This window comes from Sphingomonas trueperi (genome assembly GCF_011927635.1).
In the GTDB taxonomy this organism is placed as follows: Bacteria; Pseudomonadota; Alphaproteobacteria; order Sphingomonadales; family Sphingomonadaceae; genus Sphingomonas; species Sphingomonas trueperi.
In genome coordinates, this window is record NZ_JAATJB010000005.1 from 1 (window position 1) to 226,012 (window position 226,012).

Below are 226,012 nucleotides of genomic sequence, written 5' to 3' on the forward strand. Positions count from 1 at the left end.
CTCATCCGTCAGCCAGTACAGGTCGCTCATCCACTCTCTCCTCACGGAGCCTGAATCAGATCGCGCCTCCCACATCAATGGGTCCTGACCCTAGGTAGTTTTCCGCAAACGCACTCCCAAGCTTTATAGCAACGCCGATTCGCTTGGCGAGCCAAGTGCTTGAAAAAATGATGGTTAATCACTGTTCAACGGTGTCGCGAACAAGTGAGAAAACGGACTAAATGGCTGTTTCAGGAGGAGAATTTGTCCGGCTGGACGTGGCGATCGATGAAATCGAGTAACCATTTCCGGTGGGCGCTGGTCGCATCGCCGGCGCTGGCGATGCGCTGATCGGCCGCCGATCCGCCGACCTGCGCGGCAAGTAACGTGCGCGCACGCTCTGCATCAATATTGCCCGCAAGAAACTTCTTTGCATCGCCGAGGCCCAAATGATGGCCGAGATAGGCCGCCTTGGCGAGCGTTTCCGAATCGGCGCGCACGTTGAGGCCCGCCGATTCGAAATGTTGCAGATTGTTCTTCGCCATGTCGGCGACGCTCAGGATTGACGCTTGCGGATCGTAGCGGAGCGCGAGCAGTTCGCTGCGGCGCGCCGGATCTATCTTGCCCTTCGCGGTAAGCCAGCCGCGGGCCTGGGCGACTTCGTTCAGCCAGGTGCCGCTCTGTTCGGCGAGCGTCTGCCAGGTGCCGCTGAGGAACTGGCCGAGCCCGGCCGCGCTCGAACGCGGGTTGCGCGACAGCGGGTTCCAGCTGCCGTCCTGCCCCTTGCCGGCCTCGGCATCGACGATCGCGGCGATCGCGGAGCGCGGGATGCCGCTGCGCGCCTCGGCGGCGGCGAGGGTGTCGGCGTAACGGGCGTTGCTGCCCAGCGCGAGCCCGCCCGAAAAGCCGCCCGTCTTCGGGAAGCCGTTTGCGCCGGAAAGCGCACTCACCACCGAACCCGAGGCGGGCAGGGTTGCATGCTCGGCGACGGCCGGCGTGCGGCCGGCGCCGGGGTTGAGCGCGCGCTTGGCGAGCGCGGCGATATCGTCCGGCGCGTCCTCGTCATGGCACGAGCAGGAACACTGGCACTTGCACTTGCCCTTGGCCGATTTCGGCGCCTGGGTGCCGAGCAGTTCGAGCAGCGAATCCATCGCCATGTCCGATCCGCCGCCCAGCGGCGAGCGGGTCTTGTCGTTGTCGCGCTCGCCATCGCCGATCGCGGCCCGCCACAGGCGGGTCGAGAGTTCGGACTGGGCCTGCGCGTAGATCACGTTGGCGCGTTGCGCCGGCGTGAGCGCGGCAAGGTCGGTACGGTGGATCATGCGGCCTTCACCAGCATCCGCTTGCGCTCGCGCAGGAAACGCGCCGCGGCGATGTCGTCGATCGCCGCCTGTTCGGCGGCTTCGGCTTCACGCTCGGCCTCGGCGCGGAAACGCTCGGCGGCGCTCTCGATCGCGCGGCAGGTGCCATAGGCCTCGCGCGCCAGCTCGCGAAGATTGAGCAGGCGGGCCTGTTCGGCCACGACTTCCTCGGCGATGCGTGCCTGGGCGTGCTTGGCGGTGGCGAGCCACGCGTCCGAGGCGAAGGGCAGGGCATGCGCCAGCACGCGCTCCTCGCGGATGCGCGCGACGAGGTCGCGGCCCTGCTGCTCCAGTTCGGCGATGCGCTCGATCGCCGCGCCGATCCGGACCTTGAGGTCGTCGACGGTGCGCTGCTGCATGCGCAGCGCGGTATCGAACGGCGTCCTCATGCGGCGAGACCCACGTCATGGCCGTGGCCATGGTCCGGATCGCCCGCGGCCTCGCCGGAGAGGATCGCGGCAAGCTCGGCGAACGCCGCCTCGGCATGGCCCTGGTCGTTCTTGCCCTGGTTGAGCAGCGCCTCGATGCGGGGCGCCAGCGCGACGGCGCGGTCGACGTCCGGCGAGGAGCCCGCCTTGTACGCGCCGAGCCGCACCATCTCTTCCATGTCGGCATAGGTCGACAGCAGCTTGCGCGCGGCGAGGCGGACCTCGTTCTGCTCATGCTCGAGGCAATGGGGCAGGGTGCGCGAGACCGACTTGAGGATGTCGATCGCCGGATAGCGGCCGCGCTCGGCGATCGCGCGGCGCATCACGACATGGCCGTCGAGGATGCCGCGCACCGCATCGGCGACCGGCTCGTTATGGTCGTCGCCGTCGACCAGGACGGTGAACAGCCCGGTGATCATGCCCTGGCCGGGCGCGCCCGGGCCGGCGCGCTCGAGCAGGCGCGGCAGCTCGGCGAAGACGGTGGGGGTGTAGCCCTTGGTCGCCGGCGGCTCGCCCGAGGCGAGGCCGATCTCGCGCTGCGCCATCGCGAAGCGGGTGACCGAGTCCATCAGGCACAGCACGTTGAGGCCCTGATCGCGGAAATGCTCGGCAACGGCGAGGGTGGTCCAGGCGGCCTGGCGGCGCATCAGCGCGGGCTCGTCCGAGGTGGCGACGACGACGACCGAGCGGGCCATGCCCTCGGGCCCCAGATCGTCCTCGATGAATTCCTGTACTTCGCGGCCGCGTTCGCCGATCAGGCCGATGACGGCGACGTCGCACTGGGTCCAGCGCGCGAGCATCGACAGCAGCACCGACTTGCCGACGCCGGAGCCGGCGAACAGGCCGAGGCGCTGGCCGCGGCACAAAGGCACGAAGGTATCGAGGCAGCGCACCCCGGTCTCGATCCGCTCTGCGACGCGCGAACGGCCGGCGGCGGCGGGCGGGGAGGCCTTGATCGGCTGCGGATCGGCGCCGTTGACCAGCGGGCCGAGCCCGTCGACCGGGCGGCCGAGGCCGTTGATCATGCGGCCGAGCCAGGCCTTGGACGGGCGGACGGTGAACTGGCCCGCGCCCAGCTCGGCGATCGCGCCCAGGCCCACGCCTTGCGGATCGACGAAGGGCAGGCACAGCGCCACGCCGCGGTCGAGCGCGGTGACCTCGGCTTCCACCTTGCCGGTGGGGGACTGGATCTCGACGCGACTGCCGATCTGGGCGACGCCGGTCAGGCCTTCCACTTCGATAAGCGCGCCGCGCACCGCCACCACGCGCCCGAAGCGACGGTCGGGGACCATCTCCTTGATGGCGCGGGCGGCACTGGCGAGCGTCTGCATCGCGCGGGCTCCTTCAGGCGGCCTGCGTCGTGGCGGTGTCGGCCGCGGCGGCGTCTTCCATCGCGATCAGTTCGCGGGCGGCGGCGAGCGCCTTGTAATATTCGGCCTGGGCGAGGTCGTTGGCGAAGCGGATGCACAGCTCGCGCGCCTCGGCGGTGCCTAGGCTGGCGATCAGCAGGCTGAGCAGCTGGACGACCGCGTCATGATGCGCGTCGCGGCCCGCGGGATCGATATAGGCGAGCATCGTCGCGAAGTAGAGCTGGCGGGCAGGGGTGGTCGCTTCCTCGGGCCGCATCACTTCGCGGCCGCGCAGGATCGATACCATATTCTCGACGGCGATCTGGGTCCGGCCGACGGCGCGCAGCACTGCGCCGTTGACGATCGCCTTCTCACCGTCCCGGAGCGTGATGCGAAGCATGGCACAGGCCTTTCGATAAGCGTTCCTCAACTTATAGGTGCGTTGCAGGCGCGGGTGGGCAAACACCCGGCAAATTTTGCCGCCCCATGCGCGGATGCGGCAAAAATCGCCCCGCCGATTTGGGCGAACTGCTCACCCCTCTACAATGAGGATGTCGCCGGCGTGGGGATCGCGCGGGCATTCGAGGAGTTTTAAACTTGAGCCTCTATTCCGCTCTTTACGCTGGCGTTTCCGGGCTGAGCGCGCAGTCGAGTGCCATGGCCACCGTCGCCGACAACATCACCAACATCAATACCGTCGCCTATAAGGGCGTCGAAGCCCAGTTCCGCACGCTGGTGACCGATGGTCGCACCTCGGCGAGCTATTCGGCAGGTGGTGTCGCGGCCGCGCCGCTCGCACAGGTTTCCAAGCAGGGCCTGCTCCAGGCCTCGGGCAGCAGCACCGATCTCGCGATCGACGGCGGCGGGTTCTTCATCACCCGCACCGGTCTGGCCGAGAACGACCCTGTCGCCTATACCCGCGCGGGCTCGTTCAAGCCCGACGAAGAAGGCTATCTGCGCAATTCGGCCGGCCTCTACCTCTATGGCTGGCGTCTAGATGCGACTGGTGGCTACACCAACACCGGCAATCTCGACCAGCTGACCCCGGTCCGCCTGACCGACCTGGTCGGCACCGCGGCGCCTACCAACAAGCTGCAGGCGCACATCAACCTCCAGTCGAGTGCGGCGAACTACGATCCGACCTCGCCGTCAGGTCCCTACGCGGCCGGCAAGATGGCGGACGGCACGATCACGCCGCAGTTTTCGCGCTCGTTCACCGTCTATGACTCGCAGGGCAGCGGCCACGAGATCAAGATGTCGTTCCTCAAGACGGCCGCGAACGAGTGGCAGATGGAAGCCTATGCGGTTCCGGCGAGCGACGTGACCGCCGCCAACGGCCTGCTGCGCTCCGGCACGGTCAAGTTCAACGGCGACGGCAGCCTCAATCTGGGGGCATCGACCGCAAATCTCTTCGACCCGCTCACCATCACCTATACCAACAGCTCCAGCTCGGTTCCGATCACGCTGGACATGGGCAAGGACGGCGCCACCAACGGCCTCACCTCGTTCGGTGATCCCTCGTCGCTCGTCACCGGTGGCACCAATGGCGGTACGCTGGGCAACATCGCCGCGACCGAAGTCTCGAAGGACGGCGTGGTCAGCGCGATCTTCGACGATGGTGCGAGCCGCCAGGTGTTCCAGCTGCCGATCGCGACCTTCCCGAACCCGAACGGTCTTACCCGCATCTCGGGCAATGCCTATTCGTCGAACCGCGCGTCGGGCTCGATGACGATGAACCCGCCGGGCCAGCTCGGCGCGGGCAAGATCTCGTCGAGCACGCTGGAAGCCTCGACTGTCGATCTGGCAGGCGAGTTCACCAACATGATCCGCTTCCAGCGCGCGTACAGCGCATCGTCGAAGATCATCACGACCGTCGACGACATGCTGCGCGAAGTCAGTGATCTGAAGCGCTGACGACGACTGAGGCCGGGGGACGCACGACATGGCGCTGAACGATATCCTAGGAACCGCCGCTTCCGGCCTGGCAGCTGCCCAGGCCGGGTTGAAGGCGGTATCGAACAACATCGCCAATGTCGGCGTCACCGGCTATGCCCGCGAACGGGTCAACCTGACCACGTCGGTAATGTCGGGCAACGTCACCGGCGTTTCGGTGGGCGAATTCGAACGCGTCGCCGACCGCTTCCTGGAAGCCACCGTCTATCGGCGGGCCGGCGACTATGGAAAGGCGGAGGTCACCTCCGGCTATCTCGACCGGCTCCAGTCGCTGCTCGGCGAGCCCGGCGCCAAGTCCGGCCTGCCGGCACGGCTGGATGCGATCAACGCCTCGGCCATCGCGATGACGGGCTCGCAATCCTCCACCCAGACCAGCGCCGTGTTCATCGGTAACGTCTCGGACGCGATCTCGTCGATGCAGCAGCTCACCAAGGACGTCCAAGGGCTGCGCAGCGACGTGGAGTCTGAGGTCGGCTATTCGGTCGACAAGATCAACACGTTGCTCCGGCGCATCTACGACCTGAACGGCACCGTATCGCAGGCGACCGGCCTCGGCCGCAACGCCAGCGGTGCCGCCGACCAGCGGATGAGCGCCATCGAAGAGCTGAGCGGCATGCTTTCGGTCAACGTTCGCGACCAGCCGGACGGCCGGGTGATCATCGAGACCACCTCGGGCCAGATGCTGCTCGACTCGCGCCTGCGTCAGCTCGACTATCCGAACAAGGACAGCGGGGTCGGCAACGCCTTGGCGACCTACCCGGATATCTCGATCCGCTTTTCGGACAAGAACGGCAATCAGGGCGCGCTGACCGGTGAGAAGCTGGAATCGGCAGCGGTCGGCGGCAAACTGGGCGGCCTGCTCGACCTGCGCGATCGCACCTTGCCCTCCTTCTCCGAGCAGCTGGGCGTGACGTTCAGCGGTCTTTCCGAGGCGCTCAACGCGGTATCGAACGAAGGCACCACCATGCCGCCGCCCGCCAGCCTCACCGGCCGGCAGAGCGGCCTTACCGGCACCGACCGGCTGGGCTTCACAGGCAAGGCGACCTTCTCGGTGGCCAGCGCCTCCGGCACGCTCGTCGCCAAGACCGAGATCGACTTCGACGCGCTGGGCGCCGGCGCGACCGTGAACGACATGGTGGCCGCGATCAACGCCGGGCTGGGCGGCGCGGCGACCGCAAACTTCACCAACGGTGTGCTGAGCTTCACCGCTGCGGGTGCCGGCAACGGCGTGGCGATCTCGCAATCCTCGACAACGCCGAGCAGCCGCGCCGGCGTCGGCGTGTCGCAATATTTCGGCATGAACGATCTGATCCGCAGCGACAGCAGCACGCTGGTGCCTACCGGCTTCACGGCGGCGGATCCGCACGGCTTCACCACCGGCCAGACCGCGCAGGTGATCCTGCGCGACTCGTCCGGCCTGGCGCTGACCAGCTACACGCTGCAGCCGACCACTGGCGGCACGATGGGCGACGTCATCACGCAGCTCAACGGCAGCAATCTCGGCAAGTTCGGTTCCTTCTCGCTCGATAGTCGCGGACGGGTTCGCTTCGACCCGGCGAGCGGGCTATCGGGTGCGTCGCTGACGATCGCTTCGGATTCGACCGACCGCTTCGGTAGCGGCCGGAGCTTCTCGTCGCTGTCGGGCCTCAGCGGAATCAACAGCGGCCTCGACGTGGCCCAGGTCCGCAACGACATCGCCAGCACCCCGTCGAAGCTGCCGCTCGCCCGGGTCGACACCAGCGTCGCGGTGGGCAGCAAGGCGATCGGCGCCGGTGATACCCGCGGCGCCACTGCCTTTGCCGACAAGCTGGCGAGCACGCTAGATCTCGGCAAGGACGGCGTGATCACGGTGGGCCGCTTTTCGACGGCGTTGCTCGGCCGCGCTGGCCTGGAAGCCAGCCAGGCGCAGAACCGCTTCGACGATGCCGACGCGCGCAAGTCCGACGCGGTCAACCGCCGCGACAGCTATTCTGGCGTCAACATCGACGAGGAACTCTCGCAGATGGTCGTCCTGCAGAACAGCTATTCGGCTGCAGCACGCGTGATGAGCACCGCCACGCAGATGTACGACACCCTTCTCCAGATGGTCCGTTAAGGGGAGCTGACCCATGACCCGTGTTGCCACCATTCCGCTCCAGCGCACCATGGCCAGCGCCATTTCGACCGCGCAGGAAAAGCTCGCGATCACCCAGAAGCAGCTGTCCACCGGCAAGAAGGCGACCGACTTCGCGTCTCTCGGCACCGAGGCGGTGCGCAACCTGTCGGCGCACACGCTGCTCGAGCAGCAAAAGGCGCAGTCGAACGTCGCCAAGCGCGTCGGCACCACCATGTCGCTGTACCAGGGCCATATCGAGGGGGTGCAGACCACCAACACCGACTTGCGCAAGCAGATCCTGTCGGCGATCGGCACGGGCCAGTCGGCGGGCCTGCAGCAGGCGATGGAGAACGGCTTCTCCCAGATGCGCTCGTCGCTGAACGCGGCAGAAGGCGGCGTGCCGCTGTTCGGCGGCTCGCAGACGGACAGCGCGCCCTTCTCGGTAGCGACGCTCGCCGATGCCGCGACGGTGCCGGCGGACCAGGCCTTCCATGACGACAATGTGCTCGCGAGCGCCCGCGTTGCGGACGGCCTCGACGTGCAATATGGCGTCAACGCCAGTTCGTTCGGTTCCGGCCTGTACGAAGCCTATCGGGCGATGGCGCAGATCGGCCCGATCGGCGACAAGCTCACCGACGCGCAGATGACTGCGCTCCAGGGCGTCGTCTCCAAAATGGATGCGGGCCTGAAGCAGCTCGGCACCGTCAACGCCGATAACGGCCGCAAGCAAAGCCAGGTCGAAGACCTGACCAAGCGCGGCGAAGAGCGTTCGCTGCTGTTGCAGCAGGTGATCCAGGACAATGAGGACGCGGATCTCGGCCAGGTCGCGATCGACCTGTCGCAGCAGAAGACCGTGCTCGAGGCGAGCTATTCGGTGTTCTCGCAGCTCTCCAGCCTGAGCCTCGTCAAGTATCTCTGAGCGCGATCGCGCGCGCGAACACCGCAGTCAGCATCGGCTCGGTCAACCGGCCGATGTTCTGATTGTACCGTGACACGTGATAGCTATCGAGCACCGTCTGCCCCTTCGGCAGGCGGTGCTCGGCGCCATGTGTGAAACGCGCCTTGGGCAGCTTGCCGCCCAGCGCCTTCACCGTCGACTGGTGGGCGATCTCGCCCAGCGCTACCACGATCGGCGCGCGCAACTGGCCCATGAGGAACGGGCGGCAGGCATGGATTTCGGCCGGCGTGGGGCGGTTCTCCGGCGGCAGGCAGCGCACCGCGTTGAGGATCTGCACGCCCTTCGGTTCGCCTGCTTCCGCCAGCCCGAGCTTCTCCAGCACCGTGAGGAGCAGCAATCCCGAATCGTCGCCAGTAAAGGCGCGGCCGGTGCGGTTCGCGCCCGTCCGTCCGGGGGCCAGGCCGACAATCGCGATCGGTGCGTCCGGATCGCCGAGCATCGGCACCGGCGCGTTCCACCATTCGGGCTGCTCGGCGCGCAGCTGGGTGCGCAGCGCGACGAGGCGGGGGCAGCGCGGGCAGTCGCGATCGGGTTCGGGGCTTGGCGTGGACATGCGCCCGCGATAGGCGCGGGGGCGTGTCTGTCACAAGCTACATCCTCGCCCTGGGTTCGAACCGTCGCGGCCGCCACGGCGGGCCGCGTGCCGAGGTGCAGGCGGCGCTGGCGGCGATCGGCGGCGCGCGGGCGGTGTCGCGCATCCACGAGACGCCGCCGCTAGGCCCTTCGATCCGCCGCTTTGCCAACGCCGCCGCCATCATCGAGACCGACGAGGCGCCCGAGGCGCTGCTGCGCCGGCTCAAGAGCATCGAGCGCGCCTTCGGCCGGCGGCGGGGGCAGCGCTGGGGCGCGCGGGTGATCGATCTCGATATCGTGCTTTGGTCGGGCGGCTGCTGGGCAAGTCCCGTACTGACGATACCGCACCCCCAGTACCGTGCCCGCCGCTTCGTGCTGGCGCCGCTGGCGGAGGTGGCGCCGCATTGGCGCGACCCGGTGACGGGGCGGACGACGCTTCCGTTGCTGCACGCGGTTGACCGGCGGCGCCCCTGCGCCTAGGTGGCGGGATGTGGGTCCGTAGCTCAGTCGGTAGAGCAAGCGACTTTTAATCGAGAGGTCCCGGGTTCGAATCCCGGCGGACCCACCACCGCCTCTCCACGTCCCCGACTTCCTTCAGTAAGCATCCTTCCCCGGAGTGCTCCCTCGAAGCCGTGTGGAGAGCGGTGGCGTTCTGACCGCCTGTACTAGAAGGTCTTGTACACCACGTCCGGCGCCGGGCCGTTCAGCAACACCGTAGTGCCGATGAGGATGATCAGCATCGCGGTCGACAGCGCCGTGCGCCAGTAGCGCGATGCGGGAACGGCGGCGGGATCGACCTTGCGCGCCTCGATCGGCCCCTGCACTGCCCGGAGCAGGCTGAGTGCCGGCATCGCGACCAGCAGTACCAGCACCCACCCGCAGGCAACCGCCGGCCAGCCCGCCTGCTGGATGAACTGTCCCAATTGCCCCCAGGTCGACCAGAACCACAGCAGCGTGAAGGCGAACCAGGTGAAGGTCAGCGCGCGGCAAAACACCCGGTACCAGGGCTCGGCCGAGAGTTGCTTGTAGCCCTTGCGCGACAGCCGCTTGGTCATCGCGACCTGGTAGAGCTTGTTCATCGCCACGCCGCCGCCCTGCAGCACGCCGAAGAACAGGAACATGCTGGTTTGGCCGTGCCATGCGCCGACCAGGAAGAACGTGACGAAATAGGCAGCGACCGCGAGATAGGGCTCGATCGCGGGCGACGGTATCCGCCGCATCGCCGTCATCAGGAACGGCGTATAGACATAGACCTTCAGCCAGTTGGACAGGGTGATGTGCCAGCGCGACCAGAAGGCGATGAAGTTCTCCGCGATGAACGGATGGTGGAAGTTCTCGGGCAGGCGGATGCGGAACAGGCGCGCGCAGCCGATCACGAAATCGGTGTAGCCGGAGAAGTTCGCGTAGAGGAACAGCGGATAGATCGCGCCGATCAGCGCGCAATAGAGCACCCGCATCGGGAAGGTCGACGCCACCGCGAGATCGGCGATCGCCGCTTTCTGCCCCTGCATCAGCAGGGTCGAGACGATGGCGACCTTGAACATGCCGACGATGATGCGCTCCGCCGCCCATCCCGCGGCGAACAGGTCCACCTTCTCGCCGTTGCGCTCCTGCTCGCGATAGTCCTGGTAGAACTGGATCGGGCCGGAGACCAGCGCGGTGAAATTGAGCGTGTAGTTCAGATAGTCGAGCGGGGAGATCCGCTCCTTGATCTGCCCCTGTCCGGCATCGATGATCAGGTGGAGCACGCGGAAGAAGACGTAGGACAGCCCGACCGTGGTGTAGAGGAACGGAAGGTTGATCGCGGCCGGGATGAAGGTGTAGCGCTTCAGCCAGAAGAAAGCGAAGAGGATGACGGCGATCAGCACCGGCAGGCGCCAGCGCGGACCCTGCGCCATCAGCAGCCTGGTGCCGAGGAACCCGGTGAGCAGGAAGCCCGCATAGGGCAGCGCCTGTTGCCAGCCATGCACGAAGGTCGACAGGAAGATCAGGTTGATCAGCAGCAGCAGCCCGCGGCGCAGAATGCCGGCCGGCAGCAGGTTGTACAGGATCGCACCGAGGACGGCGAAGCCGAGAAAGGGGAAGGAGGGGACGTTCATCGCTTCATTCCTTCCCGGCGGATGCGCTGCACTTGCCGTCGCGCAGCGAGGAGGCGAGCAGTCCGCTGACCATGCCGTCGGCAATCAGGCTGTTGGCCGCGCCGGTCGGGTGGCTGTCGACGTTCATGTAGAGCGACGCCGCATCTTCCCGATTGCCGAAGCTCGCGGTCAGGTCGCGGTAAATGATCCCGTGCCGCGCCGCGATCGCACCCAGCGCACGATCGATCGCGTACGGATCGACGCCCGGATAGGCCTTGCGCAGCGTCAGGATATCCGCCTGGGCCTGGTGGGGCACGAAGGCGAGGATCAGCGGTACCCCTTGCGCGTGCACCTGCCCAGCGATGTGTGCCAGCGCGTGATCGGCGAAGGTCAGGCGCCGCTGCCATTCGCCGTTGAACGGCGGGCGCAGGAAGCCAGCGCGATCCCCGGAGGTGAGGAAGCCGTTGAGATAGCTCTCGGGCTGGCGGTACAGCATGTGCTGCGCGAAGGTGGCGAAGCGGCTGACCTCGAGGCTGTCCTTGATCTTGCCGAGAAGCTCGCGTTTGGGCGCGGCCGGGGCCGCCTCGGGCTGCCAGGCCATGTCGAAGTCGCCCGGCGGCAGCCGCTGCAGATCGAAGGGGGTGACGATCATCAGCACCGCGTCGGGCTTCAGCTGGAGCGCGGGCTGGACGGTGCGGGCGACCTGGTTGAGATTGTACACGCCGCCGAGATTTTGCACGTCGACCGGCCGGCCGCAGATCTTGGACAGCGCGTCGGAGGTGCGATGCCACCAGGTCTGCGGGGTGGGGATGCGATAGCCCCAGCTGGTCGAGGCGCCGATGACCGAAATCCGGATCGTCGATGCCGGCACCGGCGCGCACGAGGTCTCCGAACGGTAGCCGCATTCGTTATAGCGATAGGTGGTCCAGTCGCCCTCGGCGACCTTGGTCCGCGAGGTGCAATTCTTGCGCGGCAGCTTTCCGAAGAAGGCATCGTCCGCGAGGCAGGCGTCGTTGGGTTGCTCGGGCATCCACCAGCGTGCCGCGACTTCGCTGCCGATCACCATCGTCAGCGCGACCGCCAGGACGACCAGCGGCAGCAGATAGCGATCACGTTTGGGAAGGCGCCGGGCAGGCGCCGTCATTGCGCCGCCTCCGCTTCGGCGCGCTGTGCGGCGCGGTGCACCGTCATCGGCGCCTCGGGCACCTCGGTCGCGGTGTCCAGCTCCCAGACGGTTCGGCCATCCGTCGCATCCGTGGCCACCTGCGTGAAGCCCAGCTCGGCGTAATGCTCGACGACCAAGGCATTGCGATCGGTAGGAATGTAGACGCCGACCAGGCGCTTCTTGCCATGCCGCCGCGCAGCCTCGACCAGCTCGCGCAGCACCATCTGCTCCACCCGGCGCTTGAGCACGCGGCAGCTCATCAGCCAGGTATCGATTTCCCACGCATCGTCGCCGTGCGGCCGGCAGACGATCACCGAGATCATGCCGTTGTCGCCGAACGCGTCGGTGAGGCGGACCTGCAGGGTGAAGACATCGGGGTCTTCCTCCAGCTCCGCCACATCGGCCTCAGTGTACCGGCGGGTGGTGAGGTTGAACTGGTTCGACTTGCTGATCAGCTGCGCGATCCGCTTCCGTCCCATCGCGTCGAAGGGCGCGAAGAAGATCTCCATGTTGAGCGAGGCGAGATAGGAATCGAGATCCCCCGCCGATGCCTGGAGCGCGACGCGCTTGGCATTGTCCTGATAGAAATCGGCGCGCTTGCGATCCTCTTCGGAGAAGGCGATCGTCTCGAAATAGCCGGCGGCCATCAAGGTCCGCACATAAAGCGCGGGGTCGGCCGGCAGTTCGGGGACGGCAACCTGCGGCAGCATCCGACGGACCAGATCACGCTCCATCGGGTTGTCGTCCAGGAACACCATCGCGTCGAGGCCGAGCGAGAGCTCGTTCGCGATCGACTTGATGTTGGTCGCCTTGTCGCTCCAGTTCGCCTGGAAGACGGCGATATGGTCCTCGCGCAGCAGCATCTCGGGATGCTCGCGGAACGGCCCGCGGGCGACCGAGTCGGTGTTTTTCGAGGATACCGCCAACACCACGCCGCGCGCGCGGAGCGCCAGCGCATTCGCCTGCACGGCAAGGAAGGCTTCGCCGACCGCGTCGCCCTGGGCGATGCGGATGCCCTCCAGTCCATCGTCGCCGATCACGCCGCCCCAGACGGTGTTGTCGAGGTCGAGGATCAGCACGCGGCGCGACTTGCCCTTGATGGCGGCGATCAGCCGCGCGACATGATCGGCGTAGAACGGCGCATAGGCGGCGTCGAACGGCAGCTTGGCCAGGTTCCACTGCTGCGGCGAATGCCAGTTTGCGAGGCCGACCAGCTCGGCGATCGCGGCGACGTCCAACAGCGCGTCATCGCTGGCGGCGACGCTGCGCGCCAGTTCGGTGTTGATCCGGTCGAGCGCGCCGCGCGGCGAGGCATCGAGCACGCGGTCGATATGGCCAAACAGCGCTTCCGCCGGCGGGGCAAAGGTCTGGACGATCGAGATCGCGCCGCCATTCTGCCGGAAGCCCTCCCGCAGCGCGCCGATGAAGGCGAGCGCGTCGTTCACCGAGGTCGGCGAACCGATGCCGGGCAGGGCGCGGTAATCGAGTGCGAGCAGCACGGCGTCGCACTTGCCGCTGTTGATGCCCGACTGCGGAGACATCGCCTCCTGCATGAGCTGGCCATATTCCGTCTGCACGACCTCGAGCGCGATGCCGTGCCGCACGGCGCTCGCCACCAGCAGCGGCGCGAGCAGGTCCAGCGTGCCGTTGCCGACGAGGCCGAGGCGGAAGGGAACCAGCGGCGACAGATCCGCGCCGGCCGATCGCAAGTCGGCAATCGACTGGGCCAGCTGCGTCAGCTGGCTGTCACTGAGCTGGTGCGTTGCGAGAAAGCGCAGGTCCTGCCCGATCGGGCCGGCCTTGTCGCTCAACGCCCGGCGCTGCTTGCGGAAGTCATCCGGCGCGCGCGGCAGCCACGACAAATCCTTCAGAATATCTTCGCTCACGGCCAAAGCCCCCCAGAGTAATCCGTCGCCGACTGCGGCCGTTCGCGGCGCGCGCGAGGCGACGTTAAGCGCTACGCTTCGCAGCGATTCCGTTGGCAAGTTCGCCGACATTGGCGAAGGCGCTGGCCTCCGCGGCGGAGAATTTCACGCCGAAACCGCGCTCGATGGCGAGGATGAAGCGGACGTGCGCCAGGCTGTCCCACCCGTCCACGTCGGCGGCGGCGAGCTCGGGCGACGCAACAATTTCGTCATCGTCGAACACGTCTTGTAAGATTTCGGTCAGCTTGTCGTAAATGTCTTGCAAAGCGATATTCCTCGGCTGAACTTGCTGCCTGGTGCAAAAGTCGAAGCGCCCACAGCGAATTTAACCGTTTGTTAACGGTAAGGCTTTCGCGCCGTCAAGGTGGCGGAGGCATCGCTTCGGCATAAATTTGCTGCAGTGCGGCGATTTGGATGTGGTCGGCAGGATGCCAAGGGCCAGCCCAGGTGCGGAGCGAAAACGAAAGGGCGCGCTCCTGGTCCTTTTCGCTGCCGTGCGGGCTTCGTGATCATCGAGTCGTCGGACAGGCATTGCCCCGTTCTCGCCGTCGCGTGATGGCATAGGTTTCAAGTTCCTGAGTCGCCCCGTTCGTTCGGCCGAGCGTTATCGTACCCGAGAAGCCTGGATCTTGTTGACCGGTAGCGCCATGAGGCCCTCGACAGCGTCGTAATCCGACGCTTCGCCGCCGGTCAGGAGGAAGCCGAGAGGGCGTCCTTGATTGTCACAGCGGGCGTGGACTTTGCACGTAAAGCCGCCGCGTGATCGACCAAAAGCCTCCTTATGAGTCCCCCTTTAGCGCCCGCTGCCGAAACATGGCCGCGAACCGTGGTGCTGTCGATCATGTGCTGCCAGTCGTCGGTCAACCCAAACTCGACCAGCGTGGCCAGCATCACATCCCAGACGCCTTGTTCTGCCCAGCGCCGGAACCGCACATAAACCGAGTCCACTTGCCGTAACGCTCATGCATGTCGCGCCAGGGGCAACCGACCCGCAAGACATGCAGCATGCCGTTCAGAAATCGCCGATTGTCATGGGCAGGGCGGGCCTTTCGGCCGCGCTCGGGCGGCAGCAGCCCTTCAAGGACCGCCCCATTCCTCGTCCGTCAGATCGCCACGCGACATTGCTGCTCCCCGCAAAGAGCAGCCTTCAATCAAAGATCAGGTCGCTTGGGAATCCACTTTGTCAACGCAGCCTAACGCATCCCTCTATATACAGGCAAGCCAGCTTTGGGCGTGATCATCTGGCCTCTGCCAATTGCGAACGTTGCTCGGATAGCGAAAATCTGCGGAACTTCTATCAGCCGGAGAGGGGTTCTCGGCAGCGCATGCCGGCCTCGCTCGGGCGAGCCCGGTGACGCACCGATCAGGGGGCGGGGTCGATCGCCGCCACGTCCTTCTTCTCGAAATCCTTGCCATGCTTATCGAAGTCCGCCTGGTCGACCAGTTGTAGCGAGGCGCGTCCGGCCATGAAGCCCTTCTTGATCGAGCACCGCACATAGCGCTTTTCGCCCGCTTCGACAGTGACGTCGACACTGCTGACCTTGTTCTCCAGCGTGTATTTGCCTTTTGGCACGGACCATTCTGCGTACTTGCCGCGCCCCAACTCGACGAGGACGTCGCCCTTGTAACGAATGGGGCAGGCGACCGCCGCACCCATGATGCTTTCGGGCCGGTAGAGGATGATGGTCCCACGCTCCTGTACCGCCGGCGCGGCGTCCTGACCGAGTGCGGAGAGCAGGGCGGTGGCGAGATATGGCAATAGCATTGATGGTACTTTCCCCCTGTTAAGGGCGAAACGGTGCGACGATTTCGTTTCGCATGTCAATCGGTCGGCAGGGGGCGCTCGAAGCGCTGCGACTTCTTCCTCGCAGTGCACCATATTTGTCTTGATACCATATATCATACCCGATACATCCCCGCGTCACGCTCCCTTCAGAAAGTGGAATCTCGATGCGTCGCGTCCTTCTCCTCTCCTCCTCGCTCGTGCTGCTGCCGGTCTCGGCGTTCGCGGATCCCGACCGCGCAACGCCTGCGCCCGCCGAATCCGGGCAGGCGAAGGATGCGCCCGCGCAGCAGCCGCCGGCGATCATCGTCACCGCGCCCTATCGGCTGAGCGAGACCGACGTGCTGTCCGGCACCTCGGTGGTCACCGGCGAGGAACTCACCCGCAACCTGCGGCCGACGATCGGCGAGACGCTGGCGCGCCAGCCGGGCGTGTCGGCCAGCTCGTTCGGCCCGAGCGCCTCGCGGCCGATCCTGCGCGGCTTCCAGGGCGAGCGCGTCCGCGTGCTGACCGACGGGATCGGCTCGATCGACGTGTCGAACACCTCGGCCGATCACGCGGTGATCATCGATCCGCTGCTCGCCGAGCGCATCGAGGTGCTGCGCGGTCCCTCGGCGCTGCTGTTCGGCTCGTCGGCGATGGGCGGCGTGGTTAACGTGATCGACAGCCGCATTCCGCGCAGTGTGCCGGAGAAGGGCTATCGGCTGAGCGGCATCGGCACCTATGGCTCGGCCGCGGAGGAGCGCTCGGTCGGCGGGGCGGGGGACGTCGCGGTGGGTAGCCATCTCGTGCTGCACGCCGACGGTTCCTATACCAAGACCAGCGACCTCAAGATCGGCGGCTATGCGCTCACCGCCGACAAGCGTCGCCAGGCGCTGGCGAGCGCCGCGCTCCCTGTCGACCCCGATGCGGAAGAGCCGATTGACTTCGCCGCCAATGCGGCCGTGCGGAACCGGCTGCCGAACAGCGCCGCCAAGACCTGGACGGCCGGCGCAGGCGCATCGATCATCACCGACACCGGCACGCTGGGTATCGCCTACAGCCATTATGACAGCCTGTACGGCGTGCCGATCCGCTTCGCGACCGAGCCGGGTCAGGAGCAGGAAGGGCCGCGACTGAGCGTCGTCCAGAATCGGCTCGATCTGCGCGCCGAGGCCGATACCGGCGGTGGCTTCCTCCAGAAGGTACGGCTCCGCGCCGGCTATGCCGCCTATCGCCATTTCGAGCTGGAGGAAGACGGCGCGGTTGGCACCGCCTTCTACAACAAGGGGCTGGAAGGCCGGCTCGAACTGATCCAGGCCGATCGCGGCGCGTGGCGGGGTGCGAGCGGCGTGCAGTATTTCGCGCGCGACTTTGACGTGCAGGGCGACGAGGCCTTCCTGCCCAAGAACAAGACCCAGCAGACCGGCCTGTTCACGCTCCAGCAGCTCGACATGGGCGCGCTCAAGGCCGAGGCGGGGCTGCGCTACGAATTCACCGATCTCTCGGCCAATCCCGTGCTGGAGGATACGCGCTTCTTCAACGGCAAGCGCAGCTTCCAGGCCCTGTCCGGCTCGGTCGGCGCCTCCTACGGCGTTGCCCGCGACGTGCGGATCGGCCTGAATCTGTCGCACACCGAGCGCGCGCCCTCGGCCGAGGAGCTGTTCGCCAACGGCGCGCATGCCGGCACCGAAGCCTATGAGCTGGGCAGCCCCGATTTCCGGCTCGAGAAGAGCTGGGGCTTGGAAGCCACCGTGCACGCGCATGGCGACGGCTACAGCTTCGATGCCTCGGCCTATTACAACTGGTTCTCCAACTATATCAGCGACAACCAGGCGCCGCAGGCGGTCTGCGAGGCGGCAGCGGCCCCCAGCGGGCGCACCGTCGATCTGCCCTGCTACCGGTTCACCCAGCGCGACGCGCGTTACTATGGCTTCGAGGCGGAAGGGTCGGTGCGGCTGGCCCAGCTCGGCGGCTACGCCATCAACCTCGATGCGCTGGGGGACTATGTCCACGCCAACATCGTCGACGAGGGGCCCGCACCGCGCATCCCGGCACCGCGCGTGCTGGGCGGCATCGAGGCGCAGTCGGACCGGATCACCGGCCGTCTGGAGGCCGAGCATGTCTTCGTGCAGAACCGCATCGCCGCGTTCGAGACGCGCACCGCACCCTACACCATGGTCAACGCCACGCTCAGCCTGAAGCCGTTCCCGACGATGCCGGGGACGACGCTGACGCTGTCCGCCAACAACCTGTTCGACGTCGAGGCGCGGCGCGCGAGCAGCTATCTGAAGGACTATGCGCCGCTCGCAGGCCGCGACCTGCGCGCGACGCTGCGCTTCAGCCTGTAGTCGAGCTCGTCGCGTCCATCAGGTCCCCGATCGCGCCCGTCGGGCTCGCTTCGGGGATCGCGGCCATCGCCGCACTGATCCGCGCCGGGTCAACCGTCGGCGACGGCTGGGTCAGGAGGTCGAACGCCTGGGCGCTGGGCAGCGCCTTGAACGCCGCGCCATAGCGGGCGCGCAGCGCCTGCAGCTTGGCTTCCTGGTTGAGCATCGCCAGCGCCACCGCCTGGCGGAGCACGATCGCCTGGGCGGGCGGCGTCATCGCGCCGGGGGCGGGCAGGGTGGCTTCGTTCTCGGTGATGAACGAGCCCCAGTTGCGCGTGCGCCAGTGGATCTCGCTGCGGACGCCGCTGCCGCCGGGCACGCCGTCGAGCGCGGCCATCGCCGCATCCTCGCGACCCAGCTTGTACAGCGCCACCGCTTCGATCCGCTTGCGATCGAAGCGCATCGCGTCCGAATAGCTCGCCTGCTCGGTGGCGTGGAGCGTGTCTAGCGCCTTCACCGGATCGCCAGAGAGGATGAACAGCGAGGCCACCTTCACCGAGAGCGGGCCCTGCGCCACGTCCTGCCGGCGCTGCATCAGCTGGTACTGGAGCAGCTCGGCCGCGCGCGGATAGAGGCCGGCGTTCTGCAGCCGCTCGGCCAGGCGCAGCGCGAGCGCGTCGCCTTCGGCACCGGCGGGCCCCAGTTCCTTGTAATCCCAGTAAAGGCCTGCGGCCTCCGGCAGCGGGGTGCCACTGTCGGGCGCGAGCATCTCGGCCAGCCAGGTCTGGATCTGCTTGAGCATCGGGCCGGAATCGCCGTCCGGACGATAGAAGCGGAACAGCGTGGCGGCGCTGCGCAGTGCCGCGCGGCGGTTGTTGGTCTCCAGCGCCAGCTGATATTCGAGGCGGAGCGCGCTCGCCTCGATCTCGTCGCCGCGCCAGCCATAGCGCAGCGCCTCGAGCCGCTTGACGCCTTCTGAGGGATCGATGCGGTGGAGCTTGAGGTCGCCTTCGATATGCGCGAGCTTGGCTTCGGCCTGGATTTCGGGCGAACCGCTCAGCTCGGCGCGCGACAGGCGGAACAGCCCCTCGGCGGGATCGCCCGAGGCGAGCAGCGCCTTGCCGCGCAGCAGATTTGCCTGTGGGTCCTGTTCGCCGAACAGCTTGAGCCAGGCGATCGCGGGCTGGCCCTGGCCGATCGCGATCGCACCGCGCGCGGCGGCGAGGGTGAAGGGCTTGCGCTCCTGCGGCGTGCGGCCGTTGATCGCGGGGACGGCGCAATTGATCTGGCGGGCGGCCGCCTTGGCGTCGCCGGTGCCGGCCAGCGCCCGCACCCGCCAGGCACAGGCTTCGGCATTGCCTTCGAGCTCGGGCAACGACAGTGCTTGGACCGCGTCGCGATTATGGCCGATCATCACCAGCGCGGCGCCGGTGGCGAGCTGGAACGGCGCGACGAGGGCCAAATCCTCGTCGTCGGACTCCATCGTCTCCAGCACGCCCAGCGCCTCGGCGCCCATGCCGCGGCGGATCAGCGAGCCGACATAGTGCCAGCGCGCGAGCTGGCGGGTTTCGGGCTTGGCGTGGATGATCTCGTCCCACGCCGCTTCCTCGCTCAGCTCGGGCCAGTCGCGGCTGTCAGTGACGATCGGCATCTGCGCGAGGGTGGCGGCGAAGGGCGGCAGCACCGGGCGGCCGGCGGGGGCCGCCGCCGGGGTCGCGGCATCGGCGGCAGGTGCCGCGGGGGCGGCGCCATGGTCGGCGGGCGCGTGCGCGGGATCGCTGGGCGGCGCGGCGGCGGTGCTGGCGAGCAGTGCGACGATCAGCAAACGGCGCATCAATGGGCTCCGACCATGAGATAGGTGACGACCGCGCCGCCGATAATGCAGGCGATGATGAAGATCATGGCAGGCACGATCGGCAGTCCGCCCGCGGCGGCGGCTTCCGCCGGCCCGGCCTGGCCGTTCTGCGTCTCGCTGGTGTCGACGGCATTGCCGCGGGCGCCCGCATCGGCGACGACGCGCATCCGGGCGGGGCGTTGATCGTGGCTCATTTGTAATCCGTTAAGTGCTTGTCCCTTATTTATAGGACGTGCGCGGCCGCAGCGGCCGCCGCACCCATATGATTAGCAGGAGAAATTTGGTGCTCGGCAAGCAGACGCTGGCGATGCTCGGACTGGTGGCAATTGCGGTTTCGCCGCTGCCTGCGGGGCGTGCGCTGGCCTCCGGCGGCGGTGGCGAAGGCGAGGGTCTGCATCTGGTGAAGATGGAGCCCATCGCGGTGCCGATCGTCGATTCGGACCGAGTCGCCGGCACGCTCAATTTTCAGCTGGTCATCGAGGCGCACGATTCCGCGAGCGCCGAAAGGCTCACCGCAGCGATGCCGAACCTGCGGATGGCGGCGATCGCCGGCGGCGTGGAGTTCGCACGATTGGACGCCTCGGCGCTGCGCGCGGTGAACGTCGCCGATCTCGACAAGACGTTGACCGGTGCGCTCAAGACCGTCGCGCCGGACCTGGGCCGCGTGCTGATCGTCGAAGTGGGCGCCTCGCAGAACTGATCGTCCGCGGCGGACGCTTCCTGTCGTCTACTGCGTGCACAAAAACGCCGTCGTTCCGGATCGGCCCGGGACGACGGCGTTTTTGCGTTCGAAGAAGGGCGTTTCAGCCCGGCTTGCGGGCCGGGCCGGCGGGGCCGGCAACCGCCGGACCTGCCTGGGCCGCGACCGGCGCCGCCACCGCCTTGGTGGCGCTCTTGCGTGCTAGTGCCATGCTGAGCGACGCCGCGCCCTTGGGCGACATCGCCGCCAGGATCGCCGCAGTGGAGGCAGGGCGCATGCGCTGCGCCACCTTCATCTGCACTTCCATGTCGAGCTGCTCGAACACCGCCGCGGCCTTGGCCGGCTTCATCGCCTGGTAGATGCGGGCGAGTTCGTCGAACTGGATTTCGGCGGCGGCGGGGGCTCCGGGCGTCCCCGGCGCACCGGCGGCATCCTTTTGCTGCGCCTCGACGCTCGCTGCCAGCCGCTGCTCGGCGGCCTTGGCCGCCTGCTCGCGCAGGTCGAGTGCGCGCTGGCGCTTGGCGGCATCCTGGTCGCGCGCGCTCAGGTCGCGCTCGATCGAATTGCCGAGCCGGGTCTTGGCGGTGCCGTCCTGATCGCCGGTGGCGATGCTGGCGGCATTGGCCACCGCGGCGATCGCGGAAGCCGCCGCCATCAGCAGCAGCAGGGAGGGGCGCGCCATCATGCGGCCTCACGCGTGGCAGGCGTCTCGTCGGCCGATGCTTCGGCTTCGGCTCCCTGGGCGGCGGCTTCCTCGCCGGCGACGCGTAGCGCGTTGGCCAGGCTCACCGCCGAGACGATGCGCTCGCAGGCGCTGTCGGCGATGCCGATCATGTCCGAAAGTTCGTCGCGCAGGTCCCGGGCCTGCTCCACCAGTCGCGCATGGCGGGCGCAATCGGTGCCCAGCGTCTGCTTCATGTCGGAAAGCACCGATCGGGCCTGCACGGTCGCATGGTCCAGCGCCTTCACCACGTCGGTGAGGGCGCCGTCCTTCACGGCGCGCAGGCTGCGCATCATGCGCATGCTCTGCACGAGCACGGCCACGCACAGGATGATCGTCAGCACATTGGCGAAAAGCGCGATACTCATGTTACTTCTTCCTCGTGCGGGAAACGTCGTTGACCAAGCGCACGGCGACGCGGCCGCTGCGCTGGCCGATCTGGGCCTGGGCGAGCTTGATGTCGCCGCACGCCATGTCGAGCGCGTCGTCGGGGCTCTTGTCGAAGGCGATGGTCTGGCCGACCTGCAGCTCCTCCAAGTCGGAGAGCGGCAGCGCCTTTTCGCCGAGCAGCACGTTGACCGTCACGTTGGTCTTGCGGATCTCGGAGGCCATATGCGCCTCCCAGATGCTGTCGCGGCCGCTCTTCTCGCCCATGAAGCGCTGGAGCAACTTGTGGCGCACCGGCTCCAGCGTGGCGTAGGGAAACACCATGGTGATGCAACCGCCGCGGCCGTCCATGTCCACGCGGAAGGTTGCAATGGCGCAGATGTTCGAGGTGGCGGCGATCGCGGCGAAGCGCGGGTTGGTCTCGATGCGCTCGAGCTTCATGTTCACCGGCTCGATCGGGGCGAAGGCATCGGCAAAGTCGCGCAGCGCCGTCTCCAGCACGCGCGAGACCAGCGAGGTCTCGATCGGGGTGAAGCCGCGGCCGTCGATCACCGTCGGGGTGTTGCTGCCGCGGCCGCCGAGCAGCGCGTCCACCACCGAGTAGATCAGGCCCGATTCCACCGTGATCAGGCCATAGCTTTCCCATTCCGCGATCTTGAACACGCCGACCATCGCCGGCAGCAGCACGCGGTTCATGAATTCGCCGAAGCGCGCCGAGGTCACTTCCTCCAGGCTCACGTCGATCGCGTCCGAGGTCATGTTGCGCATCGAGCTGGCGAAGCTGCGGACCACGCGGTCGCAGACGACTTCCAGCATCGGCAGCCGTTCGTGGCTGATGACCTTCGATTCCAGAACGGCGCGCAGGCCCTTCTTCTTCAGAACCGGTTCGCTGCCGCCGAACAGCGCGTCGATGTCCGCTTGGCCGAAATTGCCGATATCGTCGCCGAACGGAGCCGCGGGCGGATCGGGCAGATCAAAATCGTCTAGGTCGATCATTGCTGGATCAGGTCCTGAATGAGAACTTCCTTGACCATGCCGGGGCCGAGGACGCGGGTGGCGCGCACCATCAGCTCCTCCTTCAGACGGTACACGGCCGCCGAACCGCCCAGATCCTCGGGACGCAGCTCGCGCAGGAAGGGCTGGTAGGCGTCGAGTACCACCGGCAGCTTGTCCTTGAGCGCCGCGTCGGTCGTCTTGGGGCCGGGTACGAGCATCAGGTGCAGCTTGAGGAAGCGCGGCGCGCCGTCGGGTGAGCGCAGATTCACGGAGACGGTGGGCACGTCGACGAACTTGCCCTTGCCTTCCCCTTCGCCGTGGCCGCCTTCGCCTTCCTTGGCATCGCCTTCGCCATGCCCTTCGTCCGCAGCGGCGGTTTCCTCGCCATGCGCCTCGGTCTTGGTCGCGCTCTTGCCGCCCATGAAGAAGGCGGCACCGCCGCCACCCAGCGTGAGCGCGGCCACGGTGGCGGCGCCGATGATGATCAGCTTCTTCTTCTTGTTGGGCGCCGGGGTCTCCTGCGCGCTCTTATCCTCGACGATCTCGGCCGACATAATAACCCTGGACCTTCCGATTTATCGGCCGCGGCGTCCGCACGTCCGATTTCCCTCTATTATAGAACCGTCACCCGGCAATTTCTGCCTAGTGACCATTTTTCGAAGGACGGTCCGGTGGACATCTCCTCTTACGTGCTCCTCAGCCAGGAGCAGGCGCTGCGGCGCCGGATGGACGTGGTGGCGAACAACATCGCCAACATGAATACGGTGGGGTTCAAGCGCGAGCAGCCGGTGTTCCGCGAATATGTGGAACAGACCGACGGCGCGGTGAAGGCCGCCGAGAAGACCTCGTTCGTGCTCGATTACGGCGCGGTCCACGATGCCTCGAACGGCGCGTTCCAGCCGACCGGCAATCCGCTCGACGTGATGATCGACGGGCCGGGCTATCTGGCGGTGCAGGCCGGTGACGGCACCACCGCCTATACGCGCGCGGGCTATGTGAAGGTGCTCGAGAGTGGCGAGCTCGCCACCTCCGGCGGCCAGGTGATCCTGGGCGAGGGTGGCAAGCCGATCAAGATCCCGCCCGAGGAAGCCGGCAAGGTCAACGTTCATGCCGATGGCACGGTGATGGGCGAGAACGGCCCGCTCGGCCGCATCGCGGTGACCGTGTTCGACAACGAGGCGGTCGTCGATCCGCGCGGCAACGACATGTTCACGGGCACGGGCGGACGCGAGCTGCCGGCGGCGCAGACCAAGCTGGTGAGCGGCGGCGTCGAGGGATCGAACGTCAACGCGATCGTCGAGACGACCGACATGATGCAGATCCTGCGCGCCTATCAGACCAGCCAGAGCCTCTCCAACTCGATGTCGGACCTGCGCAAGAGCGCGATCGACAAGCTCGGCCGCGTCAGCTGACTTTCACGAAGGGATAAACTCCATGCGTACGCTTTCCATCGCCGCGACCGGCATGCTGGCCCAGCAGACCAATGTCGACGTGATCTCGAACAACATCGCCAACATGAACACCACCGCGTTCAAGAAGCAGCGCGCCGAGTTCCAGGACCTGCTCTACCAGCAGGTCTCGCGCCCCGGCTCGTCGACCGGCGGCGACACCAAGGTGCCGGCCGGCATCCAGATCGGCTCGGGCGTGAAGACCGGCGGCGTCTACCGCATCAACCAGCAGGGCTCGCTGCAGCAGACCGACAACCCCTATGACATGGCGGTGACGGGCAAGGGCTATTTCCAGGTGACGATGCCCGACGGCACCACCGCCTATACCCGGGACGGCTCGTTCCAGATCTCCGACCAGGGCGAACTGGTGACGCAGGACGGCTATCCGGTGCAGCCCGGCGTCACCATCCCGCAGGGTGCGCTGGACGTCAGCATCTCGAAGACCGGCCTGGTAGAAGTGACCGTCGCCGGCAACACTCAGCCGCAGCAGCTCGGCCAGCTCCAGCTAGCCACCTTCATGAACGAGAGTGGCCTGGAAGCGAAGGGCGGCAACCTCTTCCTCGAAACCGCCGCCTCGGGCCAGCCGACCGTCGGCTCGCCGGGCGATACGGGGATCGGCACGCTGACCCAGGGCTTCATCGAAGGCTCGAACGTTAATCCCGTGTCCGAAATCACTTCGCTGATCACCGCGCAGCGCGCCTATGAAATGAACAGTCGCGTGCTCAAGACAGCGGACGAAATGCTGGCGACGACCAGCCAGCTGCGCTGATGTCCGCGCTGCTGGGCCTGTTGCTGCGCGTGGTGGTGCCTGCCGAGGACGTGCCGGTGGCGGTGGTCCAGCAGCCGGTCGCGCGCGGCGAACGGATCGAGATGGGCGACCTCTCGATCGAAACCCGCCCCGAGGCGAGCGCGCGGGGCGCGCTGCGCCCGGAAGACGCCGTGGGCATGGACGCGTCGCGCGCCCTGACACCCGGCACCCTGCTCCGCCGCGGCGATGTGATGAAGCCGCAGCTGGTCAAGCGCGGGGAGCCGGTGACGGCCAGGATCGTCTCCGGCGGTATGGTCATCACCGCCGCCGGCCGCGCGCTCGGCAGCGGCGCCCAGGGCGATCCGGTGCGGATCGTCGTCACTGCCACCAACCGCACCCTCGACGGATTTGTCGACGGATCGGGAACGGTGCGGATCTCCACTCCCTGAGGGATAGGTACATGCGTAAGGTCATTCTCGCGCTGGCGCTCACCGCCACGCTCTCGGGCTGCGGTGCAGTCGGTCGACTCAAATCCGTGGGCAAGGCGCCCAAGCTGACGACGATGGATCCGGTCGACGCGCCGGACGTCGAGCCGTCGCTCGCGTCGCCGCTCGATCGTTCCAACCGCGTGCGTCCCGAGCAGCCGGCCAATGCGCCGACCGCTTCGCTGTTCCGCACCGGCGCCGGCGCCTTCTTCCGCGACCAGCGCGCGGGGCGGGTGGGCGACATCCTGACGATCAAGATCGCCATCGCCGACAAGGCCGATATCGGCAACAATACCTCGCGGACCCGCGGCGGCACCGAGACCAGCGGCATTTCCAGCCTGCTGGGCCTGCAGACGCCGATCAAGAAGCTGACCGGCACCGATCCGTCCAAGCTGGTCGATACCAATTCGGGTTCCAAATATTCGGGTGGCGGCACCACGGTGCGATCGGAGACGATCAACATGACGATGGCCGCGATCGTCACCCAGGTGCTGCCCAACGGCAATCTCATGATCCGCGGCCGCCAGGAGGTGCGGGTGAACTTCGAGATGCGCGAGCTCATCGTCACCGGCATCATCCGGCCCGAGGACATCGCCCGCGACAACTCGATCCAGCATAGCCAGATCGCCGAAGCGCGCGTCATCTATGGCGGCAAGGGCCAGCTGACCGACGCGCAGCAGGCGCGCTGGGGCCAGCAGATCTACGACGCGCTGTTCCCGTTCTGACGCCTAGAACCAGGCCAAGGTACAAGAAAGGGCCCGCCGGAAAACCCGGCGGGCCCTTTTCGCATTTACCGGATGTTTAGCTTAATCATCCGGTAACCATCAAAATTTTCACGAGAATTTTGGTCAGTTCGATTTTCTTCCCACAATGGACGTGCAGGGCATTCACGCCCGGTCGCGGGTCGGCGGTTCCGACCCGGGTCGCAGAAGCGGCTCTACTTCCAAGAAGGAAATCATCATGGCTTTTTCGGTTAACACCAACGTCGGCGCGATGGCGGCTCTCCAGAGCCTGAACGCGACCAACAAGGACCTGGCCACCACGCAGAGCCGCATCAACACCGGCCTGTCGGTGTCCTCGACCAAGGACGACTCGGCTTCGTACACCATCGCGCAGGGCCTCCGTGGCGACCTGGGCGGCCTGAAGGCGGTTTCTTCGTCGCTCAGCCGCGCCAAGAGCGTGACGGACGTCGCCGTTGCCGGCGCCGAGCAGATCTCCGACATCGTCAACCAGATGCAGGCGAAGGCCCGCCAGGCTGCCGACAGTGGTATCGACACCTCGACTCGCGACGCCCTGAACAAGGACTTCACCGCGCTTCGTGACCAGATCACCACCATCGTCAACGCGTCGGACTTCAACGGCACGAACCTCCTGAAGGCTTCGGGCGGCACCGTGACCGCACTGCAGTCGCTGCAGGACTCGAACACGAGCACCACGGCTTGGAACCCGGACTCGCTCAGCGTGGCGAACCAGGGTCTCGACCTCGGCGGCTCGACGGTCACCGTCGCTTCGACCGGCCAGATCAACACCCAGGCTGCTGCGCAGACGATGGTGGACACGCTGGAAACCACGAAGAGCAACCTGAAGACCACGCTCAGCACGCTCGGCGCCGCTTCGCGCAAGATCGATGCTCAGCAGACCTTCACCAGCAAGCTGTCGGACGTGATCGACGGCGGCATCGGCAACCTCGTCGACGCCGATCTGGCGAAGGAATCGGCTCGACTGCAGGCTCTGCAGGTCAAGCAGCAGCTCGGTGTTCAGGCTCTGTCGATCGCCAACCAGGCGCCGCAGACGATCACTTCGCTGTTCCGCTAATAGCCCTAGGCCCCAACCCTGGGGGGCCGAAGGCTTGCGGGGGCCGGGATGGTACGCCATCCCGGCCCTCTTTTTTTGCCCGCGTTCATCGCGGGTAATATGGTTTCCGCTTCTATAATGATGGGAAACTGGGAGATCGGCGTTGTTTCCGAGGATTCGCGAAATCACCGATGCCTTTGGCGGACGCCTGCGCGTCAGCGTCGAAGAGCATCCCTCGGGCGCGCTGATCGTCGTCGAACGGCCCGATCTGGGCGGACGGCCGCGGATCCTGCTCGATGGCTACGGCGTCGACGTACTCGCCGGCTATATCATGTCGGCGCGGCTCTCGGTGCCGCAGGGGCTGCCCGACGAGCATGTCGACGGCACGTTCGCGACGCGCTTCCGGCTCGAGCTTGACCCCACCGCCGCGCTGGTGCTGAGCCAGGAGGGCGCCGCCGGCCTCGAGATCGCCGCACCCTTCTGGGACCGGCTCTATGCCGAACTCTGCATCGTCGCCGCCCATGCGCGCGAGCTGACCCGCCGCGCCGAGGCCCGCATCCACTGAGCAACGCCGGTCATGGGCCCGCTGCGGCGGGATGATTCCGCATGTCCACCGGACCTCGTCCTCTCCGCGACGGCGGGGGCAGTGGCGCTGAAATCTTGCTTCTTGGTTCTTGCCCCGGGCGTGCAGGCGAGTGGATTCCCTTCCTGGCGGGAAGGACGATGGTTTTTTGCCGCGCTGCCGACCTTCCACCGTCTAGGCGCTTGCCCCCGGCTGCGTGGGGGTGCGCCCGCCATTGCTCCGCGCAAGGAGCGCCGCGAGCAGGATCCAGGAGCGTCACGGCACGAGCAGGGCGCTGCGTGCGCCTGCCGGAGCCTGGAGGTCCGCAGCGCAGCGGCGGAAGGATCGTGCGATGGGGTTAGGGCAAGAGCGCGCGGTTCGAGAGCGTGGCAGCGCCGGGACCCTGCCGTCGGTCGTGCCGGCAATGGCGGACGCGGATGCGGCGGGGCCGGGACGCGGTCCCTCAAAATGCGAGCGGCAGGCCAGTTGGGGGGAACTGGCCTGCCGCTATGCCGAGCGGGGGGGCTCGGCAAATATGGAAGCGCGAGGATCGTGAGGGGATCGGAACGTCCTCGCTGCTTCTGATTTCGTTATATCGCAGAATCGGTTGGGAGAGAAACGAATCCGGCACTAATCAGCTACAGGATTTGTACTTAAGCCTCTCTCCTTAGGTGGTGCTACGGAGAGTGGAAGTTACTTTGCAATCTTCAAGATCATGTTGGTGGGGTATTGGGCGCCATTTATGGATACTACCGGCGATCCGTTGAGCATCTGGACGTCGTCCACCTTGCCCATGGCCGTGGCGGTGGTGCTGATCTTGGCGCCGGCAGCGGTCGTGCCCGAAAGCGTCAGCTGATACAGTCCGTCGGTATATTTGGTGCCGCTCTTGGTGCTGCCGTCCCAGCTGAACTGGCCAGAGGTGCCTTTTACGTCGAGATCGAAGGTTTCGATCGTCTTGCCCTTGGCATCGGTGATCGTTGCCTTGAGCTTGTCGATCGCGTTGGTCGAATCCCACTGCCACTGCGCCGGGGCGGTGGCGCTGAGGCCGGCCTTGTCCGAGTTCAGCTGCACCGGCTGGCCGATCATCGACGAACTCGTCGTCAGCGACGTCATGTTGAGGCTGGACAGGATGGTATTCAGCGTCTTGTTCTGGGTGATCGACTGCTCGACCTGCGAATATTGGACCAGCTGTTGCGTGTATTGCGAGCTGTCCATCGGATTGGTCGGGTCCTGGTTCTGCAGCTGCGTGGTCAGCAGCTTGAGGAACAGGTTGTAGTCCGCCGTCAGCTTGGTGGACGATTCGGTCGTGGCGGATTGCCCCGTACCCGCGGTGGCCGAAGAGACGAGAGTCATGGCGCTACTCCTGAGCGTTAGGCGATGAGGTCGACCTGGCCGTCGCCGCGGATCGGGCGATAGGCCGCGGTCTGGGCGTCGGGTTCGTCGTGGAACTGCTGGTTGCCGCCGCGCGACTGCTGCTGCGAGGCCTGCTGGCCGTTGCCGCCGCTGTTGCCCGCGCCGCCGTCACGGCTTTCGAAGCGGAAGCTGCTGGCGTCGCTGCGGATGCCGGCCTGATCGAGCGCACGGCCGAGATCGGGGGCTTCCTGGCGGAGCAGCTCGAGCGTGTGCGGGCTCTCGGCGCGCATCGTCGCCTGGACGCGGCCCTTGTCGTCGAACGCGAGGGTGACTTCGACTCGGCCGAGCTCGGCCGGATTCATGCGAACGCGCAGCATGTCCTCGCCGGCATCGACCTTGCGGGCGATCTCGACGCCGAGGCTGCGGCCCAGTTCGCCGGCGCGCGCGTTGAGCACGGGCTCGGTCGCCGGGGTGGCGGGCGCTGCGTTCGCTGCCGGGGCGACATGCCCCGAGGTGGTGGGGAAGGGCACGGCGCTGGTGCCGCCATGGCGCGTATCGGCGGCGGCAAGCTGCTGGCCGAAATTCTGCTGGCCATGGTCGCCGGCGCTGCTGCCATCGGTACCGCCGCCGCCATGGGGGCGGGCCGCTACCGCGTCGGCGAGCTTGTCGTTGGTGGTCTGCGCGGGCGCGGCATCGTTGCCGGTGATGGCGTCCGCCTTGGCATAGCGCGGGCCGGTGACGGCGCCGGTCTTGCTCTGGGCGGCGGGTTGCTGCGCGGCGGCGGGCTGGGCGGTCGGCTGTTGCTGCTGGGCGACGGGCACGGCGATCGGCTGGACGACCACCGGCGTGGCCGCTTCCGGCGCGGGCAGCGGGGCGCTGGCGGGATCGAGGCCGTTCTTGTCGCCGCCGACACCGCGTCCGGGCTTGGCGACCTTCTCCGCCACCGCCGGACGTGCGGGCTCGGCGTACTCGGTCGGCTTGGGTGCGGCGGCTTCGAGCAGTGCGGCGAGCGGGTCGGTGGTCTCGGGCTGTGCCTCGCCAGCGGTCGGCTTGGCAGCCACCGGCGTTGCCGGTTCCGCGGAAGCATCATCGGTCTTGCCGCGCGCATCCGCGAGCGCCTTGGCGATGGCATCGGCGAGCGGGTTGCCGCCGGTTGCCACCGGCGGGGTGACGGTGCCCGGCGCGGCGGTGGCGAGCAGCTGGGTCATGCCCACCTGCGGCTTGTCGCCCGGCAGCGCGTTCGCATCGGGGGTCGCCGGCAGCAGTGGTGCGCCGGTCTGCGCGCCGAGCAGTCCGGTCGCGCCGCCGCCGGCGAAGACGAGCCCCTGCGCACCCCACCCGGTCGGCCCGCCTAGACCGCCCAGCAATCCGGCAAAGCCGATGCCGGCGGCCGCATTCGCAGCGCCCTCCTGGGGAACGAGGGCGGCGAAGGGGGAGCCGATGTTCGTGACGTTCATGCAGTCGCCTCTTGCACGGCCGACAAGAGGCCGTTCCAAACCATTATAGGACGATCGTCGGAACGATCGTTGCGGGTCAGCCAATTACGCCGAGCGCACGGATGCGCGCGCGGGCATGAATCTCGTTCTGCGATAGCACCACCGTCGCCGGGCGGACGCGCTCGATGATCGAGCGGACGAACGGCCGGATCGACGGGCTGGTCAGCAGGCAGGGAATCTCGCCGTCCTGCGCCAGCCGGTCATAGGTCTCGCGCACCGCGCCGATGAACTGCTGGAGCGCGGAAGGGGCCATCGCCAGCTGGCGGTCGTCGCCGGCGCCGAGGATGCTGTCGGCGAAGGCCTGGTCCCAGTCGGCCGAGAGCGTCACCACCGGGATCGCGTCGCCGCGCGCCTGCGAAGCGCTGATCTGGCGGGCGAGGCGGCTGCGGACATGCTCGGTGATCGTGGTCAGATTGCTGGTCAGCGGCGCGGACTCCGCAATGCCCTCCAGGATCGTCGGGATGTCGCGGATTGAGATCTGCTCGGCGAGCAGGTTCTGCAGGATGCGCTGGACGCTCGACACCGAGACCTTCGACGGGATGATGTCCGCCACCAGCTTTTCCGATTCCTTGTGGACTTCGGTCAGCAGCTTCTGCGTCTCGGTATAGGACAGCAGATCGGCGATGTTTTCCTTCACCAGCTCGGTCAGGTGCGTGGCGATGATCGTGCCGCAATCGACTACGGTGAGGCCACGGAAGCCGGCTTCGTCGCGCAGCTCGCGATCGATCCAGAGGGCGGGCAGGCCGAACACCGGTTCCTTGGTGACTTCGCCCGGCAGCCCGACCGAGCCGCCGCCCGGATTGATCAGCAGCAGCTTCTCCAGCCGGATGTCGCCGCGGGCCGCCTCGGTCTCCTTGATCGAGATGACATATTCGTTGGGCTTGAGGCCCATATTGTCGATGATCCGTACCGACGGCAGCACGAAGCCGTATTCGGTCGCCATCTGGCGGCGCAGCGCGCGGACCTGGTCGTCGAGCCGCGGCTCGCGGGTATCGTCGTTGATCATCGGCAGCAGCGCATAGCCGATCTCGATGCGGACGGCGTCGATCGCCAGCGTCTCGGAGATCGGCTGCTCGACCGCCTGCGACTGCGCGACTTCCTGCGCCGCCTGGATGCGCTCGCGGGCGGCCTTGGCGGTGGAGCGGCGCGACATCTCCCAGGCGACCCAGCCCGACAGCGCCGAGAAGGCGGCGAAGGGGATGAAGGGCAGGCCGGGCATCAGCGCCAGCGCACCCATCAGGAACGCCACCATGCCGAACGCCTTGGGGTACCGGCCGAGCTGGTCGCCCAGCGCCGCGCCGGTCTTGCCGGCGACGCCGCCCTTGGAGACGAGCAGGCCCGCCGCGGTCGACACGATCAGTGCCGGGATCTGGCTGACCAGGCCGTCGCCGGCGGTGAGCACGGTATAGGTGCGGAACGCCTCGCCGATCGGCACGCCGTGCTCGATCACGCCGATGCCGAGGCCCACGACGATGTTGATCGCGGTGATCAGCAGGCCGGCGACGGCATCGCCCTTCACAAACTTGGAGGCGCCGTCCATCGCGCCGTAGAAGCCGCTTTCGGCCTCCACTTCGGCGCGGCGGGCCTTGGCCTGCTCCTCGTTGATCATGCCGGCGGAGAGGTCGGCGTCGATCGCCATCTGCTTGCCAGGCATCGAGTCGAGGCTGAAGCGCGCAGCGACTTCGGCGATACGGCCGGCGCCCTTGGTGATGACGACGAAGTTGATCACCACCAGGATCATGAAGATGGTGAGACCGATGATGGTCTCGCCGCCCATCAGGAACTCGCCAAAGGCGCCGATCACGCCGCCGGCGGCATCGGGCCCTTCGTGGCCGTGGCCGAGGATCAGGCGGGTGGAGGCAAGATTGAGGCCCAGCCGCAGCATCGTCGCTATCAGCAGGATCGTCGGGAAGGCACTGAGCTCCAGCGGCTTCTCGATGAACAGCGCCGTCATCAGGATCATCACCGAGACGGTGATCGACAGGGCAAGCCCCATGTCGAGCATCCAGCCCGGCATCGGCAGGATCAGCATCGCGATGATCGCGATCACGCCGCCCGCCAGCGCCATGTCGCGGTTGGCGCCGATGCGGTCGAGGAATTTCAGGACGGCGGGAGGCATGGGCTGCTACCGGAAACTGGAGGTCAGGGCGCGGGCGAGACGGCGATGCCGGCGTCGATGAAGCTGCGCAGCTTGTTGCGCATCGTCCGCACCGAAATGCCGAGGATGTTCGAGGCCGAGGTGCGGTTGCCGTGGCAGCGTTCGAGCGTCTGCAGGATCAGTTCGCGCTCCACCTCTTCGACCGTGCGGCCGACCAAGCTGTTGATGTCCAAGGGATTGGTCTCTGTGTTGAGTTCGGCGAGCGGCGTGCCGTCGGCGCGCACCAGGTCGCCCGGCATGATCGCGGCGCCTCGGCCGAGCAGGATGGCGCGGTGCACGGTCTCGTCCAGCTCGCGGATGTTGCCCGGCCAGACATAGCGCTGGAGCAGCGCCAGCGCCTCGTCGGTGAAGGCGCGCGGCGGCAGCCCGTCGACTTCGGCGTGGCGCTTGGCGAAATAGCGGGCGAGGGCGATGATGTCCTCGCCGCGAGCGCGCAAGGGCGGCACCTCGACGCGCACCAGCCCCAGCCGCACCAGCAGGTCGGCGCGGAACGTGCCGCTTTCGACCAGCGCGTCGAGGTTGAGGCTCGAGGTCGCGATCAGCCGGCCGTGGAACGGAATGGTCTCATGCCCCGCCAGCCGGCGGAACTGCTGCTTCTGCAGCACGTCGTGCAGCTTGGCCTGGAGCGCGGGCGAGAGCATGCCGACTTCGCGGAGCAGCACCGTGCCGTGCCCGGCCTTTTCGAGCCGGCCGATGCGGCGGGCGACCGCGCCCGGGAAGGCGCCGGCCTCATGGCCGAACAGTTCGGATTCGATCACGTCGGGCGCGACCCCCGCGCACTCGGCGACGAGCATCGGCTGCGGACGGCCGGAGGCATCGTGCACCGCACGCGCCATCATTTCCTTGCCGCTGCCCTTTTCGCCGGTGATCAGCACCGGGGCGGCGCTGGGCGCCACGCCGGCGGCGAGCGAGAGGGCGCGGGCGAGCGCTGGGTGGCCGCCGATCCAGGCCGGGGCCTTGCGCTCGACCACCGAGGCGATGGCGGCGGCGATCAGCTCGCGCTGCGGGGGAAGGGGGACGTAATCGCGCGCACCGGCGCGGATCGCCGCCACCGCGCGCTCGGCGGGGGCGTCGATGCCGCAGGCCAGCACGGCGATGGTGAAGCGCTCGGCGCGGATGCTCGCCATGAAGGCGGTGATGTCCGCCTCGACGTCGATCATCACCAGATCGGCACCTCCCTGGCGCAGCTCGACCAGCCCTTCGCCGGGCGTGTCGGCCATCGCCACTTCGGCGCCGGCGCTGCGGGCGAGCTCGGCGGCGAGACGGAACTCGCTGCCGGGCGCGCCGATCAGAAGCATGCGGATCGCGCTGTTCATCAGCGGTCGGGCCGAACGATTTCGGTGAGCGTCACGCCCAGCGCGTTGTCGATCAGGACGACTTCGCCACGCGCGATGAGCCGGTCATTGACGAAGATGTCGACCGGTTCGCCGACGCGGCGATCCAGCTCGAGCACGGTGCCCGCGCTGAGCGCGAGCAGATCGCCGATCGGCATCCGCGCGCGGCCGAGCACCGCCTGCACCTTCACCGGCACGTCGTGCACCGCCTCCAGGCCGCCGCTGGCGCCATTGCCCTCGGGCATGCTGCCCGGCAGTTCGAAATCCTGGAAATCGGGGGCGGGGGCGGGCTGGGGCTCGCTGCCGTCCGACGGGATGATGTCGTGGGGATCGATCGTCATCTGCTAAAATCCTATGCGTTCATCCACTGGCGGATCACCGAGGCCGCCTCGGGGGGGCTGGCCGCGATGGCCGATCCGATCCGCTTGAGGGCGGAGAGCTTGATCCGCCCATCCACCTGGGCGAGGGCGATTTCCTGATCGAGCAGCGCCGTCTCGCTGACCTGCATCTGCTCGAGCTGCTGGAGCGCGTCGGGGTCGCCGTCCGCGGCGCGGGCGGTGAGCAGGCGCATCTCTTCGGACTGCTGCTGCGCCTCCAGCTGAGTCATTTCCGGCTCGATCGGCAGCGGCTCGGGCTTGGGCTTGAGCATGCGCAGGGCGAGCAGGCCGACACCGGCGATCAGCGCGAGCTGCAGGAAGGTCCAGATCCGGTCCATCGGCAGCTTGGAGAAGATGCTCTCCTTGGCATCGTCCACCGGCACGGCCGAGAAGGGCATGCTCTCGACGACGACGCTGTCGCCGCGCTGGGTATCGATGCCGACGGCATTTTCTACCAGGCGCTGCAGGCGCTGGACCTGGTCGGCCGGCAGGCCCTTCGGGCCGCCATCGACCATCACCGCGACGGTGAGGCGGGTCACCTTGCCCGGCGAGCGCAGCGTGACCGTGCGGGTCGAGCTGTTCGAATAGGTGGTGTCTTCCGATGTCTGGTTGCTGGCCGACTGGCGCGAGCTGCCCGGGGCGGCTGGATTGGCCTTGGCGTCGGGCATCTGGTTGGCGACCGAGGCGGTCTGCGGACCGGCATCGGTCTCGCGGTTCTGGTCACCGGTCTCGACGCTCACCTGGCGGGCGACGACCTGCTTGTCCGGATCGTAGACGTTTGATTCCTCGCGCGTCTGGTCGCGGTCGATCTGGGCCGACACCTCGGCGCGGACCTTGCCCTCGCCGACGATGGGCTGGAGCAGCGCTTCGATCTCGTCGCGCAGCTTGCCTTCGACGGCCTGCTGGCGCTCATCGGCATCGCCAGCGGCGGCAGTGTCCGGATCGCCCGCGCGGGCGAGCAGCGCGCCGGTCTGGTCGACGACCGAGACGGCGTCGGGCGAAAGCTCGGGGACCGAGGAGGAGACGAGGTAGCGGATCGCCGCGACCTGCTCCGAACCGATATGGCCCTTGGTCTTGACGGTGACGGCGGCGGTCGCCTTGCGGCTCTCGTTGGCGAACATCGCCCGCTCGGGCATCACGATATGGACGCGCGCGGCGGTGACGCTCTGGATCGTCTGGATCGACTTGGCGAGCTCGCCTTCCACGGCGCGCGTCTCGTTCATCTTGGCGCGGCTGGCGGAGACGCCGAAGGGCTGCTCCTCGTCGAGCACCTCATAGCCGATCTTGCCGCCCAGCTTCTCGCTGGCCATGCTCATGCGCAGTTCGGCCAGTTTGTCCTCGGGCGCCATGATCGCCGTGCCGTCGGCGGAGAGCGTGTAGGGCACGTTCTGCGACTTCAGCTTCTCGGTGATCGTCGAGGCCGCGGCGGGATCGAGATCGGTATAGAGATAGCCCATGTTCGACTTGGAGCTGCTCATCGCCACGAACGTCAGCGCGGCGAGCAGGGCGAAGGCCACGCCCCCCATCATCGCGAGCCGCTTGGTGCCGAGTTGCGCCACCAGATTCTTGATCGCTTCCAAAGCCGCCCCATGCAGTAGCTACGGGGCGCGGAATGCCCCTTGTTAATGGTCTTATAGGAAGGGGGCGGAACGGCAGTTTCTGCCGGGTGGGAATTTTTTGCCTAGCAGTCGTTCGACTTACGCGAACCTACGGAAGCATGGTTGCGCGCGCCTGCGGCTGCGGCCAAGGGCGTCGCCAACGGATGGAGACGACATGCGGGTGAACAGGCGGCACTTCGCGGCAGGGCTGGCGACGCTGGTGCTCGGTGCGCCGTGCGCCCGGGCGGCAGACGGCGAAGGCGGGGCCGTGAGCCTGACCTATGACGATGGGCTGCCCTCGCATCTCGACGTGGCCGCGCCCGCGCTGGAGCGGCGGGGCTTGCACGGCACTTTCTACGTCACCTGGGACAATATCGTCGACCGGGTGCGCGATTGGGAGAAGATGCCGGCGCGCGGCCACGAGCTCGGCGCGCATACCATGCACCACCCGTGCAACATCGGCCCGCTTGGTCCGGAGCCCTTTGCCGACAAGGAGTTCCGCCCGCTGGAGGCGTGGCTGGACAAGGTGGCGGGGGCGGCGCGGCCGCACGACTTCGCCTATCCGTGCGACGTCACCGATCTCGGCCCCGGCAGCGCGAATATCGAGCGGGCGCGCTACGAGGCGCTGCTCAAGCGGCTGGGCATGATCAGCGCGCGCAACAGCGAGGGGCCGCCCAACCCGGCGACCTGGGTACGGCGGCATCCCTATCGGCTGCAGGCGCTGGCGGTCGGCTATGACGCCCAGCCGCTCGACGTGTTCAACTATCTGCAGCGCGCGCGGCACGAGCGGCGCTGGGCGATCCTGGTGTTCCACCAGGTCGGCGCAGGCCCCGAGAGCGACGGCGCGGTGACCGCCGCGCAGCACGAGGCGCTGCTCGACATGGTGCTGGCCGCCGGGCTTGCGGTGCGCACCGTCGGTGAACAGATGCGGCGTCTCACTTCGGGCTGATTGCGCCGGGGAGGGGGCCGCCGCTTGGGCGACCCAGGCCAGGTCAGGCCTTGACGTTCAGCTCGTCGAGCGCGCGCGGCTCGTGCATCGGGCAGCCGTTGAAGCGGCCGCGATAGTCTGCCGAGAATTTGTAGGGCTCCTGGCGCGCGCGGTTCACCCCGCCGAGCGGCTGGTGCGCGGCAAGGCCGTGCCAAGGCGCGAAGGACAGCCGGTCCTCGATCTTCTCGCTCTCGCCGTACACCCAGCCGGCCTGCGGTTCCACCCGCAGCGTCGCGACGGTGCGATACGGGCTCTCGTCCTCGTCCCATGCGACCGAGGCATCCTCGACCGGCATCTTCTCGAGGTCGGTGCACAGCTGCACGCGCAGTTCCCAGGTGCCGCCCTGCTCGGCGAGCAGTTCGTTCACCGCCTCGCGCATCGCGTCGGGGCGGCCGGTGGCGTTGATCGTCGCGTCGGCGAAGTCCTGGATGCCCGAGACCGGCACCAGCTGGAACTTGGCGATATGGTCGCCATAGCGATAGGGCGTCTGGCTGTAATAGGTGGCGCCCAGCGGGTGCACGGGCCTGGCGCCACCCAGGCTGCTGAGCAGCGCGGACTTGCCGCCGACCGCCTCGATCGTCGCCTCGAAGCTGCGCAGCACGGCGGAGAGCAGCTTCTTCGCGCCTTCCGCCTTATCGGTGGTGCCGGCGAGCAGCCTGAGATTGCCGAGGAATTTCTTGGCGTCGGGCGCGGCGAAGGCGGGCGCGTTGACCATCACGAAGTCCTGCGTCGTGTCGCCCTCGCTGCCCGGCAGCCGTTCGCCCTCGACGCCGAGCACCTTGAGCGCGACGCCGCGGGGCAGGCGGATCGAATCGTCGAGAATGTCGCCTGCATTGGTGGAGAAACGCAGGATCGCTTCATGGCTGCCCGGCGTCGCGAACATGCCCTGGGCGAGTTCGAGCGGCAGCTCGTCGGCAATCGTGAAGGTGCCGCGCGCGAGGCCGTGGCCCTTGGCATGCACCGAGCGGACGGCGTGTTGGTAATCCTCGGACGTCGTGTCGAGGATCTTCTGGAACTGTTCCTTGAGCCCGGCGACGGTGTCGGCCTCGTCGGGCTGCGGCTGTTCGACGGACGGCGAGAAACGGACGGGCTGCGGCATCGCTGATTTCCTTCGAAGGTTCGAAGGAGCTCAACCGTCCGCCCGTTTTGCCGTTCCGTCGGTAGTGCTCAGTGGAGCAGCAGGCTTTCCAGCTCGGCGGTGATCGCTTCGCGGCGCGCTTGCGCGTTGAGCGCGAGGCCGCCTTCGTCCCAGTTGATCAGCGCATCGCCCATTGCCAGCGTCGCGTCTGGCGCGACGGTGAGGCTCAGCTTGCGGCGATCCTTGGACTGGCGATCGGCGATCTTGGCCTCGATGTCGTCAACCAGATCGGGGTGGACGCGCACCTGCAACTCGGTGCCGCGCGCCACCTGGCCGAGTACGCGGCCGATCGCCGCGTCGATCGCATCGCCGGGCGCGCGCTCGATTGCGCGCGCGGCGATATGGTCGGCGGCGGCGAGCGCGACTTCGGTGGCTTCGCTCGTCACTCGCTCGGTGATTTCGGTGAACTGGGCGTCGATCACCTCAATGCCCGCCTGCAGCGCGTCGACCGCGCTGAGCAGCGCCACTTCGCGCTCGGCCCTCGCCTGGGCGAGCCCGGCCTCGAAGCCCTCGGCCCGCGCGCGGTCGATCACCGCCTGCTGATCGGCCTTGAGCAGCGCGAGCTCGGCGCGCAGCGCAGCGAGTTCGATCAGCGCGTCCTCGTTGACCAGCTTCTTGTCCGGCACGGGCGCCGAAAACACGCGGTCGAAGGCGAAACGTTCGACATGGATGCTCATGCTGCCATGCTCCTCAGATAATCATCGCGTCGTCGGACTTGGGATCGACCAGCAGGATCTCGCCGCGATCGGCAAGGTCCTTGGCCAGGCGGACGAGGCTCGACTGGGCTTCTTCGCAATCGCGGGCACGCACCGGGCCCATGCCCGCCATGTCCTCGCGCATCAGCTTGGCGGCGCGCTCGGTCATCGCGTTGAAGAACATCGTCTTCAGCTGGTCCGGAGCGCCCTTCAGCGCCAGCGCCATCTCGCGCTTGTCGGCATTGCGGACGATCGATGCGATCGCCGGCGGCAGCAGGTTGGCGAGATCCTCGAAGGTGAACATCAGCGCGCGGATGCGCTCGGCGCTTTCCGGCGCCTTCGCGTCGAGCGCGGTGAGCATCGCTTCCTCGGTCGAGCGATCGAGCGAGTTGAACAGCTCGGCCATGCTCTCGTGCGGATCGCGCTTCTGCGAGCGGGAGAGGTTGGTCATGAACTCGGTCTTGAGCGTCTGCTCGACCTGGTTGATGACTTCCTTCTGCACCGTGTCCATCCGCAGCATGCGCATGATCACGTCGACCGCGAAGTCGCGCGGCAGTTCGGCCAGCACGCGCGCGGCATGATCCGCGCGCAGCTTGGAGAGGATGACCGCAACGGTCTGCGGATATTCCTGCTTGAGCGCACCGGCCAGCACGGTTTCGGAGACGTTGGACAGCTTGTCCCACATCGTCCGGCCCGAGGGACCACGGATATCCTCCATGATCTCCTTGACCTTGTCGTTCGGCAGGATGCCGGCGAGCAGACGCTCGGTCGTCTCATAGCTGCCGTGGAGCGAGGCCATGCTCGCGACTTCACCGGTGAACTGCACGAGCAGATATTCGACGACGACGCTGGGAATGCGCCCCAGGCTGGAGATGGTGGAGGAAAGTTCCTTGATCTCGTCGGTGGAGAGCTGGTCCCAGATGGGCGCGCCATGTTCCTTGCCGAGCGCGAGCATCAGCGCGGCCGCGCGCTGCGGCCCCGAGAATTTCTTCAGTTCGGGCGGTTCGCCCACCGTGGCGACAGAAGCCATGCTCATCCCTGCAGAAAATGGTCCGCGCGCACCCGCAAGGCCGCGCTCTCCTCTATTATAGAAGTAAATGGGGAAGGGACGGATCGGATCATGGTTAATTTAGCCGCAAATCTAATCGGACTGAGCGTGCTGACCGGGCAGGATGCATTTTCGGCCGTGGGGGCGCTGCCGACCTTCGAGAGCAAGGCGGTGAAGATCGCCAAGGCGCAATTCACCACCGCCGTCACCGCCCCGCCCTGGAAGGACAAGGACGGCAACGCCACCTCGTCGCAGCTGACCTCGATCCTCGCCTCCCGCACCCTGGTCCAGCCGGCGACCAGCGACAGCAGCGGCAATCTGCTGCCCGACGACGTGAAGACCACCTTCACCGCCTTCAAGGCGCTGGACAAGTTGCGCGTGCTTGCCGAAGGCGCCGCCGACAAGACGACGTCGGATGCGCAGCGCGCGCAATATCAGAAGGCCTTCGCCAAAGGCATGGCCGATCTGCAGAACTATCTGGCTTCATCGCCGTCGGACAAGGTCAAGCTCGCGTTCGGCAAGGCGACCTCCACGGTCAAGACCAGCGAACTCGCCGCCACCGACCTGTACGAGACCAATGGCAAGCCGCTGGTAAAGAAGGCATCGGATCCGTTGCCCGGGCTTACCGGCAACGAACAGTTCATCATCGGCATCAAGCGCGGCACCCAGTCGCAGAGCTTCACCGTCGACCTGTCGACCGGCCCCCAGCCGCCGACGATCAACTCGGTCGCGGAGGCGCTCAACGCCCAGATCAAGTCGGCGCTCGTCTACAAGGACGACGGCACCGTGCTGACCGACAGCAAGGGCGAGCCGGTCAGCAAGTGGAACGCGCGGTTCCAGCCGGAGCTGACCAGCGACGGCATGTGGCGTCTGAACCTCGAGACGCCCGATGGCATCGAGCAGGTCAGCCTCGACCAGGTGGGCGCCAAGGATTCGCTGGTCGTCACCACCGGCCAGACGCCCCTCGATTCGCCGACTGCCACCCAGGTGTTCCGCCTCAACGATCCCGCCGGTGACAACACCAAGGTGACGATGGGCACGATCGAGGCGCTGGATCGCCAGGGCACCGCGCAAAACGTCGCCGCGGGCAAGACGACCAGCGTCACCAAGGCGGTCGAGGACGCCGACGGCAAGGTAAAGCTCGAGACCACCAAGACCAGCGACGTCTATGCCAGCACCACGGCGGCGGCGAGCGTCACCGACGCGCAGGGCTTTACCTACGTGGTCGGCACCACCAAGGGCGATCTGGGCGCGAACCTCTCCACCGGCAATGACAATCTGTTCCTCACCAAGATGGACAGTGCGGGCAAGGTGGTGTGGCAGCGCAATCTGGGTGCCACCGGCGCGGCGACCGGCGCATCGGTGTCGCTGGGGCAGGACGGCAGCGTGGTCGTCGCCGGCACGGTGACGGGCAGCTTCAACGGCATCACCGCTGACGGCGACATGGCGGTGGCGAAATATGCCGCCAATGGCGACGAGCAATTTTCCACCCTGGTCGTCTCCAAGGATGCCGATACCGCCCGCGCGGTGACCGTCGGTGCCGACGGCTCCGTCTTCGTCGCCGGCCGCGTCTCCAACAAGGATGGCGGCGACGCGATGGTGGTGCGCATCAATGCCGCCGGCAAGATCGCCGAACGCCGCGTTATCGATACCGGCGGCAGCGACACGATCACCAGCCTGGCAACCGACAAGGACGGCAATCTGCTCGCCCTCGTCTCGAGCCAGGGCGTGGCCAGCGTGGTGAAGATGCAGGCGGATTCGCTGTCGAACACGCTGGGCAGCATCAGCCTCGGCACGGCCGACGCGCGTGCGCTGGCGGTGGCGGCCGACGGCAGCATCGCCGTTGGCGGCGCCACCAGCACCGCGATCGCCGGCACCCAGGCCAATGCGCTCACCGGTGGCCGCGACGGCTTCGTCACCCGCATCGATGCCGCGCTCTCCACGGCTTCGACCAGCTATGTCGGCACCGGCGAGGACGATCAGATCGACAGCGTCGCCTTCATGGGCGGCAAGATCTATGCGGGCGGCCGCACGACCGGCAACCTCGGCGCAGCGCGGCGGGGCCCGGTCGACGGTTTCGTCACCCAGATCGACGCCGCGACCGGCACGGTCGGCACGACCACGCAGTTCGGCCAGATCCAGACGCGGACCGAGCCGGTGCGCGTCGCCGCCGATACGGGCGGCGCCAATGCGCTGTCGGCGCTGGGCTTCGGCCGCGGCGTGCTCAATCCGACGGTTTCCGACCGGGTCACCACCCAGACGACGCTGCGCGAAGGGGACTATTTCTCGATCAAGGCGGACAATCTCGCCGTGCGCCGCGTGACGATCGAGAAGGGGGACACGCTGAAGTCCATCGCCGAGCGCATGCAGGGCATGATCGGCGCCTCGAAGGGGACCGTGACCGCCACCACGATCGACGGCGTGCAGTCACTGCGTATCTCGATGAAGCAGGGCCATGAGATGGAACTGCTTGCAGGCAGCGCCGATGCGGATGCGCTCTCGAAGCTCGGGCTGGAGCCGCAGCGCATTGCCAACGCGGCCGCGGTGGTGGGTACGGCGCCGAAGGTGAAGCCGGGCGGAGCCTATGGTCTGGAACTCAGCGAGGCGCTGAGCCTGGCCTCGATCGACAATGCCAAGGCCGCGCTCGGCAAGATCAAAGATGCGATCTCGATGACCCAGACCGCCTATCGTTCTCTATATTGGGATGACGGCAAGGCGACCATCGTCGACAGCACCGGCACGACCAAGTCGGGCAAGAAGGGGGCTTCGACGGCGGTGGAGCAGGCCCAGCTGAAAAATTACCAGGCGGCGCTGTCGCGGCTGCAGTCCGGCTCGAGCACCACCAGCCTGTTGGGATTCTGAACCATGTCCGAAATGCCCACCATCTTCTCCGCCATCCAGATGCGGATGCAGAATCTGTCGCAGCGCCAGCAGGTGATCGCGCAGAATCTCGCGAACAGCGAAACGCCCGGCTACAAGTCGCGCGACGTGTCCGAGCCCAATTTCGGTGATCTGCTGCAGGGCGCCGGCGGCATCAGTGTCGCCAAGCCGCGGGTCGAGCTGACCGGCACGATGAAGAATCTGGGCGCGGTGCAGCCGATGGGCAGCGGCCTCGTGTTCGACAAGGACGTGACCGAGACCAAGCCCGACGGCAACAACGTCACGCTGGAAGACCAGCTGCTCAAGATGGGCAAGGTGCAGGCCGATTTCAGTGCGATGACCAACATCTATCGCAAGCAGATGGTGCTGCTGAAGACCGCGCTGGGCAAGGCTGGCGGCTGAACTGGCAGCTGCCTTTATGGCCGACAAAAAGGGCCGCGAGCGGGTGCTCGCGGCCCTTTTCGTTGTTCCCGCCGTGGCGTGCGATCAGGCGATCGCGACGCGCGCGGTGCGGCGGCGACGCAGCGTGCCACCCGCCATGCCGAAGCCGGCGATCATCAGGCCCCACGCAGCCGGTTCGGGAACCGGTGCGAAGTCCAGCTGCGCGCTGTAGCCATAGTCCTTGGTCTTGGTGTTCTGCATCACGACGGTGAGCAGCTGCGGCGTGTTCGACGGGGTCACCGCGAACGTATAGACGTCGCCCTTGGTGAGGCCGGTCAGCGTCACGCCGCCGAACGACAGGCTCACCAGATCGAGATAGAAGGACGAGACGCTGACGTGCAGCTCGCCCGGTGCGTTCAGCGTGAGCGCGAAGGACTGGGTCGCGGTCGTCTTCTTGGCGACCTTGACGTTGTTCCAGCCACCGCCGGAGCCGTCGAAGCTGCAAACCGCAGCAGCGGAGTCGACGCACACGACCGTCGTCGCCTGCGCAGTGCCCGCCATGGTAAGAGCGCCAGCCGCCGAGGCAGCCGCGATCAGAGTCTTGAGCTTGTTCATCCACACCTCCCTAAAGCATGCACAGCCGCTGGGAGCTGCCCGATGCTTCAGGCAGGAAACCCTCTTCTTCCCATACGCGCTGTCCCTTTATTTATAAACAAACGCGCGGAATTTGCCACTCCATAGTTAAGTGCAAATAAACCAATAAAAAATCACGTTTAAACAAAGTGTTATGGTGTTCTATTGACGTGTTGCTGTGCGCGTGAGAGCGGAAATGGTACAGAAACATTCCGCGGCGCAGCGTGGACGGCCGGCCGTGCACCGAATCAAAAATACCTTCACAAGCGTGCATTTACAGAGATCGGTGCGGGCGCATCCATGCCGTAAAGCCCACCGCAAGCACTGTATGTCGTGCTACGGCTTCCGGTGAGGCGCTGTGCCTCCGAGGCAATGGCGGCCATCATCTCGGCAGACAACTCGATCTGTCGCGACAGTATCCGTGAGTTGACGATCGACGCGTCGCGCAGCGCGCGGCTCGCATCCGACAATTTTTCGCGTGCTTCCGGCTCCAGCGTCTCCAGCCAGTCTTCCGGATTCTCGCGCTTCAGCCGCGCGACTTCCGCCTCGATGCGGCCGGCGAGCCGCAACTTGGCATCGGCGATCTCGCCGAGTTCGCGGATGTAGGGCGTGCGCGCCAAACGTTCGCTCTCTTCCTCCATCAAGGCGGTGAGGGAAAGCATCGCATCGACGAGTTGCGTGATCATTTCTGTCCTTGCTGAAGCTTGAGGATCTGGTCGAGGACGGCCGGCGCGAGGCCGATTCCGCCGCGGCGCGCCATGGCGGCGCCGAGCTTCTCGGCGAGGACGCCGCGGAAGATCTCTTCGCCGTTGCCACCGCTAAACTGTTCGTCTTGTTGAACACTTTGCATCATGAGCTGGGTCATCTGACCCAGAAACACGCTTTCGAATTCCTGCGCGGTCTTGGCGTTCTTCGCGTCCACCTTGGGCAGCGGCTTGGCGGGCGTGGTCGCCCCGGCAAGGGCTGCCTGGGGCAGGGGAGTCGTGTCGTTCATCACTGCACCTCGATTTCGGCCTGGAGCGCGCCGGCCGTCTTGATCGCCTGGAGGATGGTGATCAGGTCGCGCGGCGAGACACCCAGCGTGTTGAGCCCGCTCACCAGCGCCTTGAGCGAGGAGCCGTTGATCACGGCCAGGCTGGCGCCGTTGCCGTCGTTCACCTGTACCTGGGTGCGTGGCACCACCGTCGTCTGGCCCTGCGCGAAGGGACCGGGCTGCGAGACCTGCGGGGTTTCGGTGACCGAGATGGTCAGGCCGCCCTGTGCGATCGCGACCGGCGTGATCCGCACGTCGCTGTTCATCACCACCGTGCCCGAGGCTTCATTGATCACCACCTTGGCCGGCTGGTCGACCTTCACCTCGATGTCGCCGACCTGGGTGACGAGATCGATCACCGATCCGGCGAACTGACCGGTCGGGCGCAGCTCGACCGTCGCCGGATCGAGCATCTGCGCGGCGCCGGGATAGCGGCCGTTGATCGCGCGGGCGATGCGGTCGGCGGTGGAGAAATCGGGGTTCTTCAGCGCGAGCTTGAGGCTGTTGGCGGATCGCAACTGATAGGGCACCTCGCGCTCGACGATCGCGCCGCCGGCGATTCGCGCCGACGTGGTCACGCCGCGGCTGACATTGGCGGCTGCGCCCTGCGCCTTGAAGCCGGAAACCGCCACCGGACCCTGCGCCACGGCATAGATCTCGCCGTCGAGCGCGCGCAGCGACGAGGCGATCAGCGTGCCGCCCTGCAGGCTGGTCGCGTCGCCGAGCGCGGAGACCTGCACGTCGATCCGCGAACCGCTGCGTGAGAAGGGCGGCATCGTCGCGGTGATCGAGACGGCGGCGACATTCTGCGTGCGCATCTGCGTGCCGCGAATGTTAACGCCCATCCGCTCGAGCATCGACTGCATCGATTCCTCGGTGAAGGGGGCGTTGCGGATGCGATCGCCGGTGCCGGCGAGGCCGACCACGAGGCCATAGCCAACCAGCTGGTTTTCGCGGACATTCTCGACGTCGACGATGTCCTTGATCCGGGTCTGGGCCATCGCCTGGGGCGCGCCGAAACAGGCCAGCGCGAGCGCCAGGAACGATGCGGAGAGACGATACATAAACCTCTCGGGCCAAGTGGAAAATTAACGCTACTCGTCTTATAGGAAGAGGAGAGCCAAGGCGGCTCGCGAGGACCTGATTTCGTGCGTATCGACAGCCTGTCACCGATGATGGCGCGCAACCTGCTGGCGGCATTGCCCAAGTCCGTGCCCGGCCTGGCGAGCCGCCTCGACGAACAGGTTGCCGCCGCGCCGCATCCGCAGCCCGTGCCGGGCACGGTGCCGGCGACCAGCGTGCAGATGCTGGTGGCGATCGCCGCCAACAATCCGATCGCCGAACGCCGCCGCAAGCAGGCGCGCGACGTCGAGCGCGGCATCGATGCGCTCGATCGGCTGCACAAGGAACTGGTTGCGGGCACGCCGAACGTCGCACGGCTGCGCGAGATTGTGCAATGGTCCGAGACGGTGCCGACGCCGGCCGAGCCCGAACTGGCCGCACTGATGCGCGACATCGACGTGCGCGTGCGCGTCGAATTGGCGAAGCTCGACATCCAGGTCTGATCGCCGCGTCCTCGGGAAGCAGGGCACGGCCCGCCCGTGCGGCAGGGCCCGACAGCCGGCTCAGCGTGACCCGCTCAGCGCGGGGGCTGTGCCGCGTTCAGCCAGGCAGAGAGCTCGGCATAGGGAATCATCTCGATGAAGGCGACGCCGGCGGAGTCGTCTTCGGCCCAGCGCACGGTGCAGCTGCGCGGGCTCAGGCCCGGCACCACCAGCGTCATGACGCGATCGAGATCGGGCTGGTTGGACAGGCGCACGCGCGCGCCGCTCTGCGAGATATTCTCCATTACGACGTTGTGCGACACGCCGTTGCAGACGAGCCGGGCGTTGCCGGCGATCGCGAAGCGCGGTGCACGGGGCACGGCGCGGCGCAGGCGCGCGGCGGGCGAACTGCCCTTGGCCGCGGCGAGGACGTCCTCGACGTCGATCGCCTCGTGGAACTGCACGCCGGCGCGCCCCTCGCTGACCCACATGATCTGGCCTTCGAGCACCGGCCCGCCGCGCAGCTCGACGACGATCCGATCGCCTTCGCGCAAGGGAAAGGGGGTTTCCAGCATCATGCCGCTGGCGGAGATGTTGCGAACGCGGCAAAGCTGTTCGCCGGCGCCGGTGCAGATCAGCTTGCCCACCATCAGCGTCGTCACCGTGCGCGGGGCACGCGCGGCCCAGGGGCCGGGATCGCTGGCGTTGTGGTCAAACTGATGTTCGGCTGCGCCCACGGCGTCTTTCTCCCCGTTCGACTGCGAACCGGCAGTCCCTATGCATATTATAGGATGAACGGACGTTCAGCTTGGCTTCGGTAGTCGTACGAATGTCGCGTACGACTATCAGGCGGGGTTTGCGTTGGTCACCGCGATCTTGCGGACAACCTTGGCGCCGAAGGCTTCGGTGGCCGAGGCGTCGACCAGCTTGCGGAAGCCTTCCAGGTCCGGCAGCATCCCGTCCGGGCCCGCCGCCATCGGGGTGCGATAGGTACGCATGTTGATGGCGTGAAGCAGCAGCGGCATGCGCTGGGTGACGAAATCGGCCTTGGCCTCGTCGACCTCCAGCTGCACTTCCATCGCGGCATAGCCGGCGAGATGGCCGTCGGCGAAGACGAGCGGCACCAGCACCTTGCCGGTGGGCACGAACTTGGCCGGCACTTCCTTCTCCTCGGCCTTGGCCACCTGCTTGGGCGCGCCGATGCCGAGCATCTTCACCATCGCATAGGCGGTACCGCCGCCGGCGGCGAGGCCGGCGAGCAGCGCGACGATGAGGAACAGCAGTTTCTTCACGATGCGCCCTTCAGAACTTGAAGCTGGAGTCGCTCGGCAGCGCCGAGGTCTGGCCCTTGAGGACGATGCTGATGCGGCGGTTCTCGGCGCGGTTGGGCTGGTCCGGATAGACCGGCTGGGTGGCGCCCATCGCCACCACTTCGGCGAAGCGATCGGGCGTCACGCCGCCGGCGATCAGCGCCGAGCGGGCGGCAAGCGCGCGCTCGCCGGAAAGCTGCCAGTTGGCGTCGCTCTGTCCGCCGGCGCCGTCGGTATGGCCCTCGATCGCGATTTGCGCGCCGACCGTGGCGATCTTCTTCGCCAGCTTGGTCAGCAGCGTGCGCGCATAGGGATTGAGCTCGGCCGTGTTCGACTTGAACATCGGCTGCTGATCGGTGTCCATCAGCGTGATGCGCAGGCCCTGGCGGTCCTGCTGGACATCGACATTCTTCTTGCCCTGTGACTGCGGCGTCGCTTCCAGCGCCACCATCAGTTCGGAGGCCATGACGCGCATCGTCGCGGGCACGTCGGCGGTGCCGCCGCGCGCGGAGCCGGCGGTGGTCACCTCGAAGGTGGGCTGGCCCTTGGCGGCGCTGGGATCGGCTTCGGAACGGCGGGTCGGGCCGCCGGCGCCGGGCGCGGAATTGCTCACCGGCGTGGAGGGGCCGCTATCCGCGATGGTGGGCGAGAAATATTTGGCGAGGCCCTTCAGCCGGTCCTTGTCCGGGTTGGCGAGCAGCCATAGCAGCATGAAGAATGCCATCATCGCGGTGACGAAGTCGGCATAGGCCACCTTCCACGCGCCGCCGTGATGGCCGCCCGCGACCTTCTTGACCTTCTTGACGATGATCGGCCGAACGTCCCCCCCGCGGGCCATGTTACTGCCCCTTCAACGCGTTGCGCAGGCGTTCCTGGACGGCGCCGAGGCGGACATGGCTGATCGCCGAGAGCGAATCCTCGCCGCCCGCGATCCGGTCCAGCAGGTTCACGCACTCATCGGCGTGCTGGATCAGATAATCGAACGCCTGGAGCTGCTCGAGATAATTGGCCGCGAAATGCTCGTCGCAGACGAGCACCTCGGCCAGGCCTTCCAGCTTCTTGCTGATTTCGCGGATCTCGCCCGCCATCACGCTGTGCAGCACGCCCGCAAAGGGGTCGTAGCCGGGCAGGACTTGCGGGTTCGACGGTTCCGACATGGGCAGGCACGACATCAGAAAAGCTCCAATTCTCCGTCGGGGGCGGCAACAGGCAGGGGGGCGACCGGACGTTCCTGGACACGCTCCGCCACCTTGGTGCAGCGGCTCTTGCCCTCGTGCGGCAGGAACTCGACCTTGCGGGCGAGCGTGCCGCCGAGATCGCAATGCGCGATCGAAATGCCTTCAGTCTCCATGAACCGGCGGGCAAAGGCACCGTTGGAGGCGCCGATGTTCCCCAGGCCCGAAATTATGTTGGCGCCACCATAAAGATGGGCCTGCAGCCGCTGGCGCGAGGCGCCCTTGGCCATCATGCTGTTGATCAGCAGTTCCATCGCATGCACGCCGTAGCGCGCCATGTCCGACCCCGAGACCTTGTGGTCCGCGCCCGGCTCGCCGAGCAGGAAGTGGTTCATCCCTCCGACCTTGGCGACCGGGTCGTAGAGGCATGCGGCCACGCAGCTCCCGAGCAGGGTCGAAATCATGACATGGGGCTCCGCGATCACCGCGTTCTCGCCCTGTACGATGGAAACTCTGCGCATATCAGGTCAGCTCGCCGAAGACGCGTTCGATCTTTTCCTTCAGCGCCGCCGGCGCGAAAGGCTTGACGACATAGTTGTTCACGCCCAGCGCCGCCGCCTTCTGCACGACCTCGCGGTCGGACGAGCCGGTGAGCATGATGAACACGGTCTTGCCGATCACCGGATCGGCGCGAACCGCCTCCAGGAACTGCAGCCCGTCCATCTCGGGCATGTTGTAGTCGGAGATCACCAGGTGGACACGGTCGCTCTTGATCGCCGAAAGCGCCTCGGGGGCACTGGCCTTGTCGCGAACGTCCTTGAACCCCAGGTCCTGCAGCGCACGACGGATCATCGCCCGCATACTGGTCTGATCATCAACGACCATCACCTTGATTTGTGATGCAGCGGGCATTGTTATGCGCTCCCAACCTTAACCGTTTCTCGACAAGCTTTCAGGATGGCCTCCGGCATCGCCGACAGGCCGACCTCCTTCTCCACCGCACCCGCTTCCTTGGCGGCGCGGGGCATGCCCCACACCACGCAGGTTTCCTTGGTCTGGCCAAGCGTGCGGGCACCGGCCCGACGCATTTCCAGCAGGCCCTGCGCACCGTCACTGCCCATCCCCGTGAGGATAACGCCGACGGCACCGGCGCCCAGTTTGGAGACCGAGCGGAACAGCACGTCCACCGAGGGACGATGGCCGGTGACCGGATTGCCGGCGATCAGCTTGATCCGGCCATTGGCACCGCCCTGCAGTTCCATGTGTCGTTCGCCTCCAGGTGCAATATAGACGGTTCCCGGGGTCACCTGGGCACCATCCGTAGCTTCCACTACGTTGACCCGGCACTCGGCGTTCAGGCGCTGCGCGAAGCTGCGCGTGAAGGTCGCCGGCATGTGCTGCACGATCAGGATCGGCGGCGAATCTTCCGGCAGTGCCGGCAGCAGCGAGAACAGCGCTTCCACGCCGCCCGTCGACGAGCCGATCGCAATCAGCTGGGCCGCGACACCGCCGCCACCGGCCGAGGCGACGCTCGGCTGCGCCGGCAGGCGCTGCGGGCCGGCGCGGGCGACCGAGCGCGCGGCGCTCTTCACCTTCTCGCACAGCAGGCCGGCGTCGCGCTCGATGTCGTCGGGCGAGCCGCTCGGCTTGGTCACATAGTCGACCGCGCCGAGGCGCAGTGCCTCGATCGTCACTTCCGCACCGCGGGCGGTGAGGGTGGAGCACATCACCACCGGCATCGGCCGGAGGCGCATGATGCGCTCAAGGAACGACAGGCCGTCCATCCCCGGCATCTCGACGTCGAGCGTCAGCACGTCCGGGTTGAGCGCCTTGATCATGTCGCGGGCCGCGAACGGCTCCGGCGCCATGCCGACCACTTCGATGTCGGGATCGGCCGACAGCATCCGCTTCAGCGTCGCGCGCATCGATGCGCTGTCGTCGACGATGAGCGTGCGGACTGGTTTCATGCCCATTACTCCGGCTTCTGGTAAATAGTGTGCCCGCACGAGCGCATCTTGCTCGCGGCCGGGCCGATCAGCCGTTCCGAATGACCGATATACAGGAAGCTCCCCCGTGCGAGCTGCTCGACAAAGCGATGCTCCAGCTCTTCCTTCGCGGGATCTCCGAAATAGATCATGACGTTACGGCAGAAAATCACATCATAGGCGGCCTTGAGTGGCCACGGTTCGAACAGGTTCAATACTTTCGCGGTGACCATCTGCCGGGCTTCCTCGGCCATCACGAAGCCGCCTTGCGTCGGCTTCATCCAGGTCGAGCGATACGGCTCGGGCACCCCCGCCGCGACATTCTCCGCATAGACCCCGCGCTGCACCGACTCGACCACATGGGGGGCGATATCGGTGGCGAGCAGCCGGACGTCGGCGTTGCGCAACCACGAGGCGCTGCTGCGGCTGGGCCCCAGCAGGCACATCGCGATCGTATAGACCTCCTCGCCCGACGAGCAGCCCGCCGACCAGATCCGGATCGGACCCTGTTTCCGCTGGAGCGTGGGGATCACGGTCTCGCGGAAATGGTCGAAGTGATGCGGCTCGCGGAAGAAGTGCGTGTGGTTGGTGGTCAGCGCCACTACCATCGCGCTGCGTTCCTCCGCATCGCTGTGCACCAGGTCGACATAGTCACAGAAGCGGTTCAGGCCGAACTTGCGCAGCCGGCGCGCGAGGCGCGACTGCACGAGGGTGGTCTTCGCCTCGCTCAGCGAAATGCGGGCATCGTCGTACATGATCGCGGCGATGGCCTGGAAATCGCGCGGCGTGAGCTCCGCGTTCTGGCCTGGTGCCATCGCGTTACCGGCGCCGGCGGACGCCGCGGCGGCGCCCCCGGCGGGGCTCATGCTGCGAGATCCAGGTGCTTGGTCAGGCTCAGCGCATTGAGATCGAGCAGCAGGACCATGCTGCCATTCTCGTCGCGCGTCCCGTCCTTGGCGCGGGTGGCGATGCGGACGAGCCCTGCGATCACGCTTTCCTCCAGCGTGGTCTCGACCGCCGGTGCCGGCTGGATCTCGCCCACGTTGATGCCCACGATGTCGTTGACTTCGTCGACCAGGAAGCCCGCCTGCTTGCCCATGATGTTCACGACCAGGATGCACGAGCGCGCATGCAGCTGGCTCGGCTCCCAGCCCAGGCGCTCGGCCAGGCCGACCACCGGGATCACGTTGCCGCGCAGGTTGGTCACGCCCTTGATGAAGCTGGGCACGTTGGGAAGCGGCGTCGGCTCGTCCCATTCGCGGATTTCGATGAGCGCGCTCATGTCGATCCCGAAGATCTGCTTGGCCAGCGAGAAGGTTACGATCTTGCGATCATTGGCGGTGTCGGGGGTGCTCATGCTGCCAGTCCTTTGGGCGTGAAACGGGTAGGCGAGGAAACCAGCGCCTCGATGTCGAGGATGAGAGCGATCGAGCCGTCGCCCAGGATGGTGGCGCCACCCAGGCCGCGGATCGGATGCAGGTTCTGATCCAGGCTCTTGATCACCACTTCGCGGCGGTCATCGATGGTATCGACGACGAGACCGACCTTGCCCGAGCTTTCGCTCTCGACGATCACCACCAGCGAGTCCTCGATGGCGCGGTCGTCGTTCAGGCCGAAGATCTCGGTCGCACGCTTCACCGGCAGATACTCGCCGCGCATGTCGATCACTTCGTGGTCGGGCGCGGTGCGCTTCACTTGGCCGGGCTCGGGCTGGATCGTCTCCAGCACGTGCGTCAGCGGCAGGACGAAGCGCTGGCCGGCGAGCCGCACGATCATGCCGTCCAGAATGGCCAGCGTGAGCGGCAGGATCATCGTGAAGGTCGTGCCTTCGCCCGGCACCGAGTGGATCTCGACGCGGCCGCCCAGGGCTTCCACGTTCGAACGCACCACGTCCATGCCGACGCCGCGCCCCGAGATGTTCGAGATCTTCTCCGCGGTGGAGAAGCCCGGCGCGCAGATCAGCTGGTCGATTTCCTCGTTCGTCAGCACCGCATCGGCGCTGATGATGCCCTTTTCGACCGCCTTGGCGCGGACGCGTTCGCGGTTGATGCCGCGGCCGTTGTCCGCGACGCGCACGAAGATCCGGGCGCCCTTCTGCTCGGCCGACAGCTTGATCGTGCCGGCGGGGTCCTTGCCAGCCGCGATCCGCTCCTCGGCGCTTTCGAGCCCATGGTCCGCGGCGTTGCGGATCATGTGGGTCAGCGGATCGCCGATCTTCTCGATCACGCCCTTGTCGACTTCGGTCGTTTCACCGATCGTCTCGAGGTTGATCTGCTTGCCGGTTTCCACCGAAAGATCGCGGAGCATGCGCGGCACGCGGCTGAAGGCCTGCCGGATCGGCTGGGCGCGCAGCGACATGACGTTGTCCTGGATCTGCCGGGTGAGGCGGGCCAGTTCGGGCAGTTCGACGCGCTGGCGATCGGCCGGCGAGAGCCGGTCGGCCAGGATCGAGTTGCGGATCACCAGCTCGCCGACCAGATTGAGCAGCAGGTCGAGCTTGACGAGGTCGACGCGAATGGTCTGCGCGGCTTCGTTGACCGGCTTGGCCGGACCGCCGCCGCCAGCACCGGCACCACCGCCGCCAGGGCCACCGGGCGTGCCGCCACCGCCGGCCGGCGGGGCTGCCGCCGCGGCGGGGGCAAGGGCTGCTTCGGGAGCCGCGGCCACCGGTGCAGGCGCCGGAGCGGGCACGGGCTCGGGAGCCGGCGCCGCCGGGGCAGGGCCCAGATCCATGAAGTCGTCGACCGTGGCCGTCACCGGCACGAACGGGATCTCGTCGCCGTCCATCTCGGTTTCGCCCGCGCCCTCGGGCAGGACCACGTCTTCGCTGTCGCGCTTGATCTCGATCACCGAATCCGGCGCCACGAAATCGAAGCAGTCGGAGAGGTCGCTTTCCGGCAGCTCGGCCGGTGCCTGCATCACCCAGGTGACGTAGCTGTCTTCCGGATCGATCTCGCGCAGCGCCGGCAGCGTGCTGAGGTCGACCGACACGACACGCGCGCCCAGGCCCTCCAGCTCGCGCACCGTCAGCAGCGGCTCGCCGGCATTCGCCAGCGCAGCGCGCGACGGCTTGAAGCGCACGGTCCAGCCGCCAGACTCGTCCGGGCCGTCCAGATCGTCGAGCGACACGCCCACCGGGCGGAAGCCGAACTCGTCTTCCTCTTCCTCCATCGCCGGCGCGGGCGCCGGGGCGGCGGGGGCGGGGGCTGCCGCGGCAGGCGCGGCCGCAGCCGGTGCGTCGCCCTCCGGCACGCCCTTGTTGGCGAGCACCTGTTCGAGCGCGCTCAGCGCGGCCCCGTCGTTCGGCCGGGACGCATTGCCCTTGGCCGCCTCGACATGGTCCGACAGCACGTCGAACGAGCTCAGCATCACCCGGATCACGCCGGGCGTGGGGACGATCTTCCCGGCACGCACTTCGTCGAGCACGTTCTCGAACTTGTGCGCGAAGGCGGTCAGGTCCGAATGGCCGAAGGCGCCAGCGCCACCCTTGATCGAGTGGATCGCGCGGAACACGCCGGCAATGGTTTCGCCGGACAGATCGCCCGACTGCATCGCCGACAGCCCTTCTTCAGCCGTCGTGAGGCCTTCAGTGCACTCTTCGAAGAAGATTGCCTGGATATCGTCGAATTCGTCGCTCACGGGCAGACGCGGCGGATCGCCGCTCCCAGCTTGGTAGCCTCGAAGGGCTTGGTGATCCAGCCGGTGGCACCGGCGGAGCGGGCGCGCTGCTTCTTCTCGTCCGAGAATTCGGTCGAGAGCACCAGGATCGGCACGCCCTTGAACTCGGGAACCTGGCGCACGGCCTCGATCAGCTCGAACCCGTCCATCTTCGGCATGTTGATGTCGGTGATGAGCAGGTCGGGCTTGACCTCGTGCATGCGCTCCAGGCCATGCTGCCCGTCGTTCGCGCTCTCGATGCGAAAGCCCTGCGAGGTCAGCGACGTCTTGAGCAGCATGCGCATGCTCGCGGAGTCATCGACGGTAAGGATCAGCTTGGTCACAGAAGTTCTCCGGTATCAATGCCGACCGCCGCTGCGAGCTGGCAACGGTTCACACGATCGGTGAAGGCAGTGCTGGGGTTGAGGATGGTGAAGGCCTTGCCGAGCTTGTCGGCTTCGGCCTTGGCCGCGACGAGCAGCTGCAGCACCGCCTGGCCGACGCTCTCGACCTGCGAGGCATCGATCTCGACCGGGCCGTCGCCGTCGACCGCCTGGATGAGGCGGGTTTGAAGATCCGCGGCCGTCACGGTCGTACCGTGCGCGGGGAGCGCAAGCGCGTTGTCCGCGCCGGCCTCAAGCGGTGGCAGGGGAAAGTCCATTTTTGGCCTCGTCGAGAGCGGTTTCGAGTTGCTGGAAGCTCGGCGCATACGCGGAGGGCGTCATGCGACGGGCGATTTCGATCGCGACCTGCACCGGCTGGTTCTGGGCATAGGCAACGATGGCGGTCTTCACGATGGTGAAGGGCTGGGAGTCGGCTTCGATCGTCTCGAGCAGCTTGCCGGCAAGCGGCGCCACCACGCAGTAGGACAGAAGCACGCCGAGGAAGGTACCGACGAGCGCGCCGCCGATCATCGCACCCAGGATCTCGGTCGGCTGGTCGATCGAGCCCATGGTCTTGATGACGCCGAGCACCGCCGCGACGATGCCGATGGCGGGCAGGCCGTCGGCCATCAGCTGCAGCGAGTGCTGCGGATGGGTTTCCTCGTGGTGATGCTTCTCGATGTCCGCTTCCATCGCGGATTCCAGCTGGTGCGGATCCTCGAAATTGACGGTCATCATCCGCAGATAGTCGCAGAGGAACTCGATCAGGTGATGGTCCTTGAGCAGCCGCGGATAGGGCTTGAAGAGATCGCTCTCCTCCGGCTTGTCCAGGTGCGGCTCAATGCCCGTCGCGCCGCTCTTCTTGAACAGCGTCAGCAGGGTGAACATCAGCGTCAGCAGGTCGGTATAGTCGCTGGCCTTCCAGCGCCCACCCTTGAACGCGCGCATGATGCCGGCACCGGCCTTCTTCACCGTCGGCATCGAGTTGCCGACGATGAAGGCGCCGATCGCGGCACCGCCGATCGCCATCATCTCGTGCGGCAGCGCGTGCATGATGATCTCGAACTTGCCGCCCGAGATCATGAAGCTCCCGAACACGCAGACGAGAATGATGACGAAACCAACGGCGTTCAGCATGACGGGCCCAAAATCTTTCCCTGGATCTTTCCAGAATTATAGGACGGTTTCCGGGGGTACCGGTCGCTTCGGGGATAATGCTTAGGTGCGGGTTCACCGCACGCCGGGTGCATGCACCGGCGATGGTTGCCGAACCGTTTCCACGGGCGCGATTTCGCGGTTCGCGATGGGGCGGAACACCAGTGCAAGCATCATCGGCCGGTCGTCCGCGCGGGGTGGCGGGGGGACCATCATGAAGCCGAACTCGTCGGCACAGTGGAACAGGTTCGGCGCGACCTGCTGGATGCCCTCCAGCGAGGGCGCGGCTTCGATTTCGTCGAGCCCGGGGCGCTGCATGTCCGAGAGGAAGCGCTCCACCGGCATGAACACCGCGCTTTCCACCTGCACCCAGTCGAACAGCTGGCCGAACTGCACGCCCACCGAGAAGCGGCAGTCGCCGATCGGGATCGGCGCCAGATAATAGCCGTTGTGCGTGGGCGTGGCGGTGACGTTACCGGTCGAGACGTTGGTCCCGTCCGCCACGATCACCGGCACCGAGATCGTGCTGTCGACGAAATCGGCATATTTGAGCGGCAGCCCGAAGCGCTTCTGGGCGAGCAGGGCGAGCTTCACCGGCAGGCCTTCGCCATGCAGCTCGGCGGGCAGGTACATCCGCTCGGAGCCCTTCATGTAGAACAGGCCGCGCTGGTGCAGGCCATGCCGGGCGATGGCGGGATCGAACAGCGCGACGGTGTCGCTCACGCCTTCGTTGATGTCGTGCTCGAATTCGGCGAGCACCGCCAGTTCGTGCGCCATCGGCAGGTACATCAGCCGGCCGAGCACGGCGGCGGCGGCATGGCGCCACAGCGGCATCTCGTCGATCGCGGTGCCGCGCAGCCGGGCCGCGGCCTGCTCGCGCTCGAAGCGCAGCGTGCCTTCTTGGATGCGCTCGCGGGTCGCGCTCTGGCGGCCCTTGATGCTGTTCGCGGCCCGGATCGGGGTGCCGTCCGCCTGGAAGTCGACGGTGGAGCCCTGCGCCGCGGTGCAGATCTGCTCGAGGACCGCGACGTTGGTGGCGATCGCCTCCAGCGTGTGGCAATCGTAATCGTCTTCGCCGATCAGGCCCTTCTTGTCGCAGCCGGTGCGGAACTGCTCGCGCAGCAGCAGGTAACGACCGGCGACGTGCACCTGGAAGCGATCGCGCAGCAGCCCGTCGACCTCGTTCTGGACCGAGCCGTTATAGCCGAGGTCGACGAGCATCAGCGTATCGCCCGGCGCGGGATCGACCGCGCTGCGGACATGCGCGATCAACCGGTCCGCGAAACCCTGTCCGGCCTTGATGATCTGCTTCACCCGCTGGGGCTTGCGGATTTCGGCGACGAATGCCGGGATGCGGCCGCGATCCTCGGGCAGGTTTTTCAGCAGTGCCCGCGTCTCGTGCTGCGGGAGCAGCAGCTGCTGCGCGATTTTCCGCACATCGCTGCCGATGTCGAATTGCACATAGCGTTCGATCGCCTCCGGCGTGGTGAGCGACGAGGCGATGGCGGTGAAACGACTGATTTCAACCGCATGCGCCGGGCTGTCCGGCTGCGCCACCTGGTGGACGCGCATCGGCAGCAGGCCGTCGCGCATCATGAACAGCCAGTGGACGGTGCCGCCGCGCTCGGCCTGCAGCGCTGCCGCCTCCTGCTGGAGCCAGCGTTCATAGGCATGAAACACCGGGCCCATCACCGAGAAGCCGAGCGACTCGGCCGGATCCTCGATCCGCGGCTCGCCGACGGCGAGCGCAGCGCGATGCGGCTGTTGCGCGGCGATCGTGCCGGACAGTAGCGGGTGCAGCATTGCGCTGATCGAGGACTCCTGGCGCAGCCGCTGCTCGGTTGCCTCGGCGAACTGCTTGAGGTGCAGCGTCTGCACGCCGTACGGAGCCACCCCGGCGATGTCCGCGACCGGATTGTCCCCGATGTGCAGGATCGTTTCCGGCCGAACTTTCAGCGCCTTGAGCACATCGGCATAGAGGCCGTCCGTCTTGGATTTGTGATAGGTGGACGAGCAGAAGATCCGCTCGATCATGTTTGCGACCTCGGCGCCGGCGGCGCGCGCGATCAGTTCGCGCAGCTGCTTCTGGTCGAGATAGGTGTCGGAGACGATGATCACGCCGATGCCCCGGCGCTTGGCCTCGCGGATCAGCGCGACGGTGGGCTGGAACGCGAAGCAGTGCCGCGCCTCGGCGTCTAGCTCGTGCGCGACTGCGGCGGCGATCTCCGCCTTGCGCGCGTTCGGATACATCTCGCGATAGATCTGCTCGATCGACACTTCCTTGTGGCGATGCTGCATCATCACCGCCGTCCTCGCGCGCGTTTCCGCCCATTGCCGCTGGAGCACGGTCATGCCCGGCAGCGCGCCGAAGATGTCGACCGGCGCGTGGCTGTCGCGCCAGAGCAGCGTATCGAAGCAGTCGAGCGAGAGCAGCTTGACGTTCGCGCGCCCGTCGAGCGCGGACGGCAAGGCATGCGGAAGGATGAAGTCGGTCACGGCACTGTCCCTGGAAAGCGCCCGCACCGAGGGGACGCAGGAATCTTATAGGAAGGGGACGGACCAACCCGGCAAAATCTTCCTACAATGGCGGCAGGAGCAAAGGAGCGACAATGACGATCAATGCTTATCAGGCTGCCCGGAGCCGGGCCGAGACGCCGCGTGCTGCGGAACTGCGGCTGATGCGCGAGATCACGGGGGAAATGCTGACGGCGCACGAGGCCGGTCTGAAGGGCGCGCTGCTGATGCCGTCGCTGTACCGCAACCGCGAGATGTGGACCGCGTTCATGACCGACTGCGGCGCCCGCGGGAACACCCTGCCGGTGGAGCTGCGCGCGAAGATCATCTCGCTCGGCCTGTGGGTCGACCGCTTTACCAGCGACGTGGTCGCCGGGCGCGAGTCGATCATAGAGCTGATCCAGGTGAACCGCACGATCATGGAAGGCCTGGGCTTCCAGGATCGCGCGCCGGTGCCGCAGGCGACCGCCGCCGCCGCCTGAGCCGTCGTCGCAGCAGGGACCAGAAAAGCCCCGGGATGATCTCCGGGGCTTTTTCGTATCTGGCGGGGGCTGGCGATGCCCATCGCCCATTCGGAAATGCGCGGCAGCGCGTGCACGGCGTCGCAGCCCGACGCGGCGAGCTGATCGCCTTGCCGGCGCGCTGCACCGTGCTGCTGGCCGCCGCAGCCACCCTTTTCGGCCCCCTGTCGTGGCGGCCGCGTCGCGTATCGCACGAGGGCCAGGGATGAATGGTCCTGTTTTGGACGCATACCATTGACACGCGTTCCGACGCGGGCGACCAAATCTGCGGTAATGCGGTCACTTGCGATCACGTCCACAGGGCACGGCGTTCTACGGCGCCGACGGCAGTCTGGGCGATAGCGGCCTCACGCTTAGCGCGGGTGGTTATGCCCACCGCTTCGGGTGGGCAAGGTCGCCCCGGTTACCAGACCCGCGATCCGCGGCTGATGACCGTCGGTCTCCGCATGCGTCGGGCAGCCGCCAGCCGCCAGCCGCCTGCCGTTTCGCGTCGGGGTCGTCCATATCGAAGGCGGGCAGACGATCGCGACGAAAGGAATGGCGGGCATGACCGTCTTTTGGACCATGACCGCGGCGGCGGTGCTGCCGATGGCTGGTTCGACTCGCTCAACGATGGCCGCCGGGCCGATAACAATCCCGCATCGCTGTTCGAGCCGATCGGTCTCGCGAATCTGATGTTATTGTGTCTCCATATTGGCGCCAAGCGCTGCAACCGGCCCGGCTCGGTGGGCCCCGCGTATGGGTTCTGGCCAGCCACCGGGACCGACCTCTTCACCATCACCGCCGTGGGTCGCGATGTCTGCACCAACGTCGAAGTGCGCGTACGCCGCGCGCTATGAGTATGCTGACCTGGTGTTCAAGGTTCGAACGCCGTACGATCGGACCAAAGCGATACCTGTGGCCATCTGCGACGATCCGGAATATGGTCGGAAACAAACGCGTAACAAAGGTTGACGGCAATGGTGCTCAACGTGCTGGTGATCCTGATGGTCCGGGAGGCCAGCCTGCGCAGCCTGCTCGCCGCGCGACTGGCGCTTTCCGGTATCGATGTGGTGAGCATGGAGCAGGTGGATGCGGGACGGATCGCCCGGCTGGGCGGTGCTGCGCCGGTGCTGGTCGCCGATGCCGCGGCTACCGAGGACCATCCCGGTGGGCTCGCGGCGCTGGCGGCCGATCCCCTGTGGCATCGGCTGATCATCCTGGGCGGCGACGAAGCGGTCACGGCACCGCATCTCCACCATGTCACCGCCGAGGAGCCCGCCACCGCCATCGCTGCGCTGCTGCGCGACGGCGGCGCGGTGCATTAAGTCATCCCTTGGGGAACAGCCCCGCGGCAAAGGCGATTCGCAGCGCTTCGGACAGGCTGCGGACTTCCAGCTTCTCCATCAGATTGGCGCGGTAGATCTCCACCGTGCGCGGGCTGATGTCGAGCTCATAGGCGATGATCTTGTTCGATCGGCCTTCGATCAGCCCCTTGAGCACGTCGGTCTCACGCGGCGATAGTTTCGCGATTTTGCTCTCCGCAGTCGCCGTCCGCGCGGCGGCCTCGCCATCCTCTTCCAGCTTGGAAAAGGCCTGGTCGATCACCTTGAGCAGGAATTCGGCCTCATAGGGCTTTTCGATGAAGTCGAGCGCGCCGGCCTTCATCGCCTGCACCGCCAGGCCGACATTGCCCTGGCCGGTGAGCACGATCGGCACGAACTTGGGCGAGCGATCCAGCTTGAGCAGCACGTCGAGCCCGCTCGAGCCCGGCATGTGAAAATCGAGCAGCACCACGCCCGCATCGAGCTCGGCCTCCTGCTCCAGAAACGCATCGCCCGAGCGATAGCCGCGCACGATCAGGTCCGGACGGACCGAGAGCAGGCTGTGCAGCGAAGCGCGTACGGCATCGTCGTCGTCGACGATGTAGATCGTTCGGGTCATTATTCTTCACCTTCTTCGATACCGGGAAGCGTAAAGCGGAACGACGCGCCACCCCCCGGCGCATTTTCCGCACTCAGCATCCCCCCATGGCCTTCGATAATGCGTTTGCTGATCGAAAGTCCAATCCCCATTCCGCCTGCACCTCCCTTTGTCGTGCTGAACCGTGAAAACAGTGTTTCCAAGACATGTTCGGGGAGGCCGGGTCCGCTATCCGTCACTGTGATCGCTATCATCTGGTCGGGCAGCTTCTCGGACGTGATCGTGATCTGTCGATCATCGGGCTCGACAAGCTTTAATGCCTGCACGGCATTGCGCAACAGGTTAACGAGAACTTGCTGTACCTGGATGCGGTCGGCCAGAATGAAGCGCGCGGTGGGATCGAGATGGAAGCTCACCCGCAGGTTGAAGTGGCCGGTGCCGACCAGCACCAGCTCGACCGCGTCGCGCACCGTGCGCTCGACCGATTCCACCCGCATCTCCACTTCGCCACGGGCGACGAAGGCGCGCAGGCGGCGGATGATCTCGCCGGCGCGCTGGGTCTGTTCCGACCCCATGCGCAGCAGATCGGTGACGCGGGGCCCGCCTTCGCCGCGTTCGATCAGCATGCGCGCGGCGGCGAGGAAGTTGGCGGTGGCGCTCAGCGGCTGGTTGAGCTCGTGCGCGAGGTCGGCGGCCATCTCGCTCATCGCGCTCTGGCGGGAGACATGCGCGATCTCGTTGTTGAGCTCGCTCAGCCGCTGCTCGGTGGCGACGCGCTCGGTGAGGTCGCGGACAAAGACCGTGATCAGCAGATGGCCGTCGCTGCGCGCGGCGCCGGCGCGCATCTCGGCCGGGAAGCGGCGCCCGTCGGCGGTCTGCGCGGTGCCGACGAGCACTTCGCCGACCAGGCCTTCGCCGGTCTGGACGAAGCGGTGCAGCACTTCCTGATCGGTCTCCACCTCGTCGGCGGGGATCAGCATGGTGAAGTCGCGGCCGACGACTTCCGAGGCGCGATAGCCCCAAAGCTCCTCGGCGGCGGCGCTGAACTGCAGGATCGATCCGTCACCGGAGAGCACGATCATCGCGTCCGGCACGGTTTCCAGCACCGTCCGCAGCTGTGCCTCGCGCCGGCGCAGTGCCGCTTCGTGTTCGTCGCGCTCGGTGATGTCGAGCGCCGCGCCGACCACGCGGATCAGGTCCCCGGCGGCGTTGTAGAAGCAGCGTGCCGAGCCCTCCAGCGTGCGTTCGGTGCCTTTGCAGCCGGTCAGGCGATAGCGGAAGGAGAAGCGCTCGGCGCGTTCGGCAACGGCTTCGACCACGGTCGCGCGCAGGCTCTCCAGGTCGCTCGGCTCGATCAGTTGCTTCCAGGATTCGAAGCTGGAGAGCGAGCCCAGCGGCAATCCCAGCCGCTGTTCGGTGCCGGGCGACCAGTTGATGTGATCGCCGCCCACATCCCAGTCGAAGATGCCGAGCTCGTGCGCGGCGGTCGCCTGGGCGAGCCGCTCCTCGCTCGCCCGCAGCGCGCGCAGCGCCGAGACGCGCTCGGAAATGTCGAGGATGCTGTGGACGACGATCGCCCCGCGGGTGGGCGTGGCGGAGCGCAGCAGCCGTTCGATCACGTGCAGCTGGCTGCCGTCCTTGCGTTGCTCGATCAGTTCCTGCGCCCCGTCCGCGTCGGGCAGGGCATAGCTGCTGTTCCAGTTGGGGCATTGCGCGCGGAGCAGCATGTAGAGATTCTCGCCCAGCGCCTCCGCCTCGGTCCAGCCATAGAGCTGCTGGCAGCCGAGCGACCAGTGGATGATCCGGCCACGCGCGTCGGTCATCACCACCGTCGCACCGTCGAGCGCGAGGCTCAGCTCGGCGCGGGCGATCTGCTCCCGGCCGACGCGATTGACTGCCCAATAGGCGATCAGGCCGATTGCGAGGATGTTGAACACGCCCAGCACCAGGTGGCTGGTGATCGGCTCGCCATGGGCACCCCGCTCCAGCAGCAGCTCGATCGTGGCGGGCAGGGCGGGCAGCAGGATCGCGCCGGCTACCACCGTCTTGATCGCGACCGGGTCGGAGCGTTCGATCCGGCTGGATCGCTGCGCATCCACGCGCCAGTGCCCGAGCAGGATGGCGGCGGTCAGCGACAGCGCCATGATCGTGCCCGGCACCGAGGCCCGAAGGCTCAGGTTCACCGACGCGGGATTGTCGGACAGCATCATGCCGGTCGCCGATGCCAGCGCGAGCGCCAGCGGCGCGATCGCCACCAGCGGGGCGACCTCGCGCAGCAGTCGCCATTTGCTGCGCGAGGCGAAGGCCGCGATCGGCAGCATCAGCAGGAAGACGATGGCGTTCACGCCCGGTCGCCCGGCATGCTGCAGCCCGAGTGCGAGGACGCGGTCGGCGTAGACCAGCTGTCCCAGGTCGATCCACGGCTCCAGAACGGGTTGCAGGGTACCGATCACCCCCACCGCCATCGCCGCAAGGTAGGCGGCAATGGCGAAGCTCGGACGGCGCGTATGATCGGACAGCACGCCCAGCGCGACGAAGATGTAGCCGATCGCTGCCACCGGCCACATCGGATAGGCGCGGGGCAGGAAGCGGTGGAGGATCGGGATGTCGAGCGCCCAGCCCGCCAGCGTGGCGAGACCACACAATAACGCGATGCCGGCCAGAACAATGGCCGTGGTGACGTTCATGGACGGGGCGCTTCGGCGCGCCACGGTTCTATCTATTCTTCCAACGTGCAAACCACCTGCCCCTGCACAGGTCGAAGCCGAGGCCACGATGTGCTCAGCATCGGTTAATTTTCCACGAAAAGCCATAGGGAGATGCACGGAATTCCGTCGATTCCCGGAAGTGTTTCCAGCAGGTGCTTGCCAAAAGCCATGGGCAGGGCAATCAATTGGATGGGGACCATCACAAGAACATCAGGGAGTCACGCTTGATCCGAAGCTTCGCCATGGCGGCCGCCTGCGTCGCCCTAACCGCCTGTGGGGGAAGCGGCGGCAAGCCCGCCAGCGCCTCCTCCACCCCCGCGCAAAAGGGGCCGGGGCCGGGCAAGGGGTATAATCACGATCCCTATCCCTCCACCTATCGGCCCTATCCCGGCGTGCCGACGCTGCTGACCAACGTCACCATCCTCGACGGCGAGGGCGGCCGGATCGACAAGGGCGCGGTGCTGTTCCGCGACGGCAAGATCGTCGCGGTGGGCCAGACCCTCACGGCCGATGCCGGCGTGACGGTGATCGATGGGCAGGGCAAGTACGTCACCCCCGGCGTGATCGACATCCACAGCCATCTCGGCGACTATCCCTCGCCGGGCGTGGATGCGCTGTCCGACGGCAACGAGGCGACCTCGCCGGTCACCGCGGACGTCTGGGCCGAGCACAGCGTCTGGCCGCAGGATCCGGGCTTCAGCCGGGCGCTGGCCAATGGCGGCGTGACGACGCTGCAGATCCTGCCGGGCTCGGCCAACCTGTTCGGCGGCCGTTCGGTGGTGCTCAAGAACGTCTATGCCCGCACCATGCAGGGCATGAAGTTCCCGGGCGCGCCCTATGGCCTCAAGATGGCGTGCGGCGAGAACCCCAAGCGCGTCTATGGTAGCCGCGGCCGCGAGCCCTCCACCCGGATGGGCAACATCGCCGTCGATCGCCAGACCTGGGCCAAGGCGGTCGAGTACAAGCGCAAATGGGACAAGTACGAGAAGGACGGCGGCGAGGCGCCGGGCCGGGACATCGCGATGGACACGCTGCGCGGCGTCCTAGAAGGCGAGATCCGCGTCCAGAACCACTGCTATCGCGCCGACGAAATGGCCAACGTCATGGATATGGCCAAGGAGTTCGGCTACCATGTCTCGGCGTTCCACCATGCGGTGGAAGCCTATAAGATCGCCGATCTGCTGAAGGCCAACAATACCTGCGCCGCGGTCTGGGCCGACTGGTACGGCTTCAAGATGGAATCCTACGACGCGGTGCCGGAGAACCTTGCCATCCTCGAGAAGGAAGGCGCCTGCGGCATGATCCATTCGGACGACGCCAACGGCATCCAGCGGCTGAACCAGGAAGTCGCCAAGGCGCGCGCCTCGGCAATCCGCGGCGGCTTCGACGTGTCCGAGGCGACGGCGTGGAAGTGGCTTGCGATCAACCCGGCGATCGCGCTGGGCATCGCCGACAAGACGGGCAGCCTGAAGGCCGGCAAGATGGCGGACGTGGTGCTGTGGAACGGCAATCCGTTCAGCGTCTATACCCGGCCGGAAATGGTGTGGGTCGACGGGGCGCTGCTCTACGACGCCAAGGATCCCAAGCGCCGTCCGGTTTCCGATTTCGAGCTCGGCCAGCCGGGCGAGGGGGATGTGAAGTGAGCAAGACCCTATTTCTCGCCGCGGCGGCCTGTGTGGCGCTCGCGGCACCTGCGATGGCGCAGGACGTGGCGATCACCAACGCCAAGCTGGTGATCGGCGACGGTTCGGCCCCCGTCGAGGGCGGCACGGTGGTGGTGCGCGGCGGCAAGGTCGTCGCGGCGGGCCGCGGCGTGGCGGTGCCCGCCGGCGTGACGGTGGTCGATGCCGCCGGGCGCTATGTGACGCCGGGCATCTTCGCCGGCTTCACCCGGATGGGCATTGTCGAGGTCGACGGGGTCGGCGTGACCAACGATGCGGCGGCGGGCAGCTCGCCGTTCAACGCCGCGCTCGACGTATCGCCGGCGGTCAACCCGCGCGCGACCCCGATCTCGATCAACCGCGCCGACGGCGTCACCCGCGCCGTGGTCGCGCCGGACGTCAGCAAGGGCTCGATCTTCGCCGGCCAGGGCGCGGTGATCGACACGCGCAGCGACCTCCACGCGGTCGCCCGTCCGCGCGCCTTCCAGTTCATGGAATATGGCGAGAGCGGCGGTCGCGTCGCCGGCGGCAGCCGCCCGGCGGCGATCGCGATGCTCCGCAACGCGATGCTGGAGGCACGCGACTATGCCCGCAATCCGACGAGCTTCGCCGATCGCGGCAAGGACGCGCTGCTCACCCGCGCCGATGCCGAGGCGCTCGCCGCCGTCGTGCAGGGCAAGGTGCCGCTGCTCGTGCATGTCGAGCGTGCGTCGGACATCCTTGTGCTGCTCCAGCTCAAGCGCGAGACGCCGGGGCTGAAGCTGGTGCTGGTCGGCGCGACCGAGGGCTGGACGGTGGCGAAGGAGATCGCTGCGGCCGGCGTGCCGGTGCTCGCCAACGCGCTCAACGATCTGCCCGCAAGCTTCGAGCAACTGGCCGCCACCCAGTCGAACATCGGCCGGATGCAGGCGGCGGGCGTGCTGGTCGGCGTCGGCACGATCAACGACGACGAGGCGCGCCAGGCGCGGCTGGAGAAGCAGTTCGCCGGCAACCTGGTGGCGCTCACCCGCGTGCCCGGCGCGACCGGGCTGAGCTGGGACGCTGCCTTCGCGGCGATCAGCTCCAAGCCCGCCGAGGCGATGGGGATGGGCGAGGCGTACGGCTCGCTCAAGGCCGGTCGAGTCGGTGACGTGGTGGTGTGGGACGGCGATCCGCTGGAAATCGGCAGCATGCCGGTGAAGCTGTATGTCGACGGGATCGAGCAGCCGCTCACCACCCGCCAGACCCGGCTGCGCGATCGCTACTGGAAGCCCGAGGAAGGCGCGCTGCCCAAGGCGTATCAACGCTGATCAGATGCGTTCAATACGGAACCTTCACGATCGCGGAAACTTTGGCGGTCAGGTGGAACGGGCCCGGCGCAGCGGGATGCGCGCGCCGGGCGATCAGGAGTATCGAACAATGAGAAAGCATATCCTTCTGCCCATCCTCGCGGCGCTGGCGCTGGCGGCATGCCAGCAGGGCGGCGAGGCGACCGGCAACGCTGCGGCGGACAATGCCGCCGAGGCGAATGCGGTGGTCGAGAATGGTGCGGTCGGCAACAATGTCGCGGCCGAGGTGATCGCGATGAACGACGCGCAGCGCAACGTCGTGTTCATCCGCGCGATCATGGATGCCGGGCTGAAGTGCGACCATGTCGAAAGCTCGCAGCGCCTGGACGACCAAGACGGCAACCCGATGTGGCGGGCCAATTGCAGCGGCGGCGTCGCGCACATGGTCACCATCACGCCCGACGGCACCGCCAAGATCGTCAGCCGCACCGACCGGTGACGACGCGACGTTCTTAGCCGAACAAAAAAAGGGGAGGCCTCGAAGCCTCCCCTTTTCCTTTTCGGCGGCTTCCGCCCTCAGAGGCCGACGACGCCGCCGTCGTTCTTGGTGATCACCACCACCGCCGAGCGCGGGCGGATGGTTGCCGCCACGGCGCCGCCGGCCTGGCTGTCCGGCCAGTGGCTGGTCGGGGCGGCGGGGGTGCCGCCTTCGCCCGGATGCTGAATGCCGACGAACAGCGTGCGGCCATCGGGCGTCGAGTCCACCCCGGTGATCTCGCACTCGATCGGGCCGACCAGGAAGCGGCGCAGATTGGCGCCCGGCGCGGCGCCGATGCGGGTCGCCTGCGTCGCGGTCGCGCCGCCCGAGCCGGTGTTGGTGATCGTGCGCGCGCCGCCGTCGCCCACCGTGCCAGGCTGGGCGGCGAGCATCATGCAGTTGGTCACGTCGGTATAGGCGCCGTCGTCGGTCTGCAGCCACATCATCGGCTTCACCTGACCGCCGGCATGGGTCGCACGGGCGAACACCAGGCCATCGGGGCTGGAGAAGTCGTTGCTGGCGTCAAGCGACGAGAGGTTGATGTTGGTCTTGTCGAGGTCGGCGCCGGCACCGAAGGCATAGATGTCCCAGGTGAAGCTGGTGGCTTCGGTATCCGCTTCCTTGATGCGGATGATGTGGCCGTTCGGGTTGCCGAACTGCGCCGTGCTGCCCTTCGGGTCGTTGTAATGGCGCGGATTGGCGGCGTCGGTACCGTTCAGCGGCCGGCCGGCGGCGTTGTTGTTGGTGAGGGTGAGGTAGATCTCGCCGGTCACCGGATTGCTGGCAGTCCATTCCGGGCGGTCCATCGGCGTCGCGCCCAGCTTGTCCGCGGCAAGGCGGGTGTTGACCAGAATGTCGGCCTGGTCGGCGAACGGATAGGCCGCGTTGCTGCCGTCGAGCCCGTTCTGGCCGAAGACGAGGGGCAGCCAGGTGCCGGAACCGTCCGCGTTGAACTTGGCGACATACAGCGTGCCGCTGTCCAGATACTTGTCGCCGATCGCGAGCCTGTCCGTGGCGTCCGCATCGGCAGCCACCCAGGCCGTCGCCGACACGAACTTGTACATATATTCGCGCCGGGAATCGTCGCCCATGTACCAAGCCGGCTTCTTGCCGACGACGAATGCGCCGGGCCAGCACCCCTCATGCCCCATGCGGCCGAGCGCGGTCCGCTTGCGCGGCGTGGACGTCGGAGAATAGGGATCGAACTCGACGACCCAGCCGAACTGGTTCGGTTCGTTGCGGAAGTCGGTGGTGGCCGCGCCGGTGCCGGCGCGCGCGTCCCAGCGGCGGAACAGGGTGTTGGCGGCGTCGGCGGCGACCACCGTCGACCAGCCGTAACTGCCCGTGCTGCTGGTTACGCCGTAGCGGCTGAGTGCGGTCAGTTCCTTGGCGCTGCGATTGGCATTGTCGCCGCTGCGCCGGAAATAACCGGCCCAGTTCTCCTCGCAGGTCAGCGCCGAGCCCCAGGGCGTGGTGCCGTTGGCGCAGTTGTTGATCGTGCCGCGACCAGCCACGCCGGTGGGGGAAAAGGCGGTCTTGAGCAGATCCGAACCCTTGGCCGGGCCGTTGAACGCCATGGCGGTGGCAGGCGTGATGCGGCGGTTGAACGTCGAGTCCTGCTTGACGGTCCAGGCCCGGTTCGCCCCTTCCACCAGCTCGGTCACCGAAACGCCGTGGCAGTCGATTTCCTTCTGCGCTTCCGATTCGGGGCGTGCGCCGTTGACGGTGGTGGCACCGGCGACATGCAGATACTGATCGTTGATGTTCTCGTGGTTCTGCACGAGCAGGCCACGAGTCGAGCTGTTGGGATCGCGGGTGCCGGTGGCGCTCAGGCCGTACCAGTAGAGCGCATCGCCATGGTCGCCGATGCGCTGGGCGAAATTGGTGTCGGTCCCGTCATTCTTGTAGGCGGCCACGCCCGCGGCGATCGGGTCGCCGGTGCGGTTGATCACGCTGACGGTATAGCCGGTCGGCACGGTGACGACGTCGAGCTTGTTCTTGGCGACGGCGGTGAAGCCCAGCGCAGGCGGGTTCACGGTGACGGTCGTGGTAGCAGTGGAGGTGTGGCCGCTATTGTCCGTCGCCGCAAACTGGAAGGTCAGGACGGTCTGCTGTGCGACGGCAGGCACGAGGAAGGTCGCGATATCCTGATTCGCATTGCTCAGGGTGACGGTCGGGCCCGCGGTCTGCGTCCAGGCGACCGCCGTGATAGCCTTGTCGTCATATGCGGTGCCGGTGAGGGTAACCAACCGACCGCCGCTGGTCGTGACGGCACCGCCCGCCGTAACGGTGGGCGGCACGTCCGCGCGAAAGCTGTCATTGCTGTCGCACGCCGCCAGCAGCGAACCGCCCATCGTCGCCGCCACGATCGCGCTCGATCCGCGCAGCAGCGTCCGGCGCGAATAGCGCTGGTCGGCGAGTTCGTTGAGCGTGACGGCGTCGCTGCGATTGGTATCCACATCGCCATCGCTATAGCCGAACGGCGACTCGATCAGGTCGGTCATTGGGGTCCCCTCTGTTGGCCGGGCGTGCAAGTCCCGGTTCGTGCCCGCCCATGGGGACCGCGTGTGAAACGGTGATGCACTTCGTGTGACGGATCGGCGGCGCCATGGCGGCGTGCATGTGACACTTGCCAAGGTGGCATCCGAAGCTAAGCGCAGCAGCATGACCTCCGATGTGGGCAATAGCGATCCTACGCCGCCACCGAGCCTCGCCAGCCGCTTGGGCGGCTGGGTTCGCGACCGGCGTCGCGGGCTGGCGATGGCGGATCGTGATGTGCCGCAGGTGCCCGGTCGCCGCTGGGCGATGCCTGTACTGGCGGGGCTGATCGCGGCCGGCCCGTTCGCGACGCTGCTCGGCGCAACGGTGCTGGCCGGTGCCGTCGAGCGCGAGACGCGGCGGATGGAGGCATTGCGCGCGCCGCGCCGGATCGCCGAAGCGCGGCGCGAGGCGGCGCATGTGGCGCTCTCTGGCGCGATGATGCGCCCCGGCCCCGCCGCGCTGCTGGACGGCGTAGCGGCAGCCTTGCCTGCCGATGCGGCATTGGTTCGTGCGGAGCGGAGCGTGGACGGTGCGCTGGCGCTGGAAGTGTCGGTCAGCGATCCCGACGCGCTGCGCAGCGCGGTGCGCCGCGTGCCTGCCCTGGCGGGCTTGCGCGACGTCCGGCAGCAGGAAGGCGAGGGGCGTACCATGGTGCTGCTGCGGCAGGTCGCGCCATGAGCCGACGGCCGATCCTGTTGGGCATGCTGACCGGGTTGTTGCTCGTGGCGCTGCTCGCCCCCTGGACGGGGGCTGCGCTCGGTCGTCTGGCCAAGGCGCGGGCGGCACGGGCGGCAGCGGCCGCCGCTGCGGCTGCGCCGCGTTCCGACGCGCCGGTGCTCAAGCCCGAACTGGCGTTCCCCCGCGCCAGCGCCGCCGCCGCCATCCGCGCGCGGATCGAGCGGCTGGCGCATGGCGGCGGCGTGCTGGTCGAGGCGATCACGCCGACGACCGCACCGGCGCCGCTGGTGATGATGGAGGTCCGCGTGTCGGGCCCTGAAAAGGCGGTGCTCGCGTTCGCCGATGCGATCGAGCGCGAGCGGCCGCTGCTGCGCTTCCGCACCTGGCGCGTTGAAGCGGCGGAGGGCGGCGGGGTGCGCCTCAGCGGCGCACTGGTCGGAGCGGTACGATGATCCCGCGCGCGCAAATCATCGCCTTGACCGCGGCGGCGCTATCCGCGGTGGCGCTGCCCGTCGCGCTGCTTCGGCCAAGCGCGACACCAGCGGTGCGGGCACAGCATGCGCTGCCGCCATTGTCCGCGCCCGACGAACCGCCGCTCGGCCATGTCTTCGGCCGGCCGCTGTTCACCGCACCTGGGGGCGAGAGCGAAACGCTACCCGCAGATGCGCCGCAGCTGACCGGGATCGTCGGCCGGCTCGGCAGCGATGCCGTGGCGCTGGTCCGCACCGCGCAGGGCACCAGCCGCAGTCTTGCGATCGGCGACAGCGTCGATGGCTGGCGCCTGGAATCGCTGTCGATCGACGCGGCGCTGTTCAGCCGGGGCGGGCAGCGCGCCCGCGTCCCGCTGCCCGCCGCCGACCCCGAGACGATGGCTCAGTAGATCCCGTCTATCTCCACCTTCAGCCGCGCGGGCGGCGGGGCAAGGAGCAGGCTGTTGCGCCTCGCATTGTCCGCCTCGTCGGCGCGCAGGCGGGCGTAGCGATCCTTGGCGGCCGCGCTCGCATCGGCGCCGTCGCGCAGGATCGTCGGCTTGAGGAAGATGAACAGCGTGCGCTTCTGGTGCTGTTCCTTGCGACCCTTGAACAGTTCGCCGATCAGCGGGATGTTGCCGAGCACCGGCACCTGCTGGCGCACGTCCTGGTAATCGTCGCTGGTCAGGCCGCCGAGCACGATCGTTGAGCCGTTGTCGGCGAGCACCGTTGTGTTGATCGCGCGCTTGTTGGTGATCAGGTCGCTCGCCCGCGAGACCGTGGTGCTGGCGATCGACGAGGCTTCCTGGTTCACCTGCAGGCGGATCGTGTCGCCGGCGTTGATCCGCGGCAGCACGCGCAGGGTGATGCCCACGTCCTTGCGCTCGATCGTGTTGTAGGGCGTCGCCGCACTCGAATTGGTGAGGATCGAGCCGGTGACGAACGGCACGTTCTGGCCAGCGATGAACTCGCCTGCGACATTGTCCAGCACGGTGATCTGCGGCGTCGACAGCAGATTGGCGCGGCTGGAGGTGCCGAGCGCCTGGAGCAGCACCGAGAAATTGTCGCCGATCTTGAAGTTGCCAGTCAGCCCGCTCGCGCCGGTGCCGAGCAGCGAACCCGCGGGCACGCCCAGCGCCGTGAGGATCGCGCCGAGCGAGGCGCCGCCGGAATCGAAAGAGGTGCCGGCACCGGTCACCCGGTCGAGCACCGCACCGCTGGTGCCGATCTGCACTGCCAGCTGCTCGGCATCGTCGCCGGTGATCTCGGCGATGGCGGCTTCGATCAGCACCTGCGGGCGACGCACGTCGAGATCGCGGACCAGCGGCTCGATCGAGGCGATCGCGCTCGGTGCGCCGCGGACGACGATGGCGTTGAGCTCGGGCGCGGGCTGCACCGTCAGGTCGGGGGTCGCGAAGCCCTTGGGCGTCTGCGGCTTGGTCGACTGCATCATCGGCGTGGTGGTGCCGGTGGCCGCCTGCACGCCGGTGCCGGTGGGAACCGAGGATCCGGGCGTGCCGTTCGACATGCCGGTCGCCGCACCCGACAGCGCGCTCTGGCTGGAGAGCCGCGCAAAGGGATTGGTGGGGTTGTTCGACAGGCTGTCGGCGACCGGGTTGTCGGTGCTGTCGCCCAGGCCGAGCACGCCGCGGAGCACGTCGGTCACCGTCTCGGCATCGGCATAGTTGAGCCGGAACATGCGGGTGATCGGCGTCGAGCCGCCCGGCAGATCGAGCGAGGCGACGATCCGGCGGCCTTCGGTGACCAAGGCAGGGGTGCCGCGCAGGATCACGGTATTGCTGCGCTCGTCGGCCGCGACGCGGGTGCCGCCGCCCTGGTCGCCGCCCAGCACGTTCTGCACCGCCTGCGCCACCGCCGGCGCGCTGCCGTTCTTGAGCGCGATCGCCGCGAAGGTCGCGCCGCCGCCGCCGTCGAGCTGGCGGATGATCGATTCGATCCGGCGGACATTGTCGGCATAGTCGGTGATGACGAGGGCGTTGGGTGCGGTCAGCGGCTCGACGCTGCCGAAGCTCGCGACCAGCGGCCGGGCGATGCGCGCGGCATCGGCCGAAGGCACGTTGGAGAGGCGCACCATCCGCGTCATCAGTTCCTGCCCGGCGATCCCGCGGGCGGGCAGGCCGCCGTCACGCACCGCGTTGGCGGCGGGGACGACGCGCCAAGCGCGGCCCGAGCGCACCGCCGCATAGCCATTGGCGCGCAGTACCGACTGGAACAGGTCCCACACGCCGTTCGGCGTCAGCGGGCTCGACGAGGTGACCGTCACCACGCCCTTCACGGCGGGGTCGAGGATCAGCGTGCGGCCGGTGATCCGCGAGATCTGGTCGGCGACGTCGGCGATCTCCACCCCGCGCATGTTGATCACCACGTCGGCGGCGTCCTGCGGCGCAGCGGCGGTCTGGGCGGCGACCAGCACCGGATCCAGGAGCATCGGCGCGAGCGCGAGGCAGGCGAGGGCGGGGCGAATCTTCACGCGGTTTTCTCTCATCTAGCGCAGCGGGACGGTCAGCGTGATCCGCCGTCCGTCGCGCAATATCTGGATCTGGGCCGAGCCGGCGGCCTGCGCGGCGGCGAAGGCGGCGTTGGCCGCCTGGGTATCGGTCATCTGGGTGCCGTTGACCGAGGTGATCACGTCGCCCGGCTGCATCCCCGGCGGCCCGTTGGCACCGATGCGGAAGCCGTCGGCGGTCTGGGTGGCGCCCAGCTTCTGCAGCGCGGCGGCGCTGTTGTCCGGCAGTTCGGGCGGCGGCTGGACGCCCGGGCCGGCACCCGGCGGGGGTGCCTCGCCTGCGGGGGGCGCCGCTGCGGCGGCCTGGCGCTGCTCGGGCGAGAGGCTGGGATCGGGGAAGGCGAGGAATTCGCGGCGGCCGCCATTGTCGAACAGCACCCGGTCGCGCTGGATCGCGGCGATCGTCGCCCCTTCGATTTGCTGGCCGACGCGGAAGCCGGTGGCGGGCGCGCCGCTCACCGCGATGAAGGCGGTGGAGAGTTCCGCCGGGATCGCCGCGACGATGCCCTTCAGTTCCAGCGGCAGCGAGGTCGGCTGCGGGGCATCGACCACCATCGGCTTGCCGAACGGCGCCAGCGCGATCGCGGGCGCCATGTCCGGTGCGACGGCGGGGCCGCTGCGGCCCGAGGGTACGGTGATCGCGCCGGTGCCGGCATGGCCTGCGATCCGCCAGGTGAGGCTGGCGAGCGCCACCGCGACCGAAACGACCATCGCCCCGGTCAGCAGATCGAGCGCGGTGCGGGTCTGGCGCGGGGTGAGAGCGAGGCGGGTCATCCCTTGCGTCCGTCCACGAAGCCGTCGAGCGATGCAAGCGGCGTCTTCTCGGCGAGCGGAAACACGTTGATGCGAACGCGGACGATTTCCGGATCCTGGGTGCTGCGCTTGTCGACCGCGATGCGCCAGCGCTCGCCCAGCATCTCCACCTGTGGTTTGCCATCGATGCCGGCTTCCAACTCGGCGAGCCGGTTCTCGGCCACCCACATCGCGGCGGCGCGGCGCTCGACCCCGCGAGTCGAGTCGATATGCGTCTGCACGGTGCGCATCAGTCCTATCGTGGCGATGGCGAGCACCGCCAGCGCCACCAGCGCCTCGATCAGCGAAAAGCCGCGCGCGTCGTTCATCGGGGCTTCGTAGGCGTAGGCGTCGGGGCGGGGAGGGCGCTGGCGGTCAGTCCGTCATAGCGGACCAGCCAGCGCTGGCTGCCATTGTCGATCGACGCGGCCATCGGCTTGCCCGATCCGTCGACCCCCAGCACCACCGGCGGGCGGGTGTCGAGCGTCAGCGTGATGCCGCCGGGAAGGGTGTGGGGTGCAAGCGCACCCTCGGTACGCGCCGCCATCCGGCCGTTCGCACCGATCGTCGCAAAGCCATAGCCGTGTTTCTCCGCGGTGAAGGCGACCAGCCGATCGCCGAGCATAGCGTCATCGGCAGCGGCCTGCAGCCGCGAGGCGAGGCGGCGAGCTTCCGATTCGACGCTCGGCTTGCGGCTGGCGGCGCCGATCCCCAGCGTCACCGCACCGGCGGCGACCCCGATGATCGCGAGAACGATCAGCATCTCGATCAGCGTCATGCCCGCCTGGGAGGCGCGACGCGCAGCGCTGTCGGCCCCCCCGCGGAGCATCAGCCCTTGCCTTCGATGTCGGCGTCGACGCCTTCGCCGCCGGGCTTGCCGTCCTTGCCGAACGAGCGGATCGTGAAGCCGCCGCCCTCGGACTTGTATTCGTACGGCTTGCCCCAGGCGTCGAGCGGCGCGGCCGAGAGATAGCCGCCCTGCGCCCAGTTCGCCGGCACCGGCGGGATGGTGGGCTTTTCCACCAGCGCCTTCAGGCCCTGTTCGGTGGTGGGGTAATCGCCATTGTCGAGGCGGTACATCTTCAGCGCGCCTTCGATGCTGGAGATGTTGCCCTTTGTCGTGGTCACCCGCGCCTCGTCGGGGCGGTTGATCACGTTGGCGGTGATGAGGCCCGCGACCACGGCAATGATCACGAGGACGATGAGCATCTCGATCAGCGTCAGCCCGGCTTCGTGCTCGCCGATCTGGCGGAGCTTGCGCGGGGCGCGCTGCGATGCGATGTCACAAAATGGTTTCAAACTTATGCGCATCCCTGCCTCATGCGTCCTACCCATGAAGCTTCTGTGACACACGGTGCCCGAGCGCCGGACCTGCCGCCGCCGCACGCCGGGGGTGTGTGGACGCTGGCGGGCGACCGCCTGATCATAGTCTCCGCCGAGGGACCCGCAACCATCCTCGTGCCCACCGAGCGGGTACGGCTGCTCGCCATCGACCTGCCGTTGCCGAATCGCGCTAGGCGACTGGCGGCGCTGCCCTTCGCGATCGAGGACCAGGTCGCCGAGCCGATCGAATCGCTTCACTTGGCACTCGGCGCGCGGGTCGCGCCGGCCGAGGCGCCCCATCGCTATCTGGTCGGCGTCGTGCGCGCCGAGACGATGGCGGAATGGGTCGCGCTGGCGGAAGCGAACGGCCTCGGCGCCGCGCCGATGGTCCCCGACGTGCTGCTGCTGCCGCGCCCGGTAGAGGGCTGGGCGGTGGAGGTGCGCGACGGGCGGGCGCTGGTGCTGGCGGCGGATGGGACGGGCTTTGCGCTGCCGGCCGCGCTGCTCGGCTCGGCCTGGGAAGCAGCCGGGCGGCCGCGCATCCACCATCTCGGCGAACCGCTCGGCGGGGGTGTCGAGGCGCATGCCACGACCCCCGATTTGCGCGACGACGAGGCCCGGGCCGAGGTCGCGATGGCCGAGCTCGACCTGCGCCAGGGCCTGTTCGCCGCACGACGCGAGCGGGTGTCCCATGGCTGGCGACGGCTGGGCTGGATCCTCGGAATCGGTGCGGCGGCACACATCCTGATCGCGGGCGGCGATGCGCTAATGCTGCGCAGTATCGCGGATCGCAGGGCGGCGGAAACCCGCGCGCTGGTCTCCGTGGCAGCGCCGGGCACCGATCTGACCGGCGATCTCAAGACCAAGGTCACGGACCTGTTGCCGACCGGCGGCGGGCGTGCGCCCGATCGCTTCGTGCCGCTACTGGCGCGCGTGTCCTCCGCGCTCAACCCGCTTGCCGGGAGCATCGCGGTGCGCACGGTGCGCTACGAAGGCAGCGTCTTGACGATGGAGTGCGACCCCGGCGCGCCCGATCTCGCCGCGCGGATCGCCGAGGCGCTGCGGGCCGGCCGGATCCAGGGACAGGCGACGGCCTCGCCAGACGGCTCGATCCGTATTACGGCGAGCGCGGCATGAGCGATTTCCTCCGCACCCAGCTGCCGACCCTCGACGCCGGCCTGTCCCGCACCGCCAGCTGGTGGCAGGCGCGGAGCGCGCGCGAGCGGGCGATGTTGGCCGGCGCCGTCGTCTTCCTCGCGGCGATCGTGCTGGTCTACGGCGTGGTGAAGCCGATACAGGGCGCGCGGGCCTCGGCACTCGCCGATATCCGTACCTATGAGACGCTCAATGCCCGCATTCGCGCGGCGGGGACGCTCAGCGCGGTCAAGCCGCAGCGCCGCACCGGTGCGCCCGAGGGGATCGCGACCCAGTCCGCCAGTGCGTTCGGCGTCGCGCTGACCACCGCGCCGATCGCGGGTGGTGTGCGCGCGAGCGTGGCGGATGCGAGCTATGACTCGCTCGTCCACTGGCTGGCGGACGTGACAACGACCAGTGACTTGCGCATCCGCAGCGTCACCCTGCAGCGACTTGGTGTGCCGGGCCATGTCTCCGCCACCGTGGAGCTCGCCCAATGATCCTCGAAATGCCGACCTTGCCGTACAGCTTCGCGCGCCGCCACGGGGTGCTGCTGCGCGAGACGCCGCAGGGGATCGAATGCGTCCACCGCGCCGATGCGCCGCTCGACGGGCTGCTCGAGGTGCAGCGGCTGGCGCCCGGCGCGCGCTTCGTGAAGCTGGAAGGCGCGGCCTTCGATACCGCGTTAGGCCAGGCCTATGGCGGGGCCGGGGGCGCCGCGGCGGATATCGACCTGGGCGACATGGACCTGGCCGCGCTCGCCGACAGCGCGGCGAGCGTCGACGACCTGCTCGACACCCGCGACGACGCGCCGGTGATCCGCCTGATCAACGCGCTGCTGATGGAAGCGGTGAAGGAAGGTGCGTCGGACGTGCATGTCGAGACGCAGGAAAAGCGCCTCGTCGTCCGCTTCCGCATCGACGGCGTGCTGCGCGACATGATCGAGCCGCCGCGTGCGCTGGCGCCGCTCTTGGTCAGCCGCATCAAGGTGATGGCCAAGCTCGACATCGCCGAACGGCGCGTGCCGCAGGACGGCCGCGTGACGCTGCGCATCGGCGGCCACGATGTCGACGCGCGCGTCTCCACCATCCCGACCCAGCATGGCGAGCGGGTCGTGCTGCGTCTGCTCGAGAAGGGCTCGCTCAAGCTGGACCTGTCCGGCCTTGGCATGAGCGAGCGCGACCAGGCGGTGTTCGGCCGGCTGCTCGAGCGGCCGCACGGCATCCTGCTCGTCACCGGGCCTACGGGCTCGGGCAAGACGACGACGTTGTACACCGCGCTCACCCGGCTCAACGACCGCAAGCGCAACGTGATGACGGTCGAGGACCCGATCGAATATGAGCTGCCGGGTGTCGCGCAGACCCAGGTCAATCCGCGCACCGACATGACCTTCGCCCGCGGCCTGCGCGCGATCCTGCGCCAGGACCCCGACGTGATCATGGTCGGCGAGATCCGCGACCAGGAGACCGCGCAGGTGGCGGTCCGCTCGGCGATGACCGGGCATTTCGTGCTGTCGACGCTCCACACCAACAGCGCGGTGGGGTCGGTGACCCGGCTGATCGACATGGGGGTGGAGCGGTATCTGCTGGCCCCCATGGTCGTCGGGCTTTGCGCGCAGCGGCTGGTGCGGCGGCTGTGCCCGAGCTGCCGGCGCGAGGATGTGGCGAACGCGGCGGATTCGGTGCTGCTCGGCGGCGCGCTGCCGGTAGGCGCGCCGGTGTGGCGCGCGGTCGGGTGCGACCAGTGCCATGACGAAGGCTATCGCGGGCGGGCGGGGTTGTACGAGGTCGTCGCGGTCGACGACGCGTTCCAGAAGCTGATCCACGACGGCGCCAGCGAGGCGGAGATCGAACGCCATGCGCGTGGGGAGAACCCCAGCCTGCTCGATGACGGCGTCGCCAAGCTCAAGGCCGGGGTGACCACGGTGGAGGAAGTCGCCCGCGTCGTGAGGGACGAGGCGTGAGTGTGCCAAAGATCCTCCCCAGAACGGGGAGGGGGACCATGCGAAGCATGGTGGAGGGGCTGCGCCGCGAGGCGCGGTCTGCGTCGAAGCTGTGGGATACCGCCGCGTGCCGCGGCGGGCCCTCCACCATTCGCTGGCGCGAATGGTCCCCCTCCCCGTGCCGGGGAGGATTTTAGATGCCCGCTTTCGCCTATCGCGCGGCGGATCGCACCGGCGCCGCCAAGCGCGGCGTGATCGAGGCCTCCAGCCCCGCCGCCGCCCGCGCGCTGCTGCGCGAGCAGGCGCTGCTGCCGCTTTCGGTCGAACCCGCTGCCGAGCGCGGCCGGTCGATCGGGTCGATCACCCTGCCGCGCTTCGGCCGGAGCGGGGTGAGCGCCCGCGCGCTCGCCACCGTCACCCGGCAGATTTCGACGCTCGTCGGCTCGGACATCTCGATCGAGGAGGCGCTGCGGCTCGTCGCCAGCCAGTCCGAGCAGCCGGCGGTAAGCTCGCTGCTGCTCGACGTGCGCGGCGCGATCCTCGACGGACGCAGCTTCGCCGCAGCGCTGGCGCAGCACCCCAAGGCCTTCCCCGAATTCTACCGCGCCTCGGTGGCGGCGGGCGAAGCCTCCGGCCGCCTGATCGACGTGCTCAATCACCTCGCCGAGTTCGTCGAGAACCGTCAGGCCAACGGCCAGAAGTTGCAGTTGGCACTGCTTTACCCGGCGCTGCTGGCGCTGGTGTCGTTCGGCATGATGGTGCTGCTAATGGTCTATGTCGTGCCGGATATCGTCAAGGTGTTCGTCTCGCGCGGGGCTGACCTGCCGCTGCTCACCCGGGCGCTGATCGCGATCAGTGCCTTCCTGCAGGGCTTCGGGCTGTATCTGCTGATCGCGATCGGGATCGGCATCGTCGGGTTCGGGCGGTGGATGCGGGTGCCGGCCAACCGGCTGCGCGTCCATCGCTTCTTCGCCGAGCGGCGCCCGTTCCGCCGGTTCAGCCGCCAGATGAACGCTGCGCGCTTCGCCGGTAGCCTCGCCACGCTGGTGGGGAGCGCGGTGCCGCTGGTCGAGGCGCTCCATGCCGCCGCCGCAGTGACGCCCAACCATTTCGTTCGCGAGAAGGCGACGGGCGTGGCGATGCGGGTGCGCGAGGGGATCAGTCTGCGCGCGGCGATGCAGGAGGCGGAGATCTTCCCCTCGATGCTGGTCGCGATCGTCGCCTCGGGCGAAAGCTCGGGCAAGCTCGCCCCCGCGCTCGGCCGCGCCTCGGGCGAGTTGGAGCGCGAGCTGGACGCGCTGGTCGCCACGCTGGTCGCGCTGGTCGAGCCGCTGGTGCTGCTGGTGATGGGCGGGCTGGTGCTGCTGATGGTACTCGCGATCCTGCTGCCGATCATCAACCTGAACAACCTGGTGGGGGTGTAAAACGCCCTTGAAAGCCCTCTCCCGCCTGCAGGAGAGGGCTAAATCACATCTTGCCCTGAATCCTGGACCCGCCGGGGAGGCCGACGAACGGAAGCGCCGCCGCGCCGTCCTTGCTCATGCCGAGGTCGAGCATCCCGTCCTCGCCCAGCACCGCGTCGAGCAACAGCTGCCGCCGCTGCGTCGCGGGGGTCAGCCGGATCGTCGTGCGCGGCCCGACATGCTCCGCTGTGAGCAGCAGCGCCGGCACCGCGGTCGATCCGCCGCCAGACTTGGGGCGGCAGCTGCCGGGATCGGTCGTCACCTTGCCATCCATCATCTGGCTGCCGCCACGCACCGCAATCCGCGCCATCTCCACCTGCATCACCAGCTTGCAGGTAAAGGGCAGGTCGGGCTGGATCGCCTGGAGCAGGCTGGCATCCGCCGCGCCGCTGACATGATCGAGCACCGTCCGCCCGCCCAGATGCACCAGCGCGCGCCCGCCGAGATCGGTATCCGGCCCGCTCGCCTTCCAGTCCGCCGCCAGCCCCAGGCTGGTCAGCGAGCGGAGCGGCGCCAACTGCCATTCGAGCTTGCTGCCCCCGGCGACACCGACTTCGCCGTTCCAGATCGTCCCCGCCACGCCGCTCCGCCACGGCACGTTTCGGACGAGCAGGCTCGCCGGCGCGGTGGCCAGCATCGCGAGCGCATAGGCCCCTATGCCCAGCCCGGCGAAGAGGATAAGACGCCGCCGTGCCTCATTCGCTGAATCCGGAGTTCGCAATGGACCGTCGGTCCCTGCTGCGGCTGTTGCCCTCGGGCCTCGTCCTATCCGCGGCATCGCTATCCTCCAACGCATGGGCGGGCGAAAAGAAGGACAAGCGTCCGATCGCCCTGTTGCTCCCGCTCAACGGACCGCGAGCGGGGCTGGGCCGTAGCATGCAGCAGGCCGCGTTGCTCGCGGAAAACGCGGACTATGTGCTGGCGTTCGATACCGGCGGCACTGCGGAAGGCGCCGCGCGCGCCGCTGGCGAAGCGCTGCGCCGCCATCCCGCGCTGATCCTGGGGCCGCTCACCGCCGCCGAAGTCCCCGCCGTCGGCAGCACGGTGGCGAACCGCGTGCCGGTGATATCCTTCAGCAACGATTCGGTGCTGCGCCAGCCGGGCGTGTGGATCTTTGGCATCACTGCCACGCAGGTGACCAGCGCGGTGCTCCGCTATGCGCGGACGCGCGGCGTGCGATCGGTGGTGATGATCGACGACGGCTCTCCCTGGTGCGCCGCCGCCAGCCTCGCCGCCGGGCGGATGGAGGGCGAGATCGGTCTTTCGCTGCGCGTGCTGCAGGTGAAGCCGGGCCAGCCGCTGCCCCAGGCCGGCGATACGCCCGATGCGGTGCTGCTGCCGGGAAGCGGGGAGGGCGTGCTCGCCGCCGCGCGGGCGCTGAAGGGGAGCGGGGTGCAGTTGCTCGGCACGCTGCAGGGCCTCGACAACCGGCCGGACTCGCTGGAGGCGCTCGACGGCGCCTGGCTGGCCTGTCCGGACCCTGCCGCCTTCTCCTCTTTTGCCCAGGCCTTTGCCGCCAAGAATGGCGGCGACCCCGGCACAATCACCGCGCTTGCCTATGACGCTGCCGGCGTCGCCAACAAGCTGCGCGAGGCCAATGCGCTCAACATGAACGGGTTGGTCGACGCCAAGGGCTTCCACGGCGTCACCGGGCCGGTGCGTTTCCGCACCGACGGATCGGTGGCGCGCGACTTCGCGATCGTGGTCGCCTCGCGCGACGGCTATGCCAGCGTGGCGGTGAGTTCGGGATCGTGACCGGGCAGCCCGAAGCCGGCGAGTCCGGCTTCACGCTGATCGAATTGATGATCTCGCTGGGGCTGTTCGCACTGATCGCGGTGGCCGGGCTGGCGCTGGTGGACGGCATCCTGCGGGTCAATGGCCGCACCGAAGCGCGGCTGGATCGGCTCGCGGCGCTCCAGCGGACGATGTTCGTGCTGACCAGCGATCTCGACCAGGTGGCGAGCGGGCCGATCGAGGGGCGGGGCGACCAGCTCTCCTTCGTGCGCAGCGCCCCTGGTACCGGCGGTACGGCTACCCCGGTCCGCTATGCGGTGGCGGGCGGCACGCTGGTCCGCGCCGCACCCGCGCCGCAGCTGCTGCTGCCGGGCGTGGTCACCGCGCGGTGGCGCTTCTGGGACGGCGCCTGGATCGATCGCTGGCCGGTGGACGACAGCAAGGAGGCCAAGGCCCGCTGGCCGCGCGCCATCGCGCTCGACGTGCAGGCGGCGGGGCCGGGCGGCACGCCCGTTGCGCTCCACCGGGTGGTGACCTTGCCGCTGCGCGCGCAGGATCCGCAGCCGGAATGAGCCGTCCGCGCGAAATCCGCGACGACGAGCGCGGCATGATCCTGGTCAATGTGCTGATGTTCGTCGCCATCGCCAGCGGCCTGGTGCTGCTGATGATCGATCGCGAGGAACTCGCGCTTGATCGGGGCCTGCGCATGCGCGAGGCGGCGCGGGCGCAGGCGATCGTGCGCGGCGGCGAGCTGTCGGCGCTCATCGCGCTGCGCCGCGACGGCGAGACGGCGGGCGATGTCGATCATGCCCGCGAGCCCTGGGCCAAGCTCGCCGCGACCGCTGCGCCGATCGAAGGGGGGACCTTCGACCTCGCGATCGGCGATGCCGAGGGGCGCTTCAACATCAATTCGGTGCGCAGCGGCGAGGCGGGCGCGGTGGTGCTGCTCCAGGACATCGCCAACGAGATCGAGATGCCGCCCGAACAGGTGGTGGCGGCAATCCAATATGTCCGCCTGCAGGGCCCGGTGACCGATCTGCGCCCGCTGCGGCTCGCCGGTCTCGATCCCAAGGTGGCCGACCGGCTGGAGAAGGTGGTGACCGCGCTGCCGGGCATCACCACGATCAACCTTAACGCCGCCGAACCCGAACTGATGCAGATGCTGTTCAAGGATCCGCTGGTCGCCGACCGGCTGCTGCAGGTGCGCAAGCGGCAGGGGTTCCTGACGCTCAAGGATCTCGACGACCAGCATGCGACCCTGCCCTGGGGTACGTCGTTCAAGTCGAGCAGCTTCTGGGTGCGCACCCGAGCGACGATCGGCGGCACCGCGCAGCAGGAAGCGACGCTGATCCAGCGGCGTCGGACCAAGGACGGCAAGCTGGAAACGGTGCCCGTCGAGCGCTGGCGTAACGCCGCGGTGCCGCCGGGCGTGCCGGCCTTCGGCACCGGGCGTTGAGATTGCCCGGCTTTTCTGGTCTGATCGCCGCGATGATGCGAGCGCGTTTCCCATGGTGCTGATGCGGTGGTTCGGTCGCGGCGAGATCCGCCGCTGGCGCGACCTGCACGTCGCGATGGCGCGCGCGGTGCTGCAGCAGGCGGCGGCCGATCTGGTCGAGAGCTTCGATGCCGATCTCTCCCAGGCCGATTGGCGCGACGGGCTGATCGAGCAGACCCGCTTCGTCGCCACCCGCATCGCCCCCGTCGTGCGCCAGGTCGCCGATCCGCTGGCGCGACGGGTGATCGAGGAGGCGGATCGCGCGCTGGCGCCGATCGCCTTTCACCACCTGCAATGGCGGCCGCTGCCGGTCGACGCCAATCTGATGCGCGACATGATGGAGGAGCTGGGTGACTGGGCGGCCGCGGGCGGCGCCGCGCTCACCGGCCTCGTGCGCGGCGCCGCGACGGGGCTGCCGATCGCCGGCGGGCTGGGGCGGGGCGGTCCGGCGAGCGACTGGATGCGGCTGCGTGCCGAGGCGCGGCTGCGGGCGAAGGTCCACGCCTATGTCCATGCGACCGTAGTGCAGGGCCCCAAGGGGCGGCCGGCGCTCCTCGAGCATGTCGTCGCGCTGCTGCAGGACACCGCACGCCATGCGCAGCCGCTGTGACCGTCAGGCGATGATCCCGGTTACCGTTGCTCGGAGTAAATTCGCCGCATCCTGCGGGGCGAGCCGCACCTGCAATCCGCGTTGTCCGCCATTGATAAAGACATAGGGTTCGCTGATAGCGGTTTCCTCGATCACCGCGGGCAGCGCTTTCATCTGCCCGAACGGGCTGATGCCGCCGACCTTGTAGCCGGAGAGGCGTTCGGCGTCCGCCGGCTTCATCATCTCCGCCGATTTGCCGCCGACCGCCGCCGCCAGCTTCTTCATCGCCACCTGCCGGTCCGAAGGCAGGATTGCCAGCACCGGCTTGCCGTCGACCTTGGCCATCAGCGTCTTGAGCACGCGCGCGGGCGGCTCGCCCAGCGCCTCGGCCGCCTGGAGCCCGATCGCATCGGCGTCCGGGTCATAGGCATAGCTGTGTACGGTGAAGGCGATCTTCGCCGTTTCGAGCATCCGCGTGGCGCGGGTTGCCTTGGACATGGTTCTGCTCCCCGATCCTCGGCTCGGTGGCATGCGCGCGACCTACGTGCAAGCCCTGGGGCATGATGAAGTCCTTGTTAACGCTTGCCGCCTAGCCTGCTGAAAGTTTCGGCAAGATGGGCGGAGGTGGGCATGGGCCTGCTGGGGATGGCATTGTTCGCAGCGGTTGCGGGAAGCTCGCCGGCAGCGGCGCCGCGCGTCGCGATCATCGACAGCGGCGTGGCGGAGACGCCCGAGCTCCATGGCAAGCTGATCGCCGAATATGACATGGCGGGCGCCGACCGCCCCGCGTTCCGCCCGCGCTACGACCATGGAACGATGGTCGCCACTATTCTCAGCCGCGCGGCGGCGGGGGAAGTGGCGATCGTGTCGCTGCGGATCGACGATCCAGCCGGCTGCCGTCCGGGCGCCAATCCGCCCTGCCAGCCGAGTGCCGCGCCGATCGTCGGCGCGATCCGCAAGGCAATCGCGCTCAAGGTGGACGCCATCAACATCTCGCTCGCACTGGCCGACGATCCCGCGATCACCGCCGCGGTGCACGATGCTGCATCGGCCGGGATCGTGGTGGTGCTGGCGGCCGGCAACAACGGCCTGTCGCACCCCGGCAACCTCGCCATGGCGCGGCAGGGCTTTCCCAATGCGGTGCTGGTCGGCGCGCTCGATGCGGCGGGGCAGCCCTGGACCGGCACCAACCGGCCCGAGCCGCAGGCGCAGGGCTATCTCTATGTCTGGCAGCGCGGCGTCGACGTGCCGACCACGCGCGCGGACGGGCGGGCGGTGACCGGCACCGGCACCTCCTTCGCCGCGCCGATCGAGACCGCGCGGCGGATCGCGCACCGCCGTCGCACGGCCTGATTGCTCGCTGAAATTTTCTGAAACACAGCCGTTATTGCGGAACTTTGAGGAATGGGTATGGTTCCGGCCCAGGAGAGGCTGGAACGTAAACATACGCCATGTCTGTCCTCGCCTCGGGTTAACCGTGGCGGGAACAAGCGATAATGGAAAAACAAGTATGTGGATAAGTTTGCTTGTCGCGATGCTGGTAGCAGCACCGCAAGCCGGAGAGGGTGTCGAAGGTCGCTGGAAGACCCAGACACGAAATGCGATCGTCGAGATCCAGCGCTGCGGTGCTTCGATCTGTGGGCGGCTTCTCACCTCGGACGCGCTGCGCACCAATCCCGATCTGCGCGATACCAGGAATTCGAACGCGCAGCTGCGCACCCGTCCGCTCAAGGGGATGCAGATCCTGAGCGGCTTCACCGCCGACGGCGGCAATTGGAGCGGCGGCAAGATCTACAATGCCGAGGACGGCAAGACCTACACCGCGGATATCACGCTGGCGGGCGCCGACCAGCTCAAGCTGCGCGGCTGCGTGTTCAAGCCCTTCTGCCGTACCCAGACCTGGACCCGGGTTCGCTGACGGCGCGCGCGTGCGCCGTTTACGAACCCCAGTAGCGTGAGAATAACCATGAAAAAGCTGCATTTCCTCCTCACCGCCGGTACCACGCTGGCGGCCAGCGCCGGTTTTGCCGGTGCCGCCCATGCCCAGGCCTTCTACCTGCAGGAACAGTCTGCCCGCGGCGCCGGTCGCGCCTTTTCGGGCGAAGTCGCCGATACGGGGGCTGCCTCCTTGTGGTGGAACCCCGCCGCGATCGCCGATGCCGAGCGCATCGAAGTCAACCTCAACGCCGCAGCGATCCTGCCGCGCGGCGAGGTGGTCGATACCGGCACGCTGATCCGTCGCCCGGGCAGCACGGCCTTCACGCCGATCGGCGGCGAGACCACCAGCCGCAATCCGATCAACAACGGCGTGCTGCCGTCGGGCGCGGTCGCGGTGCCGCTCGGCCACCGCGTCGCGCTCGGCCTCGCGGTCACCTCGCCCTACAGCTTCACCACCGATTACGCGTCGACCAGCTGGGCGCGCTACAGCGCCGACAAGACCCGGCTGCGCACGGTCGACATCCAGCCCTCGATCGCGGTGTCGGTGACCGACTGGCTGCGCGTCGGCGCGGCGGCGAACGTCGAATATACCGATGCCAGCCTCAGCAACGCGCTGCCCAACGTGCTCGCGAGCCTGCCCGACGGCCGCCAGGAACTGAAGGGCGATGGCTGGGATGTGGGCTGGAGCGCAGGCTTCCAGATGCACAGCGACCGGGTGACCGCGGGCTTCAGCTACAAGTCGGCCATCCGCCACAAGCTGAAGGGTGACCTGACCGTGAGCGGGCTGGTCGGGCCGCTCCAGACCGGCAACACGGCACTGTCGGACGTCCGCGCGGACTTCTACACGCCCGCCCAGCAGATCGCCGGCCTGCGCTGGCGCGCCACCGACAGGCTGACGCTCAACGGCCAGGTGGTTCATTATAACTGGGACAAGTTCGACGCGATCCGCCTCGGCGCGCCGCTGAACCAGGCGATCCCCGAAAACTACCGCGAGAGCTGGAGCTATGCCGGCGGCGTCGACTATATGGTCTCGCCCGCGCTGACGCTGCGTGCGGGCGTGCAGCGGGCGACGACGCCGACCCAGAACGGCCAGCGCGATGCGCGCGTGCCCGATTCCAACCGGTGGAACTTCGGCGCGGGCGGTTCCTATGCGGTGACGCGGAACATCGTGCTCGATGCGGCGGCGAACTATGTCGACTTCGCCAACGCGCCGATCGACCGCGCGACGATCGCCGCGGGCTCGACCATCCTGACCCGGGGCGAGCTGCGCAATGCGCGGGCGTTCGTCTTCTCGCTGGGCGGCCGCGTGCAGTTCTGACGGGCTAATTCGCTAGAACCAATGGCAGCGCCGCCGACCTTCGGGTCGGCGGCGTTTCCTTTTCAAGCCGCTCCTCGTTGGAGGAGGGGCTTTTAGGGGCAACCCCAGGACTATCGCCCGGGCCCGCGAACACCTATCCGAAGCGACCCGCACCGAAACCAAATCTTAAGGATGTTCCCGTGACCGACCTCGCGTCCCCCGATCGCCTGAACGAGGCTCGTACCGCGCTCGCCGAGGCGATGGCACTGCACGAACAGGGGGATTTGGCGGCGGCCGAGCGGCAGTATCGCGTGGCGCTCGCCCACGGCTATCGCGCGGTGGAGATCCTGCCATTGCTGGCCGGCTTGCTGGGGCGGCTCTCGCGCCCCGAGGATGCGCTGGTCGCCTGGGACGAGCTGCTCGCAACCGAACCCGATCATGCCGTCGCGTTGCATGAGAAGGGCCTGACGCTCCACTGGCTCGGCCGCAGCGACGCGGCGATCGCACCGCTGGAACGCGCCTGCGCCCTCGATCCGGACAATCCCACCGCGCTGGGCAACCTCGCGGTCGTGCTGGCCGATGTCGGGCGCAACCAAGAGGCGCTGCATTGCTTCCGCCGCGCGCTCGCGTTGCAGCCGGACAATCTCCACCTGCGCCACCAGGTCCGGCGCCTCGGCTCGGGCGCGGTGCCCTTCTGGCATATCCCGATGATGAACGACGCGCCGCGCAACGATGCGTTCGAGGCGGCGATTAAGGCGGCGATCGCCGTCGCCGGGCCCGATGCGCGGGTGCTCGACATCGGCGCGGGCAGCGGGCTATTGTCGCTGATGGCGGCGCGGGCAGGGGTGCGCAAGGTCGTCGCCTGCGAGATGGAGCCGCTGATCGCCGAGATGGCGCAGACCATCGTCGCGCAGAACGGCTATGCCGGTCGGGTTACCGTCCATGCCAAGCCTTCGACCGAACTCGCCATCGGCGCCGAACTGGATGCGCCGGCGGACATCCTGGTCTCGGAAATCCTCTCCAGCGACCTGCTGACCGAGAAGGTGCTCGACACTTTCGAGGACGCCCATCGCCGCCTGCTCGCGCCCGACGCGATCGTCATCCCGCGCGCCGCCACCGCGATGGGCTGCCTCGTCGCCAGCGACAATCTCGCCGACTATGTCTTTGTCGGTGACGTGTCCGGGTTCGACCTTTCGGCCTTCACCGCCTTCGGGCCGCAGCGCCTGCCGATCCACGGCACGATGACCGGCTGGCAGCGGCTGTCCGACGATCAGGAACTGGTGCGGCTGGACCTCACGCAGAAGAAGCACGACGCGACGCTTGCACGGTTGCGCATTCCGGTCACCGCCAGCGGCCGCGCGGTGGGCATCGTGCAGTGGATGCACATCGATCTGTGGGAAGGCGTGACCTTCGACAATCATCCGAGCGGCTATCACGATGGCGGCTGGCTGCAGGTGCTGCATAGCTTCCCCGAGCCGATCGAGGTCACGGCGGGCGAAACGCTCGACATCGCGGTCGGCCATGACCGGATCACGCTGATCCTGATGCCGCTGGAGAGTGGCTGAGGCGCGGGCCCTGCGTTTGCTCTAAGGGAGAAAAGGGGCAGCGGGCGACCCGAAGGTCACCCGCTTTATCCCAAATGCAAGTAATGGTCGGGGAGAGAGGATTCGAACCTCCGGCCCCTGCCTCCCGAAGACAGTGCTCTACCAGGCTGAGCTACTCCCCGACGGAGTCCGGTCTACAATGCTTTCGGGAGCAGACCGGCTTGAGCTTGGAGGCGCGCCTATAAGGGTGGGTTGGCCGAGCCGTCAAGCGGTTCGTTGCAGCAAAAAGACGAACCCATGCTTTTTTTCCGCATCGCTCCCTTTCCCGCTCTCGACCGCCCCTCGGCGGACCGATAAGCCTCGCCGCCAATGTCACCGATCGAAGCCGTCGCCACCCTGCTGGGGCTCGCCAATGTCGCGCTGGTCGTGCGGCGGAGCCTGTGGAACTATCCCTTCGCGCTGGCGATGGTGACGCTGTACGCCTGGATCTTCCTGCAGGCGCGGCTGTACAGCGACGCGCTGCTCCAAGGCTTCTATTTCATCGTCAACGGCTATGGCTGGTGGAACTGGCGGCAGGCCAAGGCGGAAGCGGGCGAGGTGCCGGTGGTGCGGCTGTCCAACCGCGCGCGGCTCGGCTGCGCGGCGGGCGCTGCGCTCGTCGCGCTCGGCTGGGGCGCACTGATGTCTCGCCTGACCGATGCGGCCTTTCCCTGGTGGGATGGCACGATCGCGGTGCTGAGCATCGTCGCGCAGATCCTCCAGTCGCGCCGCGCCTGGGAATGCTGGCCGCTGTGGATCGTGGTGGACCTGCTCGCCATTCCCTTGTTCCTGGTGAAGGGGCTGTGGCTCACCGCCGTGCTCTATTGTCTTTTCCTCGCGCTTTCGGTGTGGGGAGCGATCGACTGGACCAAGGCTCGCGCATGATTCCTCGCACCATCTGCCTCCACGGACCCGAAAGCACGGGAAAGACCACGGTCGCGGCGCGGCTCGCAGCGGCGCTCGGGGGCACGGTGCTCGACGAATATGGCCGCGAATATGCCGAGGCGCGCGGCACCGATTTCACGATGGCCGATCTGGTCGAGATCGCCAAGACGCACGATGCCGGCACCCGCATGATGCTGGAGACGACCGCGCCGCCGCTAATCCTCGACACCGATCCGCTGATGACCGCCGTCTGGGCAGACATGCTGTTCGGCACGCGCGATCCCTGGTTCGATGCCTGGCAGGGCACGGCGGACGTCTACCTCCTGTTCGACATCGATCTGCCCTGGGTCGCGGACGGCACGCGGCTGTTCGGCACGCGTCCATTGCGGCAGCGCTTCTTCGATCTGTCGCGCGCCGAACTCGAGCGCCGCGGGGTGCGCTGGGCGCTGGTGCAGGGAGAAGGGGAGGCGCGCACCGCCGCCGCGCTCGCCGCAATCGAGGCTTTTGGGCAACAGATCTGAGGAACCGGCGGCCGCCGGAATTCCGTCACAGGAAGTTCACAATCCGAGCCTAGCGCCGCCCCCGACGGCAACGGGAACCCACTATCAAATAATTGGCATCGCCGGTGAAATGCCGGGCTGCGGTTCCGCGTGCCGTTCAAACACAAGACCAAATATCCATTCGGGGAAAACCAATGCTGAAACTCGCGCGCGACAAGCGCAGCCTGCTGCTCGGCGCCGCCCTTGGCGCGCTGTTCACGTCCGATTTCGCCTTCGCCCAGGATACGCAGGCGAATGACGGCCTGAGCGACATCGTCGTCACCGCCGAGCGCCGCCCGGAAAACCAGCAGGACGTGCCGCTCTCGGTCGCGGTGCTGCCGGCGTCGCAGGCGCGCGATTACACCGCCGGCGGCGACGACACGCTGCTCGCGCTCTCGGGCAAGGTGCCGGGCCTGTATGTCGAATCCTCGACCGGCCGCATCTTCCCGCGCTTCTACATCCGCGGCCTCGGCAACGTCGATTTCTACCTCGGCGCCTCGCAGCCGGTCTCGATCATCCAGGACGACATCGTCCTCGAGCATGTCGTGATGAAGTCGAACCCGGTGTTTGACGTGAACCAGATCGAAGTGCTGCGTGGGCCGCAGGGTTCGCTGTTCGGCCGCAACACCACCGCCGGCATCATCAAGTTCGATTCGATCCGCCCCTCGCAGCAGTTCGAGGGCCGCGGCACCGCCAGCTATGGCAGCTATAACAGCGTCAATGTCGATGCGGGCGTCGGCGGGCCGATCATCCAGGACAAGCTCGCCTTCCGCATCTCGGGGCTGTACCAGCACCGCGACGACTATATCGACAACAGCTACACCGGCCCGAGCGCCGACGGCACGCGCGTCGGGCGCAAGGATGCCGCGGGCGGCTTCAACGAGAAGGACGTGCGCCTGCAGCTGCTCGCGACGCCCAGCGAGACGCTGTCGATCCTCGCCTCGGGCCACGCCCGCTGGTATGACGGCACCGCCACCGTGTTCCGCCGCGGCGCGCTCAACCTGGGTTCAAACAAGATCCGCGGCGTCGACTTCACCAGCGCGCGCTGGGACGAGGGCGCCGACAATCCGCAGAACTACAAGACCGCCGGCGGCTCGGTCCACGTCAACTGGGATCTCGGCGGTGTGACGCTGACCTCGATCACCGGCTACGAGACGCTGTCGGGCTATAGCCGTGGAGACACCGATGGCGGTGCTGCGGCCGATTTCGGCAATGCCGGCTTCGGCGAGTCGATGGGCCGGGTGAAGGGCCTCGACCAGTGGACCGAGGAATTCCGCGTCGCCAGCAACGGCAACGGCCCGCTCAAGTGGCAGGTCGGCGCGATGTATTTCGACGCGCGCGACATCACCGATTTCTACCAGCGCGCCTATTTCCTGAGCGGCACCGCCAACAACCCGAATAACTGGGTCCGGCTGCACAACGTCAACACCAGCTGGGCGGTGTTCGGCCAGGCGAGCTACGAGGTCGCCCCGCAGCTCACGATCACCGCTGGCGGCCGCGTGACCGAGGACACCAAGACCACCGATCTGCTGAAGACCGCAAACACGATTGCAAACGCCGTCACCTATACTGGCCGTCGCCACGTCCGCCTGTCCGACACGCAGCCGAGCTGGGACCTGAGCGCGCGCTACGAGGTCAACCCCGATCTCAGCGTCTATGCCCGGGTTGCCAAGGGCTTCCGTGGTCCGACCATCCAGGGGCGTTCGGCGGTGTTCAACTCGGACTTCACCACCGCCACCTCGGAGAAGATCCTGTCGTGGGAAGCCGGCCTGAAGAGCCAGATCGGCCGCACGCTGCGCTTCAACCTGTCGGGCTTCTATTACACGGTCGACGACATCCAGCTCAACGGCAACGACCTCAACGGCAACGGCGTGCTGCTTAACGCCAACAAGGCCAAGGCCTATGGCATGGAAGCCGATCTCGACTGGAAGCCGGTGCGCAACCTGTCGATCCAGGCGGGCCTGAGCCTGCTGCACAGCGAGATCGACGACCAGAACCTCGAAGCGCAGGTCTGCGCGTTCGGCGGTGCGGTAACCTGCACCGTGCTCGATCCGCTGCGCAAGCAGGGCTCGCTGTTCCTGGCGAAGATCGACGGCAACCCGCTGCCGAACGCGCCGGAATACAATCTCAGCCTCAACGCGCGGTACGATGTGCCGCTCGCCAATAGCGGCCGCGTGTTCGTCTCGACCGACTGGAACCTGCAGGGCTACACCAACTTCGTCCTGTACGAGACCAAGGAGTTTACCGCGAACGGCAACTTCGAGGGTGGCCTGAAGATCGGCTATGCCGCGCCGGACGACGCCTGGGAGATCGCAGGCTTCGTGCGCAACATCACCAACGAGATGAATCTCAAGGGCGTGATCGAGAACTATCGCGCTGCCGTGCTCAACGAGCCGCGGGTGTTCGGCGTCTCGCTGAGCGGCAAGTTCAAGTAAGCCCAATCGGCTGCGCCTCCCCCGCCGGGGAGGTGCGACGGACAAGAGAAAAGGGCCGCCGCGGGATCTCCGCGCCGGCCCTTTTTCCTTTACCCGCGCCCGATCAGTTGGACGGGGCGAGCTTGGTGTTCAGCACCCATCCGACATTGTCGTTCTCGTCGGCGACTTCCCACCACAGGCCGTCCTTCTTGCCGGTGGGGTAGAGGATCGCGCCCACCGGCAGCGTGCGGATCACCTTGCCGGTCGCAGCCGGCAGGGTGCGCATCGCCACCGGCGCCTGGGCGGTGAAGGTCTTGGTCGGGGCCGCCTGCGCAGTGCCCTCGTCGCCGGGGCGCACCAGGCCGAGCTCGTTGACCATCTTCGAATAGGCGTCGATGAAGGCCAGCGTTACGATCCGGCCGATATCGGTATTGTCATAGCCGCCGCCGACCGCACCCAGCCCGCCGCCGATGAAGCCGACGCCGCCGCCCGCGCCCCAGCTCACGCTGTTCTTCGAGGCATAGCCTTCCTGGGTGGAGATCGTTTCGGTGGTGCGGACATTGGTGAGCGAGAGGACGGTGTTCGCCTCCATCTTGCGCGACTTGATGCCGCCCAGCAGGCCGCCGATCGGCCCGCCGATGATGCCGCCGGCCGCACCGGCCACGCCGCTGCCCGCCGCATTGCGGTTCGAGGCCTGCACCTCGGCGACCAGAACATAGTCCGCCGCCTTGATCTGGCCCTGGCCGACATTGGCGCCGCGCTGGTGGCCGAGATTGCCGCCGATGTTGCGCTCCAGCTCGGCCGCCTGCAGGCCCGAGCCGCGGTCGACGAGGTTGAAGCAGCCCGAACGCTGGACCAGCACCTTCAGCAGCTTCTGCGGCGGCGCCAGCGAATACTGCGTCCAGCCGCGGGGATCGTCGCCGTCAACGATCGAGAGCGTGCCCAGCTTGCGTGCGCAATGCGGCACGTCCTGCATCGCCTGTTCCTGCGTGCGCTGGGTCTTGGTCGGCTTGCTCTGGGCGAGCGCGGGAACCGCGCCCACGCACAACGCCATCGCCCCGGCGGCGCCGAGCAACTGCTTCATCATGATACTAAAACCTCCCTGTACAACCAGGCGGCCCGAAGTGGGAAGAGACCGCCCCCCGGTCGCGTGCGTAACAGAATGGATCGCGTCGGCCTAGCGCGCTTGCGACCTCGTGCAATCCGGTACTTTGGCTTTTGCCCGCAGCCTGCTATCGGCCGCGGAATCATGGCCACCGACATCACCAAGATCCGCAATTTCTCGATCATCGCGCATATCGACCATGGCAAGTCGACGCTCGCCGACCGGCTGATCCAGCGCACCGGCGGGCTGGCCGACCGCGAAATGTCCGAGCAAGTCCTTGATAACATGGATATCGAGAAGGAACGCGGGATCACCATCAAGGCGCAGACCGTGCGCCTGGAATGGAAGGGCCATGTCCTCAACCTGATGGACACGCCCGGTCACGTCGACTTCGCCTATGAGGTGAGCCGCAGCCTCGCCGCCTGCGAGGGCGCGCTGCTCGTCGTCGACGCAGCCCAAGGCGTGGAAGCGCAGACGCTCGCCAATGTCTACCAGTCGATCGAGCACGACCACGAGATCATTCCCGTGATCAACAAGATCGACCTCCCCTCGGCCGAGCCCGAAAAGGTCCGCGCCGAGATCGAGGACGTGATCGGCCTCGACGCCTCCAACGCCGTGCTCGCCAGCGCCAAGAGCGGCATCGGTATCGACGAGATCCTCGACGCGATCGTCGCGCGCATCCCCTCGCCCAGGGGCGACCCCAATGCCCCGCTCAAGGCGATGCTGGTCGACAGCTGGTACGACCCGTATCTCGGCGTCGTCATCCTCGTCCGCGTGATCGACGGCTCGATCCGGAAGGGCCAGCAGGTCAAGTTCATGCAGACCGGCACGACCCATCTGGTCGACCGCGTCGGCGCCTTCCGCCCCAAGATCGAGCAGCTGCCCGATCTCGGCCCCGGCGAGATCGGCTTCATCACCGCGCAGATCAAGGAAGTCGCGCAGGCCCGCGTCGGCGACACGCTGACCGACGCCAAGAAGCCCGCCGCCGAGCCGCTGCCGGGCTTCAAGGAAGTCCAGCCGGTCGTCTTCTGCGGCCTGTTCCCGGTCGACGCCGCCGACTTCGAGAAGCTGCGCGAGAGCATCTCCAAGCTGCGCCTCAACGACGCCTCGTTCAGCTTCGAGATGGAGACCTCGGCCGCGCTCGGCTTCGGCTTCCGCTGCGGCTTCCTGGGCCTGCTGCACCTGGAGATCATCCAGGAGCGGCTGATGCGCGAGTACGACCTCGACCTCATCACCACCGCGCCGAGCGTGGTCTACAAGATGAAGCTCACCAAATCGGCCGGCGAGGCCGAGGGCAAGGAGATCGAGCTCCACAACCCCGCCGACATGCCCGATCCCAACCGGATCGAGGAGATCCAGGAGCCGTGGATCCAGGCGGTGATCTACATGCCCGACGAATATCTGGGGCCGATCCTCAAGCTCTGCCAGGATCGCCGCGGCATCCAGAAGAACCTCACCTATGTCGGCGGCCGCGCGCAGCTGACCTACGAGCTGCCGCTAAACGAAGTGGTGTTCGACTTCTACGATCGCCTCAAGTCGATCAGCCGCGGCTATGCCAGCTTCGACTATGAGCAGATCGGCTACCGCGCCGGCGACCTGGTCAAGATGGGCATCCTGGTCAACAACGAGCCGGTCGACGCGCTGAGCATGATCGTCCACCGCTCGACCGCCGAGAGCCGCGGCCGCGGCATGTGCGAGCGGCTCAAGGACCTGATCCCGCGCCATTTGTTCAAGATCCCGATCCAGGCGGCGATCGGCGGCAAGGTGATCGCCCGCGAGACGATCGCCGCGATGCGCAAGGACGTGACCGCGAAATGCTATGGCGGCGACGCCAGCCGCAAGCGCAAGCTGCTGGACAAGCAGAAGGAAGGCAAGAAGCGGATGCGCGAATATGGCAGCGTGCAGATCCCGCAGGAAGCCTTCATCGCCGCGCTGCGGATGGGCGAGGAGTAAGCGAAACCCAATTCCTCCCCGGAACGGGGAGGAATTAGGTTCGCCGCGTCCTGAAAATTCCTCCCCGGAACGGGGAGGGGGACCATGGGCGCGAGCCCATGGTGGAGGGGCCGTCGCGCGAGCGGCGGGGTTCCCGCGTGCTCCAGCCGACCCGCGCCTGACGGCGCGGCCCCTCCACCCCGCGGCTGCGCCGCGCGGTCCCCCTCCCCGTGCCGGGGAGGAATTTGGGTTACCGCCCCTGCGCCGCCTTCCACGCCGCCCAGCTGTCCGACCGCGCGGCGGCTTCCCATTCGACCTGCGCCGCGGCCATGCGGCGTTCGGCGTCGCGTTGCGCGCGCCGGCGTTCGTCCCAGTCGGGGCCGCTGACCGTCGAGGTGCCCGGCGACCGCGCGTACAGGGGCAGCGGCGGGCGCTCCGGCTCGCCGCACTCGGCCCAGACCTTTCGGCGCATCGCGTCGAGCTTCGCGCTCATCGGATGCGCGAATTCCTGCTCGCGGCCGTGCTTGCCATAGTCGGTCGTGAAGAAGGTGATCATCGCGTCCGACATGCCGGCATTGGCGAGGATCAGCTCGATATGGGTGAGCTGGCGCAGCGTATAGTCGGCGGCGACGATCCGGCCCTCCAGCCGCAGCTGGCGCTCGCTGCGCACCTTGGCGGCATAGCGGGTGAACAGCGTGTCGAGGACCTTGCGCATCTCCTCGGGCATCTTCGCGTCGGGCTCGGCCAGCGCCATGTACTCCGCCTTGCGCCGCGCGCAGACCGGGCAGGGGGCAGGCGCCTCCTCGCGCGCGACCGTATCGGGATGGCGGGTGCCGGGCGGCAGCGCGGCGAGGGCGCCATATTTCTCGGGATTGCGGTGGCGCAGGATGAACATCAGCAGGCGATCATTGTACCAGCGCTTCTCGCCGCACTGCTCGCCCTTGTAGAAGACCGGCACCGGCACGCCCTCGATCGCGCGTTCCATCGCGATGTCGCCCAGCCGATCGAGCCCGGCGGTGAGCGCCGCCTCCCAGGCGGCGCGGAAGCCGGCGCCTTGCGGGTGGAGGCGCAGCATATAGGCGCCCTCCTTGGCCATGTTGATCGACCGCGCCGCCGCGGTGACCGACCCGGTGGCGGCCAGCGCGGCGATGAACGCCCGCTGCCGCGCGGGCGTCCAGCCGTCGACGCGATGTTGGCGGGGTACCGGCGTGAAGTCCGGCACGACGAAGTCGGGGTTCGAGCGGTTCTTCATGCATGTGCATGTAACCAAATAGGTTCGTGTAGGAAAGAGGAGAAGTGCTGTTGTTAAGGGACCAGAGATCGCTCGGAGATTTTTGAGCTATCTCTGGCGTGAAGATGTGTTTCGAGGTAATTCACCACTTTTCTCCGATGGCGGATCCGGCCTTTGCAAAGAACACGGAGCCTGCAAGGCGAGCCGAATCTTGAACAGGCGCTAAGTCAGGATGGAGCGCTTCATGCGCGCTGTCACAGCGGCTCCGGTAAAGATCCATAACCTTGTTGAATATGCGATCACGCTCAGGCTGGGAGTTCGCAAGTAACTCAGATATCCGCGTAGAAAGAGCGCGCTTGATGCCTGCAGTGTTTGGATCGAGCAGCAGAGCCTCTAGGGAGGTCCAGACTGAAACAAGGAACGCTGCGCTGGAGCCTACCCACCACGCTGAATCTAGGTACGAGAAGGCCCGGCTGAATCGCTCGTCTTTCATGGCGACGATTAGCGCTGATAGGAGCGACCTCCATGCGTGGATGTAGCCACTAATATCCAATTTGGCGGTAAGCGTGTATGACCCCGCTTGCTCCATGCTTATCAGTGTCGGCTTGAGTTCGCCATTGTCACTCAAGGTCGCGAACGGAACATCTGACAGCACGGCCATACGAATCGGTGCGCATAAAAGTAAGCGAAGAGCAGCAGCGGCAAGCCAGGCCGAGGCTACCCTATTCCCAAAAATCGGCTCAGCTCCCGCGGGCAAGTAGAGCTGGCAGCGGATTTCAATATTGCGATGGCCGCCTCTGCATGCAAACCAAGGGGGCGGATGAGCCGCTCCGGCAAAGGGCGGCGGCTTCACAGCCAAAATCGGGTGCGCGAACAGAGTGCCGTAACAAGGTTCTACAAATAGGCCGGGCAGCAGTTCGTATCGCTCCAAAGCGGTGACCCCTTCGAGCCCTGCCCAAAAAGCAGTGTTCTCAAAAGCAGAGGCGTCACTCCGGCCCTTCCACGGCAGTTCTTTCAGCTTGCGATCCATCGGCGGATATCTGCCTTAAAGTTGGCTCAGGACCCACGGAGCACCACCTGCTTTACGTGTAAAGCTCCATATGCTTACGCGCGTATAACTGATCTGTCGAAGGCCAGCTCGTCTCAGTTAATGGCAGCTGCGGCCAATCGCAGCGGTATTAAACAGCGGCAAAGTCCCAAAAAGAGGCAGGTCGAGGTTTGGTTGATCGAACTGCGGCTATTCGGCGCAAAGGCTAGAGAGATCCCGGCGCAAGCGAGGCAACCGCTCCCCACACCTAGAACCTAGAACCTACCTCCCACCTCCACCACGCCGCGCCGCCCGCACGATCACCGCCGACCCCAGCAGCGCCGCCGAGACGATCGCCGCCACCGCCACCAGCCCGCCGGTGGTGATCCGTGCCTCCAGCGTCACGCTGTCGCCGACGCGCAGGGTTGCATGGGCGCCGGTCGGGGCGGTGCGGGGTGCTTGGGTGGGGAGGGGATCGGCCATGGCCGCTTCTACCGCGAATCCCGTTTTGAGGCACACGCCGCGTGCCGGTCGCGCGATCGTTCCGCCGCCGAATGAACCATTCCGGCAGACCAACGTTATGGGGCCGTCCTTATCAGATGGTTTCCAGCGTGAGTCAGAACGTGTCGCAGCCCCGTCCTTCCCAGCCAGCGCGGTCTCGCCGCTGGGGGATTCCGGGAGTCGCGGCGGCACTGGTCTGCGCCGCGCCGGCCTTCGCGCAAGGCTATGCCGCCCGGCAGTTCGGCGACTGGACGGTCGCCGCGAGCAAGGACGGATCGGGCTGCTTCATCAGCCGCAGCTTCGACCAGCCCGGCGGCACCACGCTGCTGCTGGGCATGGACCGCGACGGCAGCAACCATTTCTCGGTGCTCAACGAGAATTGGTCGATCCGCCCGCAGGACCGGCTCAAGCTCACCTTCCGCCTCAGCCAGGGCGGCTACCCCAATCACCAGGCGATCGGCATCGTCGCGGACGGCAAGCAGGGATTCGTCGCGGCGTTCGATCCCAAGTTCCCGACGTCGTTCGCCGGCTCGAAGGCGCTGCACATCGATCGCGGGTCGACGCCGGTGGCGCGGCTGCCGCTCGACGGCAGCGGCGCGGCGGTGGCGGAGCTCCGGCGCTGCGTCGCGGCGCAGCACGGGCCGGCCAAGGCGGCGGCGAGCGACGACGGAATTCCCCGCGATCCCTTCGCCGAGCGCCCCAAGCCGAGGCGCAAGCGGTGATGCGGGAACACTTCGCCCCGTGCACGGCTCGGTCCGACGGACATCCGGCACAGCCGGGCCGAATCGGGATTGTTGCGGGCCCGTTGCTCCGGCTTGGTGACGGAGCCTTAAGTTTTCTTAACGAGTGAAAGGTGTGTATATGCGTACTGGTATCAAGTTTGCTCCCCTCGCGGCTCTGATGATCGGCAGCGTCGCGCTGAGCGGTTGCGCCACCAAGAAATATGTCCGCGAGCAGATCGCCCCGGTGAGCCAGCGCGTCGATGCGCTCGAGACGCGCCTCCAGGAGACCGACGGCACCGCCAAGCAGGCGCTGTCGCAGGCCCAGGCCGCTGCCGGCCAGGCCCAGCAGAACGGCCAGCGCCTCGACCAGATCAACGGCCGCGTCGACATGCTCGATCAGCAGCAGCAGGCGCTGTCGCAGCAGGTCCAGCAGCAGCGTGCCCGGGGCAAGCGTCCGCGCAACTAAGCGGAAACCTTGCCGCACCGGCCTTCGGGCCGCGGGTTTCGGGTGGCCGCGCTTCGGGGCGGTCACCCTTTCTTTTGAGCGCCCCTTTTCGTGAGCGACGTATCGATGATCCAAGGCTTACTCGCGCTGGCCGGGCTGGCGCTGCTCGTTCCCCCTGCCGCCGCTGTTCCCCTTCAGGATGCCAAGCCCAAGGCCGCCGCGCCGAAGAAGGCGGCGCCCAAGAAGGGCAAGCGCGCCGCTGCCGCCAAGCCCAAGGCTGCGGCCGCCAAGCCGGCCGCGCCCAGGCTCCAGCCCTCGGCCGCGACGCTGCGGGTGCACGACTGGGTGTCCTCCGCCGGGGACAATCACGGGCTGCCCTATCTGATCGTCGACAAGCCGGGCGCCGCGCTGTTCCTCTACGATGCGCACGGCAAGCAGCTCGCCGCGGTGCCGGTGCTGATCGGCATCGCCCCGGGCGATGACGCGACGCCGGGGATCGGCGCCAAGCAGCTCTCCGAGATCGGCCCTGCGGAGAAGACCACGCCGGCCGGGCGCTACCTCGCCAAGTTCGGCCTGGCGATCGGCAAGGAGCGGGTGCTGTGGGTGGATTACTACACCTCGGTCGCGCTGCACCCGGTGCCGACGGGGGCCGCGGCGCGCAAGGAGAAAAGGCGCGAGCGGCTCGCCTCGCCGACGCCCGACGACAACCGCATCACCTTCGGCTGCATCAACGTGCCCTCGAGCTTCTACGCCAAGCTGCTCAGCCCGATGTACAAGGGCAAGGGCGGCTATGTGTATGTGCTGCCCGACAGCAAACCGATCGAGGCGGTGTTCCCCGCGCTCCACGTCCGGTCGGCCGCGGCGCGCTGAGCCACAAGAAAATGCCCGGCCGCTGGGGGCGCGACCGGGCGAGGCGGGTTCTTCGGGGGGGCGAAGATCAGAAGTTGAAGCGCACCGAGGCGGCCAGCGTGCGGCCCTGCACCGATCGCGCCCAGCCGATGCCGGTGGTCGGCATGCTCGCCTGGCTGATGTCGAGGAAGCCCTTGGCGTTGAACAGGTTGGTGCCGGTCAGCGCGACGTCGATCGCCTTGGTCGGGTGCAGGATCACGAAGCCGCCGACGGTGGTGAAGCCGGGCATCTTCAGCTGGTTGCTGTCCTGTGCGTAGCTGCTGGTGATCGTCACCACGCTCGCGCCGATCGTGGCGTATCTGGTGTCGACCTGCGGCGTCGCCTGCAGCGTCCAGGCCGGCTGGTGGCGCGGTTCCTTGCCGGTCAGCGTCGGATCGATCTTGTCCTCGGTGATCTTGGCCTTGGTGTAGGTGGCGCCGGCGACCATGCTGAACGGCCCGCGGCGGATGCCGCCCTCCAGCTCGAGGCCATAGGTGCGGTACTTGCGATAGGTCCAGGTCGCGGTGGCGTTGAGCTGGTTGTGGTCGTCGGCATAGGCGAGGAACGTCGTGGCGTTGAAGGTGATGCCGTTCTTGCGGAACTTGAGGCCGCCTTCGAGCTGCCGGACGATATCGAACCCGTGTTCGGACGCGGTGAGCTTGCCGGTGCCGTTGTCGATCGCGCTGGTGAACAGGATCTTGTCGGCATTGGCGCGGCCGCCGCGGCTATAGCGGGCGAAGAAGGCGAGCGGTTCGGCGGCGCGATAGTTGATGCCGGCCGAATAGCTCAGATATTTGAAGGTGTAGTCGACCGGCGCCGGCCGACCGAGCGGCAGCGCCGAGACGCGGGTTTCCGGCGCGCTGATCCTGCCGTCGCCGTTCATGTCGACGCTGACCGTACCGTTGCGGCCGTCGCCGAGATCGGCGCCGACCATCCAGCCCCGGGCGCTGCCGGTATCGTAGCGCAGGCTGCCGCCGATCGCGAGCTTGCCGAAGTGATAGTTGACCGAGGCATAGGGCGCGAAGAAGCTGTAGTCGACGTCGAACGAGCGGCGCAGGCGCGGCCCGTTGCGGCTATAGGCGTAGATGCCGTCCTGCGTCTGGGCGACGCCCGCGGCGCTGGTGAGGTTGACCAGCGCGCCGCGGCCGCCGCCGACCACGTCGGTCACCATCGAGATCTGCAGCGCCTCGACGGCGATCGTCTGGGTCGCGACATAGACGCCGCCGGTGACGGTGAGGTCGCCCTGGCCGAGCTTCCAGACGCGGGTGCCACGGAAATCATTGGCGAAATGATCGCCATTGCGCAGATTATAGGTGTTGACGAAGAAGTTGGCGAGCAAGCCGTTCCCGTTCGCATTGGCCGGCACCGGCTTGCCGGCATCGGGGCCGGTCGCGTAGGTGGCGGTGGCCCCGGTGCCCGCCAGCGAGGCGGCCAGCGTGGCGAGCGGCGCGACGGTGCTGGGGAAGCCGCGCAGGAATTCGCCCGAGGTGTTGGCGTAGCGCATCCGGTTCGTCAGCGTCCAGCCGCCGAGTTCGAACTGCGCTTCGAGCCCCAGCGACTTGGACTGCGGGTTCTGGCCGTTCTTCACCGGATAGCGGGCGATCTGGTTGTTGCCGTCGAGCGTGATCATCGCGCTGACGTTCGGCGAGAACATCGTGTCCTTGAGAATGTCGAAGCCCGCGATGTTGCCGATCACCGGCTTGTCGTTGGTGCCGGTGATGGTCACCGGATAGGTGGCATAGCTCGGCGCACGGTCGTCGAGCAGCTTCGCATAGGCGCGGATATAGCCGTTGGCGAAGGTCTTGGTGACGTTGAGCTTGACCTGGCCGCCCTTGAACGAGGTCATGCCGGTTTCGCGCGGCCCTTCGCCGACGCGGTAGAAGCCGCCGACATGGAAGCGCAGGCTGTCGCTGAGCTTCGCGCCGTAATCGAAGTCGACGCGCTTGAGATCGTAGTCGAGCCCCGCCGTCACCTGGATCGCGCCGCCCTCGACCTCGCCGGTCTTGGAGATGAGGTTGATCAGGCCGCCGGGCGACCCGGTGGCGAAGGTGGACGCCGAGCCGCCGCGGATCGTCTCGATCTGGCCGATCGTGAAGTCGGCGCGGACGAACGAATCGCCGGCCATGTTGAAGATGTCGTTGAACTCGACGACCGGCAGGCCGTCCTCCTCGATCTGGACATATTTCGAGCCGCCCGAACCGATCGGCAGGCCGCGCACGGTATAGTTGTTGTTGCCCTCGCTGATGCCGTTCTCGACCCGGATGCCCGCCATGGTGCGCAGGATGTCGGCGAGCCCGACCGGGCCCAGCTTCTGCGCCTCACTGCCCTTGAGCGAGCTGGTGGAAGTGGCGCTGTCCAGCCGGTCGCGACCCTTGGCGACGCCGGTGGAGAAGACTTCCTTCTCCGGCTCCGCCTGCGCTTCTTGCGGTTCGGCCGGGCGATCGGGCTTGGCGTTGGCCTGTGCCATGGCCTGGGTGGAAACGGACGTGGTTGCGATCAACGTTAACAGTAGCGCTGAAATCCTCACCGGTGCGACCCTTTTTTCGTTGCGGGCGTGATCCCTCTTGTCGCAATTATAGGCGGGCAACGGGGTGCCAGGGTTGCGGCGGCGTGCAGTTATACTTGCAATTGTCGTTCTGTACGTAATCAACCGGAGGCGTGTACTTGAGGTTTGTCCTGCGTTGTCAAGATGGTGTTTGAAGAGGAAGCCGTTACTTTGACGCGTGTTGCTGGGGGAATTGAACAGGCGGGAGCCGGTGGGCCGCGTTGCACCGCCAATCGATGGGGGAGCAGATAGACCGAGGCAGGATCGCCGGGCATTTTACGGTTTTCTAAGCTGGCGCTGCCATGGTCCGCCTCTCCGCCGCTTCCGGCGAAGCAGCATCCGGGGAGAGTACCATGCAGCGCCTGCCGCTGATCGCGCCGCAGCCGCCGCGGTTGAGCCTGATGACCGACGCGCTCCGCGCGATCGAGGCGCGCGGCACCTATTCCAACGGCGGCCCGGTGGTGCGCGGGTTCGAGGCGGCGGCGACGGCGCGGCTGTTCGGCGGCCAGGGCGCGTGCCTCGCGGTCGCCAATGCGACGATCGGGCTGATGCTGGCGATCCGCCACGCCGCGGGGCCGCGCGCGGGCGGCGATGCGCTGGCGCTGGTGCCGGCCTTCACCTTTGCCGCGACCGCGCAGGCGGTGCAATGGGCCGGGCTGACCCCGGTGCTGTGCGACATCGATCCCGAGGACTGGACGATGCGCGCCGATGCCGAGGCGGCGGCATTTGCGCGCTACGGCGATCGCATCGCGGTGGTGGTGCCCTATGCCACCTTCGGTGCGGCCCTCGATCTGGCGCGCTACCGTGACTATCACGCGCGCGGCATCGGCGTGGTGGTGGATGCGGCCGCCTCGCTCGGCACCATCGACGCGGACGGGCACCAGTTCGGCGCGGGGGCGCCGTTCCCGATCGTCTATTCCATGCACGCCACCAAGGTGTTCGCCACCGCCGAGGGCGGGCTGGTCCATAGCGGCGACACCGCGCGGATCGAGGCGCTGCGGCGGATGAGCAATTTCGGCTTCGACGGCGGCCGCTCGGCCGAAGGGCCGGGGCTCAACGCCAAGCTGCCCGAGGTGCTCGGCATGCTCGCCACGGCCAAGCTCGAAGAACTGGAGGGCATCGCCGCGCACCGCGCCGCGCTCGACCGCGTCTATCGCGACCGGCTGGGCGGCTTTGCCGATGCGCATGGCTTCCAGTTCCAGGCGCTGCGCGGATCGCGCCCGGCGCTGCAGTTCCAGTCGCTGCTGCTGCCCCGTGCCTTTGCCGGGCACCGCGCGGCGATCATCGCGGCGCTGGCCGGGCAGGGGATCGGCGCTGGCCACTATTTCAGTCCGCATCTCGGCGAGCAGCCCTGGTTCCGCAGCAGCTGCGTAATCGACCGCGCGCTGCCGGTCGCCGACGAGATCGCCGGCCGCATCCTGTCGCTGCCCGTCACCGACGGGATGACCGAGACCGATGTCGATACCGTCTGCACCGCGCTGATCGACGCCTGCCGCAGCGCAGGGCTGGACGGGCTGCGGGTCGAGCGGCGCGGGCGGGCGGTGCATTCGGCGCTGATCGTCGGCGGCGGGCCGGCGGGTACGGCATTGCTCACCGCCGCGACCAAGGGCGACCAGCTGGTACCGCTGGCCGAGACCGGGCTCGCGATCGTCGAGCGCGACGCCGTGCTCGGGCGCGGCGAGATCGGCAGCTATGCGATCACCTCGGACAGCACCGCCGAGACCTTCCTCACCGCGGTGAAGGACAATGTGCATGGCGACATCGCCGCGCTGACCGAGCACCCTGCCGGCCGCGAGGTGGCGCTCTATGCCGGGCGGCTGGGCGTGCCGCTGGCGCGCTCCACCCCGCTGCTGGAGGCGACCGGCGCGCGGCTCGGCACGCTGGTGGCGCAGCATGGCGGCGTGGTCGCGACGCGCTCCGAGGTGGTCGAGGCCCGCCGCACCCCGCAGGGCGACTGGGCGATGCGGGTGCGCAACCTGCTCACCGGCGACGAACGCGTGATGCGCGCGGCGAACCTGGTGATCGCCACCGGCGGCTATCAGGACCGCGCGCACGTCGCCGCCGAGGTGATCGCGGGCGCGCCGATCGGGGATCTGGCCGGGGACCGGCTGGTGCTGGGCGACGACTTCCTCCGGCTGGGCGGGCTCGACCGGCTGCGCGCGCGGCTGGCGGAGGTGCGGGCGCCGCGTATCGCGATCGTCGGCGGGTCGACCAGCGCGATGGCCGCCGCGGTGCTGCTGCTCAAGGCGAGCCCGGCGCTGCCGCTGGGAGCGGGGGCGCTGCGGCTCTACCATCGCCGGCCGCTGCGGCCCTTCTACCGCTCGGCCGAGGAGGCCCGGGCAGACGGCTTCACCGATTTCGGCGCCGAGGACATCTGCCCGTTGAGCGGCTTCGTCTATCGCCTTGCCGGTTTCCGGCTGGAGGCGCGCGAACTGGTGCTGCGGATGCTCGGCGTCGGCGGGCGCGCGCCCGATCCGCGCATGGCGCTGTGCCGGCTGACCGGCGAGAACGACGCGGCGATGCGGGCGGAGCTCGAAACCGCCGACGTGGTGATCGGCGCGCTCGGCTATCGTCCGCGGGCGCTGCCGCTCTACGATGCCGAGGGCGCGCGCATCGCGCTGATGGCGGACCATCCCGGCCGCCCGCGGCTGGTCGACCAGCGCTGCCGCGTGCTCGATGCCGAGGGGCGGGTGGTGCCCGGCGTCTACGGCCTCGGGCTCGCCTCGGGCCATGTGCCCGACGGGCCGCTGGGCGGCGAGGCGAGCTTCAGCGGCAAGGCCAATGGGCTGTGGCTGTGGCAGAACGATATCGGCCGGATGATCGTCGACCAGATCCTCGCCGACCGGGCGCGCGCGGCGGCATGAGCGACGCGCCGACCCTCTCAGTGGTGATGGCGACCTATGAAGGCGCCGCGCTGCTGCCCGAGACGCTGGCGAGCCTGCAGGCGCAGAGTTTCGGCGACTGGGAACTGGTCGCGGTCGACGACGGCTCACGCGACGATACCGTGGCGGTGCTGCGAAGCGTGGGCGATCCGCGCATCCGCGTGATCGAAAGCGCGGTAAACGGCGGCCCGGTGGTGGCGCGCAACCGCGCCTTCGCCGCCGCGCGCGGCCGCTATGTCGCGGGGCTCGACCAGGACGATCTCTGCCTGCCCGATCGTTTCGCCCGGCAGGTCGCCTGGCTCGATGCGCATCCCGGGACCGTGCTGGTCAGCACCGCCACCGATTGCCTGGTCGAGGGGCGGGTGCGGGCAGGGCAGTGGGTGCGGCCGCTCACGCCCGGGCTGATCGACTGGCTGATGCTGGTGCAGAACCCGTTGGTCTGGTCCTCGGTGCTGTTCCGCGCCGAGGCCGCGCGCCGGCTGGCGATTTTCGAGCGGCCCGAATGCCGCTATGTCGAGGATTTCGACCTCTACCACCGCCTGCGCGCCTTCGGCCGGATCGACCAGATCGACACCGTGCTCACCCTGTACCGCCAGCACGCCGGGGGCGCCTCGCAGGTGTTCAACGGCACCATGGCGGCGCATGCCGAGACGCTGCTCCGCGCGCGGCACCGGGCGTTGCTCGGCGAAGGCGCGCCGGACATCGCCGGGCTGCTGGTGCGCTATGTCATGGCCAGGACGCCAATCGGTGACTTCGGGCTGCTGCGTCGCCTGTTCGACGGCATCGCGGTGCTTCGCGCGCATTTCGGGGCGCAGGGGCAGGATGCGGCGACGCTGGCGCGGGTGGACCGGGAGATTTCCCGGCTGTGGTGGCGGCTCTGCCGCACGGCGGTGCGCTCCGGCCGCCTGCCGCTGCGCCACGCGCTTGCCGCGCGTCCCGCGGCGGCGGCGCTGGGCGATGCCCGGCCCGTCGACCTCGCGGCGAGCGGGCTGATCGGCGCCGTCCGGGCGCTTGCTCATCGCAGGACATAGCACCACCTCGCTTGACAGCTTGCGGCCGACCCGCGAACCGGATCCCATCGCTTCCCCGGAGGTTTCGCGTCCATGCCCGTTTCGCCGACCCCGACCCGCCGCTGGCTGCTGGCCGCGCTGGCCGCCGCGCTCGCGATCCCTGCCCAGGCCGCACCGCGCCCGCCGCTGGTGCTCGCCGCCGCCAGCCTGCAGGAATCGATGAACGCCGCCGCCGATGCCTGGGCGCGGCTGGGGCATGCGCGCCCGGTGCTGTCCTTCGCGGCCTCCTCGGCGCTGGCCCGGCAGATCCAGTCGGGCGCGCCGGCGGACCTGTTCGTCTCGGCCGACGAGCCCTGGATGGACGCGGTGGACAAGGCGGGCAAGCTCGCCCCCGGCACCCGCGTCGCCTTTCTCGGCAATCGCCTGGTCCTCGCCGGTGCGGCGGCGGACCGGCGCACCGTGCCGCTCGACCGTGCCGGGCCGCTGCTCGCCGCGATCGGCCAGGCGCGGCTGGCGATGGCCGATCCCGATGCGGTGCCCGCCGGGCTGTATGGCAAGGCGGCGCTCCAGAAGATCGGCGCCTGGGACCGGCTGGCCCCCAAGGTGGTGCGCGCTGAGAATGTCCGCGCCGCGCTGGCGCTGGTCGAACGCGGCGCCGCGTCCTTCGGCATCGTCTACGCCACCGATGCGCGCGCCTCCGCCAAGGTGCGGATCGCCGGCATCTTCCCGGCGGCGAACCATCCGCCGATCCGCTATCCGGTCGCGCGGCTGAAGACCGCCGCCAGCCCCGATGCCGAGGCGTTCCGCCGCTTCCTGATCGGCGCGCGCGGCAAGGCGATCTTCGCGCGCTACGGCTTCACGCCGCTGTGAGCCTGGCCGCGTGCTGAGCGCCGAGGAATGGGGCATCGTCCTGCTCTCGCTCAAGGTGGGCGGCGTGGCGGTGCTGGCGGTGCTGCCGCTCGCCTTCGCGCTCGCCTGGCTGCTGGCGCGGGGGCGCTTTCCCGGCAAGCTGCTGCTCGACGCGCTGGTGCATCTGCCGCTGGTGGTGCCGCCGGTGGTCACCGGCTGGATGCTGCTGCTCGCCTTCGCGCCGGCCGGGCCGATCGGCGGGCTGCTCGAGCGCTGGTTCGGCGTGACCGTGCTGTTCCGCTGGAGTGGCGCGGCGATCGCGGCTGGGGTGATGGCGCTGCCGCTGATGGTGCGCGCGATCCGGTTATCGCTGGAGGCGGTCGACCAAAGGCTGGAGCAGGCGGCGCGCAGCCTCGGCGCCGGACCGGTGCGGACCTTCGCCACCGTCACCCTGCCGCTGGCGCTGCCGGGCGTGCTGGCCGGGCTGGTGCTCGGCTTCGCGCGTGCGCTGGGCGAGTTCGGCGCGACCATCTCCTTCGTGTCCAACGTGCCGGGCGAGACCGAGACGCTGCCGCTCGCCATCTATTCGGCGCTGCAGGTGCCGGGGGGCGAGGGGCAGGTGCTGCGGCTGGCGGCGGTGTCGATCGCGACCGCCTTCGTCGCGCTGCTCGGGTCCGAGCTGGTCGCGCGGCGGACGGGCAGGGGCACCCATGTCCTTTGACATCGACGTGCGCCGCACGCTGGGCGAGACCGAGATCGCCTGCCGCGTGGAACCTGGCGCGGGGGTGACGGTGCTGTTCGGCCCCTCGGGCGCGGGCAAGTCGAGCGTGCTCAACATGGTCGCCGGGCTGCTCCGCCCCGATTCCGGGCATATCCGGGTGGGCGGGCACACGCTGTTCGATGCGGCCGCGGGGGTGGACCGCAAGCCCGAGGCGCGGCGCGCCGGCTATGTGTTCCAGGAGCCGCGGCTGTTCCCCCACCTGCGCGCGCGGGCGAACCTGCTCTATGGCTGGCGGAAAGGTGCGGCGGTGGACGTGGACGGGGTGATCGACCTGCTCGGCATCGCGCACCTGCTCGATCGCTGGCCGCGCACGCTCTCGGGCGGCGAGGCGAAGCGGGTGGCGATCGGCCGCGCACTGCTCACCGATCCGGCCTTTTTGCTGCTCGACGAGCCGCTCGCCTCGCTCGACCGTGCCCGGCGCGAGGAGATCCTGGCGCTGCTGGAGCGGCTGCGCGACGGCATCGGCCTGCCGATCCTGCTCGTCACCCACGACCGCGCCGAGGCGGAGCGGCTGGGGGACCGGATCGTGGCGTTCGGCGAATAGGGGGCGGCGCTCAGCCGATCGAGTTCATGCGCACGGCCCGGGTGAGCTGATGGGGCCGGTACGGCTTCGGCAGGAAGACGGCACCCATCTCGTCGTCCTTGAGCACCGATGGATCGCCTCCGGAGGAGATGATCACGTGCACCAGCGGATCCGACGCGCGAATCTCGGCAGCAAGCTGTAATCCGTCGAGCAACCCGGGCATGTGCAGGTCCGTCAACAGGACGTCGATATCGTGCTTGGCCGCCAGTGCCAGCGCTTCCGAAGTGTCGGATGCCTCCAGAACCTGGAAGCCTTCCTCTTTAAGCAGGGAGGCTGCCAGTATTCGGATGTAATCCTCATCGTCCACGATAAGGATGGTCGAGGAGAATTCGTGTCCCATCTTCGCTCCCTTAGCACGTGAGAATGAAATCGGGGTGCGCTCGTTCCACAACCTAAGTTTGCTTGACGTATATTAACCACGTCTTGTCTGGACTTGTTGCTGTCGAACGCTCCTAACGCTTCGTTGCTCCGTGCCATGGTCTTAGTACCTAATTGTCGACCCCGTTCGAGATCGGCAGAAGGGCGCTACCGGGACAGTCTCTCAGACAAGCCGGGTCGCACGGCGCCGGAGCATTCCCCCGCAAGCTCCGTGCGGCACAAGGAATAGCCCGCCTCCCCCTCGGCGGGCTCTTCTGGCTATCGGACAGGGGCCGGTTGGATCGCAGCGATGCAGCGCTACTATTTCCACGTGCACGACGGTGGCGGCGCACTCCTCGATCCCGAGGGCACCGACCTCCTCGACGACGACGCGGCGCTGCGGACCGCAATCGGGTTCGTCCGTTCGCTTCTCTGCGAGGACCTCACCAACGGCCTTCTCGATCTGCGTGGGCGCATCGAAGTGGTACGGTCGAGCGGCGAGCTTCTGCGCGTTCTCCGGTTCGCGGATTGCATCTGCGTACTGTCTGGCCGCGTCTGAATTTGTGTGTGTGGGGCGTTCCCCCTTTCAAGTATATGTCGGAGAACCAATCCACGCCCGGAAAATCATTGGAGCAACTTGCGATACGTTAAGACGTTGATGTGCTGGAGGCAGTTATGACCAGCTCGGAAGAACCCACGGTTCTCGTCGTTGAAGACGAGACCTTTGTGCGCATGATCGCAGCAGACGCGCTCGCCGAAAGCGGCTTTCAGGTTCTTGAGGCGCCCGATGCAACGGAGGCGCTCGCGCTTCTGGAAAAGCATGAAGTTGCGGTCGTATTGAACCGCGCCGGGTTTGCCGGAGGCTCCAACTCCTGAGAAGGTGGAGCCTGTATGAGTAAGACGACGAACAAGTTTGCGCCGGAGGTCCGCGAGCGGGCGGTGCGGATGGTGGTCGATCACGAGCGCGATTATCCTTCCCGCTGGGCGGCGGTGGTGTCGATCGCGGAGAAGATTGGCTGCGTTCCGCAGACGCTGCATGAGTGGGTGAAGAAGGCGGAGGTCGACAGCGGCAAGCGCGCTGGTGTCCCGACCGAGGTTGCCGACAAGGTGAAGGCGCTAGAACGCGAGGTCCGCGAGCTGCGGCAGGCCAATGAGATTCTGCGCAAGGCGTCCGCATATTTTGCGCAGGCGGAGCTCGACCGCCCGTTCCGGCGATGATCGCGTTCATTGACGATCACCGCGATGCCTATGGGGTCGAGCCGATCTGCCGCGTCCTGCCGATCGCCCCATCCACGTACCACGAGCGCGTCGCGCAGCGACAGGATCCGACACGCCTGTCGGCGCGAGCACGGCAGGATGCGGCCCTCAAGCCTGAGATCGCGCGTGTGTTCGCTGAGAACTTCGCAGTCTACGGCGTGCGCAAGGTCTGGCGGCAGATGATGCGGGAGGGCGTGTCCGTCGCCCGCTGTACCGTCGCGCGATTGATGCGTGAGATGGGTTTGGCAGGGGTGATCCGGGGCAAGCCGGTGCGCACGACCATCAGCGACAAGGCGGCGCCGTGCCCGCTCGATCACGTCAACCGCCAGTTTTACGCGCCAGCGCCGAACATGCTGTGGGTGTCGGACTTCACCTACGTCGCGACCTGGGCGGGGTTCGTCTACGTCGCCTTCGTCATCGACACCTATGCTCGGCGGATCGTCGGCTGGCGGGCCAGCAGAACGGCGCATGCCAGCTTCGTCCTCGATGCCTTGGAACAAGCGCTTCACGATCGCCGGCCGACCCATCGGGGCGGCCTCATCCATCATAGCGATCGTGGCTCGCAATACGTGTCTATCAAGTACACCGAACGCCTCGCCGAAGCCGGGATCGAGCCATCCGTGGGCAGTGTCGGCGATAGCTACGACAACGCTTTAGCCGAGACGATCAACGGCCTCTACAAAGCCGAGGTGATCCACCGGCGAGGGCCGTGGCGCAGCTTCGAAGCCGTCGAATATGCCACGCTCGAATGGGTCGACTGGTTCAACCATCGTCGGCTGCTCGAGCCCATCGGCAACATCCCGCCTGCCGAAGCCGAAGATCAATATTATGCTGCCGCAAGCAACCTCGATATGGCAGCGTGACTCACAAACCAATGCCTCCGGCAGACCCGGCGCGGTTCATATTCACCGACATCAACATGCCGGGGCCGATCGACGGGCTGGAGCTGGCGGATATCGTCTCCACCCGATTTCCGCGCGTGAAGGTGATTGTCACCTCGGGCAAGCAATGGCTGGAGCCGAAAGAGTTGCCCGACGACAGCCTCTTCCTGCCCAAGCCCTACCGGCCGACGCAACTGGCCAGGCTTGTCGGGCAGCAGGCGGGGCGCCTCGCCTAGGGGGCTACGCTCGGGCGTGCAGCCGAGCGAAGGTTCGGCGTACGACCTTACACCCAAGCCTCCTCGCTGATTGCCGATACGCTGGCGACCGGCAGTGCATAAGCCGTGCGTCCCGAATCCCACGCAGGCGCCGCAGCCCCGCCGCCCTCGATACGGAACTGGCCAGCCTGCTCCACCAGCTGGCCGATCTCGGCCATCAGGTTGCGCGCCGCCGCCGAGGTCTCCTCCACCATCGCGGCGTTCTGCTGGGTGGAATTGTCCATCACCCGGATCGTCTCGCTGAGCCGCGAGATCGATTCCGACTGGACGCGGTTGTCCGCCGCGACCTGGCCGAGCAGCTTGTGCACCGACTGGGCGTTTTCCGAGATCGAGCTGAACGCGCCGTCGACATCCTCGACCGCCGCCACCGCGGTGCCGATCTCGACCTGGGTGACGGTCAGCTGGTCGCGGGCGCGGCCGGCTTCTTCCTCGGCGCGCATCGCCAGCGCGGAGACGAGGTCGGCGACGACGGCGAAGCCACGGCCCGCCTCGCCGGCGCGGCCTGCCTCGACGGCGGCGTTCATCGCGAGAACGCGGGTCTGGAAGGCGATCTTGTCGAGGCCTTCGATCACCGCGTCGATGCCCTTGGCGCTCTCCGAGACGCGGCTCATCGCCGTCACCGCATTGCTCACGCGCGCGCGGCCCGAGCTGACCGCCTCGATCGTCTGGTCGGCGCGGCCCACGGTTTCGCTTGCGGCGCGGACCGAAGTGCGCAGGCGTTCGTCGATCTGGCTGATCTCGGCGGTGGTCGTCTCGAGGCTCGCGGCATTGGCTTCGGTACGCCGGGCGAGGTCTTCCGACGCGGCGGTGATCTCGGTCGAGGCGCGGCGCAGCGACCCGGCGCCGCTATGGACCGAGCCGATCAGGGTGCGCAGGCTGTCCACCGCGACGTTGAAGTCCTGCTTGAGCCGCGCGAACGGGCCGCTGAGGTCGGCATCGACATGGGTGGTGAGGTCGCCGCCCGCCAGCTTCTGCAGCCCCGAGCCGACCGTTTCGACGATCAGTTCGGTGGTCGCCTGCTTCTCGGCATTGGCGGCTTCGACCTGCTGGTTGAACTGCGCGATGGAACGGGCGAGCGCGCCGAGTTCGTCCTGGCGATCGGTTTCGGGCAGCGGCGTACCGGGCTCGGTCACCAGCTTCTCCACCGTGTCGGACAGGGCGATCAGCGGATCGACCAGCCGGCGACGGGCGAGGCGCGCGGCATAGAGCGCACCGCCGATCGCGGCGAGCAGCGTCGCGGCCAGCAGACCGGTGGTGATCCAGCCGAGCGTCGCGCCTGCCTTGGCGGTGCCGTCGGAATAGTGCTCGATCGCATCCGACGCGGCCGCCATCGAGTCTTCGAGAACGGAGAATTGCTGGAAGAAGCCGGGCAGCTGGCGCTTGGCAGCGGCCGGATTGCCGGCGGCGGCGGCGTCGGCGATCTGCTGGGCGGCATTGGCATAGGCGACCATCGGGTCGCCCACCTTGGCGGCGGCGGCTTCGATCGCGGCGTCGCCCTTGAACGCGACGTCCTCGGCGATGCGCGTGCGCAGCGTGCCGAGATGCTCGTCGAGATCCTTGCGCGCATCCTCCAGCTTGATGCCGATACCGGGCTCGCTGGAGGCGAGAATGGCAAGCACGTCGCTGCGCACCGCATCGTGCATCATGTCCGCCTCCATATGATTGCGGAGCAGCCCCGACGCCGTCGCCTGCTCGCTCAGCGCTGCGCCGAGCAGCCAGGACGAGACGATGCCGGTCCCCCCGCAGAGCAGGAAAAGCAGGATGATGGCGATGGTTAGCTTGCGGGTTGCGTACGCGATCGACTGCACGACTTCGCTCCAGGCTTTTGACGCGTCAGCAATGAGAAGCGCCCTCTCCAGAAAAATTATAGACAAGATTCGATAAAACAGAGTCCGGCTTCCTAAAACTCTGGTCGTGGGGTGATGGGATGCTTGGTGATGAAGCGTTTTCTGTTCGCCCTCGTGCTGGGCTGTACATTGCCGGACTACGTATTTGCCCAGAGGGTGGTCGATGTGCACCTTGTGGAAACGATTGACGTCGTCAGCGTGGCGCGCGGCGGTGATCGGGAACGGACCTATGTGCTCGACGATACCCACCTCACCGCCGATGCCGATCTGGCGCGGCTGGTCGGCTGGCAGGGCGCTACCGCGCATGTCGATGTGATGAGCACGATGGGCGGGCGGCCCAACGGGGCGGCGGGCACGCTGCAGGGCGTCGACAGCATCGAGGTGGCGAGCCACCATGTCCGGCTGTTCGAAGCCTGGGTGGAGCAGCGCATCGGGCAGCACAGCACGGTGCGCGCGGGCGCCTATGATCTCAACAGCGAATTCTACGTCAATGGCGCGGCGGGGCTGCTGCTCTCGCCCTCGTTCGGCGCGGGATCCGAGCTCGCGGCGACGGGACCGAACGGCCCGTCGATCTTTCCGTCGACCGCGCTGACGGTGCGGGTGGAGCATCGCTTCGGCGACATCGCCTATGCCCGCGCGGCGGTGCTCAACGGTGCGGCGGGATGCCTGGGCGATCCCCACGGGCTCGACTTCAGCTTCCGCGACGGCCTGCTGCTGATCGGCGAGGCCGGAATCGAGCGGCCGGGCCTCAAGATCGCCGGCGGCTATTGGCGCTACACCAAGCGGCATGACGACTATACCGAGGTCGACGCCGACGGCGTTCCCCTACAGCGGGTCGATCATGGCGGCTATGCGATCGCCGAACTGCAGCTGACCGGCGGGGAGGGCAAGCGATCGCTGACCGTCTTCGGCCGCGCGGGCATGTCCGGCGGTGCCGCGACGCCGTTCCAGGGCGGCTGGCAAGCGGGGTTCCTGGTCGAGCGGCTCATTGCCGGGCGCCCGGATTCGCAGGCCTCGTTCGGGATGAGCCGCGGCGTGACCACCCCGGGCTACGGCGCGGTGCTGCTTGACGCGGGCGCGCGCCCGTCGCGTGCCGAGACCAGCTTCGAGCTGACCTATTCGGACCAGCTCGCCACATGGCTGACCGTCCAGCCCGACCTCCAGTTCATCGCCGATCGCGGCGGCGTGGAAAAGGCGCGCGGGGTGGTGGTGGGCACGCTGCGGCTGACGATCGCCTTCTGATCTGCCGGGCTGCGCGCCGCGCGTGTGTCAGGCGCGGGCCGGCGCTTGCCGGCGGCGGCGCAACAGGCCGCCGATGCCCGCGAAGCCGAGCAGCAGCATGCCCCAGCTGGCGGGCTCCGGCACCGTGCTGTCGGTGTCGAACCGGATCGGCGTCTGGGTCAGGTCGACCATGGTGGGCCCGGTCACCTCGAAGGTCAGCCCGGTCACGAAGGCGTTGGGATTGTCCGGATCCAGCCCGAGCGCCGGATCGATGCCGGCGATGCGAAAGCCCGACACGCCGCCGATCGCCGCGAAGTCGACGAGGAAGGGGGGGCCGCCCGCGCCCACCCCGGTAGCGAACGGAGTCGCCAGGTCGCTGAGCAGGTAGATGGTATAGCCATCGGGATCGCCGAGATCGGGGAACAGCGCGCTGAGGATGTCCGGGCTGCCCGCGCCGACCTCGAAATCATAGCCGGTCGCGACGATCGGATCGACGAAGACCCGCTGGTTCTGCTGGACCTGGAACTGGAAGCCGAAGCCGGGGCCGCCATTGCCGTTGGTGACGTTGCTGGGCAGCAGCGGCGTGGCGGGTGAGGTGCCGTCGGCGAGGACGGCGCCGTTGCGGATGGAGAATTTGAACACGCCTGCCTCGCCGCCGGCCACGTTGGTGATGTTGGTGAAGTTGAGCGCGCCCCTGGACGAGAAGGAGCCGGGGAGCGAATAGAAATGGGCGCCGTCGCCGGCATCGAACCCGGCCTGCGCCGGTACGCCGCCCAGCCCGCCGATGCCGCCGCTGGCGTCGCCGGTCGTCCATTCGATGCGATCGTAGCGGAACTCGATGTCGAAGTCGCCGGAATTGGCCATTCCGGCCAGCGTCATCTGGAAATTGTTCAGCTTGCTGCCATTCTCTTCGAAATAGCCGACATTGTTCCACGTGACCGTGAAGCTGTTGGCGGATTGGGAGCCGAGATAGACCGCCCCGCAGCCGCTGCAGCGCGTGTCCACGTCCGCCCAGAAGGGCGCGATCAGCGGCGCCGCCGCATGGCCGTCGAACGGCACCGGCGTGAAGCTGGAGATCCCCTGGCCGAAGCTGATATTGCCGTTGTTGTTGACGAAGAAGGATCGCCCCGAATAGCCGAAGAAGTTGATCAGGAACGGGCTGTTCTGCACCGCGCTGAAATCGTCGTCATTGGGCTGCAGGACGAGATTGCCATAGCCTGCCGGGCCGCCCATGCCCCCGCGCAGCGTTGCCGCCCCCGCCGATGTCGCCAGGACGAGCGCCAGTGCGCTCGCCACGGCCGTCGCCATGTCCCGCATGATCCTCTCCCACCCCGACTGTCCCGTATTGGGTAGCAAAGCGGGCGGGGGCTGTTGATCCCTCCCGCGGGACAATCGCCTCCGCCCCGGACAGGATCACCCTCGCGGTGCATGTCGCGCGGTTGGCTTGGGAAAAGCGGAGGGCAGGGGACGCGCGCGGGCGGTGCTGCGGCCAAGTTGATCGACTCCGAACCTTTTCGGCGGTCAGGGCACGGCAACGAAAAAGCCGCCGCCCGGCATCCCGGACAGCGACTCTTTCGTATCATGCTCGGTCAGGCTCGGCGCCCCCGAACGGGGCGGATCACTCCGCCTCGTTCAGATACTCGCCGGCATCCGCGTCGGTGCCGTGGCCCGAGGGTGCAACCTGCGCCAGGGGATCGTCCCCGGTGCCGGCCGCATCGCGTGCCGAGCGGGCCAGTTCGGCGGCATGCTCTTCCGCCGCGCTCGCCGGCGCGATGAGCGAGGCTTCCTGCATCTTGCGCTGGGCGACGCGCAGCGCCGCATCGCGCGAGGTGGCCGCGACGCGCAGGCGACCCATGCCCGCACCGGTACCGGCGGGGATCAGGCGGCCGACGATCACATTCTCCTTCAGGCCGAGCAGCGTGTCCTTCTTGCCCTGCACCGCGGCTTCGGTGAGCACGCGGGTGGTTTCCTGGAACGACGCGGCCGAGATGAAGCTGCGGGTCTGCAGCGACGCCTTGGTGATGCCGAGCAGGATCGGCTTGCCCTGCGCAGGCTGCTGGCCCGGCTGGAGCTTTTCGTTATGCTCGTCCATCTCGTCGCGATCGACCTGTTCGCCCGCCAGCAGCGTGGTGTCGCCGCCATCGGTGATCTCGACCTTCTGCAGCATCTGGCGAACGATCACCTCGATGTGCTTGTCGTTGATCTTCACGCCCTGCAGTCGATAGACTTCCTGGATTTCGCTGACGAGATATTCGGCCAGCGGCTCGATGCCGAGCACTTCCAGGATGTCGTGCGGATCCGGCGAGCCGCCGATCAGGTTGTCGCCACGCTTGACGTAGTCGCCTTCCTGAACGTCGATCACCTTCGACTTCGGGACCAGATACTCGACGACCTCGCCGCCGTCCTCCGGCTGGATGCCGATCTTGCGCTTGGCCTTGTAGTCCTTGCCGAACACCACGCGGCCCGAGACCTTCGCGATAATGGCATTTTCCTTGGGCTTGCGCGCTTCGAACAGCTCGGCGACGCGCGGCAGACCGCCGGTGATGTCGCGGGTCTTGGCGGACTCGCGCGCCACACGGGCCAGAACGTCACCGCCCTGCACCGTGGCACCGTCCTCGACCGAGATCACCGCGCCCGGCGCCAGCATGTAGCGGGCGGCTTCGGCGGCATTCTCGCCGGTGAGGGTCATGCGAGGACGCAGGTCCTCCTTCTTGCCCGCACCGCGGAATTCGGTGACGACGCGCTGGGCGATGCCCGTCGCTTCGTCGACCTGCTCGGTCATGGTCTTGCCTTCGATGATGTCCTGATACTTCACGACACCACCGGTTTCGGTGATCACCGGCATGGTGAACGGATCCCACTCGGCCATGCGATCGCCGGCGCTGACCAGGTGGCCGTCGTCGAACATCACATAGGCGCCGTACGGGATCTTGTGCACGGCCAGCTCGCGGCCATCCATGTCCATGATCGCGATCTCGCCCGAGCGGCTGAGCACCACGCGACGGCCGCGCTGATCCTCGATCAGGCGCAGGTCGCGGAACTCGGCCTTGCCGTCCACGGGAGCTTCGAGGTTCGACTGCTCGTTGAGCTGCGCCGCGCCGCCGATGTGGAAGGTACGCATGGTCAGCTGCGTGCCCGGCTCGCCGATCGACTGCGCCGCGATGACGCCCACCGCTTCGCCGATGTTCACCGGGGTACCGCGGGCGAGGTCACGCCCGTAGCACTTGGCGCACACGCCGAGCTTGGCTTCGCAGACCAGCGGCGAACGGATCTTCACCGCAGGCGTGCTGAGCGCCTCGATCTGCGCGATCATCGCTTCGTCGAGCAGCGTGCCGACCGGGATCACCACCTGGTTGGTCTTCGGATCGACGATGTCCTCGGCCGTGGTGCGGCCCAGGATGCGTTCGCCGAGCGAGGCGATCACCGAACCGCCCTGCACGATCGCCTTCATCTCCAGCGCGCGCTCGGTGCCGCAATCGTCCTCGAGGACGACGCAGTCCTGCGACACGTCGACCAGACGACGGGTGAGGTAGCCCGAGTTCGCCGTCTTCAACGCGGTGTCCGCGAGGCCCTTACGAGCGCCGTGGGTCGAGTTGAAGTATTCAAGGACGGTCAGACCTTCCTTGAAGTTGGAGATGATCGGCGTTTCGATGATCTCGCCCGACGGCTTGGCCATCAGGCCGCGCATGCCGGCCAGCTGCTTGATCTGCGCCGCCGAACCACGGGCACCCGAGTGCGCCATGATGTAGATGGCGTTGTCGGGCTTCTGACGGCCGGTCTCGGGGTCCTTCTTGACCGCCTTGATCTCGTCCATCATCGCCGCGGCCACCTGGTCGCCGCAACGGCTCCAGGCGTCGATCACCTTGTTGTACTTCTCCTGCTGCGTGATCAGGCCGTCCTGATATTGCTGCTCGAAGTCCTTCACCAGCGCCTTGGTCTCGTCGACCAGGGCAACCTTGGCTTCCGGAATGATCATGTCGTCCTTGCCGAACGAGATGCCGGCCTTGAACGCGTGGCGGAAGCCCAGCGACATGATCGCGTCGGCGAACAGCACGGTCTCCTTCTGGCCGGTGTGACGATAGACCTCGTCGATCACGTCGCCCACGTCCTTCTTGGTGAGCAGGCGGTTGACGACGTCGAACGGCACCTTGTGGCTGTGCGGCAGGCACTCGCCGAGCAGCATGCGGCCCGGGGTGGTCTGGTAGCGCTTGAGGTAGGTCTGGCCGTTCTCGTCCGTCTGCGGCACGCGGCTGGTGATCTTCGAGTGCAGCGTCACCGCGCCGGCGTTGAGGGCCTGGTGGACCTCCGCCATGTCGGCGAGGATCATGCCTTCGCCGGGCTCGCCTTCCTTCTCCATGGTGATGTAGTAGAGACCCAGCACCATGTCCTGCGACGGCACGATGATCGGCTTGCCGTTCGCGGGGGACAGGATGTTGTTGGTCGACATCATCAGGACGCGCGCTTCCAGCTGCGCCTCGAGGCTCAGCGGAACGTGGACGGCCATCTGGTCACCGTCGAAGTCGGCGTTGAACGCCGAGCAGACCAGCGGGTGGAGCTGGATCGCCTTGCCCTCGATCAGCACCGGCTCGAACGCCTGGATGCCAAGACGGTGGAGCGTCGGCGCGCGGTTCAGCAGCACCGGGTGCTCGCGGATCACTTCGTCCAGGATGTCCCAGACTTCCTTGCGCTCCTTCTCGACCCACTTCTTCGCCTGCTTCAGGGTCATCGACAGACCCTTGGCATCGAGACGGGCGTAGATGAACGGCTTGAACAGCTCGAGCGCCATCTTCTTCGGCAGGCCGCACTGGTGCAGCTTGAGCTCCGGACCGGTCACGATGACCGAACGGCCCGAATAGTCGACGCGCTTGCCGAGCAGGTTCTGACGGAAGCGGCCCTGCTTGCCCTTGAGCATGTCGGACAGCGACTTGAGCGGACGCTTGTTCGCACCGGTGATGGTGCGGCCGCGGCGGCCGTTGTCGAACAGCGCGTCGACGGCTTCCTGCAGCATGCGCTTTTCGTTGCGGACGATGATGTCCGGCGCGCGCAGCTCCATCAGCCGCTTGAGGCGGTTGTTACGGTTGATCACGCGGCGATACAGATCGTTGAGATCCGAGGTCGCGAAGCGGCCGCCGTCCAGCGGCACCAGCGGGCGCAGTTCGGGCGGAATGACCGGCACGACGTCCAGGATCATCCATTCCGGGCGGTTGCCGGATTCGATGAAGCTCTCGACGACCTTGAGGCGCTTGATGATCTTCTTGGGCTTCAGCTCCGACTTGGTCGTCGCCAGCTCTTCGAGAAGCTCCTTGCGCTCGCCCTCGAGGTCGAGATCCATGAGCATGATCTTGACGGCTTCGGCGCCGATGCCGGCGGAGAAGGCATCCTCGCCATATTCATCCTGCGCGTCGAGCAGCTCGTCCTCGGTGAGGAGCTGGAACTTCTCGAGCGGGGTGAGGCCCGGCTCGGTGACGATGTAGCTCTCGAAGTAGAGCACGCGCTCGAGCTGCTTGAGCTGCATGTCGAGCAGCAGGCCGATGCGGCTCGGCAGCGACTTCAGGAACCAGATGTGCGCGACCGGGGCGGCCAGTTCGATATGGCCCATGCGCTCGCGGCGGACCTTCGAGACGGTCACTTCCACGCCGCACTTTTCGCAGACGATGCCCTTGTACTTCATGCGCTTGTACTTGCCGCACAGGCACTCGTAATCCTTGATCGGACCGAAGATGCGCGCGCAGAACAGGCCGTCACGCTCGGGCTTGAACGTGCGATAGTTGATCGTCTCGGGCTTCTTGATCTCGCCGAACGACCAGCTGCGGATACGGTCCGGCGACGCGATCCCGATCTGGATCTGGTCGAAGGTTTCCGGCTTGGCGAGCGGGTTCGCGAAGTTGGTAAGTTCGTTCATTTCTCAGTCCCTTGCTGGGATGAATTTCTGCGGTTCAGCACGCGGGTCAGGCGCACGAGCAGCCAAGTGAAGAGCATCGTTCCGCCGATGGCGGCGCCGAACCAGCCCGGTTGATCCAGAGGATGCCGGGGCATCGTCAGGACAAACCAGAGGACCGGTACGGCGCCGAGCCATGGCGTCATCGATTACTCCGCCGCCTCGGCCAGACCGTCGTCTTCTTCCTGGCTCTTCAGCTCGACGTTGAGGCCCAGCGAGCGCATTTCCTTGACGAGCACGTTGAAGCTCTCCGGAATGCCGGCCTCGAAGGTGTCGTCGCCCTTGACGATCGCTTCGTAGACCTTGGTGCGGCCGACCACGTCGTCCGACTTCACCGTCAGCATTTCCTGGAGCGTATACGCCGCGCCATAGGCCTGGAGCGCCCACACTTCCATTTCACCGAAGCGCTGGCCACCGAACTGCGCCTTACCGCCCAGCGGCTGCTGGGTGACGAGGCTGTACGGCCCGATCGACCGCGCGTGGATCTTGTCGTCGACCAGGTGGTGCAGCTTGAGCACGTACTTGTACCCCACCGTCACCTTGCGGTCGAACGCCTCGCCCGTGCGGCCGTCGAACAGCGTCACCTGGCCGGATTCGTCCAGGCCCGCCATGCGCAGCATCGCCGAGACGTCGGCTTCCACCGCGCCGTCGAACACCGGGGTGGCCATCGGCACGCCCGAGCGGACGTTCTGCGCCAGGTCGACCAGCTGCTCGGTCGAGCGGCGATCCAGCTCGGCCTTGTAGTTGTCGCCATAGACGGTGCCGAGCAGCTCCTTCACCGCTTCCGGCGCTTCGCCGGCCTGCGGGTTCGGGTTGGCTGCACGCCATGCATCGAGCGCATCGCCGATCTTCCGGCCCAGGCCGCGCGCGGCCCAGCCCAGATGGGTCTCGAAGATCTGCCCGACGTTCATGCGGCTCGGCACGCCCAGCGGGTTGAGCACGAAGTCGACCGGGGTACCGTCCTCGAGGAACGGCATGTCTTCCTGCGGCAGGATGCGGCTGATGATGCCCTTGTTGCCGTGGCGGCCGGCCATCTTGTCGCCCGGCTGCAGCTTGCGCTTCACCGCGACGAACACCTTGACCATCTTCAGCACGCCCGGCGGCAGCTCGTCGCCCCGCTCCAGCTTCTCGCGGCGGTCTTCGAACTTGTCCTTGATGCGCTTCACGGCCTCGTCATACTGGCCCTTCACCGCTTCCAGGTTGCCCTGCATGGCATCGTCCTGCACCGCGAACTTCCACCACTCGTGGCGGTCGACGCTGTCGAGCAGGTCCTCGTCGATCGTGACGCCCTTCTTCAGGCCCTTCGGCGCCGCGGTGGCGACCTGACCCAGCAGCATCTCGCGCAGACGCGACCAGGTCGCGCGGTTGAGGATGTTGCGTTCGTCGTCGGCGTCCTTGCGCAGGCGCTCGATTTCCTCGCGCTCGATCGCCAGGGCACGCTCGTCCTTGTCGATGCCGTGACGGTTGAACACGCGGACGTCGACGATCGTGCCGGCCACGCCCGGGGGCAGACGCAGCGAGGTGTCGCGCACGTCGCTGGCCTTTTCGCCGAAGATGGCGCGGAGGAGCTTTTCTTCCGGCGTCATCGGGCTTTCGCCCTTCGGGGTGATCTTGCCGACCAGGATATCGCCCGGCTCCACTTCGGCGCCGACATACACGATGCCGGCTTCGTCGAGGTTGCGGAGCGCTTCTTCACCCACGTTCGGGATGTCGCGGGTGATGTCTTCCGGCCCAAGCTTGGTGTCGCGCGCCATCACTTCGAACTCATCGATGTGGATCGACGTGAACACGTCGTCCTTCACGATGCGCTCGTTGATCAGGATCGAGTCCTCGTAGTTGTAGCCGTTCCACGGCATGAACGCGACGAGCACGTTGCGGCCCAGCGCCAGCTCGCCGAACTCGGTCGACGGGCCGTCGGCGATCACGTCGCCGGCCTGCACCAGATCGCCCACCTTCACCAGCGGACGCTGGTTGATGCAGGTCGACTGGTTGGAGCGCTGGAACTTCATCAGCGTGTAGATGTCGACGCCGCTCTCGCTGGCATCGACGTCACCCGTGGCGCGGACCACGATACGGGTCGCGTCGACCTGGTCGACCACGCCCGAGCGCTTGGCGGCGATCGCGGCGCCGGAATCGCGGGCCACGGTCGCTTCCATGCCGGTGCCGACGAAGGGCGCTTCCGCCTTCACCAGCGGCACGGCCTGGCGCTGCATGTTCGAGCCCATCAGCGCGCGGTTCGCGTCGTCCTTCTCAAGGAAGGGGATCAGCGAGGCGGCGACCGAGACGAGCTGCTTCGGCGACACGTCCATCAGCGTCACCTGATCGCGCAGCGCCATCAGGAATTCGCCGGCCTGGCGGGCCGAGACGAGATCGTCGACGAACGCACCGTTCTCGTCGAGTTCGGCCGATGCCTGCGCGATCGTGTGCTTCTGCTCTTCCATCGCCGACAGATAGACGACCTCGTTGGTCACCTTGCCGTCGATGATCTTGCGGTACGGCGTCTCGATGAAGCCATACTTGTTGACGCGGCTGAACGTCGCGAGGCTGTTGATCAGACCGATGTTCGGGCCTTCCGGCGTTTCGATCGGGCAGATACGGCCATAATGGGTCGGGTGGACGTCGCGGACTTCGAAGCCTGCGCGCTCACGGGTGAGACCGCCCGGCCCGAGCGCCGAGACGCGACGCTTGTGCGTCACTTCGGAGAGCGGGTTGGTCTGGTCCATGAACTGCGACAGCTGCGACGAACCGAAGAACTCGCGCACCGCGGCGACCGCGGGCTTGGCGTTGATCAGGTCGTTCGGCATCACCGTCGACACGTCGACCGACGACATGCGCTCCTTCACGGCGCGCTCCATGCGGAGCAGGCCGACGCGGTACTGGTTCTCGAGCAGCTCGCCCACCGAACGGACGCGGCGGTTGCCGAGATTGTCGATGTCGTCGACTTCGCCCTTGCCGTCCTTGAGGTTCACCAGCGTCTTGACGACCTCGAGAATGTCCTCGGTGCGCAGCGTGGTCACGGTATCGGGCGTGTCGAGGCCCAGGCGCATGTTGAGCTTCACGCGGCCGACGGCCGAGAGGTCGTAGCGCTCCGGATCGAAGAACAGGCCGGCGAACAGCGATTCCGCGGTCTCGAGCGTCGGCGGTTCGCCGGGGCGCATGACGCGGTAGATGTCGGCCAGCGCCTGCTGGCGCTCTTCGGCCTTGTCGACCTTGAGCGTGTTGCGGATCCACGGACCGGTGGCAATGTGATCGATGTCGAGCAGCTCGATCCGGTCGATGCCGGCCTTGTCGAGCTTCTCCAGGTTCTCGGCCGAGACTTCGTCGCCGGCTTCGATGTAGATCTCGCCGGTCTGCTCGTTGATCAGGTCATAGGCGCTGTAGCGGCCGAAGATTTCCTCGGTCGGGATCAGCAGCGTCTCGAGACCGTCCTTCGCCGCCTTGTTGGCTGCGCGGGGGCTGATCTTCTGGCCGGCCGGGAACACGACCTCGCCCGACTTGGCGTCGACGATGTCGAACATCGGCTTCGAACCGCGCCAGTTTTCCACCTGGAAGGGGATCTGCCAGCCGTTCGGACCCCGCAGGAAGGTGACGCGGTTGTAGAAATAGTTGAGGATCTCTTCCGAGCTCAGCCCCAACGCGTAGAGCAGGCTGGTGACCGGCAGCTTGCGCTTGCGGTCGATACGGACGTTGACGATGTCCTTGGCGTCGAACTCGAAGTCCAGCCACGACCCGCGATACGGGATCACGCGCGCGGCGAAGAGATACTTGCCCGAAGCATGGGTCTTGCCGCGGTCATGGTCGAACAGCACGCCCGGCGAGCGGTGCATCTGGCTGACGATGACGCGCTCGGTGCCGTTGATGAAGAACGTGCCGTTCTCGGTCATGAGCGGCATGTCGCCCATGTACACGTCCTGCTCCTTGATATCGAGCACCGACCGGGCTTCCGTATCGGGATCGACCTCGAACACGATGAGGCGCAGCGTCACGCGCATCGGCGCCGCATAGGTGATGCCGCGCTGGCGGCACTCGTCCACATCGAACTTCGGATCCTCGAGCTCGTAGGTCACGAAGTCGAGCTCGGCGGTGCCGGCGAAGTCGCGGATCGGGAACACGCTGCGGAGCGTCTTCTCGAGGCCGGAGACATAGCCGATCGAGGGGTCCGACCGCAGGAACTGTTCGTAGGATTCGCGCTGAACCTCGATCAGGTTCGGCATCTGCACCACTTCGTGGATGTCGCCGAACACCTTGCGGATGCGGCGCTTCAGCGTGCCGCCCTCAATTGCCTTGGTAGCCATAGGTGTGTGTTGCCTCGTCAGCCGTAAACTCGGTGCCCCTGTCCGGGAGCCAGGACGTGCAAAGCGACGCCGAAAGGCCGCGCGACCCCCATGCTCGGGATTCGGCAGCTCTACAGGCGTCTGACAAGCCGTTCCGATCCATTCGTACGACACGCTGCGCGACGGCGCGTCATTTCCCGATCGGAGGGCCAGAGCGGGGATATAGGGCGTGGGGAAGGGGATGTCAAAGGGCGCGGGCGGTGCGCCGGAATAAGGTTCCAGGCCGCACCATTGGACACCGACGGTATACGCGATCGCAACAATTTTGTCGCAGCGGCGCCGTGAAGCCTTAACAATCCATTGCCAACCGCCCTTCTGACCAAGGGAGGCAAAGAATGCACTATAAGAAAACGGGTCTGATCGCAGCGCTGCTCGCCACCGTGTCGGCGACGGCCGTGCACGCGCAGGAGGCTGTGCAGGACGAGGGGCTCGGGGGCGACATCATCGTCACCTCGCAGAAGTTCGAGCAGAAGCTGCGCGACGTGCCGATCACCATCACCGCGGTGACGCAGGAGCAGATGAAGCGCCTGGGCGTCGATGATCTCGACGAGCTCTCCAACTATGTCCCGGGCCTCAACATCCAGGAGCAGAGCGCCAACAATCCCGGCATCGTGATCCGCGGCATCACCTCGGACAGCGGCTCGGCCCAGCAGGCGGCCCGCGTCACGCTCTATTATAACGGCGTCGACATCTCGCGCTCGCGCGGCGCCTATCAGGCGATCTACGATGTCGACCGGATCGAGGTCGTGAAGGGCCCGCAGGCGACGCTGTTCGGCACTGCCTCGACGATCGGCGCGGTGAGCATCATCTCCGCGCGGCCGAAGCCCGGCGTGTCCGGCGAGCTCACCGCCGGCTACGGCAACTACAATGCCTATCTGGTCGGCGGGCACCTCAACGTCGGCAACGACGTGATCGCGGCGCGCGTCGCGGGCGAGTTCAAGAAGCGCGACGGCTATGTCGAGAACCTCTCGCCGACGCAGGACGATCTCTATGCGCAGAACCAGCTCGGCCTGCGCGCCTCGGTCCGCTACACGCCCACCCCGGCGCTGACGGTAGACCTGATCGGTACCTATGATCGCCAGCGCAACAGCGGTACGCCGTTCATCTCGAAGCGCTTCGCCACGTCGCAGGGCCCGGGCAATCCGTTCGGTGCGGCCAACCTGTCGGGCTCGCCCCTGTCGAGGCAGGTGTTCGGCAAGGACAAGCTCGGGCTGACCCGCGACGTGTACGACGTGAACCTCACCGCGCGCTACGACCTGGGCGACGGCTGGAGCTTCACCACCGTGAACGGCTATCGCAAGTTCGACTCGCTCGAAGTGTTCGATGCCGATGGTTCGGCGGCATGGTGGCTGGAATTCGCCGAGGGCGCCTATGGCGCGCAGCTCAGCCATGAATCGCGCTTCGCCTATGTAGGAGACCATGTCCGCACCAGCTTCGGCTGGAACGTCTTCCACGAAAACAACCGCCAGGAAGTACCCTTCTCGACCGAAGAGGGCATCTATCTGCAGTGCGCCGCCAATCTGATCCCAGCGCTGGGCTGCGTTTCGGCGACGGGCGTAGTGACTGCGGCGCAGGCGACCTCGATCCTCACGAAAGGGGCGGCGACCCAGATCCCCTACAGCTCGATCTTCACCAACAAGGGCATCAACGACCAATATTCGATGTTCGGCGAAGTGACGTGGATGCCCGTGCATCAGCTGGAGGTGACCGCCGGCATCCGCGCGCTGATCGAGCAGCGCAAGTCCGGCTATGTCTCGATCGCGCCCAATTCGGTGCTCTCCAAGGCGCCGCTGATTCCGGGCCAGGTCACCACCAAGGGCACATTGTGGAGCCAGGACAGCTTCCAGGCCTTCCTGCCGCGCTTCAATGTGCTGTACCGCCTGAACGATGCGGTCAATCTCTACGCCACCATCTCGAAGGGACGCCGCTCGCCGGTGGTGAACCAGACCGCCACCACCACGGGCATCATCCCCGAGGAGACGGTGTGGAACTATGAAGGCGGCGTGAAGCTGTCGAGCGGCATGTTCGCCGGCTCGCTGGGCGTCTATTACCAGAAGTACCGCAACTTCCAGATCAGCCGTACGGTGACCGACGCCAACGATCCCTCGGGCCGCCCGGTCGGCAGCAGCATCACCGAGAGCGCGGGTACCGCAGGCAATCTCGGCTTCGAGGCGGAAGGCCAGTTGCGCCCGACCAACTGGCTGACGCTGTTCGCCAATGGCGGCTATATCGACGGCGGGATCGACAAGACCAAGGCGAACGGCATCTATGCCGGCAACCGCTTCCGCCTGCAGCCGCGCGTCCAGTGGGCGGCGGGCCTCACGGTCGACGCACCGGTCGGCAACGGCATTCGCGTGTTCGCGACGCCGAGCGTGACCTATCGTAGCAAGATTTACTTCGAGATCCCGAACAAGGAGGCAATCTCGCAGGGGCCCGTGACGCTCGTGAACGTGAAGGCGGGCATGCGCTTCGCCGAGGGTCGCTACGAGATCGCGGGTTTCGTGCGCAACGCCGCGAACGAGAAGTATCTGCTCGATGCCGGCAACACCGGCGGCGGGTTCAACGATCCCACCTATATCCCGGCCGAGCCGCGCTTCTACGGGGTGCAGCTGACGGGCAGATTCTGATCGTTTCACTGCTGTTGCGAAAGGGGAGGGGGTTGCCGCGATTGTGCGGCAAGCCCCTTTCTTTTCAACGCGTTGCTGGGGTGTTTCAGCACGCTGGACGGGCAAGAACCGTGCCTGAATGGGTGGTGAATGGCTCGTCTCGTCCGGCCGCCTTCACGGTTCGCCGCAGATGCCAGGGCCGAATCCAGGGTCCGTCCGTTGAACCCGCGTCATGAAACAGTGTCAGACCCCGCTCCGCCCCCGCGCCGCACTGTTAATCAGTGCCGCGTTCCTTGCCACCCCCGCCTTCGCCCAGGAGGCCGCGCCTCAGCAGACGGTAACCCCGCCGCCGGCAGTAGAAACTGCCGCGCCGCAGGTTGCCGCGACGGCACCCGAAATCCGCATGGCCCCGGCCGCGCCGGTCGTGCAGGCGGTGCCGTCGGTCGAGCAGCAGATGGCCGGCAGCGCCAACCAGGCGCCCTCGACCACCGATGCCGCTCCGGCCCGAACGGCGCGCGCCGAGCGTAGTGCCCCGCGTGCCGAGGCGCGTACTGCAGCCCAGCCGCGCCAGGCAGCGCCTGCCGCGCAACCCGCTGCGACGCCGACGCAGCAGGCGGCCAGCCCGGCGTCCGCGCCGGCAGCCCAGCCGCAGCGTGCTGAGCCGGTCGCGCAGCCCGCGACGCCTGCCGCCGACGTGACGCAGACGAACGAGACGACCACCGAGAGCACGCGCTCGACCTCGCTGGTCCCGTGGATCCTCGGCGCTCTCGCCGTTATCCTTGCCGCCGCCGCTTCCATCTTCCTGCTCCGCCGTCGCCGTGACGACGCCGACCTGCTGGTGCGCGAGACGGCGACCACCACCGAGCCGGTGGCGCATCGCCCCATGCCGCAGCCCGTGGCACCGCGCAGTGATATTGGTCTCGCGGCCGCCTCTGCGGCGCCGGTGATGGCCCCCGTCACTGCCGATCGCCACCCGATCTCCGAGCCGGTCGCCGAAGCCCATGTCGAGGCCAAGCTGGCCGCGGCGGACGAGGCGGTGCTCGAGCATGTCGTCGATGCGCCGGCGCCGGTCGCCAACCGTCCTTGGCTCGAACTGGGCCTGCGTCCGGTACGTGCCGGCACCAGCGAGGAAGAAGCGCTGGTCGATATCGAGCTGACCGTCGGTAATGCCGGCGACACGCCCGCCCGCGACGTGCGCATCTCGACCTTCCTGCTTGCCGACGCCGAGACGAGCGAGATGGAGCAGTTGCTCACCCGCCATGGTCCGGCCGCCGATGTACCGCCGGTGACGATCGATGCCGGTGACGGCACCCGCGTCGACGCGCACCTCGCCGTGCCCAAGGGCGAATTGGGCCGCACCTTCACCCCGGTCGTCGTCGCGGAGGCCCGCTATCGCCTGCCCGACGGTCGCGAGGGCCGCACCAGCGCCGCCTTCCGCATCGGCCGCGCCGCGCCGGCGGCGGACGGGGTTGGCCCGATCGGTGCCACCCGCCCGCACCTGGTCGAGGACCTTGAAGCAGAACTGCTCGGTACCCCCGCCCACGCCTAAGCGCTTGAACCGCAACCGGCCCGCGCTCCCGACAAGGAGCGCGGGCCTTTTCGCGCGCGGCCGCTTCCCATGCTGCAAATGTAACACTATCACCCCGAGCTCCGGTTCTCTGGGGAGACATTATGCAGCTTCGTACCTTCCTTCTCGCCGCGCTCGCGACGACCGCATTGATCCCGGTCGCGCAGGCGCAGCAGGCGCAACCGTTCAACGACATCCCCGCCAAGTTCGTGCTGCCGGAAGGCGCGAAGGACTATATCCGCCGCGAGGTGATGGTGCCGATGCGCGACGGCACCAAGCTGTTCACCACCATCGTGATCCCCAAGGGCGCGAAGAACGCCCCGATCCTGCTCACCCGCACGCCCTACGACGCGTACAACCGCGTCCGCCGCACCGACAGCAACAAGATGCTCTCGGTGCTCGCCCAGGGCGACGAGGTGTTCACCCAGGCCGGCTATATCCGCGTTTTCCAGGACATTCGCGGCAAGTATCGCTCCGAAGGCGACTTCGTCGTGACCCGCCCGCCGGTCGGCCCGCTCAACCCGACCAAGGTCGACGACACGACCGATGCCTGGGACACGATCGACTGGCTGGTGAAGAACCTGCCGGAATCGAACGGCAAGGTCGGCATGCTCGGTTCGTCCTATGAAGGCTGGACGGTGGTGATGGCGCTGCTCCATCCGCACCCGGCGCTCAAGGTCGCAGCTCCCGAAAGCCCGATGATCGATGGCTGGATGGGTGACGACTGGTTCCACCACGGCGCATTCCGCCTGCCCAATATCGGCTGGATCTCGGGAATCACCGGCTACAAGGCCGGCGGCCCGACGCCCCCCAATGGTGGCTGGGACGATTACGACACCTTCCGCAAGATCGGCTCGGCCGGCGACTGGGCCAAGCAATATGGCTATGACCAGCTGCCCTTCTGGCAGAAGCTGAGCCAGCACGTTGCCTACGACGCCTTCTGGCAGGGCCAGGCGCTCGACAAGATCCTCGCCGCCAATCCCTCGAACGTGCCGACGCTGTGGGAGCAGGGCCTGTGGGATCACGAGGACATGTATGGCGCGATCCACGCCTGGGAGGAGCTGCAGAAGACCCCGCAGGCGACCAACAACTTCCTGCTGATGGGCCCGTGGCGCCACTCGGGCTTCAACTATAACGGCTCGAAGCTCGGCGAGCTGAACTTCGAGGGCGATACCGCGCTGCAGGCGCGTCGCGACATCCTGCTGCCTTTCTTCAACGCGCATCTGAAGGACGGTTCGCCCGCCTATACCCCGCCGGTCGCCAGCATCTACAATACCGGCGAGAACCACTGGGACTTCCTCAACAAGTGGCCGCTCGGCGCGCAGCTGACGCCGCTCTATCTCGGCACGGGCGAGGCCGCCAGCTTCGACAAGGCCGCGGCAGGGGAAGACAGCTATGTCTCCGATCCCGCCAAGCCGGTGCCATACCTACCGCGCCCGATCAACTTCAGCGACGGCCGCTGGAGCACCTATCTCGTCACCGACCAGCGCTTCGTCGACGGCCGCCAGGACGTGCTGACCTATGCGACCCCGATTCTGACGGCGCCGGTGCGCCTGTCGGGCACGCCGTTCGCAGACATTTTCGCCAAGACGACGGGCACCGACGGCGACTTCGTCGTGAAGGTGATCGACGTCTATCCGGACGAGATCGCCTCCAACAAGGAAATGGGCGGCTTTCAGTTGCCCATCGCGATGGATATCTTCCGCGGCCGCTACCGCAACTCGTTCGAGCATCCCTCGGCGATCCCGGCGGGCAAAGTGCAGGAATACAAGTTCCGGCTGCCGGTAGTGAACCATACCTTCCTGCCCGGCCACCGCATCATGGTGCAGGTCCAGTCGACCCTGTTCCCGGTCTATGATCGCAACCCGCAGAAATATGTGGAGAATATCTTCTTCGCTAAGCCCGGCGACTATCAGAAGGCGACGGTGACGATCCTGTACGGCGGCAAGCAGTCGAGCGCGGTGTTGCTGCCGGTGGTGCCGGTCGACCAGAGCGCCGCCAAGGCACGTTGAACCGTGGGCCCGCCTTCGCGGTTGCGAAGGCGGGCGCCGCTGTGGTGTACGCGTGGCTAGGGATAAGTACCTAAATATACGTAGAAGCACTGAAGAATTACCTGTGCGTCTGCATCTTTTATTAAGCTTATTCAGGTTGAATTGGCCCCCGAAACGAGCAGCCGTGCCAGGGCTGTGTTTCGGGAGCGCAGCCATGAACGTCTCGGCTATTCGGGGCTATCTTCGCGAGACGATCGAGTTCTTCGTCTACTTCGTGTTCATGACAGGCATCGGCGCGGCAATGTACGTGCTCGTCAACTATGCGCCGCAAGCGAATTCCAGCTGGTATATTAACACCTGCATCGGAATGGCGGTATTCACCGGCTTTTATGCGGTGCGCATGTTCCGGCGCTACCGGCGCGCGATGCGGCGCCTGGCGCTGTTGCCCGACGAGCTTGTCGTGGAACTGTCGCAGATGAGCGACGAAGAGCGGCGGACGATGCGCTGGTCCGAGCGGATCGCGGCGGAGCGTCTAGAGGCGCGTGGCGGTGATGCCGAGAGGGTGCGGTTGCTTGAGCGGCTCGAAGCGCTCGAACGCACCTATCGCGAGCGCTGCTCGGTGCTCGGTGTCGACCCCGACAAGGAAGGCGGGGAATTCACGATCGATCCCAACATGTCGGTCGAGGCGATCCGCGACCGCATCGCCGATCGTATGCTGCGAAAGGAGGAGGAGGAGGAGGAGGGGGCGCGTCCGCCCATTTTCCGGAGCTGATGCAGCGATCGTTTCACCTCCGGTTAGGATTCGTTAACGCGCTTGCTTCATGATGCAGTGCCAAACAACGGCGGCCGTGCGTGGGGTGCGCGCGATGGGGGCCGTCGATGGGGGTTGCGTTCATGAAGTCCGATACCGTCCGTCACTATTTGATGATGTCATTGGAATTTGGCGCCTATTGCGTGCTGATGACGCTGCTCAGTTATTTGATGGTGCTGCTGGTGCTGCGCGCGCCGCAGCCGAACAGCGGCATCTATATCGGCGTGGCGCTGCTCGCTGCGCTGCTTACAGGACTGCATGCGGGGAAGATGTTCCGCATGTATCGCATTGCGATGCTGCGCTTCCAGAATCGCAAGCCCACGGGCAAGAAGAAGCAGTCCTTGCCGGTCCGCCACTGGTCCGATCGTATCGCAGCGGAAGAAGCGGTCGGTCGCCATGACGCGCGGCGCAAGCAGGCGACCGGTGAGGAAGCTTCGCCCGAACTGGAAGCGATCCGCCTGCGCATCGCGGAGCGGATGGCCAAGGAGGATCGCGAGCGCGACGAGCTTGCGCGCGAGGATCGCGAGCGGCTCGAACGCGAGCGCATCGAGCGGATGGAGCGCGCCCGCTCCGAGCGCATCCGCAACGAGACGCGCGCTTCCCGACAAAAGAACTGAGCGGCCCGGCGACGGCGCCGAACGAGTCGTCGCTCGGCGCGGATGAGGGGCCGAGAGGTGCAGCCGGCGTTCAGCTTCGGCAGATCAATGCCGGTGCGTGAGCAGGGGTAGGCAGCGCGCAGCATTTGGGCTGGTCATGATCGGTGCGCTCGGAGCGCCCGCTTGGGCCCAGGACGCGTCCGCTGGCGATCGCGCGCCGCAGGCCATTCCCGGCGTCCTCCCGGAGCGGTTTCGTCTGCCCGCCACGCCTGCTCCCAGTCCCACTCCGTCTCCGTCGACGGCAGCAGCGCCGCTGGTGCAGCCTGTAATCATCCCGGACGTCACGTCGCATTCGAGGCGGTCGCCTGCTGTGCCGCGAAGCCCCGCTTCCCCTCCTGCGCCTTCTCCTCGACCGGCGTCGCCCGTGTCCAGGCCTGCCGCTGCCCCTACGCCCGTCCAGCCGGTACCGAGATCGACGCCCCCCGTGGCGACGCCACCGCGAGCGCCCGTGGCCCCTCCCGAGGATCGGGCTGGCTGGCCGTGGCTCGGCCTGATAGCGTTCGGCACGGCGGCGGTGGCAGGTGCGACGTGGTGGTCCCGTCGGCGGCGTCCGGCGCCGGCGGACCGGGACGTGCCCGAGCCGAAGCGCGCGGTCTCTGCGCGACCGCGCCGACCCGCGCCGCCACTGGCACAATCCCATGGCATCGCCGAGCCAGTAGCGATCGACATCGTCAGCGCCCGGATTGTCTTCCTGGCGGGCGCGGTGGCGTTCGACCTGGAAGTGGAACTGATCAATGCACAGGCCCGGGCAGTCGAGGGGTTGCGGCCCGCACTCACGTTGATCAGCGCTAGCCCCGATCAGGACAAGTGGCGCGCGGCCTTTCATGCCGGTCCACCCGCGCAGAACCAGAGTGGTCCGCTCGACCTTGCGGTCGGCGCCCGAGTGCGGCTGCCGGCGCGGCGCACCATCCGGCGGGACCAGCTATACGTGGTGGAGCACGGCGGCAGGCCCATGTTCGTCGCGATGCTGCTCTGCGACTTGCGCTGGCGCGGCGGCCTCAGCCTCCATCGCTTCGGTGCCGATTTCCTGCTCGGGGCGGCGGGGCGGAGCGCTCGGCCTGGACCGATCTGGCTCGATCGGCCGGCACCCCCGGCGCTCGCCGCGATCCGATACGTGCCGCCGCTATCCTGAGTGGATTGGCGCAAAAGAAAAGAGGCGGCCCGTCGCCGGACCGCCTCCTTCCAGTATCCAGGCCTTGAAACCGGCTGGGAAGTGCTTACTTGACCTCGACGGTCGCGCCAGCTTCTTCCAGCTGCTTCTTGATCTTCTCGGCTTCGTCCTTCGACACGCCTTCCTTGACCGGCTTCGGAGCGCCTTCGACCAGGGCCTTTGCTTCGGTGAGGCCGAGGTTGGTGATGGCGCGGACTTCCTTGATGACGTTGATCTTCTTGCCACCGTCGCCGGTGAGGATCACGTCGAACTCGGTCTGCTCTTCGGCAGCCGGGGCAGCGGCGCCACCAGCGGCCGGGCCGGCAACGGCGACGGCAGCGGCGGCCGAAACGCCCCACTTCTCTTCGAGCAGCTTCGAGAGCTCAGCGGCCTCGAGCACGGTCAGGGCGGAAAGCTGGTCGACGATCGCGTTAAGGTCAGCCATGATAAACTCCAATCAGTTCAATAGTTTCGGGATAGAATAAAGGTCGCTCGAAGCCGAAGCTCAGGCAGCCTGCTTTTCGCTGTACGCCGCAAGCACGCGGGCGATCTGCGCCGCCGGTGCCTGGGTGACGGTGGCGAGCTTGGTCGCGGGTGCTGCGATGAGCCCCACGAGCTTGCCGCGCAGCTCGTCCAGCGACGGCAGCGAGGCGAGTGCCTGCACGCCAGCCGGATCCAGCAGCACATTGCCCATCGCGCCGCCGACGATTTCGAGCTTGTCGTTCGTCTTGGCGAACTCCGAGACCACCTTGGCCGCAGCCACGGGATCGACGGAGGTGGACAGTGCCGTCGGACCCGTCAGCAGGTCCGCGAGCACCGCATAATCGGTGCCCTGGGTGGCAATCTTGGCGAGCTTGTTCTTCGAGACCTTATAGGTCGCGCCGGCTGCACGCATCTTGTTGCGCAGGTCCGTCGACTGCTTGACGGTCATGCCGAGATTGCGGGTGACAACCACCACGCCAACCTCGTTGAAGGTGCGGTTCAGCTCGGCAACGGCGTCGGCCTTCTGGGAACGATCCATGCCGGTCTCCTCATACATGAGGCTGCCCGTTCCCCGCACGAAGCGGGCAAGGGTGCAACCCCGGTTCACGACCCGCGCACGAATACGCGGGCCAGGCTCAAATTGTCCGAGGGGAAGGATCGTCACGAGGCCGGGGCGCGTGTCCCTGGGGCGTGACCCGGAACGCTTGGACCCACCCGCGCATCTGCGCCAAGAGAGCCGGCCAAGCCGCCGGTAAATTCTGTCCCCGTCTAGGCGAGTTGATCAAGACCGGCAAATCCCGGCCCCTCGCTGTCTCGGACGGATTCCTTCCGGAGAAGGAGCGCGCCCAATAGCGGATTCGGGCAGGGAGTCAAGGGTGGGGGAAGCAGATCCTCCCCGAACCAAATCCTCCCCGGCACGGGGAGGGGGACCGCCGCCGCAGGCGGTGGTGGAGGGGCCGCCGCGGCACGCGGCGGTATCCGGCGTGGTGGGCGACCCCGCGCCTGTCGGCGCAGCCCCTCCACCACGCCGCTTGCGCGGCGCGGTCCCCCTCCCCGTACCGGGGAGGAGCTTGGGTCTTGCAGAACAAAACCGGAACGCCCATCTCCCCCAGCGTCCGTCACACCCAGGGGGGAGGGCATGCCCATGCGCGGCACCAAGGCCGATCGTACCCGCGAGAACCAGCGCTTCCTGAAAGCGCTGCGCCGCACCGCCAACGTGACCCTCGCCGCCGAGGCCGCGGGGCAGACGCGCAAGACCTTCCAGAAGCGCCGCGCGCGCAACCCCGATTTCGCGAGCCAATGGGACGCAGCCCTCGCCTATGCCCAGGCGCAGCTCGCCGCCGGCGCGCCGTCGCCCACGCCCGAGGGCGAGGCCGCGCGCACCGGCGGCGGCGAGTATAGCGTGCGCGCCTCGCGCGGCCGCATGGTGCAGGTGCGCCGCGCCCCCAAGGGGGTGCTGACCACCGAGGGCGAGCGCCGCTTCCTCGCCCATCTCGCCGCCACCGCCAATGTGCGGCTGTCGGCAGCGGCGACCGGCATCGGCTGGAACGCCATCTATGCCCGGCGCCGGCGCTCGGCGGCTTTTGCTCGGGCAATGGAGGCGGCGCTGGCCGAGGGCTATGAGCGGCTCGAACTCGCGCTGCTCGACAATGCGCTGCGATCGCTGGACCCCACCGGCGAGGACCTGGGCGCGTGGTGCGAGACCGTCGACGAGACCGACCCGCTCACGTGCATGACCCCGCGCGAGGCGCTGCTGCTGCTCGGCTATCGCCGCCCGGAGATCGTCGAGGGGCGGCCCCACACCGGCTTTGGCGTGCCGCGCATCCCCCGCGAGGAGGCGCTGGCGCGGCTGTCGCGCGAGCTGGACCGGGTGGAGCGGCGGTTGCGGCGGGAGAAGGGGTAGGGGCGGCGCGCCGGGCCCGGCGCGTCGCGTCTCCGGCAGTGCCGCAGGGTCCCCCTTGCGAGGGGTGCGGCACTGCCGTTCCATTGCATGCTGCCGCTCACGACCAAGGCCCCTTAGTTTTCTTAGGCTGCATCGATCCTCAAGAGCCGTGGACTAAATACATCACGGTGTCCGGCGGCGCAGCTTCAAAATTGCAAACAGGTCAACGTGCGAGTTGGACAGATTTCGCCGACTGTTCCAGTTTGTCAAGCGGCTCCCACAGACCTGATCCCTGCAGGCTTTCCTTTATCCAAATATATGTTGGATCAGAAAGTAAACTTGACGCTAGAAATGCTGCATATGGCTTTTTAGGATCCGCACTCTTTAGCAGACTAGCAACTGACCGAACAATTTTCTGCTCATTTTCATAACTCGTATTTCCCGCCAAATACGTCTTCATATCTGATCTCGTGCGCTCGAGCGAATGGTGCATTGCGGCGTGTAGATCCGACCTAACGCGAAAAAGGCGATCGGTTCTGTTAAGATTGCAAGCCAGAATAGTCCGTTCGCCAATATCGTCTCGGTATCGCAGCGTGAGTTCTGAGAAGTATAGATGCTTCTGCGGGTATACATCTGCGGGGTTGACGATCATGCCGTCGGTAGCGGGATCATATTTACCCTTACTGGTGTTGCAGCGCTTGCAGGCTGGAAGCAAGTTTTTCCATTCAACTACCAAGTGGGAATGTGGAACCTTTGGGTAAAAATGTTCGACCTCCATGTAATTGGAGGCAATATCGAGGCTTTCCTCGCAATAGGCGCATTTGCTGCTGCTATAAGCTAAAAGTGCTTTTTTTATAGATTCGAGGTTCCAAACGCTCTTCCCCGAAGTGGTGTACTCGCTCGTGAGGGATGCGACAGATGCCGAAGTAAGAGACTTCGGGGGTTCGCCACGAAACAGCTTAATCAAGGTCGGCTCCGATAAATGGGGCAGCTCGCAGATCGAAAAGTGTTCTCTTGAAGCTCGCCGGATGTAGCATTTCGTGCAGCTTGGATAAACTCTCTCGAACTGCCTTGCCATCTTCAGCCTCAACCGCATTGTCAAAGGCTTGCGCAGCTTTAGAATAGATTGGCGTTTCGACGTTCTGCATCCCCATCACGTCAGTCAGCACTTCTTCAACAGTCCAGCCTGAAAAACCGAAAGGGCTGTCTGGCAATTGGCGTACACCGATGTTGCCTGACTCGTCTCGGCCGAGGGCGATCACTTCGGAAACCTCTACTGACTGTATCACGTGAGGGCTGTGCGTCGTGGCAATGATCTGCGCCAGCGGGAATGTCGCTTTCAAAACACTCGCGATGTTTCGTTGCCAGTCTGGATGGAGGTGTAAGTCGATTTCATCGATAAGTATCAAACCAGAGAAATTTCTTGCGTACACATTGAGTTTGCGGAACTCGATTTCCTTGATTATTCCTAAAAGAAGTGCGTACGTCGAGCGGAAGCCAGATGAGAGCCACTCAAAAGGAATGACACCGCCAGGTGTATTCACTAAGATGTCAAATGACTTGTGGTTAACACTGTGCAGTTTCACAGTTGAATCTAAAACCGAAAAAAGGTCAACGGCCAGAGAGTAATTCATCCGGTCGTATTCTGTCCAACCGTCAGCACCGGCAGCGAAGAAAAGATAGCGGTTTGCAAGCCAGCCTTTGATCTCTGAAGAGTTGAAGCCTGCTATATTTCTGGAACCAATTTGATGGCTAGCAAAATTTGGGTCGGCGTTTATAGAGCTAGATTTTAAATATGAAATCTCTCTATTTGTTCTTATGTTGATAACGCCTGATGCGTATTCTGAAAAAAACGCTATCTTTTCATCATTAAATGGGTCGCTTGATGTTATTCGTGCCTCACTTTCCCGCTCTAGACCTTCGGATTCGAGGTTCAAAACGAGGCGGCCAGCCTGATCAAATGAAGAGGCATTCCTTTTAACCTTTGTGGCTTCAAACGCGCTACCAAATGGCGATATCAAAGCTTCAAGGATAGTGGTTTTACCAATTCCATTAGGCCCGCAGATGAGATTAAGCCCTTCGCTAAAAACAATACGTGTATCCTTGTAAGGGCCTATCTGTTGTAGCAATAGCCAATTTATATGGATATTTTTCATTGTGCCTCGAAATCAACATGTTAAGATGTTATTTAGTGGGGTTTGAACGTTCCGTTATCCAGGCAGGCCGCCACGTGTTTCGTGCCCGTGCCTAGCATCTGGGTACCCAATTAACCTTTTGCGTATCATCCTTCATCGCGTTTGCTTTCGCAACCCGCAACTTCGGAGGTCATGTGGACATGGTGCTGAACTGAAATCGTTCTACATGGACAATTTTGATAGTAATCTCGCAGCAGAAGATCCCCACGTGACACTTGGATCATGCGAATCTCCTATGTTGCCACTGATAGCGCCGTTTGCGTTACAGTGTAAGGCCTGAAGAACAGGTGGCTACAAATTGAGAGGTCTGCGCTAAAATTGCGCCGTAACTGATTCCGGCATTAAAAGGTCGGGTTTGCCTTAGAGAATAAGCATATGCTGATGAGTTGCAGTAAACTGCCCACGCTGAGCTGCTTGTCAATCGGTTTTAGCTATGCTGTTGAGCTCTTGCGCTAAAAGTAGCCATGCGCTGCAGGCGACGAGTCAATGTTCGCTTCTAGATCGAACGATCTCGGTGACGACCGAAGTAGAAGTACGTTGTCATTCGCCGCGGCCGTCGGAAATGACAGGCAGTTTCCCGGCAGTTTCCGCCAAACAGCAGCGGGTGTAGAAAACATTCAAGTCCACCCGTGTCCCCACGGCAACACAATTTCAATCTTTAACCGAATTGCGCAATCGCCCCCTTGCCAAGCCCGCCCCATGCGTCAGTTTTGTTGCAAACAGAACCGAGAGGGTGCGCACAGAACGGCTTGGATCGAGGGGAACCACATGCACGTATCGTACCGACGAACCGCCTGCAGTCTCGCCGCACTCGCGCTCGCCATGGGGATGGCCGCCGCACCCGCCTTTGCCCAGGACGCCGCCACCGGCGCTTCCGCCGCGGCGCCGCAGGACGACATCGTCGTCACCGGCTCGCGCATCCGGCGCAGCCCGCTCGATCAGGACAAGCCGGTCGTCACCGTCGGCCAGGAGGAGATCGCGCGCACCGGCCTCACCGCGATCGCCGACGTGCTCCAGCGGCTGCCCAGCGCCGCGGGCGGGCTCAACACCAAGGTCAACAATGCCGGCAATGTCGGCGGGCCGCCGGACGGGACCGGGGTCAGCTCGGGCTCGGCCGAGGTCGACCTGCGCTATCTCGCCGCCAAGCGCACGCTGATCCTCGTCGATGGCTTGCGCTTCGTCAACGGCTCGGCGGCGGGCGGCATCCCCGCCTCGGTCGACCTCAACACGCTGCCGGTCAACCTGATCGAGCGCGTCGAGGTGCTGCAGTCGGGCGCGTCGCCGCTCTATGGCTCGGACGCGGTCGCCGGGGTGATCAACATCATCACCAAGCAAGCGCAGGAAGGGCTGCGCGCCTCGGCCCAGTATGGCATGTATCGCCAGGGGGACGGCGATACCCAGCAGTACGAGGCGAGCTACGGCATCCAGTCGCGCGAGACCGGCACCTCGCTGGTGTTCGGCGCGAGCTATGTGAAGCAGGGCAGCGTCTCGACCGGCGACCGCGCCATCTCGCGCTTCCCCAATCCGGGGCAGACCGCGTGCACCGATCCGATCGGCGGGTGCAGCGGCACGCCGCCCAATGGCCGCTTCGCGGTGCTGGGGCAGACGCTGGCGCTGCGCGCGCCGGTCTCCGGACGGCCGAGCTATCCGGCGGACTTCAAGCCGTTCACCGCGGCGGACCGCTATAATTTCGCGCCGCTCAACTATCTGCTGACCCCGTCCGAGCGCTATGGCGGCTTCGTCAACTTCAAGCAGGCGCTGACCGACAGCATCAACATGCGGGTCAAGCTGCTGTACAACCACCGCTATTCGCGCACCCAGGCGGCCTATCTGCCGCTCAACATCGGGCCGGACGCGGGCAACGGCAACCTGCTCGACACGATCTCGGTGGACGTGACCAACCCGTATAATCCGTTCGGGGTGACGCTCTCCTCGGGGGCGGACGGGAGCGCGGCCAATTACTCGTTCATCGCGCGGCGCATGGTCGAGGCCGGGCAGCGCGTGTTCACCCAGAATGTCGACACCATGTCGGGCACGGTGACCTTCGACGGCGCGTTCGATGTCGGCGGGCGCAAATGGTATTGGGACGTCAACGGCACCTTCGGGATCAACGACGCCAAGCAGCTGTTCACCGGCAACCTCAACGCGGCGCGGCTGGCGCAGGCGCTGGGGCCGGTGAGCGCGTGCACGGGCGCGTGCGTGCCGTTCAACCTCTTCGGCGGGCTCGGCTCGATCACCCCCGCGATGCTCGACTATGTCGCGTTCGACGAGCGCGACCGCAGCAGCCAGCGGATGTGGGACACCACCGCCAATTTGTCGGGCACATTGTTCGACCTGCCGGCGGGGCCGGTGGGGGTCGCGATCGGCTATGAGCATCGCGACCAGTTCGCCAGCTATGATCCCGATCCGGTGATCACCGCCGGGCTCGGCGCGGACGTGCCGACCAGTCCGGCGCGCGGCGGCTTCGACGTCGACGAAATCTATGGCGAGCTGCGCGTGCCGATCCTGGCGAACACGCCGTTCTTCAACAAGCTCGAGCTCGACGGCGCGGTGCGGCACTCGAACTATTCGTCGTTCGGCAGCAACACCACCTTTACCGCCTCGGGGCTGTGGAAGCCGGTGGCCGACCTGCTGCTGCGCGGCGGCTATGCCGAGAGCCTGCGCGCGCCGAGCATCGGCGAGCTCTATGCCGGGCTGTCGCGCTTCGACGCGACGATCGACGATCCGTGCACGAGTGCGGCGGGCGGGTCCTTCGCCAGCAACGCGACGGTGCGGGCGAACTGCATCGCCAACGGCGTGCCGGCGAACGGCAGCTACAACGAGCCGACCGGCGGCCAGCTCGGCGTCTTCTCGCAGGGCAACACCGCGCTCAAGCCCGAGACCGCCAAGACCTGGACCGCGGGCGGCGTCTACAGCCCCGACTGGGCCAAGGCCTGGTCGAGCGCGTTCAGCCTCGAGGTCAATTACTACAACATCAAGCTCGACAACGCGATCGACTCGGTGCCCGCGACGCTGACGCTGCGGCGCTGCGCGTTCAACGCCGATCCGGTGAGCTGCGCGGCGATCCGCCGGACGAGCAGCGGCACCATCGCCGGGATCAGCGGGCGGCTGCTCAACCTCAACGGCATCCGCACCGACGGGCTGGACGGCACGCTGACCTTCCGCACCCACAAGATCGGCGAGGGCACGATCGGCCTCAACGCCAACGCCGCCTATCTGCTGCGCTACGACGTGGTGCCGCCCGCCGACCTCGGCGCGCCGGCCCTGCGCTATGCCGGCACCGAGCGGGGCAGCCCCGACCAGGCCTATCCGCGCTTCAAGGGCAATGCGACGCTCGACTGGTCGAGCCCGGGCTACGGCATTGCGTTCACCGCGCGCTACATCAGCGGGGTCGACGAGCGCGACGACGTGCACCGGCTCGGCGCGGTGTTCTATGGCGACTTCCAGGCCTATTTCTCGCCGGCCTGGATGAACCATCGCACCCGGCTGACGCTGGGCGTGAACAACCTGTTCGACCGCGCGCCGCCCGCCTGCTTCACCTGCCAGAGCGCCAATTTCGACCCGACGACCTACGACCTGCCGGGCCAGTTCGGCTATCTGCGCCTGTCGTTCGGCTTCTGAGGAGGGGAGGAGGGGCCGGGCGCGATCCCGGCCCCTTTTTCGCGCCCGCGCGACGCGGCGCGCCGCCGTTAATGTTCCAGATCGGTTCGCGGCACTTGACATCGCGACGATGCTTCGGTACAAAACAAGAACGCTCCCGAATCGCGCCCAATTCCGGGCGAGATCGCATCCTGGCTCGTGAGGAGTCCGGCAGCGTAACGCCTGTGCCGCGCAGACAGCGCGCGCGCGGGCCAGACTAGCGACGTTCAATTCAGCCGCGGCCCCCCTCGGGTCCGCGCGCTGCCGTGCATGACCCAACCTTCAAAGCGCCCTGTTTCGGACGAACCCTAGCGGTTCGCCCGGGCTTTTTCGTGCGCATCGTAGAGGAAAATGACGATGATAAACCTGTCCGTGCAGAATGTGACGACGAACGCCGGGTTCGTCGGCGGCACCATCGCGCTGCAACGCCAGCTCAGCGCGACTTCCCAATTCTCGCTTCTCCAGGGCTCGAATGCCGCCGTCGCGCTCGACAGCGACAGCCTCACGCTTTCCGCCGCGCTCGCGATCGGCGAGACGGTCACCGCGCTGGTCGCCGAAACCGACGGGAGCGGCGCCAGCTTCCGCCAGATCGCCTATGCGCTCAACGTCACCGGCGCGGCGTCGTCCAGCGACGTCTATCACCTCGTCATGGTGCGCGGCGCCGACACCAAGGTAGGTGCGGGCGCGGTGAACATGGGCAATTTGCTGTTCGAGCGCGGCTTCATCGACGCGCCGTTCAATGCCACCAGCACCCAGTTCACCTGGCGCAGCGGTACCGCGGCGCACCTCACCCTTCCCACCGACGGCCGCTCGCCGACGCCGAGCGAGTCCGGCAAGGCCAACCGGCTGAACGGCGGCGACTATGTCCTCGATTTCACGGCGATCGGTGACGGCCGCACGGTCAGCGGCACGCTGACGATCCAGCGCGATCTGGGGCGGTCGGTCCCGGCCTACACCTTCGACCGCGGCGCACGCACGCTGCCGGCCGAGACGTTCACTGCCAGGTGCTATACCGCGTCGAGCGTCGGCGAACTGCAAGCGATCACTGCCAGCGAAGCGAGCGGCGCGACGATCCTGCTCGCACTGGGGAGCACGCGTCTCGGCTTTTCGACGTGGCCCAGCTATGGAAAATCGCCGGCCACACCCGCGCTGATCCAATCCGAAAATCTTTCTCGGCCGACCAAGGTTGCGCGCGTACACTGCAACAACAACAGCCATTGGCGCATCGACAGTCTGGATGTTTCCGCCTCGGCTTCCGAACTCATCGCTATGGGCAACGGCCAGGATCAGATTCTCAATCTGCAGGGGCAGTCGAACGACGTTCGTGTCACGCGGTGCCGCTTCGGCGTGCCGAATGGCACTGCACCGAACAACTTTCCTCGCGTTAGCATCGGGACCGACACATCGGTCGGTATGTCGGGCGGTGTGTTCGTCGCGCACAACAGCTTTGACGGTATCGCTGCCGGCGGCGTGCGCGCCGGTGTCGACATCGTCGTCGCGTTCAACACCTGGACACGATGGACGCGAGATTCGCTTGCGCATGGCGGTTCCAGCTACCTGGAACTGCGAGGATTTCTATATGAAGGGAATCTTGTCGGGGCGAGTGCGCTGGACAACCCCTATATTCATCCGGACACCGGGCAGTTCCAAACTGTCGTCGCGGCAGGCCCGGGCCAGCTGCACACCGGGTCGTACAAGATGTACGACAATTTCACCTTTGGTGGTGCGTCCCAGACGTCGTTCAACGGACCGGTATTCACCGGCGCCGGCAGCGCCCCGCCGCGCATCGAGTGTGTGATCGACGTGGCTGGAAACTTCCATTCAAGCCTGACCTTCTACGGCATCGGCGCGATGACCAACGCCGATTGGACGAACGGCCAGGGCATGCAGGTGCGCGGCAATACCACCGTACGCCAGCTGACGGGCGTTACTGGCTCCATCGATGGCGGGAAGGCCTCCGGCGCCCAGGGCTTCACGACCTGGGATGACTCCGGCACGGTCCGGATTCCGAACAACAACCAACTTTATCCTGGTATGGGGCGCACCTTTGCGGCCAACGCCGCCGTGCAGGTCATCGACTCCTACTATGACGGCGTCGCCCCGGACGGCGGTGTTGACGTGTCGCAAGCCATGTTCAAGGGGCGCAGGCCGTCGAGCGTGGACCCGGTTGGTCTCACGCCAGCCCAAATCAACGACAACAGCGACCGGTTCGACGACCCGAACCGGATTGTTCCGGACTGGTCGATCTACACGCTTGCCGAGCAATATGCGATTATTCGCGATATGTACGCCACCAAGGCCGGCGGCCTGAACGATCGCGGTGACGGGCGGGTTGTCGGCGCATTCTGCGTCCGCCGCAACGGCGCGCCGGCCAAGCGCAACCAGTATGGCACCGCGACGCTCTCCGTCTCGACGGCGGCCGGTCAGGTGACCGCGACGCTGTCGCGGGTGCTCGGCGTCGACGTGATCTGCGACGTCGTTCGCAACGGTGCCGCGACCGGCGTGGCGATCACCATCCCGGCTGGGCAGACCTCGGCCGGCAGCCCGGTCGCCTTCGCGGCGGGGGATAGCATCCTCCTGAAGAACGACTGCGGTCTGCTTAATCCGTCGGTCACCGCCGCGTGATCGGCAGGTAAGCGCGCGCCGGGCGCGCGTCCCTACCCTCCGCTAAGGTGCATGCCGTCCGGCAGGGCGGCTAGCGACCGGCGAGGATGCGAACCCCGCATCCTCGCCGGTACGCTGCGCGTTTTCAGGAAAAGCGTGCGCTGCCGAACGCCTCGCCGATCATCCCGTGCCGGAGGGCGCAGCGGTGTGGCACGGCGGCACCGCAAAAAATGGCGGCATGGGCGCTAAAGACAGCCCCAGCCCGCCGCCCCTCAGAACAGCCGGGTCAGCGCGTAGAACAGCGCGCCCACCGCCGCCGAGGCGGGGATGGTGATCACCCAGGCGACGACGACGTTGCTCGCTACCCCCCAGCGCACCGCCGAGGCCCGCCGCGCCGTCCCCGCGCCGATGATCGCGCCGGTGATGGTGTGCGTGGTCGAGACCGGGATGCCCAGCCAGGAAGCTGCGAACAGGATGATCGAGCCGCCCATCGACGCGCTGAACCCCTGGTGCTGCGACAGCTTGGTGATCCGCGAGCCCATCGTCTCGATGATCTTCCAGCCGCCGCTCAGCGTGCCCAGCGCGATCGCGACATAGCAGCTGATCGCCACCCAGTGCGGCACCTCGAAGTCACCCTGGAGATAGCCGGTCGAGTAGAGCAGCACGGTGATGATGCCCATCGTCTTCTGCGCGTCGTTGAGCCCGTGGCTCAGCGAATAGGCGCCCGAGGAGATCAGGTGCAGCACCCGGAAGCTGCGCTCCGCCCGGTTCGTCGAGGCGCGGCGGAACAGCCAGCTGGTCACCAGCATGATCGCCATCGCCAGGATCATGCCGAGCGTCGGCGAAAGCACGATCGCGAGCAGCGTCTTGTTGAGCCCGGTCCACTGGATGCCCTCGAACCCGGCATGCGCCACGCCCGCGCCCACCATCCCGCCGACCAGCGCATGGCTGGACGAGGAGGGGATGCCCTTCATCCAGGTGACGACGTTCCAGAACATCGCGCCGACCAGCGCGCCGAACACCACGCCCGGCGTCACCAGATCCTGGTCGATCAGCCCCTTGCCGATCGTCTCCGCCACCTTGTGCATGCTGGGGAAGGCAATGGTGACGAAATAGGCGGCGAAGTTGAAGAACGCCGCGAAGGCGACCGCATGGACCGGCTTGAGCAGCCGCGTCGCGACCACCGTGGCGATCGCGTTCGCCGCATCGTGCAGGCCGTTGAGAAAATCGAACGCCAGCGCGACCAGGATCAGCCCGATGAGCAGCGGCAGGGCAAGTTCGTGCATGATGGATCAGGCGTGATCGATGACGAGGCCGTCGATCTCGTTCGCGACATCCTCGAACGCGTCGACGATCCGCTCGAGATGCTTGTACAGTTCGCGCATCACCGCGAACTGCAGCGGATCCTGCGGGGCCAGTTCCTTGTAGGCGCGCTTGAGGCCGGCGGCGTGGATGTCGTCGGCATGGCTTTCCATGCGGACGAGGCGCTCGGTCAGCTCGTGCAGCCGGCGACCATTCTTCGCGACGTCGCGCAACAGCGGCATCGCCTCCAGCGTGAGGCGGGCGGCGTCGAGGACGATGCCGGCCATGTCCTTCATCTCGGGCTCGAAATGGCGGATCTCGTACAGGTCGATCGCGCGTACCGTCGCCTGCATTTCGTCGATCGCATCGTCCATCGATCCGATCAGCGCGGTGATCGCGCCGCGATCGAAGGGGGTGAGGAAGGTGACGCGCACCGTCTGGAGCACCTGGCGGGTAATCTCGTCGGCGTCATGCTCGCGCTCGATCACTTCGCGGATATGGTCGGGCCCGCCATGCTGCAGCACCCGCGCCAGCGCATCGGCGCCGGCGACCACCGTGGCGGCATGCGCCTCGAACATCTCGAAGAAATTGCCCGATTTGGGCAACAGGCGTTGGAACCACGCGAACATGCGATTGACCTTTGATTTGTGAACGACGGTGCCGAGCACCCCCATGCGCCGGGTGGCGGCGCGAAATTCCTCGGGCCCGAACGAGCGGATCAGCTCGCGCAGATCGGGCTCGTCGACGGCATTGGCGGCGTCGGCCAGATCGAACCAGCGGCGCTGGCGCTCGCCCTGTTCCTTCCAGGCATCGAGCTCGCGCGTGACCGAGAAGGGAAACACCTCGACATCGGCCATCAGCGAGGCGCCGTTGCTGCGCTTCTTGCGATAGCGATAGGAGCCGAGCGGGGTGGGGCAGATCACGCCCTGCACGCCCGCTTCCTCTTCGGCCTCGCGCACCGCGGCGGCGTGCGCGCTGAGCCCGGCGCCGGGATTGCCCTTGGGAATCACCCAGCGCCCGGTCCCCCGCGAGGTGACCAGCAGCACCTGGGTGGACGCGTCGGCCCCCGATCCGAGGGTACGATAGGGCAAGGCGGCGATCTGGCGAATGGCGAGCGGCTCCGTGGGTGAAGGAAGCGCGCGGTGTTACAAGCTTGGCCGGCGATGGCAAGCGGGGAGGGGGTTCGGGTGCGCCGGACGGCGCGTCAGCCGATGCGTTCGGCGAGCACCATCCGCTTGTCGAACCATTCGAACGCCATCCGGCGGCCCATCGGCAGCACCAGCCCGAACCATTTGCCGCTGGCGTCGCTCGGCACCGCCCAATGGCCCTCGTCGCAGCCGAGATGCCGCGCCTTGCCCGCGTCGCCGGCGACGCCCCAGGCCTTCAGCGCCGTGGCCAGCGTTGCCCGCGCGGCAGCTGGTCGCGGGGCGGCGGCGGGGCTCAGATAGGGGCCGGTGCAGACGTCGCTATGGTCGAACTGGCCATTGTCCGGCCCGTCCCAGCGGATCGCGCCCGAGGCGTCGCTGTTGCCGGTGACGGTCAAGCTCGACCCGACCATGCCCATCTCGTCCTCGAGCGGATCCTGGTTGCCGGGATTATATACCTTGATCACCCGCCATGTGCCGACGATCTGGCAGGGGCTTTCCGGGGCGCCGGGATCGCAGTCCGCGGCGGCCGCCGGCGGGGATGTGGCGGGCGCCGGGGTCGCCGGTGCTGCGGGCGCCGAACGGGCGGCGTTGGCCGCAGCGGCGGCGGGTGCCTGGCGCTCCCCGGCGCCGTCGCCGTTCGCCGCGCCGCAGGCCGCGAGCACCAGCAGGGGAGCGAAGACGAGACGCATGCGAAGTCCTTACCGGCTGGCGTTTACCAGCACATAGCTAACCGACGACTGGCGGCCAAGGCCGGCCAGCAGCGCGTTGAAGTCGCTCGGCCGCAGCGTCTGGCAGCCCGCCGACCCGGTCCCGCCGTTGCCGCCCTGATGGAGCAGCATCGAGCGGCCCGCGCCGCGACGGTCGAGCGTGTCGGCGCCGGTGAAGCGGCCGTCCTGGTTGCTGTCGCGCAGCGCCGTCTGGGTCGCGGTCGCGCGGAAGAAGCGGTTGCCGGCGAAGGTGCCCGCTTGCCGTTCGTAGCGGTAATTGCCCTCGACCAGCCGGCCCAGCTCCTTGCGACCGTCGCCATTGACGTCGACGCCGTAGCCGCGCGCCGCATAGACGCCCGCCGGCTCGGTGTTGCCCTGGAAGACCTGCGCGCGGTAGCTGCCATCGGCCTGGCGCGAGACCAGGGCGATGGTGTCGTCATATTCCCCCCGGCCGCCGCCGGCCTGCAGCGTCGAGTCATGGCGCACCGCCACCAGCACCGCGCGGCCCGCCGCGAGATCGGCGCGCGCCTGCGCATCGCCCGAGCGGTGGATGACCGCCGCGAAGTCCGCCCCGGTGCGCGGCGCGCCTGCCGTCGTGCCCGCGACCGGCGCGGTGCCGCCGGTGGTCGCGGGCGCCGGGCGATCGAACAGCGCGAGCGCCTCGCGCCGTTCGTTGGGATAGCGTTCCTGGGTGATCGAGCGCAGCTGGGCCGCCTCGGCGGGGGTGTAGCTGCCGCTGGCCGCGAGCCCCTGCAGATAGGTGGTGCGCTCGGCATAGATGTTGGAAACCAGCGCGCGATCATAGTCGGGCGAGGCGCGCCCGACCTCGCGATCGGTGCGCTGGATGGCGGCCTCGAGCAGCTGGGGCGCGCGGGCGTGCTGGACCGCGCTCGACCAGGTCGCCTGCTGCACGGCTTCGTGGCGCGTGCGCAGGTCGAGGCCGGTCGCGTCGCGGACCTTGCCGACCGCGGGATCGTAATGGGTGCGCTCGATGAAGGCGTGCTGCGCCGCGCGGAAACCCTGCGGATCGCGCGCCGCGATCGCCTTCCACTGCTGGTTGAAGCTTGCGCTGCCGATGTTCGGGCCCAGCGCCGCCGACCAGCGCGCGCCTTCGTGGCGCAGGAACGACTGGAGCGTGCCGGCCCTGGACGACAGCTGGTAGACGCCGTAGGAGACGCCGCCCGGATCGCCGTTGCCGCTGGACACGGTACCCGGGCCGCGCCCGCCGCTCTCGTAGCGCTCGGAGACGCTGCCGAGCGGCACGGGGGCGCCGCTGGGGTTCGCGCGCTGGCCGCTGGGCTGGGGGTGCGGAACCGCTGCGGCCGCGCCGCCGCCGAGGCGCAACACCTGGCCGGGCTGGATGCGGTTGGGATTGTCGATGTCGTTGATCCGCGCCAGCGTCGCGACATCGGTGCCGGTGCGTGCCGCGATGCCCGACAGCGTCTCGCCCGGCTGCACAAGGTGGGTAGCGGCGGTGGCGGCGCTGTCCGGCAGACGGAGGGTCTGGCCCGCGGCGATGCGGTCCGGATTGCTGATCCCGTTGATCCGAGCGAGCGTCTGCCAATCGGTGCCGAGCGCTGCCGCGATGCTGGACAGCGTGTCGCCTTGCCGGACCGTATAGCGCGGCGGCGGTACCAGCCGGTCGAGCGGCGAGCCGCCCGCCATCAGGCGATCAAGGGGATGGGCACCCGTCTCCGCCGTCGGCGGCGTCGGCGCGCTGGGCGCCCCTTGATTGCCGGTGCGCGTGGCTGCGGTTGCTTGCAACATGCTCGGACCTACTCTTCCCGTCTGCGGAAGCCCTTCGATACAAGGCCTCGCCCGAGCGCCCCATCAACGAATCGATTAGGTCGCGCGCGCCGGCACCCGGCCGCCGGCCGCGACGGCAGTGCCGGCACCCCGACCCGGTCGAGATGATGGCGGCAAATCGCGGTTCTCGCGACGAAATCGCTCTAGAATGGCTCTGTTCGTCAGGGGGCGCGGGGGGACTTTCGTGATCGTAGGTATCGATCTTGGCACGACCAACAGCGCGATCGCGCGCTGGGGGGAGGGCGGACCCGAGCTGATTCCGAACAGCCTGGGCGACGTGCTGACCCCCTCGGCGGTGAGCCTGACCGAGGATGGCGCGGTGCTCGTCGGCCGTGCCGCGCGCGATCGCCAGCCGGTCTATCCGGACCGCACCGCCACTGCGTTCAAGCGGCTGATCGGTACCCAGAAGCCGATCCAGCTCGGCGGCACGGCGTTCACCGCGGAGGAGGTTTCGGCGCTGGTGCTCAAGAGCCTCAAGGCCGATGCCGAGCGCCACTGCGGCGAGGAAGTGACCAGCGCGGTGATTACCGTGCCCGCCTATTTCAGCGACCGCCAGCGCAAGGCGACGCGCCGCGCGGGTGAACTGGCCGGGCTCAAGGTCGAGCGACTGGTCAACGAGCCCACCGCCGCCGCGCTCGCCTATGGCATCGCCGACCGCGAGGACCGCGACCCCTTTCTCGTCTTCGATCTGGGCGGCGGCACCTTCGACGTCTCGATCGTCGAGATCTTCGACGGGGTGATCGAGGTCCGCGCCTCGGCCGGCGACAACCGGCTGGGCGGCGAGGATTTCAACGAGGTGATCGTCGGCATCGCCAAGGAGCGGCTGCGGCTGCCGCTCGGCGCGGCGCACCCGAAGCTGCGCGAGCAGGCGCGGGCGGCGGCCGAGCGCACCCGGCGCGCGTTGAGCGAGGCCGAGGCCGCCACCTTCGACATCGTCTGGCAGGACGAGCTGCTGTCGACCACGATCACCGCCGAGCAGTTCGAGACCGCTGCCGCGCCGCTGCTCGACCGGCTGCGTGAGCCGGTGCTGCGGGCAATGCGCGACAGCAATCTGCGCGCCGAAACGCTGCGCGAGATCGTGCTGGTCGGCGGTGCGACGCGGATGCCGGTCGTCCGCAAGGCGGTGACGCGGATGTTCGCGCGCTTTCCCAACGCCAGTATCCACCCCGATCACGCCATCGCGCTGGGCGCGGCGGTGCAGGCGGGCCTGCGCGAACGCAGGGCGGATCTCGACGAAATTCGGCTGACCGACGTCTGCCCGTTCAGCCTGGGCATCGAGGTGATGACGCGCGATGCGCATGGCAGGCTGCATGGCGGGCGCTTCGCGCCGATCCTCGAGCGCAACACCGTGCTGCCGGCAAGCCGCGTCCACCGATTCCAGACGGTACACGCTCAGCAGCGCAAGGTGCAGTTCGAGATCTACCAGGGCGAGGCCCGGCTGGTGGCGGCGAACATCAAGCTGGGGGAGGTCGAGATTCCCGTGCCGCCACGCGCCGCCGGGGAAGTGATGATCGACTGCCGCTTCACATATGATGTCAGTGGGCTGCTCGAAGTCGACGTGATCGTGCCGGAGACGGGGGAGACGCGGCAGCTCGTCATTGCCGACCAGGAGGTGGATCCTGGCGAGGCGGAGGCGCGCCGCGCGGCGCTCGCCGAACTGAAGATCCACCCGCGCGACCAGGCGGCAAGCCAGGCGCTGATCGCGCGCGCCGAGCGCTGCTACGAGGCATTCATCGGCGATCGTCGCGCGACGGCCGGTGACCTCCTCGCCCATTTCGAAGGGGTGCTCGAAACCCAGGACGGCCACGCGATCGCGGAAGCGGCGGCGATGATCACCCGCAAGCTGGATGCCATGGAAGGGGAAAGATACCTGTGACGAGCCCGTGGGAAACGCTGGGCATTCCGCCGACCGGCGACGTGCGGACGGTCCGCAAGGCCTATGCGCGGCTGCTGAAGACCATGGACCCGGACAGCGACCCGGAGGGCTTCAACGCCCTCCGGCAGGCGCACGACCGCGCGATGCAGCTCGCCGAGTTGCACGCGGCTGCGCCCGATGAAGCCAGTTCCGCCGGCATGTTCGGGGCCGACGAGGACGCGCAGGCGCCAGCGGCGGCAGCTTCGGGTGCGCAGGCCGAGGCTGCGCCCGCTCCTATCGTACCCGAACCGCCGCGAGCGCCGCTGGAGCCGTCCGAGGCGGCGGTCCGCGCAGCCAGGAACGATGCCGCGGCGCCGGTAACCGTGCCACTGCCGTCCCCGCCGGTGATGACACCGTCGGAGGACGCGATCCGTGCGGCGATGGACGACGCCGTCGATCATCCCGCACCGGCGGGAGCCTCGCTGGACCGGCGCCCCGGCGCCGCTTCCGATGCGATGCGGGCGCTGCGCGCCTTGGTGTTCGATCGTGCCCCGCTGTTCTCCCACGTCAAGATGATGGCGCTTGTCGAGCAGATCCTCGGCGACCCGGCGATGCAGAACCTCGAACATGCCGAACAGGTCGAGCGCTTCTTCGCTGACATCATCGTACACGGGGTGCCGCGCAGTGACCCGATGCTCGATCGGGTGATCGGCTATTTCCACTGGGACGCGCCCGCGCTGGAGCTGCGCCGCCCGGATGCGGTCAGCTGGATACTGCAGCGCGCGCAGGACCGGTATTTCGAGGTCGAACAGCGCGTTCAGGATAGCAGGATCCACCGCTGCCTACGCCGGCTTCGCGAGCCGCCGCTCAAGGGCCTGTCGGGCCGGATCGAGAGTTGGTTCGCCGCGCCGCACGTCGAACGGACGATCCTGCAGCTGCAGGTCTATCATCCCACGGCGCTGCATAGCCTGAACCAGGAATCCTATGCCTGGTGGATGCGCCGCATCCAGCAGCAGCACGATGCCGGGTTCCCGTTCGGCGTCCTCTATCGCACGCGCAGCGACGAGATCCGCAGCAAGCGGATCTATCGTGCGGCGATGAAAAGCCTGAGTCTCCTCGCTGTCCCCCTTCTGGTTGGCGGCGTTTACCTCTACGCGCTGTTCCACCCACTGCGTTCCGCCAGCCTCACCGGGGAGCAGCCGACAGTCTTGCGCCCCGTAGCCGCGACTCCGGTGCCGCCTTTCGAGGATGTGGACCATGATCTCGACATGGTGCTGTATCAGTATAGTGGCGGGGATCTGACCGCGGCCGAGGTGCGCAACGTCAACCCGGCCCTGTACGCGCGTCTCACGCGCGAATGGACGGCGGCCAAGGGGCAGCAACAGGCCGGACCCGCGGTCGCATTCCAGGTGCTGATGACGGCCACCGGCGGCGTGCTGAGAGATCTGCTGGGGCGCGCGGTGACGCGCGACGACGCGTTGCTGCTCGATTATGCCGGTCACTACGAGTCCCGTCTTCGCTGGGCGGAGCGCGCCTCGCCCGAGGAATGCGTCGCGGTGCTCTCGGGCCAGACGGTCGGTACCACCCCGACGCAGCTTCTCGTGGCGTGGAGCCGCCTCCTCACGCGTGCGGTGCGCACCGGCACGCCGCCGGCGGAGGGCACCTGGAAAGCCGGAACGTTCACGGCGCCGCCCGACATTATCGAAGATGCCATGCAGCGGGCGCATCTGGATCGCGCCGTATTCGCGCGTGCCATGCAGCGCAAGGGGCCGGCCATGGGCGTGTGCAACGCACGCATCGGGCTGATCGATGCTGCCCTTGTCCGCAGGGACAAGGCGGGCCTCACGCTCCTTCGCGCGTTGCTGGGCAGCTAGAGAATTTTGAAGTTGACCGTGTACGGTCAACGACTCGGAAAATACGGCAAACAAACATCTAGAGCGTCTTCACCCATGGTGAAAACGCTTTAGCCGGCCGCAGGAGGTGTCGCAGCACTGGCGATGGGCATGCTGCAGCCATGCCTTCGCCTCCGCCCGCGGGAGCGCAAGCAACACGCCAAAAGGGCCGGGATCGCGCCCGGCCCTTTCGCTTTTCTCCGATCGCGTGCCCGATCAGAACTCGGCGCGCACCCCGAACAGGAAGGTGCGGCCGTAATAGTTGATCTCGCCGAAGCGGTTGGGATCGTCGTTATAGGTGTAGAGCTTGGCGCCCGACAGGTTGATCGCCTCGACGCTCAGCTGGACGTTGGGCAGCAGCTTGTAGGAGATGCTGCCGTCCAGCGTGCCGAACGGCGCGGTGTAGCTCGGTGCCTGGGTGGTGCTGCCGGTGCCCGAGAGATACCGGTCGCGCCATACATAGGAGAGGCGGGTCGCCAGCGGGCCCTTCTCGTAGAAGCCGACGACGTTGAAGCTGTTCTTCGACAGGCCGATCAGCTGGTCGACGATCGGGCGCGCGCCGGCGGTGTAGTTGGCCTTGACCGAGGTGTGGGTATAGCTCGCCTGCATGCCCAGCCCGTCGAACGGCGCGGGGAGGAAGGTGAACACCTGGTTGTAGCCCGCCTCGACGCCGTACACCTTGGCGTTGCCGCCATTGACCTGGGTGGAGAGCAGCACGGTGCCGCGGCCCGGAATGTCGATATTGACGTTCTGCGCGGTGATATAGTCGTCCATCGCCTTGTAGAACACCGCGCCGGTCAGCGCGCCGCGCGGATTGAAATACCATTCCAGGCCGCCGTCGAACTGGGTGGCGAGGAAGGGCAGCAGCTGCGGGTTGCCGCCGCCCGCCGTCGGGGCGTCGGTGGAGACGGTGATGCGCGGCGCGCTGTCGGTCACGTTGGGGCGGGTGAGCACCCGGCTCGCGGCGAAGCGGGCGACCAGCGTGCTGGTCAGCTCGGCCTTCAGGTTGAAGCTCGGCAGCCAGTCGTTGAACGTCTTGGGATAGGCGACCGGGCTGGTGTTGTTGCCGGTGCGCAGATAGCCCGTCGCGTTCTGATCGGTATGGACGTAGCGGATGCCGACATTGCCGAGAATGTCCACGCCGCCCAGCATCGTGCCGTAATCGAGCCGGGCATAGGCCGAGGCGGTCTTCTCGGTGGTCTTGAACAGCGAGGCCTTGTCGCCGGCAGTCAGCGGCGCGTTGGCGATCGTGTCGTTGAACAGCGCGTTGTAATAGCCCGCGGTGACCGGCACCAGGAAGGTGCGGGGGAGGTTGCCGCTCACGCCCGAGAGGAAGTCGTCATACGGCAGCTGCTGGTACGCGCCGGCGCCGAGCGAGGTCAGCGGCGTGCCGGCGGCCGGCGTGATGTTATAGTCGCGGCGCCAGTAATCGCGCTTGCGCCAGTGATATTCGGCGCCGACCGCCACCTTGCGGAGGAAGCCGCCGACATCATAGGCGGTGTCGAGCCGGGCGAACTGGTCCCAGTCCTTGCTGTTCTTCGGCGCGATGTTGAAGGTGTAGAGCTTGTAGTTCGCCGGGTTGGTGAGATCGACCGGGGTCGTCAGGGTCGGCAGGACCTTGTAGCCGCCCGAGGCATCGTAGGTGAGCGGCGCGGTCAGGAAGGCGCGGCTGCGCACGGTGCCTTCGGCGTTGCTCGGGTGGAAGCTGTGCGCCGACGACCAGTTGAGGTTGGCGGTGACGTGGAACCGATCGTGGTTCCAGCTCTGCTTGAGGCCGATGGTCAGCAGGTCGTGGCGGTTGAGGCTGTATTCGCGGCTGGCCATGAAGCGGACATTGTTGATCGTCGCGCCGGTGACGGTGGTGCCGCTGACCTTGTAGCCGGGCTGGATCACGGTGCCGGGATCGTCCGGATAGATGTCCATGCCGAACTCGTCATAGGCGACGTCGAGCCGGGTCGCAAGCACGTCGAGGCTGGTCTCGAGCTCGGGGGTCGGGCGCCACTGCGCCGAGACGATGCCGGAGATGCGCTTGCGATCCTCGGTCTCGATCGTCGGGCGGGTACGGGTGGGGGTGTAGAGGCCGGCGGGGAGCTTGCCCTGCGCGTCCGTCAGATACTTGTCCTTGTTCCAGCCGAAGTTCATGAAGCGATCGTTGCGGACCGCCTTGCCCCAATATTGCGCGCCGACGAGGATGCCGAAGCTGTCGCCGAAGGTGTGGCTGCCGATCAGCGTGGCGTTGGGCTTCACCTTCTCGGTCTGGGTGGTGTAGGTGCCGCGGAGGTTGGCGGTGACCTTGTTGCCGACATCGAACGGGCGGAAGGTACGCACGTCGATATTGCCGCCCAGCGCACCCTCGGTCATGTCCGAGGTGGGGGTCTTCACCACGTCGATGTTCGCCACGAACTCGGCGGGCAGCATTTCGAAGCGGAACTGGCGGCCGTTGGCGCCGCCATTCTCGATCAGGTCGTTGAGCGCGACCGGGCGGCCGTTGAGCAGCGTGCTCTGGAACTGCGGCCCGAGGCCGCGGACGCTGACGTACAGGCCTTCACCGCGCGGCCGCGTGATCGCGACGCCGGTGACGAGCTGGAGCGCTTCGGCGACGTTCTGCGCGGGGAACTTGCCGATGTCGGTCGAGCTGATCGAATCGAGGCCATATTCGGCGCGGCGCTTCGCCTCGGTCGCGGCGGCGAGGCTGCGGGCATAGCTGCCGTTGACGACGATCTCGTCGGTGCCGGCGGTGTCGTCCTGCGGCGGGGTCGTTTGGGCATAGGCCGGGGCGAGCGTCGCCAGCATGAGGGCGAGCGCCGAGGTCGCGCGAAGCAGCGCGGGATGCGGTTGCATGATGGAATCTCCCTGGACCCTTATTGGTCTTGTGGGAGCGCCCCTAACGAAGAGTCGGAACGACGCCGTGTCGGTTTGATTGCAATGTGGTGAAACGGGAGCGAGGATTTGTTACCGTGGCGTTACGGTGGTGACGTACTCTTGCAAACGTTTGCTTGTGGTTTCTGGTGGGATGTCCCTTCCCGCCGTCATCCCGGCGAAAGCCGGGATCCATTCGCCACGCCGATCCAGCAAGCGCCACGTCGGTGACCCCAATGGATCCCGGCTTTCGCCGGGATGACGGTTGGGGGGGCGAGGAGGCGTGATCCGCCGCACTCGCCCTTGCCACCCTCACCCAACCCTCTCCCGCAGGCGGGAGCGGGCTTTGCATGCAAAAAGGGCCGGGGATCGCGCCCCGGCCCTTTCCGTTTGTCTTGTCCCGAAGGATCAGGCGGCGGCGACTTCCGCCGTGTCGACCTTCACGCCCGGGCCCATCGACGAGGACAGCGCGACCTTCTGGAGGTACTTGCCCTTGGCGCCCGCCGGCTTGGCCTTGACGACCGCGTCGACCAGGGCGTCGAAGTTGCGGCGCAGGTCTTCGTTCGAGAAGCTCACCTTGCCGATGCCCGAGTGGATGATGCCGGCCTTTTCGACGCGGTATTCCACCTGACCGCCCTTGGCGGCCTTCACCGCTTCGGCGACGTTCATGGTCACGGTGCCGAGCTTCGGGTTCGGCATCAGGCCCTTCGGACCCAGCACCTTGCCGAGACGGCCGACCAGGCCCATCATGTCCGGGGTGGCGATGCAGCGATCGAAGTCGATCTTGCCGCCCTGGATGGCTTCCATCAGGTCTTCGGCACCGACGACGTCCGCACCGGCGGCCAAGGCTTCCTCGGCCTTGGCGCCGCGGGCGAACACGCCCACGCGCACGGTCTTGCCGGTGCCGGCCGGGAGCGTCACGACGCCGCGGACCATCTGGTCGGCGTGGCGCGGATCGACGCCGAGGTTCAGCGCGACTTCGATCGACTCGTCGAACTTGGCGGTCGCATACTGCTTCACCAGCGCGATCGCTTCATCGACGCCGTGCAGCTTCAGGGGATCGACGCTCCAGCTCTTCTGCTTCTTGGTCAGCTTTGCCATGGAATCAGCCCTCCACCACTTCGAGGCCCATCGCGCGGGCCGAACCTTCGATGATCTTCGTCGCGGCTTCGATGTCGTTCGCGTTCAGGTCCTTCATCTTGACCTGGGCGATTTCCGACAGCTGCGAACGCTTGATCTTGCCTGCGACGACCTTGCCCGGCTCCTTCGAGCCCGACTTCAGGTTGACGGCCTTCTTGAGCAGATAGGTCGCCGGGGGCGTCTTGGTCTCGAACGAGAAGCTACGGTCCGCATAGACGGTGATGACGGTGGGGAGGGGCGTGCCCTTCTCGACGTCACCGGTCGCGGCGTTGAACGCCTTGCAGAATTCCATGATGTTCACGCCGCGCTGACCCAAGGCAGGGCCGATAGGCGGCGAGGGGTTTGCGGCGCCGGCAGCCACCTGCAGCTTGATATAGCCGGTAATCTTCTTAGCCATGTCACTCTCTTTCAAGTCGAGCGGTACAAGCGACGGCCAGAAGCCGCCTCCCGCATGGTTCCCGAGCTGTGTGCTTGGAAGCGCGCGGCCTTAGCGGAATGCGGCGCGCGGGGCAAGGGGGGGCGCGGTGCGCGGCTCGTCCGCTTCCGCCCCAGAACCGGACGTTCAGCCGCTAATCACCCGATAGTTCGGGTGACTGTCGAATCGAGAGGCGAAAGCTTCGAAGTCTAAGTCGCTCGGCCGCAGAACGGTAAGGTTTCTAAGGGCATCGTGAATGGTCGAGGACACATAGTGTTGAACCGAGCCGATAATATCATCCAGGATGCCGTCGAAATCGCTTTTCTCTGCCCAATCTTCTATGCGAGAATGTATCTCGTTATACTCTCGCATATTGCATCCACCGTTTATGTGAAATGATTTGGCGCCAGGCCTTACTTCGGCAGGCCATTGTGCGATCACTAGGTTGAACGCCTCCCAAAGTGTACTTCTTGGCACATCCAGAACGTCCACGCGCAGCCTCCTGAGGTGGGGTATAGCATATCCGGAACGGCAGCTTCCCACCCACTTTGAGTCATTCGCTGCTCACGCAGGAGGCCGTTAGCACCGCATCGCAGCTTTAGCTTTTCCCACGTTCTGAAACTGCAGGATGCAATTCCGCCGTGTGCCCCGCTTCCGCCCCGCCGATATCGCCCTCGGCCACCCATTCGCGCCACAGCAGCACCAGCGCCGCCATCACCGCGGGGCCGACGAACAGCCCGAGCAGCCCGATCGTCTCCACGCCGCCGAGGATGCCGATCAGCACCCAGACGAAGGGGAGGCGCGTCGTGCCGCCGATCAGGCTCGGGCGCAGGAAATGGTCGATCACGAAGTTGAGCGCATAGCCGATCGCGCCGACGAGGATCGCCGCCATCACCGCCCCCTTGGCGAGCAGCAGCAGCAGCGCCAGCACCAGCACCACCGCCAGCCCGAACGGGATGATCGAGGCGAAGCCCGAGAACAGCCCGAGCAGGATCGGGTGCGGCACCCCGCCGATCGCGAACAGGATCGCCATCAGGATGCCCTGCGCGAGCCCGAGCAGCACCATCCCGTCGACCGCGCCGCGCACCGCCGCGAAGATCTGCCGGCCGAGCCGGTCGCCTGCGTCGCCGAACGCGCGGGTCGCACCGCGCTCGAGCTGGCGGACGATGTTGTCGCGGTCGCGCAGCAGGAAGAACAGCACGACCAGCGTGAAGGCGAACACCACCACCCGGCGGATCAGGCTGTGGGTGAAGGCCTGCGAATGGCTGCGCCATAGCGACTGGTCGAGCCGGCCGAACTCGGCGGCGGCGGCCTCGGGGGTGGCGAGGTGGAGGTTCCACCAGGCGGTGACCTGCTCGCGGCCCCAGGGCAGGCGCGCGACCCAGTCGGGCAGCGGCACGCCGTGCGCGCGCGCATCCGAAATCCAGGCGGCGACCGACTGCGCCTCGACCAGCGCCTGGCTGATCGCGATCGACAGCGGGATCAGCACGACCAGCAGGACGGCGAGGGTGAGCAGCGCCGCCACGATGGTCGGGCGACCGGGCATCCGCGCGCTCAGCCACACCCGCAGCGGCTCGACCCCGATCGCGAGCACGCCGGCCCAGAGGATCGCCGGCACGAACGCCATGCCGATCCACAAGGCGGCAGCGGCGATGGCGGCGGCGAGCACCACGCGCGCGCGGGTCTGGGCTTTGGTCGTGTGCTGCATTGGGTCCCCCGAGGTTCGGCGCGGACAGTGGCGAGCCGCGGCGGCGCTGGCAAGCGGTGGGCCGTGCGTCGCCGCGATGAACCAATCAAGTCCTTCAGGGGTTTAACAAATCTCCACGCCGCCGGGAGGGATCGGCGGGCGTGGGACGTCAGTATATGAGAGGAATGGGCATGAAACGCATCATCATGGCCGTCGCGGCGCTCGGGCTCGCGACGACGGGGGCGGCTGCGCAGAGCAGCGGCCAGTCCGGCTCGCACAACCCGGTGGTGAAGGACGGCACGGCGCACCATGTCGCGGCGCCCGCCAAGGGCCGCAGCTCCTTCACCGAAGACCAGGCCAAGGGCCGGCTCGCCAAGGCGGGGTATACGGACATCGCCGGCCTGAGGGGCACCGAGAACGGCGCCTGGCAGGGCATGGCGATGAAGAACGGCAAGAAGGTGACCGTGACGCTCGACTACAAGGGCAACATCACCGCGCGCTAACCCCACGAGATCTGCAGGAGAAATGCGATGAGCCGGACCATTACCCGTCTGTTCGACGATTATTCGGATGCCAAGGCCGCGGTGAACGAGCTGGAGCGGCTGGGTGTGCCGCACAGCGATCTCAGCATCGTCGCCAACAACACGCATGGCGACCATGACGTGAGCGACGTCAACGCACATGGCGACGTCAGCCGTGGCGCCTCGACCGGCGCGGCGCTGGGCGGCGTCGGCGGCCTGCTTGCGGGCCTCGGCCTGCTGGCCATTCCGGGCCTCGGCCCGATCGTGGCGGCCGGCTGGCTCGCCTCGACCGCGGCGGGTGCTGCGATCGGCGGCATCGGCGGCGCGGCCACGGGCGGCATCGTCGGCGCGCTCAAGAATGCCGGCGAGAGCGAGGAGGACGCGCATGTCTATTCCGAAGGCGTCCGCCGCGGCGGCACGCTGGTGAGCGCGCGTGTGGAGGACTCGCTGGCGCCGGAAGCCGAGGCGGTGCTCAACCGTCGCGGCGTGAATGCGGCGACGCGCGGCGCGGCCTATCGTCAGTCGGGCTGGACCGCGTTCGACGACAAGGCGCCGGCCTATACCCGTGACGAGATCGAGCGCGAACGCAGCGCCTATCGCGAGCCGACGGTGATTTGAGTCGTCGCGCTTCGTTTCAAGGAAAGCCGGGGGGGCTCCCCCGGCTTTTTTGTGTCGCCGCCATTTCGAGGGCGGCACCCGCGCGGTAGGATGCGCGGCATGACTGGCTACGATCCGCTCGATTTCCCGGCCCGGTCGGCGCTCCGTGGGCGCCATGCCCGCTTTGCGATCGTCGCGGGGGGTGCGCGGCGCTACGATCCGCAGGTCGGCGTATTCGCCGCCCTCGACGCGCCCACGCCGGACGCGCTGGCGGGGCTCGCCGCGCTCGTCGCGGCGCAGGGGGATGTCGCGTTTCTGGAGGCCGAGGCGCCGCCGGCCGTGCCGGGGCTGCGCGTGGTGTCCCAGGCTCTCGGCGTGCAGATGGTGGGCAAGGATCCGCGGCCGGGCACCCTGCCGGAGGTGTGCATCCGCCCACTCGGCGAGGGCGATGCCGAGGCGATGCTGGCGCTTGCCACCCTCACCGAACCGGGGCCGTTCTTCGCCCGCACCCACCAGCTGGGGACCTTCCTGGGGATCGAGCAGGACGGTCGTCTGCTCGCGATGGCGGGCGAGCGGATGAAGCCGGACGGGTTCACCGAGATCAGCGGCGTGTGCACCCACCCGGATGCGCGGGGGCGCGGCTATGCGCGGGCACTGATCTCCGCCGTTGCCGATGCCATCCGCGCGCGGGGCGAGGTGCCGTTTCTCCACGCCTATGCCAGCAATGCGGGTGCGATCGCGCTCTATCGGTCGCTGGGTTTCGTGCTCCGGCGCGAGGTGCAGATGACCCGGCTGGGGGCCGACGAGACGCGCTGAGCGGCGGATCGCGCAACCAAAAAAGCCGGGGTTGGGCCCCGGCTTTTTCGTGTTCGTGGTGGCAAGGCCCGCAGGCGCGGATCACTTGACGCGTTCGACGTCCTCGAAGCCCAGCTCCAGCGGGGTCGCGCGGCCGAAGATCGAGATCGAGACCTTCACGCGGTTCTTGTCGTAGTCGAGCTCCTCGACCACGCCCGAGAAGGTGGCGAAGTTGCCGCTGATCACCTTGACCGTGTCGCCGATGTCGAAATCGACCTTCAGCTTGGCCTTGGGTGCCGCGGTGGCCGCTTCTTCCTTGGTGTTGAGGATGCGCGCGGCTTCCGCCTCGCTGATCGGCTGGGGCTTGCCCGAGCTGCCGAGGAAGCCGGTCACCTTCGGCGTGTTCTTCACCAGGTGATAGACGTCGTCGTTCATCTCGAGCTTGGCGAGCACATAGCCGGGGAAGAACTTCCGCTCGGACTGGATCTTCTTGCCGCGGCGCACTTCGGTCACCGTCTCGGTCGGCACTTCGACGGACTCGACGAGGCGATCGAGGCCCAGGCGGGTGGCGTCGGCCAGGATCTGGTCGCGGACCTTGCCCTCGAAACCGGAATAGGCGTGGATGATGTACCAGCGCGACATGCTTGTTGGTCTTTCCTTACTGCGCGAGGCGGAGGAGGGCGTTGACGATCAGGTCGAACAGCGAGTCGATGCCGAGGAAGAAGCTGCCGAGCAGCGTCGTCATGATCATCACCATCACGCCGGTCATGATCGTCTCGCGGCGGGTGGGCCAGGCGATCTTGCGGGTCTCGGCCTGGACCTGCTTCACGAATTCGACGGGGCTGGTCTTCGCCACTGGGGCTATCCTCGTGTGAAAAATGGCGCTTCGGGCATGGGTCCGCTGCCCGGTCCTTCCCAGGAACCGGTGCAATCCACCCACGCTTTCGGCTAGGGGGCTGTATCTAGAGGATCGGCGCTAGTTGTGCAAGCGTGGCGCAAACGAAGCGCTCAGCGCTGCTTCAGGCCCCGCACGCGGTGCCAGATGTAGAACGCCACCAGCCCGACCAGCACCACGCCGATCAGCGCATCGGCACTGTGGAACGCGGCCTTCATGCGCGGATCACTGTCCCACTTTTCGCCGAGGGTCATGCCCACCCAGGCGAGGCCGAAGCACCAGGGCCAGCTGCCGATAAAGGTGTAGACGTGGAACGGCACCAGCTTCATCCGCGCGACGCCCGCCGGGAAGGCGATGAACGAGCGGATCACCGGCAGCAGCCGGCCGATCAGCACCGCGATGCTGCCATAGCGCGCGAAGAAGCGATCCGCGGCGTCGATCTCGCCGGGGCCGATCAGCACGTACTTGCCCCAGCGCAGCGCCAGCGGGCGCCCGCCATGCTTGCCGACCTCATAGGCGACGATCGAGCCGAGGTTGCAGCCGATCGCACCGGCGGTCGCCGCCAGGTAGAGATCGAACCGGCCGGTCGAGACCAGATAGCCCGCGAACGGCATGATGATCTCCGACGGCAGCGGGATGCACGCGGATTCGATCGCCATCAGCACGGCGATGCCGAGATAGCCCCCGCTCGAGATGACCCAGATGGTGAAGGTGGCAAGGATGCCCAGAATCTTTTCGACCATGTGCGTGTGGTTGGGGCAGGCAGGCGATTTTGGGAAGCCGCTTTTTTTGCGCGGTGCAGCGAAAAGCGCGCCGGGGTTGGCGTGGGGGAAGGGGTCTGATAACCCGGAGTAAATCGGACGAACGGAGAGGGGTGCGCGCATGACGATCGAAACGTCGCGACGGGGGTTTCTTGCCGGTACGGGCAGCGGCGCGGTCGCGATCGGCGGGCTTGGCGGCGGGCTTGGCGGGGGGCTGGGCGTGCCGCTTCCGGCGGCGGCAGAGGCGGCCCCCGCGCTGGCGGCACCGGCCAGGCTCCAGCCGTTCGACATGGCGGACGTGACATTGGGCGAGGGGCCCTTCCTTCATGCCCAGCGCGCGACCGAGGCCTATCTGCTCCGGCTCGAGCCCGACCGGCTGCTCCACCAGTTCCGCGTCAATGCCGGGCTCAGCCCCAAGGCGCCGGCCTATGGCGGCTGGGAATCGGACCCGCTCTGGGCCGACATCCACTGCCAGGGGCATACGCTCGGCCATTATCTCTCGGCCTGTGCGCTGGCGTTCCGCTCCACGGCCAAGCCCGAGTACCGCCAGCGCATCGACTATATCGCGACCGAGCTCGGCGCCTGCCAGGACGCGGCGAAGAGCGGCCTCGTCACCGCCTTTCCGGACGGCGCGGCGGTCGTCGCGGCGCATCTGCGGGGCGAGAAGATCAGCGGCGTCCCATGGTACACGCTGCACAAGGTCTATGCGGGGCTGCGCGACGGCGCATTGCTCGCCGACAGCACCCCCGCCCGCGCGACGCTGCTCCGGCTCGCCGACTGGGGCGTGGTGGCGTGCCGGCCGCTCTCCGACGCCCAGTTCGAGGCGATGCTGGAGACCGAGCATGGCGGGATGAACGAGATCTATGCCGATCTCTATGCGATGACCGGCAAGGCGGACTATCGCACGCTGTCGCAGCGCTTCTCGCACAAGGCGCTGCTGACCCCGCTGGCGAAGGCGCGCGACCATCTCGACGGGCTCCACGCCAATACCCAGGTGCCCAAGGTGGTCGGCTTCCACCGCGTCTACGAGGCGACCGGCGATGCGTCGTACCGCGACGCCGCGGCCTTTTTCTGGAAGACGGTGGCGGAGACGCGCTCCTTCGCCACCGGCGGGCACGGCGACAACGAGCATTTCTTCGCGATGGCCGATTTCGAGAGCCACGTCTTCTCGGCCAAGGGATCGGAGACCTGCTGCCAGCACAACATGCTCAAGCTCACCCGCAGCCTGTTCCTCCACGAGCCGCGCCCCGAATATGCCGATTATTACGAGCGGACCCTGTTCAACGGCATCCTCGCCTCGCAGGACCCGGACAGCGGCATGGCGACCTATTTCCAGGGCGCGCGGCCGGGATACATGAAGCTCTACCATACCCCCGAGCACAGCTTCTGGTGCTGCACCGGCACCGGCATGGAAAACCATGTGAAATATCGGGACTCGATCTACTTCCACGACGATCGTGCGCTCTACGTGAACCTGTTCCTGCCCTCGACGGTGCGCTGGCGCGAGAAGGGCGCCGAGCTGGTGCAGGAAACCCGCTTCCCCGAAGAGCCGCGCACGACGCTGCGCTGGAAGCTGGCCAAGCCGACCGACCTCACGCTCAACCTGCGCCATCCCCGCTGGAGCCGCACCGCCACGCTGCGCGTCAACGGCCAGGTCGCCGCACGCTCGGTGGCGCCGGGCAGCCGGATCGAACTCGCGCGGCGCTGGCAGGATGGCGACACGGTGGAGCTGCAGCTGGTGATGGAGCCTGGCTTCGAGAGCGCCCCCGCGGCGCCCAACGTGGTCGCGTTCACCTATGGCCCGCTGGTGCTGGCGGGCGCGCTGGGGGCGCAGGGGCTGGCGAAGGGGGCGGACATCGTCGTCAACGAGCGCGAATATGGCCGCTACAATGACGGGCCGGTGCAGGTGCCGGTGCTGGCGGGCGATCCGGCCACGCTGGCGGCGGCGATCCGGCCGGGCGCCAGGCCGCTCGAGTTCACCCTCGCCGCGGCCGACGGCGCCCCGGTGCGGCTGATCCCCTATCACCGCATCGCGCACGAGCGCTACGCGACCTATTGGAAGCTTGCCCCCGCGCAGGCCTGACCGGAGGGGCGGCGGCCATCACGCGCCGCCCCGGCGCAACAAATAATTGTCCGGAATCGGCGGGCTGTCCGTCTTCTCCATGAACGCACCCGCCTGGGCGCGCCGCAGCTTGGCGCGCGCCCCTGGTCGTGCCCCTCGATTACCGGAATCTCCAGGTCGCGGGCGGTCCCTCGCGGCCGGACGAACGTAACGCGCAGCCGCTCTGGGACCTGCATGGAGATCGTATGACCAAGGGACGTACAACCGCCACCACCCGTCATCTTCTGCCCAAGGCGGCGCTCGCCGCGCTTGCCGTGCTGCCCTTCCAGGCGGCGCATGCGCAGGGCTGGCCCGCACCCGTCGCGCCGCTGCCGGAGCTGGCCACTTCGCTCGACAAGCGCTTCCAGCCGGCGCTCGATTTCGACACCGATGTCTGCTTCAACGTGCCTGCGGTGAACGCGTCGGGCGCGATCAGCGCCAAGGCCTCGACCTACGCGACCAAGCCGCCGGCTTCGTGCCGCAACCCCGACTATCTGCGCACCAGCAACGCCTATGTCCGCGCCCGCTGCAACAACGGCTATTGCGCGCGGGTCTATGCCTATTTCTGGCAGTCGGACTTCTCGCACGCCTATGACTGGGAGACGATCATCGTCTGGACCACCGATGCGGGCACCAACAGCGCCGTCGTTGGCGTCACCCGCGGCGCGCATGGCAAATGGGAGACGCGCGCGACCAAGGACGGCCAGCTCCGCTTCCAGACCGACGCGAACGGCGGCCAGCATGTGAAGATGGTCTTCCACTACGAGACCTGGGGCTTCTCGCACCTGTTCCGCTTCTCGAAGACCGACAGCGGCGACGAGCCGCCCGAGAACGGCACCGGCAGCTGGGTGGTGCAGCCGCTGGTCAGCTGGAACGGCTATCCCTCGCTCGCCGTGCGCAACGCGGTGGCGAACTACGATTTCGGCAGCGGCAATTTCGAGATCAAGGATGCGCGCTTCGCCGGATCGCTGAAGGCGGCGCTCAACACCGGCATCACCCCGGGCTTCAACCCGGACGTCGATTCCGGGGCCAACTCGCCGGGCTGCCCGGCGGGCTCGACGATCTGCTGATCGGGACGGTCCCCCGCGTCGCCTTCGGGCGGCGCGGGGAACTCCGGCATGGGAAAGATGACATGAAACAGATGCGGCTGCTGGTCGCCGGCGCCGCGCTCGCGGCTTTGGCGATAGGCTATGGGCTGCTCGGCAAGGCGGGGTCGGCGCCGCCGCCGGTGGCGCAGGGCGTCGTCGCCGTTTCCGCCCGGCCCGAAGCGGCGCCGCGCGTGCCACCTTTGGCGGCGGCTCCCATCGCGATCGGCGCGGCGCCCGCGCAGGTCGAGACGCAGGTCCGCCTGGCCTATCCGCTGTTGCGCGACGTGGCGTTCGGCTGCGACGCGCGCGGCTGCGCGATCACTGCGACGATCCCGCCGCCGACCGACGAGGCCTTTCTCGAGAAGCGGCAGGCGATGCTGCTCGGCGGGCTGGCGCACACGGTCGAGGCGCTGGGCTATGCCGCCAGCGGACCGGTGCAGATGGAGGAGGTCTCGGAAAACCTGTTCCACATCCGGCTGGCCGTCGCGCAGGGACGCCCGCGCGGCTGAACGGCAAAGGGCGGCAGCGGGGTGTCCGCTGCCGCCCTTTTGCCAGCGCCCCGCTCTGGGCCGTCATCCCGGCGAAAGCCGGGATCCAGTCGCCTCTCGGTGTCGGCAAGCGCCGGTACGGAGCCCCCAATGGATCCCGGCTTTCGCCGGGATGACGAAGGGATGGGGCGTCCGTACCGGCTCGCCTCCGTGCCTCAGAACTCCGCGCTGAAGCCCAAGGTGAAGGTGCGGCCGCTGGTGGTGTAGACCACCCGCCGCGCGATCGCGCCGCCGGCGAACTGCTGGATCGGCTGGTTGGTGAGGTTGATGCCCTCGGCAATCAGGCGAATGCCCGGGCGCAGGTTCACATGCGCCTGGAAGTCGATATTGTGGGTGCCCTCGATCCAGTCGCCGACATTCCCCACCGTGCCGAGGCCGGTATAATATTTGCTGCGATAGGCGTCGGAGACGCGGATGCCCCAATCCTTGTCCTCGTAATAGAGCGTCGCGTTCGCCGCCCATTTCGAGAGGTTGAACAGCGGCAGCGTCACAAACGTGTTGCCCACCTTGCCCTGCTGCTTGCCGTCGAACCAGGTGCCGTTGGCGGTGACGCCGAGGTGATCGAACGGCCCCGGCAGGAAGGTGAAGTCGTGCTGCACGGCGACTTCGACGCCCTTGATGTCCGCGCCCGGGCCGTTGATCGGCTGGCTCACGTCATAGGGGGTGTTGGCGTCCTGGCCCTGGATCAGCAGCGACAGCGGCAGGCCGGTCTGGCCATAGGGGATCGTCGTCGTGCTCGGCGAGATATAGGTGTCCATGTTCTTGTAGAAGAAGCCGATCGAGGCGAAGCCCTTGCTGTCCATGTACCATTCGAGTGAGGTCTCGACCGAGGTCGCCTTGAAGGGCTTGAGGAACGGGTTGCCGAGGCTGAGGCTGCCGCCATTGGGGCGGGTGGTGATCGACCCCGCCGCGGCGAGGTCGCCCAGGCCCGGGCGGTTGATGTTGCGATCGGCGCTGAGGCGGAACACCAGCGTCCTGGTCAGGTCGAGCGCCAGGTTGGCGGCGGGCAGCCAGCCATGGTTGTTGTCCTTGATCACCACCGGCACGAAGGCGGTGCCGACCGCGAGATTGCCCGACGAGGTGAGGTCGGTCGAGAAATAGCGCACCCCGGCATTGGCGCGTAGCCGCATGCCGCCCAGCATCGTGTCCAGATCGAGCTGGGCGAAGCCGTTCCAGGTCTTCTCGTCGACCTCGTAGTCGCTGCCGGCCTGGAGATTGGCGGCGGTGAGATCGCGCTTGTCGCCGATCGCGGCATAGACGCCGTCGACATTGCCGACGATGTACTGGAGCAGCGTCTTGGGGCCGACCAGCTGCTTGAGGTCGTTCGACACCGGAATGTTCGCCGGCACGTTGTGGAACACCTTGTTGGCCCAGGTATAGCCGCTGTTGGTGAAGTGCTTGTAGGCGCCGCCCGCCTTGAGGATCAGCCCGTCGCCTAGGTCATAGTCGGCGCTGAGCTTGCCGTTGGCGTAGCGGTTGACGATCCTGTTTTCCTGCACGTCGAGCCGCTGGACGGTCCACAGGTTGGGATCGGTGAGGGTGATGCCATAGCTGTTGACCGGGATCTGCGGCCGGGTGTCGTAGCTGAACGCGGTCTGCTTGGCCTCCATGAAGACCTTGTCGAACACCGGCTGGCCGAAATCCGATTCCTCATAGCCGCCAAGCGCGCGCAGCGTCAGCCGGTCGCTCAGCTTCCAGCTGAGGTTGGCGACGCCCTGGTAGAAATCGGTGTGGTTCTCGACGATGTGATGCTCGGAGCGCAGGTCGATGCCGGTATAGCTCGCCGCGCGCAGGGTGTTGGTGCCGTCGATCACCGCGCTGCGGATCACCTGGGTGCCGTTGACCGTCGAGCCGGTCAGCGGGTTGCTGCCCGCGGTGGCCAGCGCATAATCGTCGCGATGGTCCCACAGGCGGCCGTAGAGGAAGTCGACGTCGAGCTTGAAATTCTCGCCCGGATGGTACTGGACCGACGAGGTGACGCCGAGGCGCTGGCGATCGGTGTACCAGGTCGAGGGCGATTGCGCGGTCGGCTGGTAGACGCCGGCGAGCAGCTTGGCGCGGGTATCGGCGTCGATCTCGGGGCCGATGTTCTTCGCGGCATATTTGGTCGGGCCCCAGCCCCAGTTGCGATAGCCGTATTCGTTGCTCTTGATCTTGCTGTAGGCGACCGAAACCAAAGCCCCCCAATCGCCCGAGCGGACCGAGGCGAGCGCCACCGCGCGCGGGGTCACGCCAGTGGCGTTGCTGTTGGTCTGGCCCTTGGCCGAGACGACGAACTTGTTGCCGCTATAGTCGAACGGCTTGGCGGTGGTGAGCTGCACCGTGCCGGCCAGACCGCCCTCGTCCTGCTCGGCCGCATAGGATTTCTGCACCGAGACGCGGTTGAACAGTTCCGAGGCGAACAGGCTGTAGTCGAACGAGCGCGAGCGGCTGACCGAGCCGCGATTGTCCATGCCCGAGGCGGTGTTGCCCAGCACTTCCATGCCGTTGAGCTGGGTGCGGGTGAAGTCGGCGCCGAGGCCGCGCAGCGCGATCTGGCGGCCCTCGCCGGTGTCGCGGGTGATGGTGATGCCCGGCACGCGCTGGAGCGATTCGGCCAGGTTCAGGTCGGGAAAGGCGGCGATATCGGTGGCGACGATGTCGTCCTCCGCACCCACCGCGCGGCGCTTGAGCTCCTGCGCGGCGGCGATGCTTTCGCGATAGCCGGAGACGACGATCTCGGCGTTATCCGGATCCTGCGTGTCGGTCTGCGCGGCCTGCACCGGCGCCGCGGCGACGGCGACGGGCGCTTCGCTGCGGAGGGTGCGGCGCGGGGCCGGGGCGGCGGCGCGCGACGGGGTCAGCACGACGATGCCGCCATGCACCGCGGCGCTGAGGTTCGAGCCGCGCAGCAGCTTGTCGAGCGCGGCGCGAACGCTCAGCGCGCCGCGGACGCCGGCGGTGCGGCGGCCGGCGACCGCGCTCGGCGCCACCACCACCTGCAGGCCGGTCGCCTGCGAGAATTGCGAGATCGCCGTGCGCAGATCGCTTGGGCCGATGTCGAACCGGCGCTGCGCCGCCATCGTCGCATCGGCGGCATGCGCCTGCGCGATCGCGGGCGCTGCCAGCAAGATGGCGAGTGCCATGCGTGAAATCCCCTGGATGCGTGTCATGGTTGGTCTTCCCTCCGCTCCGGCGCACGTGCGCCGCTAGCGAGGAAGACGAGGGCAGATCAGCTTCCGGACAAAAGAATTTTGTTACGGTTCAAGGTCATGGACGTGACGGATTGGCGTCGTCGACGGTGGCTTCCAGCCGCAGCTCGCCGCCGGTGCGCGTCGTGCGGAAGCCATAGGCGAGCCCCATCGCGTCGAGCAGCGCCTGGGGCGAATCGAGGCGGAACCGGCCCGACACGGCTAGGCCGCGCAGGCTGGGCGGGGGCGGGGCGATCAGCGGCCCGCCGCGGCGGTTGAGCGCGTCGACCAGGTCGCCGAGCGGCATCGCGTCGATGTCGAGCCAGCCGTCGCGCCAGTCCTTCTGCGCGGCGTCGAAGCGGGTCGGCGGCTGGGCACGGCCATCGGCGAAGCGGGTCCGCCAGCCGGCAGGGACGATCACCGCCGCGGCTGCATCGCCGAAGCGCACCCTGCCGCGATAGACGGCGAGGCGGACGCCGCCCGCGGCGATGTCGATATCGAAGGCGGTGCCGAGCACCTGGGTCGCCGCGCCGCCCGCGTGCACCGTGAAGGGGCGATCGGGCAGGTGGGCGACGTCGAAATAGGCCTCGCCGCGCTGCATCGTCACGCTGCGGCGATCCTCCTCCAGCGTCACGTCGAGGCTGGTCGCGCCGTTGAGGTGGACCGAGGAGCCGTCGGCCAGTTTCACGTCGAGCATCTGGCCGCGGGCGGTTTCGTAATGGAGCGGGGCAGGCGCGGCGGCGCGGTACCAGCCCGCCTGCCAGCCGCCGATACCGAGCACTGCCGCGATGCCGAGCAGGCCCCCGGTGCCGATCGCGGTGCGGCGGCGGGTGCGCAGTGCGCGGATCTCGGCGTCGGACAGGCGCGGCAGCTGCGCCATCGCATCGGACAGCGCGCGATCGTCGAGCATCGCCTGCACCTCGGCGGCGGCGGGGGGCGGGGCCTCGCGCAGCACGGCCTCGTCCTCGCGCATTGCCCAGCGGGCGGCGTCGTGCAGCGCGGCGCGGCGGGTGGGGTTGAGGCTCATCGCGCGGCGCCGCCCGGCAGGCCGCGGCGCTCGAGCGCGGCGCGGAGATCGGCGACCGCGCGGACGCAGTGCTTCTCGATCGCGGCGGGGGTCATGTCGAGATCGGCGGCGATGATCGCCACCGCCACGCCGTCGAGCCGGCGGCGCAGGAAGATCTCGCGGCGGAGCGGCGGCATCACCTTGAGCGCGCGGACGAGGATGTCGACGCGCTGGCGATAGTCGAGCACTTCCTCGGCGCGCGGCTGGGCGCAGGGGATGTCCTCGGCGAGCTCGGCGGGGCGGGGCGCGGCACGCAGGCGGCGGAAATGGTCGAAGACGAGGTTGCGGGCGACCGCGAAGCAGAAGGCGCCGACATCGGCGACGCTGCGCGAGCGGCGATAATCGTACAGCCGGATATAGGTTTCCTGGACGATGTCCTCACCGTCCTGCGAGTCGCGCAGCCGCGCCTGGACGAAGCGGAACAGCGCGTCGCGCAGCGCCACTTCCTCCGATACCGCGCGGCGGTGCGCGGCCAGGCTGGTCAGCTCGTTCATCGCCCCATCCTGCCCAAGGGCGGATTCGGGGCGCACAACCCGCTTGTCGCCATGGCGATTCGCCCCCTTTCATCCTGAGATCGCCCGCGTTTCGCGCAGGGCTAGCGGCTCTGGATGAAGCTGGCGTGACAGTCTGGCGTTAGGAGGTGCGATCCCGAGATCGCGCGATCAGCGCGGCATCGGCCTTGTCGATCATGTGGAGGAGATTGTCGAACTCGGCGCTGGTTTCGATCCGATAGCAACGGCTGAGATTGTTGCCGTACCGCTCGATGTCGCGTTCGGTAAGAAGGGCTATGGCCACCACGGGTTCCCCTTCAGGCATGTTGCGACAAATCCAATTCCCAGAACTAACCTTGATCCAACGTTCGCTTCATCGAAAGTTTCCAGCCATTTACGCTGGTTCGTAGCGGTCGCGGTGGATAATGCGCAGGTGCCGCGCGAGAACAATGCTGGCGCGACGAGACCCGTGCTTTGAAGGACGAACCGAGCCCCGTTGCGCCGGTCCGGCTTTCGGGCAAGGGAGGGGGCGCACGCAACAGGAGGCATCATGGCGCGACCCGGGTCGAAGAAGACCTATTCCGCCCCCGCGATCGAAAAGGGCTTCGAGGTGATCGAACTGCTCGCCGGCCGGCCCGAGGGCGCGCTGGTCAGCGAGATGGCGGCGGATCTCGGCCGCTCGGTGGGCGAGCTGTTCCGCATCGTCGTGGTGATGGAGCAGCTCGGCTATCTGCGCCGCTCCGAGGCGACCGATCGCTATGCGGTGGCCTACAAGCTGCTCGACGTGGCGCTGCGCGCCACGCCCTCGCAGGACCTCGTCCGCGCGGCGATGCCCGAGATGCAGATGCTGGCGCGCGACACGGTGCAGTCGTGCCATCTCGTCGTCGCGAGCGATGGGCACGGGCTGGTGGTGGCGCGCGAGGAATCGCCCGCCACGCGCGGCTTCGCGCTCAAGGTGGGCGCGCATATCGATCTGCTGCGCAGCTGCTCGGGGCAAGTGCTGCTCGCCTTCTCCAATCCCGACCTCGTCGAGCGGATGGTCGCTGCCGCCGAGGCGGAGCAGGGGGCGCCGGTGGATCGCGACTGGCTCGCCGAGCGGCTGGTGACGGTGCAGCGGCAGGGCCATGACAGCCGCGAGAGCCCGGTCACCTTCGGGGTGACGGACATCAGCTTCCCCGTGTTCGGCTTCGATCGCCGCATCGTCGCGGCGCTGACGATTCCCTTCCTCGCGCTGATCGACGGATCGCAGGTGATGGACCGCGACGCAGCGCGCGAGAAACTGCGCGCGGCCTGCGCCCGGATCTCCGAACGGCTGGGCTACCAGCCGGCTTGAGGCCCTCGCCCGCGCAAGCGGGGAAGGGAACCGCGCCGCGCAGCGACGTGGTGGAGGAGGCAAGGCCCGACCTGCGAGATTGAAAGCGCCCCGGCGACGGATCGGCAGCGGCAGCGATGGCAGGGGAGCTCGGATTCGAACCGAGGGCCTTCGGTTTTGGAGACCGACGCTCTAACCAGCTGAGCTACACCCCTGTGCGGTCCGCCCCTTTATCGGCCGATTCCGCTTCGGGCAAGAGCCAAGATGCAGCTTGCCGCGAATTGCGCGGCCAAAAAGAAAGCGCCGCCACGGTGTTCCGCGGCGGCGCCCCCTCTGCAACGGCGAGGATGGTTTTTGGTTTAGGCGTTCGCGTAGGTGACGCGCGTGCGGCGCGTGCGGCGCATGGCTGCACCGGCGAGGCCGAAGCCGCCGATCATCATGCCCCAGGCGGCCGGCTCGGGCACGCCCGACGGCACGAACACGCCCTGGCCGCCGTACGAACCGTTGCCGCGCGAGAAGCCGTTGATGGTGATTTCATTCTGCATGCCGGCCTTGATCGGCACCGCGTTCGCGAAGACGAACTCGTTGACGCCGCTGCCGAAGAAGCCGGCAAGCTGGACGCCGTTGAAGAAGACCGACGTCAGGTCGAGGTCGGTCGGGCCGTTGAACGTCACCGCGCTGGTGATCAGGGACCCGCTCGCCACGCCGTCCTGCGGCAGGGTGAACTGATAGATGTGGGTGAAGTTGCCCGCGGTGATGCCCGACTGACCGAAGCTGGTCGAGATCGAGCCATCCGCGGCGGTGGAGATATTCATGTCGGCCGGACCGAAATAGGTTGCGGCCTGAGCAGGTGCGACAGCGACAAGCGCTGCGGCGGTGGCAGCCGCCGCCATAAGCGTACGATACATTCGGGGTGTCTCCCTTAACGGCAAGTGAACCATTGCAGTGCAGCGAAGACCCTTGGACGGTTCCAAAGTTCCGAATGAAAAAAGTGGGTTATGTCCCAATCCGGGAACAGCTCAGCGCAACTCACGCACGGGCGCGGATCGTTTCGTTACCGTTTCGCGACACGATCAGCCGGGCTTCGTGCACGGGGAGCGGTCGACCGAAGTAGAAACCCTGCGCACGGGTGCAGCCGAGCGTCTGCACCATCTCGTGCTCCTGCTCGGTTTCGACCCCCTCGGCGGTCGTCGCCATGCCCAGGCTGTCGGCGAGCGCGACCACGGCGCGGATGATCGCGATCGCCTCGCGGGTGCCGCGCGCGGCGGCCTGGACGAAGCTGCGGTCGATCTTGATCGAATTGAAGCGGGTATGGGCGAGGTAGCCGAGCGAGGAATAGCCGGTGCCGAAATCGTCGAGGCTGAGGCGCACGCCGAGATCGAGAATCTGTTCGAGCACGCTCACCGCCGCGGTGCCTTCGCGCAGGAAAACGCTTTCGGTCACCTCCAGCTCGAGCCGCTCCGGCGCCAGCCCCGAGGCGGCGAGCGCCTGCGCCACCAGCGTCGCGAAGCTGGGGTTGTGGAGCTGTTCCGAGCTGACGTTGATCGCGATCCGCGCGGGCTCCTCCCAGCGGGCGGCCTCGTCGCAGGCAGTGCGCAGCACCCATTCGCCGATCGCGCCGATCAGCCGGGCTTCCTCCGCCAGCGGGATGAACTTGGCGGGCGGGATCGCGCCCAGTTCGGGATGGGTCCAGCGCAGCAGCGCCTCGAAGCCGAGCAGCCCGCCGGTGCGGGCATTGACCACCGGCTGATAGGCGAGCTGCATCTGGCCCTTCTCGACCGCGGCGCGCAGCGCGATCTCGAGCACGCGGCGTTCCTCGGCGGCGACATGGAGCTGCGGCTCATAGGCGTGGAACACGCCGCCGCCCTTGTCCTTCGAGCGGTAGAGCGCGAGATCGGCCGAGCGGACCAGCGTCTCCGCGGTGCGGCCGTCGCGGGGCGCAAGGGCCAGGCCGACCGAGGCGCCGATATAGAGGGTGTGCTGGTCGAGCTCATAGGGCCGCGAGACGGTGTCGATGATCGTCTGGGCCAGTGCCTCCACCCGCGCGGTGTCGCGCGCATCGCGGACGACCACGGCGAACTCATCGCCGCCCAGCCGCCCGATCATCTCGGTCTCGCTGACCAGGCTGCGCAGCCGCCGCGCGACGCGCTGGAGCAGCCGATCGCCGACGGGGTGGCCGAGCGTGTCGTTGACCGCCTTGAAGCGATCCAGGTCGATCATCATGAAGGCGCAGCGCGCGCCCCATTTGTCCGCCTCGGCCAGCGCCGTGGCGAGCGCCTCGTTGATGTGGAGGCGGTTGGGCAGGCCGGTGAGCGTGTCGAACCGCGCCATGCGGTGGATCTGGTCGGTCGCGCGGCGCTGCTCGGTGACGTCCGAGCTGACCCCGCGAAAGCCGGCAAAGGCGCCGCGCTCGTCGAACTTGGGGCTGGCGGAGATCTGCCACCAGCGGCGATCGCCCTCGACCTCGATCGGGATCGGCAGGTCGGCGAACGGCTCGCGGCGCTTCAGCTTCTCGGCGAGCTCGTGCAGTTCCTGGGTGAACTTGCCGGTCTCCCAGGCGGGGCCGGCGAGCAGCTGGAGCAGCGGCAGCCCGGCCAGCGTGCCGGGTTCCAGCCCGAGCGAGGCGGCGAGCCGCGGGCTCGCGCGCACCACGCGGCGCTGGGCATCGACTTCCCACAGCCAGTCGGACGAGGCGTCCTCGAACTCGCGCAGCAGCAGGCTCACCGTCTGGTCGCGCTCGGCCAGCGCCATCTCGTTTGCGCGCAGCAGCACCAGTGCGCGCGCGCGGCTATAGCTGGCGACGCCGATCAGCGCGACGAGGAAGGCGGCGGTGGCGGCGAGCAGCGGTGCGCCGGTCAGCGCCAGCGTGACGATGCAGGGGATGCCGAGAATCGCGATGAAGGACAGGCTGGCCAGCGGCAGCATCCCCATGGTCATCGCCGCGGTGATCAGCACGAGGGTGGTGGCGGCCCAGAGGTCGAGGCTTGCGCGGTCCGTGGCGATCGCCCCGAAGGCGAGCGGGAGGATCGACCAGATGAGGCCCATCACTACGCCCTCGGGGCCGGTGCGGCGGACATCGGCGAGCGTGGCGGTGAGCGCGTTGGGGTCGCGCCAGCCGAGTCGGCGCACCGTCACCCAGGTGGCGGCGCCAAGCGTCAGCAGCATCCAGCAGAACAGCAGGCCGTGCGGCGCCAGCGGCATGAGGGCGAGCGCGGACAGCGCCGCGCCGCCGACTTGCGCCGAGAAGAACAGCAGCGCCGAGCGGCGGCCGGCATGCAGCTGCGCCGCGCGGATCCGCGACCAGTCGATGGTGTCGCCGGGGTCGCGCAGGCCCAGCATCGCACGCGCGTCGACTCGCGGCTGAATCAACGGTGTCGTGGAGGAGCTGCTCACGCCGGCTGCATAGCGGCGCCAGGTTAGCGAGAAGTTAGGGTGGCGCTAAAATGGAGGTGAATAGGTCCATTTTCGCGGTGCGGCCCCGATCGACCCGCGGGAGCGGAGGGCGGCCGGGCGTGAAGCCCGGCCGGACCGGCAGTTCAGGCGGCGACCGCGTAGGGCTTGATCTCGCCGTTCAGATAAAGGTTGCGTGCCTTGGCACGGCTCAGCTTGCCCGAGCTGGTGCGCGGCAGCGTGCGCGGGGGCACGAGCTCGATCACGCAGTTCATGCCGGTGACCGAGCGGACGCGCTCGCGAATCTCCTCGCGCAGGCGCAGCCGCTCCTGCTCGTCCGAGGTGCGGCACTGGACCAGCACCGCCGGAGTCTCCTCGCCACCGGGCGTGGTGATCGCGAAGGCGGCGATGTCGCCCTGCTTGAAGCCGGGCAGCTGCTCCACCGCCCATTCGATGTCCTGCGGCCAGTGGTTCTTGCCGTTGACGATGATCATGTCCTTGGCGCGGCCGACGATGTAGATATAGCCGTCGGACATATAGCCCATGTCGCCGGTATCCAGCCAGCCGTCGGACATGCACGCCTCGGTGGCGGCTTCGTCGCGGAAATAGCCGACCATCACCGACGGGCCCTTGCACCAGACCTTGCCGATCGCCTTTTCGGGCAGCGGCGTGCCGTCTTCCTCGCGGATCTCCACGGCCATGTCGCGCACTGGCTTGCCGCAGTTGACCACCGCGCGGTAGCGCTGCGGGCGATCGGCGCGGGCGGTGCCGCCGGAGAGCTGGGTTTCCTCGACCAGCTCGACGACGATGCCTTCGCCCGGGGGCATGATCGAGACCGCCAGCGTCGCCTCGGCCAGGCCGTAGCTCGGCATGAAGGCGGTCGCCTTGAAGCCGGCATCGGCGAACGCATCGACGAAGCGCTGCATCACGTCCGGGCGGATCATGTCGGCGCCGTTGCCGGCGATGCGCCAGCGGGCGAGATCGAACCGCTCGCTCGCCTTGGTCTGGCTCGACATGCGGCGGGCGCAGATGTCGTAGCCGAAGGTCGGCGAGTAGGAGATGCTGTTGCCTTCGTTGCGGCTGATCAGGTCCAGCCAGGCGAGCGGGCGCCGGGCGAAATCCTCGGTCTTCATGTAATCGGTCGAGACCTGGTTGGCGACCGGCGACAGGAAGCAGCCGACCAGGCCCATGTCATGGTACCAGGGCAGCCAGGAGATGCAGCGATCGGCGTCGACCAGCTCCATCCCATGGCTGTGCGCCGCGAGATTGTTGAGCAGCGCGTGGTGCGTGATCGCGACGCCGTGCGGGAAGCGGGTCGAGCCGCTCGAATATTGCAGATAGGCGATGTCGTCCGGCTTGGCCTGGGGCAGCGGTGCCTCGGGCGCCGGCTTGGCCGAGAAGGCGTCCCAGTCGGTGGCGGCGACCTCGGTCAGCCGTGCGGCCTCGGCGCACATGCTGCCGATTTCGGGCGGGTAGATCAGCAGCGTCGGGTCGCAGCTTTCGAGCTGGACGCGGAGCTGGTCGATATAGGATTGCGCGCCGCCGAAGCTGGTCGGCAGCGGCAGCGGCACCGGCCAGGCGCCGGCATAGATCACGCCGAAGAACAGCGATGCGAATTCCGGTCCGGTCTCGGCGATCAGCGCGATGCGGTCCTGCGGCTGGATGCCGGCGGCGATCAGGCGGCGCGCCTGTTCGAGCGCGTCGGCACGCAGTTCGGCGAAGCGATAGGGCCGCACCAGCTTGCCCCGCGCATCGTGGAAGTTCAGTCCGCGCACACCCTGGGCCGCGTAATCGAGCGCGGCACCCAGCGTTTCGAAATCAGCGAAACGGCGCGGGAGACGGTCTTGCGTGGGCGTGGGCGCAAGCGCTGCCAGTTCCACAGTTTCGAGCGATCCCGTTTCGTCCAATACCATTCTTTTTCTCATGCCCCTGTGAGGTAGCAGGTCGTTGTGCCCCCACAACGCAGTTTTCCGTATGCGCTCTGCTACGCAGTATCGTTCAAAATCGGTTGGCAGTGTGGCACAATCAAGGCGCATGCCCCAACCGTCCCGTTCCAAGCCACCGCTCGTCGCCGCCGATCTCGACCGGCTGGCGCTCCGCTATGTCGAGCGTTTCGCCACCACGCGCGCGCGCCTCGCCGCCTATCTCACGCGTAAGCTGCGCGAGCGCGGATGGGAAGGGGAGTGCCCGCCCGACCCGATGGCGGTGGCCGAGCGGATGGCCGCGCGCGGCTATGTCGACGATCGCAGCTTCGCCGAGGCGCGGGTGCGGTCGATGGGGCGGCGCGGGCTGGGCGTTCGCCGGGTGGAGATGGCGCTGCGCCACGACGGCATCGACGCCGAGGACAGTGCCGATCTCGCCGAGGCGATCGAGGCGGAGGCGTACCGCAGCGCGATCATTTTTGCACGTCGCCGCCGATTCGGACCTTTTGCTGCTACCCCTGCGGATCGCGATCTTCGCAAAAAGCAAGTCGCTGCATTTTTACGGGCGGGCCATCCGCCTGAGATTGTGCATAGAATATTGACCATGGAGCCGGGGGACGAGCCGGACGAGCTGCCCGGGGAGGGACATTCCTGATCGCACAAAGCGATTCCCCTCCTCGCTAATGCTGTGTTAATGTTACGGGTGTGGGGGTAACGATAATGCGTGCTGAACAACAGCTAGCGTCTGAACACTTTCCGGAGACATCCGAAGGCGGGCTTCGGTTCGGGGACGATTCCGAGGCGGGCGAACGGGTCTATCGCGGCGTCATCAAATGGTTCGATGTGACGCGCGGCTTCGGTTTTCTGGTCGCGGACGATCCCAGTGTCGGCGACATCCTGATCCATTTCTCGGTCCTGCAGGACCATGGCCGGCGCAGCGTGCCGGAAGGCGCGCGGATCGAATGCGTGGCGGTGCAGCGGCAGCGGGGGCTGCAGGCAAAGTCGGTTCTTTCGGTCGATCTCAGCACCGCGGTCGAGCCGGTCAAGCGCCCCACCGAGCGGGTGGAGCGGCTGAAGCTGATCGGCGAGGCGGGACCGTTCGAGCCGGTCTCGGTCAAATGGTTCAACCGGCTCAAGGGATACGGCTTTCTCGTCCGCGCGAGCGACACCGCGGACATCTTCGTCCATATGGAAACGCTGCGCCGCGCCGGCGTCGAGGAAGTCGAGCCCGGCCAGCCGCTGCGCGCCCGCATCGTCGACGGCGAAAAGGGCCCGCTGGCGGTCGCGGTCGAAAGACCGCTTTGAGCCGCTGAGGGGAGTTGCCGAGCGCTGCGCTTGGCGGTATCGGGCAGAGCCATGGGACTTCCTTTTCCGATCTTCACCTGGTGGAACGGCGCCACGTTCGGCACTCGCATGGGACTGCGCGGCAAGAAGCGCGTCGGCGAGGATTCGCTCGGCAACCTCTATTTCGAGGGCGGGCGCGATCCCAACGGCATTCCGCGCCGCTGGGTGATCTACAAGGGATCCAACGACGCCAGCCGCATCCCGCCGGAATGGTTCAGCTGGCTGGCCCACCAGATCGACGGCACGCCCGATGAGTCGCTGCCGCCGGTCCGCGCCTGGGAAAAGCCTGCCGAGCCGAATCTCACCGGTACCGAGCTGGCCTATCGTCCGCCCGGCGCGCTCGAAAAGGGTGCGCACCGCGCCAAGGCCACCGGCGATTACGAGGCCTGGACCCCCGACGCATGAAGGCTGCGGCGGCGCTGCTCGCGCTCGCGCTGGCCGGATGTTCGGGTAGCGGAAGCGGCAACGGCGCTGCCGGCGACAATGCCGGTGACGAGCTGGTGATTACTGGCAGCGGCGACGCGCAGGGCGTCGATACCGTCACGACCGGCCCCGACAATGCCACCATGGATGCCGCCGCGACGCCGATGGGCGCGCGCGTCGCGGTACTCGGCGTGCTCAACAAGCGCAACGGCGTCGAGCGCGAGATCACGCTCAAGCCCGGCCAGGCCGCGCGCATCGACGGGCAGGTGACGGTCCGCCTGCGCGCCTGCGAGCGCACCGCCCCCTGGGAACGGGACCGGCTGACCGGCGCCTTCGTGCAGATGGACGTGCGCCGCGAGGACCAGCGCTGGCACCGCGTCTTCTCCGGCTGGCTCTACAAGGAACAGCCGGCGCTCAACGTCGTCCAGCACCCGATCTACGATGTGTGGCCCAAGAGCTGCGCGATGACCTTCCGCGACAGCGGTCCGGACACGGTGCCGGCGTCGTCGCCCGGTGCGTCGAGCGCGAAGAGGTCGCCCGAGGCCGAGGGCGGCAACGACACCGCGCCGGTCGAATCGCCGAGTGCTGCACCCAGCAACGCCACATAATCGTCGCGCGGGATCTCGATCGCGCCGAGCGAGGCGAGGTGATCGGTGATGAACTGGCAGTCGAGCAGGCGGAACCCGCCGGCCTGCAGCCGCGCGACGAGATGGGCCAGCGCGACCTTCGAGGCATCGCGCACCCGGGTGACCATCGATTCCCCGAAGAAGGCGCGGCCGAGCGCCAGGCCGTAGAGCCCGCCGGCGAGGCGGTCGCCCTCCCAGCATTCGATCGAATGCGCGTAACCGAGGTGGTGGAGCTCGACGAAGGCGCGTTCGATCGCGCCGTTGATCCAGGTCTCGGGGCGATCCTGCGCGCTTTCGGCGCATAGCTGGATCATGGCTTCGAAATCGCGGTCGACGGTGACGGTGAAGCGATCCGACAGCACCACCTTGCGCAGCGAGCGCGACAGGTGGAAGCCGTCGAGCGGCAGCACCCCGCGCAGCTTGGGCTCCACCCAATAGACCGAGCCGGCGTCGCGGGCATCGGCCATCGGGAACACGCCCATCGCATAGGCGCGCAGCACCAGCGCGGGGTCGAGCTCCTTGGGGGGCGAGCGGCGCTGGACCATGGTCAACGAACGCCCTGGGCCAGGCTTCGTTCGATCGCCTGCCACAGCTCGGCGAAGGCCCGCGTCGCCGCGCTGCGCGGTGCAAAGGCGCCCACCGGCGCGCGCCGCACCGCGACGGACTCGATCACGCTCGCCATCGGGATCACCGGCCAGTCGGGCTGGCGCGCCAGTGCCTCGGCATGGAGCTTGCGGCGACGATCGACCATCGCGTGCACCGGCATCAGCGGCACCCTGGCGCCGCGCTGGGCGAGGTGCGCGGCGACCTCCGCGAAGGCGCGCTGCGAGAGCGGGGAGGGCACCACCGGGACGACGATCAGGTCGGCGGCGCGCATCACCTGCTCGCTCGTCTCGGTGAGGCCGGGCGGGCAATCGAGCAGGATCCGGTCGAAATCCTGCGCCAGCTCGTCGAGCAGCTTGCGCAGTCGCTTCTTCTTGTCGAGCGCATGGAAGAGATGGTCGAGCTGGCGCAGCGAGGTATCGGCGGGCAGCAGCGCGAGCCGGTCGATGGCGGTCGCGCGGAGCAGCTTGGCGGCGGCGACGTCCTTGGAGAAGATCGCCTGCGCCTGATGGCGGCCGGCCTCGTCGCCGCCGAGCAGGAAGGTGGCGGCGGCCTGGGGATCAAGGTCCCAGAGCAGCGTGCGGCGCGAGGAGCGGATCGCGGACGCCCAGGCCAGGTTGACCGTCAGCGTCGTCTTCCCGACGCCGCCCTTCAGGCTGTACACTGCGATCGTTGCCACGCTTTACCTCCGGCCTCTAGCTGGCATGAAAAAAGCCCGGCGGAAATAGCCGCCGGGCTTTGTTTTCGGGGCGGAGGTGCAGGCTTACGCCTTGCAGCTGTGGGTCGAACCGTCGGCGAGGGTGATCTTGGCCGCCTTGGCGTTGCCGTCGATCACGTAGCCGCCCTCGGCGGTGAAGGGCTTGCCGGCTTCCGGCGCCTTCAGCAGCGTCGACTTCATCGAGTCCTTCTTCTCGCGCAGGCTGGCCATCTTGCCGCCGGAGAAGAAGTCGACGAACAGCAGGGTGTTGCCCGGCTGGCAGCGGAAGCTCACCGAGCTTTCGATCGACGGCGGGGTTTCGACCGGCGCGGCGTTCGCAAGCTGCGAAGCCATGGGATCCGGCGCGCGGCTGTCGACCACTTCGGGCTTGTTGTTGCAAGCGGCGAGCGAAAGCAGCGCCACGGCGGAGAGTGCGATCGGGGAGGGGTTTTTCATAGCGTAGGGTGCTTTTCCTTAGGTGGTAATCATCGTCAAGTGAAAAGGGGGTACAGAGTCACACGAAATGGTGCGCCGCAACGAAACAGACGCATGATTGCGCGCTATGGGACATGGGGGACATTCGTGGAGGTTGCAGAGGCGATCGGAAAGGGGACGTTTACCGTGCTTGACCCGCCGCGCGCGACTGCGCAGGAAGAAGGGCCGAGGAGAGCATGCACATGAAGCGGAGGATCCGTTGGATGCGGGGCTGGACCCTGATGCCGCTGGCGCTGCTCGCGGCCTGTGGCGGCACGCCCACCGAGAATGTCGCCGAGGACCCCGCCAATGCCGCGGTGCAGCCCGGCCCGATGCTGGGCGGCGTCGACCTGTCGACCCCGCTGCAGATCCGTCCGCTGGAAGGCCGCGACTGGGCGCTCGACCTCGCTCCCGGCCGCATCCAGTTCCAGCAGGAGGGCGCCAAGGAGATGCCCTTCTATCCCGTCTCGCCGCGGCTGGCGCAGGGCGTTGCAACCTATCCCACCCAGACCCCCGATGGCGCGCCGGTGACGATCACGCTGCGCCCCGGACCTTGCGCCGAGCGCGCCCCGCTGGCGGCCGAGGTGCGGATCGGGGCGCAGGTGCTGAAGGGCTGCGCGCACAGGATGCACATCGATGACGTCCGCCGCGAGATGTACAACGAAGCGATGGCGGTGCCGTACGAGGCTGGGAACAACAGCAGCGCGGAATAGAGGCCAGAGGTGGCCACGCAACGTAGGGCTGGACGTTATGGCCGGCTGTGGGCGCGTTGTGTGCCAGTACCGTTCGTTGCCGCGCGATGCTTCTCTCCAAGGTGAGATCAGTTGGCGAGAATGGCCGTCAATCCGACAAGCATAATGCCAAGGACGAGTGTCGAGGCGGGTATCGCGATGTAAAGATAGGGCGCCTGAGAGGAATGTTCGGGCGCATCGATCGGGAGCCCCGCTTTCGTCTGGTTTAGCGCTTTCAGGATATCGTGAACCCCGACTGCATATTCCTCTGCCGCGATCACCACTCTGCTACCGCCGGCGACGGGCACGATGATCGACCGGGCCGCACTTCTACCACTAAGTCTATGCAGCTCCGGCGTCCCCAATTTCGTTCGTGGAATGGTGCGCGTTCTGCCAGCGACGATCATGCGAAGGCCAGTTGGAGCAAGCATGAGCACATCTGGCTTCGCGATACGTCTAAGTGTCACAAGCTCCAACCAGATCAGCCAGGCCAAGGCCGTCATCATCAATGCGCCTCCGCCGATCGAAGCCGGCGTCGCGCCCTCGCGACCAATTGCAAACACGAATCCAGCACCGAGGAAGCCGAGTGGAAGAATGAAGGCCATCAATACGATTGCCTGAGGAACAAGCTTCAACCGACTTCCAGTGAACGTGATCGTCTCCGAGGAGGACAGCATTGGACTGCCTGTCATCGTCTGATTGCAAGGCCGCTAGGATACGGCGAGAATGATCGGAGCGTCGCGATGGATCGCGCGAGCGCAGTCGGTGTCGCTCGGGTGTCCACAAATCAGCCGCTCCGCCCGAGCCGGTCGAGCAGTATCCGGTAGAGCGCCGCCACCCCCGCGCCGATCAGCGCGAAGGCGATGAGCTGCAACGGCGTGGTGCCGTGCAGCTTCGGGCTCGCCAAGGGCGCCAGGAGGATTCCGGTGGCCGCGCCCGCGAGCAGGCAGATCCAGCCGGCGGCAGCCGTCCGCCGACGGGTGACCGGCCAAAGCAGCGAAAAGACGATGGTTGCGCTCGGCAGCATGATCATGAAGGTGCCGAGCCAGAACGCCACGGCCAGTGTCGCGAGCCAGGTCGGACCGGGGGATCGGACACCCGCGGAGATGCCCAGCATCGTCGTCCACAGCACCGCGAACAGTGTCGCGCCGAGCATCGCCGCGGCCAGCACGGCAAGCGCGTGATGGGCGAAGCGGCGCGGCGGTGCGATTTCGATCATGCCGCTTTGCTAAACGCCTCGGCTTAACAAGGCGTTGTCGGCGCCGCCGCGCAGGCCGCTGCCGGTCCAAGAATGGACCGGCAGCGCGCCGCGCCTCAATCCCTGAACGGCTTGAGCGTCTCGATCGTGCCGTCCGGGCGGAAGGTCAGCTCGGTGATCTTGGCCGAGCGGAGGTGGTTCTTATTGGTCAGCTGGGTGTCGTGGTAGGCCAGATACCATTTGCCCTGGAACTCGAACACCGAGCCATGGCTGGTCCAGCCCTGCACCGGCTCGAGGATGCGGCCGGTGTATTTGAACGGACCATAGGGGCTGCTGCCGATCGCATAGGCGAGGAAGTGCGTGTCCCCGGTCGAGTACATATAGTAATATTTGCCGCCGCGCTTGAACATCCACGCCGCCTCGAAGAAGCGGCGGTCATGGTCGCCGCCGAGCACGGGCTTGCCCTTCTCGTCGAGGATCACCGCGTCGCGGAGCGGCTCGGCGAGGCTCTTCATGTCCGGCGCGAGCCGCGCGACCTTGCCCGACAGGGCGGGCTGGTCGTCCTTCTTGAGGTCGGTGTCGCCGGCATTGGGATCGTATTTGCCCGTCGCCCAGCGCTGGAGCTGGCCGCCCCAGATGCCGCCGAGATAGAGATAGCTCTGGCCGTCGTCGTCGGTGAATACCGCCGGGTCCATCGAATAGCTGCCCTGAATCGGCTGCGGCTCGGCCTTGAACGGGCCGACCGGCGACTTGGACGTGGCGACGCCGATGCGGAACACGCCCTGCTTATCCTTGGCGGGGAAGTAGAGATAATAGGTGCCGTTCTTGAACGCCGCGTCGGGTGCCCAGGCCTTTTCCGAGGCCCAGGGGACCTGCTTCAGGTCGAGCGCGACCGGATTGACCGTCACCGGGCCGCCCGGGCGGTCCATGCTCAGCACCTGATAGTCGTGCATCGCATATTGGCTGCCGAGATCGTCGTCGGGGATGCCCATGTCGACGTCATGGCTGGGATAGATATAGATCTTGCCGTTGAACACGTGCGCCGAGGGATCGGCGAAATAGAGGTCCTTGACCAGCGGCTGGGCGAGATAGCGCTTGCCGTCCGGGCTGCGCGCTTCGTCCGATGCGTTGGCGGGGGCGGCGGCGTTCGCCGCGGTCTCGTTCTGCGCCGTATTGCCGCCCGAGCAGCCGGCAAGAAGCGCAATGGCGGCCGCAGCCGTCGAAAATGTCAGCGAAAGACGCAACAGCCTATCCTCTCGTCGTGATGTGCAGCTCGTGCTGCTATCCGAGATAGCGCTACCATCCGGGCGTCGCCTGCGGCAAGGGGTTTGGCGTCGCTGGCGCGCTTGCGGTCAGGATCCGGTTTCGAGCGCCGACGGGATCGTGAAGGCGAAGGTCGCGCCGCCGCCGGGCGTTTCCTCCGCCCAGATGCGGCCGCCATGCCCCTCGATCAGATGGTGCGAGATGGCGAGGCCGAGGCCGAGCCCGCCGCCGGAATCGCTGCCGCCATTGCCCAGGCCCGGCTGGAACAGCTGGTCGCGCTGGGCGAGCGGCACGCCCGGCCCGTTGTCGATCACCCGGATGGTGACTTCGTGCGGATCCTGTCGCTCGGCGGTGACGCGGATCGCGGCGTCCGCGTGGCGCTGGCAGGCTTCGCCGGCATTGCGCAGCAGGTTGGCGAGCACCTGGACGATCTGGACATTGTCGAACCGGGCGCAATTGGCCGCGCCGGCGACATGGATCGTCACCGGCGGCAGCAGCCGCGGCGCGGCGGCGCGCACGAGGTTGAGCGCCTCCTCGATGCTGGCGGTCACCGAGCGGTCCTCCAGCACCAGATCGTTCTGGCGCACCATCCGGCGGATGCGCCGGATGATCTCGCCGGCGCGCTGGAGCTGCTGTTCGGCGGCGCCGGTGAGGTCGCGGGTGCGCTCGTCACTCGCCGGCGACAGCCGGAGCGCGGCCATGTAGTTGGCGGCGGCGGAGAGCGGCTGGTTGAGCTCGTGCGCCACCGTCGCCGCGATCGAGCCGAGCGCGCTGGCGCGGGTGAGCTCGAGCATCTGGCGCTCGATCGTCACCCGCTCGGCGAGCATCCGGTCGCGCTCCTGCAGTCGGGCGCGCAATTCTCGATCGACGCGAATCCGGTGCTTGGCGAGGGTGACGTAGCTGGCCAGCGTCTGGAGGAACTGGACCTCGGCATCGGTGAAGGTGGCACGCCCGCGGCGCCCGAACGCCAGCGTGCCGAGCAGCATATTGTTGTGGAGCAGCGGCGTGCAGAAACAGGCATCGAGCCCCATGTCGCGCGCATAGGCGAGCCGCGGATCGTCCGATTGCTGGATGTCGCGCGCGATCATCGGGGTGAGGCTTTCCGCCACGCCGCCGCAGATCGCGATGCCGATCGGCACATGGCTCCAGTCCGTCACCTGCTCGGGCGTGATGCCGGCCCAGGCGTTGAGATCGAGGCCGTTGCCATCGAAGACATAGTGGAAGAAGACGTCGAGCTCGACCTCGTTGCGGATCAGCCCGAAGATGCGGTCGAGCGCGGGGGCGAGATCCTCGGCCTGGAGCAGGTCGCTGGCGCTGACCGCGAGCAGTTCGAGAAAGCGATAGGAGGGGGCATCCTCCGCCGTGTCGGTGGCCGGGCCGCTGGAGCGGAAAAGGGCACTGCGGCGGTTCAGCATGGTGGTGCAACAGGGCTATGCCTCGCCCCTTGGGGCCACCACTCCGTATTGCTACTGACTCGCAGACCATTTGCGAAGGAGTCGCTGCTGGTACTGCTATTGCTAAGCGTTCGCATGGCCACGGGGCTGCGAATAGGCCGAAAGTGCGGCCCAGGCGGGCGCCTTCGCCGCAAGTCCCACGGTATGCAGCGGGCTCGACGACGGCAGCCCGAGGATGGTGTAGCGTGCGGCTTCTGTCCCAAGCTGGCGCAGGCCGTGGCGCTGGGCGGTGCCGCCGTTGAACGCGATCGCGCGCAGATCGGGCAGGGTGGCGGCGAGCGCAGCGATGTCGTGCGCTTCGATGTCGCGCAGCGCGGCGTCGGTGCTGCCGGGGCGAGTCGCGCTGGCGACGACGTCCCACAGCCCGATCCGCGCGGCGCGCAGCGCGTCGAGCCGGTCGGCATAGGCGAGCGGCACCAGGTCGCGCCCGGCGGCTGGGGAGATCAGCTGCCAGAACTGGTTCTGTGGATGCGCATAATAGCGCGCCGCCGCCAGCGAGCGCTCGCCGGGCAGCGAGCCGAGGACGAGCAGCCGGGTGTCGGGCGCGACGACGGGCGGGAAGCTGTGCTTGCGTTCGGGCATGGGAGCGGGGGTAGACGGCGTGTCGCGGGGCGGGAAGTGGGTGGGAAGCCGTCGATCAGCGGTGTCGAGAAAGCGTAGCAAGCTCTGCAGCTTCACGGGCTGTAACCTCGTTCCAGACCTTCGATTGGCCGCAGTTGTAATTGACCCACAACGCGCCCCGAGCGGATGCTGGCTGGCCCTTTCCAAAAGCTTGCGGCGTCAGGAACAGTAGATAATCCCTGTCCAGGTCTGGCCCGCCATCGTTGCCATCCATGTAAAAACCACCACTGTTACGCTCAGTGAAGAACGTGAAACGAGTCGTTAGATTTCCCTTGTATGATTTTACAACCTTAAGCCGATAGAGTGTCCAAGATTCATCTTCGTCCGACCAATGATAGTCAACTGACACGACATGAGCACGTACAACCCATCGGGAGTCTCTAAACTCCTGAGCAATAGTAGTTTTTGCGTTATCCGCACCGCGATAAATACAGAGCGCGGAAGCTGGAGAGCTCCACGTTGTCACCAGAATCGCTATGGCGAGCTTTTTAAGCACGCCTCACGATAACCCGAAAGCATAGCGTCCGCTACTGGGGCGCAAGCCGTCGATGCCCATTCCGTATCGGTGGGCTTCCCGCCGTGGCGGAAACGGCATAAGCTTCGCCCATGGCCCGTACGATCACCCGCTACCGGGACTTCTGGCCCCATTATTTGCGCGAGCACGCCAAGCCCGCGACGCGCAGGCTGCATTATGTCGGCACCGCGCTGACCTTCGTGGCACTCGCCGCCGGGCTGCTGCTGAACGCCTGGTGGCTGATCGCCATTCCGCTCGCCGGCTATGGCTTTGCCTGGGGGGCGCATTTCGGGGTGGAGCGCAATCGCCCGGCGACCTTCACCTATCCGCTCTGGTCGCTCGTCTCCGATTACCGGATGTTCTTCCTGTGGATCGCGGGGCGGCTGGGGCCGCATCTGAAGCAGGCCGGGGTCGCCCAATAGATAGCGTTGCTTGCGCGGGGCCCGGGCGCGCCCCTATCTAGCGCCCATGCACGTTTCCCAGAATACGCTCGCGCTGATCGGCAATACCCCGCTCGTCCGCCTTAAGGGCCCCAGCGACGAGACCGGCTGCGACATCTTCGCCAAGTGCGAATTCGCCAATCCCGGCGCCTCGGTGAAGGATCGCGCGGCGCTCTACATCGTCAACGATGCCGAGGAGCGCGGCCTGCTCGCCCCCGGCGGGACGATCGTCGAAGGGACGGCGGGCAATACCGGCATCGGCCTGGCGCTGGTCGCCAATGCCAAGGGCTATCGCACGATCATCGTGATGCCCGAGACCCAGTCGCGCGAGAAGATGGACACGCTGCGCGCGCTCGGCGCCGAGCTGGTGCTGGTGCCGGCGGCGCCCTATTCGAACCCCGGCCATTTCGTCCACACCAGCCGCCGGATCGCCGAGGAAACGCCCAACGCGATCTGGGCCAACCAGTTCGACAATATCGCCAACCGCAAGGCGCATATCTGCGGCACGGCGGAAGAGATCTGGGAACAGATGGACGGCCGGATCGACGGCTTCACCTGCGCAGCGGGCACCGGCGGCACGCTGGCGGGCGTCGGCATGGGGCTGAAGGCGAAGGACGAGAAGGTCACCATCGCGCTCAGCGACCCGCATGGCGCCGCGCTCTACGAATATTATGCCTGTGGCGAGCTGCGCAGCGAGGGCTCGTCGGTCGCCGAGGGGATCGGCCAGGGGCGGATCACCGGCAACCTCGAGGGCGCGCCGATCGACACGCAGTTCCGCATCTCCGACGAGGAAGGCATGGTGTGGGTTCGACGTCTACTGAAGGAGGAGGGGCTGTGCCTGGGCCTGTCCTCGGGCATCAACGTCGCCGGCGCGGTGCGGCTCGCCCGCGCGCTGGGGCCGGGCAAGCGCGTCGCCACGATCCTGTGCGACACCGGCTTCCGCTATCTCTCGACGCTCTACAACGACGAATGGCTGGCCGCGAAGGGGCTCTCGGCACCGGCGGCATGAGCCGCGCGCGGCGGCACCGCTCGACAAGCGCCGCTGCACGCGTTACATTTATGCCACAGTCATGAAACTCGGCCCACCCCAGGATCACGCCCAGGCCATGCAGCGCATCCGCGTTGGCATGACCGGACTCGCGGCCGTGGTCCTGCTGATGGTGCTGGCGTACGCGGTGTTCTCGCAGGCGAACCGCGAGGCGCCGGTGAGCGCGGCGGGCGCGTCGAACGCCGCGGTGGTCGCCAACCTGACCGGGGTCGACAATGTCGCCGCCGATCGCAGCCATGACGAACCGCTCGCCGAGCTCGGCGTCGCGCCCAGCACCGACGATCCCGCCGCCCAGGCGCGCGAGCAGGCTCACCGGCAGGACGCCGCCGCGGGCAAATAGGCCGGGGACTCGGGCGCGGCCGGGGAGGTGCCCCCACCGGAATCGCAGCGCGGGGATCGCCGGGGAAATCGCCCCACTTCTCGGGGACGGCGTGGGACGCGATATCGCCGGCTTTTCGGTGCGGTGACGAAAATGCCGCAGTTTCCGGTGCTTGCGGGTCGTGCATGACAGTTTCGGCGTTGGCCTGATCGGTTCCCGGCTGCTGGCGCCATCCCCTTCACATTAAGCATTTTTCCGGATCAAGCATGGCTTGGGCAGGGGAGAAGCATGAACAAAAAGGGACATTATCGCGAAAAGCGCCCAGCGGTGGCGATCAGTGGCTGAAATTCCCGTGCCGTCCCCATCTGTCCCGTTGTCTCCCGCCCTATAATGTGATTAAAAGGGCACACTAAAGGGGGGCACGAACCCTTTCTCCCGAACAGCACCAGCAGGAACACGATTTCGCGTGATTCCGGCGGCGGGAGAGTCGTGCCCGGCTTGGGGTTTGGCGTGGCGGACAGGGAGCTCTTCGAAGGATTTGCGCTCCAGGCGGTCGACCAGAAGGGTCGCGTCGCCATACCCGCAGACCTGCGCGCTGCCGCCGAGCGCAATTCGGACGTCCGCCAGATCGTCGTCGGCGTGCATGCGGAGGATCCGTGCCTCTCCGCGCACGATACCGGCTGGTCGCGGACCAAGTACGAGCGCATTGACAAGCTGGACCAGCAGGCGCTCGATCGTGGCGAGCAGCCCAGCGTGCGCCCCAAGCGCCGCGCCTTCGGCATGGTCGAAAAGGCGCCGTACGATGACAGCGGGCGGTTCGTGCTGCCGCCCTTCTTCCGCGCCAAGGCCAAGATCCAGAAATGGGCGTTCTTCGTCGGCAGCGGCGACACGTTCGACATCTGGGCGCCCGACGAACTGCTCGCGAGCGAGACCGCCGATCCCGAACTCAAGGAAATCTGCCTGTACCTGATGCAGCAAAAGGGGGCGATGTGACCGACGCGCCCCACATCCCCGTGCTGCTCGACGAAGTGCTGGACGCGCTCGCGATTGCGCCCGGCGAAACCCATGTCGACGGTACCTTCGGCGCCGGCGGCTACACGCGCGCCATGCTCGGTGCGGGTGCCAGCGTTGTGGCGTTCGACCGCGATCCGACCGCGATCGCCAATGGTGCCCGCATCGTCGCGGAGAGCGCGGGGCAGCTCACCCTGATCCATGCGCCGTTCAGCCGGCTGGCCGAAGAGCTGGAGGCGCGCGGCCTGGCGCCGGTGGACGGCGTCGTGCTCGATATCGGCGTCTCCTCGATGCAGCTCGACCAGGCCGAGCGCGGCTTCTCGTTCCAGCAGGACGGGCCGCTCGACATGCGGATGGCGGGGGAGGGGATGAGCGCGGCCGACTGGCTCAACAATGCCGACGAGGGCGAGATCGCGGACGTGCTGTTCCACCTCGGCGAGGAGCCGCGCGCGCGCCGCGTGGCCAAGTTCATCGTGGAGGCGCGGCCGCTGACCCGCACCGCGGAGCTGGCGGCGGTGGTGCGCCGCGCGCTCGGCCATCGCCCGCACGACAAGAAGGATCCCGCGACGCGGACCTTCCAGGCGGTGCGCATCCACATCAACCGCGAACTGGACGAGCTGACCGACGTGCTGGCGGCCGCCGAGCGCGTGCTCAAGCCCGGCGGGCGGCTGGTGGTGGTGACCTTCCACAGCCTGGAGGACCGGCTGGTCAAGCGCTTCTTCCGCGAACGCAGCGGCAGCACGCCGGCGGGTTCGCGGCATCGCCCGGCGGTGGGGCCGCGGGCGGAACCGAGTTTTGAAACGCCCGCCAAGGCCGTGCGCCCTGGCGAGGCGGAGTTGGTGCGTAACCCACGCGCCCGTTCGGCAACGCTGCGCGCGGCGCGGCGGACCGAGGCGGCGCCGTGGTCCGGTGAGGATAAGGTGTGATGGCTGTCTATGGCTTCCGGGGGCTTGGCTGGTTCCTGTGCGGCGTCATCGTTGCGCCGACCTGCTATATGGTGACGTCGCACGGCGCGGCGGAACGGGCGAAGCTGCGCGCGATGGACTCCGCCATCGTCCAGGCGCACAAGGACATCCGTGGCCTCGAAACCGAATTCGACACCCGCGCCAACATGGCCCAGATCGAGCGCTGGAACGGCGACGTGCTGGCGATGAACGCGCCGCAGCCGCAGCAATATCTGGCCAGCGCCAGCGGGCTGGCGGCGCTCGACCAGCCGGCCCCGGCCGTACCCGGTGATGCCAAGGTGGAAACCGCGGCGCTCGTGATCCCGACCGGGCAGCGTCCGGTGGAGACGGCGGCGGCTGCCCAGCCGGTGGCGACCGCTGCGGCGGCACCGGTCAAGACGGTGGCGGCCAGGCCGGTGCAGACCGCGTCGGCGGCGCCGGTCAAGGCAGCACCCGTCAAGTCGACCGTGGTCCGCGTGGCGCAGTCCGATACCAAGCCCGGCCAGGATCTCGACCGGCTGATCCGCAAGATCGACAAGGCCCGGCTGGCCCAGCCCGATCGTCCGCTGCTCAGCGCCGCGACGATCAGCGATCTCCGCCGGGTGGCGAAGCGCGAGCAAACGGCGCAGCGATGATCGTCGTCGTCGCCCCTCCCGCGCGTTCGCGGGGTTCGGGCGGGGGGCGCGAGGCGCTCGTCGCGGTGGCGCAGTTGCGCCTGATGATTCTCTCGATCCTGTTCGGCGCGGGCGTGCTGGCGATCCTCGTCAAGCTCGCCTTTCTGGCGTTGTCGGCCGGGCCGGCCAGCCCGCGCGACCTGTCCAACGCGCTGGTCCCGGCGCGCGGCGACATCGTCGATCGCAACGGCACGCCGCTCGCCCGCAGCATCGATGCCTGGACGATCGCGATCCATCCCAACCAGGTGATCGGCGACAAGGCCGCGCTGGCGCAGAAGCTCGCCGAGCTGATTCCCGAGCGCAGCCAGGCGCAATATTATGCCCTGCTCAAGGCCGGCGGCAGCTTCGCCTTCCTCAAGCGCCGCGCGCTGCCCGAGCTGGTCAACCAGATGAACGCGCTCGGCGAACCGGCGATCGAGTTCCAGCGCGAGACCGACCGGCTCTATCCGCAGTCGGACATGGCGGCGCACGTGCTCGGCTATCTCGACGACAAGGGCCATGGCGTCACCGGCATGGAGAAGGTGCTGGAGGCGCGGCTGAGCGATCCGGCGCAGCGCGGCAAGCCGGTGACGCTTTCCCTGGATGCACGCGTCCAGGCGGCGCTGGAGAGCGAGTTGGGTCGCGCGATGACCGACCTGCAGGCGCGCGGCGCCGCCGCGGTGGTGCTCGACGTGCACACCGGCGAGGTTGTCGCGATGACCTCGCTGCCGAGCTTCAACCCCAACCAGCTGGTCGGGCCGCCGCCGCGCAACAACGTGACCCAGAGCGTCTACGAGCTCGGCTCCACCTTCAAGCCGATCGCGGTGGCAGCGGCGATCGATTCGGGCACGATCACCTCGATGTCGCGGCGCTTCGATGCGACCGCGCCGATGAAGGTCGGCCGCTTCACCATCCATGACGATCCGGGCGACGAGCAGTTTCGCTGGCTCAACATCCCGGAAACGCTGATCTATTCGTCCAACATCGCGACGGCACGGATCGCTGACGAGCTGGGCGCGGAGAAGATGCAGGACATGTTCCGCCGCCTCGGCTTCGACCAGCGGCCGAGCATCGAGATCGGCGCGGTGCGCCCGCTCTGGCCGGCGAACTGGGGGCGGATCACGGTGATGACCACCGCCTATGGCCATGGCATCGCGGTGACGCCGCTGCACCTCGCGGCTGCCTATGCCGCGATGGTCAATGGCGGCATCTGGCACCCGGCGACGCTGATGAAGGTGGACGCCGAGCATCCGGTGCAGGGCAGGCGGGTGCTGCAGGAATCGACCAGCTACCGGATGCGCCAGCTGCTGCGGCTGATCGTGCTCAAGGGCACCGGCCGCAAGGGCGAGGCGCCCGGCTACCGCGTCGCGGGCAAGACCGGCACCGCCGAGGCGGCGAGCGAGGGTGGCTACGACCATCACCGCAACGTCTCCACCTTCGCGGCGGCTTTCCCCGTCGACGCGCCGCGCTATGTGGTGGTCGCCATGCTCGACTCGCCCAAGGCCAATGCCACTACGCCGCGGACCACCGCGGCCTGGACCGTCGCGCCGGTCGTCTCGCGCCTGATCGCGCGGACCGGCGCCCTTCTGGGCATCGCGCCCGACAATGCCAAGGACATCGACGAAAGCGACCTGCTGCCGCTCGTCGATCGCTCCCCGGAGCCGAAAGCGACTGCCGAATGAAACTGGGACCCCTGATCGGCACCGCGGACGACGCGGTCGTCACCGGATTCGCGATCGATCACCGCAAGGTGGCGCCGGGCACGATCTTCGGCGCGTTCGAAGGCGCGCGGGTGAACGGCGAGGACTATATCGAGGCCGCCGTTCAGGCGGGCGCGATCGCCGTGGTGGCGCGGCCCGAGGCGAAGGTGGCAGGCGCGATGCACATCGCCGACGCCAATCCGCGCGCGCGCTTCGCGAACCTCGCCGCGCAGTTCTTTGCGCCGTTCCCGGCGGTCACCGCGGCGGTGACCGGCACCAACGGCAAGACCTCCACCGTCGAGATGACCCGCCAGCTGTGGCGGATGGCCGGCTTTCACGCCGCCTCGATCGGCACGCTGGGCGTGACCACGGCGGACGAGCGCGTCTCGACCGGGCTGACCACGCCGGACATCGTCACCTTCCTGTCCAACGTCGCCGGGCTCGCGCGCGAAGGGGTGACCCATGTCGCGTTCGAGGCCTCGTCGCACGGGCTGTCGCAATACCGTACCGAGGGGCTGCCGGTGCGCGCGGCGGCGTTCACCAATCTCAGCCGCGACCATCTCGACTATCACGGCGACATGGCGACCTATTTCACCGCCAAGCTGCGCCTCTTCGCCGAGGTGCTGGCCGAGGACGGCACGGCGGTGGTGTGGGCCGACGATCCGCATGCGCCGCAGGTCGAGGATCTCGCCCGGATGCGCGGCAACCGGCTGATCACGGTGGGCGAGCATGGCAAGACGCTGCGGCTGGTGTCGCGCACGCCCTCGCTACTCGGCCAGACGCTGGAGATCGAGGCGGGGGACAAGCTCCACACCGTGCGGCTGCCGCTGATCGGCGCCTATCAGGCGGCGAACGCGCTGACCGCGGCGGGGCTGGTGATCGCGACCGGCGGCGACGTGGGCGAAACGCTCGCCAATTGCGCGCGGCTGCAGCCGGTGCGCGGGCGGCTCGAGCGGGCGGTGATCGCCGCCAATGGCGCGCCGGTCTATGTCGATTATGCCCATACCCCCGATGCGCTGGAGGCGGCGATCGCGGCGCTGAAGCCGCATACCGACGGCCGGCTGATCCTGGTGTTCGGCGCCGGCGGCGATCGCGATCCCGGCAAGCGCGAACTGATGGGGCAGGTGGCGGCGTCGGGCGCCGACGTGGCGATCGTCACCGACGACAATCCGCGCACCGAGGATCCGGCCGAGATCCGCCGCGCGATCCTCAAGGGCGCACCGGAGGCGACCGAGATCGGCGACCGCCGCGCGGCGATAGCGGCGGCGATCGCGATGGCCGAGCCGCACGACATCGTGCTGGTCGCCGGCAAGGGACATGAGCAGGGCCAGATCGTCGGCGAGATGGTGCTGCCGTTCGACGATGTCGCGGTGGCGCGGGAGTGCGCGGCGTGACCTCGACGCTCTGGACCTCCGCGGAGATCGCCGCTGCCACGCACGGCACCGCCTCCGCCGACTTCACCGTTTCCGGCGTCGCCTTCGACTCCCGCGAAGTCGGCCCTGGCGACCTGTTTCTCGCGCTGAAGGGCGAGAGCACCGACGGGCATCGCTTCCTCGACCAGGCCTTCGCGCAGGGGGCGGCCGGTGCGGTGGTGTCCGACCCCACCGATCATCCCAGCATCCGCGTCGCCGATACCACCGGCGCGCTGAACGTGCTCGGTGCGGCTTCGCGCAAGCGGTCCTCGGCCAAGATCATCGGCGTCACCGGCTCGGTCGGCAAGACCGGCACCAAGGAGGCGCTGTTCGCCGCACTCGACCGGATCGATCCCGGCTGCGCGCACCGCTCGGTGAAGAGCTACAACAACCATACCGGCGTGCCGCTGAGCCTCGCCCGCATGCCGCGCGAAAGCCGCTACGGCGTGTTCGAGATGGGCATGAACCATGCCGGCGAACTCGCCCGGCTGACCCGGCTGGTGCGGCCGCATGTCGCCATCGTCACCGCCATCGCGCCGGCGCATCTCGGCTTCTTCGACAGCGTCGAGAAGATCGCCGACGCCAAGGGCGAGATCTTCCAGGGGCTCGGCGCGGGCGGCACTGCGATCGTGCCGTTCGACAGCCCCTATCGCGACCGGCTGCTCGACGCCGCGCGGCCCTATGCCAGCCGGATAGTCACCTTCGGGTTGGGCGAGGGCGCCGACTATCGCGCCGTCGAGACGATGCGCGCGCGGAGCGGCGGCACCTTCGTGATGGCCCGTTACGGCAATCGCGAGCTGAGCTTCACCATTTCCCAGCCGGGCGAGCATTGGGTGTCCAACGCGATGGCGATTCTCGCCGCAGTCGATGCGGTGGGCGGCGACCTCGAAGTCGCGGGGCTCGCGCTCGCCGAGATGGGCGGGCTTGCCGGTCGCGGCGCGCGGATGACCGTGTCCGTCGGCGACGGCACCGCGCTCGTCATCGACGAAAGCTACAACGCCAATCCCAGCTCGATGTGCGCGACGCTCAAGGTGCTGGCCGCCGAACCGGGGCGCAGGGTCGCGGTGCTCGGCGAGATGCGCGAGCTGGGCACCCACGCCGATGCCCTCCACGCCGAACTCGCCGATCCGATCACGCAAGCCGGGGTGAGTCGTGCCATTTTGGTGGGCGAAGCGATGGCGCCGCTGGCCGCCGCGCTTGAGGGACGGCTGGATTTCGTCCATGTGGCCGATGCTGCGGCCGCGAAGGCTGCGCTTGAATCGACGCTCGCGCCGGGCGACGCGGTTCTCATCAAAGGGTCGAACGGCGTGCGGCTGGCGACGATCGTCGCGGCGCTGGCGGAAAGGCAATCATGCTCTATCTGATCGCGGAGCAGCTGGGTTTTCCCGGCGTCCTCAATCTCTTCCGGTATTTGTCGTTCCGCACCGGCGGGGCGGTGGCGACCGCGCTGCTGCTGGGGCTGCTGATCGGGCCGAAGTTCATCGGCTGGCTGCGGCTGCGCCAGGGCAAGGGCCAGCCGATCCGCACCGACGGACCGCAGAGCCACCTCGCCAAGCGCGGCACGCCGACGATGGGCGGGCTGATGATCCTGACCAGCCTGACGCTGGCGCTGCTGATCTGGATGGACCTGCGCAACGCCTATGTGTGGGCGTGCATGTTCGTGACTCTCGGCTTCGGCATGATCGGCTTCCTCGACGATTACGACAAGGTGCGGAAGCAGAAGACCGCGGGCGTCTCCGGCAAGGTGCGGCTGCTCGGCGAGTTCCTGATCGCCGGCATCGCCAGCGCGATCATCCTCTTTGCCGAGGGCAATACCCAGCTCTACGTGCCGTTCCTCAGCTGGGTGCACCCGGATCTCGGCTATTTCTACATCGCCTTTGCGGCGTTCACGATCGTGGCGTTCGGCAATGCGGTGAACCTCACCGATGGGCTCGACGGCTTGGCGACGATGCCGGTGGTGATCGCGGGCATGGCGTTCATGCTGATCGCGTACCTGGCCGGCAACAAGATCTACGCGACGTACCTCGGCATCCCCCACGTGCCGGGCGCGGGCGACCTCGCCATCTTCTGCGGCGCGATGATCGGGGCGGGGCTCGCCTTCCTGTGGTTCAACGCGCCGCCGGCCGCGGTGTTCATGGGCGATACCGGCAGCCTGGCGCTGGGCGGGGCGATCGGCACGATTGCCGTCACCACCCATCACGAGCTGGTCCTAGGCATCATCGGCGGTCTGTTCGTGATGGAGGCGCTGAGCGTCATCATCCAGGTGTTCTTCTTCAAGCGCACCGGCAAGCGCGTGTTCCGCATGGCGCCGATCCACCACCATTTCGAACAGCTCGGCTGGTCGGAGCCGACCGTGGTGATCCGCTTCTGGATCATCGCCTTCGTACTGGCGCTGGCCGGTCTCGCGACGCTCAAGCTGCGGTGATCACCAGCCCCGCCTGGCGCGGCAAACGCTTCGCGGTGCTCGGGCTCGCACGCTCGGGCGCGGCGACCGTGCGCGCGCTGCTGGCCAGCGGGGCAGGGGTGCTGGCGTGGGATGCGAACGAGGCGGCGCGGGAGTCTTTGTCTCCCTCTCCCCGCTTGCGGGGAGAGGGTCGGGGAGAGGGGCCTGTCGATGGCGCGTCGCACTTGCCCCTCTCCCCAACCCTCTCCCCGGAAGGGGAGAGGGAGCTTTTGCTCGCCGATCCGCTGACTACCGATCTCACCGACTGTGCCGGCATGGTCGTCTCCCCCGGCGTGCCGCTCAACCGGCACCCGATCGCGGCGCACGCCCGCGCGGCCGGCGTGCCGCTGATCGGAGACATCGAGCTTTTCGCGCAAGCGCGCGCCGATCTGCCCGCGCACCGCGTGGTCGGCATCACCGGCACCAACGGCAAGTCGACCACCACCGCGCTGATCCACCACATTATCGAGACCGCGGGCACCCCCACGCGGCTGGGCGGCAATATCGGCCTGCCGATCCTCGGCCAGGATCCGCTTCCCGCAGGCGGCGTCTATGTGCTGGAGCTGTCGAGCTACCAGATCGACCTGACCCACAGCCTCGACTGCGACGTCGCGGTGCTGCTCAACATCACGCCGGACCATCTCGATCGCTATGACGGCTTCGAGGGCTATGCCGCGTCCAAGGCGCGGCTGTTCGCGATGCAGTCCAAGGGGCATGCGGCGATCATCGGCCTCGGCGATGCGGCCTCGGCGAACATCGCCCGGCAGGTGGCGCTGTCCGGCCGCAGCGAGGACGTGACCAGGATCGCGCCCGGCGTGTGCATGGACCAGTCACGCTGGCCGGCGCTGCAGGGGCCGCACAATGCGCAGAACGCGCTCGCCGCGATCGCCGCCTGCGAGGCGCTGGGCATCGACCGCGCCGCGATCGACAAGGGGCTGGAGAGCTTCCCCGGCCTGCCGCACCGCATGGAGCGGATCGCGACGCGGAACGGCGTGGTCTTCGTCAACGACAGCAAGGCGACCAACCCGGAATCGACCGCCCCCGCGCTCGCGGCGTTCCCGCGCATCCACTGGATTCTCGGCGGCGTCGCCAAGACCGACAGCCTGGAGGCCTGCCGCCCCGGCTTCGGCCATGTCGTGCGTGCCTATACGATCGGCGAGGCGGGGCCGCTGTTCGCCCGGCTGCTGGAGGGCGAGATGCCCGTCGAGCAATCCGGCACGCTGGAGGCCGCCGTCCACGCCGCCGCCGCCCAGGCCCGGCCGGGCGAGGCGGTGCTGCTGTCGCCGGCCTGCGCCTCGTTCGACCAGTTTCGCGACTTCGAGCATCGCGGCGATGCCTTCCGTGCCGCCGTGGAGGCGCTCGGGTGAGCCGCCAGCCGGGAGACGCGGACGAGAACAAGGGCGGCCTACCGCGTATCTCCAACCAGCTCAGCCGCGCCAGCAAGTCCCGCGCGGGCATGTGGTTCTGGGAAGTGGACCGCGTGCTGCTGTTCCTGCCGCTGCTGCTCATCGCGATCGGGCTGGTGGCGGTCGCCGCCGCCTCGCCCGCGACCGCGCGGCGCTATTCGGATGCGACGCATATCGTCCAGCCGATGTATTATTTCTGGCGGCAGCTGATGTGGGTGTGCATCTGCGTGCCGGTGCTGATCCTCGTCTCGATGCTGCCGACCTCGCTGGCGCGGCGGCTGTCGCTGGCGGGCGCGCTGGTCTTTCTCGGCCTGATGATGCTGCTGCCGATCATCGGGCACGAGGTGAACGGCGCCAAGCGCTGGATCAGCCTGGGCATTTCGGACCTGCAGCCGTCCGAGTTCCTGAAACCGATGTTCATCGTCTCGACCGCCTGGATCCTCTCGTTCCGCGCCAAGGATCCCGAGCTGCCGGTGATGATCGTCACCGGCGCGATCACCGCGCTGATCGCGGTGCTGCTGATGCTCCAGCCGGACTTCGGCCAGACCATATTGTTCGGCACGGTGTGGGTGATCCTGCTGATGCTCTCCGGCATCTCGCCCGCTGCGATCGCGAGCCTGGGCGGCATGGCAGTGGCGGGGGTGGTCGCGGCCTATCTGTTCTATGGCACCGCGCGCACCCGCATCGACAATTTCCTGTTCCCCACCAAGGAAGCCGCGCTCGCCGATCGCTATCAGGTGGAGATGGCGCACGACACGCTGACCGCCGGCGGGCTGTTCGGCGCGGGGCCGGGCAGCGGCCAGATCAAGTTCCGCCTGCCCGAGGCGCATACCGACTATATCTTCTCGGTGATCGGCGAGGAGTTCGGGCTGATCGCCTGCGGCATCATCGTGCTGCTGTACCTCGCCATCGTCGTCCGCGTGCTGATGAAGCTGCTCGACGAGGAGGATCCGTTCCGGCTGCTCGCCGCCGCCGGCCTCGCCTCGCAGTTCGGCGTGCAGGCGCTGATCAACATGGCGGTGAACACCGGCATCGCGCCGTCCAAGGGCATGACGCTGCCGTTCATCAGCTATGGCGGCTCGTCGATGATCGCGCTGTCGATCGGCTATGGCCTGCTGCTCGCTTTCACGCGACGAAACCCGTATCTGAAGCGGTCTCCCTATACCGGCCGCTGGAGCAAAGCCGCATGACCGAACGCCGCAGTTACGTCCTCGCCGCCGGTGGCACCGGCGGGCACATGGTGCCCGCAGCGGCCCTCGCGGTGGAGCTCGCACGGCGCGGGCATCAGGTGGCGCTGGTCAGCGACGAACGCGGCGTGCGCTTTCCCGGCCTGTTCGAGGGCGTCGAGACGCATGTGCTGCCCGCCGGGCGGCTGGGCGGCGGGCCGATCGGCTATCTCAAGGCAGCGCGGCAGATGCTGGCGGGCCGGGCGATGGCGCGCAAGCTCTACAAGCAGCTGCGTCCCGCCGCGGTGATCGGCTTCGGCGGCTATCCGGCCTTTCCGGCGCTCTCGGCGGCGTCCAGCGCCCGCATCCCCACCGTGATCCACGAGCAGAACGCGGTGCTGGGCCGGGTCAACCGGCTGGTCGCGGGCCGTGTGGCGGCGATCGCCACCTCCTACGACAAGGTCGAGCGGATGAAGCCCGGCTGGGACGTGAAGACCCACCTCACCGGCAATCCGGTGCGCGAGGCGGTGCTGGCGCTGCGGGCCAAGCCCTATCCGATGCTCGAGGAAGACGGGCTGTTCCGCGTGCTGGTGACCGGCGGCAGCCAGGGCGCCTCGATCCTCAGCCAGGTGGTGCCCGACGGGCTCGCGCTGCTGCCGGTGCATTTCCGCCGCCGGCTCCAGGTGACGCACCAGGCGCGCATCGAGGACATCGAGATGGTCCGCGCCAAATATCAGGAACACGAGATCCCGGCCGAGGTCGCCACCTATCTGCCCGACATGCCCGAGCGGCTCGCCTGGGCGCATCTGGTGATCGCGCGGGCAGGGGCGTCGACCATCGCCGAGCTGACCGCCGCCGGGCGTCCCGCGATCCTGGTGCCGCTGCCCAGCGCCACCGACGACCACCAGACCGCCAATGCGCGCGAGATCACCGAGGCCGGCGGCGCGCGGACCATCCCGCAGCGCGCCTTCACCGCGCAGGAACTGGCCAAGCAGATGCAGAAGCTGGGGCTCGACACCAAGGCGCTGGAGAATGCGGCGGCGCGCGCCCGCGGCGTCGGCCGGCCCGATGCGGTGCGCGACCTCGCCGATCTCGTCGAATCGATCCACGCACCCCGCGCCCCGGTGGGGAAGGTGCAGAAAGCAAACAAGAACGGAAGGCCAGCTTACGCATGAAGGGCGTCGCCACCGACATCGGTACCATTCACTTCGTCGGCATCGGCGGCATCGGCATGTCGGGCATCGCCGAGGTGATGCATAACCTCGGCTACAAGGTGCAGGGCTCGGACGTCGCCGATAGCTACGTCGTCCAGGGCCTGCGCGATCGCGGCATTCCGGTGACGATCGGCCATGCCGCCGAGAATCTGGGCGAGGCGGCGGTGGTGGTGGTCTCCACCGCGATCGTCCGCACCAACCCCGAGGTGGAAGCGGCCTATCAGAACCGCATCCCCGTGGTGCGCCGCGCCGAGATGCTCGCCGAGCTGATGCGGCTCAAGTCCACCATCGCGGTGGCGGGCACCCACGGCAAGACGACGACGACCTCGATGGTCGCGGCGCTGCTCGACGCGGGCGGGGTGGACCCGACCGTGATCAACGGCGGGATCATCAACCAGTACGGCTCCAACGCCCGGCTGGGCGACAGCGATTGGATGGTCGTGGAGGCCGATGAGAGCGACGGCAGCTTCCTGCGGCTCGACGGCACCTATGCGATCGTCACCAATATCGATCCCGAGCATCTCGACCATTATGGCTCGTTCGAGAAGGTCAAGGCGGCGTTCGTCGAGTTCGTCGAGAATGTGCCCTTCTACGGCGCGGCGCTGCTCTGCCTCGATCACCCGGAAGTGCAGGCGATCATCCCGCGCGTTCGCGACCGGCGGATCGTCACCTATGGCTTCGCTGCCAGCGCCGATGTGCGCGGCGTGAACGTGACGCCGCATGCCGGGGGCAACCGGTTCGAGGCGATCATCCGCAACCGCGACGGCACCACCCGCTCGATCGAGAATATCGAGCTGCCGATGCCGGGCCGCCACAATGTCCAGAACGCGCTGGCCGCGATCGGCGTGGCGCTGGAGCTCGGCATTCCGGATGCGACGATCCAGCAGGGTTTCGCCAAGTTCGGCGGGGTCAAGCGGCGCTTCACCAAGGTCGGCGAAGTCGCGGGCGCGGCGATCATCGACGATTATGGGCACCACCCGGTGGAGATCCGCGCGGTACTGGCGGCGGCGCGCGAGAGCACGCGCGGCCGGGTGATCGCGGTGGTGCAGCCGCACCGCTATTCGCGGCTGGGCAATCTGATGGACGAGTTCGCCCAGGCGTTCAACGACGCCGACATGGTGTATGTGGCGCCGGTCTATCCGGCGGGCGAGGCGCCGATCGAGGGCGTTCATGCCGATGCGCTGGTCGAGCAGATCTCGCATCGCGGGCACCGCGCGGTAGCGGCGACCACCGACGCGACGGCGCTGGCGACTGCACTCGGCGGCGTGGTGCGCGAGGGCGACATGGTGGTGTGTCTCGGTGCGGGCGACATCACGAAATGGGCTGCGGGTCTCGCACCGGCGATCGCGGCTGCGCGGGGGGAAGCGTGAGCCTGGCGATGACTTCATTCCTCCCCTGCGAACGCAGGGGAGGGGGACCGCGCTGCGCAGCAGCGTGGTGGAGGGGCCGCCGCGACAGCGGCGGTGGCCTTCCGTTGCAGCGTGCTCCGCGCCTGACGGCGCGGCCCCTCCACCACCGCCTGCGGCGGCGGTCCCCCTCCCCGAGCTTCGCCCGGGGAGGAACTTGCGTGCTGGAGCGCGGTCTGTGAACATGCCCCCCGTTCGCGGCAAACTCACGCCCGACGCCCCGCTTGCGCCGCTGGTGTGGTTCAAGAGCGGCGGCGCGGCGGAGTGGCTGTTCGAGCCCGCCGATGCCGACGACCTCGCATCCTTCCTCGCCGCACTTGATCCGGCCGTCCCTGTAATGGGCTTGGGCCTAGGCTCGAACATGATCGTTCGTGACGGCGGCGTGCCCGGCGTGGTGATCCGCCTCGGCAAGGCGTTCGCCGTGGTCGAACAGCTCGACGACGTCACCCTGCGATGCGGCGGCGGTGCTTCGGGCATCCTCGTTTCGTCCAGGGCGCGCGACTGGGGCATCGGCGGCGTCGAGTTCCTGCGCTCGATCCCCGGCACCGTCGGCGGCTTCGTGCGAATGAACGGCGGCGCCTATGGCCGCGAGACCTGCGACATCCTCGTCGAATGCGAAGTCGTCCTCCGCTCGGGCGAGCGGCGTACGCTAGGGAATGCCGATCTCGGCTACACCTATCGCCACAGCAGCCTGCCCGAGGGCGCGATCGTGGTCAGCGCCACCTTCCGCGGCTTCCCCAAGCCCTCGGACGCAATCCAGGCCGAGATGGACCGCATCGCCGCCGCGCGCGAGGAATCGCAGCCGCTGCGCTCGAAGACCGGCGGCTCGACCTTCAAGAACCCGGAGGGTCACAAGGCCTGGGCGCTGGTCGACGCGGCCGGCTGCCGGGGCCTGCGCCGCGGCGACGCGCAGGTCAGCGAGAAGCATTGCAACTTCCTCCTCAACCTGGGGGAAGCGACCAGCGCCGATATCGAAGCGCTGGGCGAGGACGTCCGCGCGCGGGTCAAGGCGCAGTCGGGCGTCGAACTGGAGTGGGAGATTCAGCGCGTGGGTGTTGCGGGTAAATGACGAAGAATCTCCACATCGCCGTATTGATGGGCGGCTGGTCGGCCGAGCGCGAGGTATCGCTGATGTCGGGGGGCGGCGTCGCCGATGCGCTGGAGAGCCTCGGCCACCGCGTCACCCGGATCGACCTGGACCGCGACGTCGCCGCCAAGCTCGCCGAGGCCAAGCCGGACGTGGTGTTCAACGCGCTCCACGGCACCCCGGGCGAGGATGGCAGCGTGCAGGGCATGCTCGACCTGATGGGCATCCGCTATACCCACTCCGGTATGGTGACCTCGGTGATCGCGATCGACAAGCAGCTGACCAAGCAGGCGCTGGTGCCGCACGGCATCCCGATGCCCGGCGGGCGGATGGTGTCGCGCGAGGAGCTGTATCGGCAGGATCCGCTGCCGCGCCCCTATGTGCTGAAGCCGGTCAACGAAGGCTCGTCGGTGGGCGTGGCGATCGTCACCGCCGAGAGCAATGTCGGGAACCCGATTCACCCGGATGCGCGCGGGCCCTGGCAGGAGTTCGAGGAGCTGCTGGCCGAGCCGTTCATCCGCGGGCGCGAGCTGACCACCGCGGTGCTGGGCGACCAGGCGCTGGGCGTCACCGAACTGAAGCCCAAGAGCGGCTTCTATGACTATGAATCCAAATACACCGACGGCCTCACCGAACACGTCTTCCCGGCGAAGATCCCGGACGATGTGGCGGAAGCGTGCAAGCGGATCGCGCTCGACGCGCACCGGCTGCTCGGCTGCAAGGGCGCCTCGCGCGCCGATTTCCGCTGGGACGATACGCAGGGCGTGGACGGGCTGTTCCTGCTTGAGGTCAACACCCAGCCGGGCATGACCCCGCTCAGCCTGGTGCCCGAACAGGCGCGCCATCTCGGCATCGACTATGCTAGTCTCGTGCAACGGATCGTCGAGGAGGCATTGTGAGCCGCAGGCCCGCCCAAGCGCAGCGCGCGACCACCCGGCGCGGCGAGAAGCCGAAGCCGCGCGGCACCGCGCGCCGGCCGCAGCGGGCGAGCGTGCTCGACCAGGCGATCGCCGGGCTGCCGATGAGCCCGGAGACGCTGCACAAGGTCACCACGTGGAGCATCGTCGGCGCGGTCGCCGCGGTGGTGCTGACCGTCGGGATTCTCGCGGGCGTACCGCAGATGATCGGGGTGGGCTTCGCGCAGGCGGTGGGCGATGCCGGCCTCAAGGTCGACGAGATCCAGATCGACGGATTGAAGCGGATGGACCGCGCCACGGTCTATGAGCAGGTGCTCGACCAGGACTCGCGTGCGATGCCGCTGGTCAGCCTGGAGGAGGTGCGGCAGCGGCTGCTGAAGTTCCCCTGGGTGAAGGACGCACGCGTCTCGCGCCGCCTGCCGTCGACGCTGCACATCGCGATCGAGGAGCGCACGCCGGCCGCCGTCTGGCAGAACCATGGCCAGCTGATGCTGATCGATCCCTCGGGCGTGCCGCTGGAGCCGGTCTCCCTCGAGGCGATGCCCGATCTGCCGTTGCTGATCGGCGAAGGCGCCAACACCCAGGAAGCCGCGCGCAAGCATCTGCTCGAGACGCAGCCCGGCCTCAAGGCGCTGGTCAAGGCGACCAGCTGGGTCGGCAATCGCCGCTGGGACCTGTTCTTCACCTCGGGCGAGAAATTGCAGCTGCCCGAGGGCGAGGACGAGGCGATCGCAGCGCTCAAGAAATTCGTCCAGATCGACGGCACGCAGCGGCTGCTGGGTCGTGGCTATGTCGGATTTGACATGCGCGACGCGAACAAGTTGGTTGTGCGTCGGCAGGGCGTGATCGAGCCGCCGCCGCCGGTATCCTCCGCGCCGACGGCGGCACCGACCGCGCCAACGACGACGACGACAACGCCGCCGCCGGCGGGCACCGGCGCAGGGGAAGGTTGATGGCGAAGGCTGCACCCGAAGGGTTGATCACCGCGCTCGACGTGGGATCGTCGAAGGTCTCGGCGCTGATCGCGCAGCGCACCGACGAGGGCAATCTGATCGTGCTCGGCACCGGCCAGCGCGAGAGCCGGGGCGTCAAGCGCGGCTATGTCGCCGACATGCACGCGACCGAAATCGCGATCCGCGAGGCGGTGGAGCAGGCCGAGCGGATCGCCGGGTTCAACATCGAGGATGTCTGGGTCAGCTTCTCGGCGGGCGGGCTGGTCTCCAGCGTGGTCAAGGTGGAGGCGGATCTGGGCGGCCACCGGGTCGAGCAGGCCGATATCGACGATCTGCTCAAGGCCGGGCGCGGCGCGATCGATCCGCAGGGGCGGATGGTGCTCCACGCGCAGCCGACCCGCTACACGGTGGACGGGCTGGGCGGCGTCAAGCGGCCGCTGGGGCTGCATGCCGATCGGCTGGGGGTCGACGTGCACGTCGTCACCACCGACGGCTCGCCGGTGCGCAACCTCGATCTGTGCGTCCGCTCGGCGCATCTCGAGGTCCGCTCGATCATCGCCGCACCGGTCGCGACCGGGCTCGCCTGCCTGACCGAGGAAGAGCGCGAGCTGGGTGTCGCGCTGGTCGAGATCGGCGCGGGCGTGACCAACGTGTCCGTTTTCGCGCAAGGGGTGCTGGCGGGGCTGGCCTCGATCCCGATGGGCTCGGCCGACATTACCGACGACATCGCCGCCGCCTTCGGCACCGCGCGCGCCTGGGCCGAGCGGACCAAATGCTTCCACGGCTCGGCCAATCTCTCCCCGCGCGACAATCGCGAGACGATCGACGTCGCGCCGGCGACCGCGGACGAGGGCACCGAAGGCCCGCGCATCACCAAGGCGGCGCTCAACACGGTCATCCGCCAGCGGCTGGAGCGGCTGATCGCCGAGATCAGCAAGGAGCTGAAGAAGCTCAACTTCCAGGAGCCGGTGGGCCGCCAGATCGTGCTGACCGGCGGCGGCGCCGAACTGGCCGGAATCGCCGATTATGCTCAGCAGGCGCTGGGCAACGCGGTGCGCGTCGGGCGCCCGCGGGGCTTGCTCGCCATGCCCAATGCGCATGCCGGCCCGGCCTTCTCTACGCTGGCCGGGCTCACCCAGTTTGCCGCGGCCGATCCGATCGACCTGCGCACGCTGGAGCCCAGCCGGCACCAGCTGGTGACGCGGGCGAGCCCGGGCGCGCTTTTCCAGCGGTTGATCGCGGCGTTCCGGGCGAATTATTGAAGAAAAGCGAATGCCGGGGTGCTAGGGATGGCTGGAGTCGTCGCTTCGCTTCGTGCATCAGAGAATATCAGGCTGTGCAGCGTGCGCGTGCGCTGCCACGGGAGACCATAGAATGAGTATCGATTTCCTTCCGCCCGACGTGGACGAACTGACGCCGAAGATCGCGGTGATCGGGGTTGGCGGCGCTGGCGGCAATGCCATCGCCAACATGATCCGCGCCGAGGTGCAGGGCGTCGAGTTCCTGGTCGCAAACACCGACGCGCAGGCGCTGAAGCAGTCGGTCGCGCCGCAGCGCATCCAGCTCGGCGCGAAGATCACGCAAGGGCTCGGCGCCGGCTCGCGGCCCGAGATCGGCCGTGCCGCGGCGGAAGAGACGATCGAGCAGGTCCAGCAGTCGCTCGAAGGCGCGCATATGTGCTTCATCGCCGCCGGCATGGGCGGCGGCACCGGCACGGGTGCGGCGCCGGTGATCGCCAAGGCGGCGCGCGAGATGGGCATCCTCACTGTCGGCGTGGTCACCAAGCCGTTCGCCTTCGAGGGCAAGCGCCGCGCGCAATCGGCCGAGGCGGGCATCGAAGAGCTGCAGAAGTATGTCGATACGCTGATCGTCATCCCGAACCAGAACCTCTTCCTGATCGCCAATGCGAACACGACCTTCAAGGAAGCGTTCGAGATGGCCGACGAGGTGCTGCAGCAGGGCGTGCGCGGCATCACCGACCTGATGGTGATGCCCGGCCTGATCAACCTCGACTTCGCCGACGTCCGTTCGGTGATGCAGGAGATGGGCAAGGCGATGATGGGCACGGGCGAGGCGGACGGCGACGACCGCGCGCTGATCGCCGCCCAGAAGGCGATCGCCAACCCGCTGCTCGACGGCGTGAGCATGAACGGCGCCAAGGGCGTGATCGTATCGATCACCGGCGGCGAGGACATGCGCCTGCTCGAGGTGGACGAGGCCGCGAACCACATTCGCGAGCTGGTCGATCCGGACGCGAACATCATCTGGGGGTCGGCGTTCAACTCGGAGCTGGAGGGCCGCATCCGCGTGTCGGTGGTCGCCACCGGCATCGACGCGAATGTCGAGAACCGCCCGGCGGCGCCGGCCGAGCAGCCGCGCGTCTTCTCCTTCTCCACCCCGCGCCGCACCACCGGTGCTGCCGCGCCGGAGCCGGTAGCGGCGCCCGCACCGGCCCCTGCTGCGCCCGAACCCGCACCCGCCCCGGTTGCCGAGGCCGCTCCCGCGCCGGCACCCGTCGCGCCGACGCCCGAGCCGGTCGCCGCCGCGCCTGCGCCGGCCCCCGAGCCGACCCCGCCGGCCCCGGCTTCGGACGAGCTGCTGCTCGGCGCCGAAGCGATGGTCCCGGCGCCGGCCCCGGCTCCCGCCGCTGCGCCCGCTCCGGCGTCCGAGGCACCGGCCGGCCGCCGTCGCTGGCTGACTGGCGGCGACGAGGATGCCGATACCCGGCCGCGCCCCAAGACCGGCGGCACGCTGTTCGAGCGCATGGCCTCGGCCTCGCGCGGCAGCAAGGCTACCGAGGAAGAGGACAAGGATCCGCTCGACATCCCGCGGTTCCTGCGCAGCCAGAACAACCAGTAAGGCGCAGGGGTGGCACGGTTCGCCGGGCCACCCCTTGCCCCGTCAGCGGCGGTTCAGCGCCGCGGCACTAGCGGTTAGCCCAGCATGATCAGCAAGAAACATCTCGGCATCGGCGCGTTCGCGTCGGCGCTGCTCCTCGGCGCACATCCGGCGTTCGCGCAGAGCGAAGTGGTGCAGGCGCACAATCCCGATGCGGATGCGCTCGCCACCCAGATGCGCGTGCTCGCCGAGAACCCGCGCGACATCGAGGCGCTGGTCGCGGCGGCGCGGCTGAGCACGCGGCTGGGCGATCTGTCGGGCGCGCTGGCGCTGCTCCAGCGGGCGGAAGACATCGAGGCGACCAACCCGCGGATCGCCAGCAACCGCGCCGCGGTGCTGGTGCGGCAGGGGCGGCCGGGCGAGGCGCTCAAGCTGTTCCAGCAGGCCGAGCAGCGCGGTGTCGATCCGCGCGAGTTCGCCGCCGATCGCGGCTTCGCCTATGACCTGCTCGGCCAGCCCCTGCTCGCCCAGCGCGACTATAAGCTGGCGCTGGCGACCAAGCGCGAGAACGACGTGGTGCGGCGCTATGCGTTGTCGCTCGGCATCAGCGGCGATCGGGCCGGGGCCGAGCGCGAACTCGATGCGCTGCTGCGGGCGCAGGACCGCGCGGCGTGGCGCGACCGCGCCTTCATCCTGGCGATGAACGGCGATGTCGCGGGGGCCGAGAAGATCGCGGGCACGGTGCTGCCGGGCGCGGCGGGCAAGAACCTGCTGCCCTTCTTCCGCCGGATCGCGACGCTGGGCCCCGCCGATCGCGCCTTCGCGGTGCATTTCGGCGAGCTGACGCCGACGCCGGCGCGGCTGGCCGATGCGCGGATGGCGCCCTCGCTGCCGGCCTATACCGGCCCCGCGCCGGTGCAGATCGCGCAGACTGCGCCGGTGACGCCTGCCGCCATGTCGGTGCGCACCGATATGCGCGGGCGTCGCGGTGCCTCGACGCCGAAGACCGCGTCGGTTCAGGTCGCCAGGGCGGACGTGGCACCCGTCGCCCGTACCGTGCCGAGCCAGCCCGTGCCGCAGTCGGTGGTGCCGCAACCGACGTCCACGCGGCAGCCGAGCCCCGCGCCCCGGCCGATCGTCCAGCCGACCCCGGCGCCGCAGCCCGAGGTCCGCTACGTCGCGCCCGCCAATTCGCCGCTCGCCTCGATCATCGCGACTATCGACGTGCCGGCCAGCGAGCGGACGCCGGCGGCGCGCCCGAGTACCGTCGCGCCAAAGCCGATCGTTGCGGCCAAGCCGACGATCACCGTCCGGCCCAAGCCCGAGCCCAAGCGGCCGATCGTCGCGGACGAGGAAGAGGCCGGGCCCGCAAAGCCCGGCGCTCGCAAGGGCGCCAAGGCCGGGGACGAGGCCGACACCAGGCCCACCAGGCCCGGCACGAAGAAGGGGGGCAAGCCCGCGGACGACGAGGACGCCAAGCCGGTCAAGGGCAAGAAGTCCGAGCCCAAGAAGCCCGATCCGAAGAAGGCCGATCCCGAACGCGTCTGGGTGCAGGTGGCGAGCGGCGCCAACGAATCCACCGTCGACCGTGCCTGGAAGGGCGTCGCGGCCAAGTCGCCCAAGCTCTTGAAGGCACGCGGCGGCTGGTGGATGCCGTTCAAGGCGACCAACCGCATCGTCACCGGGCCGTTCAAGACGAGCGGCGAGGCGCAGGCCTTCGTCAACAAGCTGGCGGGGGAGGGGGTCTCGGCCTTCGTCGTCACCAGCGCGGCGGGGCAGAAGGTCAGCAAGATCGCGCCTTGACCCTTCGCAAGGCCGTCCGGCTGGGCTAGGGCGCGCGGGTGAAACAGCTTTCCTCCTGGGCCTGTACGCCCGCACGGACGCGCGGTCGCCTGCATCCCGAAGCGGGCGGCGGTGCGCGCGGCCCGCGCGACGCCTTCCAGCGCGACCGCGACCGGATCATCCATTCGATCAGCTTCCGCCGGCTGCGCCACAAGACGCAGGTGTTCCTCGCCCCCGATGGCGACCATTTCCGGGTGCGGCTGACCCACAGCCTGGAGGTCGCCCAGATCGGCCGCGCGATCGCCCGCGCGCTGGGGCTGAACGAGGACCTTACCGAGGCGCTGTGCCTTGCGCATGACATCGGCCATCCGCCCTTCGGCCATGCCGGCGAAGATGCGCTGGAGGCGGCGCTGGCGGGGAAGGGCGGCTTCGACCATAACGGCCATACGCTGCGCACGCTGACCCTGCTCGACAGCCCCTATCCCTCGTGGAACGGGCTGAACCTGACCTGGGACACGCTGGAGGGCCTGGCCAAGCACAACGGCCCGATCCACGAACCGCAATGGGCGCTGGCCGCGGCCGATGCCGAGTTCCCGCTCGAGCTCGACAGCTGGCCCTCGCTCGAGGCGCAGGTCGCGGCGATCGCCGACGACATCGCCTATGACAATCACGACATCGACGACGGGCTGCGCGCCGGGCTGCTGACGCTCGACCAGATCATGGCCGTGCCGATGATCGCCGTGGCCTGGGCGGATGTGCAGGCGCGCTTCCCCGGCGTGGGTGCCAAGCGGCTGACCGGTGAGCTGATCCGCTCGCAGATCGGGCTGATGGTCAACGACTTCATCGGCGAGACTCGGGCGCGGATCGCGGAGTCGGGGGTGGAGACGGTCGACGACGTGCGGAGGGCCGGGCGCTGCCTGGCGGGCTTCTCGCCCGCGATGCGCGACGCCGAGCGCGGGCTGAAGCGGTTCATGTACGCCAATCTCTACCACCATCCGAGCCAGCTGGCGGCGGCGGCCTCGGCGCGGCAGGTCGTGTCGGGGTTGTTCGCGGGCTATGTCGCCGACCCAGGCCTGATGCCGGCGGAATGGCGCGAGGCGCTGCCCGCGGAGGAGCCCTGGCGCAGCCGCCACATCGGCGACTTCATCGCCGGCATGACCGATCGCTACGCCATCGCGCGGTATCTGGAAGTGTGCGGCACGATCGAGCTGCCCGAGGGCTTCTGATGTTCGTTCCCCTCCCGTTTGCGGGAGGGGCTAGAGCGTTTTCACCTTGGGCGAAGACGCTCTAGGTTTTCGATTGCCGCATTTTCCGAGTCGTTGACCGTAAACGGTCAACTTGAAAATGCTCTAGGGGAGGGGCTGCTCCGCCGCAGCGATGTTGCCACGTCAGTCCCTACCCCGTCCCCTCCCGCAAGCGGGAGGGGTGCCTTCGCGTCAGAACGCCGCGCTCACCGAGAACACCACCTGGCTGCCCGCGATCGTCGAGCCGTCCTTGGTGCTGGAGAAATTGGGCAGCAGATATGCGCTGTCGCGCTTGGTGATGCTGGTGTCGACATAGGCGACGCCGAGCACCACCTTGCCCAGCGCCAGGTCGGCACCGACCAGCCAGTCGGCATAGCTGCCGGTCGGCGCGACGCTGGTGCCGTTCGGGCCGAGGCCCTTGTTGCCGTCCGAATAGCCGAGATGCGCCTTCAGCGTGATCGGGGTCTTCGGTACCGCCGTGCTGACATCGCCCCAGAGATAGAGATTGTCTTCCTTGTCGCCCTCGCGGCTCTCGGGCGTGTTGCTCCAGTTGCCGAGTGCCTGCTGCGGCGGCGCATAGGCGACGCCGGCCAGCGCCGAGACCGGCCCGATGCTGCCGCTCAGCTTCACATAAGGCTCGGCGAAGTCGGTCTTGGAGGCGCCGCCCGGATACATGTACCAGGTGACGCCCACGTCGAGCGCGGCGCCGCCGCCGATCGGCAGCTTGTAGCCGCCGACCACGTCCAGCTCCATGTTGGCGCCGCCGAACGTACCCCAGCCCGACAGGTTGGAGCCCCAGAGCGAGCCGTAGAGGCCGCTTTCATGGGTGACCGTGAGACCGCCCTGGACCGCCATTTCCTTGTCGGTCTGCGAGACGCCGCGGAAGCGATAGTCGGAGACGAGCGCGACGCTGCCCGAGACGGTGACCGGTGGGGGCGGGGCGTTTTCCTGCGCATAAGCGGGCGCGGAGAGGCCGAGCAGGGCTGCGGCGGCAAGACGAATCTTCATGGAAACTTCCCTCTCGGTAGCGAGTGAAAGTTCCAGCCTGCGCCGGTGCGGCGACCCATTCTCGAGGACGGGACTGTCGCGCCGATGTTACATCTTCGCGCTGCAGCATGGCCGATTCGTGGCTGAATTGTAATAAAGTGTTGCTGGTCGCTGGGCCGAAGCAGAGGCAATCTTTCGTTACAGCCGCGCAAGTGTAACGCAACGCCCGGTGGGTAGAAGATCGGGGCAGGAGAGGATGCGACCGATCATGAGCGACGCCATCGGGAAGCTTGCACCCATCGCACTGATGTCTGCGATCATGGTGGTCACGCCCGCGGCGGCCCAGTCGCTCCACGAAACCCATGCGCGGGTATGGATGCCGGCCGGCAAGAGCCAGATCGTTACCTGGCGGATGAAGGACCACAAGCCCGCCGCCACCCAGGCACATCATCAGGCCGGCAAGCACCCGTATCTGCCGACCCGTAGGGCGGCAACCGACGAGGCCGGGCGCGGCACCGCAGGCACCCGTCACTAAGTTTCAGTTCCGTCCCCCCAGAACGGAAAACCCCGCGGTCGCCCAGGCGGCCGCGGGGTTCTTGTTTTTCCGGGAGCCGGTGGGCGTCGCTTAGCGCGACGCGACCTGCACCTTGGTCACCTTGGGAACGCGGAACGACACGCGGGTACCGGCGGCGTTGCCATCGACCCAGCCGTTGCGCACGACGAGGCGGAAGTTCTGGTTGCCCGGCTTGGCGACGCCTTCGAGGATCTGCACGTCGCCCTTGACGGTCGAGGTGTAGGTGTAGGTCACGCCGTCGCGGGTGAAGCTGCGGGCGTCAGCGTTGTCGGCTGCGAAAGCGGGCGCGGCGGCGAACAGGGTAGCGGCGAGTGCGATGGTGAAACGGGTCACGATCTTTCTCCTTCGTTGGGCCAAAAGAGCCAGATCGGCATCCTTCGTATGTTCTTGATAGACGTTTTGTTGCGCTGCAGCAGATTCGGCAACCGCAAAGCGCGGGGGTCATGATTGCAGTCCGCGCAACTGTTCGGACACGGGACGAACGGCTCGCCGATGCGACGAGCGGAGCGGCGCTGGCAAACTCCTGCGACAATCGCGCGGTAGAAGGCGCACCGGTCAGCGGAGTGTAGCCGATGGCGGGTATGAGTATCGCGTTGAATCGCTTCGGTTTGGGTGCGCGCCCCGACGATAGCCTGGGGGACGAGCCGCGCGCGTGGCTGGCGCAGCAGCTGGAGCGCTATGTCGTGGCACCGCCGCCGATGGCGGGGCAGCCGGCCAGCGGCACGCTGGTTGCGCAATTCGCCGCCTATCGCGCACAGATTTCGCAGTTGCGGAAAACCGCAGGGCCTTCAGCGCCGCCGCCATCGATACCCTCCAGGCCTGCCGCGGCGATGGCGCCGCCGGTGCCGCAGCCGCCGATCGTCCAGACCGGCGACGGTCCCGCCGAGGCGCTGCGCAAGCAGTTCGCCCAGCAAAGCCGCGCGCTCTACAATGGCGCCGTCACCGCCCGCGCGTTGGCCGCGCTCCAGTCGCCGGCACCCTTTGCCGAGCGGCTGGTGCATTTCTGGGCCAATCACTTCGCCGTCTCGGGCGACAAGATGGAGGTGACCAACCTCGCCGGCGCCTTCGAGTTCGAGGCGATCCGCCCGCATGTGATGGGCAGCTTCCGCGACATGCTGTTCGCGGTGGAGCGGCATCCGGCGATGCTGCTGTTCCTCGACCAGGCGGTGTCGGTGGGGCCGAACAGCCCGCTGGCGGTCCGCGCCGCCAATCGCCCGAACGTGCGCCGCAACCTCGGCCTCAACGAGAATCTCGCGCGCGAGATCCTGGAATTGCACACGCTCGGCGTCCGCACCGGCTACAGCCAGGCCGACGTCACCGAGTTCGCCCGCGCCATGACCGGCTGGACGGTCGCCGGCTTCGGTCGCGGACCGGTCGCCAAGTTCACCGGTGCCAGCGGCCGCCCGGGCGACTTCGTCTTCGCCGACGCGCTGCACGAGCCGGGCACGCGTACCATCCTCGGCCAGCCATGGCCGCAGGCGGGCGAGGCGCAGGCCGCCGCGGTGCTCGACCATCTCGCCACGCATCCCGCCACCGCCCGGCACATCGCCACCAAGCTCGCCCGCCATTTCGCCGGCGACGATCCGCCGCCAAAGCTCGTCGCGCGGCTGGAGGCGAATTTCCGCAAGACCGGGGGCGACCTGCCGAGCCTCTATCGCACCCTCATTGCCTCGCCAGAATGCTGGGCGCCGGGGACGGTGAAGTTCAAGTCACCCTGGGAATGGTCGATTTCGGCGATGCGCGCGCTCGGCACCCGGCAGCTCCAGCCGAACGCCATGCCGGGGCTGATGAACCAGCTCGGCCAGCCGGTGTGGAAGCCGGGCTCGCCGGCGGGGTGGGACGACGTGACGGGCGCTTGGGCCGGGCCCGATGCGGTGCTCCGCCGGGTCGAGGCCGCCGAGCGGATGGCGCAGCGCACCCGCGACCAGATCGATCCGCGCGCCCGCGCCGCCGCGATGTTCCCGGAGGCGTTGAGCCCCGCCACGACCCAGGCGATCGCGCGGGCGGAAAGCAACAGCCAGGGGGTCGCACTGCTGCTGGTCGCGCCCGAGTTCCTGCGGAGATAGCGTCATGATGCTGCATCGTCGCCACTTGCTCGCCGCCGGCGCCACCGCGCTGATGGTCTCGCCGCTGGGCGCGCGCATGGCCTTCGCCGCCGCGCCGACCGAGCGCCGCTTCGTCTTCCTCATCCAGCGCGGCGCGGCCGATGGGCTGGGTATCGTGGCACCCGTGGGCGACCCGGCCTATGCCGGCGCGCGCGGCGACCTCGCCGCCGATTTCGCCACCGCGCCCAGGCTGGACGGCATGTTCGCGCTGCACCCGGCGATGGCGAACACGCTCGGGCTCTACCAGGCGAGGCAGGCGCTGTTCGTCCATGCGGTCGCCTCGCCCTATCGCGACCGCTCGCATTTCGACGGGCAGAACGTGCTCGAGACCGGCGGCGCCTCGGCCTATCAGCTCAAGGACGGCTGGATGAACCGGCTGCTCCGCCAGCTGCCCGCGCAGGACAAGGCGATCGCGCTCGCCGCCGCGGTGCCGATGGCGTTGCGCGGGAGCGTCGAGGTGGCGAGCTATGCGCCCTCCTCGCTGCCCGAGGCGTCGGACGACCTGCTCGCCCGGGTGACCGCGATGTACGAAGGCGACCAGCAGCTCCACCCGCTCTGGCAGGAGGCGATGGCGACGCGGATGCTCACCGGCGACCTCGGCAGCGACGGGGGGCGACGCGCGGCGGACACCGGCAGGCTGGCGGCCAAGCTGCTCTCGGCGCCGGGCGGCGCGCGGATCGCGATGATCGAGACTGGCGGTTGGGACACCCATTCGGGCCAGCGCGGGCGGCTGGGCGGGCAGCTCAAGGGCCTCGACGCGATGGTCGCGGCGCTGAAGGCGGGGCTGGGGCCGCATTGGGACAACACGCTGGTGGTGGTGGCGACCGAGTTCGGCCGGACGGTGAAGGCCAACGGCACCGGCGGCACCGATCACGGCACCGGCTCGGTCGCGATGCTGCTCGGCGGCGCGGTGCAGGGCGGCCGGGTGCAGGCCGACTGGCCGGGGCTGGGCGACGCGGCGCTGTACGAGGGGCGGGACCTGAAGCCCACGACGGCGCTGGACGTGTTGATCGCGAGCGCGGTGTCGCGGCACTTCGGGCTGGCGCCGGCGGGGACGGCGAAGGCGCTGTTCCCGGCGATGACGGCGGTGGCGGGGATGGAGGGGTTGGTGCGGGGGTAGGGGGGGGGCGAAAGCTCCGGAATGGAGGAGTAATCCCTCCAAGATCGTTACGCTACCTTGACAAAGTTCCTGTTTTGTTCTAGCCTTTCCGCAGCGGCAGACGCGGGGAGTGCGCATGCAGACAGCGACGGAGCAGCGGCGGGCGTTTGCAATTTGGTTGCGGACGGGGCGACATGTGCGCCTTGATGAAGGCGATGCCATCGAGGTCAAGTTCAACCCTTGGCATGATCCGGCTAATGGTCGTTTCACCTTCGCAGGAACCGGCAGTACCGCAAAGGGAGGCTTCGGCGTCGCCGGGAATCGGAATCGGAAGCGTGTTCCGCCATATGGAGACGATTCTAAGCTCAGGCCCATCGCGTCGCTTGAAGAGGCAGACGCATGGAGGGCGAGCGAACTGGCCAAGCATCCGGGAGATCCGGATTGGCGAGAAGCGATCGAGACTCGGTACCGCTACTATCAAAATCATTTCCGTCCCCCTTCCGCCTCGCCGCCGCCGCCTCTGTCTTCTCCGACTGAGCGCGCGGAATTCGTCCGCGGTGGAGCGAGCGGCGGTGGCGGAGGATCTAGCGGTAGCTGGGGAGGGCCGCCGATTGCGAAGGATTCGGGCGTAGGAGATTCAGGCGGAGGTGGAAGCTTCGGCGGTGGAGGGGGCAGCGGGAGCTGGGAAGCCCCACCTGTCGATAAGCGCTCCGCAGATACCCACAGATATCGCGCCGGCACAGGCCTCGGCAGTCAATCCGATCAGCCAACTTGGCGGCACGTGTTTCGCAACGGCTATGACTATGAGATCGACGAGCGCGAGCGAACGCGGCGAGTCTCAGGTGTCTTGTTTCTTGCGCCGCCGCAGCCTCGATCGAGACGTCTTCAACGCAGTGCCGGTGGCACCGATCGACTGCCGAAGGACGATGGCGGGCATTACATCGCACCGCGCTTCAACGGGCCGACTGAGGCGTTCAATCACTTCGCACAGGACTCGAACGTCAACCGGGGCCGGTATCGGGCCATAGAGGATGAATGGGCGCGAGAGAAGCGTGCGGGACATTGGGTTACGGTCGCGATCGTACCGCATTTTCGAGCACTCTCTCAGCGTCCTACCACGATCGATGTCGTCTTCTATGTCGATGGCGTGAAGCGAAGTGTGAAGCTGCCCAATGAGCGGGAGGGAGGAGCGCATGTCCGCTGACGAGACGGAGCGTCTGCTTTTGGAGATTGGACAAATGCTCGCGGAGGATGCCGAGTATCCCGTCGAGAACAGCTTGCTCCATGCGGAGGTCGATCCTGAGATGATTGCGCCTGCAGTTTTCAAGGATGGTGGTAATCACGTCATGTACAGGGATGTGGATCTGGATCGATGGAGTGAGATATTACTCGATCTCTGGTATGCGCAGGAGGGACCGGCGCGCTGGTCTGAAATCGAATATTTCATTCGTAGCGGACGTTTCGAAGTACAGTATTTTTACCCTGATGATCCGAGCCGTGCCGGGAGTTTCTTGGAGCGTCGTCGCGATTTGACGCGCCGCTACTACGGCGACAAGCCTGTCCTATATCCGCCCTGGGAGGAGGTCGGGGGCCCCTCCTACACCCTCTAAAGTGAAAGCGGCGCGGAGCGCGACCGATGGGTTTCGAGGCTGGTGTGACGGTGTGCCGCCTCGACCGGGGATACCCCTCCGTCGGGCCTTCGGCCCGCCACCTCCCCTTGCAGGGATGGATCGCGACTCCCAATAGGGATGACGGCGCCGCGCCACTGCGCTACAGCCGCCGCTCCCATTCCCCATTGGATTGCTCAATGACGCTTTATGCTCGTTTCGCCGCGCATCTGAATCTGGCCCTGGATGCGCTCGTCCTCGCCGGTGATCTGCCCGGCGGGCTGGAGCGACGCGCGATCACGGTCGAGCCGCCGCGCGATCCGAGCCATGGCGATCTCGCCACCAACGCCGCGATGGTGCTCGCCAAGCCCGCCGGCACCAATCCGCGCGCGCTCGCCGAGAAGCTGGTCGCCGAGCTGGAGAAGCTGGACGAGGTCGCCGCCGTGTCGGTCGCCGGGCCCGGCTTCATCAATCTGACGCTGCACGAGGACAGCTGGCGCGGCGAAGTCGCAGCGATCCTGCAGGCCGGTGCCGATTATGGCCGCTCGTCGCTGGGCGCGGGGACGACGGTCAACGTCGAATATGTCTCGGCCAACCCTACGGGTCCGATGCACATGGGCCATTGCCGCGGCGCGGTGGTGGGCGATGCGCTGGCGAGCCTGCTCGAATATGTCGGCCACAAGGTCATCCGCGAATATTATGTCAACGACGCGGGCGGCCAGGTCGACGTGCTCGCCCGTTCGGCGCACCTGCGCTACCGCGAGGCGCTGGGCGAAACGATCGAGATTCCCGAGGGCCTCTACCCGGGCGACTATCTGAAGCCGGTCGGCGCGCAGCTCGCCGCCGACTATGGCGACAAGTACGTCGACGCGCCCGAGAGCGAATGGCTGGCGCTGTTCCGCAAGACCGCGGTCGCGGCGATGCTCGTCATGATCAAGGACGATCTGGCGCTGCTCGGCATCCATCATGACCTGTTCTCGTCCGAGGCCGAGCTGCAGGCCGCGGGCAAGCCGGAGCAAGCCGAAGCCTGGCTGCGCGAGCGCGACCTCGTCTATGATGGCGTGCTCGAGGCCCCCAAGGGCGAGACGCCCGAGGACTGGGAGCCCGTGGAGCTGCCGCTGTTCCGCTCGACCCAGTTCGGCGATGATCAGGATCGCCCGATCAAGAAGTCGAACGGCCAGTGGACCTATTTCGGCGCCGATCTCGCCTATCACTTCCAGAAGGCGCAGTCGGCCGACCAGCTGATCGACATCTGGGGCGCCGACCATGCCGGCACGGTCAAGCGGATCGTCGCGGCGGTGCAGGCGCTGACCGGCGGGAGCACGCGCTTCGACGTCAAGCTCGTCCAGATGGTCCGCCTGCTGCGCGCCGGCGAGCCGGTGAAGATGTCCAAGCGTGCGGGCAATTTCGTCACGCTGGCGGACGTGGTGCGCGAAGTGGGCAAGGACGTGGTGCGCTTCACCATGCTCACCCGCAAGGCCGATGCCCAGATGGACTTCGACTTCGCCAAGGTGCTGGAGACGTCCAAGGAAAACCCGGTCTTCTACGTGCAATATGCCCATGCCCGGGTGGCATCGGTGCATCGCCGCGCGGCCGAGGCGGGGATCAGCCTGGACGAGGCGGCGGACCTGTCGCTGCTCGACGGGCGCGAGCTGGCCGTGGCCAAGCTCGCCGCGCAGTTCCCGCGCGTGGTGGAAGCGGCGGCGAGCGCCCGCGAACCGCATCGTATCGCCTTCTATCTCTATGATCTGGCCGCGGAATTCCACGCGCTCTACAATATGGGCAACGACTCTGCCGATCGGCGTTTCCTGGTGGTCGAGCAGCCGGCGCTGACCCGCGCGCGGCTGTTCCTCGGGCGCGCGGTGCAGCAGGTCATCCGCAACGGTCTCGCGCTGATGGGCGTGGAGGCGGCCGAGGAGATGTGACGGCGATGCGCGGCCGGTACGACGACAGCGAGCGGCTCCCCTGGCTGGAGACGGTGGAGGAGGCCTATGAGGAGCCGCGGCAGGGCCGCGTGTTCGTCACGGTCTTCCTCGCCCTGCTCGTGCTGGGCGCGGCGGGCGGCGTCTATTACTGGCTGCGGCACCAGGCCGCGCGCGACGGCAATGGCGCGCTGATCGCGGCGCCGGCCGAGCCCTACAAGGTGCGGCCGGACCAGCCGGGGGGGATGCGCGTCGACGGCGAGGGCGACATCGTCTTCCGCACCAGCCAGGGCGGGCCGAGCGAGGCGGGGATCAATGTCGGCGCGCTGCCCGAGGCGCCGGTCGAGGGGCAGAAGCCGCGCCCGACGCCGCGGACCGGCCCCAAGGCGAGCAGCAGCGCGACGATCGCGCTGCCTGCACCGACGATCGTCAAGCCGACGCCGACGCCAAAGGTGGCGGCGGCGGGCCTGGCGGGCGAGGGGGCGGGGGCGCTGGTCCAGCTCGGCGCCTTCCCGAGCGAAGGCGCGGCGAACATCGCCTGGACGCGGATGTCGAAGCGGTTCGGCTATCTCGCGCCGCTCGGCAAGCTGGTGGTCCCCTTCGCCACGCCCGAGGGCAAGACCGTGTACCGCCTGCGGGTGAATGCCGGCAGCAATGGCCAGGCGCGCGAGATTTGCGGCAAGCTCAAGGTCGCCGGCGAGAACTGCTTCGTCGCGAGCTGAAGGGGGTTGCGGGCGAGGGCGGATCGGCTAGGCCTGCGCCCATGAAGCCCGTGATCTTCGGCCTGTCCGGCCCGACGCTGTCCGACGACGAACGCGCCTTTTTCCGCGAGGCGGCCCCGCTCGGCTACATCCTGTTCAAGCGCAATTGCGTGGATCCCGCGCAGATGCGGGCGCTCACCGATGAGCTGCGGAGCTTGAGCGGGCGGGCCGACTTGCCAATCCTGATCGACCAGGAAGGCGGCCGCGTCGTGCGGATGCAGCCACCGGTCTGGCCGGCCTTTCCGGCGGGCGCGGCGTTCGACGCGCTGTACGAGCGCGCGCCGATCTCGGCGATCGAGGCGGCGCGGGCCAATGGTCAGGCGCTTGCCGCGATCCTGCGCGAGGCGGGGGTGACGGTGGACTGCGCGCCGCTGCTCGACGTGGCGGTGGAGGGCGGCACGCCTGCGATCGGCGACCGCGCGTTCGGGCGCGATCCGATGCGGGTGGCGGCGCTAGGCCGTGCGCTGCTCGACGGGCTGGCGCGCGGCGGCGTGGTCGGGATCATCAAGCACATGCCGGGGCATGGCCGGGCGATGGTCGACAGCCATCTCGAATTGCCGCGCGTGAAGGCCAGCGCCGAGGAACTGGAGGCGGACCTGCTGCCGTTCCAGCGGCTTGCCTCCGCGCCGATGGGGATGACCGCGCATATCGTCTTCGAGGCCTGGGATGCCGAGCTGCCCGCGACGCTCTCGCCGACGGTGATCCGCGAGATCATCCGGGGGCGGATCGGCTTTGACGGGCTGTTGTTCACCGACGATATCGACATGAAGGCGCTCTCCGGCACCGCGGGCGAAAAGGCCGAGCGCGCGCTGGCGGCGGGCTGCGACGTGGTACTCGATTGCTGGGCGCGGATGCCGGAGATGGTCGAGATCGTATCCCGGATCCCGGATGCGCCGGCGGCGTGCCTCGATCGGCTGGCGCGGGCGATGGGATCGGTCGGCGCGGCGGAGGGCGTGCCGCTCGCCGAATTGCTCGCCAAGCGGGATGCGCTGCTGGAACTGAGGTGAGCGTCTCCTCCCCCAGCTTGCTGGGGGAGGGGGACCGCCGCCGAAGGCGGTGGTGGAGGGGCCGCGCCGGAAGGCGCGGAATGCATCCGCACGCCTACCGCCGCGTGCCGCGGCGGCCCCTCCACCATTTGCTGCGCAAATGGTCCCCTCCCGTGCGTGGCAGGGCAGGATTTGCCTGGGGGGCGTGCCCCTCCTATGACCACCAGGTGGACGGGGGCGACGACATTCTGAAGATCGAGGTCGAGGGCTGGGAAGGCCCGCTCGACCTGCTGCTCGCGCTCGCCCGCACGCAGAAGGTGGACCTGCGCCAGATTTCGATCCTCGAACTGGTTGAGCAGTATCTTGCCTATGTCCATGCCGCGCGCGAATTGCGGCTGGAGCTCGCCGCCGACTATCTCGTGATGGCGGCGTGGCTCGCCTATCTCAAATCCGCGCTGCTGCTGCCGCGCAACCCCGCCGAGAGCCCGAGCCCCGAGGAACTGGCGCTGCGCCTGCAGCTCCGCCTCGAACGGCTGAGCGCGATGCGCGAGGCGGGCGCGCGGCTGGTCGCGCGCGACCGGATGGGGCGCGACGTCTTCCCGCGCGGCGCGCCGGAAGGCCTGCGCGTCCAGCGCCAGGCCAAATGGGAAGTGGAAATTTACGACCTGATCGCCGCCTATGGCCGGATCAGCGCGCGGACGCGGCCGGTGATGCACGTCGTCGCGCACCGCGACGTGATGACGCTGGAGGCGGCGCTGGAGCGGCTCTCCACCCAGCTCGGCACGCGGATCGACTGGGACGTGATCGAAAGCTTCCTGCCCGAAGGCGCCAGCGACCTCTTCCGCCGCTCGGCGCTCGCCTCGTCCTTCGTCGCCGCGCTGGAACTGGCGCGGCAGGGGCGGCTGGAGATCCGCCAGGACGCGCCCTTCGCGCCGCTCTACCTCAAGGCGATCCCGGTATGATCGACGCGGAGGATCCCATCCGCGCGGTCGAGGCGGTGCTGTTCGCGTCCGAGGCGCCGCTCAGCGTCGACGAGATCCGCGCCTATGTCGGGCCGGAGGTGGATATCCGCGCGGCGCTGGCGGCGCTCGGCGAAACCTATGCCGGGCGCGGCATCGAGCTGGTCCGCCGCGGCGATCGCTGGCATTTCCAGACCGCCGCCGATCTGGCGCACCTGCTCCGCCGCGACCGCGAGGACAGCCGCAAGCTGAGCCGCGCGGGCATCGAGACGCTGGCGATCATCGCCTATCACGAGCCGGTGACCCGCGCCGAGATCGAGGCGATCCGCGGCGTGCAGATCTCCAAGGGCACGATCGACGTGCTGATGGAGGCAGGCTGGGTGCGCCCCGCCGGTCGCCGCGAAGTGCCCGGGCGACCGCTGATGTATGCCACCACGGCGGGCTTTCTCAGCCATTTCGGCCTTGCCAGCCGGCGCGACCTGCCGGGGATCGAGGACCTCAAGGCGGCGGGGCTGCTCGATCCGGTTGATCTCGCATTGGAACAGCTCGATGCGGCCGAGGCGGCGGCGGAAAGCGAAACTGTCACGGGCGAGGAATAGGCGGGTCCTCCCGGATTCGGCCGGTACAACCATGGTACAGGGTGATCAGCCGTTGCCGTGGGGAGCCGCGGGCCTTAGATAGGTCGGGATATCAAGGAGAATTCTCATGGGTAGCTTCAGCCTGATGCACTGGCTGGTCGTCGGCATCATCGCCATCCTGCTGCTGGGCGGCGGCCGTTTCTCCCACATGATGGGTGACGTCGCGAAGGGCATCAAGAACTTCAAGAAGGGCATGGCCGAGGACGATACCCAGACGCCGCCGACCCGGATCGAAGGCAAGCCGGCGCCCGAGCCGGGCTACACGCCGGAAGCCGAGCGCGCTCGCGAGGAGCAGCGCTGAGCCTCTGCCGGGGCGCCGCTACAGCCCGGCGGCCCGGACTTTGATCGCAGCGCGCCGGGGCGACCGGCGCATGCCGTGCGAGTGGATGCGCCGACAGAATGTTCAATATCGATTCCGGCGAGTTTTTGGTCGTGGCCATCGCCGCCCTCATCTTCATCGGGCCGAAGGACCTGCCGCGGGCGATGCATTTCGTCGGCAAATGGGTCGGCAAGGCCCGCGCGGTGGGCCGGCAGTTCCGCTCGGGCATCGATTCGATGGTGCGCGAGGCCGAGCTGGCCGAGCTCGAGAAGCAATGGGCGGCGGAGAATGAGCGGATCATGCGGCAGTATCCGCCGCAGCCGCTCGCCGCGCCCGACACGGTGCCGGCGATCGAGCATGTCGCGCAGGATCCCGTCTCGCATGAGCATGTCCCGCACGAGGGCGATGCCCCGGTGATGACGCCGCAGCCGGAGATCCATGCCGACCCGGCGCCGGTCGAGGTTTCCGCGCCAAAGCCGGCCGCGAACGATTCCAAGCCCGTGCCCCCTGCCAGCGAAGTGAAGCCGTGAGCGAGATCGACGACACCCAGGCCCCGTTGCTCGACCATCTGATCGAGCTGCGCAAGCGGCTGATCTGGTCGATCCTGTCGCTGCTTTTGGCATTTGGCGGCTGCCTCTATTTTGCGCGCGGCATCCTCTCTTTCCTCGTCGCGCCGCTCAAGACGGCGGGGCAGGCGAGGATCATCAACACGGACATCTTCGGCGGCTTCCTTGTCGAGGTGAAGGTGGCGTTCTTCGCCGGGCTGATGATCGCCTTCCCGATCATCGCCAACCAGCTGTGGCAGTTCGTCGCACCCGGCCTCTATCGCCGCGAGAAGCAGGCGCTGCTGCCGTTCCTGCTCGCCACACCGATCCTGTTCATCGCCGGCGCCTCGATGGCGTACTTCGTCGCGATTCCGGTGGCGCTGAAGTTCCTGCTCGGCTTCCAGGGCAATCTCGGCGGCGTCGAGCAGACCGCGCTCCCGGATGTGAACAACTATCTGAAATTCATCATGCAGTTCATTTTCGGCTTCGGGATCTCGTTCCTGTTGCCGGTGCTGCTGATGCTGCTCGAACATGCCGGCATCGTCACCTATGAGCAGCTGAAGGGCGCGTGGCGCTATGCGATCGTCGCCTCGGTGGCGATCGCGGCAGTGCTGACCCCGCCGGACGTGGGATCACAGCTGCTGCTGGCAGGCCCGCTGGTCGGCCTCTACTTCCTGTCGCTGGTGGCGATCTACTTCACCCGGCGGCGGCGCGAGCGTACGGCGGCGACCGAGGCGGAAGCGGCGGAATCCGAGGCCGAGGCCCAGACCGCCGAATGAGCGAAGCCCCAGCCGCAGGGGTGCGGCAGGGGCTCGCCAAAATCCTTACTTGGACTTTTCGGCCGCGTTGGCGACGGTGTCGCCCGCCGAGGCCACGTCCTTGCCGGCGCCTTCGACGGTGTTGCAGGCGGCGATCAGCAGGGTGCCGGCGAGCGCGGCGCACGCGATGAGTTTACGCATCGAAATTCTCCTTCATTCCCCGTTTGCCGGGACGGAAGGTTCAATGCGGCGCGCGTGGAAACGTTCCTGCAGCCCGGCGCAGCGGCGCCGGGGGGAAGCTTTATCCAGCGATGTCAGGAAGGAAGTAGGCCCGGAAGCGTCACCGGGGGGGGGGAGGGTAGACGCTTCCGGGCCCATGTCGTGGACAGCGAGAGCGGGGGGGCAAAGGTCGCTATCCGAAGTGTAGAACGTCGCCCCCGTCGCGGGGTTCCACCGCCCGGACGCTTTTTTTCAGAAGCGGCCGGTGATCGCGATCGTGGTCTCGTAGGCGCCGACCAGCGGGTCGTGATGCAGCTGGGTGCGCAGCTGGCGGGCGAGGCCCAGCATCACGCGGCCATAGCGCTTGTCGACCAGCCCCTCGAAGGTCGGGCCGCCGACCAGCGCGGGCGAGGAGACGCGCAGCACGGCGCGGTCGGCGTCTTCGGGCGCCTTGATCGAGATGCGGATCTGCGCGGCCGCGTTGCAGCTGACCGCGAGCTCGATGATCTC

General features: G+C 67.5%; 210 protein-coding genes, 3 tRNA genes, 2 pseudogenes and 1 other annotated feature (1 of these 216 cut by a window edge). Of the genes and pseudogenes, 112 read left to right on the plus strand and 103 right to left on the minus strand.

The window, feature by feature from the left end; translation table 11 throughout:
• Nucleotides 1–230 precede the first annotated feature (230 nt).
• From GGR89_RS09525 to GGR89_RS09540, 4 genes are read right to left on the minus strand one after another with little or no spacing between them, the layout of a single operon-like run.
• Nucleotides 231–1,301: a peptidoglycan-binding protein gene (locus tag GGR89_RS09525; protein ID WP_125971814.1), complete on the minus strand. Its 1,071-nt coding sequence runs from the start codon at nucleotides 1,299–1,301 to the stop codon at nucleotides 231–233.
• Complete coding sequence (locus GGR89_RS09530; protein ID WP_125971817.1) at nucleotides 1,298–1,729, minus strand: hypothetical protein; 432 nt, start codon at nucleotides 1,727–1,729, stop codon at nucleotides 1,298–1,300. The genes GGR89_RS09525 and GGR89_RS09530 overlap by 4 nt, the downstream gene beginning before the upstream one ends.
• Entirely contained in the window at nucleotides 1,726–3,099 is a 1,374-nt protein-coding gene (fliI, locus tag GGR89_RS09535; protein WP_125971819.1) for a flagellar protein export ATPase FliI, read from the minus strand. Before fliI ends, GGR89_RS09530 begins: the two co-directional genes overlap by 4 nt.
• A 13-nt stretch (nucleotides 3,100–3,112) precedes the next feature.
• Nucleotides 3,113–3,517 carry a flagellar biosynthesis repressor FlbT gene (locus GGR89_RS09540; RefSeq protein WP_125971821.1) on the minus strand — a complete coding sequence of 135 codons (405 nt, stop codon included), beginning with the start codon at nucleotides 3,515–3,517 and terminating at the stop codon, nucleotides 3,113–3,115.
• A gap of 197 nt (nucleotides 3,518–3,714) precedes the next feature.
• On the opposite strand from GGR89_RS09540, the gene GGR89_RS09545 reads away from it, so the two are divergent.
• The 3 genes from GGR89_RS09545 to GGR89_RS09555 are packed head-to-tail and all read left to right on the plus strand — an operon-like array spanning nucleotide 3,715 to nucleotide 8,084.
• The gene (locus tag GGR89_RS09545) at nucleotides 3,715–5,031 is read left to right on the plus strand and encodes a flagellar hook protein FlgE (protein WP_125971823.1); all 1,317 of its coding nucleotides are present in this window, start codon (nucleotides 3,715–3,717) and stop codon (nucleotides 5,029–5,031) included.
• Between the two features lie 28 nt (nucleotides 5,032–5,059).
• Nucleotides 5,060–7,165 (plus strand): FlgK family flagellar hook-associated protein, encoded by a 2,106-nt coding sequence (locus tag GGR89_RS09550; RefSeq protein WP_125971825.1) that lies wholly within the window; start codon nucleotides 5,060–5,062, stop codon nucleotides 7,163–7,165.
• A gap of 13 nt (nucleotides 7,166–7,178) precedes the next feature.
• Entirely contained in the window at nucleotides 7,179–8,084 is a 906-nt protein-coding gene (locus tag GGR89_RS09555; RefSeq protein ID WP_125971827.1) for a flagellin, read from the plus strand.
• Here GGR89_RS09555 and GGR89_RS09560 read toward each other — a convergent pair.
• Nucleotides 8,071–8,676 carry a uracil-DNA glycosylase family protein gene (locus tag GGR89_RS09560; RefSeq protein WP_125971829.1) on the minus strand — a complete coding sequence of 202 codons (606 nt, stop codon included), beginning with the start codon at nucleotides 8,674–8,676 and terminating at the stop codon, nucleotides 8,071–8,073. The two genes, GGR89_RS09555 and GGR89_RS09560, sit on opposite strands and share 14 nt — an antisense overlap.
• Nucleotides 8,677–8,699: 23 nt before the next feature.
• Here GGR89_RS09560 and folK point away from each other — a divergent pair, with 23 nt between their 5' ends.
• Together folK and GGR89_RS09570 are read left to right on the plus strand one after the other, a co-directional pair.
• Nucleotides 8,700–9,176, plus strand: coding sequence for a 2-amino-4-hydroxy-6-hydroxymethyldihydropteridine diphosphokinase (folK, locus tag GGR89_RS09565; RefSeq protein ID WP_125971831.1), 477 nt, complete (start codon nucleotides 8,700–8,702; stop codon nucleotides 9,174–9,176).
• Between the two features lie 12 nt (nucleotides 9,177–9,188).
• Nucleotides 9,189–9,264: transfer RNA gene (locus GGR89_RS09570), tRNA-Lys, on the plus strand.
• A gap of 97 nt (nucleotides 9,265–9,361) precedes the next feature.
• Here GGR89_RS09570 and GGR89_RS09575 read toward each other — a convergent pair.
• The 6 genes and pseudogenes from GGR89_RS09575 to GGR89_RS09600 form a co-directional block, all read right to left on the minus strand.
• A complete protein-coding gene (locus tag GGR89_RS09575) occupies nucleotides 9,362–10,795 on the minus strand; it encodes an MBOAT family O-acyltransferase (protein WP_125971833.1) in 1,434 nt (477 codons plus the stop codon).
• A gap of 4 nt (nucleotides 10,796–10,799) precedes the next feature.
• A complete protein-coding gene (locus GGR89_RS09580) occupies nucleotides 10,800–11,918 on the minus strand; it encodes an SGNH/GDSL hydrolase family protein (RefSeq protein ID WP_125971835.1) in 1,119 nt (372 codons plus the stop codon).
• The gene (locus GGR89_RS09585) at nucleotides 11,915–13,825 is read right to left on the minus strand and encodes an HAD-IIIC family phosphatase (protein ID WP_206434247.1); all 1,911 of its coding nucleotides are present in this window, start codon (nucleotides 13,823–13,825) and stop codon (nucleotides 11,915–11,917) included. The genes GGR89_RS09580 and GGR89_RS09585 overlap by 4 nt, the downstream gene beginning before the upstream one ends.
• Nucleotides 13,826–13,889: 64 nt before the next feature.
• Entirely contained in the window at nucleotides 13,890–14,129 is a 240-nt protein-coding gene (locus GGR89_RS09590) for an acyl carrier protein (protein ID WP_206431087.1), read from the minus strand.
• Nucleotides 14,130–14,498: 369 nt separating this feature from the next.
• Nucleotides 14,499–14,986: pseudogene (locus GGR89_RS22890) on the minus strand (IS5 family transposase); the annotation flags it as partial.
• 241 nt (nucleotides 14,987–15,227) lie between these two features.
• The gene (locus GGR89_RS09600) at nucleotides 15,228–15,629 is read right to left on the minus strand and encodes a DUF2846 domain-containing protein (protein ID WP_125971842.1); all 402 of its coding nucleotides are present in this window, start codon (nucleotides 15,627–15,629) and stop codon (nucleotides 15,228–15,230) included.
• 185 nt (nucleotides 15,630–15,814) lie between these two features.
• On the opposite strand from GGR89_RS09600, the gene GGR89_RS09605 reads away from it, so the two are divergent.
• A complete protein-coding gene (locus tag GGR89_RS09605) occupies nucleotides 15,815–17,977 on the plus strand; it encodes a TonB-dependent receptor (RefSeq protein WP_125971843.1) in 2,163 nt (720 codons plus the stop codon).
• Here GGR89_RS09605 and GGR89_RS09610 read toward each other — a convergent pair.
• Entirely contained in the window at nucleotides 17,967–19,790 is a 1,824-nt protein-coding gene (locus GGR89_RS09610; RefSeq protein ID WP_125971845.1) for a hypothetical protein, read from the minus strand. The genes GGR89_RS09605 and GGR89_RS09610 overlap by 11 nt on opposite strands.
• The gene (locus tag GGR89_RS09615) at nucleotides 19,790–20,005 is read right to left on the minus strand and encodes a hypothetical protein (RefSeq protein WP_241217780.1); all 216 of its coding nucleotides are present in this window, start codon (nucleotides 20,003–20,005) and stop codon (nucleotides 19,790–19,792) included. Before GGR89_RS09615 ends, GGR89_RS09610 begins: the two co-directional genes overlap by 1 nt.
• Before the next feature lie 89 nt (nucleotides 20,006–20,094).
• Between GGR89_RS09615 and GGR89_RS09620 the strand changes: the two genes are divergently transcribed.
• The gene (locus GGR89_RS09620) at nucleotides 20,095–20,511 is read left to right on the plus strand and encodes a hypothetical protein (protein ID WP_125971847.1); all 417 of its coding nucleotides are present in this window, start codon (nucleotides 20,095–20,097) and stop codon (nucleotides 20,509–20,511) included.
• A 103-nt stretch (nucleotides 20,512–20,614) separates the two neighbouring features.
• Here GGR89_RS09620 and GGR89_RS09625 read toward each other — a convergent pair whose 3' ends face one another.
• The 4 genes from GGR89_RS09625 to GGR89_RS09640 are packed head-to-tail and all read right to left on the minus strand — an operon-like array spanning nucleotide 20,615 to nucleotide 23,169.
• The gene (locus GGR89_RS09625; protein WP_164542592.1) at nucleotides 20,615–21,196 is read right to left on the minus strand and encodes a MotE family protein; all 582 of its coding nucleotides are present in this window, start codon (nucleotides 21,194–21,196) and stop codon (nucleotides 20,615–20,617) included.
• Complete coding sequence (locus GGR89_RS09630) at nucleotides 21,193–21,600, minus strand: DUF6468 domain-containing protein (protein WP_125971851.1); 408 nt, start codon at nucleotides 21,598–21,600, stop codon at nucleotides 21,193–21,195. The genes GGR89_RS09625 and GGR89_RS09630 overlap by 4 nt, the downstream gene beginning before the upstream one ends.
• A gap of 1 nt (nucleotide 21,601) precedes the next feature.
• The gene (gene fliM, locus GGR89_RS09635) at nucleotides 21,602–22,615 is read right to left on the minus strand and encodes a flagellar motor switch protein FliM (RefSeq protein ID WP_125971853.1); all 1,014 of its coding nucleotides are present in this window, start codon (nucleotides 22,613–22,615) and stop codon (nucleotides 21,602–21,604) included.
• Nucleotides 22,612–23,169 carry a flagellar basal body-associated FliL family protein gene (locus tag GGR89_RS09640; protein ID WP_125971855.1) on the minus strand — a complete coding sequence of 186 codons (558 nt, stop codon included), beginning with the start codon at nucleotides 23,167–23,169 and terminating at the stop codon, nucleotides 22,612–22,614. Before GGR89_RS09640 ends, fliM begins: the two co-directional genes overlap by 4 nt.
• 117 nt (nucleotides 23,170–23,286) lie before the next feature.
• Between GGR89_RS09640 and GGR89_RS09645 the strand changes: the two genes are divergently transcribed.
• The 6 genes from GGR89_RS09645 (at nucleotide 23,287) to GGR89_RS09670 (ending at nucleotide 27,655) form a co-directional block, all read left to right on the plus strand.
• Nucleotides 23,287–24,027, plus strand: coding sequence for a flagellar hook-basal body complex protein (locus tag GGR89_RS09645; RefSeq protein WP_125971857.1), 741 nt, complete (start codon nucleotides 23,287–23,289; stop codon nucleotides 24,025–24,027).
• A 22-nt stretch (nucleotides 24,028–24,049) separates the two neighbouring features.
• Nucleotides 24,050–24,832, plus strand: a complete 783-nt coding sequence (gene flgG / locus GGR89_RS09650; RefSeq protein WP_125971859.1) for a flagellar basal-body rod protein FlgG — start codon at nucleotides 24,050–24,052, stop codon at nucleotides 24,830–24,832.
• Nucleotides 24,832–25,260 (plus strand): flagellar basal body P-ring formation chaperone FlgA, encoded by a 429-nt coding sequence (flgA, locus tag GGR89_RS09655; RefSeq protein ID WP_125971861.1) that lies wholly within the window; start codon nucleotides 24,832–24,834, stop codon nucleotides 25,258–25,260. Before flgG ends, flgA begins: the two co-directional genes overlap by 1 nt.
• 11 nt (nucleotides 25,261–25,271) lie before the next feature.
• Nucleotides 25,272–26,021, plus strand: a complete 750-nt coding sequence (flgH, locus tag GGR89_RS09660; RefSeq protein ID WP_125971863.1) for a flagellar basal body L-ring protein FlgH — start codon at nucleotides 25,272–25,274, stop codon at nucleotides 26,019–26,021.
• A 235-nt stretch (nucleotides 26,022–26,256) separates the two neighbouring features.
• On the plus strand, nucleotides 26,257–27,111 hold the full coding sequence (locus tag GGR89_RS09665) for a flagellin (RefSeq protein ID WP_125971865.1): 855 nt from the start codon (nucleotides 26,257–26,259) through the stop codon (nucleotides 27,109–27,111).
• A gap of 142 nt (nucleotides 27,112–27,253) precedes the next feature.
• A complete protein-coding gene (locus tag GGR89_RS09670) occupies nucleotides 27,254–27,655 on the plus strand; it encodes a hypothetical protein (RefSeq protein WP_125971867.1) in 402 nt (133 codons plus the stop codon).
• Between the two features lie 690 nt (nucleotides 27,656–28,345).
• On the opposite strand, the gene GGR89_RS09675 is transcribed toward GGR89_RS09670, so the two are convergent.
• From GGR89_RS09675 to fliF, 6 genes are all read right to left on the minus strand, one after another.
• Nucleotides 28,346–29,005, minus strand: a complete 660-nt coding sequence (locus tag GGR89_RS09675; protein ID WP_125971870.1) for a flagellar hook assembly protein FlgD — start codon at nucleotides 29,003–29,005, stop codon at nucleotides 28,346–28,348.
• 17 nt (nucleotides 29,006–29,022) lie between these two features.
• Complete coding sequence (locus GGR89_RS09680) at nucleotides 29,023–30,462, minus strand: flagellar hook-length control protein FliK (RefSeq protein WP_125971872.1); 1,440 nt, start codon at nucleotides 30,460–30,462, stop codon at nucleotides 29,023–29,025.
• 76 nt (nucleotides 30,463–30,538) lie between these two features.
• Nucleotides 30,539–32,620 (minus strand): flagellar biosynthesis protein FlhA, encoded by a 2,082-nt coding sequence (flhA, locus tag GGR89_RS09685; RefSeq protein ID WP_125971874.1) that lies wholly within the window; start codon nucleotides 32,618–32,620, stop codon nucleotides 30,539–30,541.
• A gap of 23 nt (nucleotides 32,621–32,643) precedes the next feature.
• Complete coding sequence (locus tag GGR89_RS09690) at nucleotides 32,644–33,975, minus strand: sigma-54-dependent transcriptional regulator (protein ID WP_125971876.1); 1,332 nt, start codon at nucleotides 33,973–33,975, stop codon at nucleotides 32,644–32,646.
• Nucleotides 33,975–34,334 (minus strand): flagellar motor switch protein FliN, encoded by a 360-nt coding sequence (gene fliN / locus GGR89_RS09695; RefSeq protein WP_125971878.1) that lies wholly within the window; start codon nucleotides 34,332–34,334, stop codon nucleotides 33,975–33,977. The genes GGR89_RS09690 and fliN overlap by 1 nt, the downstream gene beginning before the upstream one ends.
• An 11-nt stretch (nucleotides 34,335–34,345) precedes the next feature.
• Nucleotides 34,346–35,950, minus strand: a complete 1,605-nt coding sequence (gene fliF, locus GGR89_RS09700; RefSeq protein WP_125971880.1) for a flagellar basal-body MS-ring/collar protein FliF — start codon at nucleotides 35,948–35,950, stop codon at nucleotides 34,346–34,348.
• 193 nt (nucleotides 35,951–36,143) lie between these two features.
• On the opposite strand from fliF, the gene GGR89_RS09705 reads away from it, so the two are divergent.
• On the plus strand, nucleotides 36,144–36,917 hold the full coding sequence (locus GGR89_RS09705; protein ID WP_125971882.1) for a polysaccharide deacetylase family protein: 774 nt from the start codon (nucleotides 36,144–36,146) through the stop codon (nucleotides 36,915–36,917).
• A 43-nt stretch (nucleotides 36,918–36,960) separates the two neighbouring features.
• Here GGR89_RS09705 and GGR89_RS09710 read toward each other — a convergent pair whose 3' ends face one another.
• The 3 genes from GGR89_RS09710 to GGR89_RS09720 form a co-directional block, all read right to left on the minus strand.
• Nucleotides 36,961–38,055: a catalase family protein gene (locus tag GGR89_RS09710; RefSeq protein WP_125971884.1), complete on the minus strand. Its 1,095-nt coding sequence runs from the start codon at nucleotides 38,053–38,055 to the stop codon at nucleotides 36,961–36,963.
• A gap of 68 nt (nucleotides 38,056–38,123) precedes the next feature.
• On the minus strand, nucleotides 38,124–38,771 hold the full coding sequence (locus GGR89_RS09715) for a FliH/SctL family protein (protein ID WP_125971886.1): 648 nt from the start codon (nucleotides 38,769–38,771) through the stop codon (nucleotides 38,124–38,126).
• 13 nt (nucleotides 38,772–38,784) lie between these two features.
• Nucleotides 38,785–39,819, minus strand: coding sequence for a flagellar motor switch protein FliG (locus GGR89_RS09720; protein WP_125972161.1), 1,035 nt, complete (start codon nucleotides 39,817–39,819; stop codon nucleotides 38,785–38,787).
• 90 nt (nucleotides 39,820–39,909) lie between these two features.
• Between GGR89_RS09720 and GGR89_RS09725 the strand changes: the two genes are divergently transcribed.
• Together GGR89_RS09725 and GGR89_RS09730 are read left to right on the plus strand one after the other, a co-directional pair.
• The gene (locus GGR89_RS09725; RefSeq protein ID WP_125971888.1) at nucleotides 39,910–42,699 is read left to right on the plus strand and encodes an autotransporter outer membrane beta-barrel domain-containing protein; all 2,790 of its coding nucleotides are present in this window, start codon (nucleotides 39,910–39,912) and stop codon (nucleotides 42,697–42,699) included.
• A 3-nt stretch (nucleotides 42,700–42,702) separates the two neighbouring features.
• Nucleotides 42,703–43,119 carry a flagellar basal body protein gene (locus GGR89_RS09730; protein ID WP_125971890.1) on the plus strand — a complete coding sequence of 139 codons (417 nt, stop codon included), beginning with the start codon at nucleotides 42,703–42,705 and terminating at the stop codon, nucleotides 43,117–43,119.
• Nucleotides 43,120–43,203: 84 nt separating this feature from the next.
• On the opposite strand, the gene GGR89_RS09735 is transcribed toward GGR89_RS09730, so the two are convergent.
• The 4 genes from GGR89_RS09735 to GGR89_RS09750 all read right to left on the minus strand — a co-directional run bounded on the left by GGR89_RS09735 (nucleotide 43,204) and on the right by GGR89_RS09750 (nucleotide 45,828).
• Nucleotides 43,204–43,713 carry a PEPxxWA-CTERM sorting domain-containing protein gene (locus GGR89_RS09735; protein ID WP_125971892.1) on the minus strand — a complete coding sequence of 170 codons (510 nt, stop codon included), beginning with the start codon at nucleotides 43,711–43,713 and terminating at the stop codon, nucleotides 43,204–43,206.
• A 278-nt stretch (nucleotides 43,714–43,991) separates the two neighbouring features.
• Nucleotides 43,992–44,417 carry a flagellar protein FlgN gene (locus GGR89_RS09740; RefSeq protein ID WP_125971894.1) on the minus strand — a complete coding sequence of 142 codons (426 nt, stop codon included), beginning with the start codon at nucleotides 44,415–44,417 and terminating at the stop codon, nucleotides 43,992–43,994.
• A complete protein-coding gene (locus GGR89_RS09745) occupies nucleotides 44,414–44,725 on the minus strand; it encodes a rod-binding protein (protein ID WP_125971896.1) in 312 nt (103 codons plus the stop codon). The genes GGR89_RS09740 and GGR89_RS09745 overlap by 4 nt, the downstream gene beginning before the upstream one ends.
• Nucleotides 44,725–45,828: a flagellar basal body P-ring protein FlgI gene (locus GGR89_RS09750; RefSeq protein ID WP_125971898.1), complete on the minus strand. Its 1,104-nt coding sequence runs from the start codon at nucleotides 45,826–45,828 to the stop codon at nucleotides 44,725–44,727. The genes GGR89_RS09745 and GGR89_RS09750 overlap by 1 nt, the downstream gene beginning before the upstream one ends.
• Before the next feature lie 84 nt (nucleotides 45,829–45,912).
• On the opposite strand from GGR89_RS09750, the gene GGR89_RS09755 reads away from it, so the two are divergent.
• Nucleotides 45,913–46,329, plus strand: a complete 417-nt coding sequence (locus tag GGR89_RS09755) for a flagellar assembly protein FliX (protein WP_125971900.1) — start codon at nucleotides 45,913–45,915, stop codon at nucleotides 46,327–46,329.
• Nucleotides 46,330–46,403: 74 nt separating this feature from the next.
• Here GGR89_RS09755 and GGR89_RS22775 read toward each other — a convergent pair whose 3' ends face one another.
• The 14 genes from GGR89_RS22775 to GGR89_RS09825 all read right to left on the minus strand — a co-directional run bounded on the left by GGR89_RS22775 (nucleotide 46,404) and on the right by GGR89_RS09825 (nucleotide 58,469).
• Nucleotides 46,404–47,045, minus strand: coding sequence for a PilZ domain-containing protein (locus GGR89_RS22775; protein ID WP_125971902.1), 642 nt, complete (start codon nucleotides 47,043–47,045; stop codon nucleotides 46,404–46,406).
• Nucleotides 47,046–47,153: 108 nt separating this feature from the next.
• Nucleotides 47,154–47,600, minus strand: coding sequence for a hypothetical protein (locus GGR89_RS09765; protein WP_125971904.1), 447 nt, complete (start codon nucleotides 47,598–47,600; stop codon nucleotides 47,154–47,156).
• Between the two features lie 10 nt (nucleotides 47,601–47,610).
• Complete coding sequence (locus tag GGR89_RS09770) at nucleotides 47,611–48,456, minus strand: flagellar motor protein MotB (protein ID WP_125971906.1); 846 nt, start codon at nucleotides 48,454–48,456, stop codon at nucleotides 47,611–47,613.
• A gap of 1 nt (nucleotide 48,457) precedes the next feature.
• Nucleotides 48,458–48,790: a hypothetical protein gene (locus GGR89_RS09775; protein ID WP_125971907.1), complete on the minus strand. Its 333-nt coding sequence runs from the start codon at nucleotides 48,788–48,790 to the stop codon at nucleotides 48,458–48,460.
• Nucleotides 48,790–49,314 carry a chemotaxis protein CheD gene (locus tag GGR89_RS09780; protein ID WP_125971908.1) on the minus strand — a complete coding sequence of 175 codons (525 nt, stop codon included), beginning with the start codon at nucleotides 49,312–49,314 and terminating at the stop codon, nucleotides 48,790–48,792. The genes GGR89_RS09775 and GGR89_RS09780 overlap by 1 nt, the downstream gene beginning before the upstream one ends.
• Before the next feature lies 1 nt (nucleotide 49,315).
• Nucleotides 49,316–49,705, minus strand: a complete 390-nt coding sequence (locus GGR89_RS09785; RefSeq protein WP_064314002.1) for a response regulator — start codon at nucleotides 49,703–49,705, stop codon at nucleotides 49,316–49,318.
• 2 nt (nucleotides 49,706–49,707) lie between these two features.
• Nucleotides 49,708–50,760 carry a protein-glutamate methylesterase/protein-glutamine glutaminase gene (locus tag GGR89_RS09790; RefSeq protein WP_125971909.1) on the minus strand — a complete coding sequence of 351 codons (1,053 nt, stop codon included), beginning with the start codon at nucleotides 50,758–50,760 and terminating at the stop codon, nucleotides 49,708–49,710.
• Between the two features lie 5 nt (nucleotides 50,761–50,765).
• Nucleotides 50,766–51,644, minus strand: a complete 879-nt coding sequence (locus GGR89_RS09795; protein ID WP_125971910.1) for a CheR family methyltransferase — start codon at nucleotides 51,642–51,644, stop codon at nucleotides 50,766–50,768.
• Nucleotides 51,641–52,135: a chemotaxis protein CheW gene (locus GGR89_RS09800; protein ID WP_125971911.1), complete on the minus strand. Its 495-nt coding sequence runs from the start codon at nucleotides 52,133–52,135 to the stop codon at nucleotides 51,641–51,643. The genes GGR89_RS09795 and GGR89_RS09800 overlap by 4 nt, the downstream gene beginning before the upstream one ends.
• Nucleotides 52,132–54,417, minus strand: a complete 2,286-nt coding sequence (locus GGR89_RS09805) for a chemotaxis protein CheA (protein ID WP_125971913.1) — start codon at nucleotides 54,415–54,417, stop codon at nucleotides 52,132–52,134. Before GGR89_RS09805 ends, GGR89_RS09800 begins: the two co-directional genes overlap by 4 nt.
• Nucleotides 54,414–54,779: a response regulator gene (locus GGR89_RS09810; RefSeq protein ID WP_064313997.1), complete on the minus strand. Its 366-nt coding sequence runs from the start codon at nucleotides 54,777–54,779 to the stop codon at nucleotides 54,414–54,416. The genes GGR89_RS09805 and GGR89_RS09810 overlap by 4 nt, the downstream gene beginning before the upstream one ends.
• Complete coding sequence (locus GGR89_RS09815) at nucleotides 54,776–55,096, minus strand: STAS domain-containing protein (protein ID WP_066720975.1); 321 nt, start codon at nucleotides 55,094–55,096, stop codon at nucleotides 54,776–54,778. The genes GGR89_RS09810 and GGR89_RS09815 overlap by 4 nt, the downstream gene beginning before the upstream one ends.
• Complete coding sequence (motA, locus tag GGR89_RS09820; protein ID WP_066720968.1) at nucleotides 55,071–55,955, minus strand: flagellar motor stator protein MotA; 885 nt, start codon at nucleotides 55,953–55,955, stop codon at nucleotides 55,071–55,073. The genes GGR89_RS09815 and motA overlap by 26 nt, the downstream gene beginning before the upstream one ends.
• Before the next feature lie 93 nt (nucleotides 55,956–56,048).
• Nucleotides 56,049–58,469, minus strand: coding sequence for an HAD family hydrolase (locus GGR89_RS09825; RefSeq protein WP_125971915.1), 2,421 nt, complete (start codon nucleotides 58,467–58,469; stop codon nucleotides 56,049–56,051).
• A gap of 113 nt (nucleotides 58,470–58,582) precedes the next feature.
• Between GGR89_RS09825 and GGR89_RS09830 the strand changes: the two genes are divergently transcribed.
• The 3 genes from GGR89_RS09830 to GGR89_RS09840 all read left to right on the plus strand — a co-directional run bounded on the left by GGR89_RS09830 (nucleotide 58,583) and on the right by GGR89_RS09840 (nucleotide 60,315).
• Nucleotides 58,583–58,969 carry a flagellar biosynthesis regulator FlaF gene (locus GGR89_RS09830; RefSeq protein ID WP_125971917.1) on the plus strand — a complete coding sequence of 129 codons (387 nt, stop codon included), beginning with the start codon at nucleotides 58,583–58,585 and terminating at the stop codon, nucleotides 58,967–58,969.
• Nucleotides 58,970–59,565: 596 nt separating this feature from the next.
• Complete coding sequence (locus GGR89_RS09835; RefSeq protein WP_125971919.1) at nucleotides 59,566–59,847, plus strand: hypothetical protein; 282 nt, start codon at nucleotides 59,566–59,568, stop codon at nucleotides 59,845–59,847.
• A 120-nt stretch (nucleotides 59,848–59,967) separates the two neighbouring features.
• Nucleotides 59,968–60,315 carry a hypothetical protein gene (locus tag GGR89_RS09840; protein WP_241213244.1) on the plus strand — a complete coding sequence of 116 codons (348 nt, stop codon included), beginning with the start codon at nucleotides 59,968–59,970 and terminating at the stop codon, nucleotides 60,313–60,315.
• A 1-nt stretch (nucleotide 60,316) separates the two neighbouring features.
• On the opposite strand, the gene GGR89_RS09845 is transcribed toward GGR89_RS09840, so the two are convergent.
• Together GGR89_RS09845 and GGR89_RS09850 are read right to left on the minus strand one after the other, a co-directional pair.
• Entirely contained in the window at nucleotides 60,317–60,931 is a 615-nt protein-coding gene (locus tag GGR89_RS09845; RefSeq protein WP_125971921.1) for a response regulator transcription factor, read from the minus strand.
• Nucleotides 60,931–63,597, minus strand: a complete 2,667-nt coding sequence (locus GGR89_RS09850) for a PAS domain S-box protein (RefSeq protein WP_125971923.1) — start codon at nucleotides 63,595–63,597, stop codon at nucleotides 60,931–60,933. The genes GGR89_RS09845 and GGR89_RS09850 overlap by 1 nt, the downstream gene beginning before the upstream one ends.
• A gap of 263 nt (nucleotides 63,598–63,860) precedes the next feature.
• Between GGR89_RS09850 and GGR89_RS09855 the strand changes: the two genes are divergently transcribed.
• The 3 genes from GGR89_RS09855 to GGR89_RS09865 all read left to right on the plus strand — a co-directional run bounded on the left by GGR89_RS09855 (nucleotide 63,861) and on the right by GGR89_RS09865 (nucleotide 67,046).
• Entirely contained in the window at nucleotides 63,861–65,261 is a 1,401-nt protein-coding gene (locus GGR89_RS09855) for an amidohydrolase (RefSeq protein WP_125972165.1), read from the plus strand.
• A gap of 53 nt (nucleotides 65,262–65,314) precedes the next feature.
• Nucleotides 65,315–66,568, plus strand: coding sequence for an amidohydrolase family protein (locus tag GGR89_RS09860; protein WP_125972167.1), 1,254 nt, complete (start codon nucleotides 65,315–65,317; stop codon nucleotides 66,566–66,568).
• A gap of 109 nt (nucleotides 66,569–66,677) precedes the next feature.
• Nucleotides 66,678–67,046 carry a hypothetical protein gene (locus GGR89_RS09865; RefSeq protein WP_125971925.1) on the plus strand — a complete coding sequence of 123 codons (369 nt, stop codon included), beginning with the start codon at nucleotides 66,678–66,680 and terminating at the stop codon, nucleotides 67,044–67,046.
• Between the two features lie 77 nt (nucleotides 67,047–67,123).
• Here GGR89_RS09865 and GGR89_RS09870 read toward each other — a convergent pair whose 3' ends face one another.
• The gene (locus GGR89_RS09870) at nucleotides 67,124–69,589 is read right to left on the minus strand and encodes a PhoX family protein (RefSeq protein ID WP_125971927.1); all 2,466 of its coding nucleotides are present in this window, start codon (nucleotides 69,587–69,589) and stop codon (nucleotides 67,124–67,126) included.
• 160 nt (nucleotides 69,590–69,749) lie between these two features.
• On the opposite strand from GGR89_RS09870, the gene GGR89_RS09875 reads away from it, so the two are divergent.
• Genes GGR89_RS09875 through GGR89_RS09885 form a run of 3 tightly spaced genes read left to right on the plus strand, consistent with a single transcriptional unit; the run spans nucleotide 69,750 to nucleotide 71,184 of the window.
• Complete coding sequence (locus tag GGR89_RS09875) at nucleotides 69,750–70,304, plus strand: hypothetical protein (protein WP_125971929.1); 555 nt, start codon at nucleotides 69,750–69,752, stop codon at nucleotides 70,302–70,304.
• A complete protein-coding gene (locus tag GGR89_RS09880; protein ID WP_125971931.1) occupies nucleotides 70,301–70,756 on the plus strand; it encodes a hypothetical protein in 456 nt (151 codons plus the stop codon). The genes GGR89_RS09875 and GGR89_RS09880 overlap by 4 nt, the downstream gene beginning before the upstream one ends.
• The gene (locus tag GGR89_RS09885) at nucleotides 70,753–71,184 is read left to right on the plus strand and encodes a hypothetical protein (protein ID WP_125971933.1); all 432 of its coding nucleotides are present in this window, start codon (nucleotides 70,753–70,755) and stop codon (nucleotides 71,182–71,184) included. The genes GGR89_RS09880 and GGR89_RS09885 overlap by 4 nt, the downstream gene beginning before the upstream one ends.
• Here the strand turns inward: GGR89_RS09885 and gspD are convergent.
• From gspD to gspG, 5 genes are read right to left on the minus strand one after another with little or no spacing between them, the layout of a single operon-like run.
• Nucleotides 71,178–73,265, minus strand: coding sequence for a type II secretion system secretin GspD (gspD, locus tag GGR89_RS09890; protein ID WP_241217781.1), 2,088 nt, complete (start codon nucleotides 73,263–73,265; stop codon nucleotides 71,178–71,180). The genes GGR89_RS09885 and gspD overlap by 7 nt on opposite strands.
• A 15-nt stretch (nucleotides 73,266–73,280) precedes the next feature.
• On the minus strand, nucleotides 73,281–74,075 hold the full coding sequence (locus GGR89_RS09895; protein WP_125971935.1) for a type II secretion system protein N: 795 nt from the start codon (nucleotides 74,073–74,075) through the stop codon (nucleotides 73,281–73,283).
• Complete coding sequence (gspI, locus tag GGR89_RS09900) at nucleotides 74,072–74,422, minus strand: type II secretion system minor pseudopilin GspI (RefSeq protein ID WP_125971936.1); 351 nt, start codon at nucleotides 74,420–74,422, stop codon at nucleotides 74,072–74,074. The genes GGR89_RS09895 and gspI overlap by 4 nt, the downstream gene beginning before the upstream one ends.
• The gene (locus GGR89_RS09905; RefSeq protein WP_125971938.1) at nucleotides 74,419–74,922 is read right to left on the minus strand and encodes a GspH/FimT family pseudopilin; all 504 of its coding nucleotides are present in this window, start codon (nucleotides 74,920–74,922) and stop codon (nucleotides 74,419–74,421) included. The genes gspI and GGR89_RS09905 overlap by 4 nt, the downstream gene beginning before the upstream one ends.
• Nucleotides 74,922–75,392, minus strand: a complete 471-nt coding sequence (gene gspG / locus GGR89_RS09910; protein ID WP_125971940.1) for a type II secretion system major pseudopilin GspG — start codon at nucleotides 75,390–75,392, stop codon at nucleotides 74,922–74,924. The genes GGR89_RS09905 and gspG overlap by 1 nt, the downstream gene beginning before the upstream one ends.
• Nucleotides 75,393–75,437: 45 nt before the next feature.
• Here gspG and gspL point away from each other — a divergent pair, with 45 nt between their 5' ends.
• The 4 genes from gspL to GGR89_RS09930 all read left to right on the plus strand — a co-directional run bounded on the left by gspL (nucleotide 75,438) and on the right by GGR89_RS09930 (nucleotide 79,916).
• A complete protein-coding gene (gspL, locus tag GGR89_RS09915) occupies nucleotides 75,438–76,553 on the plus strand; it encodes a type II secretion system protein GspL (RefSeq protein ID WP_125971942.1) in 1,116 nt (371 codons plus the stop codon).
• The gene (gspM, locus tag GGR89_RS09920; protein ID WP_125971944.1) at nucleotides 76,550–77,050 is read left to right on the plus strand and encodes a type II secretion system protein GspM; all 501 of its coding nucleotides are present in this window, start codon (nucleotides 76,550–76,552) and stop codon (nucleotides 77,048–77,050) included. Before gspL ends, gspM begins: the two co-directional genes overlap by 4 nt.
• Nucleotides 77,047–78,513 (plus strand): GspE/PulE family protein, encoded by a 1,467-nt coding sequence (locus tag GGR89_RS09925; protein ID WP_125971946.1) that lies wholly within the window; start codon nucleotides 77,047–77,049, stop codon nucleotides 78,511–78,513. Before gspM ends, GGR89_RS09925 begins: the two co-directional genes overlap by 4 nt.
• Before the next feature lie 176 nt (nucleotides 78,514–78,689).
• Nucleotides 78,690–79,916 carry a type II secretion system F family protein gene (locus GGR89_RS09930; RefSeq protein WP_125971948.1) on the plus strand — a complete coding sequence of 409 codons (1,227 nt, stop codon included), beginning with the start codon at nucleotides 78,690–78,692 and terminating at the stop codon, nucleotides 79,914–79,916.
• A gap of 43 nt (nucleotides 79,917–79,959) precedes the next feature.
• Here the strand turns inward: GGR89_RS09930 and gspN are convergent, their stop codons facing one another.
• Nucleotides 79,960–80,592, minus strand: coding sequence for a type II secretion system protein N (gene gspN / locus GGR89_RS09935; RefSeq protein WP_125971950.1), 633 nt, complete (start codon nucleotides 80,590–80,592; stop codon nucleotides 79,960–79,962).
• Nucleotides 80,593–80,675: 83 nt separating this feature from the next.
• On the opposite strand from gspN, the gene GGR89_RS09940 reads away from it, so the two are divergent.
• The 4 genes from GGR89_RS09940 to GGR89_RS09955 all read left to right on the plus strand — a co-directional run bounded on the left by GGR89_RS09940 (nucleotide 80,676) and on the right by GGR89_RS09955 (nucleotide 83,794).
• On the plus strand, nucleotides 80,676–81,710 hold the full coding sequence (locus tag GGR89_RS09940) for a penicillin-binding protein activator (RefSeq protein WP_125971952.1): 1,035 nt from the start codon (nucleotides 80,676–80,678) through the stop codon (nucleotides 81,708–81,710).
• Nucleotides 81,707–82,261: a type II secretion system protein GspJ gene (locus GGR89_RS09945; RefSeq protein ID WP_125971954.1), complete on the plus strand. Its 555-nt coding sequence runs from the start codon at nucleotides 81,707–81,709 to the stop codon at nucleotides 82,259–82,261. Before GGR89_RS09940 ends, GGR89_RS09945 begins: the two co-directional genes overlap by 4 nt.
• A complete protein-coding gene (locus GGR89_RS09950; protein ID WP_125971956.1) occupies nucleotides 82,258–83,145 on the plus strand; it encodes a type II secretion system minor pseudopilin in 888 nt (295 codons plus the stop codon). Before GGR89_RS09945 ends, GGR89_RS09950 begins: the two co-directional genes overlap by 4 nt.
• 61 nt (nucleotides 83,146–83,206) lie before the next feature.
• Nucleotides 83,207–83,794 carry a hypothetical protein gene (locus tag GGR89_RS09955; RefSeq protein WP_245201626.1) on the plus strand — a complete coding sequence of 196 codons (588 nt, stop codon included), beginning with the start codon at nucleotides 83,207–83,209 and terminating at the stop codon, nucleotides 83,792–83,794.
• Nucleotides 83,795–83,797: 3 nt separating this feature from the next.
• Here GGR89_RS09955 and ybaK read toward each other — a convergent pair whose 3' ends face one another.
• Nucleotides 83,798–84,271, minus strand: a complete 474-nt coding sequence (gene ybaK / locus GGR89_RS09960; protein ID WP_125971960.1) for a Cys-tRNA(Pro) deacylase — start codon at nucleotides 84,269–84,271, stop codon at nucleotides 83,798–83,800.
• Between the two features lie 132 nt (nucleotides 84,272–84,403).
• Between ybaK and GGR89_RS09965 the strand changes: the two genes are divergently transcribed.
• The 4 genes from GGR89_RS09965 (at nucleotide 84,404) to GGR89_RS09980 (ending at nucleotide 88,573) form a co-directional block, all read left to right on the plus strand.
• On the plus strand, nucleotides 84,404–85,126 hold the full coding sequence (locus GGR89_RS09965; RefSeq protein WP_125971961.1) for a S8 family peptidase: 723 nt from the start codon (nucleotides 84,404–84,406) through the stop codon (nucleotides 85,124–85,126).
• Nucleotides 85,127–85,283: 157 nt separating this feature from the next.
• Nucleotides 85,284–85,691, plus strand: a complete 408-nt coding sequence (locus GGR89_RS09970) for a DUF2147 domain-containing protein (RefSeq protein ID WP_125971963.1) — start codon at nucleotides 85,284–85,286, stop codon at nucleotides 85,689–85,691.
• 48 nt (nucleotides 85,692–85,739) lie between these two features.
• The gene (locus GGR89_RS09975) at nucleotides 85,740–87,029 is read left to right on the plus strand and encodes an OmpP1/FadL family transporter (RefSeq protein WP_125971965.1); all 1,290 of its coding nucleotides are present in this window, start codon (nucleotides 85,740–85,742) and stop codon (nucleotides 87,027–87,029) included.
• Nucleotides 87,030–87,208: 179 nt separating this feature from the next.
• Nucleotides 87,209–88,573 carry a protein arginine N-methyltransferase gene (locus GGR89_RS09980; protein WP_125971967.1) on the plus strand — a complete coding sequence of 455 codons (1,365 nt, stop codon included), beginning with the start codon at nucleotides 87,209–87,211 and terminating at the stop codon, nucleotides 88,571–88,573.
• A gap of 84 nt (nucleotides 88,574–88,657) precedes the next feature.
• Here GGR89_RS09980 and GGR89_RS09985 read toward each other — a convergent pair.
• Nucleotides 88,658–88,734 (minus strand) — tRNA-Pro (locus GGR89_RS09985).
• A gap of 187 nt (nucleotides 88,735–88,921) precedes the next feature.
• Here GGR89_RS09985 and pnuC point away from each other — a divergent pair.
• The 3 genes from pnuC to GGR89_RS10000 all read left to right on the plus strand — a co-directional run bounded on the left by pnuC (nucleotide 88,922) and on the right by GGR89_RS10000 (nucleotide 92,450).
• Complete coding sequence (gene pnuC / locus GGR89_RS09990; protein ID WP_125971969.1) at nucleotides 88,922–89,476, plus strand: nicotinamide riboside transporter PnuC; 555 nt, start codon at nucleotides 88,922–88,924, stop codon at nucleotides 89,474–89,476.
• Entirely contained in the window at nucleotides 89,473–89,997 is a 525-nt protein-coding gene (locus GGR89_RS09995) for an AAA family ATPase (protein ID WP_125971972.1), read from the plus strand. The genes pnuC and GGR89_RS09995 overlap by 4 nt, the downstream gene beginning before the upstream one ends.
• 173 nt (nucleotides 89,998–90,170) lie before the next feature.
• Nucleotides 90,171–92,450, plus strand: a complete 2,280-nt coding sequence (locus GGR89_RS10000) for a TonB-dependent receptor (protein WP_125971974.1) — start codon at nucleotides 90,171–90,173, stop codon at nucleotides 92,448–92,450.
• Between the two features lie 103 nt (nucleotides 92,451–92,553).
• On the opposite strand, the gene GGR89_RS10005 is transcribed toward GGR89_RS10000, so the two are convergent.
• Nucleotides 92,554–93,516 (minus strand): CsgG/HfaB family protein, encoded by a 963-nt coding sequence (locus tag GGR89_RS10005; protein ID WP_125971976.1) that lies wholly within the window; start codon nucleotides 93,514–93,516, stop codon nucleotides 92,554–92,556.
• Nucleotides 93,517–93,678: 162 nt separating this feature from the next.
• Between GGR89_RS10005 and lepA the strand changes: the two genes are divergently transcribed.
• Nucleotides 93,679–95,487, plus strand: coding sequence for a translation elongation factor 4 (gene lepA, locus GGR89_RS10010; RefSeq protein WP_125971978.1), 1,809 nt, complete (start codon nucleotides 93,679–93,681; stop codon nucleotides 95,485–95,487).
• 229 nt (nucleotides 95,488–95,716) lie between these two features.
• On the opposite strand, the gene GGR89_RS10015 is transcribed toward lepA, so the two are convergent.
• The 3 genes from GGR89_RS10015 to GGR89_RS10025 form a co-directional block, all read right to left on the minus strand.
• Entirely contained in the window at nucleotides 95,717–96,718 is a 1,002-nt protein-coding gene (locus GGR89_RS10015) for a hypothetical protein (protein ID WP_125971980.1), read from the minus strand.
• Nucleotides 96,719–96,839: 121 nt separating this feature from the next.
• Nucleotides 96,840–97,727 carry a HEPN domain-containing protein gene (locus GGR89_RS10020; RefSeq protein ID WP_125971982.1) on the minus strand — a complete coding sequence of 296 codons (888 nt, stop codon included), beginning with the start codon at nucleotides 97,725–97,727 and terminating at the stop codon, nucleotides 96,840–96,842.
• Between the two features lie 279 nt (nucleotides 97,728–98,006).
• A complete protein-coding gene (locus tag GGR89_RS10025; RefSeq protein ID WP_125971984.1) occupies nucleotides 98,007–98,207 on the minus strand; it encodes a hypothetical protein in 201 nt (66 codons plus the stop codon).
• 140 nt (nucleotides 98,208–98,347) lie between these two features.
• Between GGR89_RS10025 and GGR89_RS10030 the strand changes: the two genes are divergently transcribed.
• The 3 genes from GGR89_RS10030 (at nucleotide 98,348) to GGR89_RS10040 (ending at nucleotide 100,262) form a co-directional block, all read left to right on the plus strand.
• On the plus strand, nucleotides 98,348–98,947 hold the full coding sequence (locus GGR89_RS10030) for a hypothetical protein (RefSeq protein WP_241217782.1): 600 nt from the start codon (nucleotides 98,348–98,350) through the stop codon (nucleotides 98,945–98,947).
• 139 nt (nucleotides 98,948–99,086) lie between these two features.
• Nucleotides 99,087–99,413 carry a hypothetical protein gene (locus GGR89_RS10035; RefSeq protein ID WP_125971986.1) on the plus strand — a complete coding sequence of 109 codons (327 nt, stop codon included), beginning with the start codon at nucleotides 99,087–99,089 and terminating at the stop codon, nucleotides 99,411–99,413.
• Between the two features lie 105 nt (nucleotides 99,414–99,518).
• Nucleotides 99,519–100,262, plus strand: coding sequence for a hypothetical protein (locus tag GGR89_RS10040; RefSeq protein WP_125971988.1), 744 nt, complete (start codon nucleotides 99,519–99,521; stop codon nucleotides 100,260–100,262).
• A gap of 67 nt (nucleotides 100,263–100,329) precedes the next feature.
• Here the strand turns inward: GGR89_RS10040 and GGR89_RS10045 are convergent, their stop codons facing one another.
• Complete coding sequence (locus tag GGR89_RS10045; RefSeq protein ID WP_164542600.1) at nucleotides 100,330–102,747, minus strand: TonB-dependent receptor domain-containing protein; 2,418 nt, start codon at nucleotides 102,745–102,747, stop codon at nucleotides 100,330–100,332.
• A 431-nt stretch (nucleotides 102,748–103,178) separates the two neighbouring features.
• Between GGR89_RS10045 and GGR89_RS10050 the strand changes: the two genes are divergently transcribed.
• The 5 genes from GGR89_RS10050 to GGR89_RS10070 all read left to right on the plus strand — a co-directional run bounded on the left by GGR89_RS10050 (nucleotide 103,179) and on the right by GGR89_RS10070 (nucleotide 108,891).
• Nucleotides 103,179–105,689, plus strand: coding sequence for a DegT/DnrJ/EryC1/StrS family aminotransferase (locus GGR89_RS10050; protein WP_125971992.1), 2,511 nt, complete (start codon nucleotides 103,179–103,181; stop codon nucleotides 105,687–105,689).
• On the plus strand, nucleotides 105,686–106,738 hold the full coding sequence (locus GGR89_RS10055; protein ID WP_125971994.1) for a glycosyltransferase family 2 protein: 1,053 nt from the start codon (nucleotides 105,686–105,688) through the stop codon (nucleotides 106,736–106,738). Before GGR89_RS10050 ends, GGR89_RS10055 begins: the two co-directional genes overlap by 4 nt.
• Nucleotides 106,739–106,810: 72 nt before the next feature.
• A complete protein-coding gene (gene modA / locus GGR89_RS10060) occupies nucleotides 106,811–107,587 on the plus strand; it encodes a molybdate ABC transporter substrate-binding protein (RefSeq protein WP_125971996.1) in 777 nt (258 codons plus the stop codon).
• Between the two features lie 10 nt (nucleotides 107,588–107,597).
• Nucleotides 107,598–108,287, plus strand: a complete 690-nt coding sequence (gene modB, locus GGR89_RS10065) for a molybdate ABC transporter permease subunit (RefSeq protein WP_125971998.1) — start codon at nucleotides 107,598–107,600, stop codon at nucleotides 108,285–108,287.
• Nucleotides 108,277–108,891 carry an ATP-binding cassette domain-containing protein gene (locus GGR89_RS10070; protein WP_125972000.1) on the plus strand — a complete coding sequence of 205 codons (615 nt, stop codon included), beginning with the start codon at nucleotides 108,277–108,279 and terminating at the stop codon, nucleotides 108,889–108,891. The genes modB and GGR89_RS10070 overlap by 11 nt, the downstream gene beginning before the upstream one ends.
• 10 nt (nucleotides 108,892–108,901) lie before the next feature.
• Here GGR89_RS10070 and GGR89_RS10075 read toward each other — a convergent pair whose 3' ends face one another.
• The gene (locus tag GGR89_RS10075; protein WP_125972001.1) at nucleotides 108,902–109,270 is read right to left on the minus strand and encodes a response regulator; all 369 of its coding nucleotides are present in this window, start codon (nucleotides 109,268–109,270) and stop codon (nucleotides 108,902–108,904) included.
• 327 nt (nucleotides 109,271–109,597) lie between these two features.
• On the opposite strand from GGR89_RS10075, the gene GGR89_RS10080 reads away from it, so the two are divergent.
• The 4 genes from GGR89_RS10080 (at nucleotide 109,598) to GGR89_RS10095 (ending at nucleotide 111,661) form a co-directional block, all read left to right on the plus strand.
• Nucleotides 109,598–109,846, plus strand: coding sequence for a DUF6894 family protein (locus GGR89_RS10080; protein ID WP_125972003.1), 249 nt, complete (start codon nucleotides 109,598–109,600; stop codon nucleotides 109,844–109,846).
• A gap of 116 nt (nucleotides 109,847–109,962) precedes the next feature.
• The gene (locus GGR89_RS10085) at nucleotides 109,963–110,163 is read left to right on the plus strand and encodes a response regulator (RefSeq protein ID WP_125972005.1); all 201 of its coding nucleotides are present in this window, start codon (nucleotides 109,963–109,965) and stop codon (nucleotides 110,161–110,163) included.
• Between the two features lie 15 nt (nucleotides 110,164–110,178).
• Nucleotides 110,179–111,407 (plus strand): IS3 family transposase gene (locus tag GGR89_RS10090; protein WP_125972007.1). Its coding sequence is split into 2 segments (ribosomal slippage): nucleotides 110,179–110,467 and nucleotides 110,467–111,407, totalling 1,230 coding nucleotides; the frame shifts between segments, so codons are not numbered across the junction.
• Nucleotides 110,460–110,576 (plus strand) — a sequence feature (AL1L pseudoknot). (Overlaps the previous gene by 117 nt.)
• Before the next feature lie 11 nt (nucleotides 111,408–111,418).
• A complete protein-coding gene (locus tag GGR89_RS10095; RefSeq protein WP_164542593.1) occupies nucleotides 111,419–111,661 on the plus strand; it encodes a hypothetical protein in 243 nt (80 codons plus the stop codon).
• 47 nt (nucleotides 111,662–111,708) lie between these two features.
• Here the strand turns inward: GGR89_RS10095 and GGR89_RS10100 are convergent, their stop codons facing one another.
• Nucleotides 111,709–113,508, minus strand: coding sequence for a methyl-accepting chemotaxis protein (locus tag GGR89_RS10100; protein WP_241213239.1), 1,800 nt, complete (start codon nucleotides 113,506–113,508; stop codon nucleotides 111,709–111,711).
• Nucleotides 113,509–113,637: 129 nt separating this feature from the next.
• Here GGR89_RS10100 and GGR89_RS10105 point away from each other — a divergent pair, with 129 nt between their 5' ends.
• Nucleotides 113,638–114,789 carry a carbohydrate porin gene (locus GGR89_RS10105; protein ID WP_209092215.1) on the plus strand — a complete coding sequence of 384 codons (1,152 nt, stop codon included), beginning with the start codon at nucleotides 113,638–113,640 and terminating at the stop codon, nucleotides 114,787–114,789.
• Nucleotides 114,790–114,816: 27 nt separating this feature from the next.
• Here the strand turns inward: GGR89_RS10105 and GGR89_RS10110 are convergent, their stop codons facing one another.
• From GGR89_RS10110 to rpoB, 4 genes are all read right to left on the minus strand, one after another.
• Nucleotides 114,817–116,085 (minus strand): nidogen-like domain-containing protein, encoded by a 1,269-nt coding sequence (locus GGR89_RS10110; protein ID WP_125972011.1) that lies wholly within the window; start codon nucleotides 116,083–116,085, stop codon nucleotides 114,817–114,819.
• 301 nt (nucleotides 116,086–116,386) lie between these two features.
• Nucleotides 116,387–120,670 carry a DNA-directed RNA polymerase subunit beta' gene (rpoC, locus tag GGR89_RS10115; RefSeq protein ID WP_125972013.1) on the minus strand — a complete coding sequence of 1,428 codons (4,284 nt, stop codon included), beginning with the start codon at nucleotides 120,668–120,670 and terminating at the stop codon, nucleotides 116,387–116,389.
• On the minus strand, nucleotides 120,667–120,852 hold the full coding sequence (locus GGR89_RS10120; protein WP_125972016.1) for a hypothetical protein: 186 nt from the start codon (nucleotides 120,850–120,852) through the stop codon (nucleotides 120,667–120,669). Before GGR89_RS10120 ends, rpoC begins: the two co-directional genes overlap by 4 nt.
• A gap of 3 nt (nucleotides 120,853–120,855) precedes the next feature.
• Nucleotides 120,856–125,001, minus strand: coding sequence for a DNA-directed RNA polymerase subunit beta (gene rpoB, locus GGR89_RS10125; protein WP_125972018.1), 4,146 nt, complete (start codon nucleotides 124,999–125,001; stop codon nucleotides 120,856–120,858).
• 374 nt (nucleotides 125,002–125,375) lie between these two features.
• Here rpoB and GGR89_RS10130 point away from each other — a divergent pair, with 374 nt between their 5' ends.
• From GGR89_RS10130 to GGR89_RS10155, 6 genes are all read left to right on the plus strand, one after another.
• Nucleotides 125,376–127,667 carry a TonB-dependent receptor gene (locus GGR89_RS10130; protein ID WP_125972020.1) on the plus strand — a complete coding sequence of 764 codons (2,292 nt, stop codon included), beginning with the start codon at nucleotides 125,376–125,378 and terminating at the stop codon, nucleotides 127,665–127,667.
• Nucleotides 127,668–127,878: 211 nt separating this feature from the next.
• Entirely contained in the window at nucleotides 127,879–129,195 is a 1,317-nt protein-coding gene (locus GGR89_RS10135; protein ID WP_125972022.1) for a hypothetical protein, read from the plus strand.
• Nucleotides 129,196–129,317: 122 nt separating this feature from the next.
• Nucleotides 129,318–131,225: a CocE/NonD family hydrolase gene (locus tag GGR89_RS10140; protein ID WP_125972024.1), complete on the plus strand. Its 1,908-nt coding sequence runs from the start codon at nucleotides 129,318–129,320 to the stop codon at nucleotides 131,223–131,225.
• Between the two features lie 103 nt (nucleotides 131,226–131,328).
• Complete coding sequence (locus GGR89_RS10145; protein WP_241217784.1) at nucleotides 131,329–131,976, plus strand: hypothetical protein; 648 nt, start codon at nucleotides 131,329–131,331, stop codon at nucleotides 131,974–131,976.
• Between the two features lie 152 nt (nucleotides 131,977–132,128).
• Entirely contained in the window at nucleotides 132,129–132,632 is a 504-nt protein-coding gene (locus GGR89_RS10150; protein ID WP_245201627.1) for a hypothetical protein, read from the plus strand.
• A gap of 610 nt (nucleotides 132,633–133,242) precedes the next feature.
• The gene (locus tag GGR89_RS10155; RefSeq protein ID WP_125972028.1) at nucleotides 133,243–133,803 is read left to right on the plus strand and encodes a hypothetical protein; all 561 of its coding nucleotides are present in this window, start codon (nucleotides 133,243–133,245) and stop codon (nucleotides 133,801–133,803) included.
• 85 nt (nucleotides 133,804–133,888) lie between these two features.
• Here GGR89_RS10155 and rplL read toward each other — a convergent pair whose 3' ends face one another.
• Nucleotides 133,889–134,266, minus strand: coding sequence for a 50S ribosomal protein L7/L12 (gene rplL, locus GGR89_RS10160; RefSeq protein ID WP_121078416.1), 378 nt, complete (start codon nucleotides 134,264–134,266; stop codon nucleotides 133,889–133,891).
• 60 nt (nucleotides 134,267–134,326) lie between these two features.
• Complete coding sequence (rplJ, locus tag GGR89_RS10165) at nucleotides 134,327–134,842, minus strand: 50S ribosomal protein L10 (RefSeq protein ID WP_125972030.1); 516 nt, start codon at nucleotides 134,840–134,842, stop codon at nucleotides 134,327–134,329.
• A gap of 606 nt (nucleotides 134,843–135,448) precedes the next feature.
• Here rplJ and GGR89_RS10170 point away from each other — a divergent pair.
• The gene (locus GGR89_RS10170) at nucleotides 135,449–136,207 is read left to right on the plus strand and encodes a hypothetical protein (RefSeq protein ID WP_125972032.1); all 759 of its coding nucleotides are present in this window, start codon (nucleotides 135,449–135,451) and stop codon (nucleotides 136,205–136,207) included.
• Between the two features lie 202 nt (nucleotides 136,208–136,409).
• Here the strand turns inward: GGR89_RS10170 and GGR89_RS10175 are convergent, their stop codons facing one another.
• Together GGR89_RS10175 and GGR89_RS10180 are read right to left on the minus strand one after the other, a co-directional pair.
• Entirely contained in the window at nucleotides 136,410–137,153 is a 744-nt protein-coding gene (locus GGR89_RS10175) for an HNH endonuclease (RefSeq protein WP_167712880.1), read from the minus strand.
• Nucleotides 137,146–138,342: an AAA family ATPase gene (locus tag GGR89_RS10180; protein ID WP_125972036.1), complete on the minus strand. Its 1,197-nt coding sequence runs from the start codon at nucleotides 138,340–138,342 to the stop codon at nucleotides 137,146–137,148. Before GGR89_RS10180 ends, GGR89_RS10175 begins: the two co-directional genes overlap by 8 nt.
• Before the next feature lie 861 nt (nucleotides 138,343–139,203).
• Between GGR89_RS10180 and GGR89_RS10185 the strand changes: the two genes are divergently transcribed.
• Nucleotides 139,204–142,002, plus strand: a complete 2,799-nt coding sequence (locus GGR89_RS10185) for a TonB-dependent receptor domain-containing protein (protein WP_425338755.1) — start codon at nucleotides 139,204–139,206, stop codon at nucleotides 142,000–142,002.
• 375 nt (nucleotides 142,003–142,377) lie between these two features.
• Nucleotides 142,378–144,645, plus strand: a complete 2,268-nt coding sequence (locus tag GGR89_RS10190; protein WP_125972040.1) for a hypothetical protein — start codon at nucleotides 142,378–142,380, stop codon at nucleotides 144,643–144,645.
• Nucleotides 144,646–144,896: 251 nt separating this feature from the next.
• On the opposite strand, the gene GGR89_RS10195 is transcribed toward GGR89_RS10190, so the two are convergent.
• The 4 genes from GGR89_RS10195 to GGR89_RS10210 all read right to left on the minus strand — a co-directional run bounded on the left by GGR89_RS10195 (nucleotide 144,897) and on the right by GGR89_RS10210 (nucleotide 149,548).
• On the minus strand, nucleotides 144,897–145,910 hold the full coding sequence (locus tag GGR89_RS10195) for an inorganic phosphate transporter (protein WP_125972042.1): 1,014 nt from the start codon (nucleotides 145,908–145,910) through the stop codon (nucleotides 144,897–144,899).
• 6 nt (nucleotides 145,911–145,916) lie between these two features.
• The gene (locus tag GGR89_RS10200; protein ID WP_206431207.1) at nucleotides 145,917–147,017 is read right to left on the minus strand and encodes a DUF47 family protein; all 1,101 of its coding nucleotides are present in this window, start codon (nucleotides 147,015–147,017) and stop codon (nucleotides 145,917–145,919) included.
• 113 nt (nucleotides 147,018–147,130) lie between these two features.
• Nucleotides 147,131–147,763 (minus strand): hypothetical protein, encoded by a 633-nt coding sequence (locus GGR89_RS22030; protein WP_206434248.1) that lies wholly within the window; start codon nucleotides 147,761–147,763, stop codon nucleotides 147,131–147,133.
• Nucleotides 147,764–147,772: 9 nt separating this feature from the next.
• The gene (locus tag GGR89_RS10210; protein ID WP_164542596.1) at nucleotides 147,773–149,548 is read right to left on the minus strand and encodes a LysM peptidoglycan-binding domain-containing protein; all 1,776 of its coding nucleotides are present in this window, start codon (nucleotides 149,546–149,548) and stop codon (nucleotides 147,773–147,775) included.
• A 223-nt stretch (nucleotides 149,549–149,771) separates the two neighbouring features.
• Between GGR89_RS10210 and GGR89_RS10215 the strand changes: the two genes are divergently transcribed.
• The gene (locus GGR89_RS10215) at nucleotides 149,772–151,463 is read left to right on the plus strand and encodes an Hsp70 family protein (protein WP_125972044.1); all 1,692 of its coding nucleotides are present in this window, start codon (nucleotides 149,772–149,774) and stop codon (nucleotides 151,461–151,463) included.
• Entirely contained in the window at nucleotides 151,460–153,316 is a 1,857-nt protein-coding gene (locus GGR89_RS10220) for a J domain-containing protein (RefSeq protein WP_125972046.1), read from the plus strand. Before GGR89_RS10215 ends, GGR89_RS10220 begins: the two co-directional genes overlap by 4 nt.
• A 234-nt stretch (nucleotides 153,317–153,550) precedes the next feature.
• Here the strand turns inward: GGR89_RS10220 and GGR89_RS10225 are convergent, their stop codons facing one another.
• From GGR89_RS10225 to GGR89_RS10245, 5 genes are all read right to left on the minus strand, one after another.
• Nucleotides 153,551–156,175, minus strand: coding sequence for a TonB-dependent receptor (locus tag GGR89_RS10225; RefSeq protein WP_125972048.1), 2,625 nt, complete (start codon nucleotides 156,173–156,175; stop codon nucleotides 153,551–153,553).
• A 426-nt stretch (nucleotides 156,176–156,601) separates the two neighbouring features.
• A complete protein-coding gene (gene rplA, locus GGR89_RS10230; RefSeq protein WP_125972050.1) occupies nucleotides 156,602–157,294 on the minus strand; it encodes a 50S ribosomal protein L1 in 693 nt (230 codons plus the stop codon).
• 4 nt (nucleotides 157,295–157,298) lie between these two features.
• A complete protein-coding gene (gene rplK, locus GGR89_RS10235) occupies nucleotides 157,299–157,730 on the minus strand; it encodes a 50S ribosomal protein L11 (RefSeq protein WP_125972052.1) in 432 nt (143 codons plus the stop codon).
• Between the two features lie 165 nt (nucleotides 157,731–157,895).
• Entirely contained in the window at nucleotides 157,896–158,240 is a 345-nt protein-coding gene (locus GGR89_RS10240; protein WP_125972054.1) for a hypothetical protein, read from the minus strand.
• A 106-nt stretch (nucleotides 158,241–158,346) separates the two neighbouring features.
• Complete coding sequence (locus tag GGR89_RS10245; RefSeq protein ID WP_125972056.1) at nucleotides 158,347–159,456, minus strand: AI-2E family transporter; 1,110 nt, start codon at nucleotides 159,454–159,456, stop codon at nucleotides 158,347–158,349.
• Between the two features lie 170 nt (nucleotides 159,457–159,626).
• Here GGR89_RS10245 and GGR89_RS10250 point away from each other — a divergent pair, with 170 nt between their 5' ends.
• The 3 genes from GGR89_RS10250 to GGR89_RS10260 all read left to right on the plus strand — a co-directional run bounded on the left by GGR89_RS10250 (nucleotide 159,627) and on the right by GGR89_RS10260 (nucleotide 161,369).
• Nucleotides 159,627–159,938, plus strand: coding sequence for a hypothetical protein (locus GGR89_RS10250; protein WP_241213529.1), 312 nt, complete (start codon nucleotides 159,627–159,629; stop codon nucleotides 159,936–159,938).
• Between the two features lie 27 nt (nucleotides 159,939–159,965).
• On the plus strand, nucleotides 159,966–160,574 hold the full coding sequence (locus GGR89_RS10255; RefSeq protein ID WP_125972060.1) for a general stress protein: 609 nt from the start codon (nucleotides 159,966–159,968) through the stop codon (nucleotides 160,572–160,574).
• A gap of 99 nt (nucleotides 160,575–160,673) precedes the next feature.
• A complete protein-coding gene (locus GGR89_RS10260; RefSeq protein ID WP_125972062.1) occupies nucleotides 160,674–161,369 on the plus strand; it encodes a GNAT family N-acetyltransferase in 696 nt (231 codons plus the stop codon).
• Between the two features lie 81 nt (nucleotides 161,370–161,450).
• On the opposite strand, the gene nusG is transcribed toward GGR89_RS10260, so the two are convergent.
• From nusG to GGR89_RS10275, 3 genes are all read right to left on the minus strand, one after another.
• Nucleotides 161,451–161,990, minus strand: coding sequence for a transcription termination/antitermination protein NusG (gene nusG, locus GGR89_RS10265; RefSeq protein WP_121078389.1), 540 nt, complete (start codon nucleotides 161,988–161,990; stop codon nucleotides 161,451–161,453).
• A 16-nt stretch (nucleotides 161,991–162,006) separates the two neighbouring features.
• Entirely contained in the window at nucleotides 162,007–162,204 is a 198-nt protein-coding gene (secE, locus tag GGR89_RS10270; RefSeq protein WP_125972064.1) for a preprotein translocase subunit SecE, read from the minus strand.
• Nucleotides 162,205–162,356: 152 nt separating this feature from the next.
• Nucleotides 162,357–162,986 carry a DedA family protein gene (locus GGR89_RS10275; protein WP_125972066.1) on the minus strand — a complete coding sequence of 210 codons (630 nt, stop codon included), beginning with the start codon at nucleotides 162,984–162,986 and terminating at the stop codon, nucleotides 162,357–162,359.
• A gap of 139 nt (nucleotides 162,987–163,125) precedes the next feature.
• Between GGR89_RS10275 and GGR89_RS10280 the strand changes: the two genes are divergently transcribed.
• The 3 genes from GGR89_RS10280 (at nucleotide 163,126) to GGR89_RS10290 (ending at nucleotide 166,702) form a co-directional block, all read left to right on the plus strand.
• Nucleotides 163,126–165,087 carry a glycoside hydrolase family 127 protein gene (locus tag GGR89_RS10280; protein ID WP_125972068.1) on the plus strand — a complete coding sequence of 654 codons (1,962 nt, stop codon included), beginning with the start codon at nucleotides 163,126–163,128 and terminating at the stop codon, nucleotides 165,085–165,087.
• A 224-nt stretch (nucleotides 165,088–165,311) separates the two neighbouring features.
• Nucleotides 165,312–166,175, plus strand: a complete 864-nt coding sequence (locus GGR89_RS10285; protein ID WP_125972070.1) for an NPP1 family protein — start codon at nucleotides 165,312–165,314, stop codon at nucleotides 166,173–166,175.
• A gap of 62 nt (nucleotides 166,176–166,237) precedes the next feature.
• Entirely contained in the window at nucleotides 166,238–166,702 is a 465-nt protein-coding gene (locus tag GGR89_RS10290) for a hypothetical protein (RefSeq protein ID WP_125972072.1), read from the plus strand.
• Between the two features lie 194 nt (nucleotides 166,703–166,896).
• On the opposite strand, the gene GGR89_RS10295 is transcribed toward GGR89_RS10290, so the two are convergent.
• From GGR89_RS10295 to GGR89_RS10310, 4 genes are all read right to left on the minus strand, one after another.
• Nucleotides 166,897–169,866 carry a TonB-dependent receptor gene (locus tag GGR89_RS10295; RefSeq protein ID WP_245201628.1) on the minus strand — a complete coding sequence of 990 codons (2,970 nt, stop codon included), beginning with the start codon at nucleotides 169,864–169,866 and terminating at the stop codon, nucleotides 166,897–166,899.
• 124 nt (nucleotides 169,867–169,990) lie between these two features.
• Nucleotides 169,991–170,938, minus strand: a complete 948-nt coding sequence (locus GGR89_RS10300; protein WP_125972076.1) for a FecR family protein — start codon at nucleotides 170,936–170,938, stop codon at nucleotides 169,991–169,993.
• Complete coding sequence (locus tag GGR89_RS10305; protein WP_125972078.1) at nucleotides 170,935–171,471, minus strand: RNA polymerase sigma factor; 537 nt, start codon at nucleotides 171,469–171,471, stop codon at nucleotides 170,935–170,937. Before GGR89_RS10305 ends, GGR89_RS10300 begins: the two co-directional genes overlap by 4 nt.
• A gap of 139 nt (nucleotides 171,472–171,610) precedes the next feature.
• Nucleotides 171,611–171,772 carry a hypothetical protein gene (locus tag GGR89_RS10310; protein ID WP_164521827.1) on the minus strand — a complete coding sequence of 54 codons (162 nt, stop codon included), beginning with the start codon at nucleotides 171,770–171,772 and terminating at the stop codon, nucleotides 171,611–171,613.
• Nucleotides 171,773–172,018: 246 nt separating this feature from the next.
• On the opposite strand from GGR89_RS10310, the gene GGR89_RS10315 reads away from it, so the two are divergent.
• Nucleotides 172,019–172,801 (plus strand): IclR family transcriptional regulator, encoded by a 783-nt coding sequence (locus GGR89_RS10315; RefSeq protein ID WP_125972080.1) that lies wholly within the window; start codon nucleotides 172,019–172,021, stop codon nucleotides 172,799–172,801.
• Between the two features lie 117 nt (nucleotides 172,802–172,918).
• On the opposite strand, the gene GGR89_RS10320 is transcribed toward GGR89_RS10315, so the two are convergent.
• The 4 genes from GGR89_RS10320 to GGR89_RS10335 all read right to left on the minus strand — a co-directional run bounded on the left by GGR89_RS10320 (nucleotide 172,919) and on the right by GGR89_RS10335 (nucleotide 178,083).
• A tRNA-Trp gene (locus tag GGR89_RS10320) sits at nucleotides 172,919–172,995 on the minus strand.
• Nucleotides 172,996–173,139: 144 nt separating this feature from the next.
• Nucleotides 173,140–173,688 carry an FxDxF family PEP-CTERM protein gene (locus GGR89_RS10325; protein ID WP_125972082.1) on the minus strand — a complete coding sequence of 183 codons (549 nt, stop codon included), beginning with the start codon at nucleotides 173,686–173,688 and terminating at the stop codon, nucleotides 173,140–173,142.
• 121 nt (nucleotides 173,689–173,809) lie between these two features.
• Nucleotides 173,810–176,119: a putative bifunctional diguanylate cyclase/phosphodiesterase gene (locus GGR89_RS10330; protein WP_125972182.1), complete on the minus strand. Its 2,310-nt coding sequence runs from the start codon at nucleotides 176,117–176,119 to the stop codon at nucleotides 173,810–173,812.
• Between the two features lie 197 nt (nucleotides 176,120–176,316).
• Complete coding sequence (locus tag GGR89_RS10335; protein WP_125972084.1) at nucleotides 176,317–178,083, minus strand: fatty acyl-AMP ligase; 1,767 nt, start codon at nucleotides 178,081–178,083, stop codon at nucleotides 176,317–176,319.
• Nucleotides 178,084–178,204: 121 nt separating this feature from the next.
• Here GGR89_RS10335 and GGR89_RS10340 point away from each other — a divergent pair, with 121 nt between their 5' ends.
• The 4 genes and pseudogenes from GGR89_RS10340 to GGR89_RS22285 form a co-directional block, all read left to right on the plus strand.
• On the plus strand, nucleotides 178,205–178,747 hold the full coding sequence (locus tag GGR89_RS10340; RefSeq protein WP_125972184.1) for a regulatory protein RecX: 543 nt from the start codon (nucleotides 178,205–178,207) through the stop codon (nucleotides 178,745–178,747).
• A gap of 65 nt (nucleotides 178,748–178,812) precedes the next feature.
• On the plus strand, nucleotides 178,813–179,397 hold the full coding sequence (locus GGR89_RS10345) for a cold-shock protein (protein WP_125972086.1): 585 nt from the start codon (nucleotides 178,813–178,815) through the stop codon (nucleotides 179,395–179,397).
• Between the two features lie 51 nt (nucleotides 179,398–179,448).
• Nucleotides 179,449–179,841, plus strand: a complete 393-nt coding sequence (locus GGR89_RS10350) for an NADH:ubiquinone oxidoreductase subunit NDUFA12 (RefSeq protein ID WP_125972088.1) — start codon at nucleotides 179,449–179,451, stop codon at nucleotides 179,839–179,841.
• A gap of 182 nt (nucleotides 179,842–180,023) precedes the next feature.
• Nucleotides 180,024–180,260: pseudogene (locus GGR89_RS22285) on the plus strand (DUF2155 domain-containing protein); the annotation flags it as partial.
• A gap of 35 nt (nucleotides 180,261–180,295) precedes the next feature.
• Here the strand turns inward: GGR89_RS22285 and aat are convergent.
• The 3 genes from aat to GGR89_RS10370 all read right to left on the minus strand — a co-directional run bounded on the left by aat (nucleotide 180,296) and on the right by GGR89_RS10370 (nucleotide 182,241).
• Nucleotides 180,296–181,030, minus strand: a complete 735-nt coding sequence (aat, locus tag GGR89_RS10360; protein WP_125972090.1) for a leucyl/phenylalanyl-tRNA--protein transferase — start codon at nucleotides 181,028–181,030, stop codon at nucleotides 180,296–180,298.
• 2 nt (nucleotides 181,031–181,032) lie between these two features.
• Complete coding sequence (locus GGR89_RS10365; RefSeq protein ID WP_125972092.1) at nucleotides 181,033–181,767, minus strand: ParA family protein; 735 nt, start codon at nucleotides 181,765–181,767, stop codon at nucleotides 181,033–181,035.
• Between the two features lie 84 nt (nucleotides 181,768–181,851).
• Nucleotides 181,852–182,241, minus strand: coding sequence for a hypothetical protein (locus GGR89_RS10370; protein WP_125972094.1), 390 nt, complete (start codon nucleotides 182,239–182,241; stop codon nucleotides 181,852–181,854).
• Nucleotides 182,242–182,483: 242 nt separating this feature from the next.
• Here GGR89_RS10370 and GGR89_RS10375 point away from each other — a divergent pair, with 242 nt between their 5' ends.
• A complete protein-coding gene (locus tag GGR89_RS10375) occupies nucleotides 182,484–182,972 on the plus strand; it encodes a hypothetical protein (RefSeq protein ID WP_241213531.1) in 489 nt (162 codons plus the stop codon).
• Nucleotides 182,973–183,079: 107 nt separating this feature from the next.
• Here GGR89_RS10375 and GGR89_RS10380 read toward each other — a convergent pair whose 3' ends face one another.
• The 6 genes from GGR89_RS10380 to GGR89_RS10405 all read right to left on the minus strand — a co-directional run bounded on the left by GGR89_RS10380 (nucleotide 183,080) and on the right by GGR89_RS10405 (nucleotide 188,022).
• Entirely contained in the window at nucleotides 183,080–183,667 is a 588-nt protein-coding gene (locus GGR89_RS10380) for a hypothetical protein (protein ID WP_125972098.1), read from the minus strand.
• Between the two features lie 110 nt (nucleotides 183,668–183,777).
• Nucleotides 183,778–184,209, minus strand: coding sequence for a hypothetical protein (locus tag GGR89_RS10385; protein ID WP_125972100.1), 432 nt, complete (start codon nucleotides 184,207–184,209; stop codon nucleotides 183,778–183,780).
• A 95-nt stretch (nucleotides 184,210–184,304) separates the two neighbouring features.
• Complete coding sequence (locus GGR89_RS10390; protein ID WP_125972102.1) at nucleotides 184,305–185,432, minus strand: glycoside hydrolase family 43 protein; 1,128 nt, start codon at nucleotides 185,430–185,432, stop codon at nucleotides 184,305–184,307.
• A 108-nt stretch (nucleotides 185,433–185,540) separates the two neighbouring features.
• A complete protein-coding gene (locus tag GGR89_RS10395) occupies nucleotides 185,541–186,866 on the minus strand; it encodes a sensor histidine kinase (protein WP_125972104.1) in 1,326 nt (441 codons plus the stop codon).
• 102 nt (nucleotides 186,867–186,968) lie between these two features.
• Nucleotides 186,969–187,487, minus strand: coding sequence for a DNA-deoxyinosine glycosylase (locus GGR89_RS10400; RefSeq protein ID WP_125972106.1), 519 nt, complete (start codon nucleotides 187,485–187,487; stop codon nucleotides 186,969–186,971).
• A gap of 55 nt (nucleotides 187,488–187,542) precedes the next feature.
• On the minus strand, nucleotides 187,543–188,022 hold the full coding sequence (locus tag GGR89_RS10405) for a hypothetical protein (RefSeq protein WP_125972108.1): 480 nt from the start codon (nucleotides 188,020–188,022) through the stop codon (nucleotides 187,543–187,545).
• A gap of 110 nt (nucleotides 188,023–188,132) precedes the next feature.
• Between GGR89_RS10405 and GGR89_RS10410 the strand changes: the two genes are divergently transcribed.
• The 21 genes from GGR89_RS10410 to GGR89_RS10510 all read left to right on the plus strand — a co-directional run bounded on the left by GGR89_RS10410 (nucleotide 188,133) and on the right by GGR89_RS10510 (nucleotide 212,005).
• Nucleotides 188,133–188,462: an Mpo1-like protein gene (locus GGR89_RS10410; RefSeq protein WP_125972110.1), complete on the plus strand. Its 330-nt coding sequence runs from the start codon at nucleotides 188,133–188,135 to the stop codon at nucleotides 188,460–188,462.
• Nucleotides 188,463–188,508: 46 nt separating this feature from the next.
• Nucleotides 188,509–189,489 (plus strand): cysteine synthase A, encoded by a 981-nt coding sequence (locus GGR89_RS10415; RefSeq protein ID WP_125972112.1) that lies wholly within the window; start codon nucleotides 188,509–188,511, stop codon nucleotides 189,487–189,489.
• A gap of 118 nt (nucleotides 189,490–189,607) precedes the next feature.
• Nucleotides 189,608–189,868: a hypothetical protein gene (locus GGR89_RS10420; RefSeq protein ID WP_342449841.1), complete on the plus strand. Its 261-nt coding sequence runs from the start codon at nucleotides 189,608–189,610 to the stop codon at nucleotides 189,866–189,868.
• Nucleotides 189,869–190,357: 489 nt separating this feature from the next.
• On the plus strand, nucleotides 190,358–190,840 hold the full coding sequence (locus GGR89_RS10425; RefSeq protein WP_121078307.1) for a division/cell wall cluster transcriptional repressor MraZ: 483 nt from the start codon (nucleotides 190,358–190,360) through the stop codon (nucleotides 190,838–190,840).
• Nucleotides 190,837–191,784: a 16S rRNA (cytosine(1402)-N(4))-methyltransferase RsmH gene (gene rsmH / locus GGR89_RS10430; protein ID WP_125972116.1), complete on the plus strand. Its 948-nt coding sequence runs from the start codon at nucleotides 190,837–190,839 to the stop codon at nucleotides 191,782–191,784. The genes GGR89_RS10425 and rsmH overlap by 4 nt, the downstream gene beginning before the upstream one ends.
• Nucleotides 191,784–192,437, plus strand: a complete 654-nt coding sequence (locus tag GGR89_RS10435; protein WP_125972118.1) for a hypothetical protein — start codon at nucleotides 191,784–191,786, stop codon at nucleotides 192,435–192,437. The genes rsmH and GGR89_RS10435 overlap by 1 nt, the downstream gene beginning before the upstream one ends.
• Nucleotides 192,434–194,137 (plus strand): peptidoglycan D,D-transpeptidase FtsI family protein, encoded by a 1,704-nt coding sequence (locus GGR89_RS10440; RefSeq protein ID WP_125972120.1) that lies wholly within the window; start codon nucleotides 192,434–192,436, stop codon nucleotides 194,135–194,137. The genes GGR89_RS10435 and GGR89_RS10440 overlap by 4 nt, the downstream gene beginning before the upstream one ends.
• Nucleotides 194,134–195,549, plus strand: coding sequence for a UDP-N-acetylmuramoyl-L-alanyl-D-glutamate--2,6-diaminopimelate ligase (locus GGR89_RS10445; protein ID WP_125972122.1), 1,416 nt, complete (start codon nucleotides 194,134–194,136; stop codon nucleotides 195,547–195,549). The genes GGR89_RS10440 and GGR89_RS10445 overlap by 4 nt, the downstream gene beginning before the upstream one ends.
• Nucleotides 195,546–196,931: a UDP-N-acetylmuramoyl-tripeptide--D-alanyl-D-alanine ligase gene (locus tag GGR89_RS10450; protein ID WP_125972124.1), complete on the plus strand. Its 1,386-nt coding sequence runs from the start codon at nucleotides 195,546–195,548 to the stop codon at nucleotides 196,929–196,931. Before GGR89_RS10445 ends, GGR89_RS10450 begins: the two co-directional genes overlap by 4 nt.
• On the plus strand, nucleotides 196,919–197,992 hold the full coding sequence (gene mraY / locus GGR89_RS10455) for a phospho-N-acetylmuramoyl-pentapeptide-transferase (protein ID WP_125972127.1): 1,074 nt from the start codon (nucleotides 196,919–196,921) through the stop codon (nucleotides 197,990–197,992). Before GGR89_RS10450 ends, mraY begins: the two co-directional genes overlap by 13 nt.
• Nucleotides 197,989–199,377, plus strand: a complete 1,389-nt coding sequence (gene murD, locus GGR89_RS10460; protein WP_125972129.1) for a UDP-N-acetylmuramoyl-L-alanine--D-glutamate ligase — start codon at nucleotides 197,989–197,991, stop codon at nucleotides 199,375–199,377. Before mraY ends, murD begins: the two co-directional genes overlap by 4 nt.
• Nucleotides 199,374–200,606, plus strand: coding sequence for an FtsW/RodA/SpoVE family cell cycle protein (locus GGR89_RS10465; protein ID WP_125972131.1), 1,233 nt, complete (start codon nucleotides 199,374–199,376; stop codon nucleotides 200,604–200,606). Before murD ends, GGR89_RS10465 begins: the two co-directional genes overlap by 4 nt.
• On the plus strand, nucleotides 200,603–201,757 hold the full coding sequence (murG, locus tag GGR89_RS10470) for an undecaprenyldiphospho-muramoylpentapeptide beta-N-acetylglucosaminyltransferase (RefSeq protein ID WP_167712884.1): 1,155 nt from the start codon (nucleotides 200,603–200,605) through the stop codon (nucleotides 201,755–201,757). Before GGR89_RS10465 ends, murG begins: the two co-directional genes overlap by 4 nt.
• Nucleotides 201,754–203,166, plus strand: a complete 1,413-nt coding sequence (murC, locus tag GGR89_RS10475; protein ID WP_125972135.1) for a UDP-N-acetylmuramate--L-alanine ligase — start codon at nucleotides 201,754–201,756, stop codon at nucleotides 203,164–203,166. The genes murG and murC overlap by 4 nt, the downstream gene beginning before the upstream one ends.
• Before the next feature lie 220 nt (nucleotides 203,167–203,386).
• A complete protein-coding gene (gene murB / locus GGR89_RS10480) occupies nucleotides 203,387–204,271 on the plus strand; it encodes a UDP-N-acetylmuramate dehydrogenase (RefSeq protein WP_125972186.1) in 885 nt (294 codons plus the stop codon).
• Nucleotides 204,268–205,188, plus strand: a complete 921-nt coding sequence (locus GGR89_RS10485) for a D-alanine--D-alanine ligase (RefSeq protein WP_125972137.1) — start codon at nucleotides 204,268–204,270, stop codon at nucleotides 205,186–205,188. The genes murB and GGR89_RS10485 overlap by 4 nt, the downstream gene beginning before the upstream one ends.
• Nucleotides 205,185–206,159, plus strand: a complete 975-nt coding sequence (locus GGR89_RS10490; RefSeq protein ID WP_125972139.1) for a cell division protein FtsQ/DivIB — start codon at nucleotides 205,185–205,187, stop codon at nucleotides 206,157–206,159. The genes GGR89_RS10485 and GGR89_RS10490 overlap by 4 nt, the downstream gene beginning before the upstream one ends.
• Entirely contained in the window at nucleotides 206,159–207,421 is a 1,263-nt protein-coding gene (gene ftsA, locus GGR89_RS10495; RefSeq protein WP_125972141.1) for a cell division protein FtsA, read from the plus strand. Before GGR89_RS10490 ends, ftsA begins: the two co-directional genes overlap by 1 nt.
• A gap of 112 nt (nucleotides 207,422–207,533) precedes the next feature.
• Complete coding sequence (gene ftsZ, locus GGR89_RS10500) at nucleotides 207,534–209,018, plus strand: cell division protein FtsZ (protein WP_125972143.1); 1,485 nt, start codon at nucleotides 207,534–207,536, stop codon at nucleotides 209,016–209,018.
• A gap of 84 nt (nucleotides 209,019–209,102) precedes the next feature.
• Complete coding sequence (locus GGR89_RS10505; protein ID WP_125972145.1) at nucleotides 209,103–210,800, plus strand: SPOR domain-containing protein; 1,698 nt, start codon at nucleotides 209,103–209,105, stop codon at nucleotides 210,798–210,800.
• 38 nt (nucleotides 210,801–210,838) lie between these two features.
• Nucleotides 210,839–212,005 (plus strand): deoxyguanosinetriphosphate triphosphohydrolase, encoded by a 1,167-nt coding sequence (locus GGR89_RS10510; protein ID WP_125972147.1) that lies wholly within the window; start codon nucleotides 210,839–210,841, stop codon nucleotides 212,003–212,005.
• A 210-nt stretch (nucleotides 212,006–212,215) separates the two neighbouring features.
• On the opposite strand, the gene GGR89_RS10515 is transcribed toward GGR89_RS10510, so the two are convergent.
• Entirely contained in the window at nucleotides 212,216–213,031 is an 816-nt protein-coding gene (locus GGR89_RS10515; protein ID WP_125972149.1) for a TorF family putative porin, read from the minus strand.
• Nucleotides 213,032–213,278: 247 nt separating this feature from the next.
• On the opposite strand from GGR89_RS10515, the gene GGR89_RS10520 reads away from it, so the two are divergent.
• Nucleotides 213,279–213,545: a hypothetical protein gene (locus tag GGR89_RS10520; protein ID WP_164542597.1), complete on the plus strand. Its 267-nt coding sequence runs from the start codon at nucleotides 213,279–213,281 to the stop codon at nucleotides 213,543–213,545.
• Between the two features lie 90 nt (nucleotides 213,546–213,635).
• Here GGR89_RS10520 and GGR89_RS10525 read toward each other — a convergent pair whose 3' ends face one another.
• A complete protein-coding gene (locus GGR89_RS10525) occupies nucleotides 213,636–213,917 on the minus strand; it encodes a hypothetical protein (protein WP_084580441.1) in 282 nt (93 codons plus the stop codon).
• 239 nt (nucleotides 213,918–214,156) lie between these two features.
• On the opposite strand from GGR89_RS10525, the gene GGR89_RS10530 reads away from it, so the two are divergent.
• The 12 genes from GGR89_RS10530 (at nucleotide 214,157) to tatC (ending at nucleotide 225,304) form a co-directional block, all read left to right on the plus strand.
• Entirely contained in the window at nucleotides 214,157–215,650 is a 1,494-nt protein-coding gene (locus tag GGR89_RS10530; protein ID WP_125972153.1) for a DUF1800 domain-containing protein, read from the plus strand.
• A gap of 4 nt (nucleotides 215,651–215,654) precedes the next feature.
• The gene (locus tag GGR89_RS10535; protein WP_209092218.1) at nucleotides 215,655–216,809 is read left to right on the plus strand and encodes a DUF1501 domain-containing protein; all 1,155 of its coding nucleotides are present in this window, start codon (nucleotides 215,655–215,657) and stop codon (nucleotides 216,807–216,809) included.
• 760 nt (nucleotides 216,810–217,569) lie between these two features.
• Nucleotides 217,570–217,992 (plus strand): DNA/RNA non-specific endonuclease, encoded by a 423-nt coding sequence (locus GGR89_RS22780; RefSeq protein ID WP_125977392.1) that lies wholly within the window; start codon nucleotides 217,570–217,572, stop codon nucleotides 217,990–217,992.
• Nucleotides 217,982–218,398, plus strand: a complete 417-nt coding sequence (locus GGR89_RS10545) for a hypothetical protein (RefSeq protein WP_125977347.1) — start codon at nucleotides 217,982–217,984, stop codon at nucleotides 218,396–218,398. Before GGR89_RS22780 ends, GGR89_RS10545 begins: the two co-directional genes overlap by 11 nt.
• A 197-nt stretch (nucleotides 218,399–218,595) precedes the next feature.
• A complete protein-coding gene (gene argS / locus GGR89_RS10550) occupies nucleotides 218,596–220,320 on the plus strand; it encodes an arginine--tRNA ligase (protein ID WP_125977348.1) in 1,725 nt (574 codons plus the stop codon).
• A 5-nt stretch (nucleotides 220,321–220,325) separates the two neighbouring features.
• Nucleotides 220,326–221,039 (plus strand): SPOR domain-containing protein, encoded by a 714-nt coding sequence (locus GGR89_RS10555; protein WP_125977349.1) that lies wholly within the window; start codon nucleotides 220,326–220,328, stop codon nucleotides 221,037–221,039.
• 41 nt (nucleotides 221,040–221,080) lie between these two features.
• Nucleotides 221,081–222,085, plus strand: coding sequence for a beta-N-acetylhexosaminidase (gene nagZ, locus GGR89_RS10560; RefSeq protein WP_125977350.1), 1,005 nt, complete (start codon nucleotides 221,081–221,083; stop codon nucleotides 222,083–222,085).
• Nucleotides 222,086–222,291: 206 nt separating this feature from the next.
• Entirely contained in the window at nucleotides 222,292–223,026 is a 735-nt protein-coding gene (locus GGR89_RS10565) for a segregation and condensation protein A (RefSeq protein ID WP_125977351.1), read from the plus strand.
• Nucleotides 223,023–223,622, plus strand: coding sequence for an SMC-Scp complex subunit ScpB (gene scpB / locus GGR89_RS10570; RefSeq protein WP_125977352.1), 600 nt, complete (start codon nucleotides 223,023–223,025; stop codon nucleotides 223,620–223,622). Before GGR89_RS10565 ends, scpB begins: the two co-directional genes overlap by 4 nt.
• A 106-nt stretch (nucleotides 223,623–223,728) precedes the next feature.
• The gene (locus GGR89_RS10575; RefSeq protein WP_093297553.1) at nucleotides 223,729–223,962 is read left to right on the plus strand and encodes a twin-arginine translocase TatA/TatE family subunit; all 234 of its coding nucleotides are present in this window, start codon (nucleotides 223,729–223,731) and stop codon (nucleotides 223,960–223,962) included.
• Between the two features lie 98 nt (nucleotides 223,963–224,060).
• Entirely contained in the window at nucleotides 224,061–224,510 is a 450-nt protein-coding gene (locus GGR89_RS10580) for a twin-arginine translocase TatA/TatE family subunit (protein ID WP_125977353.1), read from the plus strand.
• Complete coding sequence (gene tatC, locus GGR89_RS10585; protein WP_125977354.1) at nucleotides 224,507–225,304, plus strand: twin-arginine translocase subunit TatC; 798 nt, start codon at nucleotides 224,507–224,509, stop codon at nucleotides 225,302–225,304. Before GGR89_RS10580 ends, tatC begins: the two co-directional genes overlap by 4 nt.
• 45 nt (nucleotides 225,305–225,349) lie before the next feature.
• Here tatC and GGR89_RS10590 read toward each other — a convergent pair whose 3' ends face one another.
• Complete coding sequence (locus tag GGR89_RS10590) at nucleotides 225,350–225,484, minus strand: entericidin A/B family lipoprotein (RefSeq protein WP_125977355.1); 135 nt, start codon at nucleotides 225,482–225,484, stop codon at nucleotides 225,350–225,352.
• Nucleotides 225,485–225,754: 270 nt separating this feature from the next.
• A protein-coding gene (locus GGR89_RS10595) for a sensor histidine kinase (protein WP_125977356.1) crosses the window boundary here: on the minus strand, nucleotides 225,755–226,012 show its 3' end. It continues 1,311 nt past the right edge of the window; only the last 258 of its 1,569 coding nucleotides appear in the window; its start codon lies off the right edge, out of view; its stop codon occupies nucleotides 225,755–225,757.

Coding starts and splice junctions, on each gene's coding strand:
- GGR89_RS09525 (WP_125971814.1), bottom strand. CDS start 1,301: ATGATCCACCGTACCGACCTTGCCGCGCTCACGCCGGCGCAACGCGCC.
- GGR89_RS09530 (WP_125971817.1), bottom strand. CDS start 1,729: ATGAGGACGCCGTTCGATACCGCGCTGCGCATGCAGCAGCGCACCGTC.
- fliI (WP_125971819.1), bottom strand. CDS start 3,099: ATGCAGACGCTCGCCAGTGCCGCCCGCGCCATCAAGGAGATGGTCCCC.
- GGR89_RS09540 (WP_125971821.1), bottom strand. CDS start 3,517: ATGCTTCGCATCACGCTCCGGGACGGTGAGAAGGCGATCGTCAACGGC.
- GGR89_RS09550 (WP_125971825.1), top strand. CDS start 5,060: ATGGCGCTGAACGATATCCTAGGAACCGCCGCTTCCGGCCTGGCAGCT.
- GGR89_RS09555 (WP_125971827.1), top strand. CDS start 7,179: ATGACCCGTGTTGCCACCATTCCGCTCCAGCGCACCATGGCCAGCGCC.
- GGR89_RS09560 (WP_125971829.1), bottom strand. CDS start 8,676: ATGTCCACGCCAAGCCCCGAACCCGATCGCGACTGCCCGCGCTGCCCC.
- GGR89_RS09575 (WP_125971833.1), bottom strand. CDS start 10,795: ATGAACGTCCCCTCCTTCCCCTTTCTCGGCTTCGCCGTCCTCGGTGCG.
- GGR89_RS09580 (WP_125971835.1), bottom strand. CDS start 11,918: ATGACGGCGCCTGCCCGGCGCCTTCCCAAACGTGATCGCTATCTGCTG.
- GGR89_RS09600 (WP_125971842.1), bottom strand. CDS start 15,629: ATGCTATTGCCATATCTCGCCACCGCCCTGCTCTCCGCACTCGGTCAG.
- GGR89_RS09605 (WP_125971843.1), top strand. CDS start 15,815: ATGCGTCGCGTCCTTCTCCTCTCCTCCTCGCTCGTGCTGCTGCCGGTC.
- GGR89_RS09610 (WP_125971845.1), bottom strand. CDS start 19,790: ATGCGCCGTTTGCTGATCGTCGCACTGCTCGCCAGCACCGCCGCCGCG.
- GGR89_RS09615 (WP_241217780.1), bottom strand. CDS start 20,005: ATGAGCCACGATCAACGCCCCGCCCGGATGCGCGTCGTCGCCGATGCG.
- GGR89_RS09625 (WP_164542592.1), bottom strand. CDS start 21,196: ATGATGGCGCGCCCCTCCCTGCTGCTGCTGATGGCGGCGGCTTCCGCG.
- GGR89_RS09630 (WP_125971851.1), bottom strand. CDS start 21,600: ATGAGTATCGCGCTTTTCGCCAATGTGCTGACGATCATCCTGTGCGTG.
- fliM (WP_125971853.1), bottom strand. CDS start 22,615: ATGATCGACCTAGACGATTTTGATCTGCCCGATCCGCCCGCGGCTCCG.
- GGR89_RS09640 (WP_125971855.1), bottom strand. CDS start 23,169: ATGTCGGCCGAGATCGTCGAGGATAAGAGCGCGCAGGAGACCCCGGCG.
- flgG (WP_125971859.1), top strand. CDS start 24,050: ATGCGTACGCTTTCCATCGCCGCGACCGGCATGCTGGCCCAGCAGACC.
- flgA (WP_125971861.1), top strand. CDS start 24,832: ATGTCCGCGCTGCTGGGCCTGTTGCTGCGCGTGGTGGTGCCTGCCGAG.
- flgH (WP_125971863.1), top strand. CDS start 25,272: ATGCGTAAGGTCATTCTCGCGCTGGCGCTCACCGCCACGCTCTCGGGC.
- GGR89_RS09665 (WP_125971865.1), top strand. CDS start 26,257: ATGGCTTTTTCGGTTAACACCAACGTCGGCGCGATGGCGGCTCTCCAG.
- GGR89_RS09675 (WP_125971870.1), bottom strand. CDS start 29,005: ATGACTCTCGTCTCTTCGGCCACCGCGGGTACGGGGCAATCCGCCACG.
- GGR89_RS09680 (WP_125971872.1), bottom strand. CDS start 30,462: ATGAACGTCACGAACATCGGCTCCCCCTTCGCCGCCCTCGTTCCCCAG.
- flhA (WP_125971874.1), bottom strand. CDS start 32,620: ATGCCTCCCGCCGTCCTGAAATTCCTCGACCGCATCGGCGCCAACCGC.
- GGR89_RS09690 (WP_125971876.1), bottom strand. CDS start 33,975: ATGAACAGCGCGATCCGCATGCTTCTGATCGGCGCGCCCGGCAGCGAG.
- fliN (WP_125971878.1), bottom strand. CDS start 34,334: ATGACGATCGATCCCCACGACATCATCCCGTCGGACGGCAGCGAGCCC.
- GGR89_RS09705 (WP_125971882.1), top strand. CDS start 36,144: ATGCGGGTGAACAGGCGGCACTTCGCGGCAGGGCTGGCGACGCTGGTG.
- GGR89_RS09710 (WP_125971884.1), bottom strand. CDS start 38,055: ATGCCGCAGCCCGTCCGTTTCTCGCCGTCCGTCGAACAGCCGCAGCCC.
- GGR89_RS09715 (WP_125971886.1), bottom strand. CDS start 38,771: ATGAGCATCCATGTCGAACGTTTCGCCTTCGACCGCGTGTTTTCGGCG.
- GGR89_RS09720 (WP_125972161.1), bottom strand. CDS start 39,819: ATGGCTTCTGTCGCCACGGTGGGCGAACCGCCCGAACTGAAGAAATTC.
- GGR89_RS09725 (WP_125971888.1), top strand. CDS start 39,910: ATGGTTAATTTAGCCGCAAATCTAATCGGACTGAGCGTGCTGACCGGG.
- GGR89_RS09730 (WP_125971890.1), top strand. CDS start 42,703: ATGTCCGAAATGCCCACCATCTTCTCCGCCATCCAGATGCGGATGCAG.
- GGR89_RS09735 (WP_125971892.1), bottom strand. CDS start 43,713: ATGAACAAGCTCAAGACTCTGATCGCGGCTGCCTCGGCGGCTGGCGCT.
- GGR89_RS09740 (WP_125971894.1), bottom strand. CDS start 44,417: ATGATCACGCAACTCGTCGATGCGATGCTTTCCCTCACCGCCTTGATG.
- GGR89_RS09745 (WP_125971896.1), bottom strand. CDS start 44,725: ATGAACGACACGACTCCCCTGCCCCAGGCAGCCCTTGCCGGGGCGACC.
- GGR89_RS09750 (WP_125971898.1), bottom strand. CDS start 45,828: ATGTATCGTCTCTCCGCATCGTTCCTGGCGCTCGCGCTGGCCTGTTTC.
- GGR89_RS09770 (WP_125971906.1), bottom strand. CDS start 48,456: ATGGCCCGCGGGGGGGACGTTCGGCCGATCATCGTCAAGAAGGTCAAG.
- GGR89_RS09775 (WP_125971907.1), bottom strand. CDS start 48,790: ATGTCGTGCCTGCCCATGTCGGAACCGTCGAACCCGCAAGTCCTGCCC.
- GGR89_RS09780 (WP_125971908.1), bottom strand. CDS start 49,314: ATGCGCAGAGTTTCCATCGTACAGGGCGAGAACGCGGTGATCGCGGAG.
- GGR89_RS09785 (WP_064314002.1), bottom strand. CDS start 49,705: ATGCCCGCTGCATCACAAATCAAGGTGATGGTCGTTGATGATCAGACC.
- GGR89_RS09790 (WP_125971909.1), bottom strand. CDS start 50,760: ATGAAACCAGTCCGCACGCTCATCGTCGACGACAGCGCATCGATGCGC.
- GGR89_RS09795 (WP_125971910.1), bottom strand. CDS start 51,644: ATGAGCCCCGCCGGGGGCGCCGCCGCGGCGTCCGCCGGCGCCGGTAAC.
- GGR89_RS09800 (WP_125971911.1), bottom strand. CDS start 52,135: ATGAGCACCCCCGACACCGCCAATGATCGCAAGATCGTAACCTTCTCG.
- GGR89_RS09815 (WP_066720975.1), bottom strand. CDS start 55,096: ATGGACTTTCCCCTGCCACCGCTTGAGGCCGGCGCGGACAACGCGCTT.
- motA (WP_066720968.1), bottom strand. CDS start 55,955: ATGCTGAACGCCGTTGGTTTCGTCATCATTCTCGTCTGCGTGTTCGGG.
- GGR89_RS09830 (WP_125971917.1), top strand. CDS start 58,583: ATGACGATCAATGCTTATCAGGCTGCCCGGAGCCGGGCCGAGACGCCG.
- GGR89_RS09840 (WP_241213244.1), top strand. CDS start 59,968: ATGGTGCTCAACGTGCTGGTGATCCTGATGGTCCGGGAGGCCAGCCTG.
- GGR89_RS09845 (WP_125971921.1), bottom strand. CDS start 60,931: ATGACCCGAACGATCTACATCGTCGACGACGACGATGCCGTACGCGCT.
- GGR89_RS09850 (WP_125971923.1), bottom strand. CDS start 63,597: ATGAACGTCACCACGGCCATTGTTCTGGCCGGCATCGCGTTATTGTGT.
- GGR89_RS09855 (WP_125972165.1), top strand. CDS start 63,861: ATGGCGGCCGCCTGCGTCGCCCTAACCGCCTGTGGGGGAAGCGGCGGC.
- GGR89_RS09860 (WP_125972167.1), top strand. CDS start 65,315: ATGGCGCAGGACGTGGCGATCACCAACGCCAAGCTGGTGATCGGCGAC.
- GGR89_RS09865 (WP_125971925.1), top strand. CDS start 66,678: ATGAGAAAGCATATCCTTCTGCCCATCCTCGCGGCGCTGGCGCTGGCG.
- GGR89_RS09870 (WP_125971927.1), bottom strand. CDS start 69,589: ATGACCGACCTGATCGAGTCGCCGTTCGGCTATAGCGATGGCGATGTG.
- GGR89_RS09875 (WP_125971929.1), top strand. CDS start 69,750: ATGACCTCCGATGTGGGCAATAGCGATCCTACGCCGCCACCGAGCCTC.
- GGR89_RS09880 (WP_125971931.1), top strand. CDS start 70,301: ATGAGCCGACGGCCGATCCTGTTGGGCATGCTGACCGGGTTGTTGCTC.
- GGR89_RS09885 (WP_125971933.1), top strand. CDS start 70,753: ATGATCCCGCGCGCGCAAATCATCGCCTTGACCGCGGCGGCGCTATCC.
- GGR89_RS09895 (WP_125971935.1), bottom strand. CDS start 74,075: ATGACCCGCCTCGCTCTCACCCCGCGCCAGACCCGCACCGCGCTCGAT.
- gspI (WP_125971936.1), bottom strand. CDS start 74,422: ATGAACGACGCGCGCGGCTTTTCGCTGATCGAGGCGCTGGTGGCGCTG.
- GGR89_RS09905 (WP_125971938.1), bottom strand. CDS start 74,922: ATGCTCCGCGGGGGGGCCGACAGCGCTGCGCGTCGCGCCTCCCAGGCG.
- gspM (WP_125971944.1), top strand. CDS start 76,550: ATGAGCGATTTCCTCCGCACCCAGCTGCCGACCCTCGACGCCGGCCTG.
- GGR89_RS09925 (WP_125971946.1), top strand. CDS start 77,047: ATGATCCTCGAAATGCCGACCTTGCCGTACAGCTTCGCGCGCCGCCAC.
- GGR89_RS09930 (WP_125971948.1), top strand. CDS start 78,690: ATGCCCGCTTTCGCCTATCGCGCGGCGGATCGCACCGGCGCCGCCAAG.
- gspN (WP_125971950.1), bottom strand. CDS start 80,592: ATGCTGGCCACCGCGCCGGCGAGCCTGCTCGTCCGAAACGTGCCGTGG.
- GGR89_RS09940 (WP_125971952.1), top strand. CDS start 80,676: ATGGACCGTCGGTCCCTGCTGCGGCTGTTGCCCTCGGGCCTCGTCCTA.
- GGR89_RS09950 (WP_125971956.1), top strand. CDS start 82,258: ATGAGCCGTCCGCGCGAAATCCGCGACGACGAGCGCGGCATGATCCTG.
- GGR89_RS09955 (WP_245201626.1), top strand. CDS start 83,207: ATGCGGTGGTTCGGTCGCGGCGAGATCCGCCGCTGGCGCGACCTGCAC.
- ybaK (WP_125971960.1), bottom strand. CDS start 84,271: ATGTCCAAGGCAACCCGCGCCACGCGGATGCTCGAAACGGCGAAGATC.
- GGR89_RS09965 (WP_125971961.1), top strand. CDS start 84,404: ATGGGCCTGCTGGGGATGGCATTGTTCGCAGCGGTTGCGGGAAGCTCG.
- GGR89_RS09970 (WP_125971963.1), top strand. CDS start 85,284: ATGTGGATAAGTTTGCTTGTCGCGATGCTGGTAGCAGCACCGCAAGCC.
- GGR89_RS09975 (WP_125971965.1), top strand. CDS start 85,740: ATGAAAAAGCTGCATTTCCTCCTCACCGCCGGTACCACGCTGGCGGCC.
- pnuC (WP_125971969.1), top strand. CDS start 88,922: ATGTCACCGATCGAAGCCGTCGCCACCCTGCTGGGGCTCGCCAATGTC.
- GGR89_RS09995 (WP_125971972.1), top strand. CDS start 89,473: ATGATTCCTCGCACCATCTGCCTCCACGGACCCGAAAGCACGGGAAAG.
- GGR89_RS10000 (WP_125971974.1), top strand. CDS start 90,171: ATGCTGAAACTCGCGCGCGACAAGCGCAGCCTGCTGCTCGGCGCCGCC.
- GGR89_RS10005 (WP_125971976.1), bottom strand. CDS start 93,516: ATGATGAAGCAGTTGCTCGGCGCCGCCGGGGCGATGGCGTTGTGCGTG.
- lepA (WP_125971978.1), top strand. CDS start 93,679: ATGGCCACCGACATCACCAAGATCCGCAATTTCTCGATCATCGCGCAT.
- GGR89_RS10015 (WP_125971980.1), bottom strand. CDS start 96,718: ATGAAGAACCGCTCGAACCCCGACTTCGTCGTGCCGGACTTCACGCCG.
- GGR89_RS10020 (WP_125971982.1), bottom strand. CDS start 97,727: ATGGATCGCAAGCTGAAAGAACTGCCGTGGAAGGGCCGGAGTGACGCC.
- GGR89_RS10025 (WP_125971984.1), bottom strand. CDS start 98,207: ATGGCCGATCCCCTCCCCACCCAAGCACCCCGCACCGCCCCGACCGGC.
- GGR89_RS10035 (WP_125971986.1), top strand. CDS start 99,087: ATGCGTACTGGTATCAAGTTTGCTCCCCTCGCGGCTCTGATGATCGGC.
- GGR89_RS10040 (WP_125971988.1), top strand. CDS start 99,519: ATGATCCAAGGCTTACTCGCGCTGGCCGGGCTGGCGCTGCTCGTTCCC.
- GGR89_RS10045 (WP_164542600.1), bottom strand. CDS start 102,747: ATGGCACAGGCCAACGCCAAGCCCGATCGCCCGGCCGAACCGCAAGAA.
- GGR89_RS10050 (WP_125971992.1), top strand. CDS start 103,179: ATGCAGCGCCTGCCGCTGATCGCGCCGCAGCCGCCGCGGTTGAGCCTG.
- GGR89_RS10055 (WP_125971994.1), top strand. CDS start 105,686: ATGAGCGACGCGCCGACCCTCTCAGTGGTGATGGCGACCTATGAAGGC.
- modA (WP_125971996.1), top strand. CDS start 106,811: ATGCCCGTTTCGCCGACCCCGACCCGCCGCTGGCTGCTGGCCGCGCTG.
- GGR89_RS10070 (WP_125972000.1), top strand. CDS start 108,277: ATGTCCTTTGACATCGACGTGCGCCGCACGCTGGGCGAGACCGAGATC.
- GGR89_RS10075 (WP_125972001.1), bottom strand. CDS start 109,270: ATGGGACACGAATTCTCCTCGACCATCCTTATCGTGGACGATGAGGAT.
- GGR89_RS10080 (WP_125972003.1), top strand. CDS start 109,598: ATGCAGCGCTACTATTTCCACGTGCACGACGGTGGCGGCGCACTCCTC.
- GGR89_RS10085 (WP_125972005.1), top strand. CDS start 109,963: ATGACCAGCTCGGAAGAACCCACGGTTCTCGTCGTTGAAGACGAGACC.
- GGR89_RS10095 (WP_164542593.1), top strand. CDS start 111,419: ATGCCTCCGGCAGACCCGGCGCGGTTCATATTCACCGACATCAACATG.
- GGR89_RS10105 (WP_209092215.1), top strand. CDS start 113,638: ATGAAGCGTTTTCTGTTCGCCCTCGTGCTGGGCTGTACATTGCCGGAC.
- GGR89_RS10110 (WP_125972011.1), bottom strand. CDS start 116,085: ATGCGGGACATGGCGACGGCCGTGGCGAGCGCACTGGCGCTCGTCCTG.
- rpoC (WP_125972013.1), bottom strand. CDS start 120,670: ATGAACGAACTTACCAACTTCGCGAACCCGCTCGCCAAGCCGGAAACC.
- GGR89_RS10120 (WP_125972016.1), bottom strand. CDS start 120,852: ATGACGCCATGGCTCGGCGCCGTACCGGTCCTCTGGTTTGTCCTGACG.
- rpoB (WP_125972018.1), bottom strand. CDS start 125,001: ATGGCTACCAAGGCAATTGAGGGCGGCACGCTGAAGCGCCGCATCCGC.
- GGR89_RS10130 (WP_125972020.1), top strand. CDS start 125,376: ATGCACTATAAGAAAACGGGTCTGATCGCAGCGCTGCTCGCCACCGTG.
- GGR89_RS10135 (WP_125972022.1), top strand. CDS start 127,879: ATGAAACAGTGTCAGACCCCGCTCCGCCCCCGCGCCGCACTGTTAATC.
- GGR89_RS10140 (WP_125972024.1), top strand. CDS start 129,318: ATGCAGCTTCGTACCTTCCTTCTCGCCGCGCTCGCGACGACCGCATTG.
- GGR89_RS10150 (WP_245201627.1), top strand. CDS start 132,129: ATGATGTCATTGGAATTTGGCGCCTATTGCGTGCTGATGACGCTGCTC.
- rplL (WP_121078416.1), bottom strand. CDS start 134,266: ATGGCTGACCTTAACGCGATCGTCGACCAGCTTTCCGCCCTGACCGTG.
- rplJ (WP_125972030.1), bottom strand. CDS start 134,842: ATGGATCGTTCCCAGAAGGCCGACGCCGTTGCCGAGCTGAACCGCACC.
- GGR89_RS10170 (WP_125972032.1), top strand. CDS start 135,449: ATGCGCGGCACCAAGGCCGATCGTACCCGCGAGAACCAGCGCTTCCTG.
- GGR89_RS10180 (WP_125972036.1), bottom strand. CDS start 138,342: ATGAAAAATATCCATATAAATTGGCTATTGCTACAACAGATAGGCCCT.
- GGR89_RS10185 (WP_425338755.1), top strand. CDS start 139,204: ATGGGGATGGCCGCCGCACCCGCCTTTGCCCAGGACGCCGCCACCGGC.
- GGR89_RS10190 (WP_125972040.1), top strand. CDS start 142,378: ATGATAAACCTGTCCGTGCAGAATGTGACGACGAACGCCGGGTTCGTC.
- GGR89_RS10195 (WP_125972042.1), bottom strand. CDS start 145,910: ATGCACGAACTTGCCCTGCCGCTGCTCATCGGGCTGATCCTGGTCGCG.
- GGR89_RS22030 (WP_206434248.1), bottom strand. CDS start 147,763: ATGCGTCTCGTCTTCGCTCCCCTGCTGGTGCTCGCGGCCTGCGGCGCG.
- GGR89_RS10210 (WP_164542596.1), bottom strand. CDS start 149,548: ATGTTGCAAGCAACCGCAGCCACGCGCACCGGCAATCAAGGGGCGCCC.
- GGR89_RS10225 (WP_125972048.1), bottom strand. CDS start 156,175: ATGCAACCGCATCCCGCGCTGCTTCGCGCGACCTCGGCGCTCGCCCTC.
- rplA (WP_125972050.1), bottom strand. CDS start 157,294: ATGGCAAAGCTGACCAAGAAGCAGAAGAGCTGGAGCGTCGATCCCCTG.
- rplK (WP_125972052.1), bottom strand. CDS start 157,730: ATGGCTAAGAAGATTACCGGCTATATCAAGCTGCAGGTGGCTGCCGGC.
- GGR89_RS10245 (WP_125972056.1), bottom strand. CDS start 159,456: ATGCAGCACACGACCAAAGCCCAGACCCGCGCGCGCGTGGTGCTCGCC.
- GGR89_RS10250 (WP_241213529.1), top strand. CDS start 159,627: ATGAAACGCATCATCATGGCCGTCGCGGCGCTCGGGCTCGCGACGACG.
- GGR89_RS10255 (WP_125972060.1), top strand. CDS start 159,966: ATGAGCCGGACCATTACCCGTCTGTTCGACGATTATTCGGATGCCAAG.
- GGR89_RS10260 (WP_125972062.1), top strand. CDS start 160,674: ATGACTGGCTACGATCCGCTCGATTTCCCGGCCCGGTCGGCGCTCCGT.
- nusG (WP_121078389.1), bottom strand. CDS start 161,990: ATGTCGCGCTGGTACATCATCCACGCCTATTCCGGTTTCGAGGGCAAG.
- GGR89_RS10275 (WP_125972066.1), bottom strand. CDS start 162,986: ATGGTCGAAAAGATTCTGGGCATCCTTGCCACCTTCACCATCTGGGTC.
- GGR89_RS10280 (WP_125972068.1), top strand. CDS start 163,126: ATGACGATCGAAACGTCGCGACGGGGGTTTCTTGCCGGTACGGGCAGC.
- GGR89_RS10285 (WP_125972070.1), top strand. CDS start 165,312: ATGACCAAGGGACGTACAACCGCCACCACCCGTCATCTTCTGCCCAAG.
- GGR89_RS10290 (WP_125972072.1), top strand. CDS start 166,238: ATGAAACAGATGCGGCTGCTGGTCGCCGGCGCCGCGCTCGCGGCTTTG.
- GGR89_RS10295 (WP_245201628.1), bottom strand. CDS start 169,866: ATGGCACTCGCCATCTTGCTGGCAGCGCCCGCGATCGCGCAGGCGCAT.
- GGR89_RS10300 (WP_125972076.1), bottom strand. CDS start 170,938: ATGAGCCTCAACCCCACCCGCCGCGCCGCGCTGCACGACGCCGCCCGC.
- GGR89_RS10305 (WP_125972078.1), bottom strand. CDS start 171,471: ATGAACGAGCTGACCAGCCTGGCCGCGCACCGCCGCGCGGTATCGGAG.
- GGR89_RS10315 (WP_125972080.1), top strand. CDS start 172,019: ATGGCGCGACCCGGGTCGAAGAAGACCTATTCCGCCCCCGCGATCGAA.
- GGR89_RS10325 (WP_125972082.1), bottom strand. CDS start 173,688: ATGTATCGTACGCTTATGGCGGCGGCTGCCACCGCCGCAGCGCTTGTC.
- GGR89_RS10330 (WP_125972182.1), bottom strand. CDS start 176,119: ATGCTGGGCCTGCGCGACCCCGGCGACACCATCGACTGGTCGCGGATC.
- GGR89_RS10335 (WP_125972084.1), bottom strand. CDS start 178,083: ATGGTATTGGACGAAACGGGATCGCTCGAAACTGTGGAACTGGCAGCG.
- GGR89_RS10340 (WP_125972184.1), top strand. CDS start 178,205: ATGCCCCAACCGTCCCGTTCCAAGCCACCGCTCGTCGCCGCCGATCTC.
- GGR89_RS10345 (WP_125972086.1), top strand. CDS start 178,813: ATGCGTGCTGAACAACAGCTAGCGTCTGAACACTTTCCGGAGACATCC.
- GGR89_RS10350 (WP_125972088.1), top strand. CDS start 179,449: ATGGGACTTCCTTTTCCGATCTTCACCTGGTGGAACGGCGCCACGTTC.
- aat (WP_125972090.1), bottom strand. CDS start 181,030: ATGGTCCAGCGCCGCTCGCCCCCCAAGGAGCTCGACCCCGCGCTGGTG.
- GGR89_RS10370 (WP_125972094.1), bottom strand. CDS start 182,241: ATGAAAAACCCCTCCCCGATCGCACTCTCCGCCGTGGCGCTGCTTTCG.
- GGR89_RS10375 (WP_241213531.1), top strand. CDS start 182,484: ATGCGGGGCTGGACCCTGATGCCGCTGGCGCTGCTCGCGGCCTGTGGC.
- GGR89_RS10380 (WP_125972098.1), bottom strand. CDS start 183,667: ATGCTGTCCTCCTCGGAGACGATCACGTTCACTGGAAGTCGGTTGAAG.
- GGR89_RS10385 (WP_125972100.1), bottom strand. CDS start 184,209: ATGATCGAAATCGCACCGCCGCGCCGCTTCGCCCATCACGCGCTTGCC.
- GGR89_RS10395 (WP_125972104.1), bottom strand. CDS start 186,866: ATGCTGAACCGCCGCAGTGCCCTTTTCCGCTCCAGCGGCCCGGCCACC.
- GGR89_RS10400 (WP_125972106.1), bottom strand. CDS start 187,487: ATGCCCGAACGCAAGCACAGCTTCCCGCCCGTCGTCGCGCCCGACACC.
- GGR89_RS10410 (WP_125972110.1), top strand. CDS start 188,133: ATGGCCCGTACGATCACCCGCTACCGGGACTTCTGGCCCCATTATTTG.
- GGR89_RS10415 (WP_125972112.1), top strand. CDS start 188,509: ATGCACGTTTCCCAGAATACGCTCGCGCTGATCGGCAATACCCCGCTC.
- GGR89_RS10420 (WP_342449841.1), top strand. CDS start 189,608: ATGACCGGACTCGCGGCCGTGGTCCTGCTGATGGTGCTGGCGTACGCG.
- GGR89_RS10435 (WP_125972118.1), top strand. CDS start 191,784: ATGGCTGTCTATGGCTTCCGGGGGCTTGGCTGGTTCCTGTGCGGCGTC.
- GGR89_RS10440 (WP_125972120.1), top strand. CDS start 192,434: ATGATCGTCGTCGTCGCCCCTCCCGCGCGTTCGCGGGGTTCGGGCGGG.
- GGR89_RS10445 (WP_125972122.1), top strand. CDS start 194,134: ATGAAACTGGGACCCCTGATCGGCACCGCGGACGACGCGGTCGTCACC.
- mraY (WP_125972127.1), top strand. CDS start 196,919: ATGCTCTATCTGATCGCGGAGCAGCTGGGTTTTCCCGGCGTCCTCAAT.
- murG (WP_167712884.1), top strand. CDS start 200,603: ATGACCGAACGCCGCAGTTACGTCCTCGCCGCCGGTGGCACCGGCGGG.
- murC (WP_125972135.1), top strand. CDS start 201,754: ATGAAGGGCGTCGCCACCGACATCGGTACCATTCACTTCGTCGGCATC.
- murB (WP_125972186.1), top strand. CDS start 203,387: ATGCCCCCCGTTCGCGGCAAACTCACGCCCGACGCCCCGCTTGCGCCG.
- GGR89_RS10485 (WP_125972137.1), top strand. CDS start 204,268: ATGACGAAGAATCTCCACATCGCCGTATTGATGGGCGGCTGGTCGGCC.
- ftsA (WP_125972141.1), top strand. CDS start 206,159: ATGGCGAAGGCTGCACCCGAAGGGTTGATCACCGCGCTCGACGTGGGA.
- ftsZ (WP_125972143.1), top strand. CDS start 207,534: ATGAGTATCGATTTCCTTCCGCCCGACGTGGACGAACTGACGCCGAAG.
- GGR89_RS10505 (WP_125972145.1), top strand. CDS start 209,103: ATGATCAGCAAGAAACATCTCGGCATCGGCGCGTTCGCGTCGGCGCTG.
- GGR89_RS10515 (WP_125972149.1), bottom strand. CDS start 213,031: ATGAAGATTCGTCTTGCCGCCGCAGCCCTGCTCGGCCTCTCCGCGCCC.
- GGR89_RS10520 (WP_164542597.1), top strand. CDS start 213,279: ATGAGCGACGCCATCGGGAAGCTTGCACCCATCGCACTGATGTCTGCG.
- GGR89_RS10530 (WP_125972153.1), top strand. CDS start 214,157: ATGGCGGGTATGAGTATCGCGTTGAATCGCTTCGGTTTGGGTGCGCGC.
- GGR89_RS10535 (WP_209092218.1), top strand. CDS start 215,655: ATGATGCTGCATCGTCGCCACTTGCTCGCCGCCGGCGCCACCGCGCTG.
- GGR89_RS10545 (WP_125977347.1), top strand. CDS start 217,982: ATGTCCGCTGACGAGACGGAGCGTCTGCTTTTGGAGATTGGACAAATG.
- argS (WP_125977348.1), top strand. CDS start 218,596: ATGACGCTTTATGCTCGTTTCGCCGCGCATCTGAATCTGGCCCTGGAT.
- GGR89_RS10555 (WP_125977349.1), top strand. CDS start 220,326: ATGCGCGGCCGGTACGACGACAGCGAGCGGCTCCCCTGGCTGGAGACG.
- nagZ (WP_125977350.1), top strand. CDS start 221,081: ATGAAGCCCGTGATCTTCGGCCTGTCCGGCCCGACGCTGTCCGACGAC.
- scpB (WP_125977352.1), top strand. CDS start 223,023: ATGATCGACGCGGAGGATCCCATCCGCGCGGTCGAGGCGGTGCTGTTC.
- GGR89_RS10575 (WP_093297553.1), top strand. CDS start 223,729: ATGGGTAGCTTCAGCCTGATGCACTGGCTGGTCGTCGGCATCATCGCC.
- GGR89_RS10580 (WP_125977353.1), top strand. CDS start 224,061: ATGTTCAATATCGATTCCGGCGAGTTTTTGGTCGTGGCCATCGCCGCC.
- GGR89_RS10590 (WP_125977355.1), bottom strand. CDS start 225,484: ATGCGTAAACTCATCGCGTGCGCCGCGCTCGCCGGCACCCTGCTGATC.